Origin of the sequence: Mycobacterium bohemicum DSM 44277 (assembly GCF_001053185.1) — a bacterium.
GTDB classification, from domain to species: domain Bacteria; phylum Actinomycetota; class Actinomycetes; order Mycobacteriales; family Mycobacteriaceae; genus Mycobacterium; species Mycobacterium bohemicum.
The window spans coordinates 1-230686 of sequence record NZ_CSTD01000006.1 but is presented as its reverse complement, the minus strand read 5'-3'; the positions used below and the strand labels follow the sequence as shown (position 1 = coordinate 230686).

215 protein-coding genes, 1 tRNA gene, 1 other RNA gene and 15 pseudogenes (1 of these 232 cut by a window edge) are annotated in these 230686 nt (G+C 67.3%); 118 read left to right on the top strand and 114 right to left on the bottom strand.

What is annotated here, in order from left to right; all coding sequences use genetic code 11:
• Positions 1-176, bottom strand: the start of a protein-coding gene (locus BN971_RS22925; RefSeq protein WP_245836918.1) for a phosphotransferase family protein. It extends 988 nt beyond the left edge of the window; 176 of the gene's 1164 nt are visible here — the first part of the coding sequence; it begins with the start codon at positions 174-176; its stop codon lies beyond the left edge, outside the window.
• A gap of 55 nt (positions 177-231) precedes the next feature.
• Between BN971_RS22925 and BN971_RS22920 the strand changes: the two genes are divergently transcribed.
• A complete protein-coding gene (locus BN971_RS22920) occupies positions 232-834 on the top strand; it encodes a TetR/AcrR family transcriptional regulator (RefSeq protein WP_085181963.1) in 603 nt (200 codons plus the stop codon).
• Between the two features lie 44 nt (positions 835-878).
• A pseudogene (locus tag BN971_RS22915) lies at positions 879-1391 on the top strand (SDR family NAD(P)-dependent oxidoreductase); the annotation flags it as partial.
• Here the strand turns inward: BN971_RS22915 and BN971_RS22910 are convergent.
• On the bottom strand, positions 1388-1993 hold the full coding sequence (locus BN971_RS22910) for a class I SAM-dependent methyltransferase (RefSeq protein WP_211279825.1): 606 nt from the start codon (positions 1991-1993) through the stop codon (positions 1388-1390). The pseudogene BN971_RS22915 and the gene BN971_RS22910 sit on opposite strands and share 4 nt — an antisense overlap.
• Positions 1994-2074: 81 nt before the next feature.
• On the bottom strand, positions 2075-3454 hold the full coding sequence (locus BN971_RS22905) for a 13E12 repeat family protein (RefSeq protein ID WP_085181991.1): 1380 nt from the start codon (positions 3452-3454) through the stop codon (positions 2075-2077).
• An 82-nt stretch (positions 3455-3536) separates the two neighbouring features.
• Between BN971_RS22905 and BN971_RS22900 the strand changes: the two genes are divergently transcribed.
• From BN971_RS22900 to BN971_RS22880, 5 genes are read left to right on the top strand one after another with little or no spacing between them, the layout of a single operon-like run.
• Entirely contained in the window at positions 3537-4331 is a 795-nt protein-coding gene (locus BN971_RS22900; RefSeq protein WP_249262765.1) for a DUF4129 domain-containing protein, read from the top strand.
• Positions 4328-4810 carry a hypothetical protein gene (locus BN971_RS22895; protein WP_085181959.1) on the top strand — a complete coding sequence of 161 codons (483 nt, stop codon included), beginning with the start codon at positions 4328-4330 and terminating at the stop codon, positions 4808-4810. The genes BN971_RS22900 and BN971_RS22895 overlap by 4 nt, the downstream gene beginning before the upstream one ends.
• Entirely contained in the window at positions 4807-5766 is a 960-nt protein-coding gene (locus BN971_RS22890; protein ID WP_085181958.1) for an AAA family ATPase, read from the top strand. The genes BN971_RS22895 and BN971_RS22890 overlap by 4 nt, the downstream gene beginning before the upstream one ends.
• 1 nt (position 5767) lies before the next feature.
• Complete coding sequence (locus BN971_RS22885) at positions 5768-7030, top strand: DUF58 domain-containing protein (protein WP_085181957.1); 1263 nt, start codon at positions 5768-5770, stop codon at positions 7028-7030.
• A complete protein-coding gene (locus BN971_RS22880; protein ID WP_085181956.1) occupies positions 7027-7455 on the top strand; it encodes a hypothetical protein in 429 nt (142 codons plus the stop codon). The genes BN971_RS22885 and BN971_RS22880 overlap by 4 nt, the downstream gene beginning before the upstream one ends.
• Before the next feature lie 4 nt (positions 7456-7459).
• Here the strand turns inward: BN971_RS22880 and nuoN are convergent, their stop codons facing one another.
• The 30 genes and pseudogenes from nuoN to hisN all read right to left on the bottom strand — a co-directional run bounded on the left by nuoN (position 7460) and on the right by hisN (position 36310).
• A complete protein-coding gene (nuoN, locus tag BN971_RS22875; RefSeq protein WP_085181955.1) occupies positions 7460-9061 on the bottom strand; it encodes an NADH-quinone oxidoreductase subunit NuoN in 1602 nt (533 codons plus the stop codon).
• Positions 9061-10617 carry an NADH-quinone oxidoreductase subunit M gene (locus BN971_RS22870; protein ID WP_169718627.1) on the bottom strand — a complete coding sequence of 519 codons (1557 nt, stop codon included), beginning with the start codon at positions 10615-10617 and terminating at the stop codon, positions 9061-9063. Before BN971_RS22870 ends, nuoN begins: the two co-directional genes overlap by 1 nt.
• The gene (gene nuoL, locus BN971_RS22865) at positions 10614-12500 is read right to left on the bottom strand and encodes an NADH-quinone oxidoreductase subunit L (RefSeq protein WP_085181954.1); all 1887 of its coding nucleotides are present in this window, start codon (positions 12498-12500) and stop codon (positions 10614-10616) included. Before nuoL ends, BN971_RS22870 begins: the two co-directional genes overlap by 4 nt.
• Before the next feature lie 10 nt (positions 12501-12510).
• Positions 12511-12810 carry an NADH-quinone oxidoreductase subunit NuoK gene (nuoK, locus tag BN971_RS22860; protein ID WP_085181953.1) on the bottom strand — a complete coding sequence of 100 codons (300 nt, stop codon included), beginning with the start codon at positions 12808-12810 and terminating at the stop codon, positions 12511-12513.
• Positions 12807-13583 (bottom strand): NADH-quinone oxidoreductase subunit J, encoded by a 777-nt coding sequence (locus BN971_RS22855; RefSeq protein ID WP_090350631.1) that lies wholly within the window; start codon positions 13581-13583, stop codon positions 12807-12809. Before BN971_RS22855 ends, nuoK begins: the two co-directional genes overlap by 4 nt.
• Before the next feature lie 32 nt (positions 13584-13615).
• A complete protein-coding gene (gene nuoI, locus BN971_RS22850) occupies positions 13616-14161 on the bottom strand; it encodes an NADH-quinone oxidoreductase subunit NuoI (protein ID WP_085181952.1) in 546 nt (181 codons plus the stop codon).
• Positions 14154-15398: an NADH-quinone oxidoreductase subunit NuoH gene (nuoH, locus tag BN971_RS22845; RefSeq protein WP_090350629.1), complete on the bottom strand. Its 1245-nt coding sequence runs from the start codon at positions 15396-15398 to the stop codon at positions 14154-14156. Before nuoH ends, nuoI begins: the two co-directional genes overlap by 8 nt.
• Positions 15399-15479: 81 nt before the next feature.
• Complete coding sequence (locus BN971_RS26795) at positions 15480-15692, bottom strand: molybdopterin dinucleotide binding domain-containing protein (protein ID WP_428978074.1); 213 nt, start codon at positions 15690-15692, stop codon at positions 15480-15482.
• A 40-nt stretch (positions 15693-15732) separates the two neighbouring features.
• Positions 15733-17172, bottom strand: a pseudogene (locus BN971_RS22840) (NADH-quinone oxidoreductase subunit G); the annotation flags it as partial.
• Positions 17169-18500, bottom strand: a complete 1332-nt coding sequence (gene nuoF, locus BN971_RS22835) for an NADH-quinone oxidoreductase subunit NuoF (RefSeq protein ID WP_085181949.1) — start codon at positions 18498-18500, stop codon at positions 17169-17171. The gene nuoF and the pseudogene BN971_RS22840, both read right to left, overlap by 4 nt.
• A complete protein-coding gene (gene nuoE / locus BN971_RS22830; protein WP_085181948.1) occupies positions 18497-19321 on the bottom strand; it encodes an NADH-quinone oxidoreductase subunit NuoE in 825 nt (274 codons plus the stop codon). Before nuoE ends, nuoF begins: the two co-directional genes overlap by 4 nt.
• Positions 19318-20646 carry an NADH dehydrogenase (quinone) subunit D gene (gene nuoD, locus BN971_RS22825; RefSeq protein WP_085181947.1) on the bottom strand — a complete coding sequence of 443 codons (1329 nt, stop codon included), beginning with the start codon at positions 20644-20646 and terminating at the stop codon, positions 19318-19320. The genes nuoE and nuoD overlap by 4 nt, the downstream gene beginning before the upstream one ends.
• Positions 20646-21374: an NADH-quinone oxidoreductase subunit C gene (locus BN971_RS22820; protein ID WP_085181946.1), complete on the bottom strand. Its 729-nt coding sequence runs from the start codon at positions 21372-21374 to the stop codon at positions 20646-20648. The genes nuoD and BN971_RS22820 overlap by 1 nt, the downstream gene beginning before the upstream one ends.
• Positions 21371-21925: a NuoB/complex I 20 kDa subunit family protein gene (locus tag BN971_RS22815; protein WP_085181945.1), complete on the bottom strand. Its 555-nt coding sequence runs from the start codon at positions 21923-21925 to the stop codon at positions 21371-21373. The genes BN971_RS22820 and BN971_RS22815 overlap by 4 nt, the downstream gene beginning before the upstream one ends.
• Before the next feature lie 26 nt (positions 21926-21951).
• A complete protein-coding gene (locus tag BN971_RS22810) occupies positions 21952-22329 on the bottom strand; it encodes an NADH-quinone oxidoreductase subunit A (RefSeq protein ID WP_085181988.1) in 378 nt (125 codons plus the stop codon).
• Positions 22330-22632: 303 nt separating this feature from the next.
• Entirely contained in the window at positions 22633-23043 is a 411-nt protein-coding gene (locus BN971_RS22805) for an Rv3143 family two-component system response regulator (protein ID WP_085181944.1), read from the bottom strand.
• 30 nt (positions 23044-23073) lie between these two features.
• On the bottom strand, positions 23074-23610 hold the full coding sequence (locus BN971_RS22800; protein WP_085181943.1) for a YceI family protein: 537 nt from the start codon (positions 23608-23610) through the stop codon (positions 23074-23076).
• Between the two features lie 21 nt (positions 23611-23631).
• Positions 23632-24027, bottom strand: coding sequence for a nuclear transport factor 2 family protein (locus BN971_RS22795; RefSeq protein WP_085181987.1), 396 nt, complete (start codon positions 24025-24027; stop codon positions 23632-23634).
• 5 nt (positions 24028-24032) lie between these two features.
• Entirely contained in the window at positions 24033-24398 is a 366-nt protein-coding gene (locus BN971_RS22790; protein ID WP_085181942.1) for a DUF6285 domain-containing protein, read from the bottom strand.
• Positions 24395-25275, bottom strand: a pseudogene (locus BN971_RS22785) (phosphotransferase family protein). The gene BN971_RS22790 and the pseudogene BN971_RS22785 overlap by 4 nt, the downstream one beginning before the upstream one ends.
• Positions 25272-26510: an acyl-CoA dehydrogenase family protein gene (locus tag BN971_RS22780; protein WP_085181940.1), complete on the bottom strand. Its 1239-nt coding sequence runs from the start codon at positions 26508-26510 to the stop codon at positions 25272-25274. The pseudogene BN971_RS22785 and the gene BN971_RS22780 overlap by 4 nt, the downstream one beginning before the upstream one ends.
• A 10-nt stretch (positions 26511-26520) precedes the next feature.
• Positions 26521-27138 (bottom strand): TetR/AcrR family transcriptional regulator, encoded by a 618-nt coding sequence (locus BN971_RS22775; protein WP_085181986.1) that lies wholly within the window; start codon positions 27136-27138, stop codon positions 26521-26523.
• Positions 27139-27141: 3 nt separating this feature from the next.
• Complete coding sequence (locus BN971_RS22770; protein ID WP_090350599.1) at positions 27142-28035, bottom strand: hydroxymethylglutaryl-CoA lyase; 894 nt, start codon at positions 28033-28035, stop codon at positions 27142-27144.
• The gene (locus BN971_RS22765) at positions 28032-29231 is read right to left on the bottom strand and encodes a CaiB/BaiF CoA transferase family protein (RefSeq protein ID WP_085181985.1); all 1200 of its coding nucleotides are present in this window, start codon (positions 29229-29231) and stop codon (positions 28032-28034) included. Before BN971_RS22765 ends, BN971_RS22770 begins: the two co-directional genes overlap by 4 nt.
• A 50-nt stretch (positions 29232-29281) precedes the next feature.
• Positions 29282-30454, bottom strand: coding sequence for an alpha/beta hydrolase (locus tag BN971_RS22760; RefSeq protein WP_085181938.1), 1173 nt, complete (start codon positions 30452-30454; stop codon positions 29282-29284).
• Positions 30451-31557, bottom strand: coding sequence for a homogentisate 1,2-dioxygenase (locus tag BN971_RS22755; RefSeq protein ID WP_085181937.1), 1107 nt, complete (start codon positions 31555-31557; stop codon positions 30451-30453). Before BN971_RS22755 ends, BN971_RS22760 begins: the two co-directional genes overlap by 4 nt.
• Before the next feature lie 244 nt (positions 31558-31801).
• Positions 31802-32773: an NADPH:quinone oxidoreductase family protein gene (locus BN971_RS22750; RefSeq protein ID WP_085181936.1), complete on the bottom strand. Its 972-nt coding sequence runs from the start codon at positions 32771-32773 to the stop codon at positions 31802-31804.
• A gap of 42 nt (positions 32774-32815) precedes the next feature.
• Positions 32816-34021: an acyl-CoA dehydrogenase family protein gene (locus tag BN971_RS22745; RefSeq protein WP_085181935.1), complete on the bottom strand. Its 1206-nt coding sequence runs from the start codon at positions 34019-34021 to the stop codon at positions 32816-32818.
• 19 nt (positions 34022-34040) lie between these two features.
• Positions 34041-35450: an acyl-CoA dehydrogenase family protein gene (locus BN971_RS22740; protein ID WP_085181934.1), complete on the bottom strand. Its 1410-nt coding sequence runs from the start codon at positions 35448-35450 to the stop codon at positions 34041-34043.
• A gap of 74 nt (positions 35451-35524) precedes the next feature.
• On the bottom strand, positions 35525-36310 hold the full coding sequence (gene hisN / locus BN971_RS22735; RefSeq protein WP_085181933.1) for a histidinol-phosphatase: 786 nt from the start codon (positions 36308-36310) through the stop codon (positions 35525-35527).
• Between the two features lie 23 nt (positions 36311-36333).
• On the opposite strand from hisN, the gene BN971_RS22730 reads away from it, so the two are divergent.
• Positions 36334-36651 carry a hypothetical protein gene (locus tag BN971_RS22730; protein WP_085181932.1) on the top strand — a complete coding sequence of 106 codons (318 nt, stop codon included), beginning with the start codon at positions 36334-36336 and terminating at the stop codon, positions 36649-36651.
• 27 nt (positions 36652-36678) lie between these two features.
• Here BN971_RS22730 and BN971_RS22725 read toward each other — a convergent pair whose 3' ends face one another.
• On the bottom strand, positions 36679-37818 hold the full coding sequence (locus BN971_RS22725; RefSeq protein ID WP_090350597.1) for a PPE family protein: 1140 nt from the start codon (positions 37816-37818) through the stop codon (positions 36679-36681).
• Positions 37819-38248: 430 nt separating this feature from the next.
• Between BN971_RS22725 and BN971_RS22720 the strand changes: the two genes are divergently transcribed.
• Entirely contained in the window at positions 38249-39952 is a 1704-nt protein-coding gene (locus tag BN971_RS22720) for a GAF domain-containing sensor histidine kinase (protein ID WP_085181930.1), read from the top strand.
• A gap of 12 nt (positions 39953-39964) precedes the next feature.
• Here the strand turns inward: BN971_RS22720 and BN971_RS22715 are convergent, their stop codons facing one another.
• Entirely contained in the window at positions 39965-41326 is a 1362-nt protein-coding gene (locus BN971_RS22715) for an FAD-dependent oxidoreductase (protein ID WP_085181929.1), read from the bottom strand.
• Positions 41327-41488: 162 nt separating this feature from the next.
• Between BN971_RS22715 and prfB the strand changes: the two genes are divergently transcribed.
• The 9 genes and pseudogenes from prfB (at position 41489) to ssrA (ending at position 48593) form a co-directional block, all read left to right on the top strand.
• Positions 41489-42595, top strand: a complete 1107-nt coding sequence (gene prfB, locus BN971_RS22710; protein WP_085181928.1) for a peptide chain release factor 2 — start codon at positions 41489-41491, stop codon at positions 42593-42595.
• Positions 42585-43571, top strand: coding sequence for a mechanosensitive ion channel family protein (locus BN971_RS22705; protein WP_085181927.1), 987 nt, complete (start codon positions 42585-42587; stop codon positions 43569-43571). Before prfB ends, BN971_RS22705 begins: the two co-directional genes overlap by 11 nt.
• Positions 43568-43982 (top strand): annotated as a pseudogene (locus tag BN971_RS22700) (Rv3103c family proline-rich protein). The gene BN971_RS22705 and the pseudogene BN971_RS22700 overlap by 4 nt, the downstream one beginning before the upstream one ends.
• A 43-nt stretch (positions 43983-44025) precedes the next feature.
• The gene (gene ftsE, locus BN971_RS22695; RefSeq protein ID WP_085181984.1) at positions 44026-44715 is read left to right on the top strand and encodes a cell division ATP-binding protein FtsE; all 690 of its coding nucleotides are present in this window, start codon (positions 44026-44028) and stop codon (positions 44713-44715) included.
• Positions 44716-45609, top strand: a complete 894-nt coding sequence (gene ftsX, locus BN971_RS22690; protein WP_085181925.1) for a permease-like cell division protein FtsX — start codon at positions 44716-44718, stop codon at positions 45607-45609.
• Between the two features lie 2 nt (positions 45610-45611).
• The gene (gene smpB / locus BN971_RS22685; RefSeq protein ID WP_085181924.1) at positions 45612-46121 is read left to right on the top strand and encodes an SsrA-binding protein SmpB; all 510 of its coding nucleotides are present in this window, start codon (positions 45612-45614) and stop codon (positions 46119-46121) included.
• On the top strand, positions 46118-46963 hold the full coding sequence (locus BN971_RS22680; protein ID WP_139027163.1) for an EamA family transporter: 846 nt from the start codon (positions 46118-46120) through the stop codon (positions 46961-46963). The genes smpB and BN971_RS22680 overlap by 4 nt, the downstream gene beginning before the upstream one ends.
• 143 nt (positions 46964-47106) lie before the next feature.
• On the top strand, positions 47107-48069 hold the full coding sequence (locus BN971_RS22675; RefSeq protein WP_085181922.1) for a coiled-coil domain-containing protein: 963 nt from the start codon (positions 47107-47109) through the stop codon (positions 48067-48069).
• A 156-nt stretch (positions 48070-48225) separates the two neighbouring features.
• Positions 48226-48593, top strand: a transfer-messenger RNA (tmRNA) gene (gene ssrA, locus BN971_RS22670).
• A gap of 17 nt (positions 48594-48610) precedes the next feature.
• Here ssrA and BN971_RS22665 read toward each other — a convergent pair.
• Positions 48611-49402, bottom strand: coding sequence for a phosphatidylethanolamine N-methyltransferase family domain-containing protein (locus BN971_RS22665; RefSeq protein WP_085181921.1), 792 nt, complete (start codon positions 49400-49402; stop codon positions 48611-48613).
• A 204-nt stretch (positions 49403-49606) separates the two neighbouring features.
• Between BN971_RS22665 and BN971_RS22660 the strand changes: the two genes are divergently transcribed.
• The 9 genes from BN971_RS22660 to lipY all read left to right on the top strand — a co-directional run bounded on the left by BN971_RS22660 (position 49607) and on the right by lipY (position 59239).
• Positions 49607-50410, top strand: a complete 804-nt coding sequence (locus tag BN971_RS22660) for a crotonase/enoyl-CoA hydratase family protein (protein ID WP_085181920.1) — start codon at positions 49607-49609, stop codon at positions 50408-50410.
• Between the two features lie 51 nt (positions 50411-50461).
• Positions 50462-51712 carry an HNH endonuclease signature motif containing protein gene (locus BN971_RS22655; RefSeq protein ID WP_085181919.1) on the top strand — a complete coding sequence of 417 codons (1251 nt, stop codon included), beginning with the start codon at positions 50462-50464 and terminating at the stop codon, positions 51710-51712.
• 188 nt (positions 51713-51900) lie between these two features.
• Complete coding sequence (locus BN971_RS22650) at positions 51901-52296, top strand: asparagine synthase-related protein (RefSeq protein ID WP_169718626.1); 396 nt, start codon at positions 51901-51903, stop codon at positions 52294-52296.
• Entirely contained in the window at positions 52293-53567 is a 1275-nt protein-coding gene (locus tag BN971_RS22645; RefSeq protein WP_085181917.1) for an amidohydrolase family protein, read from the top strand. Before BN971_RS22650 ends, BN971_RS22645 begins: the two co-directional genes overlap by 4 nt.
• A gap of 69 nt (positions 53568-53636) precedes the next feature.
• The gene (locus BN971_RS22640; protein ID WP_085181916.1) at positions 53637-54575 is read left to right on the top strand and encodes an SDR family NAD(P)-dependent oxidoreductase; all 939 of its coding nucleotides are present in this window, start codon (positions 53637-53639) and stop codon (positions 54573-54575) included.
• Entirely contained in the window at positions 54572-55387 is an 816-nt protein-coding gene (locus BN971_RS22635) for an acetoacetate decarboxylase family protein (RefSeq protein WP_085181915.1), read from the top strand. Before BN971_RS22640 ends, BN971_RS22635 begins: the two co-directional genes overlap by 4 nt.
• 4 nt (positions 55388-55391) lie before the next feature.
• On the top strand, positions 55392-56606 hold the full coding sequence (locus BN971_RS22630; RefSeq protein ID WP_085181914.1) for an amidohydrolase family protein: 1215 nt from the start codon (positions 55392-55394) through the stop codon (positions 56604-56606).
• A 15-nt stretch (positions 56607-56621) separates the two neighbouring features.
• A complete protein-coding gene (locus BN971_RS22625; protein ID WP_085181913.1) occupies positions 56622-57899 on the top strand; it encodes an amidohydrolase family protein in 1278 nt (425 codons plus the stop codon).
• A gap of 149 nt (positions 57900-58048) precedes the next feature.
• Entirely contained in the window at positions 58049-59239 is a 1191-nt protein-coding gene (lipY, locus tag BN971_RS22620) for a triacylglycerol lipase LipY (RefSeq protein ID WP_085181912.1), read from the top strand.
• Between the two features lie 83 nt (positions 59240-59322).
• Here lipY and BN971_RS22615 read toward each other — a convergent pair whose 3' ends face one another.
• Positions 59323-60216: a universal stress protein gene (locus tag BN971_RS22615; RefSeq protein WP_085181911.1), complete on the bottom strand. Its 894-nt coding sequence runs from the start codon at positions 60214-60216 to the stop codon at positions 59323-59325.
• 316 nt (positions 60217-60532) lie between these two features.
• Here BN971_RS22615 and BN971_RS22610 point away from each other — a divergent pair, with 316 nt between their 5' ends.
• On the top strand, positions 60533-62008 hold the full coding sequence (locus BN971_RS22610; protein ID WP_085181982.1) for a serine hydrolase domain-containing protein: 1476 nt from the start codon (positions 60533-60535) through the stop codon (positions 62006-62008).
• 9 nt (positions 62009-62017) lie between these two features.
• Here the strand turns inward: BN971_RS22610 and BN971_RS22605 are convergent, their stop codons facing one another.
• Complete coding sequence (locus tag BN971_RS22605; RefSeq protein WP_425436623.1) at positions 62018-62758, bottom strand: M15 family metallopeptidase; 741 nt, start codon at positions 62756-62758, stop codon at positions 62018-62020.
• Between the two features lie 165 nt (positions 62759-62923).
• Between BN971_RS22605 and BN971_RS22600 the strand changes: the two genes are divergently transcribed.
• The 10 genes from BN971_RS22600 to BN971_RS22555 are packed head-to-tail and all read left to right on the top strand — an operon-like array spanning position 62924 to position 72697.
• Positions 62924-63931: an MlaE family ABC transporter permease gene (locus BN971_RS22600; RefSeq protein ID WP_372511878.1), complete on the top strand. Its 1008-nt coding sequence runs from the start codon at positions 62924-62926 to the stop codon at positions 63929-63931.
• The gene (locus BN971_RS22595) at positions 63931-64803 is read left to right on the top strand and encodes an MlaE family ABC transporter permease (protein WP_085181910.1); all 873 of its coding nucleotides are present in this window, start codon (positions 63931-63933) and stop codon (positions 64801-64803) included. Before BN971_RS22600 ends, BN971_RS22595 begins: the two co-directional genes overlap by 1 nt.
• 3 nt (positions 64804-64806) lie before the next feature.
• Positions 64807-65874 (top strand): MlaD family protein, encoded by a 1068-nt coding sequence (locus BN971_RS22590; protein ID WP_085181909.1) that lies wholly within the window; start codon positions 64807-64809, stop codon positions 65872-65874.
• Positions 65871-66881, top strand: a complete 1011-nt coding sequence (locus tag BN971_RS22585) for an MlaD family protein (RefSeq protein WP_085181908.1) — start codon at positions 65871-65873, stop codon at positions 66879-66881. The genes BN971_RS22590 and BN971_RS22585 overlap by 4 nt, the downstream gene beginning before the upstream one ends.
• Positions 66881-67936: an MlaD family protein gene (locus BN971_RS22580; protein WP_085181907.1), complete on the top strand. Its 1056-nt coding sequence runs from the start codon at positions 66881-66883 to the stop codon at positions 67934-67936. The genes BN971_RS22585 and BN971_RS22580 overlap by 1 nt, the downstream gene beginning before the upstream one ends.
• 1 nt (position 67937) lies before the next feature.
• The gene (locus BN971_RS22575; RefSeq protein ID WP_085181906.1) at positions 67938-69104 is read left to right on the top strand and encodes an MlaD family protein; all 1167 of its coding nucleotides are present in this window, start codon (positions 67938-67940) and stop codon (positions 69102-69104) included.
• Positions 69101-70147: an MlaD family protein gene (locus BN971_RS22570; protein WP_085181905.1), complete on the top strand. Its 1047-nt coding sequence runs from the start codon at positions 69101-69103 to the stop codon at positions 70145-70147. Before BN971_RS22575 ends, BN971_RS22570 begins: the two co-directional genes overlap by 4 nt.
• Positions 70144-71109, top strand: a complete 966-nt coding sequence (locus BN971_RS22565) for an MlaD family protein (RefSeq protein ID WP_085181904.1) — start codon at positions 70144-70146, stop codon at positions 71107-71109. Before BN971_RS22570 ends, BN971_RS22565 begins: the two co-directional genes overlap by 4 nt.
• A gap of 29 nt (positions 71110-71138) precedes the next feature.
• Positions 71139-71921, top strand: a complete 783-nt coding sequence (locus BN971_RS22560) for a hypothetical protein (RefSeq protein ID WP_245836913.1) — start codon at positions 71139-71141, stop codon at positions 71919-71921.
• An 8-nt stretch (positions 71922-71929) separates the two neighbouring features.
• Entirely contained in the window at positions 71930-72697 is a 768-nt protein-coding gene (locus BN971_RS22555; protein WP_085181902.1) for a hypothetical protein, read from the top strand.
• Between the two features lie 4 nt (positions 72698-72701).
• Here BN971_RS22555 and BN971_RS22550 read toward each other — a convergent pair whose 3' ends face one another.
• Both BN971_RS22550 and BN971_RS22545 read right to left on the bottom strand, forming a co-directional pair.
• Positions 72702-73076 (bottom strand): hypothetical protein, encoded by a 375-nt coding sequence (locus BN971_RS22550; protein WP_085181901.1) that lies wholly within the window; start codon positions 73074-73076, stop codon positions 72702-72704.
• A 56-nt stretch (positions 73077-73132) separates the two neighbouring features.
• Positions 73133-73870 (bottom strand): N-acetylmuramoyl-L-alanine amidase, encoded by a 738-nt coding sequence (locus BN971_RS22545; protein ID WP_249262764.1) that lies wholly within the window; start codon positions 73868-73870, stop codon positions 73133-73135.
• Positions 73871-73944: 74 nt separating this feature from the next.
• Here BN971_RS22545 and BN971_RS22540 point away from each other — a divergent pair, with 74 nt between their 5' ends.
• From BN971_RS22540 to BN971_RS22530, 3 genes are all read left to right on the top strand, one after another.
• Entirely contained in the window at positions 73945-74337 is a 393-nt protein-coding gene (locus tag BN971_RS22540; protein WP_085181980.1) for a DUF732 domain-containing protein, read from the top strand.
• A gap of 68 nt (positions 74338-74405) precedes the next feature.
• A complete protein-coding gene (locus tag BN971_RS22535) occupies positions 74406-75266 on the top strand; it encodes a maleylpyruvate isomerase family mycothiol-dependent enzyme (protein WP_245836911.1) in 861 nt (286 codons plus the stop codon).
• Complete coding sequence (locus BN971_RS22530; protein ID WP_085181898.1) at positions 75263-75970, top strand: mycothiol-dependent nitroreductase Rv2466c family protein; 708 nt, start codon at positions 75263-75265, stop codon at positions 75968-75970. Before BN971_RS22535 ends, BN971_RS22530 begins: the two co-directional genes overlap by 4 nt.
• 42 nt (positions 75971-76012) lie before the next feature.
• Here BN971_RS22530 and BN971_RS22525 read toward each other — a convergent pair whose 3' ends face one another.
• The 4 genes from BN971_RS22525 to BN971_RS22510 all read right to left on the bottom strand — a co-directional run bounded on the left by BN971_RS22525 (position 76013) and on the right by BN971_RS22510 (position 79135).
• Complete coding sequence (locus BN971_RS22525; RefSeq protein ID WP_085181897.1) at positions 76013-76522, bottom strand: DUF732 domain-containing protein; 510 nt, start codon at positions 76520-76522, stop codon at positions 76013-76015.
• Between the two features lie 160 nt (positions 76523-76682).
• The gene (locus tag BN971_RS22520; protein WP_245836907.1) at positions 76683-77282 is read right to left on the bottom strand and encodes a DUF732 domain-containing protein; all 600 of its coding nucleotides are present in this window, start codon (positions 77280-77282) and stop codon (positions 76683-76685) included.
• 341 nt (positions 77283-77623) lie between these two features.
• Positions 77624-78235 carry a TetR/AcrR family transcriptional regulator gene (locus BN971_RS22515; RefSeq protein ID WP_308203741.1) on the bottom strand — a complete coding sequence of 204 codons (612 nt, stop codon included), beginning with the start codon at positions 78233-78235 and terminating at the stop codon, positions 77624-77626.
• A gap of 180 nt (positions 78236-78415) precedes the next feature.
• Positions 78416-79135: a TetR/AcrR family transcriptional regulator gene (locus tag BN971_RS22510; RefSeq protein ID WP_085181895.1), complete on the bottom strand. Its 720-nt coding sequence runs from the start codon at positions 79133-79135 to the stop codon at positions 78416-78418.
• A 291-nt stretch (positions 79136-79426) separates the two neighbouring features.
• Between BN971_RS22510 and BN971_RS22505 the strand changes: the two genes are divergently transcribed.
• On the top strand, positions 79427-79816 hold the full coding sequence (locus BN971_RS22505) for a DUF4267 domain-containing protein (RefSeq protein WP_085181894.1): 390 nt from the start codon (positions 79427-79429) through the stop codon (positions 79814-79816).
• Between the two features lie 78 nt (positions 79817-79894).
• Here BN971_RS22505 and BN971_RS22500 read toward each other — a convergent pair whose 3' ends face one another.
• Together BN971_RS22500 and BN971_RS22495 are read right to left on the bottom strand one after the other, a co-directional pair.
• The gene (locus BN971_RS22500; protein WP_085181893.1) at positions 79895-81346 is read right to left on the bottom strand and encodes a protein adenylyltransferase SelO; all 1452 of its coding nucleotides are present in this window, start codon (positions 81344-81346) and stop codon (positions 79895-79897) included.
• Between the two features lie 51 nt (positions 81347-81397).
• Entirely contained in the window at positions 81398-81964 is a 567-nt protein-coding gene (locus tag BN971_RS22495) for a hemerythrin domain-containing protein (protein ID WP_085181892.1), read from the bottom strand.
• Between the two features lie 319 nt (positions 81965-82283).
• On the opposite strand from BN971_RS22495, the gene BN971_RS22490 reads away from it, so the two are divergent.
• The 3 genes from BN971_RS22490 to BN971_RS22485 all read left to right on the top strand — a co-directional run bounded on the left by BN971_RS22490 (position 82284) and on the right by BN971_RS22485 (position 84064).
• On the top strand, positions 82284-83201 hold the full coding sequence (locus tag BN971_RS22490) for an HpcH/HpaI aldolase/citrate lyase family protein (protein WP_085181891.1): 918 nt from the start codon (positions 82284-82286) through the stop codon (positions 83199-83201).
• 2 nt (positions 83202-83203) lie between these two features.
• A complete protein-coding gene (locus BN971_RS25225; RefSeq protein ID WP_169718625.1) occupies positions 83204-83344 on the top strand; it encodes a hypothetical protein in 141 nt (46 codons plus the stop codon).
• Between the two features lie 81 nt (positions 83345-83425).
• Positions 83426-84064: a GNAT family N-acetyltransferase gene (locus BN971_RS22485; protein WP_085181890.1), complete on the top strand. Its 639-nt coding sequence runs from the start codon at positions 83426-83428 to the stop codon at positions 84062-84064.
• Here BN971_RS22485 and crcB (BN971_RS22480) read toward each other — a convergent pair.
• Together crcB (BN971_RS22480) and crcB (BN971_RS22475) are read right to left on the bottom strand one after the other, a co-directional pair.
• Positions 84055-84447 (bottom strand): fluoride efflux transporter CrcB, encoded by a 393-nt coding sequence (crcB, locus tag BN971_RS22480; protein WP_085181889.1) that lies wholly within the window; start codon positions 84445-84447, stop codon positions 84055-84057. The genes BN971_RS22485 and crcB (BN971_RS22480) overlap by 10 nt on opposite strands.
• On the bottom strand, positions 84444-84842 hold the full coding sequence (gene crcB, locus BN971_RS22475) for a fluoride efflux transporter CrcB (protein WP_085181888.1): 399 nt from the start codon (positions 84840-84842) through the stop codon (positions 84444-84446). Before crcB (BN971_RS22475) ends, crcB (BN971_RS22480) begins: the two co-directional genes overlap by 4 nt.
• A gap of 134 nt (positions 84843-84976) precedes the next feature.
• On the opposite strand from crcB (BN971_RS22475), the gene pgm reads away from it, so the two are divergent.
• The 4 genes from pgm to BN971_RS22455 all read left to right on the top strand — a co-directional run bounded on the left by pgm (position 84977) and on the right by BN971_RS22455 (position 90815).
• Positions 84977-86605 (top strand): phosphoglucomutase (alpha-D-glucose-1,6-bisphosphate-dependent), encoded by a 1629-nt coding sequence (pgm, locus tag BN971_RS22470; protein ID WP_085181887.1) that lies wholly within the window; start codon positions 84977-84979, stop codon positions 86603-86605.
• Positions 86606-86697: 92 nt separating this feature from the next.
• On the top strand, positions 86698-87867 hold the full coding sequence (locus BN971_RS22465) for an MFS transporter (protein WP_085181886.1): 1170 nt from the start codon (positions 86698-86700) through the stop codon (positions 87865-87867).
• Positions 87868-87920: 53 nt separating this feature from the next.
• A tRNA-Ala gene (locus tag BN971_RS22460) sits at positions 87921-87996 on the top strand.
• A 332-nt stretch (positions 87997-88328) separates the two neighbouring features.
• Positions 88329-90815, top strand: a complete 2487-nt coding sequence (locus BN971_RS22455; RefSeq protein WP_085181885.1) for a DUF4118 domain-containing protein — start codon at positions 88329-88331, stop codon at positions 90813-90815.
• Here the strand turns inward: BN971_RS22455 and kdpC are convergent.
• From kdpC to BN971_RS22410, 11 genes are all read right to left on the bottom strand, one after another.
• A complete protein-coding gene (gene kdpC / locus BN971_RS22450) occupies positions 90778-91377 on the bottom strand; it encodes a K(+)-transporting ATPase subunit C (RefSeq protein ID WP_308203743.1) in 600 nt (199 codons plus the stop codon). The two genes, BN971_RS22455 and kdpC, sit on opposite strands and share 38 nt — an antisense overlap.
• 2 nt (positions 91378-91379) lie before the next feature.
• Positions 91380-93467 carry a potassium-transporting ATPase subunit KdpB gene (gene kdpB, locus BN971_RS22445; RefSeq protein WP_085181883.1) on the bottom strand — a complete coding sequence of 696 codons (2088 nt, stop codon included), beginning with the start codon at positions 93465-93467 and terminating at the stop codon, positions 91380-91382.
• A 3-nt stretch (positions 93468-93470) separates the two neighbouring features.
• Complete coding sequence (kdpA, locus tag BN971_RS22440; protein ID WP_085181882.1) at positions 93471-95219, bottom strand: potassium-transporting ATPase subunit KdpA; 1749 nt, start codon at positions 95217-95219, stop codon at positions 93471-93473.
• Between the two features lie 86 nt (positions 95220-95305).
• Positions 95306-95461, bottom strand: coding sequence for a hypothetical protein (locus BN971_RS25220; RefSeq protein WP_169718624.1), 156 nt, complete (start codon positions 95459-95461; stop codon positions 95306-95308).
• 548 nt (positions 95462-96009) lie between these two features.
• Positions 96010-97224, bottom strand: a complete 1215-nt coding sequence (locus BN971_RS22435; RefSeq protein ID WP_085181881.1) for a cytochrome P450 — start codon at positions 97222-97224, stop codon at positions 96010-96012.
• Positions 97225-97368 carry a hypothetical protein gene (locus tag BN971_RS25215; protein ID WP_169718623.1) on the bottom strand — a complete coding sequence of 48 codons (144 nt, stop codon included), beginning with the start codon at positions 97366-97368 and terminating at the stop codon, positions 97225-97227. It lies immediately after the preceding gene.
• A complete protein-coding gene (locus tag BN971_RS22430) occupies positions 97365-98396 on the bottom strand; it encodes an LLM class flavin-dependent oxidoreductase (RefSeq protein ID WP_085181880.1) in 1032 nt (343 codons plus the stop codon). Before BN971_RS22430 ends, BN971_RS25215 begins: the two co-directional genes overlap by 4 nt.
• Before the next feature lie 21 nt (positions 98397-98417).
• On the bottom strand, positions 98418-98708 hold the full coding sequence (locus tag BN971_RS22425; protein WP_085181879.1) for a WXG100 family type VII secretion target: 291 nt from the start codon (positions 98706-98708) through the stop codon (positions 98418-98420).
• A gap of 16 nt (positions 98709-98724) precedes the next feature.
• Complete coding sequence (locus BN971_RS22420; RefSeq protein WP_085181878.1) at positions 98725-99018, bottom strand: WXG100 family type VII secretion target; 294 nt, start codon at positions 99016-99018, stop codon at positions 98725-98727.
• A 48-nt stretch (positions 99019-99066) separates the two neighbouring features.
• Positions 99067-100767, bottom strand: a complete 1701-nt coding sequence (locus BN971_RS22415; RefSeq protein WP_090350594.1) for a PPE family protein — start codon at positions 100765-100767, stop codon at positions 99067-99069.
• A gap of 11 nt (positions 100768-100778) precedes the next feature.
• On the bottom strand, positions 100779-101033 hold the full coding sequence (locus BN971_RS22410; protein WP_085180844.1) for a PE domain-containing protein: 255 nt from the start codon (positions 101031-101033) through the stop codon (positions 100779-100781).
• Between the two features lie 260 nt (positions 101034-101293).
• Between BN971_RS22410 and BN971_RS22405 the strand changes: the two genes are divergently transcribed.
• The 3 genes from BN971_RS22405 to BN971_RS22395 all read left to right on the top strand — a co-directional run bounded on the left by BN971_RS22405 (position 101294) and on the right by BN971_RS22395 (position 102408).
• Positions 101294-101701: a TOBE domain-containing protein gene (locus tag BN971_RS22405; RefSeq protein ID WP_085180572.1), complete on the top strand. Its 408-nt coding sequence runs from the start codon at positions 101294-101296 to the stop codon at positions 101699-101701.
• 126 nt (positions 101702-101827) lie between these two features.
• Positions 101828-102034: a CopG family transcriptional regulator gene (locus tag BN971_RS22400; protein WP_085180573.1), complete on the top strand. Its 207-nt coding sequence runs from the start codon at positions 101828-101830 to the stop codon at positions 102032-102034.
• A complete protein-coding gene (locus BN971_RS22395; protein ID WP_085180574.1) occupies positions 102031-102408 on the top strand; it encodes a type II toxin-antitoxin system death-on-curing family toxin in 378 nt (125 codons plus the stop codon). The genes BN971_RS22400 and BN971_RS22395 overlap by 4 nt, the downstream gene beginning before the upstream one ends.
• Before the next feature lie 80 nt (positions 102409-102488).
• On the opposite strand, the gene BN971_RS22390 is transcribed toward BN971_RS22395, so the two are convergent.
• The gene (locus BN971_RS22390) at positions 102489-102980 is read right to left on the bottom strand and encodes a hypothetical protein (protein ID WP_139027161.1); all 492 of its coding nucleotides are present in this window, start codon (positions 102978-102980) and stop codon (positions 102489-102491) included.
• Positions 102981-103281: 301 nt separating this feature from the next.
• Here BN971_RS22390 and BN971_RS22385 point away from each other — a divergent pair, with 301 nt between their 5' ends.
• The 4 genes from BN971_RS22385 to BN971_RS22370 all read left to right on the top strand — a co-directional run bounded on the left by BN971_RS22385 (position 103282) and on the right by BN971_RS22370 (position 107788).
• On the top strand, positions 103282-103731 hold the full coding sequence (locus tag BN971_RS22385; protein ID WP_085180576.1) for a ferredoxin reductase domain-containing protein: 450 nt from the start codon (positions 103282-103284) through the stop codon (positions 103729-103731).
• 305 nt (positions 103732-104036) lie between these two features.
• The gene (locus tag BN971_RS22380; protein WP_085180577.1) at positions 104037-106364 is read left to right on the top strand and encodes a nitric-oxide reductase large subunit; all 2328 of its coding nucleotides are present in this window, start codon (positions 104037-104039) and stop codon (positions 106362-106364) included.
• 3 nt (positions 106365-106367) lie between these two features.
• The gene (locus tag BN971_RS22375; RefSeq protein WP_085180578.1) at positions 106368-106994 is read left to right on the top strand and encodes a hypothetical protein; all 627 of its coding nucleotides are present in this window, start codon (positions 106368-106370) and stop codon (positions 106992-106994) included.
• On the top strand, positions 106991-107788 hold the full coding sequence (locus BN971_RS22370) for a slipin family protein (RefSeq protein WP_085180579.1): 798 nt from the start codon (positions 106991-106993) through the stop codon (positions 107786-107788). The genes BN971_RS22375 and BN971_RS22370 overlap by 4 nt, the downstream gene beginning before the upstream one ends.
• A gap of 19 nt (positions 107789-107807) precedes the next feature.
• Here the strand turns inward: BN971_RS22370 and BN971_RS22365 are convergent, their stop codons facing one another.
• From BN971_RS22365 to BN971_RS22355, 3 genes are all read right to left on the bottom strand, one after another.
• Positions 107808-108719 (bottom strand): alpha/beta fold hydrolase, encoded by a 912-nt coding sequence (locus tag BN971_RS22365; RefSeq protein WP_085180580.1) that lies wholly within the window; start codon positions 108717-108719, stop codon positions 107808-107810.
• Positions 108720-108744: 25 nt separating this feature from the next.
• The gene (locus BN971_RS22360) at positions 108745-110007 is read right to left on the bottom strand and encodes a cytochrome P450 (RefSeq protein WP_085180581.1); all 1263 of its coding nucleotides are present in this window, start codon (positions 110005-110007) and stop codon (positions 108745-108747) included.
• 453 nt (positions 110008-110460) lie between these two features.
• Entirely contained in the window at positions 110461-111468 is a 1008-nt protein-coding gene (locus tag BN971_RS22355) for an Acg family FMN-binding oxidoreductase (RefSeq protein WP_085180582.1), read from the bottom strand.
• A gap of 529 nt (positions 111469-111997) precedes the next feature.
• Between BN971_RS22355 and BN971_RS22350 the strand changes: the two genes are divergently transcribed.
• From BN971_RS22350 to BN971_RS22340, 3 genes are all read left to right on the top strand, one after another.
• Positions 111998-113407: a WS/DGAT/MGAT family O-acyltransferase gene (locus tag BN971_RS22350; protein ID WP_085180845.1), complete on the top strand. Its 1410-nt coding sequence runs from the start codon at positions 111998-112000 to the stop codon at positions 113405-113407.
• Positions 113408-113527: 120 nt separating this feature from the next.
• On the top strand, positions 113528-113860 hold the full coding sequence (locus tag BN971_RS22345; protein ID WP_085180583.1) for a cupin domain-containing protein: 333 nt from the start codon (positions 113528-113530) through the stop codon (positions 113858-113860).
• 128 nt (positions 113861-113988) lie between these two features.
• The gene (locus BN971_RS22340) at positions 113989-114363 is read left to right on the top strand and encodes a DUF488 domain-containing protein (RefSeq protein ID WP_085180584.1); all 375 of its coding nucleotides are present in this window, start codon (positions 113989-113991) and stop codon (positions 114361-114363) included.
• Between the two features lie 17 nt (positions 114364-114380).
• Here BN971_RS22340 and BN971_RS26790 read toward each other — a convergent pair.
• The 3 genes and pseudogenes from BN971_RS26790 to BN971_RS22325 all read right to left on the bottom strand — a co-directional run bounded on the left by BN971_RS26790 (position 114381) and on the right by BN971_RS22325 (position 118699).
• Positions 114381-116914 (bottom strand): annotated as a pseudogene (locus BN971_RS26790) (multicopper oxidase domain-containing protein).
• Positions 116911-118002 (bottom strand): hypothetical protein, encoded by a 1092-nt coding sequence (locus BN971_RS22330; protein WP_085180586.1) that lies wholly within the window; start codon positions 118000-118002, stop codon positions 116911-116913. The pseudogene BN971_RS26790 and the gene BN971_RS22330 overlap by 4 nt, the downstream one beginning before the upstream one ends.
• Entirely contained in the window at positions 117992-118699 is a 708-nt protein-coding gene (locus BN971_RS22325) for a helix-turn-helix transcriptional regulator (RefSeq protein ID WP_085180587.1), read from the bottom strand. The genes BN971_RS22330 and BN971_RS22325 overlap by 11 nt, the downstream gene beginning before the upstream one ends.
• 95 nt (positions 118700-118794) lie before the next feature.
• Between BN971_RS22325 and BN971_RS22320 the strand changes: the two genes are divergently transcribed.
• Positions 118795-119562, top strand: coding sequence for a DUF2249 domain-containing protein (locus BN971_RS22320; RefSeq protein ID WP_085180588.1), 768 nt, complete (start codon positions 118795-118797; stop codon positions 119560-119562).
• A 261-nt stretch (positions 119563-119823) separates the two neighbouring features.
• Here BN971_RS22320 and BN971_RS22315 read toward each other — a convergent pair whose 3' ends face one another.
• From BN971_RS22315 to BN971_RS22305, 3 genes are all read right to left on the bottom strand, one after another.
• Positions 119824-120015, bottom strand: a complete 192-nt coding sequence (locus BN971_RS22315) for a ferredoxin (RefSeq protein WP_085180589.1) — start codon at positions 120013-120015, stop codon at positions 119824-119826.
• Positions 120016-120092: 77 nt separating this feature from the next.
• Positions 120093-120566 carry a hemerythrin domain-containing protein gene (locus tag BN971_RS22310; RefSeq protein WP_085180590.1) on the bottom strand — a complete coding sequence of 158 codons (474 nt, stop codon included), beginning with the start codon at positions 120564-120566 and terminating at the stop codon, positions 120093-120095.
• 16 nt (positions 120567-120582) lie between these two features.
• Positions 120583-121050, bottom strand: coding sequence for an OsmC family peroxiredoxin (locus BN971_RS22305; protein ID WP_085180591.1), 468 nt, complete (start codon positions 121048-121050; stop codon positions 120583-120585).
• Positions 121051-121354: 304 nt separating this feature from the next.
• Between BN971_RS22305 and BN971_RS22300 the strand changes: the two genes are divergently transcribed.
• From BN971_RS22300 to BN971_RS22285, 4 genes are read left to right on the top strand one after another with little or no spacing between them, the layout of a single operon-like run.
• A complete protein-coding gene (locus BN971_RS22300; protein WP_211279797.1) occupies positions 121355-121861 on the top strand; it encodes a CBS domain-containing protein in 507 nt (168 codons plus the stop codon).
• A 55-nt stretch (positions 121862-121916) separates the two neighbouring features.
• The gene (gene pdhA, locus BN971_RS22295; protein ID WP_085180592.1) at positions 121917-123017 is read left to right on the top strand and encodes a pyruvate dehydrogenase (acetyl-transferring) E1 component subunit alpha; all 1101 of its coding nucleotides are present in this window, start codon (positions 121917-121919) and stop codon (positions 123015-123017) included.
• Between the two features lie 5 nt (positions 123018-123022).
• Positions 123023-124006 carry an alpha-ketoacid dehydrogenase subunit beta gene (locus tag BN971_RS22290; RefSeq protein ID WP_211279803.1) on the top strand — a complete coding sequence of 328 codons (984 nt, stop codon included), beginning with the start codon at positions 123023-123025 and terminating at the stop codon, positions 124004-124006.
• A gap of 11 nt (positions 124007-124017) precedes the next feature.
• The gene (locus tag BN971_RS22285; RefSeq protein WP_170322218.1) at positions 124018-125280 is read left to right on the top strand and encodes a dihydrolipoamide acetyltransferase family protein; all 1263 of its coding nucleotides are present in this window, start codon (positions 124018-124020) and stop codon (positions 125278-125280) included.
• 41 nt (positions 125281-125321) lie between these two features.
• On the opposite strand, the gene BN971_RS22280 is transcribed toward BN971_RS22285, so the two are convergent.
• The 6 genes and pseudogenes from BN971_RS22280 to BN971_RS22245 form a co-directional block, all read right to left on the bottom strand.
• Positions 125322-125762 carry a VOC family protein gene (locus BN971_RS22280; protein WP_085180594.1) on the bottom strand — a complete coding sequence of 147 codons (441 nt, stop codon included), beginning with the start codon at positions 125760-125762 and terminating at the stop codon, positions 125322-125324.
• 516 nt (positions 125763-126278) lie between these two features.
• Complete coding sequence (locus BN971_RS22270) at positions 126279-126593, bottom strand: carboxymuconolactone decarboxylase family protein (protein WP_085180595.1); 315 nt, start codon at positions 126591-126593, stop codon at positions 126279-126281.
• A gap of 238 nt (positions 126594-126831) precedes the next feature.
• Positions 126832-127951: pseudogene (tal, locus tag BN971_RS22265) on the bottom strand (transaldolase).
• Between the two features lie 137 nt (positions 127952-128088).
• On the bottom strand, positions 128089-129585 hold the full coding sequence (locus BN971_RS22260) for an NAD(P)/FAD-dependent oxidoreductase (protein ID WP_211704236.1): 1497 nt from the start codon (positions 129583-129585) through the stop codon (positions 128089-128091).
• A gap of 206 nt (positions 129586-129791) precedes the next feature.
• Positions 129792-132599, bottom strand: a complete 2808-nt coding sequence (acnA, locus tag BN971_RS22250; protein ID WP_085180598.1) for an aconitate hydratase AcnA — start codon at positions 132597-132599, stop codon at positions 129792-129794.
• A 216-nt stretch (positions 132600-132815) separates the two neighbouring features.
• Positions 132816-133835 carry an Acg family FMN-binding oxidoreductase gene (locus tag BN971_RS22245; RefSeq protein WP_085180599.1) on the bottom strand — a complete coding sequence of 340 codons (1020 nt, stop codon included), beginning with the start codon at positions 133833-133835 and terminating at the stop codon, positions 132816-132818.
• 173 nt (positions 133836-134008) lie between these two features.
• On the opposite strand from BN971_RS22245, the gene BN971_RS22240 reads away from it, so the two are divergent.
• Complete coding sequence (locus tag BN971_RS22240) at positions 134009-134761, top strand: helix-turn-helix transcriptional regulator (RefSeq protein WP_085180600.1); 753 nt, start codon at positions 134009-134011, stop codon at positions 134759-134761.
• Complete coding sequence (locus BN971_RS22235) at positions 134754-135197, top strand: group III truncated hemoglobin (RefSeq protein WP_085180601.1); 444 nt, start codon at positions 134754-134756, stop codon at positions 135195-135197. Before BN971_RS22240 ends, BN971_RS22235 begins: the two co-directional genes overlap by 8 nt.
• 83 nt (positions 135198-135280) lie before the next feature.
• On the opposite strand, the gene BN971_RS22230 is transcribed toward BN971_RS22235, so the two are convergent.
• The 7 genes and pseudogenes from BN971_RS22230 to BN971_RS22205 form a co-directional block, all read right to left on the bottom strand.
• Complete coding sequence (locus tag BN971_RS22230) at positions 135281-136027, bottom strand: succinate dehydrogenase/fumarate reductase iron-sulfur subunit (RefSeq protein WP_085180602.1); 747 nt, start codon at positions 136025-136027, stop codon at positions 135281-135283.
• Between the two features lie 59 nt (positions 136028-136086).
• Positions 136087-136903 (bottom strand): annotated as a pseudogene (locus BN971_RS22225) (hypothetical protein).
• Between the two features lie 3 nt (positions 136904-136906).
• Positions 136907-137119 (bottom strand): hypothetical protein, encoded by a 213-nt coding sequence (locus BN971_RS24820; RefSeq protein WP_211279799.1) that lies wholly within the window; start codon positions 137117-137119, stop codon positions 136907-136909.
• 81 nt (positions 137120-137200) lie between these two features.
• Positions 137201-138934, bottom strand: a complete 1734-nt coding sequence (gene ctaD / locus BN971_RS22220) for an aa3-type cytochrome oxidase subunit I (protein ID WP_085180848.1) — start codon at positions 138932-138934, stop codon at positions 137201-137203.
• A 74-nt stretch (positions 138935-139008) separates the two neighbouring features.
• Positions 139009-139833 (bottom strand): methyltransferase domain-containing protein, encoded by an 825-nt coding sequence (locus tag BN971_RS22215; RefSeq protein WP_085180603.1) that lies wholly within the window; start codon positions 139831-139833, stop codon positions 139009-139011.
• Positions 139833-140438, bottom strand: a complete 606-nt coding sequence (locus BN971_RS22210; protein ID WP_085180604.1) for a DUF2249 domain-containing protein — start codon at positions 140436-140438, stop codon at positions 139833-139835. Before BN971_RS22210 ends, BN971_RS22215 begins: the two co-directional genes overlap by 1 nt.
• A gap of 115 nt (positions 140439-140553) precedes the next feature.
• Positions 140554-142425 (bottom strand): molybdopterin-dependent oxidoreductase, encoded by a 1872-nt coding sequence (locus BN971_RS22205; protein ID WP_085180605.1) that lies wholly within the window; start codon positions 142423-142425, stop codon positions 140554-140556.
• 53 nt (positions 142426-142478) lie between these two features.
• Here BN971_RS22205 and fdxA point away from each other — a divergent pair, with 53 nt between their 5' ends.
• The 3 genes from fdxA to BN971_RS22190 are packed head-to-tail and all read left to right on the top strand — an operon-like array spanning position 142479 to position 143937.
• Positions 142479-142832 (top strand): ferredoxin, encoded by a 354-nt coding sequence (gene fdxA / locus BN971_RS22200; protein ID WP_085180606.1) that lies wholly within the window; start codon positions 142479-142481, stop codon positions 142830-142832.
• Positions 142829-143503, top strand: a complete 675-nt coding sequence (locus BN971_RS22195) for a helix-turn-helix transcriptional regulator (protein WP_085180607.1) — start codon at positions 142829-142831, stop codon at positions 143501-143503. Before fdxA ends, BN971_RS22195 begins: the two co-directional genes overlap by 4 nt.
• Positions 143500-143937, top strand: a complete 438-nt coding sequence (locus BN971_RS22190; RefSeq protein WP_085180608.1) for a hypothetical protein — start codon at positions 143500-143502, stop codon at positions 143935-143937. The genes BN971_RS22195 and BN971_RS22190 overlap by 4 nt, the downstream gene beginning before the upstream one ends.
• Positions 143938-144144: 207 nt before the next feature.
• Here the strand turns inward: BN971_RS22190 and BN971_RS22185 are convergent, their stop codons facing one another.
• Entirely contained in the window at positions 144145-144546 is a 402-nt protein-coding gene (locus tag BN971_RS22185; protein ID WP_245836665.1) for a hypothetical protein, read from the bottom strand.
• Positions 144547-144810: 264 nt separating this feature from the next.
• Here BN971_RS22185 and BN971_RS22180 point away from each other — a divergent pair, with 264 nt between their 5' ends.
• The 3 genes and pseudogenes from BN971_RS22180 (at position 144811) to BN971_RS22165 (ending at position 147362) form a co-directional block, all read left to right on the top strand.
• Positions 144811-145299, top strand: coding sequence for a DUF6933 domain-containing protein (locus BN971_RS22180; protein ID WP_085180610.1), 489 nt, complete (start codon positions 144811-144813; stop codon positions 145297-145299).
• A 1157-nt stretch (positions 145300-146456) separates the two neighbouring features.
• Positions 146457-146878, top strand: a pseudogene (locus BN971_RS22170) (HhH-GPD-type base excision DNA repair protein); the annotation flags it as partial.
• A gap of 106 nt (positions 146879-146984) precedes the next feature.
• Positions 146985-147362 (top strand): globin, encoded by a 378-nt coding sequence (locus BN971_RS22165; RefSeq protein WP_139027159.1) that lies wholly within the window; start codon positions 146985-146987, stop codon positions 147360-147362.
• 141 nt (positions 147363-147503) lie between these two features.
• On the opposite strand, the pseudogene BN971_RS26785 reads toward BN971_RS22165, so the two are convergent.
• Positions 147504-147593, bottom strand: a pseudogene (locus BN971_RS26785) (phosphate transport system regulatory protein PhoU); the annotation flags it as partial.
• Positions 147594-147760: 167 nt separating this feature from the next.
• On the opposite strand from BN971_RS26785, the gene BN971_RS22160 reads away from it, so the two are divergent.
• The 3 genes and pseudogenes from BN971_RS22160 to BN971_RS22150 all read left to right on the top strand — a co-directional run.
• Complete coding sequence (locus BN971_RS22160; RefSeq protein ID WP_245836672.1) at positions 147761-148057, top strand: DUF3349 domain-containing protein; 297 nt, start codon at positions 147761-147763, stop codon at positions 148055-148057.
• A 640-nt stretch (positions 148058-148697) separates the two neighbouring features.
• Positions 148698-149750: a tyrosine-type recombinase/integrase gene (locus BN971_RS22155; RefSeq protein WP_085180613.1), complete on the top strand. Its 1053-nt coding sequence runs from the start codon at positions 148698-148700 to the stop codon at positions 149748-149750.
• Between the two features lie 285 nt (positions 149751-150035).
• Positions 150036-150305 (top strand): annotated as a pseudogene (locus tag BN971_RS22150) (transposase); the annotation flags it as partial.
• A 16-nt stretch (positions 150306-150321) separates the two neighbouring features.
• On the opposite strand, the gene BN971_RS22145 reads toward BN971_RS22150, so the two are convergent.
• Positions 150322-151377, bottom strand: a complete 1056-nt coding sequence (locus tag BN971_RS22145; protein ID WP_090350590.1) for an IS110 family RNA-guided transposase — start codon at positions 151375-151377, stop codon at positions 150322-150324.
• 234 nt (positions 151378-151611) lie between these two features.
• Between BN971_RS22145 and BN971_RS22140 the strand changes: the two are divergent.
• Positions 151612-152454: pseudogene (locus BN971_RS22140) on the top strand (IS3 family transposase); the annotation flags it as partial.
• Between the two features lie 146 nt (positions 152455-152600).
• Here BN971_RS22140 and BN971_RS22135 read toward each other — a convergent pair.
• A pseudogene (locus BN971_RS22135) lies at positions 152601-155877 on the bottom strand (helix-turn-helix transcriptional regulator).
• A 261-nt stretch (positions 155878-156138) separates the two neighbouring features.
• Between BN971_RS22135 and BN971_RS22130 the strand changes: the two are divergent.
• From BN971_RS22130 to BN971_RS22115, 4 genes are all read left to right on the top strand, one after another.
• A complete protein-coding gene (locus BN971_RS22130; RefSeq protein ID WP_085180616.1) occupies positions 156139-157377 on the top strand; it encodes a cytochrome P450 in 1239 nt (412 codons plus the stop codon).
• Between the two features lie 169 nt (positions 157378-157546).
• The gene (locus BN971_RS22125; RefSeq protein ID WP_085180850.1) at positions 157547-157780 is read left to right on the top strand and encodes a hypothetical protein; all 234 of its coding nucleotides are present in this window, start codon (positions 157547-157549) and stop codon (positions 157778-157780) included.
• Entirely contained in the window at positions 157777-158040 is a 264-nt protein-coding gene (locus BN971_RS22120) for a hypothetical protein (protein ID WP_085180617.1), read from the top strand. The genes BN971_RS22125 and BN971_RS22120 overlap by 4 nt, the downstream gene beginning before the upstream one ends.
• A 148-nt stretch (positions 158041-158188) precedes the next feature.
• Entirely contained in the window at positions 158189-158542 is a 354-nt protein-coding gene (locus tag BN971_RS22115; protein ID WP_085180618.1) for a hypothetical protein, read from the top strand.
• A gap of 115 nt (positions 158543-158657) precedes the next feature.
• On the opposite strand, the gene BN971_RS22110 is transcribed toward BN971_RS22115, so the two are convergent.
• The 3 genes from BN971_RS22110 to BN971_RS22100 all read right to left on the bottom strand — a co-directional run bounded on the left by BN971_RS22110 (position 158658) and on the right by BN971_RS22100 (position 162078).
• Complete coding sequence (locus BN971_RS22110) at positions 158658-159533, bottom strand: DUF4238 domain-containing protein (RefSeq protein ID WP_085180851.1); 876 nt, start codon at positions 159531-159533, stop codon at positions 158658-158660.
• A 289-nt stretch (positions 159534-159822) separates the two neighbouring features.
• Entirely contained in the window at positions 159823-160146 is a 324-nt protein-coding gene (locus tag BN971_RS22105) for a hypothetical protein (protein WP_085180619.1), read from the bottom strand.
• Between the two features lie 72 nt (positions 160147-160218).
• Complete coding sequence (locus tag BN971_RS22100; RefSeq protein WP_139027158.1) at positions 160219-162078, bottom strand: SIR2 family protein; 1860 nt, start codon at positions 162076-162078, stop codon at positions 160219-160221.
• A gap of 134 nt (positions 162079-162212) precedes the next feature.
• On the opposite strand from BN971_RS22100, the gene BN971_RS24815 reads away from it, so the two are divergent.
• Both BN971_RS24815 and BN971_RS22090 read left to right on the top strand, forming a co-directional pair.
• On the top strand, positions 162213-163574 hold the full coding sequence (locus tag BN971_RS24815; protein ID WP_139823401.1) for an alpha/beta hydrolase: 1362 nt from the start codon (positions 162213-162215) through the stop codon (positions 163572-163574).
• Positions 163575-164342: 768 nt separating this feature from the next.
• Positions 164343-165407: a ParB/RepB/Spo0J family partition protein gene (locus BN971_RS22090; protein WP_245836674.1), complete on the top strand. Its 1065-nt coding sequence runs from the start codon at positions 164343-164345 to the stop codon at positions 165405-165407.
• Here BN971_RS22090 and BN971_RS22085 read toward each other — a convergent pair.
• Positions 165335-166120, bottom strand: a pseudogene (locus BN971_RS22085) (DUF1906 domain-containing protein); the annotation flags it as partial. The gene BN971_RS22090 and the pseudogene BN971_RS22085 overlap by 73 nt on opposite strands.
• A 385-nt stretch (positions 166121-166505) precedes the next feature.
• Here BN971_RS22085 and BN971_RS22080 point away from each other — a divergent pair.
• The 9 genes and pseudogenes from BN971_RS22080 (at position 166506) to BN971_RS22040 (ending at position 173615) form a co-directional block, all read left to right on the top strand.
• Complete coding sequence (locus tag BN971_RS22080) at positions 166506-167117, top strand: TetR/AcrR family transcriptional regulator (protein ID WP_245836699.1); 612 nt, start codon at positions 166506-166508, stop codon at positions 167115-167117.
• Between the two features lie 164 nt (positions 167118-167281).
• Positions 167282-167725: an MmpS family transport accessory protein gene (locus tag BN971_RS22075; protein WP_211279800.1), complete on the top strand. Its 444-nt coding sequence runs from the start codon at positions 167282-167284 to the stop codon at positions 167723-167725.
• Positions 167722-170628, top strand: coding sequence for an MMPL/RND family transporter (locus tag BN971_RS22070; protein WP_085180622.1), 2907 nt, complete (start codon positions 167722-167724; stop codon positions 170626-170628). The genes BN971_RS22075 and BN971_RS22070 overlap by 4 nt, the downstream gene beginning before the upstream one ends.
• Positions 170629-170662: 34 nt before the next feature.
• Complete coding sequence (locus BN971_RS22065) at positions 170663-171076, top strand: hypothetical protein (RefSeq protein WP_085180853.1); 414 nt, start codon at positions 170663-170665, stop codon at positions 171074-171076.
• Between the two features lie 73 nt (positions 171077-171149).
• Positions 171150-171284, top strand: a pseudogene (locus tag BN971_RS26500) (type II toxin-antitoxin system death-on-curing family toxin); the annotation flags it as partial.
• Positions 171285-171525: 241 nt separating this feature from the next.
• The gene (locus BN971_RS26495; RefSeq protein ID WP_085180854.1) at positions 171526-171669 is read left to right on the top strand and encodes a long chain fatty acid-CoA synthetase Faa4p; all 144 of its coding nucleotides are present in this window, start codon (positions 171526-171528) and stop codon (positions 171667-171669) included.
• 32 nt (positions 171670-171701) lie between these two features.
• On the top strand, positions 171702-172502 hold the full coding sequence (locus tag BN971_RS22050; protein WP_211279801.1) for an SDR family oxidoreductase: 801 nt from the start codon (positions 171702-171704) through the stop codon (positions 172500-172502).
• A gap of 80 nt (positions 172503-172582) precedes the next feature.
• Entirely contained in the window at positions 172583-172867 is a 285-nt protein-coding gene (locus BN971_RS22045; protein WP_085180624.1) for a hypothetical protein, read from the top strand.
• A 7-nt stretch (positions 172868-172874) separates the two neighbouring features.
• Positions 172875-173615, top strand: coding sequence for an SDR family NAD(P)-dependent oxidoreductase (locus BN971_RS22040; RefSeq protein WP_085180625.1), 741 nt, complete (start codon positions 172875-172877; stop codon positions 173613-173615).
• A gap of 7 nt (positions 173616-173622) precedes the next feature.
• On the opposite strand, the gene BN971_RS22035 is transcribed toward BN971_RS22040, so the two are convergent.
• The 9 genes from BN971_RS22035 to BN971_RS21995 all read right to left on the bottom strand — a co-directional run bounded on the left by BN971_RS22035 (position 173623) and on the right by BN971_RS21995 (position 185024).
• Positions 173623-174450: a mycofactocin-coupled SDR family oxidoreductase gene (locus BN971_RS22035; protein WP_085180626.1), complete on the bottom strand. Its 828-nt coding sequence runs from the start codon at positions 174448-174450 to the stop codon at positions 173623-173625.
• Between the two features lie 205 nt (positions 174451-174655).
• Entirely contained in the window at positions 174656-177481 is a 2826-nt protein-coding gene (locus BN971_RS22030) for an MMPL/RND family transporter (protein WP_085180627.1), read from the bottom strand.
• A complete protein-coding gene (locus tag BN971_RS22025) occupies positions 177478-177876 on the bottom strand; it encodes an MmpS family transport accessory protein (protein WP_085180628.1) in 399 nt (132 codons plus the stop codon). Before BN971_RS22025 ends, BN971_RS22030 begins: the two co-directional genes overlap by 4 nt.
• A gap of 223 nt (positions 177877-178099) precedes the next feature.
• Entirely contained in the window at positions 178100-178528 is a 429-nt protein-coding gene (locus BN971_RS22020; RefSeq protein WP_090350584.1) for a hypothetical protein, read from the bottom strand.
• A gap of 96 nt (positions 178529-178624) precedes the next feature.
• Complete coding sequence (locus BN971_RS22015) at positions 178625-180016, bottom strand: PE family protein (RefSeq protein WP_085180629.1); 1392 nt, start codon at positions 180014-180016, stop codon at positions 178625-178627.
• 380 nt (positions 180017-180396) lie between these two features.
• Positions 180397-180870 carry a GtrA family protein gene (locus BN971_RS22010; protein WP_085180630.1) on the bottom strand — a complete coding sequence of 158 codons (474 nt, stop codon included), beginning with the start codon at positions 180868-180870 and terminating at the stop codon, positions 180397-180399.
• Positions 180871-181152: 282 nt separating this feature from the next.
• Positions 181153-183588 (bottom strand): glycogen/starch/alpha-glucan phosphorylase, encoded by a 2436-nt coding sequence (locus BN971_RS22005; RefSeq protein ID WP_245836702.1) that lies wholly within the window; start codon positions 183586-183588, stop codon positions 181153-181155.
• Between the two features lie 338 nt (positions 183589-183926).
• Positions 183927-184622: a C39 family peptidase gene (locus BN971_RS22000; protein ID WP_085180632.1), complete on the bottom strand. Its 696-nt coding sequence runs from the start codon at positions 184620-184622 to the stop codon at positions 183927-183929.
• A 78-nt stretch (positions 184623-184700) separates the two neighbouring features.
• Positions 184701-185024 carry a DMT family transporter gene (locus BN971_RS21995; protein WP_085180856.1) on the bottom strand — a complete coding sequence of 108 codons (324 nt, stop codon included), beginning with the start codon at positions 185022-185024 and terminating at the stop codon, positions 184701-184703.
• 313 nt (positions 185025-185337) lie between these two features.
• Between BN971_RS21995 and BN971_RS21990 the strand changes: the two genes are divergently transcribed.
• Positions 185338-186291, top strand: coding sequence for an LLM class F420-dependent oxidoreductase (locus BN971_RS21990; RefSeq protein WP_085180633.1), 954 nt, complete (start codon positions 185338-185340; stop codon positions 186289-186291).
• Here BN971_RS21990 and BN971_RS21985 read toward each other — a convergent pair whose 3' ends face one another.
• Positions 186292-187119: an oxidoreductase gene (locus BN971_RS21985; RefSeq protein ID WP_085180634.1), complete on the bottom strand. Its 828-nt coding sequence runs from the start codon at positions 187117-187119 to the stop codon at positions 186292-186294.
• A 102-nt stretch (positions 187120-187221) separates the two neighbouring features.
• On the opposite strand from BN971_RS21985, the gene BN971_RS21980 reads away from it, so the two are divergent.
• On the top strand, positions 187222-187686 hold the full coding sequence (locus tag BN971_RS21980; protein ID WP_085180635.1) for a cyclic nucleotide-binding domain-containing protein: 465 nt from the start codon (positions 187222-187224) through the stop codon (positions 187684-187686).
• A gap of 33 nt (positions 187687-187719) precedes the next feature.
• Here BN971_RS21980 and BN971_RS21975 read toward each other — a convergent pair whose 3' ends face one another.
• The 4 genes and pseudogenes from BN971_RS21975 to BN971_RS21960 form a co-directional block, all read right to left on the bottom strand.
• On the bottom strand, positions 187720-188385 hold the full coding sequence (locus tag BN971_RS21975) for a nitroreductase family protein (protein ID WP_085180636.1): 666 nt from the start codon (positions 188383-188385) through the stop codon (positions 187720-187722).
• Positions 188386-188392: 7 nt separating this feature from the next.
• Positions 188393-189928 carry an Hsp70 family protein gene (locus BN971_RS21970; RefSeq protein WP_085180637.1) on the bottom strand — a complete coding sequence of 512 codons (1536 nt, stop codon included), beginning with the start codon at positions 189926-189928 and terminating at the stop codon, positions 188393-188395.
• A gap of 9 nt (positions 189929-189937) precedes the next feature.
• A complete protein-coding gene (locus BN971_RS21965) occupies positions 189938-192196 on the bottom strand; it encodes a carbon starvation CstA family protein (RefSeq protein WP_090350583.1) in 2259 nt (752 codons plus the stop codon).
• A gap of 88 nt (positions 192197-192284) precedes the next feature.
• Positions 192285-193721, bottom strand: a pseudogene (locus BN971_RS21960) (ATP-dependent DNA ligase).
• Positions 193722-193831: 110 nt separating this feature from the next.
• On the opposite strand from BN971_RS21960, the gene BN971_RS21955 reads away from it, so the two are divergent.
• On the top strand, positions 193832-194590 hold the full coding sequence (locus BN971_RS21955) for an SDR family NAD(P)-dependent oxidoreductase (protein ID WP_085180640.1): 759 nt from the start codon (positions 193832-193834) through the stop codon (positions 194588-194590).
• Positions 194591-194699: 109 nt separating this feature from the next.
• Positions 194700-196877 carry an acyl-CoA dehydrogenase family protein gene (locus BN971_RS21950; protein ID WP_085180641.1) on the top strand — a complete coding sequence of 726 codons (2178 nt, stop codon included), beginning with the start codon at positions 194700-194702 and terminating at the stop codon, positions 196875-196877.
• An 89-nt stretch (positions 196878-196966) separates the two neighbouring features.
• On the opposite strand, the gene BN971_RS21945 is transcribed toward BN971_RS21950, so the two are convergent.
• A complete protein-coding gene (locus BN971_RS21945) occupies positions 196967-197311 on the bottom strand; it encodes a Zn-ribbon domain-containing OB-fold protein (protein WP_085180642.1) in 345 nt (114 codons plus the stop codon).
• Positions 197312-197376: 65 nt separating this feature from the next.
• Here BN971_RS21945 and BN971_RS21940 point away from each other — a divergent pair, with 65 nt between their 5' ends.
• From BN971_RS21940 to BN971_RS21925, 4 genes are all read left to right on the top strand, one after another.
• Entirely contained in the window at positions 197377-198570 is a 1194-nt protein-coding gene (locus BN971_RS21940; protein ID WP_085180643.1) for a thiolase family protein, read from the top strand.
• 63 nt (positions 198571-198633) lie between these two features.
• A complete protein-coding gene (locus tag BN971_RS21935; RefSeq protein ID WP_085180644.1) occupies positions 198634-200028 on the top strand; it encodes a FadR/GntR family transcriptional regulator in 1395 nt (464 codons plus the stop codon).
• 100 nt (positions 200029-200128) lie between these two features.
• Positions 200129-201103: a sensor histidine kinase gene (locus BN971_RS21930; RefSeq protein ID WP_085180645.1), complete on the top strand. Its 975-nt coding sequence runs from the start codon at positions 200129-200131 to the stop codon at positions 201101-201103.
• Positions 201104-201353: 250 nt separating this feature from the next.
• A complete protein-coding gene (locus BN971_RS21925; protein ID WP_090350580.1) occupies positions 201354-201887 on the top strand; it encodes a 2-isopropylmalate synthase in 534 nt (177 codons plus the stop codon).
• A 19-nt stretch (positions 201888-201906) separates the two neighbouring features.
• On the opposite strand, the gene BN971_RS21920 is transcribed toward BN971_RS21925, so the two are convergent.
• Positions 201907-203388, bottom strand: coding sequence for a cytochrome P450 (locus tag BN971_RS21920; RefSeq protein ID WP_085180647.1), 1482 nt, complete (start codon positions 203386-203388; stop codon positions 201907-201909).
• Between the two features lie 125 nt (positions 203389-203513).
• Between BN971_RS21920 and BN971_RS21915 the strand changes: the two genes are divergently transcribed.
• Positions 203514-204152 (top strand): TetR/AcrR family transcriptional regulator, encoded by a 639-nt coding sequence (locus BN971_RS21915; protein WP_085180648.1) that lies wholly within the window; start codon positions 203514-203516, stop codon positions 204150-204152.
• A 27-nt stretch (positions 204153-204179) separates the two neighbouring features.
• Positions 204180-205115: an SDR family oxidoreductase gene (locus BN971_RS21910; protein ID WP_085180649.1), complete on the top strand. Its 936-nt coding sequence runs from the start codon at positions 204180-204182 to the stop codon at positions 205113-205115.
• On the opposite strand, the gene BN971_RS21905 is transcribed toward BN971_RS21910, so the two are convergent.
• On the bottom strand, positions 205050-206084 hold the full coding sequence (locus tag BN971_RS21905; protein WP_085180857.1) for a DNA polymerase IV: 1035 nt from the start codon (positions 206082-206084) through the stop codon (positions 205050-205052). The genes BN971_RS21910 and BN971_RS21905 overlap by 66 nt on opposite strands.
• Positions 206084-206695 (bottom strand): TetR/AcrR family transcriptional regulator, encoded by a 612-nt coding sequence (locus BN971_RS21900; protein WP_085180650.1) that lies wholly within the window; start codon positions 206693-206695, stop codon positions 206084-206086. The genes BN971_RS21905 and BN971_RS21900 overlap by 1 nt, the downstream gene beginning before the upstream one ends.
• An 88-nt stretch (positions 206696-206783) precedes the next feature.
• Here BN971_RS21900 and BN971_RS21895 point away from each other — a divergent pair, with 88 nt between their 5' ends.
• The 5 genes from BN971_RS21895 to BN971_RS21870 all read left to right on the top strand — a co-directional run bounded on the left by BN971_RS21895 (position 206784) and on the right by BN971_RS21870 (position 211748).
• Entirely contained in the window at positions 206784-207353 is a 570-nt protein-coding gene (locus BN971_RS21895) for an NAD(P)H-dependent oxidoreductase (RefSeq protein ID WP_085180651.1), read from the top strand.
• A 433-nt stretch (positions 207354-207786) separates the two neighbouring features.
• On the top strand, positions 207787-208026 hold the full coding sequence (locus BN971_RS21885; RefSeq protein ID WP_085180652.1) for a redoxin NrdH: 240 nt from the start codon (positions 207787-207789) through the stop codon (positions 208024-208026).
• Positions 208027-208294: 268 nt separating this feature from the next.
• Positions 208295-208738 (top strand): class Ib ribonucleoside-diphosphate reductase assembly flavoprotein NrdI, encoded by a 444-nt coding sequence (gene nrdI / locus BN971_RS21880; protein WP_169718584.1) that lies wholly within the window; start codon positions 208295-208297, stop codon positions 208736-208738.
• Positions 208708-210873, top strand: a complete 2166-nt coding sequence (nrdE, locus tag BN971_RS21875) for a class 1b ribonucleoside-diphosphate reductase subunit alpha (RefSeq protein ID WP_085180654.1) — start codon at positions 208708-208710, stop codon at positions 210871-210873. Before nrdI ends, nrdE begins: the two co-directional genes overlap by 31 nt.
• Before the next feature lie 125 nt (positions 210874-210998).
• Positions 210999-211748 (top strand): TetR/AcrR family transcriptional regulator, encoded by a 750-nt coding sequence (locus BN971_RS21870; RefSeq protein WP_090350616.1) that lies wholly within the window; start codon positions 210999-211001, stop codon positions 211746-211748.
• 5 nt (positions 211749-211753) lie between these two features.
• Here BN971_RS21870 and BN971_RS21865 read toward each other — a convergent pair whose 3' ends face one another.
• Positions 211754-213337, bottom strand: a complete 1584-nt coding sequence (locus BN971_RS21865) for an MFS transporter (protein ID WP_085180655.1) — start codon at positions 213335-213337, stop codon at positions 211754-211756.
• A gap of 98 nt (positions 213338-213435) precedes the next feature.
• Here BN971_RS21865 and BN971_RS21860 point away from each other — a divergent pair, with 98 nt between their 5' ends.
• Positions 213436-214101 carry a TetR/AcrR family transcriptional regulator gene (locus BN971_RS21860; protein WP_245836678.1) on the top strand — a complete coding sequence of 222 codons (666 nt, stop codon included), beginning with the start codon at positions 213436-213438 and terminating at the stop codon, positions 214099-214101.
• 88 nt (positions 214102-214189) lie between these two features.
• Complete coding sequence (locus BN971_RS21855) at positions 214190-215743, top strand: flavin-containing monooxygenase (protein ID WP_085180656.1); 1554 nt, start codon at positions 214190-214192, stop codon at positions 215741-215743.
• Here the strand turns inward: BN971_RS21855 and BN971_RS21850 are convergent.
• The 3 genes from BN971_RS21850 to BN971_RS21840 are packed head-to-tail and all read right to left on the bottom strand — an operon-like array spanning position 215711 to position 218309.
• Positions 215711-216268 (bottom strand): TetR/AcrR family transcriptional regulator, encoded by a 558-nt coding sequence (locus BN971_RS21850; RefSeq protein ID WP_085180657.1) that lies wholly within the window; start codon positions 216266-216268, stop codon positions 215711-215713. The two genes, BN971_RS21855 and BN971_RS21850, sit on opposite strands and share 33 nt — an antisense overlap.
• Positions 216252-216698 (bottom strand): SRPBCC family protein, encoded by a 447-nt coding sequence (locus BN971_RS21845; protein WP_085180658.1) that lies wholly within the window; start codon positions 216696-216698, stop codon positions 216252-216254. The genes BN971_RS21850 and BN971_RS21845 overlap by 17 nt, the downstream gene beginning before the upstream one ends.
• 33 nt (positions 216699-216731) lie before the next feature.
• Positions 216732-218309, bottom strand: coding sequence for a phytoene desaturase family protein (locus BN971_RS21840; protein ID WP_085180659.1), 1578 nt, complete (start codon positions 218307-218309; stop codon positions 216732-216734).
• Between the two features lie 136 nt (positions 218310-218445).
• Here BN971_RS21840 and BN971_RS21835 point away from each other — a divergent pair, with 136 nt between their 5' ends.
• The 3 genes from BN971_RS21835 (at position 218446) to BN971_RS21825 (ending at position 220602) form a co-directional block, all read left to right on the top strand.
• Positions 218446-219000, top strand: a complete 555-nt coding sequence (locus BN971_RS21835) for a TetR/AcrR family transcriptional regulator (protein WP_085180660.1) — start codon at positions 218446-218448, stop codon at positions 218998-219000.
• A 111-nt stretch (positions 219001-219111) separates the two neighbouring features.
• Positions 219112-220086, top strand: a complete 975-nt coding sequence (gene nrdF, locus BN971_RS21830; RefSeq protein WP_170322216.1) for a class 1b ribonucleoside-diphosphate reductase subunit beta — start codon at positions 219112-219114, stop codon at positions 220084-220086.
• An 84-nt stretch (positions 220087-220170) separates the two neighbouring features.
• Complete coding sequence (locus tag BN971_RS21825) at positions 220171-220602, top strand: DUF3349 domain-containing protein (RefSeq protein WP_245836680.1); 432 nt, start codon at positions 220171-220173, stop codon at positions 220600-220602.
• Here BN971_RS21825 and BN971_RS21820 read toward each other — a convergent pair.
• Positions 220597-221637, bottom strand: coding sequence for an NAD(P)-dependent alcohol dehydrogenase (locus BN971_RS21820; protein ID WP_085180662.1), 1041 nt, complete (start codon positions 221635-221637; stop codon positions 220597-220599). The genes BN971_RS21825 and BN971_RS21820 overlap by 6 nt on opposite strands.
• A gap of 130 nt (positions 221638-221767) precedes the next feature.
• Entirely contained in the window at positions 221768-222877 is a 1110-nt protein-coding gene (locus BN971_RS21815; RefSeq protein WP_085180663.1) for an iron-siderophore ABC transporter substrate-binding protein, read from the bottom strand.
• Between the two features lie 166 nt (positions 222878-223043).
• On the opposite strand from BN971_RS21815, the gene ctaD (BN971_RS21810) reads away from it, so the two are divergent.
• The 7 genes from ctaD (BN971_RS21810) to BN971_RS21780 all read left to right on the top strand — a co-directional run.
• Positions 223044-224804 (top strand): aa3-type cytochrome oxidase subunit I, encoded by a 1761-nt coding sequence (gene ctaD / locus BN971_RS21810; protein WP_085180861.1) that lies wholly within the window; start codon positions 223044-223046, stop codon positions 224802-224804.
• 15 nt (positions 224805-224819) lie between these two features.
• Positions 224820-226055 (top strand): phosphoserine phosphatase SerB, encoded by a 1236-nt coding sequence (serB, locus tag BN971_RS21805; RefSeq protein WP_085180664.1) that lies wholly within the window; start codon positions 224820-224822, stop codon positions 226053-226055.
• A gap of 144 nt (positions 226056-226199) precedes the next feature.
• Positions 226200-227051 (top strand): ABC transporter ATP-binding protein, encoded by an 852-nt coding sequence (locus tag BN971_RS21800; RefSeq protein WP_085180665.1) that lies wholly within the window; start codon positions 226200-226202, stop codon positions 227049-227051.
• The gene (locus tag BN971_RS21795; protein ID WP_085180666.1) at positions 227038-227856 is read left to right on the top strand and encodes an NUDIX hydrolase; all 819 of its coding nucleotides are present in this window, start codon (positions 227038-227040) and stop codon (positions 227854-227856) included. Before BN971_RS21800 ends, BN971_RS21795 begins: the two co-directional genes overlap by 14 nt.
• Complete coding sequence (locus tag BN971_RS21790; RefSeq protein WP_090350615.1) at positions 227853-228608, top strand: enoyl-CoA hydratase; 756 nt, start codon at positions 227853-227855, stop codon at positions 228606-228608. The genes BN971_RS21795 and BN971_RS21790 overlap by 4 nt, the downstream gene beginning before the upstream one ends.
• 9 nt (positions 228609-228617) lie before the next feature.
• Positions 228618-229592 carry a class I SAM-dependent methyltransferase gene (locus BN971_RS21785; protein WP_085180668.1) on the top strand — a complete coding sequence of 325 codons (975 nt, stop codon included), beginning with the start codon at positions 228618-228620 and terminating at the stop codon, positions 229590-229592.
• The coding region (locus BN971_RS21780; protein WP_428978075.1) for a class I SAM-dependent methyltransferase at positions 229550-230686 on the top strand (1137 nt) is incomplete at its 3' end. The genes BN971_RS21785 and BN971_RS21780, both read left to right, overlap by 43 nt.

The window sequence follows — 230686 nt, the reverse complement described above, 5'->3', positions numbered from 1 at the left end:
GACATGCCGGTCGAGTCCACGCCGCTTTCCACGGTCACCTCGGGCCGCGCCCCGCCGGGCAGCACGGTGGACAGCCATCGCGACATCACCCCGGGCAGGGTGCTGACGTCGCGGCTGGAGCGCTGGAGATGGTCGACCTCTGCGATTGCCGGATCTGCTGCCGGTTTGTTGGGCACAGGTGCCTCCATTCTTTGAGACCTGTGAGGCAATTACGATACGGTAGGTAGCGTTATGAAAGCAGACCCGCCCACCCTTGACAAGGCCCCGGGCGCGGGGCGGCCCCGCGATCCGCGCATCGACTCGGCGATTCTGTCGGCGACCGCGGAACTGCTTGTGCAAATCGGCTATTCGAATCTCAGCCTGGCCGCGGTCGCGGAGCGGGCCGGCACCACCAAGTCGGCGCTGTACCGGCGCTGGTCGAGCAAGGCCGAGCTGGTGCACGAGGCGGCGTTCCCGACGACGCCCACCGCGCTGGAATCGCCGGCGGGCGACATCGCCGCCGATCTGCGGATGATGATCGCGGCCACCCGCGACGTGTTCACCACCCCCGTGGTGCGCGCCGCGCTGCCCGGCCTGGTGGCCGACATGACGGCCGATCCGGCGCTCAACGCCCGGGTGATGTCGAGGTTCACCGACCTGTTCACCGCGGTGCGGTTGCGGCTGGCCGAGGCCGTCGAGCGCGGCGAGGCGCATCCCGACGTGAACCCGGACCGGTTGATCGAGCTGATCGGAGGAGCGACGATGCTGCGCATGCTGCTGCGCCCGGAGGAACCGCTGGACGACGCGTGGGTGGAGCAGACCACCGCGATCGTCGTGCACGGGGTGACGCGGTGACTCCGCGATTGGCGGGCCGGACGGCGATCGTCACCGGCGCCAGCCCGTCCGGCGCGGCCGGCGGCAAGCCCGGTTGGCCCGGCTTCGTCAGCATCCCGCTGGCCGCCTATCGCCGGCATTTCGACATCGCGGTGTTCGCCGCCTACGAGCTGATGCAGCTGGTGTGCCCGGACATGATCGAGGCCGGCGGCGGCTCGATCATCAACGTCACGTCGGTCGCGTCCCGGCTGCCCGGCAACGGGCCCTACCCCGACCGCAGCGGCGGTGTCCTGCCCGGCTACGGCGGATCCAAGGCGGCGCTCGAGCACCTCACCCAGTGCGCGGCCTACGACCTGGCTGCGCACCGCGTCGCCGTGAACGCGCTGTCGCCGTCCAGGCCGATCCTCACGCCCGGGTTGGCCTACTACGCCCGGGAATTCGACGAGACCGCCCCGGCGGACGAATTCGCCCGAGCGGCAGTGCAATTGGCGATGGTCGATCCGGCCGAGGTGACCGGGCGCACCATCGGTCACCTGCAGGTGCTCGACGGCAGCTTCCGGCCGTTCGAGATCGACTAAACCGGCTTGGTCGCGGTCACGCCGTTGATGATGACCGCGTGCACCTTGTGCCAGCGCGGGGAGCGAAATCCCGTTTGCAGCAAGAGGCGTTCGGCGCGACCTTTCGTGCGCGCCTTGCCCCGCCGGCTGCCGATGACGGTCGGCAACAGCAACCGCGAGAATTGGTCGACGAGCAGCAGTTGACCGCCGGGACGCAAGACCCGGGCGCATTCGATGAGCCCCGCTCGCTGGTCGGACCAGTGATCGAACGACGTCGTGCTCACGATGAGATCGAAGGTGTCGCCGGGATGCGGGAGTTCTTCGACCACCCCGGAGGAAAAGTCCAGTCGCCCATCGTGAGCGAATTCGCGTGCCCTCGTGACCATGTGCGGCGCGGGGTCAACGCCGGCGAGGTGCTCGGCGTCCGGGTACCGGTGCGCCAGGACCCGCAGGAGATAACCGGTCCCGCATCCCACGTCGAGCACCCGCTTCGGGGCGGCCACGGCGGCCACGGCCAGGTCGGCGGTGCGATCCGAGATCTGGTGGTGGACCCGGCCCCGCCAGCCGTCGTCGTACCCCAAGGCACGCTCATTGAACGCGTCGACGTCGCGATATGGCGGCACAGGTCGTAGTGTCCCACGGTCTGCGTTGGTCGACGAGAGGCGTCGGGGGCGAGATGAGCATCGCAGGCCGTGACCGGGGCGTCAGTGCCCGTTCGTGTCGGGCGGGTCGGGGTCGCCGCGCAGGAGCTCGTCCGGGTGGTGCGCACGGTTGATCTCCGGCGGGTCACCGCGTTTCGCCCAGCCGAGTCGCCCGTTCTCGGTGACCTGCGTGCGCCAGTCGCCGCGACTCGCGGCGGCGTGGTCAGGCCCGCAGGCGAAGAACAGCTTGTCGGCATCGGTGGCGCCGCCGCGCGCCCAGTCCGGCGAATGGTGGACCTCGCAGTGATAGCCCGGCTCCAGGCAGTTGGGCCGGGTGCAGCCGCGGTCGCGCGCGTAGCAGATGAGCCGCTGATCGGCGGTCGCCACGCGCTTCTGGCGCCCCAGGTACAGCGGCCGGCTCGTGTGGTCGTCGAACACCGCAAGGTAGTGAATTGCCTTGGCGGCCATGCGGATCAGATCCGGCATCGGCAGCCTGGAGCCGCCGCCGGTGATCGCCGGCGCCGGCATCGGGACCGACGGGTCGACGGCGGCGTGCGCGGCCCGGTCGAGTTCGGCCAGCGTGGTGGTGACCACCACCGTGACCGGATGCCCCCGGTGCTTTCCCAGCTTGCCGGAGGCGACGGCGGTTTCCAGGCCCAGCTTGAGGGCGTCGTGGCAGCGCTGCGGCGGTGTCCGCTCGTCGCGCGCCCCGGGATCATCCGGCTGGTGCCGGCCGGGCCGCACGGCGGCCTCGACGGCTTCGAAGTAGGCCCGCGCCTCGGGGTCGAGGTATCCCGACAGCCGGGACATGCCGTCGGGCCCCGCGGGCCCGAGGCGCACACCGCGGCGGCGGGCGCGGTCCTCGTCGGTGAACAGGCCGTCGGGGTTGAGGTAGTCGGCGATCCGGTGGCCCAGCTTCGCCACGACGCCGGCATCGAGCTTGGTCGCATGCCGCACCAGGTTGCGCTCGGCGTCTTCCTTGTCGGTGGGCGACACACAGGCGGGCAGCACGTCGACCGCGTGGCAGACCGCGCGGATGTGGTCCTCGCCGACGGCACCGGCTTCCACCGCGGCCGCCAACTCCGGCAGCTCGGGCTGCAGCGGAGGACCGGTCAGCGAGCGCCGCGGCCGGATCCGCGCCGCGAGCCGGAAGCGGCGGACGATCTCGCGCGGGGGGACACGCAGCCGCGCCCAGAGCATCTCGCGCTCGGCGGCGACGGAATCGCTGCCATCGGGCGGCTCGGCGATCTCGGCGAAGAACCGATACATCAGCCCGCGGTTGGTGCGCTCCTGCGTTTCCAGCCGCTCGGCGACCTCGACCCGAAACCTGTTGCCGACCACGTCGGAGCTGGTCTCGCGCAGCACGGCGTGCGCGTTGTCGATGGCGTCGAGAGCGGCGCCGATCCGCTCCCGCGCCTGCTCCGCGCCCACCAACTGACCCATGTCGCCCAAGCTAGGAACCGGGTCCGTCAGGTCGCCCACTCCAGCCCGTCGGCATCGCAGCCCTGTGGACGAAACCGCGACTGTGGATAACTGGTCATGGCGGGTGCGCCGTCTGACGTGCCAGTATGAGACGAAGGACCCGCGGGCGGCGGCGCCGAAGGCGGGCGATCTGTCGGGCATGCTCGGCACCGGCGGCGGCCGGCCGAGTTGGCGGGTGCTCCTGATCGGGCTGGGGGTGATCGTGGCGTGGCTGCTGATCGCGATGCTGCTCGTCCGGGCCTGCGCCCCGCACGACGTCACGTCGTCGGTGCCCAGCCGGAGCCCGGGCGCGCCTCCGCCGGGGCAGGCCACCGGCCCGCCACCCCGGCAAGCCCCCCGGAACGACGGACAGACGACGTTCGAGATCCTGCTGGCCGCCACGGTGTTCATGCTGGCGCTGCTGATCACCGCGTCGGTGATCCTCTCGCGGCGGCGCGGGCGGGCGGGCGCCCCGGCCCCCGTCCTCGACGACCACCCCGAATCGCCGGCGCCCGTGGCCCCGGCCGAATCGCTGGCGCGGGCCGCCGAAGTCGGGCTGGCCGCGATGGCCGACCTCAGCCGCGACCCCCGGGAGGCCATCATCGCGTGCTACGCCGCGATGGAACGCGAGCTGGCGACCGTTCCCGGGGCCGTGCCCCAGGAGTTCGACACCCCGACCGAGGTGTTGGCCCGCGCCGTCCGCCTGCATGCCCTCAGGGCCGACAACGCCATCCGGCTGGTCGACCTGTTCGCCGAGGCCCGCTTCAGTCCCCACGTGATGAACGAAGGCCACCGCGACGTCGCGGTCGGCGTGCTCCGACTCGTCCTCGACGAGATGAGATCGCGGAGCGCGGCGTGAAAAGGCTTGTCGTGCTGGGTGTTGTCCTCATCGTCGGGGTGGAGGCGTTGGCGCTGGTGGTGCGCGCCCGCGGGTCCGTGCTGGCGGCGTCGGGCGTGGCCGTGGCCCTGGTCCTGCTCAGCGTCCGTCGTGCGCTCGGGCGCGGTGCCGAATCCCCGGCCGAACTCGAAGCCGATGATCTCGGGGATTCGTTGCGCCGCTGGCTTTCCGGCACGGAGTCGACGATCCGGTGGTCGGAGTCCAGCCGCACCGATTGGGACCGGCACCTGCGCCCGATGCTCGCCCGGCGGTATGAAATCGCCACGGGCCAAAAGCAATCAAAGGACCCCACCGCGTACCACTCGGTCGGTCGCATGCTCTTCGGCGCCGAACTGTGGGAATGGGTCAATCCGAACAACGTCACCGGCACCGGTGACCGCTCACCCGGTCCCGGCCGCGCGGCGCTGGGAGAGATTCTGCGAAAGTTGGAGCAGGCATGACACTCCCGGCAGCGACCACCACCGCGCACTGCGAGGCCGTGCTCGACGAGATAGAACGTGTGGTGGTGGGCAAGCGCCCCGCGCTCACGCTCATCCTGACCGCGGTGCTGGCGGGGGGCCACGTGCTGATCGAGGATCTGCCCGGTCTCGGCAAGACCCTCATCGCCAGATCGTTCGCCGCCGCGTTGGGTCTGCAGTTCACCAGGGTGCAGTTCACCCCGGACCTGCTGCCCGCCGACCTGCTGGGCTCCACGATCTATGACATGCAGTCGGGCCGCTTCGCCTTCCGCGCCGGGCCCATCTTCACCAACCTGTTGCTCGCCGACGAGATCAACCGCACTCCGCCCAAGACCCAGGCGGCGCTGCTGGAGGCGATGGCCGAGGGCCAGGTCAGCATCGACGGCGAAACTCACCAACTCCCAGAACCTTTCATCGTTCTGGCCACCGACAACCCCATCGAGTACGAGGGCACCTATCCGCTGCCGGAGGCCCAGCTCGACCGGTTCGCCATCCGCCTCGAACTGCGCTACCTCTCCGAACGGGACGAGGCCTCCATGCTGCGCCGGCGGTTGGACCGCGGCTCGGCCCAGCCGACCGTGCACCAGGTGGTGGACGCCCACGACCTGCTGGCGATGCGCGAATCGGTCGAGCAGGTGACCGTGCACGAGGACGTGCTGCGCTACGTGGTGTCGCTGGCCACCGCCACCCGCCACCATCCCCAGGTCGCGGTGGGGGCCAGCCCGCGCGCGGAGCTCGATCTGGTCCAGCTCGCCCGCGCCCGCGCATTGTTGCTCGGCCGCGACTACGTCATCCCCGAAGACGTCAAGGCGCTCGCCACCGCGGCGGTCGCGCACCGGATCACCCTGCGCCCGGAGATGTGGGTGCGAAAGATCCAGGGCGCCGACGTGGTCGAGGAGCTGCTGCGGCGGCTGCCGGTGCCCAGAACGAACGGATGACATGAGCGCCGCCGCGAGCGGGAACGTCGACTTCCGTTGGCGAGCATCGCATCTCACCCGGGCCGTCGCGACGTGCGCCGCCGTGGTGCTGGCCGTCGCCGTCATCGGCGCACAGTGGCGCCTGATCGCATTCGCGGCGCCCCTGCTCGGGGTGCTCTGCTCGATCAGCTGGCAACGCCCGGTGCCCAAGGTCACCATCCACGGCGAGCCGGATGCCCAGCGGTGCTTCGAGGGCGAGCAGGTGAAGATGAGGATCTGGGCGACGGTGCAGGGGGCGGGCGCCGTGGAGCTGGCCGTGCCGGACGTCGAGGGCCTGCAGCTCGACGTCGGCGATGCGGACTCGCCCGGGGTGAAAACCGTTGCGGCGACGGCGCAACGGTGGGGCCGGTACCGCATCCGGGTTCGGGTGGACGCGGTCGCGCGCGGCGGCCTGCTGACGGGGACGGCGACCGTCGACGCCGCCGAAGTGATCGTGTTCCCACTGGCGCCGCCGCAGGTGACGCCGATCCCACCGACCGAGTTGCTCGACCGGTTGGGCGCCCACCTGACCCGTCACATCGGCCCGGGCGTCGAGTACGCCGACATCCGCACCTACGTGCCCGGCGACCAGCTGCGCGCGGTGAACTGGCCGGTGAGCGCCCGCCGCGGCCAACTGCATGTCACACAGCGATTGACCGACCGCGCCGCCGACGTCGTGGTGCTGATCGACGGTTACCGGCAGCCGGCCGGGGCGGCGACCGAAGCCACCGAACGGGTGGTGCGCGGGGCGGCGCAGGTGGTGCAGACCGCATTGCGCCACGGCGACCGGGCGGGAATCGTTGCCCTGGGCGGAAACCGGCCGCGGTGGCTGGGCGCCGACATCGGGCAACGCCAGTTCTATCGCGTGTTGGACACGGTGCTCGGCGCCGGCGACCGATTCGAAAGCACCACCGGCACGCTGGCGCCCCGTGCGGCCGTCCCGGTGGGAGCGATCGTCATCGCGTTCTCCACCCTGCTCGACACCGAATTCGCCTTGGCGCTGATCGATCTCCGCAAGCGCGGCCACGTCGTCATCGCGGTCGACGTTCTCGACAGCTCCCCGTTCAAGGGGGAGCAGGACCCCCTGGTGGACCGGCTGTGGACCCTGCAACGGTCGGCCATGTACCGCGACATGGCTACCATCGGCGTGGACATCGTTTCGTGGCAAGGGGATCGGGGTCTGGAGCAGTCGATGGGCGTGCTGCCGGATCGGCGCCGCCGGGTGCGGGGGCGGTTGCGAGCATGACGACGGCCACGGCACGATTGGCCGCGCCCGCCCTGGCGACCGGGTTCGGCGTACTGATGGTGGGCGCCGCCGCCGTCGGTTCCCACGGGGCCGCCATCGGGGTGGCCGCCGCGGGGCTGCTCGCGGTCGCCGTGGGGATTGTTTTCCGCCCCGCCGCGACGCTCGCCGTTCTGCTCGCGGCGGCGGTGGTCGTGTTGTGGGCCCCCGCTGCGGCTTTCGTTGCACTGTCGGGGTTGTGCGCCGCGGCCTACCTGGTGTGCCGCTCGGGGATCGGCGGCTTGCCGACGGCCGTTGGCGCCGGGGGCCTCGCGTTCGCGGGGTTGGTTGCCACGTCGTTCCCGCTGCAGCTGCCGTGGTTGCCGCTCATTGCCCCGCTGGGCGTGCTGGCGATCTACGTGCTGGCCGCGATTCCGTTCCTGGGCTGACGGCTCAGTGCAGGAGCTGCGCGGTCTGGTCGGCGAGGTTGAGCAGGGGCTGCGGGAAGATCCCCAAACCCAGTGTGGCGAGGGCGCATACGGCGATGGCCGCCTTGCTCAGGATCCCGGGCTCGACGACGTGCGGGGTCTCGTCGGTGGCCTCGGTGAAGAACATCGACACGATCACCCGCACGTAGAAGTAGGCGGCGACCCCGCTGGCGACCACACCGACGACCACCAGCGGCACGGCGCCGCCCCGGGCGGCGGCCTGGAAGACGGCGAGCTTGCTGACGAACCCGCTGGTGAGCGGGATCCCGGCGAAGGCCAGCAGGAACATCGAGAACATCACGCCCACAATGGGATTGCGCTGCCCCAGCCCGGCCCAGCGTGACATGGTGGCGTCCTCGACGCCGTCGGCGTTGCGGATCAGGCCCACGATCGCGAACGCGCCGACCGTGCTGAAGCTGTAGGCCAGCAGGTAGAACAGGGTGGCGGACAGGCCCGCGGGGTTGTCGGCGATGACGCCGGTGAGGATGAAGCCGACGTGCGCTACCGACGAATAGGCCAACAGGCGCTTGACGTCGGTCTGGTTCACCGCGGTGATGGTGCCCACCGCCATCGTCAGGATGGCGATCGCCCACAGCACGGGACGCCATTGCTCGTGCAGGGGCGGCAGCGCGACGTAGACCACCCGGATGAGCGCCCCGAACGCGGCCACCTTGGTGGCCGCCGCCATGAAGCCGGTGATCGGTGTGGGGGCCCCCTGGTAGACGTCGGGGATCCACGAATGGAACGGGACCGCGCCGACTTTGAAGAGCAGGCCGACGGAGAGCAAGGCGACGCCGACCAGCGCCAGCGAGCTGTCGCCGTTGGCGGCCAGCGCGTCCCGGATGCCGGGCAGCAGCAGGGTGCCGGTCGCGCCGTAGAGCAACGCCACGCCGTAGAGGAAGAACGCCGAGGAAAACGCGCCCAGCAGGAAGTACTTCATGGCCGCCTCCTGCGAGAGCAGCCGGCGGTGCCGCGCGAGCCCGCACATCAGGTACAGCGGCAGGGAAAGCACCTCGAGCGCCACGAACATCGTCAGCAGGTCGTTGGACGACGGGAAGACCATCATGCCGCCGACCGACAGCATCGCGAGCGGGAAGAGCTCGGTCTGGCCGGCCCCGGCCCGTTGGGCCTCGGCCTCGGCCTCGCTGCCGGGGACCGCGGAGGCCTGCGGTGTAAAGGAATCCAGGCCGCCGCGCCCCGCGCCCGCCGCCACGGCCACCTTGGCCTCGCCGGCCCGCGTGGCCGCCTTGCTCTGGGTGCGTTCGGCCATGAAGATCACCGCCAGCACCGCGACCAGGAGCACCGTGCCCTGCAGGTACAGCGCCGGCCGGTCGATGGCTATCGCGCCCAGGACGGCCGTGCGCCCGGAGGACGGAATCGACTGGGCCACTTTGATGGTCGCGACGAACGCCGCGATCAGCCCGGCGAGGGCGAGCGTCACCTGGGCGACGTAGCGAGTTCGCCGGGGCAGGAAGGCCTCGACGAGCACGCCGGCCACGGCCACGCCGAACACGATGAGCATCGGGGACAGCAGGAAGTACTCGACGCTGGGCGTGGGAATGGGCATCAGTGCGCTCCTTCGGCGGTCCGGGGCGGCACAGTCGGCGCGGGATCATGCTGGCCGATGGTGGTCATGGTGTTCTCGACGGCGGGGTTGATCAGGTCCAGCACCGGCTTGGGATAGACGCCGAGGCCGAGCATCAGCGCGATCAACGGTGCGACGACCAGCAATTCGCGGGCGCGCAGGTCGCCGATGCGTTCGTTGCCACTGGCCACCGGGCCCGTCATCAGCCGCTGGTAGAGCCACAGCATGTAGACCGCGGAGAGCACCAGCGCGGTGACGCCGAACGCGGCCGCCAGCCAATACCGGTTGAAAGTGCCCAGCAGGACCAGGAACTCGCTGACGAACGGCGCCAGGCCGGGCAGCGACAGGGTCGCCATCGCCGAGACCAGGAAGGTGCCCGCCAGGACGGGCGCGACCTTCTGCACGCCGCCGTAGTCGGCGATCGCGCGGCTGCCGTGGCGGGAGATCAGGAAGCCCGCGATCAGGAACACCGCCGCGGTGGACAGGCCGTGGTTGAGCATGTACAGCGTCGACCCGCTCTGGCCCTGGCTGGTCATCACGAAGATGCCCAGGATGATGAAGCCGAAGTGCGAGATCGAGGTATAGGCGATCAGCCGCATGATGTCCTTTTGCCCGATCGCCACGATCGCGCCGTAGATCACCCCGATGACGGCCAGCACCACGATCAGCGGACGGAAATACGTTGAGGCGCCGGGGAACAGCTGCAGGCAGTAGCGCAGCATGCCGAAGGTGCCGACCTTGTCCATCACCGCCATCATCAGCACCGCGGTCGCCGGCGTGGCCTCCACCGCGGCGTCGGGCAGCCAGCGGTGGAACGGCCACAGCGGGGCCTTGATCGCGAAGGCGAACATGAAGCCCAGGAAGAGCGCCTTGAACACCGCCGGGTCCGCGCCGTACCGGCCCGACGCGACGCCGGCGACGATGTCGCGGAAGTCGAAGGTGCCCGAGCCGTGCTGCGCGGTCACCACGTACAGCCCGATGACCGCGGCAAGCATGATCAGCCCGCCGAACAGGTTGTACAGCAAGAACTTCACCGCCGCGCGGGACCTATTGCGGCCGCCGCCGAAACCGCCGATCAGGAAGTACATCGGGACGAGCATCGCCTCGAAGAACACGTAGAACAGCAGCACGTCCAGCGCGGTCACCGAGATCAGCACCATCGACTCGATGGCCAGGGTCAGGGCGACGTAGGCGTGGACCCCCCGCTTGCGTTCCCCGGCGTCGTTCCAGCCGGCCACCTGCAGCAGCGGGATCAGGACGGCCGTCAGCAGCACCAGCACCACCGCGATGCCGTCCACGCCGAGGGAGTAGCCGGCGCCGAACGCCGGGATCCACGGGTGGTTTTCCACGAATTGGTAGGTGGGGCCGCCGGTTTTGAAGCCGACGGTGATCACGAGCGCGACCGCCAGCGTCAGCACGCCGAAGAGCAGGCCGGCCCACTTGGCCAGCTGTCGCGCGCCCGGGGGCAGCACGATGATCAGCAGGGAACCCGCCAGCGGCAGCAGCCACAGGACGCTGAGCCAGGGAACGTTGCTCACCAGACCTTCACCGCCAGGATCAGGGCGACCACCAGGACGGCGCCGGCGAGCATCGACAGCGCGTAGTTGCGGGCGAAGCCGGTCTGGAAGCCGCGCAGGAAGTTCGAGGTCCGGCCGACCAGCGCCGCAAGCGCATTGACCGAGCCGTCCACTCCGGCGTCGTCGACCTCGACCAGCGCCGCGGTCAGTTGCGCGCCAGGGCGCATGAACACCTCCTCGTTGAAGGCATCGCCGTAGAGGTCCCGGCGCGCGGCCGTCGTCAGCGGGTTGACCGCGAGCGGGGCCACCCGCGGGATGGCCGCGGTGGCGTACATCCGGTAGGCCACCGCGATGCCGATCGCGACGACGCCCAGCGCCAGCGCGGTGCTGACCCAGGCGGGCAGGGCGTGCGTGGTTTCCTCGTGGGCGCCGACGACGGGCTCGAGCCAGCGCCGCAGGGTGCCGCCGACCGCCAGCAGGCCACCGGCGAACACCGAGCCGAACGCGAGCAGGATCATCGGGAACGTCATCAGGGCGGGCGCCTCGTGCGGGTGTGTGCCCGGCGCCCAACGCTTTTGGCCGAAGAAGGTCATCAGCATCACCCGTGTCATGTAGAACGCGGTGACGCCCGCGCCCAGTAGCGCGGCCCCGCCCAGCACGTAGCCCCGCACCCCGCCCGAGGCGAGCGCCGCCTCGATGATGGCGTCCTTGGAGAAGTAGCCCGCGAACGGCGGCACGCCGATGATCGCCAGGTAGCCGAGCCCGAAGGTGGCGAAGGTGATCGGCAGCGCGGTGCGCAGGCCGCCGTAGCGGCGCATGTCCTGCTCCTCGTGCATCGCGTGGATGACCGCGCCGGAGCCGAGGAACAGGCCGGCCTTGAAGAAGCCGTGGGTGAGCAGGTGCATGATCGCGAACGCGTAGCCGGCCGGGCCCAGCCCGGCGGCCAGCACCATGTAGCCGATCTGGCTCATGGTCGACGCCGCCAGCGCGCGCTTGATGTCGTCCTTGGCGCAGCCGATGAACGCGCCGAGCAGCAACGTGACCGCGCCGACGATGACGACGGCCAGCTGCGCGCCGGGCGCCAGGTTGTACAGGGGGTTGGACCGCACGATCAGGTACACGCCGGCGGTCACCATGGTGGCGGCGTGGATCAGCGCGGACACCGGGGTGGGGCCCTCCATCGCGTCACCCAGCCAGGCCTGCAGCGGAACCTGGGCGGACTTGGCGCAGGCGCCGAGCAGCAGCAGCAGGCCCATGGCGGTCAGCGCGCCCCGGCCGGCGGCGGGCGCGCCGGCGAACACCCCGGCGTAGGACAGGGTGCCGAACGTGCTGAACATCAGGAACATTCCGACCGCCAGGCCGGCGTCCCCGACCCGGTTCATCACGAACGCCTTCTTGGCGGCGGTGGCCGCGGACGGCTTGTGGTACCAGAAGCCGATCAGCAGGTAGGACGCCAGGCCGACGCCCTCCCAGCCGACGTAGAGCACCAGGTAGTTGTCGGCGACGACCAGCAGCAGCATGGAGGCCAGGAACAGGTTGAGGTAGCCGAAGAACCGGCGCCGGTCCGGGTCGTCGGCCATGTAGGCGACCGAGTAGATGTGGATCAGCGACCCGACCCCGGTGATGAGCAGGACGAAACACATGGACAGCTGGTCGATCTGCATGCCGACGTCGACGTGCAGCTGCCCCACGGGAATCCAGGTGAACAACTTCTGGTGGATGGCGCGGTCGTCCCCGGCGCGGCCGAGCATGTCGGCCAGCAGCGTCGCCCCCACACCGAACGACGCGACGGCGGCCAGGCAGCCGAGCCAGTGGCCCCAGGCGTCGGTGCGCCTGCCGCCGAACAGCAGGATCACGGCCCCCGCCAGTGGCAGTGCCACGAGCAGCCAGGTGAGTTGTGTCATCTTGGCGTTCTCAGCCTTTGAGTAGGTTCGCGTCGTCGACCGACGCCGATTTACGGGCACGGAAGATGCTCATGATGATGGCCAGGCCGATCACGACCTCGCAGGCGGCCACCACCATGGTGAAGAACGCGATCATCTGTCCATCGAGGTGGCCGTGCATGCGCGCGAACGTGACGAACGCCAGGTTGACGGCGTTGAGCATCAGCTCGACGCACATGAACATGACGATGGCGTTGCGGCGCAACAGCACCCCGGCGGCGCCGATGGTGAACAACAGCGCCGAAAGGTACAGGTAATTGGCCGGGTTCACGACGCGCCGCCCTTCACCTTCTCCGGGACGGGGGTCGGCTTGCCGTCCCCGCCGCGGCTGTGCAGGATCGACGACACCGACAGCTCCGAGTACGAGCCGTCGGGCAGCAGCGCGGCCACGTCGACCGCGTTGTGCCGGGCGTAGACACCCGGGCTCGGCATGGGGGTGGCGTGGCCGCCGGCCCGGAAGCGTTCCTCCGACAGCTCCCGCTGCGTCTTGCGGCGCTCGAAACGCTCGCGGTGCGCCAGCACCATCGCCCCGATCGCCGCGGTGATCAGCAGGGCGCTGGTGAGCTCGAACGCCCACAGGTAGCGCGAGAAGATCAGCGCGGCAAGGCCTTCGACGTTGCCGCCTGAGTTGGCGGCGGTCAGCCCGGCGAACCCGCCGGTCGCCACGTTGCCGATGGCGGCCAGCAGCAGGATGCCGAACCCGAGACCGACCACCACCGCCGCGACGCGCTGCCCGTGCAGCGTCTCCTTCAGCGATTCCGCGGAATCCACGCCGATCAGCATCAGCACGAACAGGAACAGCATCATCACCGCGCCGGTGTAGACCACGACCTGCACGACACCGAGGAACAGCGCGTCCTGGACCATGTAGAAGACCGCGAGGATGATCATCGTCATCGCCAGGAACATCGCCGAGTACACGGCGTTGACCGCCAGCACGACCCCGAGGGCGCCGGCGACCGCGAGCACGCCCAGGATCCAGAACGTCACCGCCTCGCCCGTCGAGGTGCGAACGAGCGTGTCGGCGGCCAGGTTTGAGGCCAGATTCGAGGCCAGGTTCGAGGCCAGCACCGCGGTCACCGGGATTCCCCGACGTCCTGGGGCTCGCGCAGGCCCTCCGCGGTCACGTTGCCCAGGTAGTAGTCCTTGTCGGTCGCGCCCGGGGCCCGGGGGTGCGGGGGAGCGGTCATCTCGGGCAGCAGCGGCGCCAGCAGCCGGTCCTTCTCGTAGATCAGGTCGGCGCGGTTGTCGTCGGCCAGCTCGTAGTCGTTGGTCATCGTCAGCGCGCGGGTGGGGCACGCCTCGATGCACAGCCCGCAGCCGATGCAGCGCAGGTAATTGATCTGGTACACCCGGCCGTAACGCTCGCCCGGGGAGAACCGCTGCTCTTCGGTGTTGTCGGCGCCCTCGACGTAGATGGCGTCGGCCGGGCAGGCCCAGGCGCACAACTCGCAGCCGATGCACTTCTCCAGGCCGTCGGGGTACCGATTGAGTTGGTGGCGGCCGTGATAGCGGGGCGCGACCGGTCCCGGCTTCTCCGGATATTCCTCGGTGACGTTCCTCTTGAAGATCGACCCGAACGTCACGCCGAATCCGGCGACGGCGTCAAGAAACTTAGGCACGTGCTTTCTCCTTGCTCGCCCGCGTGGGCAGCGGCGGTGTCGGGAAGGCGGTCTCGGCGCCGACGGGACCCGACCCTTGCTGACGGCGGAGCTGGCGTTCCATCGCGCGAATGCTGGGCGCGGTGAACGGCTTTCGCAACAGCAGCACCAGCACGACGGCGAAGACGAGGCTGCACACCACCAGCAACGGGGTCCAGTGCGCGTAGCCCTGGTTGCGCATCGTGCGGATGACCGCCGCGATCAGCACCCACACCAGCGAGGCCGGGATCAGCAGTTTCCAGCCCAGCGCCATGAACTGGTCGTAGCGCAGCCGGGGCAGGCTGGCGCGCAGCCAGAAGTAGATGAACAGGAAGGTCCACATCTTCGCGGTGAACCAGAGCACCGGCCACCAGCCGGTGTTGGCGCCCGCCCACATGTTCAGCGGCCACGGCGCATGCCAGCCGCCGAAGAACAGGGCCGTCGCCAGGGACGACACCGTCATCATGTTGACGTACTCGGCGAGCATGAACATCGCGAACTTCAGCGACGAGTACTCGGTGTGGAAACCGGCGACCAGCTCGCCCTCGGCCTCGGGCAGATCGAAAGGCGCGCGGTTGGTTTCGCCGACCATCGAGATCAGGTAGATGATGAACGACGGCAGCAACAGGAACCCGTACCAGACCCGGTTCTGGGAGTTGACGATCACCGACGTCGACATGGAGCCGGCGTAGAGGAACACCGCCGCGAACGACAGCCCCATCGCGACCTCATAGGAGATCACCTGCGCGGTGGAGCGCACCCCGCCCAGCAGCGGGTAGGTGGACCCGGACGCCCAGCCGCCCAGCACGATCCCGTACACCCCGATCGCGGAGAGCCCCAAGATGAACAGCACGGCCACCGGCAGGTCGGTCAGCTGCAACGGGGTCCGGTGGCCGAACACCGAGACCACCGGGCCGAACGGGATGAACGCGAAGGCCGTGAACGCCGGGATCACCGAAATGCACGGCGCCGCAAAGTAAACGAACCAGTCGACGCCCTTGGGGGTGATGCTCTCCTTGAGCGCCAGCTTGATCCCGTCGGCCAGGCTCTGCAGGGTGCCCCACGGGCCCGTCCGGTTAGGGCCGGGCCGCAGCTGCATCCAGCCCAGGATCTTGCGCTCGAGCAGGATCGCCACCAGCACGTTCAGCATGAGGAACACGAACACGGCCAGCGCCTTGCCCAGCACCAGCCACCAGGGGTCGTGTCCGAAGGCGGTCAACATTTTCGCCGCTCCTCCTCATCGCTCCATCCCCCGCAAGCGGGTGGTGCCCCCACTGCATCGTCGACGGCGGTCAACATCTCAGTTCACTCCGATCCGCACGACGCTGCCGACGGTGACCCCGAGCTGCCGGTGCACCGCCGAGCCGGGCGAGTTCAGCGGCAGCCACGCGACCCGGTCGGGCATGTCGGTGACGCACAACGGCAGGGTGATCGACCCGCGATCCGTGCTGACGGTGACCGCGTCGCCGTCGCCGGCGCCGATCTCGGCCGCGGTGTCGGCCGACAGCCGCACCACCGGCTTGTGCGCGGTGCCCGCCAGGTGCGGCTCACCGTCGTTCCCCGACCATGATCACGGCGCCGGGCTGGCCCAGCAGGTCCTTGAGGGGACCCGGGCCCGCGCCGTCGGCCAGCCCGTCGAGGGCCGCGGCTTCGGCGCCGGGCTCCGTCTTGATCAGGTGGCCGGACATCTTCGTCAGGGCGCGGGTCGCGAACGGGGCGACCGCGTACACCCGGAGCCCGCGTTTGCGCGCGGCCTTGCGCAACCGCAGGAACACGATGGGCGACTCGTCCTCGGGCTCGAAGCCGGCGAGCACCACGACGGGGGCGGATTCCAGGTCGGCGTAGCTGGCGGTGCGCCGGCCGGCGACCCGGGCGGCCAGGAAGTCGGCCTCCTCGGCGGAGTGCGGGCGCGCGCGGAAGTCAATGTCGTTGGTTTCCAAGACGATTCGCGCGAACTTGCTATAGGCGTAGGCGTCCTCCCAGGTGACCCGCCCGCCGGTCAGCACGCCGGTGCGCCCGCGGGCCTGCGCGAGGCCGCGGGCCGCCGTCGCCATCGCGTGCGACCACGACGCCGGCTGCAGCGCGCCGTCGGCGTCGCGGATCAGCGGGGTGGTGATCACGTCCGGCTGGGTGGTGTAGGTGAACGCCCACCGGCCCTTGTCGCAGTTCCACTCCTCGTTGACCTCGGGGTCGTCCCCGGCCAGCCGGCGCAACACCTTGCCGCGACGGTGATCGGTGCGCTGGGCGCATCCCGACGCGCAGTGCTCGCACACGCTGGGGCTGGACACCAGGTCGAACGGGCGGGCCCGGAATCGGTAGGCCGTCCCGGTCAGCGCGCCCACCGGGCAGATCTGCACCGTGTTGCCCGAAAAGTAGGACTCGAACGGCTCGTTGGCGTAGATGCCGACCTGCTGCAGCGCGCCGCGCTCCTGCATGTCGATGAACGGGTCCCCGGCGATCTGCTCGGAGAACCGGGTGCACCGCGCGCACAGGATGCAGCGCTCGCGGTCGAGCAGGACCTGCGAGGAGATGTTGATCGGCTTGGCGAACGTGCGCTTGACGTCGGTGAAACGGGAATCGGCGCGGCCGTTGGACATTGCCTGGTTCTGCAGCGGGCACTCGCCGCCCTTGTCGCACATCGGGCAGTCCAGCGGATGGTTGATCAGCAGCAGTTCCATCACACCGTGCTGGGCCTTGTCCGCGGCCTCGCTGGTCACCTGCGTGCGCACCACCATGTCGTCGGTGCACGCGATGGTGCACGACGCCATCGGCTTGCGCTGGCCCTCGACCTCGACCAGGCACTGCCGGCACGCGCCCACCGGCTCCAGCAGGGGGTGGTCGCAGAACCGCGGGATCTGAATGCCCATCAATTCGGCGGCGCGAATCACCAATGTGCCCTTGGGCACGCTGATTTCGTTGCCGTCGATGGTCAGGGTCACCATCTCCGGTGGACGTACCTCGTCGCCGGTGTCGGTCTTGGCGGCCTGAGTCATGAGCCCTTTCCGTTCGGCGTCAGCATGGAGTCCCGGGGGTCGAACGGGCATCCACCGCCCTCGACGTGCGCGACGTATTCGTCGCGGAAGTACTGGATCGACGACATCACGGGGCTGGCGGCGCCATCGCCCAACGCGCAGAAGGACTTTCCGAGGATGGTGTCGGAGATGTCCAGCAGCTTGTCGATGTCCTCGCCGGTGCCCCTGCCGGTCTCCAGCCGTTCGTAGATCTGGTCGAGCCAGAACGTGCCCTCCCGGCAGGGGGTGCACTTGCCGCACGACTCGTGCTTGTAGAAGTACGTCCATCGCCGCACCGCCCGCACCACGCAGGTGGTCTCGTCGAAGATCTCCAGCGCCTTGGTGCCGAGCATCGAGCCGGCGGCGCCCACGCCCTCGTAGTCGAGCGGAACGTCGAGGTGCTCGTCGGTCAGCAGCGGGGTGGACGACCCGCCGGGTGTCCAGAACTTGAGCCGGTGACCGGCCCGCACCCCGCCGGCGTAGGCGAGCAACTCCCGCAACGTGATTCCGAGCGGGGCCTCGTACTGGCCGGGGCGTTCGACGTGACCCGACAGCGAGTACAGCGTGAAGCCGGGCGATTTCTCGGTGCCCATGGACCGGAACCAGTCGACGCCGTTGAGCACGATCGAGGGCACGCTGGCGATGGTTTCGACGTTGTTGATCACCGTGGGGCAGCCGTAGAGGCCGGCCACCGCGGGGAAGGGCGGCCGCAGCCGCGGCTGGCCGCGGCGGCCTTCGAGCGAATCCAGCAGCGCCGTCTCCTCGCCGCAGATGTAGGCGCCGGCGCCGGCGTGCACCACCAGTTCCAGGTCGAAGCCGGAACCGTTGATGTCGCGGCCGAGGTAGCCCGCGGCGTAGGCCTCGGCCACCGCGTTCTGCAGGCGGCGCAACACCGGGACCACCTCACCGCGCACGTAGATGAACGCGTGGCTGGCCCGGATCGCGTAGGCGGCGATGATGACGCCCTCGACGAGCACGTGCGGCGTCGCCAGCATCAGCGGAATGTCCTTGCAGGTGCCGGGTTCCGACTCGTCGGCGTTGACCACCAGGTAGTGCGGCTTGGCCGCCGGGCCGGTGTCGCCCTGCGGGATGAACGACCACTTGGTCCCGGTCGAGAAGCCGGCGCCACCGCGTCCGCGCAGCCCGGAGTCCTTGACCATGCCGATGACCGCGTCGGGGTCCATGGCCAGGGCCTTGGTCATCGCCTGGTAGCCGTCGTGCCGTCGATAGGTGTCCAGGGTCCACGACTCGGGGTCGTCCCAGTACCGGCTGATCACCGGGGTCAGCGGCGTTGCCTCCGACGTGGTCATGACGAGGCCTCCGGCGACGCGGGCGCTTGCGGCGCCTCCATGCCGTGCTCCCTGGCCACCTTCAGCCCGGCCAGGGTGGCCTCGCCGGCGCCGCCCTGCCCCTGGTCGGCGCGCTCGTCGGGCAGCCCGGCCAGGATCCGCGACGTCTCCCGGAAGGCGCACAGCGGGGCACCGCGGGTGGGCGGCTTGGGCTTTCCGGCCCGCAGGGAGTCGACGAGCTCGCGCGCGGACTCGCACGTCTGGTTGTCGTAGAACTCCCAGTTGACCATCACCACGGGCGCGAAGTCGCAGGCGGCGTTGCATTCGATGTGCTGCAACGTGACCGAGCCGTCCTCGGTCGTCTCGTCGTTGCCGATCCCGAGGTGTTCCTTGAGGTCCTCGAAGATCGCGTCGCCGCCCATGATGGCGCACAGCGTGTTCGTGCACACCCCGACCAGGTAGTCGCCGGTCGGGCCGCGGCGGTACATGGTGTAGAAACTGGCCACCGCCGACACCTCGGCACCGGTCAAACCGACCTGCTCGCTGCAGAATTCGAGCCCCGCCGGTGTCAGGTAGGAGTCCTCGGCCTGCACCAGGTGCAGCAACGGCAACAGCGCCGAACGCTTGCTGGGGTAGCGGCCCATGATCTCCTTGGCGTCCACCTCCAGGCGCGCCCGCACCTCCGGTGGGTACGTCTTCGGCGCGCCCTCGACGACGAACGCGTTGGGCTCCTCGGGCGGCGGCCCCAGCCGGAGGAACACCGGCTGGCCCTGCGGTCCCGTCTCCGCCTGACGACGATCCGGCCGCGTAGCGGGCGGGGAGGAGTCGGGCAATTCGGTCATCGGTCCACCCCGCCCATGACCGGGTCGATGCTGGCGACCGCGGTGATCAGGTCGGCGACCATCCCGCCCTCGCACATCGCGGCGACCGACTGCAGGTTGGTGAAGGAGGGGTCCCGGTAGTGCACCCGGTAGGGGCGGGTGCCGCCGTCGCTGACCATGTGCACGCCCAGTTCCCCGCGCGGCGATTCCACCGCGGTGTACACCTGTCCCGCCGGAACCCGGATGCCCTCGGTGACGAGCTTGAAGTGGTGGATCAGCGCCTCCATCGAGCTGCCCATGATCTTGGCGATGTGCTCTTCCGAGTTGCCCATGCCGTCGGGGCCCACCTTCAGGTCGGCCGGCCAGGCGATCTTGCGGTCCTCGACCATGATCGGGCCCGGCTTCAACTTGTCCAGACACTGTTCGACGATCTTGACCGACTCCCACATCTCGTTGACGCGAATCATGTAGCGCCCGTAAGCATCACACGTGTCGGCGGTGATCACGTCGAATTCGTAGTTCTCGTATCCGCAGTAGGGTTCGCTCTTGCGCAGGTCGTGGGGCAGGCCGGTGGCGCGCAGGATCGGCCCGGTGATGCCCAGCGCCATGCAGCCGGTCAGGTCGAGGTAGCCCACGTCGCAGGTGCGGGCCTTCCAGATGGCGTTCTCGTTGAGCAGCTCGCCCATTTCGCGCAGCACCTGGCGCAGCGGCTTGAGGGCTTCGGCGATGTCGGACTCCGCACCCGGCGGCAGGTCCTGGGCCACGCCCCCCGGCCGGATGTAGGCGCTGTTCATCCTCAACCCGGAGATCTTCTCGAACAGCGTCAGGACGATCTCGCGGCCGCGGAACCCGACGAACATCGGGGTCATGGCGCCCAGTTCCATGCCGCCGGTGGCCAGCGCGACCAGGTGCGAGGAGATCCGGTTGAGCTCCATCATCATCACCCGGATGACGTTGACCCGGTCCGGGATCTGCTCGGTGATGCCGAGCAGTTTCTCCACGCCCAGGCAGTACGCGGTCTCGTTGAAAAACGGTGACAGGTAATCCATTCGGGTCACGAAGGTGACGCCCTGGGTCCAGTAGCGGTATTCGAGGTTCTTCTCGATCCCGGTGTGCAGGTAGCCGATTCCGCAGCGGACCTCGGTGACGGTCTCGCCCTCGATCTCGAGGATCAGCCGCAACACGCCGTGCGTCGACGGGTGCTGGGGGCCCATGTTGACGACGATCCGTTCGCCGGGGTCGACCTTGCGGGCCGCGTCGACGATCTGGTCCCAGTCCTGGCCTCCGGCGACCAGGACCGTCTGGCCGGCGTCTCCGTCGTGTTTGGAGTCAGCGATCGTGCTCATCAGTTGTAGGCTCTCCGCTCGTCGGGCGGGGGTATTTGCGCCCCTTTGTATTCGACGGGAATGCCGCCGAGGGGGTAGTCCTTGCGCTGCGGATGTCCGTGCCAGTCGTCGGGCATCTCGATGCGCGTCAGCGACGGGTGCCCGTCGAAGATGATCCCGAAGAAGTCGTAGGTCTCGCGCTCGTGCCAGTCGTTGGTCGGGTAGACCGAGAACAGCGACGGGATGTGTGGATCGCTGTCGGGCGCAGCAACTTCCAACCGCACCCGGCGGTTGTGGGTGATCGACTGCAGCGGGTAGACGGCGTGCAGTTCGCGGCCGGTCTCGTGCGGGTAGTGGACACCGCTGACCCCCAGGCACATCTCGAAGCGCAGGCCCGGTTCGTCCCGAAGGCGCTGGGCGACCTGCGGCAGCTTGTCGCGGTGCACGTGCAGGGTGAGTTCGTCGCGGAACACCACGACTTTCTCGATGGCGTCGGTGAATTCGACGCCCTCGCCCCGCAGGGCCTCGGTGAGGGTGTCGACCACCTCGTCGAAGTAGCCGCCGTAGGGGCGCGGCGTGCTGCCGGGAAGGGTGATCTCCCGCACCAGCCGGCCGTATCCGGTGGTGTCGCCGGTGCCGGTGATCCCGAACATGCCGCGGCGGACGTTGATCACCTCTTCGTCCGCTCCCGGTGGCGTCCCTCCCACCTCGCCGGCCGCGCGCTTGGGGTCGTGATCCGGTGAGCTCATCGCAACTGCCCGAGCATCTCGATCGTGGGCCGGGCCCCCATGGCGGCCTGCTCCGCCTCGGCGATGGCCTGCTCGCGGTTGACGCCGAGCGGCATCTGCTGAATCTTCTCGTGCAGCTTGAGGATTGCGTGCAGCAGCATCTCGGGGCGGGGCGGGCAGCCGGGCAGGTAGATGTCCACCGGTACCACGTGATCCACGCCCTGCACGATCGCGTAGTTGTTGAACATCCCGCCCGAGGACGCGCAGACGCCCATGGCCAGCACCCATTTCGGCTCGGCCATCTGGTCGTAGATCTGCCGCAGGACGGGCGCCATCTTCTGGCTGACCCGCCCGGCCACGATCATCAGGTCGGCCTGCCGCGGCGTCGCCGAGAACCGCTCCATGCCGAAGCGCGCGATGTCGAATCTCGGCCCGGCGGTTGCCATCATCTCGATGGCGCAGCACGCCAGGCCGAACGTGGCCGGCCACAACGAGTTCTTGCGGACGTATCCGGCCACCTTCTCGACCGTAGACAGCAGGATCCCACCGGGAAGCTGTTCCTCCAGGCCCACGCCTTACCTCAATCCCATCTCAGCGCTTAGTCCCACGTCAGGCCGCCGCGCCGCCACACGTAGGCGTAGGCCACGAAGACCGTGAGCATGAACACCACCATCTCGACCAACGCGAACGTTCCGAGGGCGTCGTAGCTGACGGCCCAGGGATACAGGAACACGATTTCGATGTCGAAGACGATGAACAACATTGCGGTCAGGTAGTACTTCACCGGGAACCGTTGGCCGGGAGTGGCCTGCGGTCCGCTGACCGGCGTCTCGGTGGGCTCGATGCCGCACTCGTAGGCCGCCAGCTTGGACTTGTTGTACCGCGACGGGCCGACCAGGCTCGCCAGCACAACGGAGCCCACCGCGAAGGCCGCGGCTATCGCTCCCAGCACCAGGATGGGTATGTAGGCGTTCAACTCGCTCCATGATCCGTCGTACGGGCCGCCTTCCGACACCGCTGAGCGGCGGGAGGGCGGTGGTCGGGCTGCTGTGACGAACCGGGTCTGTGGTCCGCCGCAGTGACCTTCAACATAGCGTCGCGAGGTCAGGCGTGTCGTGTCGGGGTGGGGGTATTCGACTGGGATTTATGTCTCGTTTTGGCCCGCGGCGGCCCCCCGCCCGCCGCTGCCGTCGGCGGCATCTCCCGCGCCCGGTGACGCGGGCAGTCGGTTATGGGGTGTTATCGCAGGTGAGCCGCGATCGCAGCGCGGCTTCTCGGCCTACCGGGTCGGCGTCCGCAGCAGCCCCAGCACGGTGCGGCCCAGCACGATCGGGTCGAGGGGATGCGGCACCGCGGCCTCGGCGCGTGACCAGCTGGCCAGCCAGGCGTCGTCGGGGCGGCCGGTGAGCACCACAATCGGTGGGCAGGTGGCGAGTTCGTCCTTGAGCTGTTTGGCGATTCCCATGCCGCCGGTCGGCGTCGCCTCCCCGTCGAGGATCGCCAGGTCGATGCCGCCCTCGTCCATCGTGCGGATCACCATCGGGCCGGTGGCCACCTCGACGTAGGTCAGCTCCGGCAGGTCGGGGTGCAGCCGGGTGCCCAGCGCCCGCATCACCTGCTCGCGGGTTCGGGCGTTGTCGCTGTAGACAAGGATCCGCAGGGCGCTGGAGTCGGGGCTCGAGTCGGGCACGGTGCAGATGGTACTGGTGCCGGGCCCGTCTTACCGGGGCGACCGCGCGAAGACGAGCTCGGCGGCGGCGGTCGCCGACGCGCCGATCATGCCGAGTGGGTTCCCGCCCAGGTTGAACCGGGCGCGATCCACCTCGGCGCGGCCGGAAACGCGGACCGAGCCGTCGTCGAGTTCGGTGATCGTGGCGGGTACCGGCAGCGGGGCGCTGACGCCCTTGACGGTGAAGGTGGCCCGGAGATCGGCGGACCTCCCGCCGGTGGGCTGCAGGCCGGTGACGACGACGCTGATCTGGCCGAAGCGCTCGACGTCGAAGAAGTCCTCCGACCGCAGATGCTTGTCGCGGCGTGCGATCCCGGTGTTCAGCGAGGCCGCGCGGATGTCGACGCGGCCGGAAACATCGCCCCCGCCCGCCAGGTGCCCTTCACCGCTGAACTCGGTGAAGCGCCCCCTGACCCGCAGCAGGCCCCACGCGTTGGCGATCTTGAACGTGATGGCCGAGCGGTCCGGGAGCAGGCTCCACGCGCCCGCAGCGTCGGGATCGTTCAGCAGGGTTTCCAGAGTGGTCATCTTTCCCAATTCCTGGTCGTGTCAGCCGGTGCCGAGCAGCGGTGCGATCTCGGCGGGGTCGAAGTACTCGTCGATCCGGGTGATCAGGCCGTCGGCGGCCACCCGGATCACGATGCAGACCCGCATCGAGATCGATTGTCCGGCATGGCCGGTGGCGTGCAAGACGTGCTGCTGGACGAAGCCGGACTCGAAGAGCTGACGGTCGAGGATCTCGTAGCGGCGGGCGGTGGTCGCGGTGATGAACCAGTCGATGACGCGCAGCGCGCGCGCCTTGTCGTTATCGCGGCGGGCACCCACCCGCCAGACCGCGATGTCGTCGCTCCACATCCGGTCGACCGCGCCGAAATCGCCGTTCTCGATCGCGGCGAACAGGCGGTCGGCCGTGCCGAGAATGGTTTGCGTGCCTGCGGCGGGCATGGCGTTCACTCCTCTTCGAGGGGGTCTTCGAGCGGGTCCAGGTCGTATCCGGGATGGGCGACGGCCAACCGGCGCCGCACCAGGGTGCGCAGGCAGGCGGTGACCTCGCGGTCGCGCCCGTCGAGTTCGCCGGCCCGGATCGCGGTGGCCAGCTCCTCCTCGTCCGCGAAACCCAGGTCGGCCAGCGCGGCCCCGGCCTCCGTCTCGCCCTCGTCGAGCAGTTCCCGCTCGACGATGCGCAGCGCGTTGGCGGCCACCCTGGCGTGGAAGTTGACCTGCCCGCTGGTCGCCCGCCGCACGTCGGTTTCCAGGAACTCGGCCACCGCGGCCACCAGCTCGGCGGCCAGGGGGCGGCCGTAGGCACCGATCACGGGGACAGCTCCAGCAGGTCGAGGAGGTCCCATTCGGTCTCGCAGACGCGCCGGCCGATCGCGGCCAGCTCCACCGAGCGGGACTGACCGCTCAGGTGCCGCTCGGCCTGGTACCGGCAGATGACGCCCCAGCGCAGGGTGGCCAGCACGAGCCACCAGTGAAAGGCCACGCGGTCGACGGTAGTCGCGCCGGCCTCCTCGTAGGCGCGCAGGAACGTCTCGATGCTGCCCAGCCCGCCGGCGCCCCGGCTCGCCGGGGCGCCGAACCGCCAGGCCCGGATGCAGAACCAGGCCAGGTCGTCGCAGGGGTCGCCGAGGTGCACGAGCTCCCAGTCCAGGACGGCGGCCAGGTCCGAGCCGTCGACGATGAGGTTTCCCATCCGGAAGTCGCCGTGCACCAGGACGTTCGCCGGCCGGGAGCCCCGCGGCCGGTGGGCCTCGAGCCAGCGGAACGCCCACTCGAACGTCGCGGTGGTGTCGCCCATGTCATCGAGGCGCGCGCGCCACTGCGCGACCGGGTCCTCGTTCGTCAGGGCGGGGTCGCGCGCGTCGGCTCGGTGGATGGCCGCCAGCGCCCGCGCGCACTGCGCCAGCAGGCTCGCCCTGGCCCGTTGTCCGCCGGCGGCGTCGAGCTGACGCTGGATGCGCCGGACGATCGTCTCGCCCTTGATCTCCTCGCAGATGAGGAACGGATTGCCCAGCGCGGCAGGCGAGTCCGTGGCGATCAGGACGCGGGGGACCCGCCGGTCACGGCGTCGAACGCCCACGTGGTCCGGCTGGCGCCGCCGGTCAGCGCGCGCAGGTTCTCGATGGCCACACCGCCGGGGCCGAGGACCGGCTCCAGCACCCGGGCCAGATGCGGCGCCAGCTCCGTCACTGCTTGCCGAACCTGAACAGCCGCTGCGCGACCCGGCGGATCTGAATCTCCTCGGCGCCCTCGGTGATCCGGTAGCGGCGGTGATGGCGGTAGATGTGCTCGAACGGTTCGTGCCGGCTGTAACCGAGGCCCCCGAAGACCTGCATCGCGCGGTCGGCGGCGTCGCAGACCAGCCGGTTGGCCCGGTAGTTGGCCATCGACACCTTGTCGGAGACCTCCATGTGGTGGTTGCGGTCCAGGTGCCACGACGCGTAGTGCACCAGCAGCCTGACCATCTGCGCCTCGGTCTGCAACTCGGCCAGCGGCCACTGGACGGCCTGGTTCACCGACAGCGGCTTGCCGAACACCACCCGGTCGCCGGCGTACTCGGCGGCCCGGTCGATGCAGTATTGCGCGGCGCCCAGGCTGCTGGCGGCCTGCCGAATCCGGTTCTCGTGCAGAAAGGTTTGCGCGACCTCCAGGCCGCGGTCCACCTCGCCGAGGACCGCGTCGGCCGGCACCCGCACGTCGGTCAGCTGCACTTCGGCGTGATCGGTGGGCATGTTGAACGTCCACCAGTAGTACGGGATGGTGAAGCCCGGGGCGTCGGTCGGCACCAGCAACGCGGTGATGCCTCGGGCCTGCCCGGGCTCGCCGGAGGTGCGGGCGAAGATCAGGTCGTGCGTCGCGCGGTGCACGCCGGTGTTGAACCGCTTGGAGCCGTTGATCACCCAGCCGTCACCGTCGGGCTGGGCGCGGGTCTCCAGCCAGGTCGCGTCCGACCCGTGCAGCGGCTCGGTCAGGCCGAACGCCATGGACCGCTCCCCGGTGATGAGCGCCTCCGACCAGTCGCGCCGCTGCTCGTCGGTGCCGAACCGCTCCATCATGATCACCTGCGGAAAGTTCCCGACGATCGAGGACTCGTTCTGCAGGTCGTTGTGCAGCCCAAGTCCCTTGTGCGCCAAATGTTCCCGGATGATGGCCATGTCGACGTTGCTGCCGTCGCGGCCGCCCAGCGACGCCGGTAACCCGTAGCGCAACCAGCCCGCCTTGTCGGCCCGCCTGCGCATCTCGGTGAGCAGGTCCTCCCAGGCCCGGCTCGGGATGCCGTCGTTGTCCCAGTCCGTGCGGGCATGCTCGCGGCGCTTGTCGAAATACTGGGCGTGCTCGCGTTCCAGCGGCTTGATCTCGGCCTCGATGAACGCGTCCATCTCGGCGAGCAGACCCGGAATGTGCTCCGGCACTGTGAAATCCACGTTGACCTCCCTAAGATCGCCCGCCGTACAAGGTCTTCTTCCACACGGTCGACAGCGTCGCGATGGCGTCGTCGTCACCGATGTCCAGGCCCAGGCCGGAGGGTCCGACGAAGACGGTGGTGAAGTTCTCGAAGAGCAGCGCGATGGCCGCCGCGACGTGCTGGGCGTTCAGCTCGGCGCCGTACCCCTGCTCCTGGGCGCGCTGCACCGACGCCGCCACGATGTCCATGCCGAACCGACGAAACTCGTTCTGCACGGCCGCGAAGCGCTGCTGGGTGGCCGCCAGCTGCGCGACCGCGATCATGATCCCGATGTTCTGCTTGAACATGTTCCAGTACCCGGTGACCACCGACGTGAAGAACGCGTCGTCGTCGGCGGACTCGGGCAGCCGCAGGCTCAGCCCGGACGGCTCCACCACGTCGTGCAGGAACGACTCGGCCAGCGCGGCCAGCAGGTCCTCCTTGTCGGCGAAATACCGGTAGAACACCGCCGGCGACTTTCCCGCCGCCGACGTGATGTCGGCAAGGGTGGTGCCGTGAAACCCGCGCTCCGCGAACAGCTTGCGGGCCGACTGCTCGATCGCCTCCCGGGTCTGGCGGCCCTTGGGCGTCAGCGTCTCTGCCGGCATCATTCACCGGATCCGGTCACCGGCGCGCAGTAGCGCGCCCGGCAGTTCGTGTCCGACAACGGATTTCGCGATCCGGGCCGCGTCGATGGCGGCGTCGAGGTCGATGTCGACCTCGACGCCACTGTCGCGCAGCAGGTACACCAGGTCCTCGGTGGCGATGTTGCCGGTCGCCCCGGGGGCGAACGGGCAGCCCCCCAGCCCGCCGGCCGACGCGTCCAGCCGGGTGACCCCGCAGGTGACCGCGGCGTACGCGCTGGCCAGGCCCGCGCCCCGGGTGTTGTGGAAGTGTCCTCCCAGCGGCAGGTCGCCGATCACCGGGCGCAGCTGCCCGATCAGCGACGTCACCCGGCCCGGGGTGGCGGTGCCGATGGTGTCGGCGATCGAGAACCGGTCGACGCCGAAGCCTGTGGCGGCGGCGGCGATGTCGAGCACCTGCTGTGGCGGGGGCGGGCCCTCGAACGGGCAGTCCCACGCCGTGGCCACGACCACCTCCACCGTGAGCCCGCCGTCGTGCGCGATGGCCACGATGTCCTCGATCTGGCGCGTGGCCTCCGCGCTGGGGCGCCCGACGTTGGCCTCGCTGAAGGCGTTGCTGGCCGCCACGACGTACTCGATTGAGCGCAGCCCGGCGGCCACCGCGCGCCTGGCGCCGTTCGGGCTGGCGACCAGGGCGGAGAACTCGATGTCGGGGTAGTCGTGCAGCCGGGCGGCGAGCTCGGCGGCGTCGGCCATCGAGGGCACCTTGGTGGGGGAGACGAACGCGGTGGCCTCCACCTCCCGCACGCCGGTGGCGGCGATCGCTGCCAGCAGGTCGAGCTTGGCGGACAACGGGACCGGGGCCTCGATCTGCAGGCCGTCGCGCAGCGCCACCTCCCGGATGTCGACGTGTGTCTTCACAGCACCTCCTCGGCCCGCAATGCCTCGAGTTCCCCGGCGCTCTTGCCGAGCAGACCGATGTAGACGTCGTCGTTGTGCTGCCCCGGACGCGCCGGCCCGGCGGTGCGGACCCCGCCCGGAGACTCCGACAGCACCGGGACGATGCCCGGGCCGAGCACGGTGCGCCCCAGCCTCTCGTCGTGGTGCTCGACCAGCATGCCGCGCGCCCGCAGCTGCGGATCCTTGACCACCTCGGCCACCGTGTTGATCGGCCCGGCGATCACCCCTGCGGCGCTGAGGGTTTCGATGATCTCGCCGGGCGGGCGCTGCTCGGCCCACGCGCCGATGATGGCGTCGAGCTCGTCCTGGTTGCGGCCCCGGGCGCCGTGCGTGGCGAACCGGTCGTCGGTCGCCAGCTCGGGCCGCCCCATGGCCTTGCACAGCCGGGCGAACACGGTGTCCTGGTTCGCGGCGATCACCACCCAAGAGCCGTCGGCGCTGCGGTAGATGTTCGACGGCGCGATGCCCTCCAGCCGGGTGCCCGACGGGCCGCGCACCACGCCGCCGGCGTCGTAGTCGGGGATGGTGGATTCCTGGATGGCCAAACAGGATTCGGTGAGCGCGACGTCGACCACCTGCCCGCGCCCCGTGATCCCGCGCCGGTAGAGCGCGGCCAGCGCGCCCTGGGCGCCGAACATGCCGGCGAGGCTGTCGCCCAGGGACAGCGCGAGCCGGGGCGGCGGGCCGCCGGGGAAGCCATTGAGGTGCCGCAACCCGCTGGCGGCCTCGGCCACCGACGCGTACCCCGCCTTGTGCGCCTCGGGCCCGGTCTGGCCGTAGCCGGAGACCCGCACCAGGATGACGCCCGGGTTGCGTTCGCACAGCACGTCGTAACCCAGGTCCCACTTCTCCAGCGTGCCGGGCCGGAAGTTCTCCACCACGATGTCGGACTTTTCGACCAGGTCGAGGAACAGCTCGCGCCCGCGCGGCTTGCGCAGGTCGAGGGTGACGGCCCGCTTGTTGCGCGCGTGCACCGTCCAGAAGACGTGGTGCCCGTCGACCTCGGCCTGGCCCCACGTCCGCAGCGGGTCCGGCGCGCCAGGGGGCTCCACCTTGATGACGTCGGCGCCCATGTCGGCCAGCAGCCGGCCGGCGAACGGCCCGGCGATCAGGGTGCCGAGCTCGAGCACCCGGATGCCGTCCAGCGCCCCAACCATGCGCCGCTCCTCCTCATCGCTTCGCTCTGCATCGTCGCCGGCGCCAGCCATCAGCGCCCCGCGAAGTCGTGACGGACCAGCCAGTCGGTCACGACGTCGACCGCGGCGCGCAGCTTGTCGCGCTGCTCGGGTCCCGCGTAATAGTGTGTGGCGCCGGGGATTTCGTGGATCTCCTTGTCATGGTGCCCGATCGCCTCGAAGAGGCGCCGGGTGTGGCTGGGCGTGCAGGCGTCATCGGCCAGATTACCGATCACCAGCGCGGGCACCGCGATGTCCCGCCCGCAGGCCACGCCGTCGCCGTGGGCGTCGTCGTAACTCCACTGCGACAGCCAGCTGCGCAGGGTGCAGTACCGCGCCAGCCCGACCGGGCTCATGTTCACGATTCGAGGATCGCCCAGGTAGCAGGTTCCGGGGGTGCGTTCGTTGGGATCGACGGTCGGGTCGAGCCAGCGGGGATCGGCCATGGTGCCGTGCACGACGAAGCAGAACTCCTCGTCCGGGCGGCCGTGGGCCCGCAGGTCGGAGAGCTTGTCCTTGACCCACGCGGTGATGCGGCGGTTGCGGTCGATCTGCGCCTGCCGGTAGGTGGCCAGGAACTCCTGGCTGTAGGGAGGCTGATTGGGGTTGTCCGGGTCGTACAGGTCGAGCCCCGGGTCGCGTTTGGTCGGGTCGGATTCGTCGAGGATCGACGCGTCCAGCCATTCGGTCAGCGTGCCGTGCCGGCTGACGTGCGCGGCCAGCAGCATGATGCCGTCGGCGGCGGGCAGATCGAGCTTGGTCAGGTCCGGGCCGTCGCCGGACGGGCTACAGGTGACGGTCGCATGCTGCGCCTGCTGCTGGTAGAACACCGACAGCGAGCCGCCGCCGCTCCATCCGGCCAGCACCACGCGGGTGTAGCCGAGCCGCTTCTTGGCGTCCTTGATGCACTCGCCGAGATCCTCGACCACCTTCTCCATCAGCAGCGCCGAATCGGTCCCGCGAAACCTGCTGTTGCAGTAGATGACGTGGTGCCCGGCGCGGGCGAGCGCGTTGATCATCGGAAGGTACGCGCCGCCGCCGATCGGGTGCATGAACACCAGCACGGTGTCCGAGGGCCTGTCCCTGGGCTTGAGCAGGTAGCTCTCCAGCACGGTGATCTCGGCAAGGCCGCCGTATACGTCCCGTACGCCCGAATCGTTCTGGAAGGCAACCAGATAGGGGATGCGGTCGTATTCGTGCTTCACGAGTGCTGCCCGAGGTCGTGGGCGAGCACCTCGGCCGACGGGGTCAGCCGGCGGCGGGTGTCGATGGCGATCACCTGCCAGTCGACGCGGGAGTAGTCGTCGAACTTGCGGCGGGTCCGTTCGCGCGCCTTCTCCGGCGCGCCGTGGTGAACCCCTTGTGGCGCATGCGAGATCAGGCCGGGCGGCATCGGGATCCCGTACAGCGAGCCGCCGTGGAAGAAGGCGATCTCGTCCAGGTCGACGTTGCGGTGATACCACGGCGTGCGCTCGGTGCCCGACACCGTCTCGGCGGGCCGGGGCAGGAAGTTCATCACGTAGACGCCGGTGGCCTGCATGAACAGGTGCACCGTGGGCGGCAGGTGGACGCTGTCGGAGGTGATCACGTTGTAGTCGGCGATGTTGTAGGTGAACGGGAAGTTGTCGCCGCGCCAGCCCTCGACGTCGAGCGGATGGTGTTGGTAGTACAGCGTTGTCGGCCCACCCTCGTGGATGAGCCGGACCTCGTACTCGGCGCGGTCATCGTCGTCGTGGGCGGCCGGTTCCGGGATGGTGGCCTGCGACGGGTCGAAGGGGAAGTGGCGGCCCAACGCGCCGGGCGGCGGGACCCGCAACTCGTCGGTGGTCTCCACCATCAACAGGGTCGTCGCCCCTTCGCCCGAGGGGTCGGGCACCTGCCGCCAGGTGCAGGCCTTCGGCACGTAGAGCCAGTCGCCCTCGGAGTAGCGCAGCGGGCCGAACTCGGTTTCGACCAGTCCCGCCCCGCGGTGCACGAAGCACAGCAGGTCGCCGTCGACGTGGCGGGCGAAGAACGGCATCGGCTCGCTCCGGCGGCTCAGCGAAATGCGGCAGTCGTCGTTGCTGAACAACAGCAGCGGCCCGCCGTCGGCGTCGGTGGCGTCGCTGGGCTTGAGCTCGCTCGACAGCACGTCGATCGGCCGCAGCGGGCCGACCGCGCGGTAGGCGGTGGGGTCGTGGCGGCGGTACATGTTGGCGGTGCGGCCGGTGAACCCGCCCCGCCCCAGTTCGTCGTCCTTGAGGCCCTCGAGGTCGGCGTGCAGGCGGCGCGGCGTCCTGCCCTTTCGCAGGTGGACGAAGGATTCCATGGGCGACTCCCGGCTCCGGTGGACGAAAACTGAAAGTGACATTACTTTTTGTTTCGGGCCGGCACAAGGGGTTTCGTCGGCACGGCAACCAGAGCCGCCTCTGCCGGCGGCGGCACCTGCTGTGCCCGCCTGGCAGCGACAAACGTCCGCGGAGGCGACCCCGAACCCGTCGTTGTCGCTCGAAGGCGGGCACAACGACAAGTCCTCCCGACTTGGTGCTCATGTGACGGGAGATAACGAGCGGTCAGTCGCGGACGCGCAACACGACTTTCCCCCGGGCGGTGCGGTTTTCGAGGGAAGCGACGGCGGCCGCGGCCTCCTCCAGCGGGAAGACCATCGGCTCCGGCGGAGGAAGCCGCCCCGAGCTGAGCAACCGTTCCAGCCCGGCCCACTGCTCGGTCAGCGCGCCCGGGTGCGTCGCGGTCCAGGCGCCCCAGCCGACGCCGACCACGTCAATGTTGTTGAGCAGCAACCTGTTCACCTTGACCGTCGGGATGTCTCCGCCGGTGAAGCCGATGACCAGCAACCGCCCGCCCGGGGCCAGGGAGCGCAGCGAATCGGTGAACCGGTCGCCGCCGACCGGGTCGACGACGATGTCGACGCCGCGGCCGTCGGTCAATTCCTTCACCGCGTCCTTGAATCCGTCGGCCAGCACCACGTCGGTGGCGCCGGCGGCCGTGGCGATGTCCGCCTTCTCCTGCGTGCTGACGACCGCGATGACGCGAGAGGCGCCGAGCACCGACGCCAGCCGCAGCGTCGACGTGCCGATTCCGCCGGCCGCGCCGTGCACCAGCACCGACTCTCCTTCGCCCAACCGGCCGCGCACGGTCAGCGCGAAGTACACGGTCAGGTCGTTGAACAGCAGCCCGGCGCCGGCCTCGAAGCTCACGTTGTCGGGCAGCTTGAATAACCGGTCGGGGGAGACCACGGCGACCTCGGCCATGCCGCCGGTGAGCATGGTTAGGCCGACGACCCGGTCGCCGGGACGCACGTGTGCTCCGTCGGGCGCAGACCGGACAACCCCGGCGATCTCCGCGCCGAGCACGAACGGGGGCTCCGGGCGGTATTGATACAGGCCTCGGGTGAGCAACGCGTCGGGAAACGCGACTCCCGCCGCGTGCACGTCGACCACCACGCCGTCGCCCGCCGGCTCCTCGACGTCGGCCAACTCGACCGCGTCCGGACCCTCGAGCCGTGTCACCCGTGCTGCGCGCATGCCACCTCCGTCGTCAGTGCCGCCCGCACAGCGTACTGCCGGCTACTTGAGCTCGGCCGACGACAGCCCCAGCAGGCGGCGGGCCACCACCAGCTGCTGGATCTGCTGGGTGCCCTCGAAGATGTCGAGGATCTTGGAGTCGCGCGCCCACTTCTCCAGCAGGGACTGCTCGGAATAGCCTGAGGTCCCGGCCAATTCGACGGTCTTGAGGGTGACGTCGCTGGCCATCCGGCCGGCCTTGGCCTTGCTCATCGACGCCTCTTTGGAGTTGGGGATCTTGTTGTCCGCCTGCCACGCCGCGCGCAGCGACAGCAGGTAGGCGGCCTCCCAGTCGGCCTCCATCCGCAGGAACTCGGCCGCCGCCGCGCTCTGCACGTGCGCGGGCCTGTCGTAGGAAATCTCCACGCCGGCTTCGGTGAGGATCCTGCGGATCTCCTCCAGCGCGGCGCGGCCCACCCCGACGGCCATGGCCGCGACGATCGGCCGGGTGTTGTCGAAGGTTTCCATCACCCCGGAAAAACCTTTGCCCACTTCGATTTCCGGGTTGCCCAGCAGGTTTTCCTTCGGGATGCGCACGTTGTCGAACCGGATGGCCGCGGTGTCGGAACCCTTGATGCCGAGCTTGCGTTCCAGCCGCTCGACCGTGACGCCGGGATGCTCGCGCGGGACGATGAACGACTTGATGGCCGCGCGGCCCTTCGACTTGTCCAGGGTGGCCCACACCACGATGTGGGTGGCGCGCGAACCCGCGGTGACGTAGATCTTCTCGCCGTTGATGACGTACTCGTCGCCGTCCAGCTTGGCCGTGGTGGACACCGCCGCCGAGTCGGATCCGAAGCCCGGCTCGGTGATGGCCATCGCCGCCCACACCTTGCCCAGGCGCTCGAGCTGCTCGTCGGTGGCGACCGCGGAGATCGCGGCGTTGCCCAGCCCCTGATACGGAACCGAGAGCATCATCGCGACGTCGCCCCAGCTGGCCTCCAGGGTCTGCAGCAGCGCGGCCATGTTGGCGCCGTTGCGGTTGGTGCCCTTCTCGGCGTCCTCGCTGCGCAGCGCGTCGGCCCCGGCGAACTCGACGGATTCCGAGGCCCCCTCGAACAGGCTGAACAGGGTGTCCAGCTCGACGGGATAGGCGTGCTCGCGCTCGTCGTACTTGCGCGCGATGGGCCGCATCAGCTCCGCGGCGCCCTGATGGGTCTTGACCATCACCGCCTGCAGCTTGCGTGGTAGCTCCAAATTTATTGCCATGATTGAACTTTCGCTCGTGTTAGATGACGACTACACCCTCGGCGACGCCGATGGCCCGCAGGTCGCGGTACCAGCGCTCGACCGGGTGTTCCTTGGTGAAGCCGTGGCCGCCGAGCAGCTGCACGCCGTCGAGCCCGATCTGCATGCCCTTGTCGGCGCCCAGCCGCTTGGCCAGCGCCGCCTCCCGGACGAACGGGAGGCCCTGCTCGGCGCGCGACGCGCCGCGCCAGGTGATCAGCCGCAGGCCGTCCAGCTCGATGGCGATGTTGGCGCACATGAACGCGACGGCCTGCCGCCGGGCGATCGGCTCGCCGAACGCCTCGCGCTCCTTCACGTACGGCACGACGTAGTCGAGCACGGCGTGCGAGGTGCCGACCGCCAGCGCCGCCCAGCCCAGCCGGGACAGCGCGATCGCTTCGGAGTAATCGTCGTCGGTGGCGCCGTCCTCGCCCAGCCGGGCGCTCAGCGGCACCGTGACCCCCGACAGCTCGACCTGGCCCAGCGCCGACGCGCGCAGGCCCATGCTCGGATCCGGGGTTACCGCAAGGCCTTTGGTGGACGACTCGACGATGAACAGTGCCGGCTTGCCGTCCAGCTGCGCGCCGACGATGAACAGCTCGGCGTCGGCGGCCGCCGGCACCAGCGACTTGACGCCGTCGAGCCGGTAGCCGCCCGGGGTCCGCACGGCGGTGGTGCTCAGCCGGGTCGGGTCGAACAGCGGCCGCGGTTCGGCGATCGCGACGCAGGCCTGCGGCACGTTCTCCCCGGCGAACTCCGGAAGGTAGGTGGCCTGCTGGTCCGCGCTGCCCCAGTGGGTCAGCGCGGACGCGACCCCCCCGGGCGCCAGGATGGGCAGCGCCAGTCCCATGTCGCCGTAGGCGAGCGCCTCGGCGACCAGCACGTTGGTCACACTCGAGCGGTGCTCGGCGATCCCGTCGAAGTCCTCGGGGATGTTGACCGCGGTGATGCCCAGTTCGGCGGCCTTCGCGATCAGGTCGCGGGGATAGCCCGCCGCCTCGTCGGCCTCGGCAGCCGCCGGGCGCAGGATCTCGGCGGCGAATTCGTCGACGGTCTCGACGATCATCTTCTGGTCGTCGTCCGGCGTCAGGTCGAAGTAGTCCTTGCCGCTCGACTTGAGCCGGGTGGGCCCACCCCGCAGACTCTGCACCCGCTTGAACTGGCGGGACGTCGTTGCCGCGGTGGAGAAGACGGTCTTGGTGCCGTAGCGCAGGCCGCGGTTGAGCGGGTCGCGCAGGTGGTACTTGTCCCAGAACTCCTGCCCGACCAGCGGGGTCAGCAGCGCGATGGCGATGTCGACGCCCGTGCGTTTGTGGCGTTGCAGGCCGACGGCGCTCTCGTTGCCGCGCCGCTTGGCTTGGGGGCGGGAAGATTTCGACGTTTTCTTGGAACCGGAAAGAATTTCGGTCATTTTTCGCAGCCTCGGTCGTTGGGGCGATGCAGCCGAGTCTATCTTACTCTGGAGTAAGAAAGCGGTAATCTGCGTCACACATCGGCGCCGAGGGCGTCGAGGACCAACCGGTGCAGCAAGCCGTTGGTCGCGACGGCGCTGCCCCCGTGCGGCCCGGCCGTGCCGTCGAGGCCGGTCAGCGTTCCGCCGGCCTCGCGCACCAGCACGTCGAGCGCCGCGAGGTCCCACACCGACACCTCCGGCTCGGCGGCGATGTCGACCGCCCCCTCGGCGAGGAGGCAGTAGGACAAAAAGTCCCCGAAGGCGCGCACCCGCCACACGGCGTCGGTCAAGGCGATGAAGCGTTCCCGCAATCCGCGCTGCGCCCACCCGGAGAGGCTGGAGAACGACAGGCTGGCCGAGCCGAGCTCGGCGACCGAGGAAACCGACAACCCGCGCGGCGGTGCGCCGTTGACCGCGACGAAGGCGCCCCGCCCGCGCGCCGCCCACCAGCGGCGCTGCAACGCCGGGGCGCTCACCACGCCGACCGACGGCACGCCGTCTTCGAGCAGGGCGATCAAGCTGGCCCACACCGGTACCCCGCGCACGAAGTTCTTGGTGCCGTCGATCGGGTCGATCACCCACTGCCGGCCGGCGAAGGTGGCGGTGCCGCCGAATTCCTCGCCGACGACGCCGTCGTCGGGCCGTTCCCGGGCGAGCGCCTCGCGCAGGGCGGTTTCCACGTCGCGATCGGCGTCGGTCACCGGGGTCAGGTCGGGCTTGGTCTCGACGCGCAGGTCCAGCGCCCCGAACCGGGCCGAGGTCAGGGCGTCGGCGCGGTCGGCCAGCGCCAGCGCCAGCGCCAGATCGTCCCGACTCATGTGAGCAGTCCTACCATGGCCGGATGTGGGAATACGGCGTGCTGATCCTTCTGTTGGCGGTCCTGGGCGTGGCGCTCGCTCAGCGGTTCGTTCCCCGCGGCCCGCGCGGTGAGTCGGTGAGCGGCACCCTGCTGGTGACGGGAGTCAGCCCGCGACCGGACGCCACCGGCGAGCAGTACGTCACCATCGCCGGTGTCATCAACGGCCCGACGGTCAACGAGCACGAGGTGTACGCCCGCCTGGCCGTCAACGTCGACCAATGGCCGGCCGTGGGGCAGCTGCTGCAGGTCGTGTACTCGGCGAAAAACCCCGACAACTGGAAGTTGGCCCCGGCCGCCTAGGGCCGACTAGGGCCCGACTAGGGTCGGTCACCCGCCCGCGGGCGGCCGCGTCATCACGTTGAGTCGGGTCCCGTACCGCGGGAGCACGCCCGACGCCCGTGTCATCGTGCCCGCCGGCATCCCGGGTACGCCGGGGTAGCCGGAACCGGCCGGCTCCTCGGTACCCGGGATCGTGGTCAGCCCGGCGGGTTCCAGAGCCGCGACGCGGCCGGTCGACGGTGCGGACCAGCTCGCCGGGACCGACATCGGACCGATAACATTCGCCCGGCCCGTGCTCACGGTGATCGCGCGGGGCAACCCGCCGGCCCCGGATTCGGCCGCGGCGCCGGTCAGCCGGGGGCCGAGGCCGATCGGTCCCAGCGCGGGGCTGGGCCCGGCGGCGCCCGCCAAATAGGTCAAATTTCTCTGGGCGGCGATGAGCGACGTCGGGATTCCCTCGAGGGTCCCGGTTCCGCTGACCACCGTGTTGATGCCCTGAATGGCGTCGAGCAGGCCGAAGTCGCCGCCCGTGATGGGAATCGGGCTGAGCGCCAGCAAGCCGTCGATCCGATTCCAGATCTGGTCGCTGAACTCCTTCAACGCGTCATACAAATTGGAGAGCGGGTCGCTGGCCGCGGCGCTCTGTTCGGCCTGGCCGTTCGGGTTCGCCGTCTGCTGTGGGGACGCGAACGGCGTCAACCGGCTGGTCGTCGCCGAACTGGCGGCGTAGCCGTTCATGGCGGCCGCGTCCTGAGCCCACATCTCGGCGTACTGCGCCTCGGTGGCGGCGATCGCGGCGGTGTTCTGGCCCAGCAGGTTCGTCGCGATCAGCGCCTGCAACTGGGCGCGGTTGGCCGCGATCACCGGCGGCGGCACCGTCATGGCGTACGCCTGATCGAAAGCCCCCGCGGCCGCCCTCGCCTGCATGGCGGTCTGGCTGGTCTGTTGCGCGGTGCCGGTCAGCCATTCCACGTGGGCGGAGGCGGCCGCGGTCATCGACTGGGATGAGGGGCCGCGCCAGTGCAAGGCGGTCAGTGTCGACACCACCGATTCGTAGGTCTGCGCGGCCGTGCCCAATTCGGCGGACAGCGAATCCCAGCTTCCCGCGGCGGCCAATAACGGCCCAGACCCCGGGCCACTGTACATTCTCGCGGAATTGATCTCGGGTGGAAGAAACGCGTAATCCATTGTCAGATACCCCTATTGGTGCGACGTGGTGAACCGTGCCGCGCCCGATCCGGCACTCGTCTGCTGCCGCCGCATTAGCGGCGGTAAAAGAAATGTAGGCGCAGAATTCCGCTTTTCCCGGCACATTCGGTCAACGGCGCGGCGATTCGATGACGACATCCGCCGGCGGTCGAACTTCGCACCCGGCATCAGTAGCGTTTGCGAATAACGCAATTGCGGCGGCGCCCGGCCCGTCGAGCTGACGGTGCTCCGGCGCGCCGGATAGGGACCAATGGCACCCATGTGTAGACCAATGCCCCTGGGTCGCCTGGGATTTCAGCCCTACGGTACGTAAAGCCCAGCCCTACCATCCCGCGCGGGAGGCTGTCATGACCGAGTGCGCCCGGCGGCGGGAGTCGGTGTCATCACACGGGCCGCGGATCGACCGATCGTGACCGAGCCGGCCGCGGGCGAGACCGACAGGGCCGTGGGCCCGTTGCGGCACACCCTGTCTGGGTTGCGGCTGCGGGAGTTGCTGGCCGAAGTGCAGGACCGTCTCGAGCTGATCGTCGAGGGCCGCGACCGGCTCGACGGGCTCGTGGAGGCGATGCTGGTCGTCACCTCCGGGCTGGAACTCGACGCCACCCTGCGCTCGATCGTGCACTCGGCGATCAACCTCGTCGACGCCCGCTACGGCGCGCTGGAAGTCCACGGCCGGGACGGCCGGGTGCTCCAATTCGTCCACGAGGGGATCGACGACGAAACGGTCCGGCGCATCGGGGAGCTGCCCCGGGGCCTCGGGATCATCGGCCTGTTGATTCACGACCCGACGCCGCTGCGCCTGGACGACATCTCCTCGCACCCCGCGTCGATCGGCTTTCCCGCCCACCACCCCCCGATGCGGACCTTCCTGGGCGTGCCGGTCCGGGTCGGCGACGAATCGTTGGGCACCCTTTATCTCGCCGACAAGACGAACGGGAAGCCGTTCAGCGCCGACGACGAGGTGCTGGTGCAGGCGCTGGCGGCCGCCGCCGGAATCGCCATCACCAATGCCCGGCTCTACGAGCAGTCCCAGGCCCGCCAGTCCTGGATAGAGGCCACCCGCGACATCGCCACCGAACTGCTGTCCGGCATCGAGCCGGCGAAGGTCTTCCGGCTCGTGGCCCAGGAGGTGATGAACCTGACCGGGGCCGACGGCGCCCTGGTCGCCGTCCCGCCGGATCAGGACACACCGCACGCCGAGCTCGTCGAGCTGCTGGTGATCGAGACCGTCGGCAGCGTGACGGACTCGGCCGTCAAGGGAACCATCCCCGTCGCGGGCACCTCGCTGGCCGAGGTCTTCGCCAAGAGCGCCCCGCAACGGGTGGACGCGATCGACCTGGAAGGCGTCGAGGTGGGGTCCGCCCTCGCGCTGCCGCTACGGGCGGGCGGGACGGTCGCCGGGGTCGTCGTGGTCGTGCACCGCGCGGGCGCCTTCACCGAGGAACACCTGGAAACCATGGCCGCATTCGCCGACCAGGCGGCGCTGGCCTGGCAGCTGGCGACGTCCCAGCGCCAGAGCCGCGAGCTGGACGTCGTCAGCGAGCGCGACCGCATCGCCCGGGAACTCCACGACCACGTCATCCAGCGGCTCTTCGCGATCGGCCTGGGGCTGCAGGGCACCGTCGCCCGGGTGCGCGATCCGGAAGCGCAGCGGAGACTGTCCGGCGCGGTCGACGACCTGCAGGCCGTCATCCGGGACATCCAGACCACCATCTTCGACCTGAACGCCGCGCCCCCCGGGACCTCGCGGCTGCGGCAGCGCATCGACGAGGCCATCGCCGAACTCGCCGGCACCCGGCTGCGCACCGCGGTGCAGTTCGTCGGTCCGCTGTCGGTGGTCGACGGCCCGCTGGCCGATCACGCCGAGGCGGTGGTCCGGGAGGCGCTGAGCAACGCCGTCCGGCACGCGGGGGCCAGCACCGTCACCGTCCGGATCGCGGTCGACGACGACCTGCGGATCGAGGTCAGCGACGACGGTCGCGGCCTGCGCGACGGGGCCGCCCGCGGGGGCCTGGCGGAGCTGGAACAGCGCGCCGCCGCCGCCGGCGGTGAATTCACCATCGAACCCGCGCCCGACGGAACGGTGCTGCGCTGGTCGGCGCCGCTGGTGTGATGACCCGGCCGCTCAGCCGTGGCTGATGCGCAGCAGCTCGGCCAGGTTCGGCAGCTTGACGCGCGGACGCCCGTGCGGCTCGCCGGCCGTGCGCTCGTGGCGGTCGATGATCTCCCAATGCGCGGACGTGACCAGCTTCGGCTGGCGCGAGGCCAGCCAGTCGGCCAGTTTGTCGGCGTGGTCGTCGGCGAAGTCCGCGGGCTCGGCCGCGGCGGCCAGATCCTTCAACAGGGTGTCGACGGTGTCCTGGGAGTCCTTCTTGTTCGTGCCGATCACCCCGGTCGGTCCCCGCTTGATCCACCCGACGACATATTCGTTGCGGCTGCCCTCCACGCGCCCGGCCGCGTTGGGGATCGTCGCCGTCTTCTGGTCGAACGGCAGCCCGGCGGTGGGCACCCCGCGGTACCCGACCGAGCGCACCACCAGCCGGACCGGCAGCTCCTCGCGGTCCCCGGTGTCGTTGGCCGCCACCCGGCCGCTCTCGTCGGTGACCAGCTCGTTGCGGCCGAGCACGATGCGCTCCACCTTGCCGTCGCCGCCGATCTCGATGGGAGACGTCAAGAACCGGAACACGATTCGTCGATGACCCGGCCGCGGCGGACGCTCGGCGTAGTCGCGCAACACCTTGAGGTTCTGCTTGGTGGTCTTGCCCACCGCCGCCGCGTCCTCGTCGGTGATGCCCTGAAGCTGCACGGGGTCGACGATGACGTCGACGTTCTCCAGCTCCCCGAGCTCGCGCAGTTCGAGCGTGGTGAAAGCCGTCTGCAGCGGTCCGCGCCGCCCGATGATCACCACTTCGTCGACGCCGCAAGGGCGTAGCGACTGCAGGGCGTGGTCGGCGATGTCGGTGCGCGCCAGCGCGTCGGGATCGGTGACCAGAATGCGCGCCACGTCCAGCGCCACGTTGCCGTTGCCCACCACGACGGCGCGGCCCCCGGACAGGTCCGGCGTGGCGCTCTCGAAGCTGGGGTGCGCGTTGTACCAGCCCACGAAGTCGACGGCGGAGATGCTGCCCGGCAGGTCCTCGCCGGGAATGTTCAGGGCGCGGTCCGACTGGGCGCCGATGGCGTAGATGACGGCGTCGTAGCGCTGGGCGAGCTCGTCGGCCTGGACGTGCAGGCCGACCTCCACGTTGCCGAAGAAGCGGAAGCGTGGGTCCTCGGCGGTCTTCTCGAACTGCTTGCTGATCGATTTGATCTTCGGGTGGTCGGGCGCCACGCCCGAGCGCACCAGCCCCCACGGCGTCGGCAGCATCTCCAGCATGTCGACGGCCACGTCGAGGTCGTCGGACGCCTCGGCCGCCTTGAGCAGGGAGGCCGCGGCGAAGAATCCCGACGGTCCTGAGCCGACGATCGCGACGTGGTACGGGCGCATACTCGAGCCTTTTGTTCGTGCCGGGCCGCGGCGGGACGGTGGCAGTGGCCGCGCAATGCCGCAGTCCGGACTGCACGTGGTGGTCACTTGATGCTAAACGGTGCGGCCCGACGTTGACCTGAGCATTCGGCGCGGGCCGGGCCGCCGGTAACGTGGTCGGCTGTGGAACCCGACCGTCAAGCCGACATCGCCGCCCTCGACTCCACCCTGACCACGGTGGAGCGGGTGCTCGATGTGGACGGTCTGGCCAGCCGCATCGAGAAGCTCGAGCACGAGGCGTCCGACCCCAACCTCTGGGACGACCAGGCCCGCGCGCAGCGGGTCACCAGCGAACTCTCCCACACGCAGGGCGAGCTGCGCCGGGTGCAGGAGCTGCGCCAGCGCCTCGACGACCTGCCGGTGCTCTACGAATTGGCGGCCGAGGAGGGCGGCCCGGACTCGCTCGCCGAGGCCGACGCCGAACTCAAGGCGCTGCGCGCCGACATCGAGGCCACCGAGGTGCGCACGCTGCTCTCCGGGGAGTACGACGAACGCGAGGCGCTGGTCACGATTCGCTCCGGCGCCGGCGGGGTGGACGCCGCCGACTGGGCCGAGATGCTGATGCGGATGTACATCCGCTGGGCCGAGCAGCACAAGTATCCCGTCGAGGTGTTCGACATCTCCTACGCCGAAGAGGCCGGCATCAAGAGCGCGACGTTCGCCGTGCACGCGCCGTTCGCCTACGGCACGTTGTCGGTCGAGCAGGGCACCCATCGGCTGGTGCGGATCAGCCCGTTCGACAACCAAAGCCGCCGCCAGACGTCGTTCGCCGAAGTCGAGGTGCTGCCGGTGGTGGAAACCACCGATCACATCGAGATTCCGGAAGGCGATGTGCGCGTTGACGTTTACCGCTCCAGCGGTCCCGGTGGCCAGTCGGTGAACACCACCGACTCCGCGGTTCGCTTAACTCACATCCCAACGGGTATCGTCGTAACTTGCCAGAACGAGAAGTCGCAGCTGCAGAACAAGGTCTCGGCCATGCGGGTTCTTCAGGCAAAGTTATTGGAGCGCAAGCGCTTAGAGGAACGCGCTGAGCTGGACGCCCTTAAGGGTGAGGGCGGCAGCTCCTGGGGAAACCAGATGCGCTCGTACGTACTGCACCCGTACCAGATGGTCAAGGACCTGCGCACCGAGTACGAGGTGGGCAATCCGGCGGCCGTGCTGGACGGGGACATCGACGGGTTCCTGGAAGCGGGAATTCGGTGGCGCAACCGAAAAGATGACGACTAAAACTCTTCTCGCCTCAACGAACCCGCTGGGCTGGCACGACTTTTGGCGCGGCGAATTCGGGCAGTGGATCATCACCCGGGGCCTGCGGCTCGTGATGGTGCTGATCGCTGCCGTGCTGGCGGCCCGCTTCGTCACCTGGGTGGCGCAGCAGGTCACTCGGCAGCTCGACCTCGGCTTCGCCGAGAGCGACGCCCTGGTGCGCTCGGAGGCCACCAAGCACCGCCAGGCCGTGGCGTCGGTGATCCAGTGGGTGTCGGTGGTCATCATCGGCATCTGGGTGATCCTGCAGATCGCCGAAATCCTGCAATTCTCGGTGAGCGGGCTGGTGGCGCCGGCGACCGTGGTCGGCGCGGCGCTCGGTTTCGGTGCCCAGCAGCTGGTGCGAGATCTGCTCGCCGGGTTCTTCATCCTCGTCGAAAAGCAATATGGGTTCGGCGATCTGGTGCGGCTGACCATCTCGGGGTCGGCGACCGACGCCTCCGGCACCGTGGAGAACGTCACCCTGCGGGTGACCAAGCTGCGTTCGCCGGACGGCGAGGTTTTCACCGTCCCCAACGGCCAGATCGTGAAATCGATCAACCTGTCCAAGGACTGGGCGCGCGCGGTGGTCGACATCCCGGTGTCGACCAGCGTCGACCTCAACCGGGTCAACGAGGTCCTGCACGAGCAGTGCGAGCACGCCCGCGACGACCCGGCACTCGGCGAGTTGCTGCTGGACGCGCCCACGGTGATGGGGGTGGAGAGTATCGAGGTCGACACCGTGACCCTGCGGCTGGTCGCCCGCACCCTGCCCGGCAAGCAGTTCGAGGCCGGGCGGCAATTGCGGGTCCTGGTCATCCGGGCGCTCGCGCTGGCCGGCATCGTGACCGCGGCGGACGCCACCGTCGGCCTCGTCGAGGATCCCGCCGTTCCCGCCGCGCAGGCCGCCGAAAAGGAATCGCGCGGTGAAGTCCAGGACGCGGTGCAGCCGCAGTGAAGTTCACCGTGAGCGTTCTCGAGAAGCGCAGCCAGAGCAGGCAACGGCCCTGGAGCCACCTGTTCGGCGGGCGGGTGCGCACGTCGACGGTCGTGCTGATCATCGCGTTCTGCGCGGTCTGGTGGCTCTACGACACCTACCGCCCCGAGCCTGCCCCGAAACCGCCGGCAAACCAGGTGGTGCCGCCCGGCTTCGTGCCCGACCCGAACTACACCTGGGTGCCGCGCAGCCGGGTGCAGCAGCCCCCGCCCACGGTCACGGTCACGCCGATCCCCACGACCACCACGCCGACGCCGACGCCGACCAGCACGGTGCCCCCGCCGACCACGACAACGCCGCCGCCGTTCGCTCCCGTCGTCGCCGCAGCCGGGCGCGCTCCCGACGCCGGCTTCGGCGCCGCCGGCCAGTTGACTTCGCTCGCCAGCGAAGGTCGCGGCTACACTGGCGTGCCGTGATGATCACCCTGGACCACGTCAGCAAGAAGTACAAGGCGTCGGCGCGCCCGGCGCTGGACGACGTCAACGTCAAGATCGACAAGGGTGAGTTCGTCTTCCTGATCGGCCCGTCCGGCTCGGGCAAGTCGACGTTCATGCGGCTGCTGCTCGGCGAGGAGACGCCCAACGGCGGGGATGTCCGCGTCTCGAAGTTCCACGTCAACAAGCTCCCCGGCCGGCACATCCCCAAGCTGCGTCAGGTGATTGGGTGCGTGTTCCAGGACTTTCGGCTGCTCCAGCAGAAGACGGTGTACGAAAACGTCGCGTTCGCGCTGGAAGTCATCGGCAAACGCTCCGAGGCGATCAACCGGGTGGTGCCCGAGGTGCTCGAGACCGTCGGCTTGTCCGGGAAGGCCAACCGGCTGCCCAGCGAGCTGTCCGGCGGCGAGCAGCAGCGCGTGGCGATCGCCCGGGCGTTCGTGAACCGGCCCCTGGTGTTGCTGGCCGACGAGCCCACCGGCAACCTCGACCCGGACACCAGTAAGGACATCATGGATTTGTTGGAACGCATCAACCGCACGGGCACGACGGTGGTGATGGCCACGCACGACCACCACATCGTCGACTCGATGCGGCAACGCGTCCTCGAATTGTCGCTGGGCAGGCTGGTTCGCGACGAACAGCGCGGCGTCTACGGGATGGACCGCTAAGTGCGCTTCGGCTTCCTGGTCAACGAGGTCCTGACGGGGCTTCGCCGCAACGTCACCATGACCGCGGCGATGATCCTGACGACCGCCATCTCCATCGGCCTCTTCGGTGGCGGCCTGCTGGTGGTGCGGCTGGCCGAACATTCGCGCGCCATCTATCTCGACCGCGTGGAGACCCAGGTCTTCCTGACCGAGGACGTCTCAGCCAACGACCCGACCTGCAGCGCCAACCCGTGCAAGGCGTTACGGGAGAAGATCGAGGCGCGCCAGGACGTCAAATCCGTGCGGTTTCTCAACCGCCAGGCCGCCTATGACGACGCCATCCGCAAGTTCCCGCAGTACAAGGATGTCGCCGGAAAAGATTCATTCCCTGCATCTTTCATCGTCAAGCTGGATAATCCCGAGCAGCACAAGGAATTTGACTCCGCGATGCAGGGCCAGCCCGGGGTGCTGTCGGTGCTCAACCAGAAGGACCTGATCGACCGGCTGTTCGCGATCCTGGACGGCCTGAGCAACGCGGCCTTCGCCGTCGCCCTGGTACAGGCCGTCGGCGCGGTCCTGCTGATCGCGAACATGGTTCAGGTCGCGGCATACACGCGGCGCACGGAGATCGGGATCATGCGCCTGGTGGGGGCGAGCCGCTGGTACACCCAGCTGCCGTTCCTGGTGGAGGCCATGGTCGCGGCCGCCCTGGGGGTGGCGATCGCGATCGTGGGCCTCATCCTGGTGCGGGCGCTGTTCCTAGAGAACGCGTTGAACCAGTTCTACCAAGCCAATTTGATCGCGCGTGTCGACTACGCCGACATCCTCTACATCTCGCCCGTCCTCTTCCTGCTCGGCGTGTCGATGGCCGGATTGACCGCGTACGCGACGTTGCGCCTCTACATCCGGCGGTAGCTGTGGCCGATAACTCCGGCCGGGCCAAGGCGGCGGGCGGCAAGCGTGGCAGCAAACAGGTTGTCGCCACCAATCGCAAAGCGCGGCACGATTATTCGATTCTCGAAGTATTCGAGGCCGGCGTGGCCTTACAGGGCACCGAGGTGAAGAGCCTGCGGTTGGGTCAGGCGTCGTTGGCCGACGCTTTCGCAACCGTCGACGACGGCGAAGTGTGGCTGCACAACATGCACGTGCCCGAGTACGTGCAGGGTAGCTGGACCAATCATGACCCGCGGCGCAAGCGAAAGTTGTTGTTACACAGGCAGCAAATCGACAGGCTGGTCGGCAAGATCCGCGATGGTAACCTCGCCCTGGTGCCCATGTCTGTGTATTTTTCCGACGGCAGAGTAAAGGTCGAGCTCGCTTTGGCGCGCGGCAAGCGAGCCTATGACAAGCGGCAGGATTTGGCCCGCCGTGATGCCCAGCGCGAAGTGGTCCGCGCGCTGGGCCGCCACGCCAAGGGCATGAGCTGATCGGCGCGGCGTACGCCGAGCTCTCGGCCGTCACGTATGGCGTCAGCGATTTCGTGGGCGGTGTGGCGGCCCGGCGGGTATCCGCGCTGCGCGTGATGCTGGTGGCCTATCCGCTGGAGACGGTCCTGCTCGGTGCCCTGGCCCTGGCCGTGGGCGGCCCCATTCAGTCCGGAGCGATCGTGTGGGGTGCGCTGTACGGCGTCGGCATGGCTTTCGGGATGTGGTCGTTCTTCGCGGCGCTCGGTGCCGGGCCGATCTCGGTGGTCTCGCCGCTGGCCGCGGTCCTCAACGCGGCGGTGCCGGTGGCGGTCGGGGTGGCGATGGGGGAGCGGCCCGGCCCGGCGGCCGCCGTCGGCGTCGTCCTGGCGCTGGTGTCGGTGATGCTGGTCAGCCGTGAGGCCTCCGCCGGGGGTGAGACGCCGTACCGGTTCACCCCCAGGGTGGCCTGGCTGACGGTGGTGGCCGGCTCGGCGATGGGGCTGAACCTGGTGTTTCTCCATCAGGCGCCGCACGAATGCAAGCTGTGGCCGCTGGTGTTCGCCCGGTTGTCGGCCACGCTGGTGGTGCTGCTGATGTCCGGTGCCAGCGGGAACCTGCGACCGCCGCGCGGGAAGCCCCTGAAGCTGGCGCTGGGGGTCGCGCTGCTCGACATCTGCGCCAACGTGACCATGCTGGTGGCGCTGCACACCTGGCTGCTGTCGCTGGCCAGCATCCTGATCTCCCTCTATCCGGCGGCGACGGTCGTGCTGGCGATGCTGGTTCTGCGCGAGCGGGTCAGCCGGTGGCAGGGCGTCGGCATGGTGATGGCGATGGGCTCCGTCGCGATGATCGCCGCCGGCTGACCCGGCAAGCGCCCGCCCTCTTCCATTAGCGACATATGTCACAAACCGCGGGGTGTGATTGAGGCGACGGTCGGTGTGGGTAGCCGAAAGCTACGGGCGCACATCGCGCCGACGCAAGCCGAAAACCTCAGGAGGGTCTATAGATGACTGCACCAGACACCGGCAGACTGCTCGCGCAGCTGCGCACACTGCTCGACCTGACCAACACCGAGATCCAGGTCGCCGAGACCCGCATCGTTCAGGCGCGCACCGAGGCCGTGCGCCGCGAGCTCACCCAGAACGCCGCCAACGGCCGCCAGCGCGCCCAGGCCATCCAGGGTGCCATCCGGGACCTGGGCGGTTACCCCGACGTGATCGGCCCCTTCCTGGGCCGTGCCGCCGCTGTGGTCAAGGCGCTGACCGAGCAGGCCGAACCGTTCGACGAGGCGCTGCTGGGTGACCTGGCGCTCGAGGACCAGCTCCTGGACCGGGCCCGCTACACCAAGGCGCTGGCGGTGGCAGCAAAGCGGTCCGACATCGAGGCGCTGGCCGAGCGTCTGATCACCGCCCACTCCGCGACCGTGGACTGGCTGACCACCGTGCTGGCCGAGGACGCGCTCGGCGGCCCGGCCGCGCTGCGCCGCACCCCGCTGCAGATGGCCGCGGGCACCGCGGTGAAGCTGGTCAACCTGCCGGCCGCCTGGTCGGCCCGGGGCGTCGACCGGACCGTGGACGCGCTGCGATCGGCGGGCCCGGCGTTCAACGACCTGGTCAAGCGTGGCGGCAACGCCAGCGAGATCGCCGCCAAGGCGCTCTCGGCCTCCCAGAACGCGGCACTGCGGGCCGCCGAGCGGGTCACCCGCTCCGAAGGCGCGGACCGTGCCGCCGACGCGCTGCACTCCGGGCGCGCCTCGGTCGGTGTGCTCGACGCCAAGGAGCTGCCCATCCGCAATTACGACGACCTCAACGTCAACGACGCGGTTTCCGCGATCAAGGACCTGACGTCGCCCAACGACGTCCGCGTGATTATCGCCTACGAGGAAGCGCACAAGAACCGGCAACGGATCGTCTCCGCCGCTCAGACGCGGGTCGCCGCGATCGCCCAAGAGGTGGTCGGCATCAACTAGCAGTTCGCCGCACCGAGTGCCCCCGGCCCCGACCAGGTCCGGGGGCACTCGGCCGCGATGGAACGCTAAGTGCCTGTCGGGAACAAATATGCGTTGCCGCGAGTTGGTAGCGGCGTACCATTGATTGGCCTGCCGAAAATCGGCGGGGATGGGCGAGGGGCTGAACGGTTTCGACTTCGCGCATCGAATCAAGGGAAGCGTGCCGGTGCAGGCAAGAGACCACCGTAAGCGTCGTTGCAACCATATAAGCGCCGATTCACATCAGCGCGACTACGCTCTCGCTGCCTAAGCGACAGCTAGTCCGTCAGACCGGGAAAGCCCTCGACCCGGAGCCTGGCGTCAGCTAGAGGGATCCACCGGTGAGTCCGGTCGCGGGACTCATCGGGACACCCACAGCGACTGGGATCGTCATCCTGGCTAGTCCGCGTGACCAGGAGATCCGAGCAGAGACCTAGCGGACTGCGCACGGAGAAGCCTTGAGGGAATGCCGTAGGACCCGGGTTCGATTCCCGGCAGCTCCACCAGAGAAGCTCTGGCCTGATCAGATCAGTCCGGGTATCAACGCTTTTCGTTCGGGCGGGTAATCAGGAAACTTTTCCTGGTACCACTTGTGAGTCGCGAACGCTCGCGGCACCAAGTTTCCTGCCGTGATCAGAAAAATGATCACCCCGCCGAGCGACCAGGTCAGTAGGGCGAACCCGGCCCATGCGATCAGCTCGCCCAGATATGCCGGGCTGGTGACGTACCGGAACCCCCCGCCGTAGGGGATCTGGTATTCGGTTGCTCCCGGGTTCGCCCTATCGCGCAGGTTGCGCACGATCGACTCCGACCGGACCAGCAGGATGAATCCGCCGAGGTACACCACCAACCCGACAAGAAACCGTGGATCGGTCAACCAATTGGGGTCGTACTGACGCTTGTAGTCGTGGCTGAAGAACGAGCCATTCAGGTAGCCGTGCATCGTGGTGATCACCATTCCAAAGGCGAGCACCACGATGTTGAAGCTGCCGCGTTTGCCCGGCACCTGCCTGATCGACAGCGGAAAGAACCAACCCCGGTTGCCGTAATGCATCAGCCAGATGGCGGCGAGTACGACCGGCGTAGCGTCGAATCGGCGCGGCCCGGCGAGGTAGAAAATTGCGAACACCACGGTTGCGGGTATCTCCATCAACCACCAGCCGAGCTTGGGATTGAGATTCACCCCGCGCGCGGTAGCGCCGAATCGGCCGTAAGGGCTCTGCCGGAACAAGCCGCCGACGATCACCAATGCCGCGATGACGAGACCAATCGTCACAACGGTGTCATATGCGGTGTTGCCGGTGTACCAGTTCATCGAGCTTCCTTCGAGAGCTGACATCATCAAGCATGTTTCATGCGACAACGCTTGACGCAGGAGAACAACTTCCACTAGTACGCGATCAGCAGGACGTGTGGAAAGGCGGATTGTCTCCGTCCCACACGTCGCTCGGTGCCTGGCCTCTGGAGGGCACCTGCCTGCCACGCCTGACGAAGGTCACGGCGCGATAGATTGCTACTCGTGAGCGAAGACAGAGTCCGTGTGCGGATCGCCGACGACGGCGTGGCAACGGTGACGATGGTGCGCGCCGACAAGCACAATGCGCTGGACCTGGCGATGTTCGAGGGCCTGGCGGATGCCGCGGTGCGGCTGGCACGCGACGCATCGGTTCGCGCGGTCGTTCTGCACGGTGAAGGCAAGAGCTTCTGCTCCGGTTTGGACGTGGCAAGTTTCATGGGCGGCGAACGCGGCACGGGTGTCCTGCTGGACCGGGACGAGGACCGGCCGGCGAACCTCGCCCAGCGCGTGAGCTACGACTGGTCGTCGGTGCCGGCGCCCGTCATCGCGTCGATCCACGGCAACTGCTTCGGCGGCGGTCTGCAGATCGCGCTCGGCGCAGACATCCGGATCGCCGCGCCGGACGCGAAGCTGAGCATCATGGAGATCAAGTGGGGGCTCGTTCCCGACATGGGCATCACGCAGACACTGCCGAGACTCCTACCGATCGACGTCGCGAAAGAGCTGACGTTCACCGGCCGCATCGTTTCCGGCAGCGAGGGTGCCGAGCTCGGCTTGATCACCCGGACGGCGGCCGACCCGCTGTCAGCGGCGCTGGAACTCGCGGGCGAGATCGCGCAGAAGTCACCGGACGCCGTCCGTGCCGCGAAGCGCCTGTACAACGAAACCTGGGTCAGCAATGACCCCGCGGCCGCCCTTGCGCTTGAGTCGGAGCTGCAAACCGGGCTGATCGGCACGCCCAACCAGATCGCCGCCGTGGTCGCCGGAATGTCCGGGGAGCGGCCGGTTTTCACCGACCCTGCTTAGCGCGAGGATTTTCGGCCGAAACTTGTCGGACCCCGCTGCCAGGATGGGGTCATGTCCTCGATCGCCTCGTCCACCGCCGTTGCGGCACCCCCTGGTGAGCGCCTCGAGGTGCTGTTCGAGGAGCTGGCGGAGCTGGCCGGTCAGCGCAACGCGATCGATGCGCGCATCGTGGAGATCGCCGCCGAAATAGATCGCGACGAGCTGTGCGGCGTCACGGGCGCGCGGTCGGTGGCGGCGTTGATGGCGTGGAAAACGGGCGCTTCGTCGGCGAACGGCAAAACGATCGCCGCGATTGCGCGCCGGCTGACCGAGTTCCCCCGCTGCGTCCAAGCCATGCGGGAGGGCCGCCTGTCACTGGATCAGGTCGGTGTGATCGCGGAGCGGGCGGGCGAGGGATCCGACGAGCACTATGCCGAGCTGGCCGCCTCCGCCTCGGTCGGTCAGCTGCGCACCGCCGTCAAGCTGGAACCGCGACCCGAACCGGGTCCCCGGCCGGCGTCACAGCCTTCGATCACCAAGAGCACCGATGACGAGTTCACCTGCTGGCGAATCAAACTCCCGCATTTCGACGCGGCGAAGGTCGACGCGGCTCTGCGGTCCCATCACGATGCGCTGATCGCGCAGTGGAGGCGCGATCACGACGCCGGCGAGCGCCCCGGTCCCGAGAGACCCCCGCTGCCGAGCGCTGTCGATGCGTTCATGCGGATGGTCGAGGCGGGCTGGGACGCCGAGGCGGCCCGCCGACCGCACGGACACCACACCACCGTGGTGATGCACCTGGACGTCAGGGAGCGGGTCGCGGCACTGCATCTCGGCCCGCTGCTGCCGACCGGCGAACGCCGTTACCTGACCTGTGATGCCACCTGCGAAGTGTGGTTCGAACGCGACGGCGAGGTCATCGGGGCCGGGCGCGCGACCCGCATCATCAACCGGCGGCTTCGTCGCGCGCTTGAACACCGCCACCCGACGTGCGCGGTTCCCGGTTGCGGCGCGACCCGCGGTCTGCACGCGCATCACATCCGGCATTGGGAAGATGGTGGGCCCACCGAACTGGACAACCTCGTGCTGCTGTGCCCGTACCACCACCGGCTGCACCACCGGGGCGTCATCACGGTCACCGGGCCGGCGCACCACCTCACCGTCACCGACAGCGACGGGCGGGTATTGAGAACCGGATCGCTCGCCCGCCCACCCGACCAACCTCCGCCGGCGGTGGCGCCCTACCCCGGACCGACCGGGGAACGCGCCGACTGGTGGTGGTACCAACCGTTCCAGCCGCAAGCACCCCCGACCAACAACTAGCCCGGTTCGCCGGACCGTCGGCGCGCGCTCACACCCACCTCCCGCGACGGGGCAGGATGGTCCGGAACCGAGGCGGGGCCGGACCCTCGCCCCGACGGGAGGCGACCGGAGATGGCCCACTCGGTCGAGGGCGGCGTCCCGTTCCTCGACCACCTGGTCGGCGAGTACGCGGCCGGGATCCGATCCGCATGAAGATCAACGGCATGCGCGAGAAGCACGTGCTGCGGGAAGCGACGCGTGACGTGCGGATCAAGCCCGTCTACAACCGCGAGAAGCACCCGTTCGTGACGCCGCCCGCCAAGGTCGGCGAAGCGGACGCGATGCTCGAGCTGATGGGTGACGTGTTCGCCTCGCGGCTACTCGACGAGCAGCCGATCTTCGATGCGGCCGCGGTGCGCAAGCTGTTCGACTCGCTACCCGAGTGCACTCCCGACGAGCGCACGGCCCTCGACGGCTTGTGGAACCGCGTGCTGAGCTTCACGCTGATGCACCAGCGTTTCGGAATGACGGTTAGCCGGCGTTTGGCCCTTCGCCGGCCGATCCATTTCTCCTACACTCGACCTACCGGCCGGAGGGTGCTATGACCACAACCTGGGACACGTTGGATCGCTACGTCGTCATCTCGACGGACACCCATGCCGGCGCGGATCTCTACGGCTACAAGCCGTATCTGCCGGCACGCCTGCACGAGGAGTTCGACGCGTGGGCCACGGCCTACGCCAGCCCGTTCGACGATCTGATCATCGCCACCGCCAACCGGAACTGGGACCACGAGCTTCGGATCGCGGAGATGGACGCCGACGGGGTGGCCGCCGAGGTGCTGCTGCCCAACACCGTTCCGCCGTTCTTCCCGACCAGTCCGAACATCACCATCAGCTTGCCCCGCACCCGCGCGGACTTCGAGAAGCGATGGGCCGGCGTGCAGGCCCACAACCGGTGGCAGATCGACTTCTGTTCGCTGGCTCCGGCGCGACGGCGCGGGCTGATTCAGATCTTTCCCAACGACGTCGAGCTGGCGCTGGACGAAATCCGTTGGGGCGCCGAGCAAGACTGCTTTGGCGGCGTGCTCATTCCGGCGGTCTCGCCCGGTGACCCGCACGTGGCCCCGCTCTTTCACACCCGATACGAACCGATCTGGGCGCTCTGCGCGGAACTCGACCTCACCGTGGTGCAGCACGCGGGGGCCGGCAGCCCGGAGATGCCGATGGACCAGCCGGCATCCAATGCGGTGTTGATCACCGAGATGGCGATCTGGGCCCAGCGCACATTGGGCCACCTGATCCTGGCCGGCGTGTTCGAGCGGCATCCGACGCTGCGGTTCGTGCCGACCGAGCAGGGCACGCTTTGGGTGCCCGGGCAGCTCGGCATCCTCGATGCCATGGTGCCCACCATGAAGTCCGACGCTGGCAACCGCACCTACGGGATGTTCGGCGGATCGTCGGTCGACGAGCTGACCCTGACGCCGAGCGAATACGTCAAGCGGAACTGCTATTTGGCCAGTGAGCTGATGCCGTTCGACGGCGCGATGATCGACTTCATGGGGCCCGACCACATCATGTGGGGCAGTGACTATCCCCACGAGGAAGGCTTCGCGCCCCACTCCAAGCTGGCCATTCGTTGGGCCCTGCACGACCGGTCGGAGGACGCCTGCCGAAAGATCCTGGGCGGCAACGCCGGTCGCCTCTACCGGTTTGATCTCGAGGCATTGGTGCCGGTGGCCGCCAAGATCGGTCCGACCGTCGCCGAGGTGCACACTCCGCTCGAGGACACGGGCTACCGCGCCCCCGCCGCCTTCGGCTACCGGCCGTTCGAAGGGGGCCTGGCCCTCAAGCGGCTGGCGCCGGAACGGCGCTAACCCGTTAGAGCGTCCCCACGGCGGGTGACTTATTGCGTTGACGCGCGCGACCATGTGACCATTGCCACAATGACAGACCTTCAGGGCAAGGTGGCGGTCGTCACCGGAGGTGCCGGAGGCATCGGCCAAGCCATGGGCCGGCGTTTCGGCCGGGAAGGCATGAGGGTGGTGCTGGCCGACGTCCTGGCCGAACCGCTGGACCGGGCAACCCGGGCACTCTCGGACGAGGGCATCGAGGCGGTCGGCGTGATCACCGACGTCACCGACTACGCCTCGGTCGAGTCGCTGGCCAAGGAGGCGCTCACTCGCTTCGGCGCGGTAGACGTGTTGTGCAACAACGCCGGCACGGGCGGGGTGTCCGAGGGCTACATGTGGGAGCATGATCTGGCCGACTGGCGCTGGGGGATCGACGTCAACGTGATGGGCGTCATCCACGGCATCAAGGCCTTCGTCCCGATCCTGCTCGAGCAGGGCGAGGGAAACGTGATCAATACCTGCTCGGGCAACGGCGGCTTCGCGCCGATCGCCCGGGGGGCCATGGGCGGACCCGCCACCGCGGTCTACCCGATGACCAAGGCCGCGGTGCTCTGCCTGACCGAAAGCCTCTACACCCACCTGGAGATGACGGGAACGCGGGTGCGGGCGCACGTCCTTTTCCCCGGCGGCTTTTTGAACACCGGCATCTGGGAGTCGTGGCGGCACCGGCCGGAGCGCTACGCCGCGAGCCAGGAGCGCCGCACCCCGGCGCACACCCTGGCGGACGTGGTGGCCCGCTTCGAGGCCGCCGGCGCACGTGTCGAGTTCACACCGCTCGAGAGCGTTGCCGAACAGGTGGTGGACGGGATCCGGGCGGACCGCTTCTGGATGATGGGTCCTCCGACACCGGCCGATGGGGTCGTGAGCCGCAAGGCGGCATCGATCCTCGCGCGCGGCGCCCCGGACTACCTGGTGGACGTCCTCGGTCGGAGCGCGGAGAGGGAGCCGGAAAGCGAAGGAGAAAGCCGTTGAGCACCAATGTGATTCGCTATGGTCCTCGTCCACCGGAGGCGCAAGTCGACCACGAGATCGATGCCACCAAGGCACCCATCGCCACGGAGGCGGTGACAATCACCTACCTCACCGATCCGGAGATCGTCGCGGCCGTGCTGCCCAAGCCGCTGGAGCCGGCGGCCGAACCGCTGGTGCGTGTCCAGCTCCAGCGGGTCCGGATAGCGGGCAGGCCCCCGTTCGGGTCGGCGGTGTTCTCGGTGACGGCCCGCCACGACGGACTCCGGGGCGACTATCCCCTCTTCATGCCGCAGTCCACCGAACAGTCGGTCACGGGCGGGCGCGAAACCTTCGGGGAGCCAAAGAAACTGGGCCGCATCGAGGTGGAGCGCGACGGCGAGCGCGTCACCGCCGCCGTCGAGCGGCTCGGCTATCAGCTCATCAGAATGGACGGTCGGGTCACCGGCCCGGCGGAGTTACCGCCCGACCAGGTGAACACCGAGTTCTACTTCAAGTTCCTGCGCGCCCCCGATGGCAGCGGCATCACCGACCCCCACCTGGTCTACGGCGAGTACCACCGGCACTACGAGCTGCTCGAGAACATCGACGGCACCGTCGAGTTGGGGGAGTCGCCCCTTGACCCGGTGGCCGACATCGTGATTCGCCGGATCACGTCGATCACCTGGTGCCGCCGGCGCACCGTCCAAGTTGGGCGGATCGCGGCACGGGTGCCGCAGGAGTGGCTGCTGCCGTACGTCCACCAGCGCTACGACGACCCCCCTCAAGACGCAGCCCTATCGGCCGCCCCCGGCCCCGAACCGGCTCGGGTATAGCGGCATGGACCGTTACACGGTCATCTCGGCTGACTGTCACGCCGGTGCTGACCTGCTCGACTACCGCGGCTACCTCGACTCGCAGTACCGGGACGAATTCGACGGCTGGGCAACGACGTTCGTGAACCCCTTCGGGGACCTCACCGAGCCCGACGCGCAGCGCAACTGGAACAGCGATCTGCGCAACGCGGAGCTGGACGCCGAGGGCATCGCGGGGGAAGTGCTCTTCCCCAACACCGTGCCGCCGTTCTTTCCGCAGGCCAGCCTGGCCGCCCCCGCGCCGCAATCCGCCCGGGAACTCGAGCTGCGCTGGGCCGGCCTGCGTGCGCACAACCGCTGGCTGGCCGACTTCTGCTCCTTGTCGCCCGAGCGCCGCGCCGGGGTGGGCCAAATCCTGCTCGGCGACCTCGAGGAGGCCGTCGCCGAGGTGGCACAGATCGCCAAGCTCGGGTTGCGCGGCGGCGTGCTGCTGCCCGGCGTCGTCCCCGGTACCGACATCCCTCCGCTCTACGCGGAGCACTGGGAGCCGCTGTGGGCGGCGTGCGCGGAGAACGGTCTGGTGGTCAACCACCACGGCGGCAACGCCGGACCCAGCCCGACCGACGGCTGGGGCAGCTCGTTCGCCGTATGGGTATACGAGACACACTGGTTCGCGCACCGGGCGCTGTGGCACCTGATCTTCAGCGGCGCGCTGGATCGCCACCCGGATCTCACGGTGGTGTTCACCGAGCAGGGCGCCGGATGGATACCGGCGACGCTGGACTCGCTCGACGTGGCGGCGGCCCGGTACGGCCGGGCGAAATCGGCGATCGCCCGGTTCGCCGGGCCCACCGCCGGCTCGCTGACCCTCACGCCCCACGAGTACTGGGCCCGCCAGTGTTACGTCGGTGCCAGCTTCATGCGGCCCGTGGAGTGTGCCGAGCGCCACCGGATCGGCGTCGAGAAGATCATGTGGGGGAGCGACTACCCGCACCTTGAGGGCACGGCGCCCTACACGCGGGAGGCGTTGCGCCACACATTCTCCCGCGTTCCGGCCGACGAGGTGGCGGCCATGGTGGGCGGGAATGCGGCGACCGTCTACGGTTTCGACCTCGACGCCCTCGCGCCGCTGACCGCCCGAATCGGCCCGTCCGTCGCCGAGGTCGCCGAGCCGCTGGCGGCCGTGCCCGCAGACGCGAGCAGCACGGTCTTCGAGCCCGACCCCATCCGTGCCTGGTAGGCGAAAGGAAGCACCATGAACAGCGCGGCCCCCTACCTCATCATCTCCGCCGACTGCCACGCCGAGCTGCCGACCGAGCGGTATCGCGAATACGTCGACCCCGAATACCGGGAGGATTTCGAGGCCTTCCTCACCGAGAAGGCCGCCGCGGCGCGGGCGGGCGGATTCATCGACGAGGAGTTCGCCCAAGCGTGGTTCGCCGAGCATGGAGACGGCATCGCCGGCGGGTGGGATGTCGGCCTGCGCGACAAGGAGCTCGACGGCGACGGGGTCGTCGGCGAGGTCATCTTCCCCGACGCCGACGCCGTGACCGGAGTCGCCGGGGCTCCCTTCGGCGCCGGCCTGGGCCAGTCGGGCGACCTCGACCCGGGGCGCGCGATGGCCGGGGCACGGGCCCACAACCGCTGGTTGGCCGAGCTGTGCAGCCACAGCCCCGAGCGGCGGGCCGGGGTCGCGGTGGTGCCGATCCTCGCGGACGTCGACGCGGCGGTGGCCGAGATCACCCGGGCGGCGGAGTCCGGACTGCGGGGCGGGATCCTGATCCCGGCCCGTTGGGTCGGCTACCCGCCCTACCACGACCGCCGCTACGACAGGGTCTGGGCCGCCTGCCAGGACCTGCAGATGCCGGTACACACCCACTCCGGCCCCGCCCCGCAGGAGGAGTACGGCGGGCACCTGGGCATCTACGTGACCGAGGTGCGCTGGTGGGGTGCCCGGCCCCTGTGGTTCGCGTTGTGGTCGGGCGTGTTCGAGCGCTTCCCGCGGCTACGCTGGGGGGTCACCGAGTGCGGTGCGTTCTGGGCCAACGACCTGCTCTGGCTGATGGACACGCGGTACCTGCGCGAGCACTCGGCCAAGAAGATGAGCCGTGCGATGGAGGGCGACCTCACCATGGCGCCGTCGGCCTACTTCGACCGGAACTGCTTCATCGGGGCCACCACCACCGAGCGCAGGGAACTGGCGCGGCGCTACGAGATCGGCGTGTCGAACGTGCTGTGGGGGAACGACTTTCCCCATCCGGAGGGAACCTGGCCACACACCCGCGAATGGCTGCGGCGCTCGTTCTGGGACATTCCGGTCGACGAGACCCGGCAGATGCTGGGCCTGGCGGCGGCCGAGCTGTACAACTTCGATGTCGGCGCCCTGGACGGGCTGGCCGCGCGCATCGGCCCGACGCCGGAGGACCTGGGTCAGGACGATGCGGTGAGCGTTCCCAAGTGGGAGGCCGCCCGGCGGACCGGACGCCACTGGCTGACGGCCGAGGAGCCCCTGCCCGACCTGGTGGAGAACTGAGGAATGCAGTCGCCCGGCGTCGTTTGCGCGATGGACGGCGGCCACGATGGCGGGCGGCCCTAGTTCCGGCAAACCGCCCCATGACTGCGCGGCGTCGACATAGGCTCCGGCTGTTCGCCGGTCGGCCCTGAAGCGATGGGAGCGGTGCGATGTCCTACGTTCTTGCGTTGCCGGACATGATGTCCGCAGCGGCCACAGACGTGGCGTCGATCGGTTCGGAAGTCGCGGCGGCAACCCACGGGGCGGCGGGCGCGACCACCGGCGTTCTGGTCGCTGCCGAAGACGAGGTGTCGGTGGCGATCGCCGCGGTGTTTTCCGCCCACGGCCAGGCCTATCAGGCGCTGATCTCGGAGGCGGCGGCCTTCCATGAGCGGTTCGCGCAGGCGTTGACCGGCGCGGCCGGTGCCTACGCCGGCGCAGAGGCGGGCAACGTTTCGCCTCTGGCGGCCTTCGAGCAGGCGGCGTTGGGCGCCGAGCGAGAAATCGAGCAGATCCCCACGGCGCTGGGAGCGGGATTCGACCAGGAGGCGAACTTCCTGCTCGCCGACCCGCGCTCCCCGCTCTTGGCGCTGTTCACCGGTGACAATCCGCTTCTGCGTGCCGGCATCAGCAACACCCCGCCGCGGCTGCTGACGCTGCTGCTGGGAGAAACGGTCCAGCAAACCACCTACAACGGCATGAACGTCGTGCAGATCACGCCGGCCCATCCGTCCGGCGACTACGTGGTCGCCATCCACGGGGGCGCCTTCATCTTCCCGCCCTCGATCTTCCACTGGCTCGATTACACGGTGACGGCCTATCAGACGGGCGCGACCTTCGAAGTTCCGATCTACCCGCTGCTGCAGCAGGGGGGCACCGCCGGAACGGTTGTGCCCCAGATCGCCGGCCTCATCTCCTCGCAAATCGCCCTGCACGGGGCCCCCCACGTGAGCGTCATGGGTGACTCCGCGGGCGGCAACCTCGCACTGGCGGCCGTCGAACTGATGGTGGCCAACGGCCAGACCGTGCCCAATTCGATGGTTTTGCTGTCCCCGTGGCTGGACCTGGTGTCGACCGGGGGGCCGATCGGCCCGGTGTGGGCCGGCAACCTCCCTCTCAACGACTACCGGGTGAGCCCGCTGTACGGGTCACTCAACGGAATTCCGCCGACGTATGTCTACTCGGGCTCGGCCGATCCCCTGCAGGCCTCGGCGATCGCCCTCCAGCACGCCGCCATCGCAGACGGGGCCCCGATCAGCTTCGTGCTGCCCGACTACCAAATTCACGACTGGGTTCTGCTCACGCCGTGGGGCACGCAGTACTGGGGACAGATCGACCAGGAACTGGGCATCGCGGCCTGACCGCCCGGCCCGTCGGGAAGCGCCGCGCAGGCGCGTCCGCACACCCGTGATGCCGCGGCGCAGGCGCGCCGCCACCGCAGCGGTCAGGACGCGCGCGCCACGATGACGGGGATTCTGGCCCTGTTGACCACCGCCGCCCCGACCGAGCCCAGAAACATGCCGGCGAAGCCGCCGCGGCCGTGGCTGCCGACCACGACCAGTTGCGCGAGCTTGGACGCCTCGATCAAGGGTGTCGCCGGATCACCGATTTCGACCCGGCGACTGATCGCCACCTCGGGATAGCGTTCCTGCCACCCCGCCAGCCGTTCGGCGAGCGTCCTTTCCTCGGTGGACAGCTGCGCGTCCCAGTTGAAGCCGGGAAACAACTCGTGGAACTCGGAAACCCGCAGGTCGGTCCAGGCGTGCACGGCGATCAGGCCGACGCCCCGCCGGGACGCCTCCTCGAACGCGACGGCCGTCGCCGCTTCCGAGGCCCGCGACCCGTCGATGCCCACCAGCACCGGCGCCCGATCGACGTTGGCGACCAGCGACTCGTCGCCGTGGATCACGGCGACCGGGCAGTGCGCGTGGTAGACCAGCGCCGCCGACACCGACCCCAGGAAGTTGCGGGCCAACGCGCCGCCGTGCCCGCGATAGCCCACCACGACCATGTCCACCTCTTTGGAGAGATCCAACAGCGCCGGGACGGTGGCCGAATGAATCACCTTGGTGTCGATCCGGATCGGGCCGCGCTCACCGGCGCCCTCTTCGGCGATCCGGACGCCGGAATCGATGCATTCGCGCGCCCGCTTCTCCTGCCGTCGCCGCACGGCGGCCGGCTCAGGGATCGGGGCCCAGCCCGTCACCGCAGAATTGACGACATGGACGAGGGTCAGCGGCACGTTCCGCAGCGCGGCGTCGCGGGCCGCCCACCGGACGGCGCCCTGTGCCTGCGGTGAGCCGTCTGAGCCGACCAAGACCCCGCGGCGTTGCAACATCTCAGGTGATTCCTGTCCGGCTGTGGAGTTTCCCGGCGGTGTGTGCCAAGGGCAGGATTGCCGACGGTGACCGCCGTCGTCAGGGCCGAAGATATTCAGGCCGAGGGACCAAAGGCACCAGTGAGTCCGGCCGACCCGTCTTCACGCCGCCAACACCCCGTGGTTGCTTGACAAGCCCGTCCCCCGGACCCAGCATCGGGACCAATGACCACCTGTGGATGCCGCGGTCGCGGCGGCGGGGGACCACGTGAACGACGACAGCTGCCACCGCTTCGCTTTCGGTAGCCGGGGGCGAAAGGCCGCCGTCGCCGGCACCGTGTGCCTGGCGCTGATCGCGGGCTGCTCGCGTGGCGGCGCGGGAGGCCCGGCGTTGGCCGCAACCCCGAACCCTCCCGCACCCGGCTTCGCGACCGCGGTCAAACCGCCCGACGCGGCTCCCGCGATCGATTTCACGCCGGTCTCCCGGCTGATCGACAACGCGATCGCGGCCGGCAGGCTGCCCGGTGCGGTGGTGGTGATCGGCAACGCCGGCAAGGTCGTCTTCCACCACGCCTACGGCTCGCGCAAGCTGGCGGGCGAACCCGGACTGGATGGGCTGCCCGCGCCCGCCGAGCCGATGACCGAGGACACCATCTTCGACCTGGCCTCGCTGACCAAGAGCATCGCGACGTCGACGGCCGTCATGCAGCTCTACGAACAGGGCCGGGTGCAGGTCGACGATCCCGCGCAGCAGTATCTGCCCGAGTTCAACCCGGCCGACGATCCGCGGCGCGCGCAGGTGACCGTTCGCACGCTGCTGACGCACACGTCCGGCGAAACGGGGGACGTCAATCTCGGGGATCCGTGGGGGCTGAACGGCGCCGATAAGGCCGAAGGCATTCACCGTGCGCTCACCACACCGCTGGAGTCGGCCCCCGGTCAGGGTTTTCGCTACTCCGACATCAACTTCATCGTGCTCGGCGCGCTGGTCGAGAAGGTCACCGGCGAGGACCTGGACGTCTACGTTCAGCGGCACGTCTTCGACCCGCTCGGCCTGCGGGACACCCGCTACCTCCCCGTCGCGAAGGCGTGCGGTCCGCACACGGTGCTCGGAGCGGCGATCGTGTGGGCTCCGGGGCCGGACGGCCGGGAACGCGGCGCCTGTCCGGCGGGGATGTGGAGCACGGACCTGCTGTCACGCGTCGCGCCGACGGCCCGCGACGAGGAGGGCCGCGCGGATCCGAGTAGGAACCCCGATCTCGATCGCCTGCTCCGGGGGACCGTGCAGGACACGACGGCGCGGCGCATGGGCGGGGTCGCCGGGCACGCCGGCGTCTTCTCGACCGCCAACGATGTCGGGATCTTTGCGCAGGCCCTGCTCGACCGCCTCGCCGGACGTCCGAGCCAATTCCCTTTGCAGCAGGCAACTTTGGCGTTGATGACGGCTCCACAGCAGCCGGGACACACGCCCCGGCAGGTCGAAGCGGCGAACGCCGCGGACCGGGCGGCCGTCGCGAAGAGGCCCAAGAGCGGCGATCGGCTGCTCGCCCCGCGCTATCCGGCGATAGCGGGCCAGAATCTGCGGGGCTTCGGCTGGGACATCGATACGGCCCAGTCGATGGCCCGGGGCATGCTCTTCCCGATCGGAAGCTTCGGCCACACCGGCTTCACCGGCACCTCGCTCTGGATCGATCCCCGCTCGGACACCTACGTCGTCCTGCTCACGAACTCGATTCACACGCGCGGCAGTGCACCCATCTCGGACCTGCGCGGTGAGGTTGCCACCGAAGCGGCTCGGATGCTGCATCTTTGAGCCCCGGGCTCAGGGCCGTTCGAAGTGCTGGTAGTCGATGGGGGAGGTCCAACTCCCACCCCACCGCCAACCCGCGTCGGTGAAGACCCGTACGGCGGGGTCACCGGCGTGGAGGAGCCCGGGGTCGCTACGCCCGCGGTCCAGGTAGGTCGCCGCGTTCCGCGGTTCGAAATACCCGCCGGCGTAGATGCACGGGTTGAGCAGCGGATTGAGATCGACGGCGCGACCGTAGGCGTGCGGCGACCATTCGTCGGTTCCGGGGATCCTGCGGCAGTTGAACGCCGAGGTGTTGTCGTCCTCCATGGACAACTCGTCGTCGGCGTCCCGGTAGTGGTCGACCGTGCGGATCCTCTCGATGGGGTAGCGCAGTCGGTAAAGCCGGTCGAAGATCGCGACGACGTCGGCCACCAGTTCTTCGTGCACGATCAACTCGCCGCGGTGGGTCAGGCCGTCGAAACCGACGTGGTCGACGCTGACCCGTCGCAGTCGCGTCGGCTCGACGGGGCAGCCCGGTCGCCAGCTCGCGCCGAGGTCGGCGGCGGTGACCGCTTCCACCGTCGCGGCCGCTCGCGCCGGCGGCGCGCTGGGCGGCGGCGCGACGGCCGACGACGACGGTGATGGTGGCGCCGGAGGAGGCGGCGGCGCGGCGGCGCAGTGCACGAGCACGACGCTCGCGGCGACGAATTCCGCCAGCATGACGGCCCGCCGCCGCAAGGGCGTCACCCGGGACGCGTCCGCCGCCAACGCCATGGCAGGCATGGCTGGAAGCTACCACCGCACCCACGTAATGTGACGTACATCACACTGACGACTTTCCGCCAACAGACACTTGCTACCGCTGATAAACACACGACAAACAAGCCCGTCACCCTCGTGGGGGACGGGCGATGGCAGCGATCAGGGAGGAAGCCGCCGTTGACCGCAGGTGTCCATGACGCGACAGCGGCCGAACCGGCGAACGAGACAGAAGGCAAACCGCTCCCTTTTGTCGATGTCGACGGTGTCGACATCGACTCCAGCACGACCGTCGACGGGGACCTCGAACCCCGGCCCGTGAGCGTCGGCGAGCCGGAAGAGCGCGCGGCGGCGTCGATCGGACGCCAGGTCGCCGGGGCCCTGGGCGGGCCGGTGCGGTACGTCCTCAACCAGACGGATTCCTCGCTGAAGACCCTGGGCCGCTTCTTCGACCTGAGCGCCCAGTCCTTCTCCTATCTGGTCACCGACGTGGTCCGGTTACGCCACCCCTGGCGGGACACCATCAACCAGGCCTGGTTCATCATCAGCGTCACCGCGATTCCAGCGCTCCTGGTGTCCATCCCGTTCGGCGTCATCGTGGCCGTGCAGGTCGGCAACTTCATCCAGCAGGTCGGCGCGTCGTCGGTCTCGGGCGCCGCCGGCGGCCTCGGGGTGATCCGGCAGGGCGCACCGATCGTGGCCGCGCTGCTGCTGGGCGGCGCGGCCGGTTCGGCGGTGGCCACCGACCTCGGCGCCCGCACCATTCGCGAGGAGGTCGACGCGCTGCGGGTGATGGGCGTCGACCCGGTCCAGCGGCTGGTCACCCCCCGGCTGGCGGCGATCGTGTTCGTGGCGCCGGTGCTGTGCTCCTTCATCATCTTCATGGGCCTGGCGGCCGGCTATGCGATAAACGTCGGCTTCCAGTCCGGCACGCCGGGCAGCTACATCGCCTCGTTCGCCTCCTTCGCCAGCGTCAGCGATGTCGGGGTGGCCATCCTCAAGACCTGGCTCTTCGGCGTGGTCGTGATCCTGGTGGCCTGCCAGCGCGGCCTGGAGGCCAAGGGGGGTGCCCGCGGCGTGGCGGACGCCGTCAACGCCTCCGTGGTCATCGGCGTGGTCGCGGTGTTCGTCCTCAACCTGGTGATCACGCAGGGACTCTCGATGTCGATGCCGCTGAGACTGGGCTGATGGCCACGCCGTCCCGGTACCTGCCGCGCGGCCTCTCCCTGGCCCTGCGGCCCGCGTGGTGGATTGCCGACCGGGGGGACTCGCTGGTGCAGCGACTCGGTCACCAGGTCACCTTCCTGTACCGGGTGCTCGGCGCGATCCCCCACACGCTCAAGCGGTACCGGCACCAGACCGGCGTGCTGCTGGTCGACATGATCTGGGGCAACGGGTCGCTCATCGTCGGCGGCGGCACCATCGGCGTGCTGGTGTTCATGGGCGCCGCGGTCGGCGGATCGGTGGGCATCGAAGGCTACGGCGCCCTGGACATGGTCGGCATGGGCCCGCTGACCGGGTTCGTCTCCGCGTACGCGAACACGCGCGAGATGGCACCGATGATCGCGGGGATCGGCTTCGCGGCCCAGGCCGGGTGCCGCATGACCGCCGAGATCGGCGCCATGCGGATCTCCGAGGAAATCGACGCGCTGGAAGCCCTTGGCATTCAGTCGATCCCGTTCGTCGTCACCACCCGTGTGATCGCCGGGATGATCACCATCGTCCCGCTGTACGTGGTGACGCTGGCGTTGAGCTATGTCTCGTGCGTGCTGGTGGTCAACGTGCTGCACGGGCAGTCGTCGGGCACGTACTACCACTACTTCGATTCGTTCATCCAGCCGTCGGACGTCGTGTTCTCGGTGCTCAAGGCGGCCACCTTCGTGACGCTGGTGATCGCGATCCACGGCTATCAGGGCTACTACGCCGGCGGTGGCCCCGAGGGCGTCGGGCGCGCGTCGGGCAGGGCCATCCGCGCCAGCATCGTCACCGTGGTCGCGGCCGACATGGTGCTGACGCTGTTGTTCTGGGGCAACAGTCCCGGCGTTCGGATCTCGGGGTAGGCCATGCCGATCTTTTCCGACCAAGGAGTGCGGGCGCCCAGTTCACGGTCCCTGAGGATCCGCGGGCTGATCGCCGCGGTGGTGCTGGCCGTCGCCGTCGGCGCGCTCTACCAGCTCGGCACCGGCGGCTACGCCGACACCTACAAGCTGACCGTGGTCGCCGATGCGGTCGGTGAGGGCCTGTCGCCGGGGGCGGAGGTGAAGTTCCGCGGCCTGACGATCGGAACGGTCAAGACGCTGGAATCGTTCGGCTACAACAAGCAGAAGATGACGGTGGAACTCGAGCCGGCCCAGGCCAAGGCCCTGGCCGCCGACACCACGGCCAGGTTCATGTCGTCGAACACCTTCGGCCTCGCGGCGGTCGAACTCATCAGCAGCGGCGTCGGCCCCCGGTTGCGGCCGAACCAGACGCTGTTGATCGGCGCCGACGTGCAGTCGAGCTCGATCACCGGGCTGCTGCGGGCGGGCGAGAAACTCGGAAAGATCGTGGACTCGCCCGACGTCAGCCACATCATCGAGGTGCTGCGCCGGCACGCCGATCTGACCGAGCCGGTCACCCGGTCATACTTCGATCTGGCCAAGATGCTCGTCGACTCCCAGCGGACGCCGTTCTCGCAGTCGCTGTCGGTGTTCGCCTCGGTGGTCAACGGCGCCAGCGACACCATTCCGCTGATCAAGCTCGCCTACGACCTGCTCAACGGAATGGCGTTCCTCGCGCAGCGCGACGGGGTCGAGCGCACCAACCTGATCCTGGACCAGACCGCGAAGCTGCTCTTCAAGAGCGACGACCTCTTCGCCAGGAACGTCTCGTGGCTGGTCCCCATCACGTCCTCGCTGACCGACGTGATGCTGCCGCAGATGTACACGCTGGGCAGCCTGGCGCCGGCCTATGACCGGCTCTCGGGTCTGCTGGACCGCACGAGTGCCGCGTTTCCGGTGATCGACGGCAAGGTGCGGATGCGGGTCGAGGTCGCGCTGGAGGCGATGCCCGGGCTGCCGGCGGCCCTGGCGCCCCAGCCGCCCGGTCCGCCCGGTCCGCCCGCCCCGGCGCCGCGGGGCGGTGGCCGATGAGAAGCGTCACGAGATCCGTTGTGTGGCTTACCATCTTCACCTCGATCGCGGTGGTGTGCGCGCTGATCGTGCTGACCGCCCTGCGCAGCCCGGTCACCGGGGCGGTGTCCCGCTACACCGCCGCGTTTTCCGATGTGTCGGGGCTCTACGCCGGCGACGACGTCCGCATCTCCGGGGTCCAGGTCGGCAAGGTGGAGACCATCAGGCTCGACGGGCGCATCGCCAAGGTGGATTTCACCGCGCAAAACGATCACCCGGTGTATGCCAACACCGTCGCCGCGGTGCGCTACCAGACCCTGCTCGGTCAGCGCTATGTGGAACTCGTCCAGCCGGCCAAGCCGGATCGGCGGCTGCCCGCCGGCGGGAACATCCCGCTGGGGCAGACGATTCCGTCGTTCGATGTCGCGAAGCTGTTCAACGGGTTTCGGCCGATCTTCCAAACCCTCGACCCCGCCCAGTTCAACCTGCTGGGCGAGAACCTGCTGCGGCTGATCCAGGGTGACGAGTCCGGCATCGGCCCGTTCCTGCACGACCTCGACGTCATCTCCAAGTTGGCGGTGGACCGCCAGGCGGTCATCACGGCCGTGATCCGCAATCTCAGCGCGATCTCCCAGGATCTGGGCGGCAGGTCCCAGCAGCTGTTTCATCTCATCGCCACGCTCAACGACGTGCTGACCGAATTCAATTCCAGCGCACAGGAATTCCGCAACTCGCTGGACAAAGGCCTGCCCATACTCAGGACCACCACCCACATCCTGCAATACATCGAGCGCATCTTCGACGGCAGCACCGTTCCGCTCTACGACCTGAGCAGCCGGATGTGGCCGCAAACGTCGACGATCATCGCCGGCCTGTCACTCGTTCCGTCGTTGATCGAGGGGATCCGGGACTCGCTGGTCGACGACAAGCCCGCCACCCCGACGTTTACCTGCTCGCACGGCGAGGTCACCCTGCCCGGGATCGGCGAGGTGTCCTTCGCACAACAGAACCTGGTGGTGTGCCGGTAATGGTGCTCGACAGCCGACTCGTCACCTTGGGTAGCAGGCTGGGGTGGGGCGCCCGGCTGCCGCGGCGCGCCGCGCTCGATGAGCACGCCGCCGCCGTGCGCAGTCGCCGCCACGGCATAATCGGTGTCCTCGTCATCTTCGTGGCCGTGGCGGCGACCGGGCTGGCCTACCTGAATCCGACCGGCCAGAGCGGCTATACCGCGCAGCTGCCCAACGCCGGCGGTGTGCGCGTCGGCGACCAGGTTCGAATCGCCGGCATCCCGGTCGGCAAGGTCACCGGCGTCCGGCTCGCCGGCGCCGTCGTCGAGATGAAGTTCGACGTCGAGCAGTCGGTGGTGGTCGGTTCGGAGTCCACGCTGGACGTCAAGCTGCTCACCCCGCTCGGCGGGCACTATGTGGCGCTTGACCCCAAGGGCGCCCTGCCCTTGGGCCACAACGTGATTCCGCCGCAGCGCGTCACGTTGCCGTTCGAGGTCAACGACATCATCCAGGCCGCCACCCCGGTGATCAAGGAAGTCGACGGCCAGGTCATCCACGACACCTTCACCGAGGTGGCCAACGCGGCCGACAAGTATCCCAACGCGGTGCGCGACCTGCTGCGGTCGGCCAACGCGCTGACGACGTCACTGGGCAAGACGACCGCCGACTTCCATCGCGGCCTGGAGTTCGTCGACAACGGGCTGCGCGCGATGGTCGCCGGGCGCAGGCAACTCGTCACCCTGGTCGAGCAGGTGGACGTCCTGGGCAAGGTGTACACGTCCAAGACGGTCGACATCATCGAATACTTCGCGCTGCTCAAGGAATTGGCGCGCATCATGGACCGCGTCGTGACGTTCTACGGCCGGGAGGTCGAACCGATCGTCAACGGGCTCGACGACATCATCGACACGCTGGTCGCCCACCCCGAGCGCATCGGCAAGGCGGCCGAGGGCCTGGGGCAGACCCTCAACATCGTCGGCCCGATGCTCAGCGGAAACGGGGTCGTCTTCGACGAACACAACCGGCTCGTTCCCGGACAGGATCTCTGCCTGCCGAACATCATGAGGAACTGCTGACATGACCGGCATGTCGGCTCTCGGCTCGCGGCTGCGCTCCCCGCTCGGCATCGCGGTGGCGGTGGGCGTCGTCGCCGCGGTCACGGCGGCGGCCGTCTTCGGCGTGCGGACCGTGCTGCCCAAGTTCGGCAACACCCGCGCCATGTGCGCCGAATTGACCGACGCGGTGGGGCTGTATCCGGGGAACAAGGTCGCGCTGCTGGGCGTCGAGGTCGGCTCGACGACGGCGATCGTCAACAAGCCCGACCACGTCGAGGTCGACTTCACCGTGCCCAAAGACCTTGACCTGCCCGCCGATGTCGGTGCCATCACCTATTCCCAGTCGATCGTCACCGACCGCCATCTCGAGCTGACCAAGCCCTACACCGGAGGCCCGAAATTCACCGGGCCCGGCTGCATCGGGCTGGCGTCCACCAAGACCCCGATCAGCGTCAGCGAAACCTTCTCGGCCATCGGCAGGCTCGCCGACGCCATCCTGGGCCCGCAGCCCCACGGGGACCCGTCCCGTGCGCCGGGCGTGCAAGCCATCAACGACAGCCTGCGCGCGGCCAGCCGCTCCCTGGACGGCACCGGTTCCGGCCTCAACCAGACGCTGCGCAACCTGGTCACCATGCTCGCCGACCCCTACCAGGCCGACGCCGATTACCGGCAACTGTTCGAAAACAGCGAGATGTTCACCTCGGGCTTCCTCAAGCACTGGGACAGCTTCGCCTCGGTGGTCGCGACGCTTCCGGAGACCACCCAGGTGATCCAGGGCCTGTCGGACAACTTCTCCGAGGCGCTGAGCCGGTTGTCGCACCTGCTGCCGATCCTGGTCGCGGCGGTGGACCGGTTCGGGCCGCGGATCTACCACAACATCGGCGACAAGCTGATCCCCTGGATACGCGACGTGCTGAACCGCCACACCCCTGCCATCATCGCGATGATCAATTCGTGGCCGCAGTTCAGCCACTGGTTGTCCGACATCTACGAGCCGGCGTGGGGTACCCACAACGTCACCTATATCCCGCCGCAGGTGGCGATCTCGCCAACGCAGGCCGGCGCCATCTGCCAGGTGCTGCGCGAGCGTCATACCCCGGGCGCCGCGGCGGCGTGCGCGGCGGACACCGCGTCGGATCCGGTGACCCTCGGCCTGACCGACCTGATCCTGGGGGCGGCGCTGGGATGACTCGACGATCAATGCGCGGTCTGCGAATTGTGCTGGTGGCGTTGGCAATCGGCCTCACCGCCGCGTGCTCGCTGGATCCGACCCGGCTGCCGGTGCCGGGCGCCTACAGTCCGCACCACCCCTACCGCATCAAGATTCAGTTCTCCAGCGTGCTCAACCTGCCGGCCCGGGCCAAGGTGGACTCCGGGGGCATCCAAATCGGCGTGCTCGACCACGTCCAACTGGACGGCGCGACGGCGGTCGCCTACGTGGACATGTCCGGCGACACCACGCTGCCCGACAACACTCGCGCCGAACTGCGCCAGGCCACGCCGCTGGGCGACATCTACATCGCCCTGCTGCCGCCGGACACGTCGTCGGCCGCGGTGCTGCACGACGGCGACACCATCCCGCTGCGCAACACCGTTCCGGCCGCCAACGTCGAAGACGTCTTGCGCTCGGTGTCCAACCTGGTGGCCGGCGGAGCGATCGGCACGCTGCGAGACACCGTGGTCAATCTCAACAAGGCGTTCCCCAAAGACCCCGCCGAACTGGCCCGGACCCAGCAGACCATCGCCGGGGTGCTCAATGACCTTGCGGCCAACCAGGACACGATCAACGGCATCCTGGCCAGCATGGAGAACATCAGCACCAACCTGTCGGGCAACACCGAGGTGTTCAACCGGCTGGTCACCGAGGGCCCGCCGAAGCTTCAGGGCCTCTCCGTGGTCACGTTGTCCATCCTCAACGTCGTCGCGGACTCCAAGGAACTGAGCGACCTCGGCGGACAACTCGTGAACCCGGTCGCCGGGGACTGGATGCAGATGATCTCCTACATGACGCCCTGGGTGGGGGCCATCGCGACCGCCGACACCACCGTCCCGGTGATCGCCGACAAATTCAACGCGCTGGTGCGCACCAAGCTCATCCCGTTCTTCCGCAAGGGCGGACCGAGATACAGCGTCTCCGAACTCCATCTGCCGAACGACCACGAAGGCGTTGACCCCGCGGACAAGGCGGACCAGGCGGTCTCGGCCATGCGGACGATGGGACTGCTGCCATGAAGTTCAACGCCCGCATCACCCTGGTCATCCTGACGGCGCTGACGCTGCTCGGCGCGGCCTACATGGCGGTCGGCGTGCTCGACATGAGCCCGACCAGGCAGGCCACCCGACTGACCCTGTTGCTCAACACCTCCGGTGGCCTGCTGCCCACCTCGGAAGTGACGATGCGCGGCATCAAGATCGGCAGGGTGACCGGGATCCGCACCACCACGACCGGGCTGGCGGTGTCGATCGACGTCGACCGTTCGCACCCGATTCCCGCCAACAGCGCGATCAGCGTGGAGAATCTGTCCGCGGCCGGCGAGCAATACGTGGACTTCAAGCCGAAACTGATTGCGCCGCCGTACTTTTCCGACGGCGCGGTGATCCCCGCGGACCGGGTCGCGCCGATGGTGACCGGTAGCGACCTGTTCACCAAGGCCAATGCCCTGATCTCGGCGCTCAACCCCGACTACGCCCACACCGTGGTCACCAACATCTCCGGGGCGCTGGCCGGCAACGACGACACCCTGGACTCCCTGGCCACCACCGCCGCGTTGACCGCCAAGGTGATTCGCGACGACAAGCAGTTGATGGCCACCCTGTTCAGCAACATCTCCACGCTGACCACCAACCTCGGCGACCTCGGGGCCGCTGAAATCATCAGCCACACCGGCCAGGAGCTGCCGCGCACGGTGCCGGCGTTCCTCAAGCTGATCCACGAAATCGAGGTCCTGTCCCACAGCGGCGTGGGCGTCATCGGTCCCGGAGACCCGGTGGGCGTCCTCATCGACAAGCTGAGCGAATACGTCGACGAGTTGGCGGGTCCGCTGAGCACCTTCGCCACCGTCCTGGAACCGGCCGTCGCGCCGCTGCGCCCCATCAAGGTGGACGCGGGGCACTGGCTCGACTTCTGGGAATCGACCTTCAACGACACCGGCGGTCTGCGGGTCCAGCTCAACGTGCCCGAGTGGCACCAATGACTTCACGCAGGGGAAAAGAGGGAACCGACATGACTGACGCAGCGATCAGCGACGAAAAAGTGAGCGACACAGAGCCCGAGGACGCGCAGGCCGAACCCGCCGCGGACGGGGATGGGAACGGCGCCGCCGCGGCCACCGACGACAGTGCCGGCGACACAGCCGGCGACGCTGCCGACGACGCAGCTGAGGACGCGCGGCCGAAGGGGCCACTCGGGCGAGTCTGGTCGAGAAGGCCCCGGCGGCTGACGCGATGGGCCACGGCCGTTCTGGTGGTGGCGGCGCTGGCCGGCGCCGTGGTCGGGTACACCAAGTACCAGCAGGTGAGCGGCCAGCTTGCCGCGCTGCGTCGGGACAACGCCGACCGCGATGCGGCGGCGCGGCTGGCCCGGGATTACGCGCTGAAGTCGCTGACCTACAGCTTCGAGGACCCCGACGCCTTCTTCCGATCCGTGGAAGACGGTGTGTCGCAACAGCTCAAAGACAAGTACGTCAACGCCACCGACGTGCTCAAGAGCATCATGCTGCAGGCGCAGGTGACCTCCAGCGGCGAGGTGCTGGCCACCGACGCGGTCGCCCAACCCGGCGGGGGGAGCTATCAGGTCGTGGTGTCGGCCCACCAGACCACCCGCAACCTGCAGAACCCGACGCCGAAGGTGTCGATCATCCTGTTGCAGGTCACCGTCAACCGGGCGGGCAGCGGTTGGCAGGTCGGCGACATCGGCCCCAAGACCGGCTCGCACCCGCCCGTCGAGCAGCAGCTGCCGCCGCCCGAGCCGCTGCCCGCGCCCGGCAAGCCGGCACCGACGCGGTAGGCGCGTCCGTGAAGCGGCTGGCGCTGCTGATCGTCGCGGCGACGGTCTCCGCGGGAGTCGGGTGCCCCACCGCGGCCGCCGACACCGCGCTGCCGCCGTGCCCGCAGACCGGAGCGGTGATCAGCCCGAAAGCGACGTCCCCGCATACGGATTGCCGACTGCACTCCGGCGCCCTCGATTTCGCCGTCAACTACTGGACCGTGCCGGAGCTGCCGCGACCCAGGGCGGTGAAGGTCACCGTGACCGACGCGTCGGGCGCGGTGGTGCAGACCATCGATGAACTGCTGGAGCCGTCGAGCCCGGGTGGTGTCGGGCTGCAGGATGTCGACGGCGACGGCCGCGACGAGCTGATCATCCCGATCGCCCAGAACCTGTTCAACGGCAGCCCCAACACCCGCTTCGCGGTGTGGCGGGCGCCGGGCGACCGGCTGCACTACGAACGCACCCAGATGGTCGGGCAGGCCGTGTATCCCAGCGGCGACGGCTATCTGGTGACCAACGGCGGCGCGCTGGACAGCCGGGACCTCACGTTCTACCTGCCGACGGGAGCCGGCTACACGCTGGTCGTCGTGCTGACCATCGAGGCCGAGCAGGTCGATCCCGACACCCACCAGGTGCTGACGGTCATCTGCCGCGCCCACCAGGAGGACGGCCTGCACGCCGTCGACATGGACGTCTACCAGGCCGAGGACACCTTCTGCGCCTCACCGGCCGCCGCGGCGATCTGGCCCGACGCCCAGCGCCTGTCGGTCCGCAACCGGCCCTGGGGACGATAGCGACTCAGGGAGCGCAGTAGTCGCGGGCCGCGGCCAGCTGCTGTCTCGCCGCCGCGAGATCGCCGGCGGTCTGCGCGGGGCTGGCCGGCCGGTAGGGGTCGCTGGCGTCGATCGACGACGCGAGCATGTCCGACCGGATCCGCAGATCGATGGCGGCCGGGCTCGTCAAGCCGTACAGCGGGGAAAGCGCGTTGCGCACCTGGCCCGCCACGTAAGGCGGTGTCCCGGAGGCGGATACCAGCTCGAACGCCTTCTCCAGCCGATCCGCCGCCGGCAGGATGATCGGGCACTCCCCGTCACCGGCGCCCGCCGGCGCGGCCGTCGACAACGCCGCGACCACGGCCACGCACAGCGGCACGCCCGCACTACGTCGACGCATCGACCTACCTTCGCACCGCGCCGGCCCTTACGGGTCGCTTTGCCCCCATTCGGCGGTTACTCGCCGGCCTCGATGGCCGCGACCTTCGCGGCGGCCTCCGATCCGCAGAAGGGCTGCAGGTCCACTCCGCCGGCCGCCAGCAGCTCGTCGATGCGCCGCTTGAGGTCGCCGGAGGCGAGGTGGGCGTAGAGGTTGGCACCCGGACACGACGTCTGGGCCAGGTCCCGGTGGCCCGCCAACGTGCCGCTCGCGACGTGAAACGTCGCCGCGGCCCAGGCGAAAGCGACGGCGGCCGCATGGAGCTGGGCCTCCGGCACGGCCTCTTGATCGAAGTCGCCCTCGCAGAGGACCAGGAAATGGCCCGTCGTGTCGTAGTCCGTCGCGGTGTCGCCGGCGATCTCGGTGGTCCGCAGCTGGTAGATGTTGCCGTCGCGGTCGATGCCCACGTGATAGGCGATGTCGACCCAGCCATGCTGGTCTTGGTGGTATCGCTGGTCACTTCGCAAGTGGCCCGGGGCATTTCGGTTGTCGCCGAGCACGACGGCCTCGTGGTGCAGCGTCATGCGCGTGATGGTGTGGGCCTTCCCACCGGCTCGGGCCGGCCGGGCGCCCCAGGCGTCCCGGCAGAGCATGAGTGCCGCTGTGGCACCGGCCGTTACGGGCCGCGGTGGGGGAGTGGTCGGCAGGTCGGCCGCGGTGGCCGGCGCCGCGGCGGGGCCGGCCAGCCGGAGCAGCCGCCGGCGGTCCAGGTGATCGGCGGGTTGGCCGGGCGGGTCCGGCACGGGGGCGTTCATGGCCTCACGATAGGCCGTGTCCGGCCGGGCCGGGGGACCCGTGGGTGGCCGCCGGCGTATACGAGGATGAAGCGATGCGCATTCTTCTGACGCTCGCCGGTGTACTCGCCGCGGCCGCGGCGGTGGCCCCGGCACACGCCGATCCGGGCAACGTCGTTTCGGGCCCCGACGCGGCCTTTCTGGCTGAGCTGGACAAGGCCGGGGTTGCCTATCGCAACGGGCCCGATGCGGTCGCCGTCGCCAAACGGGCCTGCCAGATGATGGACCAGGGCAGCTCCGAAGTGGACGTCATCAACGACGTCTCGGCCAGCAATCCGGGGTTCAGCACCTCCGACGCCCGCAAGTTCGTCGGCGTCGCGGTCGGCGATTACTGCCCGCAGCACGCGGGCGAACCGAACACCCCACCGCCTCCGGCGCCCCCGGCGATCTGGCCGGAATTCCCGTGGCCGGCGCCGCCGGCCGCCTAGGCGCGGCGACCGCCCGATGATCGCATCAACCGCGGCGCCGAGGCGAACCGTCTACCCTGACGGCTAGTTTGCGTACCGATCAAAACGACGCCCGCCGGCGCACCGGCGGACCGGACAAGGAGCGGACGTTGCAAGGTCCGAAGGCCTGGAGCCTGGAAGAGATTCGTGCGGCTCTCCAACGGTGCTATGACTCGATGCTGGCCCTGTGCGGCGACCTCGGCGACGCCGACTGGAAGGTTCAGTCGCTTTGCCCGGCCTGGACGGTCCGCGACGTCGTCAACCACGTCACCAGCATCGAGGCGGTCATGGCCGGCTGGCTGCCCGAGGACGATCGCACGCCGCCACCCTTCGATCGGGCGGCCGAGTTCATGCGAGGGACCGACGTCGACCCCCGCTCCTACGTCGACCTGGTTCGCGCCGTCTACGACGGGCGGCGTCGCGACCTGGCCGCTCTCTCGGATGCCGATCTACAGCGCCCGTCCTGGACCCCGGTCGGCCCGGGCACCTTCGGCCGCTTCCTGGCGATCCGGGTGTTCGACTTCTGGGTGCACGAGCGCGACATCACCACCCCGCTCGGCAGGGCGACCGATGACACCGGGATCGGCGCCGAGATCGCGCTGGCCGAGGTGGAGAATTCCATCGGGTACATCGTCGGCAAGAAAGTCGGCGTGCCCGACGGCAAGGCCATCACCTTTGACCTCACCGGCCCGATCGTCCGAGAGCTGCACGTGGCCGTCGACGGCCGGGCCAGGCAAGTCGAGGAGCTGGCCGACCCCGACGTGACGTTGACGACGGACTCGACCACCTTCATCCAGCTCGCATGCGGGCGCATCGATCCGCAGGTGCCCATCAGTTCCGGAGCGGTCACGTGGACCGGCGATGACGAACTCGGCGACCGCGCCGCCCGCAGCCTGAGGTTCACGATGTGAGTGACGGACCCGCAGTCGTCGACTTCCACTTCGACGTGATGTGTCCCTACGCCTACCAGACGTCGCGGTGGATCCGCGACGTGCGCGAGCAGACCGGCCTTTCGGTCAACTGGCGCTTCTTCAGCCTCGAGGAGATCAACCGCCAGGAGGGCAAGAAGCACCCCTGGGAACGCGAATGGTCCTACGGCTGGTCGATGATGCGCATCGGGGCGCTGCTGCGCCGCCGGTCGATGGCAGACCTGGACGCCTGGTACGAACGGGCCGGCCGCGCATTGCATGTCGAGGGCAACAAGCCGCACGAGAAGGCCGTCGCCCGATACCTGCTGGAGGAACTGGGTTTCGACCCCGGCCTCGTCGACCGGGCGATCGACGACCCGACCACCAATGACGAGGTGATGGCCGACCATCGGCGGGTGGTCGACGCCGACGGCTACGGAGTGCCGACGCTCTTTTTCCCGGATGGGCAATGCCTTTTCGGGCCGGTCCTCATCGACCCGCCCACCGGCGAGGCGGCCGTGCGGCTGTGGCGTGCGGTAACCGCCTGGACGGAATTTCCGCACCTCTACGAATTGCAGCGGCCCAAGACCGCGGCCGATCAGCGGCTGATCGCCGAGACCTTCCGCCCGTACCTGGAGGCGCGGGACTGGGTGTCGATCAACCGGGGCAAGGTCGTCTCCTTCGATGACCGCGGCGCGAAATCGTAAGAACCACAATGCAAATCGGAGCTTAGGCGAGGCCGGGGTGTGCTACTTCGGCACGTCGGGGCAGTAGGCGCCGATGGCGGCCTGCGCCAAATGCTCGGCGTCGTCGTGGGTGAACTGCGGCGACCACGGACTGCCCGCCGCGACGTCCTGATTTTCGGCGGCCATTATGCCGCTGACCGTCGCGTCGAGCGTCTGCGGGCGCGGCGGCAGCAGCGAAAAACACGTGTGGTGGCCGAATTCCATGAAACGTTGCCGGACCGCCTCGTTGCCGTTGTCCGAGATCCCGTAAATGGCCAACGAGCTGAAGAACCGGCCGTCCGCCGGACCCGCCGAGGCTTTCGGGGTGACCGTCACCGTCTGCGGCCCGGGGGACGTCGCCGTCCTGTCCCTCAGGAAGTAGGTCGCCACCACGCCCAGCGCGAACAGCACGGACAACGCCAGGAACGCCGCCGCCACCACGTTGCCGAGAAGCTTCGACCGGGCCGCGGTCCTGGTTCGCGGTCGCGGACGGGGCACCGATTCGGTCGGGGCGCTGTTGTCTTCGACAGTCATGGGGCTGTCTCCTTTGACTACGGTGCGGTCGCGTGGGGTTACGTTGTGTCAACGCTGTCGAACTTGGGCGACTTCCTCAGGCCGCGTCGCATTCCATCATGGCCGACCAGGGCCGATTTCCCCAGTTCAAAACGCGTACGGCGGCGGGCGTCGGGGCGGGTCAAGAAATTCCGCTGACCAGGTTGGCGTTCTGCGGGCAGTACGTGCGAATCGAAATGGCCACGTAGCCCTGCGCATCCGCGCCCAGGCCGGGATTGCTGGCACGGAAGGCGTCGACGATCTGGGGCACCGCCATGCCCTGGCGGACGTCCTCGCACACCAGCTTCCCGTTGTAGATGGCCGCCTCGGGATTGGCGAACGAGATGCCGCGGTCGTTCAGGTCCTGCACGTACTTGTTGTCCTGCTCGGGAGTCGACGCGATCGACGGCGGGGCAGCGTTCGTCGACGCCGACGCACTGGTCGCCGTATGCGAAGCCTGAGGCGGCGGCTGCGGACCGTTGGTCTTCGGCTCCAGCAGCCAAAAGCCCAGCACGATCGCCGCGCCGAGCGCCAAGCCGCCCAACAGCAATGCCCCGGCCTTGCGCCACGTCGCCACCCAGGATTGGCGCTCCGGAGCCGGCTCAGCCCTGTCGTCATCGCCACCCGACCACGCGAGATCGGCCGCGGCGGTCCCCTCAGTGGGCGCGGCGGCCGTCTCCGGAGGGGTCTGGGCGGCGTTGGCTGCGACGGTTTCGTCCGCAGCCGGGACCGGCTCGGGCATGACGCTCATGCTAGCCCGGCCGGTCAAAAGCGGTCAGGTCATACATACATTCGAGAACGGCAGGACGGGCCAGGACACTATCGAACCCAGGAACGACACGACCAAGTCTGCGCCCTGCATCTGCCGCAGGTGCTGCGTGTGAGTTCCCGACCACACGAGCCCGACGATCAGGCACCCCGACGAGACGCTCCGGATCCAGGCGCGGCTTCAACCAGTGCTGCCGGTCGGGGCCGCCGTCGTGGGTTGCGGGTTGACCGTTGTGCTCTGGCCTGCCTCGATCGAGATCGCCGACACCTGCCCGGCGCGGTGAGGGCCGCCGGTGACGGCCGGCCGCTCCGCGGTCAGCCCGCGGTCGCCCAGGGTTCGGTGAGGGTTTCGATCGTTTCGGGCGAGACGCCCAACCCGCGCAGGCAGAACCGCAGCGCGCGCCGGCGGGTCTCCTCCCGTTCCGCATGGCTTATCCCGCGCTGCCGCTGGCAGGCCGCCCACACGACGCCGTACAGCGACTTCGCCGCGGTGGCCGGCACGATGTCGTGGAACACGCCTTCCCGCAGCCCGTGCTCCAGTTGCTCGACGAGCGGTTCGACGATGACGGGATAGGGCGGCGACACCGGCTCGTTGGGGGCGCTGACCTTCGACTGGGCCTCCATCAACAGTCGCCGGAGGTCGGATTCGGTGTTGTCGTCGAACGCGAGGTCGAAGCGCCCCTCGATCCACGCCGCCACAGCTTCCACCGGAGTGGACGCCGCGGCCATGTTTCTCTTCAGCCGGGACACCTCGTTGCGCGTCATTTCGCTGAAGACCGCCGCCACAAGTTGGTCCTTGGATTCGAAATGCCGGTAGAAGGCCCGAGTGCTCAACTGAGCCTGCTCCAGCACGACGGCGACGCTGAGTCCCCGTACACCCCGCTCCCGAACCGACTTCGACGCGGCCGCGACAATCGCGCATCGCACGTCCGGGTCGGGCGGCAGCTTGGCGCGTCGACGGGGCCCCCGGGGCCCCCGGGGCCCGATGTATGCCTGCCGAGCTCCCTGTGAGTCATGCGAGTGCATCATGTCTTGCCTAGTACCCCCCAAAAGGTCAGAACCAACCCTGCTTCACAATTTTTAAACATCTGAAATCGGCCGTTTTCACTAAAGGTCAGCGCTTCCGGCATAGGCACGGGGCGCGGCGACGATGTCTTCGATGGTGTCCGGCGGCACCCCGAGGCCGCGCAGACAGAACCGGAGCGCCCGCTCCCGGACGTCGCCACGGTCCCACAGCCCCATCGCCCACTGGCGCTGGGTGGCTGCCCACACCACGCCGTTGATCGACCTCGCGGCGGTCGCCGGCACGATGTCCTGGAACACGCCCAGATGCAGGCCGCGCTCCAGGTGTTCGATGAGGGGCTCGAGGATGGCGTTGTAAAACGGCGCGACGGCTTCGGGGGAGGCCGTGTTCCTCGACTGTGCCTCCAAAGACGCCTGGCGCAATTCCGCTTTGATGCTCTCGTCGAACGCGAGGTCCAATCGTGCGTCGATCCAGGCCGCCACCCCCTCGATCGGACAGGACGCCGGCGCCATCTTTTCCTTGAGTCGCATCACCTCCAGGCGCGTCAACTCCATGAAGACGGCGGCCACCAGCTCGTCCTTGGATTCGAAGTGTCGGTAGAAGGCGCGGGTGCTCAACTGCGCCTCGTCCAGCACCGCGGCGAGGTTCAGTCCCCGAACACCATGCTGGCGAACGGATTTCGCCGCCGCGTCGATGATGGCCTTACGCACCTCCGGGTCGGGAGGGAGCTTGGTTCTGCGGCGCCTTTCCGGATTGCTGCCGTGCGCGTGCCGATGTCCGAGCGGATCCCCCTTTTCCGTCATAGGGATCAAGGTAGACGCCGAACCGTATTGTCATAGCCACATTCGCGATACTCCAGAAGTGTTTTGCCGGCGCGGGTTTCGGTCCTGCGATGGGGCCGGGCACCCTATAACCACCGGCGTCGCACCTGCGAGTTTGCGCGTTTCGACGAACCGGGAGGTCACTGCATCGGGCGGGGCAGGCGTGGGTTTGCCGGCGTATAACTTTTGTGTACCGCGGTCCGAAATGAAGAGCGCCAACGTTTCACTGTTAAACCCGTGCGTAATAGTGGATTACGGCTTAGGCTTTCGGCCATGTCCATCGACCGATCGGCGTTATTGGCGGGGAGCATCCGGCTCGCATCCGGGATCTCGTTCCTCGTCGACCCGTCGGGGGCCAACCGCCTCTGGGGTGACCCCGAAGAGCCCACGCCGACGGCGCGCCTGCTGTTGCGCTCGATGGGTTACCGCGACGCGTTGATCGGCGCGCTGCTCGCAACGGCCGCGCTTCGCGGCAAGGACACCCGCGGCTGGTTCCTCGCCTCGGGCGGCGCGGACGCGGCCGACCTGCTCGGCGGGCTCAGCGTGCACGACCAGTTGAAGCCCTCGCAACGGGTTATTGGCTTGGGCGGCGCGGTAATTGGGATCGGCGTCGGCCTGTGGGGGGCTACCCGCAGGCCGACCGGTCGGCCCCGAGGCGATTGACCGGTTCCCGCGCATGCGTCGCCCGCGGTCGCTTGAAATCCAAAAGTCTTGGCGCCCGGTAGAATTCGGTCCGTGCCGTCAGGTGCCGCAAAACGTTCGGTAGGCGCCGAAATCGTCGGGCGCCGGGCTGGCGTAACGCTGGAGCCCGGGCCGTTCGTCATAGGGGGCCGTCACGGCGTCGAGCAGCCGGCCGAGGGGGGCGAGGTCGCCGCTCGTCGCCGCGGCCAGCGCCTCCTCGACCAGATGGTTGCGGGGGATGTAGACGGGGTTGGCGCGGTCCATGACGCCGGCGTCGGGGCCCAGGGCCCGCCAGCGCGACATCCATTCGTCGAACCCCGCGAGGTCGATGAACAGGCCGCGGGCCGGCTCGGCGTCACCGCGGGCGGCGCGGCCGAGGTGGCGGAAGAACGAGCTGTAGTCGACGCGGCTCTCCTTGAGCAGGCGAAGCAGGTCGTCGATCAACGGCGTGACGGCCCCCTCCCCGGCGTCGGCCGGCAAACCTAGCTTCGCGCGCATGCCGGACGACCACACCTCGTCGTAGCGCGACTGGAAGACGCCGAACGCCGCCTCGGCCAGTGCCACCGCCCGGCCGGCATCGTCGGAAAGCAGCGGGAGCAGCGCCTCGGCGAACCGCGCGAGGTTCCACCCGGCGATCAGGGGCTGATTGCCATACGCGTAGCGCCCCCAGAAATCGATCGAGCTGAAGACCGTGTCGGGGTCGTATGACTCCATGAAGGCGCACGGTCCGTAGTCGATCGTCTCGCCCGAGATCGTCATGTTGTCGGTGTTCATCACCCCGTGGACGAACCCGATCAGCATCCATTGGGCCATCAGCGACGCTTGCGCGGCGACCACCGCCTCGTAGAACGCGAGGTACGGGTTGTCGGCCTCCGCCGCTGCGGGGTAGTGGCGGGCTATCGCGTGGTCCGCCAGCCGCCGCAGCAGGCCGCTGTCACCGGCGACGGCGGCGTATTGAAAGCTGCCGACCCGCAGGTGACTGGTGGCGACCCGGACCAGGACCGCCCCGGGAAGCGGCGTCTCGCGCTGGACCTCGCGCCCGGTACCGACGACGGCCAGCGAACGCGTCGTGGCGACACCCAGAGCGTGCATCGCCTCGCTGACGATGTATTCGCGCAGCATTGGGCCGACCGCCGCCAGGCCGTCCCCGCCGCGCGCGAACGGCGTCGGACCCGAACCCTTGAGGTGGATGTCGCGGGTGCGGCCCTGGGAGTCGACGACCTCACCCAGCAGCAGCGCGCGCCCGTCGCCCAGCTGCGGGACGAAGCCGCCGAACTGGTGGCCGGCGTAGGCCTGCGCCACCGGGCTGGCGCCGCGGGGCAGCGCGTTGCCGGCCAGGAACCTCAGCCCGTCGGGACCCTGGAGCCACGCCGCGTCGAGACCCAGGTCGCCAGCCAGCCGCTCGTTGAGGACGAGCAACCGCGGCTCGGGAAGCGGCTCGGCTTGCCATCGGACGGCCATTTCCGGCAACTCGCGAAAGAACCGGTCCTGCAGGGTCGGCGCAGCGCTCACTTCTCCCAGACTACGGACGTCGTCGGCCAAGACCGGGGAGAGTGTGCGCCGTCAGCCCAGGGCGTGTCCGATCAGGTCGCGGGCGCGATCGAGCATCGAGGCGAACGGGCCGAGGGCGAAGTTGAGCTTGGCCGATTCCACGCCGGGATGCGGTCGCGTCGGCGCGATCGCCTCGGCGGCCCGCACCGCGGACCCCATCCGTTCCAAGTCATCGGTGTCGAGGTTGCGCTGCAGGACGGGGAACTCCTCGCTCTCCTCGTGCGCGGCGTGGTCGAGCACCGCCTCACGCAGCTTGGTCAGCTCGCCGACGAACTCCTGCGAGGTGATGTCGAGCTTTTCGATCTGCGCCAACAACTCCTTGGCTTCGTGTTCCTCTTTCAGCCGGGCGTCGACGATGTCGTCCCCGGAGTCCGTCTCGCGGCGCACCCGGGGATGCACGATCATCTCCTCGGCCGTTTCGTGGACCGCCAGCAATTGGCGCAACTTGACGAACGGCTCTTCGCGCGCTTCGGGATTCGATGCGTGCAGCACCTCGTCGAACATGTCCTCGATCAGGTTGTGCTGCGCTTTGAGGAACGCGACGACTTCGTCGGGCGATTCGATAATCATCTCGGCCATCGCCGATACCTCCGATGAGTGTGGAGTTGAGCAACGCGGGCAGGGCGGTGCACCGTATTACCGAGAGATACCCGACCCGGGCGCGCCTGAAACGTCGCAGCTTACCCGGGCCGCGGGAGGGCCGAAAAGCGTTGGGGTGCAAGACGAATCGGCTGCACGGCTGCCCCGCGGTGGGCGCGGGCGTCCGCCGGACCCGCACGCGCCGTTCGCGCAGGTCGCGCCGGTGTGCGGGGCATGGTGACCACCCCGATACCGTGCCGCTACGGTTAGGGAACTCGAATCGGCACGTTCGGAAATGATGATGGCCACTGAACACGCAATGTATGAACACGTCGACAGCCACGCGGTCGACCCCGATGACATCGGCTCGCGGCTCGACCCGGTCCTGGCGCGCAGCTGGCTGCTGGTCAACGGCGCGCACGCCGACCGATTCCAGTCCGCGGCGCACTCACGCGCCGACATCGTGGTCCTCGACATCGAGGACGCGGTAGCGCCCAAGGACAAGCAGGCCGCCCGCGAGAACGTCGTGCGTTGGCTCGGCGCCGGTAACACCGATTGGGTGCGGATCAACGGTTTCGGCACACCGTGGTGGGCCGACGATCTGAGCGCCCTGGAGGGCACTTGCGTGGGCGGGGTGATGCTGGCGATGGTCGAATCGGTGGACCACATCACCGAGACGGCGAAAAGGCTGCCCGGCGTTCCGATCGTGGCGCTCGTCGAAACGGCGCGGGGCCTCGAGCGGATCACCGAGATCGCCGCCGCGAAGGGCACCTTCCGACTGGCCTTCGGCATCGGGGATTTCCGCCGCGACACCGGTTTCGGCGACGACCCGAGCACCCTGGCGTACACGCGGTCCCGCTTCACCATCGCCGCCAAGGCGGCCAACCTGCCGAGCGCGATCGACGGACCGACCATCGGATCGAACGCCTTGAAGCTCATCGAGGCGACAGCGGTTTCGGTCGAATTCGGGATGACCGGCAAGATCTGCCTGTCGCCCGACCAGTGTGCCGTGGTCAACGAGGGACTTTCGCCGTCGCAGGACGAGATCGCCTGGGCCAAGGAGTTTTTCGCCGAGTTCGAGCGCGACGGGGGAGAGATCCGCAACGGGTCGGACCTCCCGCGCATCGCCCGCGCCACCAAGATCCTCGAGCTGGCCCGTGCGTACGGCATCGAGGTGTCGCAATTCGAGGACGAGAGGGTCCACTCGCCGGCACCGTCGGACACCTACCACTACTGACGGTGGCGCGGGTCTACGACGACGTGGAGTCCTGGTCGACCGGATCGGGACGCGCGGCCTGCGCAAGGGCGACCCGCGGGCGGGAGCTCGATGACAACCCGGCAGTGGCGGACCTGGGCGAGCTGGTCGAGCGGGGTTCGTGACCCTGGTTACCGCCACCCACGACGCCGACGCCAGCCAGTCGGCGGCCCTGGCGCGGCTGCTTCGGTAGGCTCCCCGTTGACATGAGCGAGCCCATCAGCCGGCCGGCCGTGCTGCCGCGCGAACTGACCGATATCAGCGACGAGGTCCGCAACGTGCCGCCGCCGCCGGGCGCCGCGGACGTTCCCGCGCCCTACGCCTTCCGCCTCGCCGACCCGGACGCCGACGCGGACATGATCGCCGAATGGATGAATCGGCCCGGGCTCGCCGAAGCCTGGGAGTACGCCTGGCCGGCCGAGCGCTGGCGGCGCTATCTGCGCGCCCAGCTCGACGGCAGCTATTCGCGGCCATTCCTGGCCAGCCAGGATGGGCAAGACCACGCGTACATCGAATTGTACCGGGCGGCAAAGGATTCCATCGCGACCCGATATGAAGCCGACCCGTACGACCTGGGCATCCACGCCGCCATCGCCGACGAGGAATTCGTCAACCGTGGGATCGCCGGCTTCGTGCTGCCACACTTCGTGGCCAGCGTTCTGGGGCGGGACCCGTTGTGCCGCAGGATCATGTTCGATCCCGACCATCGCAACAAGGCCGCGCGGCGATTCTGCGAGCGCGCCGGTTGCGCGTTTCTCGGGGAGCACGACATGTCGAATCGCCGGATGGCGCTCTACGCGCTGGCCCGCACGCCGCAGGACGTGCCCCGCGTTCGTCAGGCCTGACCGATCCGCTGGGCGGCCCACTGACCGAGCGCCGCGGCCGCCATTCCGAGGGTGACGCTGACGACGATGTTGCCCACCGCCGCCCAGTTCTGGCGCTCTTCGCCGAGTCGTTGGGTTTCTAGCATCCAGGTGGAGAAGGTGGTGTAGGCGCCGACGAACGCGGTGCCGGCGAGCAGGGCGGCCTCCTTGCCCAGCGCCAGGCCGCCGAGGAAAGCCAGCAGAGCCGCGCCGCTGACGTTGACGGCCAGCGTGCCGAACGGAAACCAGCGCGCCATTCGGCGGGCCACCGCGCGATCCACCGCGAACCGCAGCACCGACCCGACGCCGCCCAGCAGCGCGACGCCGGCCCAGACCCCGACCGTCGTGGCCCCGGTGCCGGTCATGAGCGCACCCGCGCCCGGCGGACCCAGCCGCTGGCCAGATGCACGGCCAACAGCCCGAGCGCGATGCTGGCGACGGTGTAGCCGGCGGCCAGGGCCCAGTGACCGTGTTCGATCATCCCCAGCGTTTCCACCTGCACCGTCGAGAAGGTCGTCAGGCCACCGCAGAACCCGGTGCCCAGCAGCGGGCGCCGGTAACTCGACACCGGCAACCGCTCCAGCAGGCGAGTCGTGAAGTAGCCCACCAGAAACGCGCCCGCGATGTTCACGGCGAAGGTCGACCACGGCCAGTGCTCCGAGTCGCGGACGGTGACGGCTTGCACCACCACGCGGGCCAGCGTGCCGAGCGCTCCGCCGACGAAAACCGCAGCCAGGTCGCGATAGTCGCGGTGTGCCATGGTTGGCTTCCCTTCCGATCGGCGAGTGCTGCGGTTAGCAGCGTAGGGGTTCGACTTACCAGGGGATGAACCCGGGAAGTACCTGAGAAGTCCGGGGCAGCGGGGAGCGTCGGGCACGGGCAGAATTGACAACCATGGCCCACCCGCGCGCCGGTCAGCCGGCCCAGCCCGAAGACCTAGTCAATCTGCCTCACCTGGTGACGGCCTACTATTCGGTTCAGCCTGATCCGAACGACGTTGCCCAGCAGGTGGTGTTCGGCACGTCCGGCCACCGGGGGTCCGCGCTGAACGGGGCCTTCAACGAGGCCCACATCGTGGCGATCACCCAGGCCATCGTCGAATACCGCGCCGCGCAGGGCACCACCGGGCCGCTTTTCATCGGCCGCGACACGCACGGCTTGTCCGAGCCGGCGTGGGTATCGGCGCTGGAGGTGCTCGCCGCCAACGATGTGGTGGCGGTGGTGGACAGCCGCGACCGCTACACGCCGACCCCGGCGGTCAGCCACGCCATCTTGACCTACAACCGCGGCCGCACCGACGCGCTGGCCGACGGCATCGTCGTCACACCGTCGCACAACCCGCCGCCCGATGGGGGTTTCAAGTACAACCCGCCCAACGGCGGCCCCGCGGACACCGATGCGACCAACGCAATTGCCAAGCGCGCCAACGAGATCCTGCGCGACGGCGCGGGTGTCAAGCGGGTTCCGCTGGCGCGTGCGTTGGGCGCCGTCCAGCGCCACGACTACCTGGCCCACTACGTCGACGACCTGCCCAACGTGATCGACATCGAAGCGATCCGCGCGGCCGGGGTCAGGATCGGCGCCGACCCGCTCGGCGGGGCCAGCGTGGATTACTGGGGCGAGATCGCCGACCGCCACCGCCTCGACCTGACCGTGGTCAACCCGCTGGTCGACGCGACGTGGCGGTTCATGACGCTGGACCACGACGGCAAGATCCGGATGGACTGCAGCTCGCCGGACGCGATGGCCTCGCTGATCGCCAACCGGGACCGCTACCAGATCGCCACCGGTAACGACGCCGACGCCGACCGGCACGGCATCGTCACGCCCGACGCGGGGCTGCTGAACCCTAACCACTACCTGGCGGTGGCCATCGACTACCTCTACGCCCACCGGCCGTCGTGGCCGGACGGCATCGCCGTCGGCAAGACCGCGGTCAGCTCGTCGATCATCGACCGGGTGGTGGCCGGCCTCGGCCGCAAGCTCGTCGAGGTGCCGGTCGGGTTCAAGTGGTTCGTCGACGGCCTGATCGGCGGGACCATCGGCTTCGGCGGCGAGGAGTCGGCGGGGGCGTCGTTCCTGCGGCGCGACGGCTCGGTGTGGACCACCGATAAGGACGGCATCATCCTGGCCCTGCTGGCCTCGGAGATCCTGGCGGTCACCGGCCTCAGCCCGTCGCAGCGCTATGAGGAGCTGACCGCCGAATACGGCACGCCGTGCTACGCCCGGGTGGACGCGCCCGCCGACCGGGACCAGAAGGCGCGGCTGTCCGGGCTGTCGCCCGATCAGGTGACCGCGACGGAGCTGGCGGGCGAGCCGATCACCGCCAAGCTCACCGCGGCGCCCGGCAACGGCGCGGCCCTGGGCGGGCTCAAGGTGACCACCGCCAACGCCTGGTTTGCCGCGCGCCCTTCGGGCACCGAAGACGTCTACAAGATCTACGCGGAGTCCTTCAAGGGGCCCGAGCATTTGGCCGAGGTGCAGGAAACCGCCCGCGAGGTGGTGAATAAAGTCATCGGGTGACGTTTTCCCTCCGACTCGCCCGTCCGGGGGGACGTAATTCGGATTCTGCACGGCTGCCGCGCGAAGTTTGGATCCTCAGCTGGGCAAATGTGATGGTCGCGCTGGGCTACGGCGTCATTTCGCCGGCAATGCCCGCCTTTGCCCACACCTTCGGGGTCAGCATCAAGGCGGTGACTTTCTTGGTCACCGTCTTTTCGTTGAGCCGGTTGTGTTTTGCACCGGTCAGCGGAGTGCTGGTGCAGCGGCTCGGCGAGCGGCGCATTTACATCGGTGGTTTGCTGATCGTGGCGTTGGCCACGATCGCGTGTGCGTATTCGCAGGCCTACTGGCAACTGTTGGTGTTCCGCGCCGTCAGCGGCGTCGGCTCGACGATGTTTTATGTCTCGGCGTTGGGGCTGATGATCCACATCAGCCCGCCGGACGCGCGCGGGCGGATCGCGGGGTTGTTCACGACGTCGTTCATGGTGGGCGCGGTCGGCGGGCCGGCGATCGGCGGCCTGACGGCGGGGTGGGGGTTGACCGCGCCGTTCATCGTGTACGGCGTCGCAATGCTGGGCGTGGCGGTGGTGTTGTTCTACGGCCTGCGGCATTCGGAGCTGGCGGCGCCCCCGCCGCCGACACGGTCAACGGTGACGATGCGCCAGGCGCTGCGCTTCCGCGCTTACTGGGCGGCGCTGCTGGCCAATTTTGCGACCGGCTGGGCGGCGTTCGGTCTGCGCGTCGCTCTGGTGCCGTTGTTTCTCTCCGACGTCATGCGCGAAAGCGTCGGCGTGATCGGAGTGGCGCTTGCGGCGTTCGCGGCCGGCAACGCCCTGGCCGTCGTCCCCAGCGGCTATCTGTCTGACCGGATGGGACGGCGCACGTTGATGATCGTCGGCCTGGCGACATCCGGTGTGGCGACCGCCGCGCTGGGAGTCGTCTCCTCGTTGCCGGCGTTCATGGTCGCCGCGGCGGTATCGGGTGCGACGACGGGAATCTTCATGTCGCCGATGCAGGCTTCGGTGGCGGACATCCTCGGCAGCGAGGCGCGCGCCGGCATGCCGGTGGCGGCGGTGCAGATGCTGTCCGACCTGGGTGCCATCGTCGGCTCGATCACGGTCGGTTGGGTCGCCGAGGAGCTGAGCTTCGGCTGGGGTTTCGGCATCAGCGGAATCGTTCTGTTGATCGCCGCCGCCGGCTGGGTGCTGGCCCCGGAGACGCGGACGCTGATCCATCCAGAGTCCGGACTGGTGTCGTCCCAGGCGGACGTGGAGCTGGCCTGAGCAGCAACTTTGAAGGAGGGTTGCCGGTGGTGTAGCTTCGATTGGCACGACTTGGGGCTATGGCGCAGCTGGTAGCGCACCACACTGGCAGTGTGGGGGTCAGGGGTTCGAGTCCCCTTAGCTCCACCAGTCAAGATGCGATTTCAGGGGCCTGATTTTTGAGCGTCTGACGACAACCGTGACGACAACCGTGACTTCTTTGACGACAACCGGCCCGACGATTCGTCGTCAACGTGTTCGAACAGGGCACCCGTCGAGTTCAAGCGTCACGCTGCACCGCGGCGTGCACACAACCGAAATAGCGTCACGGCCGGCGGGACTGCAAGTGCGCATCGGCCTCAAGATCAACGCCGCGGGCCTAAGAACCGCGCATCCCCGGAGCTCTCCGCCGCAGTGGCGAATCGGTTTACGCTGATGCGCGTGGACGGCCACGCCAGCACGGTCGCAGAAATCGGCTGCTGATGCCGCGGGGAAGGCTCCGTGTCTATCTAGGTGCTGCTCCGGGGGTTGGCAAAACCTACGAGATGCTGCTCGAAGGTCACCGCCAGTGCAGGCAGGGTGTCGACTGCGTGATCGGCTTCATCGAGCCGCACGGCCGCCGGGCGACGCAGGAGCTGGTTGACGGGCTGGAGGTAGTGCCCCGACGATATGTCCGGCATCGGGGCGGGATGCTGCCGGAGATGGATGTTGATGCGGTGCTTGCTCGCTGTCCGCAACTGGCGTTGGTCGACGAACTGGCGCACACCAACGCTCCCGGTTCCCGCAATCCGAAACGCTGGCAGGACGTTCAGGAATTACTCGACGCCGGTATCGATGTGCTCACCACGCTCAACATTCAGCATCTGGAGTCATTGGGCGACGTGCTGACCGAGATGACCGGAGTCGAGCAGCGCGAAACACTGCCCGACGCGATGGTGCGCCAGGCCGACGAACTGGAACTCGTGGACTTGTCGCCAGAAGCGTTGCGCCGGCGCATGGTTGCGGGTGACATCTACCCACCCGATCGCATCGACGCGGCGCTGTCGCACTATTTTCGGCCGGGCAATCTCGCCGGGCTGCGGGAACTGGCACTGCTGTGGGTAGCCGGTCGGGTTGATGAGGGCTTGCGCCGTTACCGCAGCGAGCACGGAATCAGCGCCGGCTGGGAGGCCCGGGAACGCATCGTGGTGGGCGTATCCGGTGGCCCGGAAAGCGAGGGGCTGATTCGGCGGGCCGCGCGGCTGGCCGCCCGCACACGCGGAAGCGATCTAATGGCCGTTTACGTGGCGCGCAGCGACGGACGTTTGGGGGCCGACCCGGCCAGATTGGCCAACCTGCGCTCTTCGGTCGAGGGCTTGGGCGGTAGTTGGCATCAGGTAGTCGGCGCCGACGTCAGTAGTGCGCTGGCTCAATTTGCGCGCCACGAAAACGCCACTCAACTGGTGATCGGCGTCAGCCGTCCCAGCGCCGGGTGGAGAATTCTGACCGGCCGGGAAGTGGTGTCCCGCAAGCTGTCTCGGCTGGATGCCACCTTGGATGTGCATTTGGTGACCGACAAGACGCCGGCAAGGTTTGCGACGCGGCTTCCGCAGCTAGGCGGTGTCGATCCGCGCCAGCGGCTGCGGGCGCTGGCGCTGATGGCGGTGTTATTGCCGGCAGTGACAATCTTGTTGGGACTTGTCCGGACGCGGCTGAGCCTGCCGGGTGACTTGTTGGTGTATCTGCTCGTGATCGTTCTGATCGCCGTGGTGGGGGGCTGGTATCCGGCGCTGGTCGCCGCCGTGGTCTCCGTGGTGGCCGCGGATTTCTATTTGACCCGGCCGCTGTATTCGCTCCGGGTTGCGCTGTTCAACGATGCTCTGGCACTGGTCGTGTATGTGGCTGTGGCGGTGCTGGTGAGTTGGACCGTGGAAGTCAGTGCCCGGCGGCGGCGGCTGGCTGCCCGATCGAGCGCCGAGGCCGCGGTGCTGACGTCGATGGCCGAGGCACTGCTGCGTGGGGAGGGCGATCTTCCCCAGCTTTTGGAGTTGGTGCGTGAGACGTTCGGGTTGGACGGGTTGAGTGTGGTGGAACGCCGCACGACCGCGCCGCATGGCCAACCCGATGACAAAGGCGGCTGGATTGTTAGCGCCAGCTGCGGGAATCGCCCCCCGGAGTTGCCCGAGCAGGCCACGGTGCAGGCCGAGCTGGATCCTTCGTCGATGCTTGTCGGGTGCGGCCCGGCATTATCGGCAGCTGATCTGGAGATTTTCACCGCGTGCGCGGCGCAGATCGCTGAGTATCTGGGTCAGCGCAGGCTCAGCCAGCGCGCCGTTGGCGCCGAACAGCAGGCCGAGAGCGAACGTATGCGAACCGCGCTGGCCGCCGCCGCCGGTCGCGCCCTCGCCGAGGGCGTCGACTCCGCCAAGCGGGCCGTCGGGGCGCTACGCGCGATACCAGCTGTGGCGCGGGTTGGTGAGCCGATCGACACGCTGGAGCGTGCGGTGGACCGCATCGGCGTGCTGGCGAACCAACTAGACGATGTGGCCAGGGCCCGGGCCGGTGCGCTGGATGTGCGCATACGTCAGGTGGATGTCGCCGAGGTGGTGGCCGCTGCGCTTGACGAACTCGGCCCCGGTCACCACGCGGTGAATGTCACGTTGCCAGCAGACATGCCCAACGTGATTTCCGATGCTGCGGTGCTCACGCGGGTGGTAACGGCCCTGGCTGCCAACGTGATCCGGCTCAGTTCTCCGGGTGACACGCCAAAGATCGCCGCGACGCTTTGCGGCGACCGGGTCGAAATCCGTTTCCAGACAGGCTATCTTGAGCAAGGGGTTGCCAACGGTCGCGGCGAGTACTTCACCGTTGAGGCGGCGCGCGATCTGCTCGAGGCAATCGACGCGTCGCTACGCATAGAAACCGGTCCGGACAGCGCCCCAGCGGTGATCGTCAGTGTGGCCGCGGCTGGGAATCGAGCGCAAGGTTGAGTTCGACGACGTTGACCACGGTCTCCCCGAGGAAGCCGAGCGCGCGTCCGGTGGTGTGGTCGCGCACCAGCGCCGTCACGGTTTCGGGCGGCAGGTGCCGGGCGGCGGCGACCCGCGGCGTCTGCAGGCCGGCGTTGGCCACCGAGATGTCTGGATCGAGACCTGATCCGGAGCCGGTCACCGCGTCGACGGGCACCGCCGCATCGCCGGGTAGCTGGTTGAAGGCGCGGTAAGCGGCGGCTCGTTCACTGATGGCGGCGAGCAGCTTCGGATCGCCGGGGCCGAGGTTGCTGGCTCCGCTGGCTGTGCCGTCGTAGCCGTTTCCCGCCGCGGAGGGTCGGGGCTGAAAGTACTGGGGCAACGGGTTACCGGCGGGATCTGTAAACGATTGACCGAGCAGGCTTGAGCCGACGACCTGGTTGTCGCGGCTGATTAGCGAGCCGTCGGCCTGGTGCCGGAACGCGAGTTGTCCGATGCCGTAGGTGACGAGCGGGTAGGCGACGCCCAGCAGCACGCTGGCCAGCACAGTGAGCAGGATCGCGGGGACCAGTTGAGCGCGCAGCATCAGTGGATGCCTATCGGCGCGACGATGGCGATGTCGATCAGCTTGATGAGCACGAACGGGGTTATCAGGCCGCCGACACCGTAGATCAGTACATTTCGGCGCAGCATCGCGGTGGCGCCCATCGCCTTGACGCGAACACCGCGCAGTGCCAGCGGGATCATCAGCACGATGATGATCGCGTTGAAGATCACCGCGGAGAGGATCGCGGTGTGCGGGTTGTGCAGGTTGAGGATGTCGATCGCGCCCAGCTCCGGAAAGACGGCATGCACCATCGCCGGGATCGCGACAAAGTATTTGGCGACGTCGTTGCACACCGAGAACGTTGTCAGTGAACCGCGGGTGATCAGCAGTTGCTTTCCGACCTGGACGATCTCCATGAGCTTGGTCGGGTCGCTGTCCAGATCAACCAGATTGCCGGCCTCCTTGGCAGCTTGCGTGCCGCTGTTCATGGCCACCCCGACGTCGGCCAGGGCCAGGGCTGGCGCATCGTTGGTGCCGTCACCGGTCATCGCGACGAGGTCGCCGCCGGCCTGTTCGGCGCGAATCCGGTCCATTTTGTCTTCCGGGGTTGCCTCGGCGATGAATTCGTCGACACCGGCTTCGGCGGCGATGGCCGCGGCAGTGGCCGGATTGTCGCCGGTAACCATCACGGTGCGGATCCCAAACGGCCGCATGGCGCCGAGGCGCTGCGAAATGCCTGGCTTGACAGTGTCTTTGAGGTGGATGATCCCGAGCAAGGTGTTCTCGTCGGCAACAGCCAGCGGGGTGCCGCCGCTGGTGGCGATGCGCGCCACGATCCCATCCGTATCTGGTGGCACGGTGCCGCCGTTGGCCTGTACCCAGTCGCTGACCGCTGCCACGGCGCCTTTGCGGATTTTGCGGTTCGGCAAGTCGATGCCGGACATCTTCGTCTTGGCGCTGAAGTTGACCAGCTTCGCACCGGCGATGTCGCGCGGTTGGCAGCCATCGTGGTGCTGGGCGAACTCCACGATCGAGCGACCCTCGGGGGTTTCGTCGGCCAGCGACGACAGGTGCGCCGCGTCGGCCAAGGCGTGTTCATCGGTGGCGCCGACGGGGACGAACTCGGTGGCCATGCGGTTGCCGAAGGTGATGGTGCCGGTTTTGTCCAGCAACAGCGTGGTCACATCGCCGGCGGCTTCCACTGCCCGCCCCGACATGGCCAGCACGTTGTGGCGGATCATGCGATCCATGCCGGCGATGCCGATCGCTGAAATCAATGCTCCGATGGTGGTCGGTGACAGCAGCACCAGTAGGGCGACCAGCAACACGATCGGCTGCTTGACCCCTGAGAAGATCGCGACCAACTGGAATGTGCTGACAGCGACCAGAAAGATGAACGTCAGGCTGATCAGCACCACGGTCAGGGCGAGCTCGTTTTGCGTTCGTTGCCGGTTGGCGCCCTCCACCAGTCCGATCATGCGATCCAGAAAGGTTTGCCCGGGCGGGGAGGTGATGGATACGACGATGCGGTCGGAGAGCACCACGGTGCCGCCGGTGACCGCTGAGAGATCACCCCCCGATTCCCGCACCACGGGGGCCGACTCACCGGTGATGGCCGATTCGTCGACCATCGCCATCCCCTCGACTACCTCACCGTCGCCGGGGATCGCCTGTCCAGCCTCGACGACACAGCGGTCGCCGACTTTCAGCTCCGTGGAGGGCGTGTCCTTTGTGGTGCCGTCGGGCTGCAGAACGTAGGCGACGGTGTCCTGCCGGGCGCGGCGCAACGCGTCGGCGTGGGCCTTGCCGCGGCCCTCGGCCATCGCGTCGGCAAAGTTGCCGAACAGCACCGTAAACCACAAGAACAGCACCACCAGACCGGTGAATAGGTTGTCTGCCGCACTGGATCTGGGTGCGTCGCGCACAAACAGCACCGTGGTCCAGATGCTGCCGACATAGACCACGAACATCACCGGCTTGTGCACCATCAAGCGTGGATCGAGTTTGAGCAGCGCATCGACGACGGCCCTGCGCACGATCCGGGGATCGAGGATCGACAACTCGCGCAGCTGGCGCGTTTCGCGGCCCAGGTGCCGACCGGGTGGGACAGTCGTCTGCGTCGTCATCGCTCAGACTCCGAAGTGCCCAGAGAAGTGTTCGGCCAGCGGTCCGAGGGCCAGCACCGGGAAATAGGTGAGACCCACCAAAATCACGACGATCGCGGCGAGCAGCGCGGTGAACAGCGGTGTGTCGGTACGCAACGTTCCGGCGGTCACCGTGTACGTGCGTTTGCGTGCCAGTGAGCCCGCCAGTGCCAGCGCAGGGATGATCTCGAAAAACCGCCCGACCCACATGGCCAGTCCCAGCGTCGAGTTGTACCACAGGGTGTTGCCGGCCAGCCCGGCAAATGCCGACCCGTTGTTGTGCGCGGCAGAGGTGAACGCATAAACGGCCTCGGTCACCGCGTGCGGCCCGGTCGTCGAGATCTGGTGGGCGGCGGACGGCAGCAGCAGCGAGATCCCGGCGAAGCTCAACACGGTGACCGGTAGCACCAGGATGTAGATCGCCGCCAGGGTCATATCTCCGGCCAGCAAGCGTTTACCCAGGTACATCGGCGTTCGTCCAACCATCAGCCCGGCGATGAACGCGGTGATCAGCACAAAGATCAACATCCCGTACAGACCGGTGCCAGTGCCGCCGGGAATGACCTCCCCGAGCATCATGTCCGACAGCGGGATGCCGCCGCCCAACGGCGTGTAACTCTCCACAGCGGAGTTCACCCCGCCGGTAGAGGTGCCGGTCATGGTGACGGCGCTCAGCGCCGAGCCGGTCGCCCCGAGCCGCAGATCCTTGCCCTCCAGGTTCCCGCCGGGATTGGCAGCCGTGGCGGCCTGGGCGACGCCGAACTGCGCGAGATGGGAGTTGCCGTGAGCCTCCAAAGCGGACACCGCCACCACCGACAGCGCATAAAGGGTGACCATGGCCACGATCACCACCGTCGCTTGCCGCATGGATCCAACGAGCCGACCGTAAGCCCAAGGAAAGGCGAACGGAATTGCCGCGGCCAGCCAGATGGTGAGCACGTTGACGATCGGGTTCGGGTTCTCGAACGGGTGTGCCATATTGGCGCCGAAATAGCCTCCGCCGTTGTCGCCGATCATTTCGATCGACACCATGCTCGCCACCGGACCACCAGGGATGCTTTGCTGGACCGGTGCACCGGTGGCGGGTGTCCCCATCGATGAGATAGTCGGCACAACCTGCGTCGAGTGGAAATTGTCGATCACGCCGCCGGCGAGCAGCACGATGGCGAACACGAAACTCAACGGCACCAAGACCCGCACCAAAGACCGCACCATGTCGACCCAGAAGTTTCCCAATGTCGTTGTCCGGGTGCGGATCACGCCGCGGATGAACGCTGCTGCGAGCGCCATCCCGGTGGCTGCGGACAAGAATTGGTGCACCACCAGTGCGAACATTTGACTGAACTGGCTCAGCGTGGACTCACCGGTGTAGTTCTGCCAGTCAGTGTTGGTCACGAAGCTGACCGCAGTGTTGAACGCGAGTGGCGGACTCACTCCGCGGAGGTGATCGGGGTTGCCCGGCAGCAGGTGTTGTACGCGAAAGACAAGGTAATTCAGCAGCACGCCGACGAGGGTCAGCGCCACCACCGAGCCAACGTAAGCGATCCAGCGTTGCTCACCATCTGGGTCGATCCGCAGCAGCCGGTAGACCAGTCGCTCCACCGGAAGAAACACCCGATCGCCAGGCGCCTTCTCATTGCGGTACACCTTGGCGAGGTAACCGCCCAAAATCGGGGTGCTGATGACCAGCAGCGCGAACACCGCCGCGATCTGTGCCCAACTCGCCGCAGCCATCTACACGTTCCCCCGCCGGACCAGCCCGTAGATCAGGTAAGCACCCAGCAAGACCGCGACGACGATTCCCATCACATCGTCAAACGTCATGCCGACTCGAGCTCGGTCCGCGGTGCGCCGTCACGGCCCGCCTCAGCCAGCACCGGCTCGTCAGGCCCCAACAACCGATCACATGCGGCGGCGAATCCGACGGCAAGCGCGGCCAGCCCGACCAGCACCGCAACGAATGACAGGTCCAGCATGGCCGACCTCCGACAACTGCGAACAAGTGGTTGGGATGACGGTACGACGACTCCGCCCGATGCAACTGCCGGATATACGGTATCCATACGGCCCGCACTGCGCAGCCCCTCACGCAAAGGCGACTTTTGCGCGATGGGCGGATATGGCCCAGAGTCGTTGTCGCCGCGACCAGTCTCGGAATGACCGCTTCCCGAGTTGATTTGTGCCCACTCTGCGACATGTGACGACACGCAGAGACGCCTTTGTGTGGGTTCGGCCGATCGTTGGCTGAGATTCGGACTCTTTCAACGGTAATTGCTTCAGCGGCCGCTAAACATAGCCGGCGGTGCGACGCAGCTCGCCTTTTATTCGTCGTTTGTGGTCGAGAATCAGCAATTACTGCGTCTGCCCGTTCCTGGCAGTGTGGGGGTCAGGGGTTCGAGTCCCCTTAGCTCCACCAGGTGGGATCTTGATGTTCTGCAGGGGAGGCTGAGCCGCTTGACGACAGGTCGCTGCGCCAACTCCTGCCCGCCGCGATGCATCCTCGGGCGTGCTCGAGGCGAACGGCTCAACTCACTCGGAACGGGACCGACAGTGGCCTACGCACATGACTACTGTTGGCCCAGACGATGCCGGACTCGTCGACCGCGAAATCCGGGCAGCGCGCCAGTATTTCGGTCAGCGTAACCCGCGACTGCATCCGGGCCACGGCGGCACCCAGGCAACGGTTGGCGCCGTGGCTGAAGGTCAGGATGTTGCGGGGCTGCCGATGCACGTTCAACTCGCCGGCATCTGGTCCGTACTGGCGCTCGTCGCGGTTGGCCGAGCCGTAGAGCAACAGGACTTGGCTACCTTCCGGCACCGTGGTCCCACCGATGGTGACACCGCGGGTGACGATGCGGCCCTTGAGCTGCACCGGGGAGGTGAGCCGCAGCAGCTCGTCGATGGAATTCGGTATCAGCCCGGGGTTTTCGACCAACAGTTTGCGCTGGTCGGGTCGCTGGTGCAGCAGCTGGGTCGATCCTGCGAGCATGCCGACGGTGGTGTCGATGCCGCTGGCCACCAAGGCGAACACAAACGCGAGCAGCGACAGCATGCCGGCGATATCGGCGTCGCTGCCCATTCCCTCCGCGATCAGCTTTGAGATCACGTCGTCCCCGGGTACGAGGCGGCGCAGCTTGATCAGCTCGGTGGAGTAGCCCATCATCGCCGTAAACGCCCCGGCGGCGGTGTTCAAGCCTTCGGAACTTTCGGCCAGGTTGGCGGCGATGATGGGTTCGGTCCAGTCGTAGAAGTAGGACCGGTCCTCCTCCGGGACGCCCAGGAAATCTGCGACGACCATCGAAGGCAGCGGCTTGAACAGCTCCGCGACGATATCGCCGCCGCCGTTGGCGCGCAGCCTCTCTATGCGCTCCACGACAAACTCGCGCACCTTGGGCTCCGACGTCTCCACTTGCCCGGGGGTAAAGCCGCGTGAAACCAGCTTGCGGAACTCGCGGTACGCCTGCGGTTCCTGCCCGGCCGTCGGTGGATTATCCTGGAATCCAGGAAGTTTCAGCTCACCGTAGTTAACGGCTGGCGCCAGACCCGAGGAGAAGGTCTCAGGGTCGCACGCGGCCGACCAGATATCGGCATGTCGGGACAGCACGTAGCAGGCAGAGTCCTCGCCGGGTCTGTCCGGGTGCACGACATGGTGCACCGGGTCATGGTCGCGCAGCGCGCGATACATCGGCCACGGGTTGGACCAGCTTTGCGCAGTGGGCATTTGGAAGGTTGCGGGCATTCAGCTGTCCCGGCCCTGACTGCGAGGGGCGCGCACGCGGTCAAACCGGACGCGGTCGTTGCGGATGACGATCCGTCTGGGCGCCAGCAACTCCAGCCGAGTCGCCGAGATCGGATGCGGCAGAGGGTTTTCGACGTATCTCATGATGTCACATGCTTGTCAGTGTTTGGCGCGGCGACGAAGTCGGGGTTGAGGCGGGGCATCACTTCGGTCGCGAACAGGTCAAGCGATCCGTCCAGCAGTTCGGCGGGCAGGATGCCGAAGAACGATGTCAGGAGGTTGATGCTTCGCACCCCGTAGCGCTCGCGAAGCTCGTCGATGCGGGCGGCGACCGTTTCGGGTCCGCCGATGATGGCGGTCTGGTGATAGAAGCGCTCGGGCTCGAGGTCGTCCTCGGTGGTGATGAGGTCGTCTCTGCGCGCTAGACCGATGTCTTTCAGCCGCTGGGCCTGCTGGACCGCGACGGACCAGACCTCCTTGCGGGCCTGGCGATCGGATTCACCCACGTAGCAGAACCGTCCGACCGGCACCGCGGTGACGTCACCGCCGTGGTCGGCGTAGCTGGTCAGGCAGCGGTGTAACGAGGTGGGTGACTGGATGCCGTGCGCGATGATCGGGTAGCCGCATCCGGCGGCCCAGATCAGCGTCTGCTCACGATAAGCGCCGACATAGATTGGCGGATGTGGCTGTTGCCACGGTGTCGGCGACACCGCGTAGGAGGTGCCGTCGACGAAGATCGGCTTCCCCGACCAGTACCCGAGGATCTGCTCCAGGCACTGCTGGAGTCCCGGGTCGCGGCTTTCGTCGTGGCCGAATGCAATGCGGTAGCGCTGGTTATTCGCCCGCGACACACCGAAATTCACCCGCCCCTCGGACAGCACATCGAGCGTGGCGATCTCCTCGGCCAGCCGCAGCGGGTGATGCAGCGGTAGCAGTAGCACCGAAAATCCAACCCGCAGGGTGGTTGTCGCGGCGGCCACGGCGGTGGCCAGCACGATCGGCGATAGCACCCGCCGATCCCGTTGGCGATCCGGTTGGGCGAAGTGCTCCTCGTTGAACCACAGGCACTCGAACCCGAGCCGCTCGGCGCGACGCGCCCGTGCGAGAACCGCGTCGGCACCGTGCGCCTCCAACCCGCCCAGGGTCCCCGACAGCCCGAACCGCATCTGCATCAGACCGCGGCCGCTAGGGGGTCAGGCGCCCCATTTGGCGCCTTCGGCTTGGTCGCGGGCCAGCATCGAGGTGGTGTTGTTTTCATGGGTGCCGGCCATCGCCCGGTAGGCCAGCACCAGCTGCTCCATGGCCTGATTCCACTGGGCCTGCCAGGCTTGGTAGCTCATCCCGGTGTCACCCTGCCAACCCGCCTGAAGTGCGGCCTGCTCGGTGGCGATATCGGCGCCCAAACTCTGCAGCGTGCCCGCATAGCTGGCCATGTCGGCGGCGTGGGCCAGCATCGCCGGGTAGTTGTACATGATCTGTGACATCGTGAAGCCTTTCCTTTCAGAAGCCGGGGTAGCTGCTGGCCGCGGCCGCGTCGGCGGCCACATACGTCCCCGCGCCATCACCTAAGTTCGCCTGAGCCATATCCAGCAAGGCGTTGATTTTCGCTGCGGCCGCTACGAACCGCGCGTGAGCGGCCTGAAACGCCGCCGCGGATTCCCCTGCATGGAACGCTTGCGCCGAGAGCGCTTCCTGCTCGGCTTGACTAATCGTCGAGCGCATCAACCCGGCCTGGGCGGCAAACGCCGACTGTGAGGCCACCAACTGCGGAAGATGGGCATCCAACAAACTCATCGCTGTAATCCTTTCTGAGCCGATCGATTTCGGTTCCACCAAGCACACTCAGCTGGGTCCCCCCTCCCACTCCGGTGTGTCGGGACGCCAACAGCCCGGCATCATCGGCATCCTCGGGCCGCCGCCGAAGGTGTCGTCGGCCAGCGTGGACAACCCCGCCGGCTGGTCGGCGCCGGCCTTGGTTGCGGTGCCGGCAAAACCCAGCGGTCCCGAGCCCTGATCGGAGGCCGCCGTCGCTGCGGGTTGCCGGTGGGCGCTCGGCGCAGTCTCGGGAGCTGAGTCCAGCTGCTGATCGAGGTCCATGTATTCATAACGGCGGCCAAGCTGTGTGACCTTGGTTCGGCGGCGTCGACGCATCGGTGCGGGTTGCGGTGCGACCGCACCCGCAGCGATTGCCGGGGCTTTCGTGCCGCCACGGTGTAGCGGCTCATCCGTTTTGGCTCGAGCGCCGGCCGGGGCACTCATCCAAATGTCACCTACCAAGTAGGGAAACCCGCCCGGGCCCGCGGGGGCCGGTGGCGGGGCGCCGGGCGCCGGGGGTGCGGGCGCCGCGGGGGCTGCGACGGGCGTCGGAGCGGTCGCTGGAGCCGAGGGCGGAACGGTGGCCGGTGTCGGGGCCGGAGTGATTGCGATGCCGGGCGGGGGTGCGGGTGCGAGCGGGGCCGGGGCCGGGGCCGCTACAGCCACCGCCTGCTGAGCCAGGTTGGCCAGCCCCGCAAAGCTCCCAAATGCGCCCGCCGCCGGCAGTGGCGCGGCGGCCAAGGGGATTACGGGCGTCAGATACACGGGATTGAGAGCCAGGTAGTTGATAACGGCGCCGATATTATCGATTCGCATAATGACGTATGAAAATAGAGCCGCTACCGTGTTGAGGGAGAATATCTGAGAGAGATTCCCATGACCGATGGCAGACAATTCGTTCGGCAGAAGCGTGGTGGTTGTGTAGTAGAAGTAGAAGAGTTGTTGGCCTACTTCCTGGCCCAGCGTCTCGCCCGGGTAGATGGTGTATTCACCGTTGCCAATCGTGATGCTGTTCTGGATACTCGTCCAAAAGTCGCCGTACGACGGTAGGTACTGGTTTGGGTTTACCGGTAGCGGGACCTTTGTCGGTGGCGTATATCCCAGGTAGTTCAGGAGTTGGCTCAACCACTGTGGTAAGGGCGGCGGGGGGCCGGTGGCCGCGCCTTTTGCCGCCGCGGCGTTCGCCTCGGCTTTGACTATTTGCGGCGCCGGCGTGGTCTGCGGAGCCCCGGCCACGGCAGCCGTCGACATCGCCTGATATGCAGTCATCGTGGTGGCGGCCTGAACCCACATCCGCGCATAGTCCGCTTCGTTCAGCGCGATGGGAATGGTGTTGATGCCGAAGAAATTCGTCGCCGCCAGGATCGCGTGAATAGCATGATTGAGGGCCAATTCGTGCAATGTCGGCATCGCGGCCAGTGCTGTTGTGTAAGCAGTCGCCGCGGCCTCGTGTTGGGCGGCCATCGCCGTGCTATCGGCGGTGGCCTGTAGCAACCAGGCCACGTACGGCATGTTGGCGGCAATGTACGACTCCGCGCTGGGTCCCTGCCACGCCCCAGCCCCCACGCCCGCCACCAATGCACTGAGCTCTTCAGCCACCTCCGCGTACTCGGTGCTCAGCGCGCCCCACGCCTTCGCCGACGCCAGTAACGGGCCGGGCCCCGGGCCGCTGCTCAACAGTGCCGAATGCACCTCTGGGGGAAACGCCATCCAGACCGGCGCCGTCATCGTCAGGCGCCTCAGCTCAGGTATGACGAGGCTGCCCCGGCATCGCCGGTGGCATAGCTCATGCCGGACTGACTGACTCCGATCCCGGACCGGCCCAACTCGTGCACACCTTGGGCGGCGACCGTGGCGTGCTCGTCACCGGCGGGCGCCACCACCACCGTGATCAACGGGGCGGCCGCGGCCTGAGCAGCCGCCAGCCGGGCGGTCAACGCTTCGACCGCCGCACCGGCGGCGGCCAAACCTTCGGGAATCACTCGCAGGACCATGACCATCCCCCTTGTGCTGAATGCCCTCGCGCCGGCCCAATCCATGCTGGGCTGGTTGCGTGTGCACCCTCGCGCCGACTGAGTCGGCAGGACCTGGCCGAGCTGGTTGGTTCAACGCGGGCAGCGGCGGCCGCGAAGACCGCCTGGCGGTAGTGTATGTCACCGCGTCAACCGCAGATGCGACATTGCTGCAGCGATAGCCCCGTATTTGCGGTCCCGTTCGCCTGTTAGTGCCACTTCTGCGCTGTTACGATTCGGGCGTGCCGACGATCCGGATCAGTGAGGCGGCCCAATTGCTGGGTGTCAGCGATGACACCGTCCGGCGATGGATCGACCGCGGCAGTTTGTCCGTCAGTCTCGACCAATCGGGCCGTAAAGTGGTTGCCGGTGATGAGCTGGCCGAGTTCTGGCGCACCAACGCGCGCCCGCTGCCGCCAAATCCCCTGGGTGTCGCCAGCTCCGCGCGCAACCGCTTCGTCGGCTTGGTCACCAAAGTCACCAGCGACAAAGTGATGACCCAGGTTGATATGCAGTGTGGGCCAATGACTGTGGTGTCATTGATGAGCACCGAAGCTGCACGCGAGTTGAAGCTGGAGCCTGGCACTATTGCTGTGGCCGTCATCAAGGCGACGACCGTGGTGGTCGAAACACGCGGCGCAAGTACCTGACACGGGCAATCAGGAGCAGACTGCCGACCCGTTATTGTTGCTGTCCAACAACGTATTTCATGTCCCGGGACCCGTATGGTCTGGCGGTTGACGGGCGCAGTGGTATCAATCAGGTATCATTCGGTCATGGGAATGACTCTGCGCCCCAGTAAGGAGCAGGCGGAAGCGCTGCGCCGGCAGGCCGCCGCCGAAGGCCGATCGATGCAAGCTGTTGCGCTATCGGCCATCGACGAGTACATAGCCCGGCGGGCGCACAAGGCCAAAGTCGCCGTGGCGCTGCAGCGGGTGGTGCGCGAGGAGGCCGGGGTTTTGGAGCGCCTTAAGGACGCGTGACCGACTACCTGGATCTTGAAGATCTGCTGGAAATTGCCCGAAAGGCCGTTGGAAGGCATGTCGGGGTCGGGGATTACGGCTTGCTTGAATCGGCTCTGGCGCGGCCTCGCGCCTCGGTGTTCGGCCAGGATGCCTACCCAGATCTCCACCTGAAAGCCGCCGCGCTGCTGCATTCGCTCGCACGGAATCACGCGCTGGTGGACGGCAACAAGCGACTTGCGTGGACAGCCTGCCTGACTTTCCTGGCCATCAACGCTCAGTGGATTCGTGCGCCGGAGGACGAGCGCTTCGACTTTGTGATCGGCGTAGCAACCGGTGCAATGTCCGATCTCGACGAGATTGCGGGACAACTGCGCGGGTGGAGCTACCAGTAAGGCTGAGCTGCCGGACGGAAGGCCACGGGCCGTCCGTTCCATTTTCGTCTCGCCTGGATGGGCGGAGGGGACCTGCAGGCCTAAGCGCCGTTTTCCTCGTGCAGGGCTTGCATCGCCAAGTTTTGAATCAACTGCCGGCCCTCGGCGGTGCGTAACACTGGCAGCATTGCGGAGACGACACCGGCGGCGGTGAGCGCAAGGCGCACCAGACCGTCGGGCGCCGTGGCTGCTTCGCTCAGCACCTCATGCTCCGCGCCGGGATCTCCCGAATGTTGTGCCATGGCCATCCGCGCCACGAGCCGGTTGTCGCGGTCGAGGCCGATCTCCTCGTCGGTAGACGCCAAGGTGAACGTTTCGCCGATCTCCGCGAGTTCATCCGGTTCGCAGAGCTGAGCTACCAGTTGCCACAGGATCGAGATGGTGGCGCGGATCAGCTGTGGCAGCCGGTCGGCCGGGATGACTTCGTCGTCGACGATGACGCGCATGCCCGCTTCGTCGCCGCGCTCACCGTGCTGGATGAGTGCCAGCGCGCGACGGAAGTCCGCCGCGCCGACACTGTCGTCACCGCTCATCTTGTTCATCCTGCCGAAAGCATGCGACAGCACCGAAAGTGGCTAGGGCAGCCCCGTGATTCCGCTCGAGCCCATGAGCGCCGGCAACTCCTCCCGCGTGGGCCATCCCCGGCGGCGTGCTAGCCGCTCTGCGCTGTCCGGTTCGTCCCGAAGGCCATTTCCGCGCTCACGCGGCCCACGGCACCAGGCTCATGGATGCAAGTTCCACTGACCGCAGTCCCCCGCGAGGGAGTTCTACATCCGGCTGCTGCCTGGCGGCCTGATATCGGAGTACCTCACGGAGAAAGCAGGCATTGGCGACGTGCTGACAGTCTCTGGCCCGCAGGGATCCTTCACGCTGGCCGAGAATGGCCTTCGGCCCCGCTGGTTTCTCGCCGGCGGCACCGGATTGTCGCCGTTGCTGTCGATGTTGCGCCGGATGGCTGAGTGGGGCGATCCCCAGCCGACACGTCTGTTCTTCGGTCTCACCTACGACACCGAAGTTTTCGCCCAAGATGAACTACGGGAACTCGCCGACACGATGCCGGGCTTTCGGGCCGACACCGTGGTCTGGCGCCCAGATCCCCGGTGGCCAGGCGCCACCGGCAATCCCGTCGATCTCGCCGCGGCCGAAGTGCAAATGCTCGACGAGAGCCCGGATGTCTATGTGTGCGGACCCCCGCCCATGATCGAGGCAGCCTACGCGGCGCTGACCGCCGCCGGTGTGCCCCGCGAACAGATTTATGCCGAACGCTTTTTCACCACGGCCTAAAGACCACGATGAACGTCGCGTGGCACTCGGAAAATACCTGAATTGAAAGCGATTTTAGCCAGTTGGATGGCATCGCTGTTTCCACTCACAGTCCGGTTGAACAGTGTAGCTGCGCCCAAAGCGGTCGCATCGAAAGGTATCACTTGGCGGAGCTTTGCGTTTGTGGCGGAAGTTGATGGTGCGCAGCGATATTGGCTTCCGAAGAGCCGCCGGTGGTTCTCATTAGATGCGAGGCCGAGTACTGTGGCTTCGTCGCATTCCGCATACCTGCCGATACATCACCCCTCGCGAAAGAGGTCGTCGCCATGGCAGCACAGCCGGCACAGTCATTACGTACCGATCAGTCATCGTCGCAGCCGTTAGTTGGGAGAGGCTGGATTCAGGGTGTCGCCTTGGTGATGATCTTCGGCTTTTTGGTGATGGGCATCTTGGCCTACCGCACCTACTCGGCGTCGATGCCGATGCCGGAGAAGGTCGTCAGCGAATCGGGGCAGCTCCTGTTCACCGGCGATGACATCACCCGGGGCCAGGAGCTCTACCAGGCCCGCGGGCTGATGGAGTATGGGTCGGTGCTGGGCCACGGCGCATATCTGGGACCTGACTACACCGCCGAATACCTGCGGATGGCGACCGACGACGTCGCCAATCAATTGCGGACCCAGGGTTTGACCGATCCGCGCGAGCGGGTGGTCGCCGAGTTCCGGGCCAACCGGTACAACGCCGCCACCAAGACGCTGGTGTTCACTGACCGGCAGGCGCAGGCGTTCGACCAGATCCAAGGCCATTATGCGGCCTACTTCGGTGAGAACTCGACCAAGTATGGGCTGCTGCCGAAGATGATCACCGACAAGGCGCAGGTCCACGACCTGACGGCGTTTTTTGCGTGGACGGCCTGGGCTGCGGCGGCCGAGCGCCCGGGCCACAAGTACAGCTATACCAATAACTGGCCGGCCGAGCCGCGGGTCGACAACGGTCCGACCGCGCCGGTGATCGTGTGGTCGGCGCTCTCGCTCATCGCGTTGCTGGGCGGTATCGGAGTCATGTTTGCGGTCTATGGGCGGTGGAGCCAGAAGGTGGGCTGGCACGGCGCCGAGGGCTCCACGCTGTCGTTCCGTCAACCCGGCGAGGTGAGCCTGACGCCGGCCCAGCGGGCCACCATCTGGTTCTTCGCGGTCGTGTCGGTGCTGTTTTTGGCGCAGACGCTGCTGGGCGCAGCCGCCGAGCACTACCGGGCTGACTTGTCGACGTTCTTCGGCCTGGATCTGGCCCGGGTGCTGCCGTACAACCTGGCCCGCACCTGGCATGTGCAGCTGTCGCTGTTTTGGACCGCGGCGGCATTTCTGGCGGGCGGTATTTTCCTGGTGCCGTTCATCGCCCGCCGCGAGCCGCGCCGTCAGGGCTTGCTGGCGTACGTGTTGCTGGGCGCGGTCGCGGTGGTGGTGTTCGGCTCGCTGCTTTGCGAGGCGCTGTCCATTTACGGGGTGATCCCCCCGGGTGGGCTGTTCTCCCAGCAGTGGGAGTATCTGGACCTGCCGCGGTTGTTTCAGATCCTGCTGATTGTCGGCTTGTTCGTATGGATTGCGATCATCTACCGGGGCATGCGTGCCCGGCTGAAAGTTGAGTCGAAGATGAACATGCCGTGGTTGTTCTTCTTTTCCGGGCTGGCGATCCCGGCGTTCTACACCGTCGGGCTGTTGGCCAGCAGCGGCACCCATTACACCGTCGCCGAATTCTGGCGGTTCTGGGTGGTGCACCTGTGGGTGGAGGACTTCCTCGAACTGTTCACCACGGTGATGGTGGCCTACATGTTTGTGCTGTTGGGTGTGGTGCGCGAACGGATCGCGCTGGGCGTGATCTTCCTTGATGTGATCTTGTATTCCGCGGGGGGCGTCATCGGCACCATGCACCACCTGTACTTCTCGGGCACTCCGGTCGAGCACATGGCGCTGGGCGCGTTCTTCTCGGCGGCCGAGGTCATTCCGTTGACTTTCCTCACGGTTGAGGCGTGGGCGTTCCTGCAGCTGGGTTCGCGCCAGCAGTCGGGCGACGCCAAACCATTCCCGCATCGCTGGGCGGTGATGTTCCTCGTTGCGGTGGGATTCTGGAACTTCCTGGGCGCAGGCATCTTTGGATTCCTGATCAACCTGCCGGTGGTGTCCTACTACCAGATCGGCACCGCGCTGACGGCCAACCACGCGCACGGGGCGATGATGGGCGTCTACGGTATGCTGGCCGTCGGCCTGGCCATGTTCGCGTTCCGCTACGTGATCCCGGCCGACAAATGGCCGGAGAAATGGGCCCGACTCTCGTTCTGGTGCATGAACATTGGGCTGGCCTGGATGGTATTCGTCACCTTGTTGCCGCTGGGCGTGCTACAGCTTTACCACTCGGTCAACGACGGCTACTTCGAGGCTCGGTCGCTGGGCTATATCACCAAGCCGGGCAACGCGGTGATCGAATGGCTGCGGATGCCCGGTGACATCATCCTGATTGTCGGTGGCGTCCTGCCATTCGTCTGGATAGCCTGGACCGCGTTGCGCAACTTCCGCTCCGGTTCGACGGTTCAGGAAATGCCCGATCACCCGCTCTACACCGAGTCGGAGACCAGTGCCAACGTGCCCGTGAAGGATTGATCAGTGGCTCAGCCGGCTACCTCGGTGTGGCTGATTGCCGGGTATTCACTGGCTCTGGTGGCTATCGGGTGGAGTTTTGACGCGATGGCGCGGCGGGCGTCAGTGCGCGCGGCCCGATGGCGCACGGGTCAATTCGCCTATCGGCCTGACCACGACGCCTGGGTATGCCCCCAAGACCAGTGGCTGTGGCCGAGCTCGTTCGATCCGCGCCACCGGGTCATGCGGTACCGGGCGCAGCCGATAGTATGCAACAGCTGCCCCGTCAAATCCCGGTGCACAACATCGGATCACGGCCGCGAGATCAGCCGCGAGATCGACCCGTGGCCGCATTCGGACGCTGGGCGATTCCACCGCGGGATCGCTTGCTGCGTGGCCATATTCGGAGTGGTGCTACCGCTGGCGACATTGATCGCCAGCCATTCGGTCAGTGAGGTGTTGGTCTTGGTGGGCACCGTGCTGGTCGTCGTGCTGCTGGGACTGCCGCTGGCCCGTCACCTGTGGAACACCCCTTCTAACGCGCCCGAACACCTGCCGCACCGCACGGCAATGGAGGATCAGGTGGCCGCTGCCATCGACCGATATTCCACCCGCTGGGGCGGTTGGGAAGACAGGGAGGACAAAACATCGTGACCGGACTAGTGATCGGCCTGCTCGCCGCCGGGATCGTGATACTGGCTGGGCTTGCGCTGCTATCGCTGGCCGTGCTGCGCGAATACGAACGCGGAGTGGTGTTCCGGATGGGCCACGTGCGCCCGCTCTACCATCCCGGACTGCAGTTTCTGATTCCGCTGGTGGACAAGATGATTCGGGTGGACCAGCGGCTGGTGACGCTGACCATTCCACCGCAGGAGGTGATCACCCGCGACAACGTGCCGGCCCGGGTCAACGCGGTCGTCATGTTCCAGGTGATGGATCCGCTTAAAGCGATTCTGGCGGTGGAGAACTATGCGATCGCGACCTCCCAGATCGCTCAGACGACACTGCGTTCGCTGCTCGGGCGGGCTGACCTGGACACCTTGCTGGCACACCGCGAAGACCTCAACAGCGACCTGCGCACGATCATCGAGAAGCAAACCGAGCCATGGGGCATCCAGGTGCGCGTGGTCGAGATCAAAGACGTCGAGATTCCCGAGTCGATGCAGCGCGCGATGGCCCGCGAAGCCGAAGCCGAACGGGAACGCCGCGCCAAAGTCATCAACGCCCGCGGGGAACTACAAGCGTCCGAGGAACTGCGGGCAGCCGCCGAGACCCTGTCGAAAAACCCGGCGTCACTTCAATTGCGCTATCTGCAAACACTTCTAGAGCTGGGCGCAGACCAGAACTCGACAGTGGTCTTCCCGCTGCCGGTCGACATCATCACCCCGTTTCTGAGACACCCAGAAGTGTTGCGAGACATCGCCAGTGCGATGAACGACGGCCGCTAAGCGCACTCAGATCGGTCCGTCAGGATGGGCTGACCGCTCGAGCGCGATCGGCGACATTCTTAATCTGTTCGATGATAGGGGGCCACAGTGGTTTTGGTAGGTCATGGCCCATTCTTGGCAGGAGGACCAGTTCCGCGCCAGGAATGGCGTCGGCTGTTGCGCGTCCGCCGTTAGGGCGGATCAGCCGATCTTGCTGACCGTGCAAAATGACCGAGGGGATGCGCAGGTGTGCAAGGTCGGGTCGGCGGTCGGTGCCGGCCATCATGGCCGCAGTTTGGCGGGCCCGCGCCGCTGGATCGAATCCGCCTCGGGCATACATCAGTTCGCCGAGGTGACGTAGCCAGCCTTCATCAAGACGATAGCCGGGCGAGCCGATGACACGGTGCTGGCGCACCAGCAGTTCACCCGCCTCGGCAGGTCCGCGCGGTGGTTTGCCGGTGAGCACGCCGGGAGCGGCCCACGACAGGCGCAACATGGTCATCACGCTCAGGCGGCCAATGTCGGGAAACGGTGTCGTGCTGATACAGGTCAGCGACCGCACCCGAGTGGAGTAGCCGATGGCCAGCCTTTGGGCGATCATCGCGCCCATCGAGTGCCCCACAATGTGCGCCGAAGCCCAGCCCAGCGCGTCGAGAACCGCGACCACGTCCTCGGCCATGTCTTCAAGGCTGTAGGGGGCAGCCGCTGGATCGCGTCGCGCCGCCCGTCGGGACGGAGCGCTGACCGCGTCCAGATGGGTGGATCGACCCGAATCCCGGTTGTCAAACCGTGCGACCTGAAATCCCTTCTGCACGAGGGCGGCGCAGAAATCGTCGTGCCAGTAGTGCATATCGGCCGCAAGACCGGCAATCAGCAGCAGCGGATCTCCGACGCGGCCGGTGTGCTCGAAGCAAAGACGAATGCCGTTGTGGTAGGCGGTCAGCTCTGGCATCGTGGGCGAGAACGTGGTTGGCTGTTCAGCGCGTTGCCCTGGATCGTGGGCCGGTGCCATGGTAGTCGACCTGCCAGTGCTTGATGCCGTTGAGCCACCCCGATCGCAGCCGCTGCGGCGCTGAGATTGGTGTGAGATCGGGCATGTGGTCAGCGATGGCGTTGAACATGAGGTCGATCGTCAGCCTGGCCAGGTTAGCGCCGATGCAGTAATGCTCGCCGCCGCCACCAAATGCGACGTGCGGGTTGGGGTTGCGCAGGATGTTGAACGTGTACGGGTCGGTGAACACGTCCTCGTCGAAGTTGGCCGAGCGGTAGAACATCAGCACGCGTTGGCCCTTTTTGATCGTTACCCCGGACAGCTCGTAGTCGGCAAGCGCGGTGCGCTGAAAGCACGTCACCGGGCTGGCCCAGCGCACAATCTCGTCGACCGCGGTCTCCGGGCGCTCCCTTTTGAACAGCTCCCACTGGTCGCGGTAATCGCAGAACGCCATCATGCCTTGGGTGATCGTGTTGCGGGTGGTCTCGTTGCCAGCCACCGCGAGCATCACCACGAAAAAACCGAATTCATCGTCGGACAGCTTTTCGCCGTCGATGTCGGCCTCGATCAACGACGTGACAATGTCATCACCCGGGTTCTTGGCCTTGATCGCGGCCATCTGCATGGCATAGGCGATCAACTCCGCCGAAGTGGCCTTCGGGTCAATGTGGGCGTACTCGGGGTCGGCGTTGCCGGTCATCTCGTTGGACCACTCGAACAGCCTGCCACGGTCCTCCTGCGGCACGCCGAGCAATCCGGCGATCGCCTGCAGCGGCAACTCACACGACACCTGTTCGACGAAGTCGCCGGAGCCCTCCGCGGCGGCGGCCTTCGCGATGTTCTGCGCGCGTTCGTTGAGGTCATCACGCAGCCGGCCAATGGCCCGCGGCGTGAACCCCCGCGAGATGATTTTGCGCAGCCGCGTATGGTGCGGTGCATCCATGTTGAGCATCACGAACCGCTGGACCTCAATGTCGTCGCGAGCGATGTCGTCGTTGAATCGCGGGATCACACCGTTTTGCCAGCTGGAGAACACATCACTGCGCAGCGACACCTCCTTGACATCCTTGTGCTTGGTCACCACCCAATAGCCACCATCGTTGAACCCTCCGGCCTTGCCTGGAGGCTGCTCACACCACCACACGGGCGCCGTCCGGCGCAGCTCAGCCAGCTCTTCGACCGGCAGGCGGTGGGCGTAGATGTCAGGATCAGTGAAATCGAAGCCAGACACCAGGTTCGGCCGAGCCATCACGACCTCCTACGAATGAGAGCATCTAGTCCGATTTAACTCGCAGAATACTGCAGGCAGTAGATACTTTTGTCACTTCCGCTCATCAGTGAATAGAACGTGTTCCAGAGTGGTCCCCTGTAGCGGTAGGTGCCCGTCGGTTCGTGTATGTCGTCCCGCTTCAAGGCCGCGGGGGGAGAGTGCTTCGCCGACATTAGGATCGTCATCTGCTTGATGGGATGCGGCTGGCCATCAGATTTCGGGCGATCGGCGAGGATGCCGTCAGCGATGCGGACGGCGGTCGCGGGGTGAGATTGTTCGACGCCGGTGTCTGCCGGGCGACCAGCCTTTGACGGTGGCAACCGGTGCCCGGCGTCGCTGATCGTCGGTTAACAGGGGGCGCCGAAGCGGCGGGTGTGGTATCGGCTGCCGCGCGGCACTGTTCCATGAGCCGCCACGATCTGGACCGGATGTTCAGCTGATGCACCCTAGTTGCTCGGTTTCGTGCGACCACTCCACGACACTGGCGAGCTCACGCCGCGGCGTTGGCGGCAAGGGGTCCGCGTTGTCTGGTGCCCAGCCCAGCCGCAGCAGCATCTGGGGATGTCCTTCGGCGGCCAACACGTCGAAGCGGATAGCGTCGCGGGTTATCGGGATTTCCAGAGGTTCGGTGATCGGGCAGGTGGCCAGTCCCATCGCCGTTGCGGTCAGCAGTAGTGCGCTGGCCGCCTCGCCGGCGCGAAGTTGAGCCAGACGGTCGTCAGTCTCGGTGCCCAGCACCAAGATGACAGCTTTGTCATCGGCGGGCGAGGCGCCCGGCGGCTGCGGCAGGCCCGCCCCCGCAAAGATGCGTCCAGGCACTGGTGCGCTGCAGTCATGCTGCGGGACGTTGCGGGCTGGCACACCGGCCCGTGATCCGTATCGCCCACTCCACCTGGTGAGCTCGACGAGGTAATCGCGGTTGGTCGCGTGAGCACGCGCAGCTTGCCTGACGATCTCGCGCAGTTGTTCCATGGCGTCGACCTGGCGCAGCATGACCTCCATCCGAGCGGCTTGGGCAGCCATCGAGGCGATATCACCGGCCGCAACCGGGCGAGCACTGTAAATTCGCCGATCGGTTCGGCGTTGCGTGATTGCCGCCGCCAGGGTGAGGTCGACGCGATCAGGGGCGTGTGGGTACGCCTCGATAGTCGCGAGGTGGCTAGGGTCGGCCGGATCAGGTAAGCGATGCACGCCGGCATGCCAACCCATGGCCGCCAAAGCAATGACGCAATGGTTAAGCGCTGCACCGCAACTCAAAATCAAATCCCGGCCATCGGGGTCGGTCTTGGGTAGCTGCATGCCCAAATCGGAGTACAAATGCAGACTCGTGCGATCCACTCGCCACCGCCACGGCTGCGTGTTATCGATGGAAGGTGCCCGGGTAGCCAGCGCCAGTACCGTACGGATCACCTGCGTATCCGGGAAAACCTGGGTGTTCATGGCGACGGGGTCTTTGGCTGCGTTCGTATCAGCACGTCGCGCGACCACATCGCCGATACCAGACCACGAAGGCGCGCCATCTTTACTGCATTCTCGATGGTCCTTGGCTGTCCCTATGGTGTCCAACACGACCACCTCCGGTTTTCTCTTGTGCCCCATGCCTTCAGCCATTACCCGCGCACTCGCTGCGTGAAGCTCGGCCTCTTGCGCTATGCACTATTATTAATGAATAATATCCTTTAAATAGCCGATAGGCAACTGGCGAGAGGGAGCTTGGGGCGATGACGACAACGTTCACGAGATCATGTGAACGCAGACCACCGGGCGCCAGACGGCGGCGCCGGCAAGGTGCCCCTAAGTTGGTGCAACAGCATGCCGGGGCGCGATCCTGCCGGCGGTTGTGCTGGCGCTACGCATGTGACTGCATGACCGGCCCAGGCTCGGGGACTTTTGGCCCTGCTATCGAAACCGGTGCCCCACGGAGAATGGTGTTACCCCAAGTTGCATATAACGGCGGGAGGTGGTGGTCGTGGACCAATTGACAACCCTTGACGCGGGTTTTCTCAAGGCAGAAGACGCCGACCGGCATGTCAGTTTGGCAATCGGTGGCTTGGCGGTCATCGAGGGGCCGATCCCGGACCGTGATGCGCTGATGGCGACGCTTGCACAGAGGATCCGTGCATGCCCCCGGTTCGGACAGCGCCTGCGAACGCGCCCGTTCGACTTCGGTGCACCCGAATGGGTGGACGATCCGGACGTTGATCTCACCCGTCATGTACGGCACATCGCATTGCCGCACCCCGGTGACGACCGAGAGTTGTTCCACCTGGCTGCCGACGTGATTTCCCGGCGCCTCGACCGGGATCGACCGCTGTGGGAAATCTGGATCATCGAAGGCCTCAGCGACAACCGGTGGGCAATGCTCACCAAGATCCACCACTGCATGGCCGATGGAATCGCCGCCACCCACATGCTCGCCGGGCTGTGCGACGACGGCATCGGCGAAAGCTTCGCAAGCCACATCCGCGGCGCCAAAGAACCCAAGGTACAAGGACTCCTGCAGGCCATACCGGGCGTGAATCCCTTTAGCGTGCTGGGTGGCCTGTGGAATGCATCGGCTGCCATCACGGCCACCGCTGCCCGCACAGCGTTGGGTGCTGCCGAAATTGCCACCGGTCTGCTCCGCCCCACCACGACGTCGCTGAACGGGCCGATCACCAATTTGCGCCGCTACAGCGTTGCGCGCGTTCCACTAGCCGACATCGCGCACGTGTGCCAGACCTTCGATGTCACCATCAATGATGTCGCACTGGCCGCGATCACGGAAAGCTATCGCAACATCCTCGTCCAGCGGGGCGAAGCACCCTTGCCCGATGCGCTTCGCACCTTGGTGCCGGTATCGATGCGCTCTGCCGACGCGATCGATAAAACTGACAACCGCGTCTCGGTGATGCTGCCGTACCTGCCGGTCGACGAGCAGAACCCGGTGCAACGGCTACGGATCGTCCATTCGCGATTGGATCGCACGAAGTCGCACGGGCAACGCCAGGCGGGTCACGCATTCGTGTCAATCGCCAATCGCATTCCGTTCCCCCTAACCGCATGGGCGGTCGCCTTGTTGACGCGGCTGCCGCAGCGCGGCGTCACGACGTTGGCAACCAATGTCCCCGGTCCTCGTCAACCGCTGCAACTCATGGGTCAACGGGTGCTCAGCGTCTTCCCGGTCCCGCCGATCGCGATGCAACTACGAACCGGCGTGGCAATGCTCAGCTACGCCGAGGACCTGTTCTTCGGCATCCTCGCCGACTACGATACCGTGGCCGATATCGACGCATTGACCCGCGGAATCGAAGTCGCGGTGGCACGCCTGGTGGCGATCAGCAAGCAACGCAAGACCTTACGTGGCCGCCGAGGACTGTCACTCGTCGTCAACGTCTAGGGCCACGACCGTAGTAATGAAGCTAAGACCGCGTCAGGCAGTCGATTTGGTTTCCCGTGCCGCCACCACTGAGTTGCCACACTGCGGCATATGCTTTGTGACCAGGAAGGAGCCAACCCGATGGACAAGATCTCGCTCACCGCGCTGGCACGCGAACAGTTGGCGGCCGCGCACCGGGCCGCCAGCGGCCGCAGCGCACACACGGTATACGGCGGCCACCAACACACCCTGCGGCAAACCCTGGTTGCCTTGACCGCGGGAACAGCGCTTTCCGACCACGACAGCCCCGGCGAGGCCACCTTGCAGGTATTGCGAGGGCGCATCCGGCTGACGGTTCCCGATACGAGCTGGGACGGAGCCCCGGGCGATCACTTGGTGATCCCGCCGAGCCGGCACGGTCTCGAGGCCGTCGAAGACTCAGTCGTCTTGTTGACCGTCGCCAAAAACGTTTAGCTGAGACTAACCACGCCGATGTGGTGGCCGCGGTTTTTGCCAGGGTTTCCCGCCTACTCCAGTCGATGTCGTCCGGTCGCGACATGCGACCGGAGTAAACTCTCCGATGAGATCCAGTGGGGTGAGCCATGAGTGGTCATATCTCTTACCGCAGGGTTTACGACGAGGTTTCGCCGTCTGATGGCGCACGCGTGCTGGTCGACCGGGTGTGGCCACGCGGCATGAGGAAAGAAGCGCTCGACCTCACCGAGTGGTTGCGCGATGTCGCGCCTTCGACTGAGCTGCGCCAATGGTATTCCCATGAACCCGAGAAGTTCGCCGAGTTCCGGCGCCGCTATCTGGCGGAGTTGAAGTCACCGCAACGTCGTACCGCTGTCGAACATCTCAAAGAAATCGCCCATAACGGCGACGTCGTATTGCTGACGGCTACCCGCGACGTTGATCACAGTCAGGCCGCTGTTCTGGCGCGATGGCTCGGCGAAACATCCGGCCGCAATCGCTGAACGGCCCGGCCCGCAGGTTATCGCGATGCCACCTCGATGATGCCGTGGGCGCCGCGCTCGGCATCGACCATCGCGTGTGACACGAATGGGTATCGGCCGGGCTGGCCGAAGGTCAGTTCGACGAATCCGCCCTGGGCCGGGAACAGGCCGAGCGTTTGGGCGCCGCCTGCGCCCGGGCGGAGGCGGTAGTCGCCCTCGGACCACACGGTGTCGAACTGTCCCCCGACGACGTGGAAGGAGGTGCCGCGGTTCGGTCCGGCAACGAGCACCCAGATGCGGACCCGCTCGCCCACCCGAGCGGTCAGCGGCGCATAGTCGTACTGCCGGGCGTAGCCGTTGAACACCACCAGGTCGGGCTTGTCCGCGGCGACCTTATCCATGTCGGCAGAGCCGCCGGGCGCCCCGAGGTACATCTCCGATTGCACGATCACATACTCGCGGTCGACGCGCGGCAGGTCCGGCGGGTCGATGATCACCGCCCCGAACATGCCGTTGGCGATGTGCAGCGACATCGGCATCGTCGAGCAGTGATACAGCCAGATACCTGCCCGCGTCGCGGTGAACCGGTACACCAGACGCTGGCCGGGTTGGATGGTCCGCATCGGTGTGTCGGGGGCCAGTGCCCCGGCGTGGAAGTCGATTGAATGCCCGGTGCTGCCGTTGTTGATGAGGGTGATCTCGAAGACGTCGCCGACCTTGCCGCGCAACGTGGGGCCGGGTGCGGTGCCGCCGAAAGTCCACAGCCGCTGAGTGATCCCGGGGGAGACTTCCCGTTCGATCTCGCTCACCGGCAGAGTCATGCGGTGATCGGCCGTTGCCGGGGGCAGTGTGGCGTCACGCGGGGTGAAGCCCGGACCCGGGTCGGCGCCGAGGCTGCGGGCGATGTCGCTGGCGGAGATCGGCGCGTCGGCCGCCGGGTTGTTGTGGCCCGGGTGCATGGTGGGCGTGGGCGTGCCGGTCACCCGGACCGAAAATGTCATGCCCATCTGCCGGTGTCCGGCCACCGCGCACCAGCCGTCGAGGCTGGAGCCGATCACTCCGGCGTCGAGGACCGCCGACTCGCCGGGCGCGATCCGGCCGGTGCGGGTGCCGTTGGACAGCACCAGGTCGTGGTGGTCGGTGCCGCCGTTGACTAGGGTGATCCGCAGCCGGTCTCCGGCCGGGACCTCGACCGTGTCGGGCACGAAGTGCATGCCCTCGATTCGGACCGACGCGGTGGTGGTGTGTCCGGTGGCGGCCACGGCGACGCGGGCCATCGCCGGCTCCCTGGGCGCCGGTGCCGCCCGAGTCCGGCGGCAGCGGCGCCGAGCCGTCGCCGCGGCGGTGCCACGTGTGGTTGGCCCGGAGTCGATGGTGTGTCCCGATTCCGGTGTGCCCGCCACACCGCCCGAACCAGTAGCGGAAGGAAGGCCGCGTAGGACACCAGCACCAGCATCGACGCGGCGACCCGCACCAGACTTGGGGTCGGAAGGACGCAGAGCAGCAGTCCGGCGTTGGCGACGGTGAGCCGCCAGGGGGCGCCCCGCTCGAGTTCGGCGCCGGCCGCCAGCGTGGCGGCGCGCCCGCCCATCACGACGGGGGTCAGGTAGGTCAGTGACCCGAGCAGCACCTGCACCAGGAAGCCGGCTAGCACCGCCGCGGTGAGGTCGCCTGCCGCCACCACCGCCGCCGGCCAGGTCGGTGAGGTCGCCAGTGCGACGGCGGCGAAGGCCAGCGATCCGGTCAGCCAGGCCACGCCTGCCAGCACCGACAGGGTCGCGAAGTCGCCGGGCCGTTTGCGGCGGATCTCGTCGAGGTGCGGCCGCAGGACGAACCCGACGGCGCCGAGGTAGCCGACGGCGCCCGCGCCGGTGATCAGCGGTGAGCCCGCCGCCGCACCGGCGGCGGCTACGGCTAGGGCGGTCAGCAGCGCCGGTAGGCCGCGGCGAGCGGCCACCTCGACTCCGGCGGCCATCCGGGTGCGCAGCATCGTTGGCCACAGGGTGACCAGGGTGCCCAGCACGGTGAGCCCTACCCAGCCGAACAGGTTTACCGCCGCATGTGCGATAACGAACCGCTCGTGGATGTCGCCCGGCAGCGCCGAATTCGCCATCGCCACCCCGAGCCCCGCGCCGATCGCCAGGCACGCCGTCGCGGCGACGTAGTAGCGCACGGTGACGCCGAAGCGGGCCGGCAACGCGGTGCGCAGCTGCCGTAGGAGTGTCGCCCCGTGTGCCAGGGCGACGACGCCGACCACGACCCCGCCTACCAGCACGACCGGCCACCACCGGCCGAGCATGCCAACGACCACCGTGACGGCACCGGCGTTGAAGGCCGCGATGCGCAACACTTCCGCGGTCCGTGCCGGGTCCGGCGGCCGGCGCAGCAGCGCATCGGCGAAATGCCGACTCCAGATCAGGATCGCGTTGCTGGCCGCGCCCAGCCCCAGCAGATGGATCAGCAGCCAGCCGGATAGCGGAACGAACCGGTGGGCGACCGCCACGACGAGGAGTGCGGCGAGCCAGGCGAACACGACCGCCCCGGCGCGCAGGTGCCATCCCGAGCGGTTCATGCCGGCACCCGATTGGCTGCGCGCGTCGCCGAATAGCCGGCGACGGCGATGAATCCGAGCACGGCCACGATGTTCAGCACGCCGCCCGCCTGCACGGCCCACTGGACGCCGCGTGCGTCACCAACGGCCAGGCGCAGCAGCAGCGACAGGTGCAACAGCGCCACCGGGCCATACATCAAACAGGTGTAGGGCAGCGGGCGACGCAGCACGGCCGGCAGGATCACGGGTGCGTGCGCCATGATTATCGACAGTACGAATCCCAGCATCACCGCGTGCACTACCGCGTCGTAGCCAGTGCCGAAGCGGACTTGGCCGACCAGCAACCAGGTCAACGCCGGTACCAGTAGCCATCCGTAACCGGCGATCAGGCACACCGCCATGTAGCGGGTCAGGCCCGTTGCCCGCACGGTGTGGCGGGCGACGTCGAACCGGCCCAGCCACACCACCGCCGCCAACAGTGCCCCGCCGAGCAACGGATAGCCGGCCACCGGCCACAGCAACGCGGCGACGGTGCCCGCGACCATCGCCACTGCGACGACTGTGAGCAGCGCCTCGGCCCGGGTGCCGAGCATCGCCACGCGGGCGAGCTCGAGGCGCTCCCCGACGATCGTGAGGATCAGGAATCCCGACAGCCAGGGCAGCAGGTCGGGGATCGGCACACGGCCCAGCCACAACAGCACCGCGCCGGTCGCCAGCACCGCGCCGGCGACCTGGACCAGCACCGCCACGTCGGCGGACCGCCGCCATAGCGACACGTACACCGCAACTAGCATCGCGGATCCGGCGAGCAGCAGCACGCCGCCAAGATTGCGGGGTGCCGGGATAGCCAGCAGCACCGCGCCGGCGCCGAGAAACATCGGGCTTAGGTAGGCCCACCCCCGATGCGCGGCCACGGCTCGTTCCAGCGCAACCACCGTGCCGACGAACCCGAGCACCAGCAGGATGCCGTGCACCTCGGCCAGCCGGGTCGTGATGGTCGGTGCGGGCAGGCCGAGCAGCACCAGTGCCGCGTCGAGTCCGGCCAACAGCGCGAACCCGCCAGGCGCCAACAGCAGTGCCCGGGGCGGGATTCGGCGGTCAGTCGTCATGTCGCACAACGGGATCGGGCAGGAACAGCCGGCAGGCGCCGGGTTCGGCGAACGCAATGAGATCGAGTCCCCGTCGCCTGCGGGCGCCGAGTCGCTCCAGCATTCCCTCGACGATGCCGAGGTGGACCTGGCAGATGACGGTGGGGTAGCGGCGGGCCGCGTCGAGCAACGGGCAACGGCGCAGCGCGATGCCTCGGCGTGCGTCCGGCGTGTCTTCGTCGTCCGGTGCGAAGCCGAGGCGAGTTAGTAGCTCGAGCACGGACTGCCGCGGATCACCGCCAGCTTGGCTGTGCTCGTCGACGAGTTCGCGTCCCCACTCGATGCCGGCGGCGCGCGCGTCGCGCTCCGGGTGGGCGCTGGTGCGCGCCAAATGACCGGCCAGTGCGGTCGCCAGACCCGCGTAATCGCGGACCGCGACGGCGGGGTCGGCGGCCGACGCCCGGTACAAGCTGGCGGGACGTCCCCGTCCGGGTGCGGTCGCGGTGGTGCGCTCGACGAGCCCGAGTCCGGTGACCGCGTCGAGGTGTTCGCGGACGGTGTTGGGGTGCAGATCGAGACCGGCGGCCGCGTCGGCGACCCGGACGGGGGAGTGCGCACGCACGTACTCGAGCACTCGGAGCCGCTGCCCGGACAGCGCCACCGGAACCCCGCGAACCGGCGTCGGTTCGGGGCCCAGGACCGCTGACCCTTTTTTCACGGAAATAACTGTAGTAAATTATGGGTTGATGCACATAGGGCAATGAGTCACATCCGCTCAGCGGAGTTATCGGACTCAACGGAAAGGAACCGAACATGCCGGCCAACGATGTGATCGTCGCGTCCACAGCTGCCGATGCCGAGGCGGTCGAAGCCATCAAGAGTCATCACGCGCAGCTCGCCGGGCAGCTTGCGGTGCTCACCGATGCGATGTTGTGGGCGGTCGAGCGCGGTGCGGACTTCGAGCCGGCGCGAGCCGCCGCCCTGGTCTTCCTGACCGGTGAGCTGCTGCCGCACGCCGCCGCCGAAGAGGAGCGCCTCTACCCGGCCGCCACCCGCACCGAGCGCGCCCGGCCCCTGGTCGAATCGATGATCGCGGTGCACCGCATCATCGGCGCACTCGTCGAGCGCATCCGCATCGAGCCACCGGTGCGCGCGGCCGCGTGCGGCCACGCCCTGCGGGTGTTGTTCGACGCACACCTGACCGACGAGAACGAGCGGATCCTGCCGATCGTGGCCGCCGATCCGGAGGTCTCCCTCGTTGAGGTGACCCACGGCATGCACGAACTCCTCGGTCATCACCACCCCAGCACCGGTGCTGAGCCATCACACACCTGCGGCTGCGGCGAATCCGACACCGACGATCCCGTGCTCGACGTCCGCGAGGTGCCGCACTCGATCCGGCACGCCACCGTGTTCGGCGCGTTCGACGCCGTTCCGGTCGGCGGCGCACTGGTGCTGGTGGCTCACCATGACCCGATTCCCCTGCTGCACCAACTCGACCAACGCGCCTCGGGCCGGCTCGACGTCGACTACGAGCAGCGCGGGCCGGAGGCGTGGCGGCTGCGGCTGACCAAGCGGTAGCCGACTGCAGGCGGCATCGCCGCGGCCACCGGGCTGGCTTCAACCAGCCAGCCGCACCGAAGCGCATTGCCACCGGTGCACAGTGGTGACCATAGCTTTAACTAAACCGGCTCTGTGACAGATGATTTTGACAATTCGGTGTGTCGTGGTCGGTGATGGCACTAGCGTGGGAGCATGCCAGTGCAACCAAAGACCAGCTCGACATCTCGTTGATACCAACGTAATTCGCCGGGACTACGACGAGCTCGCCGCTGAACTCCTCTAGTCTTCGCGGGACAAGGCCGCGCGAGGGCACGCGGTGATGGCCTGCTCGACGAGCGTCTCCTGCTCGACGGGGACGGGCTCGGCGATGACCACGGCGTACTCGTCATCGTCGAGTATGAACACCTCCGGCGCGATATTCACGCAGAAGGCATTGCCCTCACAGCGATCACGGTCTACCACGACGCGCATGAGATCCTCCTTGGGTCCGACTTCACCAGGCCGTTGTACCGACCAAGAGACTGGAACAGTCAACTGGTGTGAAAGTGTCACACAGCTGCGTGCTGGCACACCCATCCATCGGGAGTGCGGCCGGTCTGGATGAACCGGGTCAATTCCGCACTGGTTTGCAGTGGCAGGTCGGTGTCGGCATGCGGATAGATGATCGGCTCCTCTTTGGAATTGTGCTGGTGAAGTTGTTCCATCAGCTGATCACAGGTATCCGCCAGGCGCTGGCGGTCTTTTCCCTCAGCAAGCAGATCGACCAGGGTGTCCATGGTGCGCCACAGCTCGCCATGCTCGCGCAGCATCACGAAGAGCGGCATGACCATCCCGGCCTCCCGGATCGGCGGGAACAGAAACACCTCCTCCAGGTAGATGTGCCGGTGCAGCGCTTCCAACGCCGGGGTCAGAAGCTCGGACTGCACGCTGCCGCAGTCGAGCTTCTCGAGGAAAGCCTCTATCCCACTGTCGATTTCGCGGTGTTCCCGCTTCAGGGCGGCAGACAGCGCCAACCTGGGCATGATGTGCTCCTCTGCGTCAGTCTGTGGGGCGGGGAGATTCGGTCTTGTCGAGCTCGGCATCGACACTGATCTTGGCGCCGGCGAACAATCGCGACACCGGACACAGGGCAGCAGCCTGGTCCACCACGGCCGCGAAGGCCTCGGCGTCCAGCCCGGCCACCTGCGCGCTGACCTTCAGCCGCGACATTGTGATCGTCGGGATTCCGTCGACGGCCTCCAGTATCACGGTGGCTGTGACATCCAGTCGCTGTGGCGGCGTGTGGTTCTCGCCCAACTTCAACGCCAACGCCATCGCGAAACACGACGAATGCGCTGCTGCCGCCAGCTCTTCCGGACTGGTCTTGCCGCCAGGCTGCTCAGTCCGGGAAGCCCAGGTCAACGGCAGGCCATCCAGCGCTCCGCTGCTGCCCTCCGACAGCTTGCCTTCGCCAGACGCCAGCGGGCCTTCCCACGTGATCTGCGTGGCCCGTTCCGCAATGCTCATACTCCTCGACCCCTTATCTGGAACCCGCAATGTTTTTACAGGTACGACTTGTGTAAACTCTAGAACGTCGCCACGCGTGTTGGCTAGAGCGGCTGTCAGGAGTGAGTCATGCGGTCGAAGCGAGCGGTCGATTGCTTACCGGCCCCTTCGGGACTTTCTTTACGGAACGCCGTAAAGACAGGCACTTGTCGACTGACGAACTATCGCAGTGCGATTGCGTAGGTGAGCGGTAGCGATGGCCCGGATCGGTCACGGTTGGCGCAGATGCCTGATATCTGAAACCCCACAGGCGTACCCTGCGAAGGTGTATCCGCCGGACAGCACCGCGGTGTCGCTAGGACATCTGACAGCCGGCGACATCATGACCTCGCCGGTGATCACCGTCACGGTTGACGCATCAACGCAACAGGTAGCTGACACCCTGACGCGGCACCGGGTCAGCGGGGTGCCTGTCGTTGATAGAACTGGCACGTTGTTGGGGCTTGTCAGCGAGCATGACCTGCTCTCCAAAACCGGCGCAGCAGCGGCGGATCTCATGACGACAGCGGTGATCAGTGTGAGCGCGCAGTGTGCCGCAGACGATATCCGCCACCTGCTGGTCGACCGGCGTATCCGCCGGGTTCCGGTGGTGCAGGAGGGTCGCGTGGTCGGGATCGTGAGCCGCCATGACCTGGTGGCCGTGATGGCCACCGAATGGGTCTGCCAGGTATGCGGTGAGCCAGTGCGCGGTGAGCATCCCCCCGGCATGTGTCCGAAGTGTCAGGCAACGAGCGAGCAGTTCGTGCTGCAGGAGCAACCCCCCGGTGCCTAAGCGGGTGTCTGGCCGGACAACCCCGTTTGCGTGATATCACCGAAGCAGGAGGGCAATGACAATCCCGCCCACGCCAAGCCCCAGACCCGAATCCGCTGCACTCGGCGGATTGCTGGCCGAGGAACCCGCGGAGACACTGCGCGGCTACTACCGGCAGATGGCGCTGATCCGGGCATTCGAGTCGCGGGCAGCGGAGATGTATCAGCGGGCGAAAGTCGGTGGGTACTGCCACCTCAATGTGGGCGAGGAAGCCACCGTGGTCGGCCTGATGGCGGCGCTCGAGTCCCGCGACTACCTGTTTGCGACCTATCGCGATCACGGCTATGCCCTTGCCCGCGGGCTCGAGCCTGGCCGTGTCATGGCGGAGCTTTTCGGCAAGGCCACTGGTGTGTCCGGGGGCCGTGGCGGCTCGATGCATCTGTTCGACCGCAAGCTGCACCTGCTTGGGGGATACGGCATCGTCGGCGGTCAGATCCCGCCGGCCACCGGTGCGGCACTGGCGCTCACCTATCGCGGAAGCCCCGGTCCCGGCGCGCAGGCGGTGATGTGTGTGCTTGGCGATGGGAGCACCAACATCGGCGCGTTTCACGAGTCCCTCAACCTGGCCGGGCTGTGGCATTTGCCGATCGTGTACGTGATCGTCAACAACGGCTTGGGTATGGGGACCCCGGTGGAAAAAGCGGCGGCAGAACCCGACCTGTACAAGCGGGGCTGTTCCTACCGGATCCCCGGGGAACGGGTTGACGGTGACGACGTACTCGCGGTGCGTGATGCGGCCAGGGCTGCGTTATCGCGCGCCCGGACCGAGCGTCAGCCCGGCCTAATCGAGGCAGTGTGCCAGCGGCTGCGCGGCCACTCGGTGGTGGATCCAGACAAGTACCGCTCCCGCGACGAGGTTGCGCGACTGCGCGCGCTCGATCCCGTTCCAGCGTTTCGTCGGCGCTTGGTCGATGCCGGCATCCTCGACGACAAGGCGGCTCAGCACATCGACGAACAGGCCGAGGCGCAGATCGACGCCGCCGTGGATTTCGCCGATGCCAGCCCCGACCCCAGTGCCGATCAGCTCTTCGACTACGTCTATGCCACGGCGGTTGCCAATGCGCCACACCAACTGCCCGGCGATCCGGTGATCGCGCTCTCGCTGGGGCAGCCATGACCGTGATGACCTATCGGCAAGCCCTGCACGACACGCTGCGCGCTGAACTGCTGCGCGACGAGTCGGTATTTCTCATCGGCGAGGAGATCGGTGTCTTCGAAGGCTCCTACAAGATCACCGCCGGGCTCTTAACCGAATTCGGGCCCACCCGGGTGGTTGACACACCGATCTGCGAGGGAGGATTCGTCGGTGCTGCGATCGGCGCAGCGATGCTGGGCATGCGACCGATCGTGGAGATCATGACGATCAACTTCAGCCTTTTGGCTATCGACCAGATCGTCAATCACGCCGCCAAGATGCACGCGATGTTCGCGGGCCAGGTGTCGGTGCCACTGGTGATCCGCACCCCGGGGGGTGGCGGACAGCAGCTGGCGGCGACACACTCGCAGAACCTGGAGGTGTGGTATGCGCACGTGCCCGGGATGAAAGTCGTCACCCCCGCCACCCCGGCAGATGCCAAGGCGCTGCTTACCGCCGCCGTCCGCGACGACGACCCGGTGCTGTTTTTAGAGAATCTGGCGCTGTACAACACCAGGGGCGAGGTTCCCGACGGCGAGCAGATCGGTCGGATCGGGGTGGCTTCGATTGCCAAGCCGGGAACCGACCTGACGGTCGTCGCCTACTCGCGCTCGACGGTGATCGCTTTGGACGTCGCCCGCCAGTTCGAGGCCGACGGCGTGTCGATCGAGGTGGTCGATCTGCGGAGTTTGCGGCCGCTGGACCGCGAGACGATCTGCGCGTCGGTGCGCAAGACCAGCAGGGCCGTCATCCTCGAAGACGACTGGCTTAGCTACGGGGTCGGCGCTGAGATCGCGGCAACAATCGCCGAGGGCGCATTTGACTATCTCGATGCCCCGATCCGCCGGGTCGCTGCCGCCGAAGTCCCACTGCCCTATGCCAAGCCGCTCGAGCTGGCGGCCCTTCCCGACGCCGCCGACCTGACCAAGGTCATCGGTGAGGTTCTCGACGCCAGCCGGTTCGCCTACTGAGAGGACCGTTGATGCCAGATGTGCTGATGCCGCGGTTGTCGGACACCATGACCGAAGGTGTTGTCGGGCAATGGCTCAAGCACGAAGGCGACATCGTCCGGCGTGGCGACACACTCGCCGAAATCGAGACCGACAAGGCCACCATGGAGCTCGAAGCCTACGACAGCGGGGTGCTGACCCGAATAATCGCTCCCGAAGGCAGTACGGTGCCCATCGGCCAGCCCATCGCCGTCATCGATGATCAGACCGGCGGCGCCGAACCTGGTGGCGGCCAAGTGGTCTCCACCGCTCCAACCGATGGCGCCGCAGCTGCCGTTGCACCTACACCCGCATCCCCTGCGGCACCCCCCGAAGCCGGCCCCACCCAAACACCCATGGCCGCCGCGGCGGTGCGTGCCACTCCACTAGTGCGCAAGCTGGCACACGAACACGGAATCGATCTGGCCAGCGTCAAAGGTACCGGCCCCAGCGGACGTATCGTGCGCGCCGACATCGAAGGCGCCGTAAGCCAGACCACTACCTCAACGCCGGCTTCATCGGCTACGGTCCCGGCGACTCCCAAAGCCAGACCGGCACCGGCTACCGCCGAAGGCGACGAACAAGTACCGCTCTCGTCGATACGCCGAATCACGGCACAGCGGCTCACCGAAAGCGCTGCGGCACCGCACTTTTACCTCACCACGGTCGCCGACGTCGACGCGCTGCAGAAGCTGCGCGCCGAGCTCAACGCGGAGTTGTTCGACGGCGGACCGAAAATCAGCATCACCGATCTGCTGATTCGGGCCTGTGCCGTAGCCCTACGTAGCCACATCCACGTCAATTCGTCGTGGGGCGGTGACCACCTCATCCAGCACCGCCAAGTGAACATCGGCTGCGCCGTCGCTACCGACAACGGGCTGCTGGTACCCGTTGTCCGCGACGCGGACCGTAAAAGCCTCACCGAGATTGCCGGCGAGGCCCATACCCTCATCGAACGGGCACGAGCTGGCAGGCTCACACCCGACGAATTGACCGGCAGCACATTCACGATCAGCAACCTCGGGATGTACGGCATCGACCACTTCACCGCCGTCATCAACCCACCCGAGGCCGCAGTCCTCGCCGTCGGCGCAGTGCAGCAAGAGGCCGTCGTCCGCGACGGTCAACTCAGCGCGGCCACCACATTGAAGCTCACCCTGTCCATCGACCACCGCGTGCTCGACGGTGCGACGGCCGCGGAATTCCTACAGGCCCTGGTGCACATCCTCGAACACCCGCTGCGCATCATGGCGTGAGGGGCTGTCAGGGGCGGTAGGTGTGCGCCGGGTGCCTCCGGTTAACCGTGAAGCCGGTTGGCGATCACCTCGCGTGGCAGCTGCCGGGGGCTCGGATAGGCCACGATTACGCGTCCACCATCGGGATCACAACCCTCGACAAAAGTCACCCCGCCTTCTACGTAGGAAAACGCGGCGACATCGTAGGCCCGCAGACGCTGCATGATCCGATCCAGATCGGCCTGGCTGTCGGTGGCCCACATCAGGTATTGAACACCGATCGTGGCAGCACCACGACGCCGTACGCGGTTATCGCCGCGCAGATAGAGTTGAAAACCGTTGGGCGTCAACAGCAGTGCCATATCGGGCTCATGGATGAGCACGCGGCACGAGAACACATCACAGTAAAACTTCAGCGATTGGTCCAAGTTCGACACCCGGATAACACACGATGCGACATCCACGGCGGGGCCGGCCTGCGGGCCGGTGCTTTCGCTGACCATAGCGTGATTTAGCCTCCTAATCTCGAGGACGTTCAGGTAGCCACAGACACGTCGGCCAGCCGCCGGCGGATCGTGATTGCCAGCCGATTCCACACGCTGATCGTCGCTGGGGACTGGAACGGGTCGACGATTCCAGGCTCGTCAAAGTACCTGGTCACATCGTTCCAGACTTGCACGGGGGACGCCGGCGTCGCCGATGCGGGTGACCGCCGCGGACAAGGCGAGCGCGGCCCGCTCGACATCAGTGAACAGCTCGGGAGCTTCCCGCCACGCGCACCAGCCATTGAGACGTCGCTGGTCCTTACCGGCTTAGCGGGCGTCGCGGTCGTGCATGCCTGGACAGAAGGCACCCCGCTGAGCTGCGAGGCGCGGACGTTGACCGATTCGTACGGTCGTGGATCCAGCCCGCCAGCGCAGACATAGGCCTGCGTCGCCAAGACAGCCTGGCGTGTTTTCGGGTCGACCCGGTCGACGTCGAGACGCTGATGCCCGGTCGCCATGTTCTTGTCTCCCTGGTTATTTAGCGAGCTCCTCGAGGGCCAGCGTGGCATGGGCGTAGGCGGCGCCGGCGCGCATCTCGGTGGCGACCCAGATGGCCTCCATGATCTCTTGGTCGCTGTTACCTTTCCGGCGAGCGAGCCGGGTGTGGCCGCGAATGCAGTAAGGGCATTGGGTGCTGTGCGCGACCGCGACCGCGATGAGCTGTTTGGTCTTCTCCGGTAAGGCCCCCTCGGCGAACACCGCCTGGCTGAATGCCTCAAACGCGTCGTGGGTGTGCGGGACGAGTTCCTTGCGGAGTTTGTGGATCTCCGGGGTGGTGGGGTGGTACATGGTCTCGGTCGTGGCGTCCTTACCTTTCTGTCTGGGACTGCGTCGTCAGGATGCGTTGAGCACTCGCTTCGCGGCGACGACGATGTGGGGTGCGCCGATGCCAGCAACACCGCCATCAGGTCCGCAACCGACATCGGCGAACTTGCGTGGCCCGACCCGGCGGCGGTACTACTCGAAATGGAGTCGACCCGAAGCTGGGCGATCATCACCTGAAGCGCGGCGGTGTCGCTGGCCGTCGTCATGTCATGCGCTCGCGGTCATTGCTCAGGGCGTCCGCGAGTTGGTTGGCGAGGTGATCCCAAGCGGCGTCGAACTTTTCAATCCCGTCGTCCTCGAGGTGGGTGACCACGTCGTCGTAGTCGATTCCGATCGCCGCCAATCGGTCGAGCACATCCTATGCGCCCGCGTAGTGGTCCCGGACTGAAGCGGCAGGAATCACTGCGTGGTCGGCGACCGCGCGCAGCGTTGCCTGCGGCATGGTGATGACCACCCCCGGGGCGACGAGCTCGACGACGTAACCGGTATCGGAGTAGGCCGGGTCCTTTGTCGAGGTCGACGCCCAGAACGGGCGTTGCGGTCGCGCGCCGGTCGCCTGCAGCGCCTGCCACCGGCCTGTCGCGATCACCTGCTCGTAGCGCTGGTAGGCCAGCTGTGCATTGGCGATAGCGGCCTTGCCGTGCAGCGCCGCGGCTTCGTCGGTGCCTATTTTGTCCAGCCGGGTGTCGACTTCGGTGTCCACCCGTGAGACGAAAAACGAAGCAACCGAGACGATGTCGTGCAAGTTCCGACCAGCTCGCCGGGCTTGCTCCATGCCGTCCAGAAATGCCGTCATCACCTGCTGGTAGCGATCGAGGGAAAAGATTGAGCGTGACGTTGATGCTGATTCCCTCCACCAGGCATGCGGTGATCGCCGGCAGGCCCTGGCGGGCGGAAGGGATCTTGATGAACAGGTTGGGCCGATCGACCGACCACCACAGCGCACGGGCCTCGGCGATCGTTGCTGCGGTGTCATGGGCCAGACGGGAATCCACTTCGATCGACACCCGGCCGTCGACGCCGTCGGTCGCGTCGTACACCGGCCGCAGCACGTCGCAGGCCCAGCGGACGTCGAATGTGGTCAGCGCGCGCAGTGCCTCACCCGCGTGGACGCCGCATGCGGTCAGGTCCTGTATCTGCGGGTGGTAGGCGGTGGTCTGTCCGATCGCTTTGGCGAAGATGGACGGGTTGGTCGTCACTCCGCTGACGTGCTGCTGGTCGATCATGGCGGCGAGGCTGCCGGAGGTCAGCCGCTCCCGGCTTAGATCATCTAGCCAGATGGACACCCCGGCGTCGCTTAGTGCTGTCAATGCATTAGCCATGAGATACCCCGCGCCTGGTCATGGTGTACCGCCAGTGTGAACCCGATCCTGGGCGGGTGACCAGCGAATCATGGCCGATCGAGTCGGGTAGCTTCGACACGGGGCCGGTATGCGCGCGGCGACTGGTGCGGCCAGGTTCATCGGAGAACCTGCGGTGCCGAGCTGGGTGGCAGGCTCGCCGCGAGCGTGCTGGCCTGGTCTGCGGACAGGTAGCCAACCTGCTCACAGGGGCCGGTAGGCGCAGTGTCGAGCAGGCCGACCCGCACGAAGTCCTCGCCGAGGCCGGCATGGATTAGCCAGTCGGCGCCGGCTTTGGCGCGGCTGCGCAGGGAGGGCAGGGCCGCAAGGTGGTAGCCGCGGGTGACCAGTTGCGCGGGCAACCCGGTGAGGTTGCGGCCCAGGGGGCGGGCCACCGAGCGCATGCCGCCGAGGTCGACGACTAGTCCGAGGTCGCGGTGCCGGTAGGCGCGCAAAGGCTCACCGCGCAGCGACGCAAGGATATTGCGGGCCAGTGTAATTCCTTGCCGTTGGGCGTGCTGCGCGGTCGGGGGTGTGACTGCGCCTTCTGGTTTGGTCAGGTCTGGAACGGCCGCGGCATCGCCGGCGGCGAACACGTCTGGTCGCTGCGCGGTGTGCAGCTCGGGCGTCACAATCAGCCGGCCGGCGCGGCCGGTGTCGAGCCCGAGTGTGCCGAGCAGTGGGTTCGCGGTGATGCCCGCGGTCCAGATCAGCGTTCGGCATGCGATTACCTGCCCGTCGGACAGCTGCACACACTCGTTGTCGACCCGGGTAATGCTGGTCTTAAGCCGGACGTCGATGCCTTGCTGGCGTAACACACGCAGCGCATGTTCGCCGAGCTGCTCCCCGAGCTCGGGCAGCACGCGCGGAGCGACGTCGGCGAGGATCCAGCGCACGTCGCCAGGCCGCAGGTTGATGAACCGGCGCACCGCATGGCGAGTGAATGCGCGCAGGGTGGCCGCCGTCTCAGCGCCGGCGTAACCGGCCCCGACGACCACGAAGGTGCAGTGGGCGGCGCGGCGGTGTTCGTCATCGACGATGTTGGCCAGTTCCAGTTCGGCGAGCACGTGATCGTGCAGATAGCTCGCCTCCGCCAGGCTCTTCATACCGCGCCCGTACCGGTCGAGGCCGGGTATGGCGAAGGTGCGGGTTATCGCGCCGGGGCAGAGCACCAGCCGATCCCAGTGCACGGCGTGTTCGCAGCCGTCGATGCTGTGGGCGATACAGACCCGATCAGCCAGGTCCACGCCCACGATCCGACAGGGAGCCCGCAAGGTGTGGCGCAGGGTGCGGCGCAGCGAGACGGCGATGTCGGCGGGTTGGAGAATGCCGGCCGCGACGTGCGGTAGCAGCGGGCTGTACAGCATGTAGTCCGTGGGGCTGGCCATCGTTACCCTGGCCTCGCCGGGCCGCATGCGGCGTTCGAGTTCGCGGGCACAATGAAAGCCGGCGAATCCGGCACCGACGATCAGGACGTGGGGCACGGCGGTGCCTGCCGAGGAAAGGTTTCGGTGGCCGGGCAACAGACGCATCATCGCCTCCCGGACGGCTGGGCCGGCACCGTCACCTGGCCGATGCGGGCGGGTTGCATCGTCGAGGCGATCGCGCCGGGGCACGCGTGATCATCCGAAGCCCTGTCCGGCATGTCTTTGGCTCCTTGCCCGCGACGATGCGCAAACTGCCTGCCGTGGTACGGCAGAGTGGGCATCGTTGGTGCCAGCCACAGCTCCGCAATGGCGGGAATGACCTCCCGGTTGCTCACCACTCGGTGCTGGCACTCCCCCCAGGACGTCTCCGCTGGCATATCGTCGCCTCGACGCTGTCAAGACGGCTCGATGGAGCGTCTGGTGCCGAGCAGTTGGCGCAGGACGTAGGGCAGGATGCCGCCGTGTCGGTAGTAGTCGGCCTCGCCGGGGGTGTCGATGCGTACCACGGCGTCGAACTCGACCTCACCTGCTTTGACGTGGACGGTGTCGGGGATTTTGTCGTTGAGCGCGTCGACACCGGTGATGTCGACGGTCTCTTCACCGGTGAGGCCCAGCAAGTCCGCGCTCTGCCCGTCCGGAAATTGCAGGGGCAGGACGCCCATGCCGATCAGGTTGGAGCGGTGGATCCGTTCGTAGGACTCGGCGATCACGGCACGCACACCGAGCAGGGCGGTGCCCTTGGCGGCCCAGTCGCGCGATGAGCCGGAGCCGTACTCCTTGCCAGCGAGCATCACCAGTGGTGTATCGGCGTCAAGGTAATTCACTGCCGCGTCGTAGATCGTTTCCATCGGACCGCCGGGTTGGGTGAAGTCGCGTGTCCACCCGCCTTCGGTACCCGGGGCGAGTTGGTTGCGCAGCCGGATGTTGGCGAATGTGCCGCGGATCATCACCTCGTGGTTGCCGCGCCGCGAGCCGTAGGAGTTGAAGTCCTTGCGTTGGATTCCGTGCTCGGTGAGGTAGTTGCCAGCGGGCGAGTCGGCCTTGATCGACCCGGCCGGGCTGATGTGATCAGTGGTGACCGAGTCACCCAGCTTGGCGAGTACGCGCGCACCGGTGATGTCGGTGACCGGCTCGGGTTCGCGGCCCATCCCGTCGAAGTACGGCGGCTTGCGCACATAGGTCGACCCGAGATCCCACTGGAACGTGTTGGTGTCGGGGACCGGTAGCGAGCACCAGCGGTCGTCGCCCGTATAGACGTCGGCGTAGTCCTTGCTGAACATCCCGGCCTCAATACAGTTGTCGATCACCTGCGTGATCTCGGCGGTCGATGGCCAGAGGTCGCGCAGGTGGACCGGTTGTCCGTCGCTGCCGGTGCCCAGCGGGTCGCGAAGCAGGTCCACATGCAGAGTGCCGGCCAATGCGTACGCGACTACCAGGGGTGGCGAGGCAAGGAAGTTCATCTTGCACTCCGGATGGATGCGCCCCTCGAAGTTGCGGTTTCCCGACAACACCGAGCAGACGATCAGGTCGTTGTCGGTCACCGCCTGGCTCACCTCGGGAATCAGTGGTCCGGAGTTGCCGATGCAGGTGGTGCAGCCATAGCCCACCAGGTTGAAGCCGAGCTTGTCCAAATACGGTGTCAGCCCGGCTCGCTCGTAGTAGTCGGTGACCACGCGGGACCCAGGGGCCAGCGAGGTCTTGACCCACGGTTTGCGGGTCAGCCCTTTTTCCACCGCCTTTTTCGCTAGCAGCGCTGCGCCTACCATCACCGACGGGTTGGAAGTGTTGGTGCAGGAGGTGATCGCGGCGATCACCACATGCCCGTTGTCGACGCTGACCGGATCTCCATCCAAGCTGATCTCGACCGGATTCCGTGGCCAGTTGGACCCGTCACCGTTGGTTTGCGGCGCGTGCGGGAGGTCGCCGGGGCGGTCGCGGCTCACCGCGATCGGATCGCTCGCGGGAAACGACTCCGCGGATGCCTCGTCCAGGCCGATTTCCACCGCTTCGGCGTAGGTCTGACCGGACAGCAGCGCGGCGATGGCTTGGGGAGCGACACGTAGGGGGATGCGGTCTTGCGGCCGCTTGGGCCCGGCGACCGACGGCTCCACCGTGCTCAGGTCTAGTTCGATCGTCTGCGAGAACGTCGGCTCGTGGCCGGTCTCATGCCACAGGCCCTGCTCCTTGGCGTAGGCCTCCACCAACCGGATCCGGGGTTCGGGGCGCCCGGTCAACCGCAGGTAGTCCAGCGTGACGTCATCGATCGGGAAAATCGCGCAGGTGGCCCCGTACTCAGGGCTCATGTTGCCGATGGTGGCCCGGTTGGCCAGCGGTACGTTGGCCACCCCGGGGCCGTAGAACTCGACGAACTTGCCGACCACACCCGTACGACGCAACAGCTCGGCCACGGTCAGCACCAAGTCGGTCGCGGTGGTACCGGGCGGCAGCTCGCCGGTCAGCTTCAGACCCAACACCTGCGGAATCAGCATGCTCATCGGCTGGCCGAGCATGGCCGCCTCGGCTTCGATACCACCCACACCCCAGCCCAGCACGCCCAACCCGTTGACCATCGGGGTATGCGAGTCGGTACCGACCAGCGTGTCCGGGTATGCCAGCGTTCCTTCTGCGCTGTCGCGGGCGAACACCACCCGAGACAGGTATTCGAGATTTACCTGGTGGCAGATCCCGGTGTCCGGGGGAACCACACTGAAGTCCGCAAATGCCTGCTGGGCCCAACGCAGCAATTGGTAGCGCTCGGCGTTGCGCTCGAACTCCAGCTCGGCATTGACACGGAACGCATCTGAGCGCCCGAAGACGTCGGCGATCACCGAGTGGTCGATCACCAACTCGGTCGGGCACAGCGGGTTGATGCGCTTGGTGTCCCCGCCGAGTTCGGCGATGGCATCGCGCATCGCGACCAGATCCACCACACATGGCACCCCGGTGAAGTCCTGCATCAGCACCCGCGCGGGGGTAAACGCCACCTCCCGGCCATGGTCGGCGGTTGGATCCCAGGCGGCCAGTGCACTGACCTGCTCGGCGGTGACCAGTCGCCCATCCTCATTGCGGAGCAGGTTCTCCAGCAAGACCTTCAGGCTGTACGGCAACCGGGCTGCGCCGTCGATCCGTGCCAGGCGGTGGATGATGTACGTCTCGTCGTCGACCGTGAGCTGATCCTGGGTTCCAAAGCTGTTCGATGCCATCGCATTCACCTCACCGGTTGTAAGCGAGTCCTTCACCAACGTAGTCAGACAAGCGGATTGGCGACAGGGGTTTCAATAAGCGACACGACACCCCGCGCTCCGATTAAGCCTGTGCGGCATTCCGACACCGGCGGCGCTGACCGCGAACCGTCGACGCCGTCGATGCCGGCGACGAATGAGGTTGGTGGGTGCCAGCTCCGCATTACGCATTCCGGGTTAATTCTTCAGCCGCAGCACGTCCGCGAGCGGACGCCGCGGCGTGGCCGGAGGTGTCTCGCCCAGCGTGGGAGCGACGCCGACCCGGATCAAGACTTGGGGCAGGTCAGTGTGACCCGTTACCGCCGCAAGGAGCTCGCGGCTGACCGACAACTCCGTCAAATGCGTCACCGGGCAGGTGGCAAAGCCAGCCATCGTGCATTCGAGCAGGACGGCCGAGAGCGCTTCTCCGCATGCCAACGCATCGGAGAGACTGTCATCGTCGGTGGACAGCATCAGGATCTTCGAGTAATCCTGTCCGATGTTGGTGCGTCTTTCCCTGTTGTGGGTGAGTGGGAAGACTCGATTGACACCTACCCGGTCACTCTCGGCGGCCGAAACCAGAGCAGTATGCGGAATTCCCTCTGCCACTTCGAACGGTGCTGTCCACCAATCGAGTTCGGAATGATACGCGGAGTCATATAGGCGCAGCGATTCGGTGAGCTGGGCCGCCTCGGCAAGGCGTGGACGCATCTCGTCGGGCAATACGTCCAGACGCACCGCATCGGCGCCCACTTGGCTGCGCAGCACGCCCTCAATCGAGTCCCACGTTATCGGCGCGGTGAACGGCGCCAGGAAAGCAAGCCGGTCGGTTCGGCGCTTGAGGATCGCGTCGACGCGGCGGCGCTGGTCATCAGTGACGCAGTCCAGGCGGGTGAACTCCACCGTGGCCAGGTGGCGGGGATTGTTCGGTGTGGGAAATCGGTCGACATTGGCCATCCATCCCGCGGCGGTCATCGCCACCCGAAGGTGATCGAGCACCGCGCCACAGCTGATATGGGCCTGCCGCGTCGATCGATCCGTGTGCAGGACACGGCTGGGATCCAGGAACAGGTGCAGGCGGCCGCCATCGGTCACCCACAGCCACGGTTGGCTGTTGTACAACGACGGGGCCCGGCACGCCAACTGCACCGCATCCTCGATGACCTGGGTTTCAACCGCATCCTCGATGATGTTGGTTGCCGCCATGGTGTCCAACATGACCCACCTCCAATTTCCTGTTTTCCCAGGCCTTTTGCGAACTGCGTCCTGCCCATGTCGTCACAGGTTCATTCGTGCGGTGGGTGACGACTAGATCTCTTGCAGGGATGCTATTATTAATGAATAATATCCTTTAAATAGCCGGAGGGCAAGGGGACGAGAGGACACCTCGGGTGGCTGACCACAACGACCGCAGGGCCCGACGAGTGCACCGCGGGCCAGGAAACCGGCAACGCCAACGGATCCTGGAGTTGGTGCGTGAGCACGACGGAGCCGTCGACGCGACCGAGCTTGCCGAACAGTTGCGACTGCACGTGACCACGGTGCGATTTCACCTCGACGCGCTGTGTAACCAAGGAGCCATCGAGCGCACCCGCATGACACGCGCCGGCGTGGGCCGTCCCCGCACCGGCTACATGGCCGTACGCGACCGGCTGGACTATCGAAACCTTGCCGAAATATTGGCCTTGGAACTGGGCGACACCGCCGATCAGCGGCGTCGACGCGCCGAGGCTGCCGGGCGGCGTTGGGCTGAGCGCATCCAGGTCGGGTCAGCGAGCGACGTTGATGCGGGACTGGATGTTTCGGACAGAACTACGCCCAGTGAGACCCTCGAGGATCGAGCGGCGATGGTCGCGTCGGTTTTCGCACGGATGGGGTTCGGTCCTGAGCTGACACCGGCCGCGACGTCGATCGCCGGCACCCAGCAGACCATTCGTCTGCACGCCTGCCCGGTCCGGGATCTGGCCCGTGCCCACCCGGAGGTGGGGTGCGCCTTGCACCGGGGACTACTGCAGGGCCTACTCACCAACGCGACAGCGACCGAAGGCCGGGCGAAAAAGTCGCCACGTTCAGCGCTGCAGGCCGAGCTGGAGCCGTTTGTCGAACCCGACCTGTGTCTTGCCAGGGTGATCGCGAATGACTGAGCTGCAGGCGCCACCTGACCATGCGAGCACGGACCTGACCACCCGCGCCGATGTGGAAAAACTGCTGCGCCGTTTTTACCGCCGGGTGTTTGTCGACGATGTGCTCGCCGAGCCCTTCACCGAGTTGCGGATCAGGGGTCTAGATGCGCACATTCCGGTGATGTGCGACTCCTGGGAAACCGTGCTGTTTCGCGCCGGACGCTACCGGGGCAGCGCACTGCACGCCCACCGACACGTTCATCACCAGACTCCGCTGAGCGGTCGTCACTTCGTCCGCTGGCTGACCACGTGGAACAACACCGTCGACGAGATGCACCGCGGACCGGTCGCCGAACACGCGAAGATCCAAGCCGCCCGGATCGCCTGGGCCATGCACCGCCGGCTCTCCGGCACCGACACGCCGCGAATCATGCCCCGGGGCGTCGAGCGCTGCTAGCACTAGTGCCGCCCGTGAGTCATCGCCGCCCCATGTGAATTTCACCACCGATAGTGCAACCTGAACTACCCGGAACCGAGCAGCTATCGGCGGAACAGCTTGTTGCCCAGCCAGACCGCGGGGTCGTACCTGCGGCCGGCAACGCGTTCCTTCATCGGGATGATCGCGTTGTCGGTGATCTTGATGTTTTCCGGGCAGACCTCGGTGCAGCATTTGGTGATGTTGCACAACCCCAGGCCCTCATGGTCCTGGGCGAGGTCTCGACGGTCGGCGGTATCGAGTGGATGCATCTCGAGTTCGGCGATGCGGATGAAGAACCGCGGGCCGGCATAGACCTTCTTGTTGTCCTCGTGGTCGCGGATCACGTGGCAGACGTTTTGGCATAGGAAGCATTCGATACATTTGCGGAACTCCTGCGAGCGCTGGACGTCGACCTGCGCCATCCGGTACTCACCGGGCTGCAATCCCTTGGGCGGGGTGAACGACGGGATCTCCCGGGCCTTCTCGTAGTTGAACGAGAGGTCGGTGACCAGATCGCGAATCACCGGGTATGTCCGCATCGGGGTGACGGTGATGACCTCGTCCTGGGCGAATGTCGACAGCCGGGTCATGCACATCAGCTTCGGGTGGCCGTTGATTTCTGCCGAGCACGATCCGCACTTGCCCGCTTTACAATTCCAGCGCACCGCGAGGTCGGGCGTTTGGGTCTGTTGCAGACGGTGGATGACGTCGAGCACCACCTCGCCCTGGTTGACTTCGACGGTGAAGTCCTGCAAGGCGCCGCCGTCCTGGTCGCCACGCCATACCCGCATGCTCGCGTTGTAGCTCATCTAACTTCTCCGTCCTGGGTGCTTGGCCAGTTCGTCGCCGGTTGTTCGTGGATTAGCTGTCAGCCAATGAATCTCAGATCGCTGATGGTGCCGCTGGCCACCAGCATGATGTAGAAGTCGGTGAGTGCCAGCGTGCCCAGGGTGATCCACGCGAACTGCATGTGCCGTTCGTTGAACCAGGTGACTTTCGTCCAAAGCCAGTACCGGACCGGGTGTTTGGAGAAGTGCTTGAGTCGGCCTCCAATGAGGTGTCGGCATGAATGGCATCCGCCTGTGTAGGACCACAGCAGGAGCACGTTGACCACGAGAATGATGTTGCCCAAACCGGACCCGAAGCCGGACGGGCAGTGAAATGCGATGATCGCGTCGTAGGTGTTGATGGACGCGATGAGGAAGGCGATGTAGAAGAAGTACCGGTTGCTGTTCTGGATGATCAGCGGAAGCCGGGTTTCTCCGGTGTAGCGGGGCGCGCGGCTCGGGGATTGCGCAGCTGGTGGGGGACTGCCACACCGACCGGTAGTAGGCCTTGCGGTAGTAGTAGCAGGTGATCCGGAAGGCCAGCAGGAACGGCAACACCAGCATTCCCAATGGGATCCACGCCGGGAACTGTCCCAGCCAGACACCGAGGTGGCTGGCGCCGGGTGCGCAGGATGCGCTGATGCACGGTGAGTAGAACGGGGTCAGGTAGTGGTAATCCTTGACCCAATAGGAGCTGCCCCAGAACGCACGGACGGTTGCGTAGATAATGAACGCGGCCAGGCCGATGTTGACTATCAGCGGTGGGAACCACCACGCGTCGGTGCGCAGTGTGCGTTGCGGTATCTCGGCGCGGGTTGGCGAAAAGACGCCTGTGCGTTGCGTTGTCGGCGTGCTCATCGATCACTCCGTATCAATCTGTCTTCTTTTTATTGTCGACCGGATTGTTTTCGGGGTTGCTTCGTCGTCGACTTCACGCCAGAATGCCGCATCGGTATCCAGATCAACGAGCTCCTCACCGGCGGGCCGGCCCAGTGGCTTGTCGGATACCTCGAGTTCGCGGGTGTCGGTGTTGAGCCGGTCGAGGTCATTTTGGCTCCGCTCGGCGTTGTTCACAATCCTTGGATCGTTAGCCATAAGACGCCGTGCCTGATCTGTCGCGGATGCTGCGCTAGATAGAGCTTCGCTGTCCAGCTGCTAAGCGGTCGGGGTCTTTTCGCGTTTCTCGCCGGCGCCGACGACGGCTTCGCGCCCGATGTATAGCTCGTTGCGCATCCGTTCGACCATGTGCGGGTAGTGCATCTCGAAGGCGGGCCGCTCGGAGCGGATGCGGGGCAACTCGGTGAAGTTGTGCCGCGGCGGCGGGCAACTGGTGGCCCACTCCAGCGAGTTGCCGTGTCCCCAGGGGTCATCGACGGTGACCGGTTCGCCGTAGCGCCAACTCTTGAACACGTTCCACACGAACGGAAACATCGACGCACCCAGGATGAACGCCCCGATCGTGGAGACGACGTTCAAGCCCTGGAAGCCGTCGGTGGGCAGGTAGTCGGCATAGCGGCGCGGCATGCCCATATTGCCCAGCCAATGCTGCACCAAAAAAGTGGTGTGGAAGCCGATGAAGGTGAGCCAGAAGTGCAGCTTGCCCAGCCGCTCGTCGAGCAGCCGGCCGGTCATCTTCGGGAACCAGAAGTAGACACCGGCGAAGGTGGCGAACACGATCGTGCCGAACAGCACGTAATGGAAATGCGCAACCAGGAAGTAGGTGTCGGTGACGTGGAAGTCGATCGGCGGGCTGGCCAGCAGCACCCCAGACAGCCCACCCAACAGGAACGTCACCATAAAGCCCACCGAGAACAGCATCGGTGTCTCGAACGTCAGCTGGCCGTGCCACATGGTGCCGATCCAGTTGAAGAACTTGATCCCGGTCGGGATGGCGATCAGATACGACATGAGGCTGAAGAACGGCAGCAGAACGGCTCCGGTGGCGAACATGTGGTGCGCCCACACCGCGGTCGACAATGCGGCGATCGACAGCGTTGCATAGACCATTGTGGTGTAGCCGAAGATCGGTTTGCGGGCGAACACGGGGATGACTTCGGTGATGATGCCGAAGAACGGCAGCGCCACGATGTAGACCTCGGGGTGGCCGAAAAACCAGAACAGGTGCTGCCACAGGATCACCCCTCCATTGGCCGGGTCGTAGACGTGGGCGCCCAGGTGCCGGTCGGCGGCCAGCCCGAACAACGCGGCGGTGAGCAGCGGGAACGCGATCAGCACCATGATGCTGGTAATCAAGATGTTCCAGGTGAAAATCGGCATCCGGAACATCGTCATCCCCGGTGCGCGCAGGCACACCACCGTGGTGATCATGTTGACCCCGCCCAGGATGGTGCCCAGACCGCCGACCGCCAAACCCAGGATCCACAGGTCGCCGCCCGCGCCGGGACTGTGGACAGCATTGGACAGCGGCGTGTAGGCGGTCCAACCGAAGTCCGCGGCCCCACCCGGGGTGATGAACCCCGAGATCGCGATCAGCGCGCCGAATACGAAAAGCCAAAATGACAGGGCGTTGAGCCGGGGGAACGCCACGTCGGGTGCGCCGATCTGCAACGGCAGCACCAGGTTCGCGAACCCAAACACGATCGGGGTGGCATAAAACAGCAGCATGATCGTGCCGTGCATGGTGAACAGCTGGTTGTACTGCTCGTTCGAGAAGAACTGCAACCCGGGCGCGGCGAGTTCGGCGCGCATCAGCAACGCCAGCAGGCCGCCAATGAAAAAGAATGTGAAGCAGGCGACCATGTACATGATGCCGATCAGCTTGTGATCGGTCGTTGTGATCAACTTGTAGAGCAGGCTGCCCTGCAGCCCCAGCCGCGCAGGAAACGCGCGACGCGCCACCAATTCTCGCGGGGCCACTTCGATGGCCATCAAGTCCTCCAATACTCGGTGCCGTTGCTAAGGCTCCCGCTCGATCCGCACGTCAGCTTCGACGTTGCTAGCCGTCAGCCGGCGTCGCCGGTGGCTTTGTGAGCGACGATCGCAACGGCGATCAACCGCTCGCGGTGCTTGCGGAAGGTGCCACGCATCAGAGCCACTCGGCGGCGGGCGTCATGGTGGATCAACAGGTTTTTGGCGAACCGCAACACCCCCAGGAGGCCTTCGTCGGAGATCAGGCGTCGCGGTTGTAACAGCGCCATCGGCGCGGTCGCGACATGGTCGACGACCAGACCATGGTCCGCCAGCAGTCGTGTCCACTCGGCAACCGTCAGGGGACGGGCATTGACCTTGATCGCTCGGGCAAGCGACTGCCGGACGTCGGTCTTGAGCTCATCGGAGATGGTGTCGGGCGTCAACGCGAGTTCGTGGATGGCGTAGCGTCCGCCCGGCCGCAGCACCCGCGACGCCTCTGCCACGATGGCGTGCTTGGCCGGATCGCCTTGCATTGTCAGCATCGCCTCACCGATGACAACGTCTCTGCTGGCATCAGGCAGGCCAGTCTTAGCCGCGTCGGCGACCCGGACCTCCCCATGGCCGGTAATGACGTTGCGGACTGACCGAGCGGCGTCGGGGTCTTGCTCGACACCAACGTATGACCGGGGACGCCGAGCGAGGATCTCGGTCGCCGTGCGGCCCAGACCTGGGGCAAGCTCGAGCACGTCAGTGTCGGTCACACCGGCGTCGGACAGCAGCGCGCGAGTCAGCCCAATACCGCCAGGGCGCAACACCCGCTTGCCCAGCCGCGCCAGCAGCCAATGCCCTTGCACGGTGTCATCGCCGCGGCCCGACGACGGCAGCTTGGATTGATTGTTTGGGAGGACGTTGCTCATCAGTCAACTTGCCGCACGGTGGGGGTCAGGGGCAGGATTTCCCGCTTTTGGTGCACCGTCAGGTAGCGCAGTCCGTTCGGACCGGCGGTGAACTGTCGCCGCGACCGACGCGGTAGCCACACGAAGGCGCCGGGGGCCAGGTCAATGGTGTCCTGCTCGGTGGTCAGCTGGCCGCTGCCGGACAGCACGTGGATCAACACGTCGACGTCGGCCCCGGTGTGCGTGTCGATTCCGCCGTTGGGTGCCAGCGCGATGACATTCGAGTCCAGGTCGCGTTCGCGGACCTCCAGCTTCCACTCCACCCCGGGTACACCTGGCTCTACGTCGGCAGCCACGATATCGGCGGTGTTCGTCACAATCCGCGGCAGCGGGGTGGTGGTGAGTTTGCTGATCCGGATCCGCCAGACCGTCGGGCCCTTCTCGACGTACTCCCAGCCGTAGCTGCCAGCGTGATCGGCCTCGAATTCCTCATGGAGGTGCTTGGGATCATGGTTGTTGACCAGCACGAACGATCCCCCGACCGGCAGGTCGGCATAGGTGGCGAAGATCGCCGGATGCTTGTCCGGTTTGCGCAGCTGTCGCACGTCGAGTTCGTTGTCTGCCATAGGGTTTCGCGCCTCCCGAGGGTTTTTACAAACGTACTTGTGTAAACACTATCGCATGAGTGCGCGATAGGGAAGCCTTCGCTAGGTCCCAATGGCACCTGTTGTTCGACACGCATTAGATGGTTTGGTGACGCCCGAAGAATTCGTGGTCTTCGTTGTAACCGCCATAACCGCTGCCGAGCTCGGAGTAGTGCGCGACGAACTCAATACCCTTGAGCCACTTCACATGCCGGAAGCCGTGCTGCAATTCATTGCGCAGCCGCAGCGGCGCCCCGTGACCGTAGCTCACCGGTTCACCGTTCATGTCGTAGGCCAGCATGGTCAGATGGTTGCTCATCTGCTCGATCGGGTGCGCGACGTAGTAGATCCCGCCGTCGGCGCCGGGACCTAGCGAGTAGAACACCACCCATTTGGCCCCGGGCAGCGGTTTGACGATGTCCATGATCGTCTGCATCGACACACCACCCCATTTGGCGACACCCGACCAGCCCTGGATGCAGAAATGTTGGGTGATCTGTTCGTGGTAGGGGAGGTCATGCAAGTCGGCCAGCGAGAACTCGGTCGGGTGCTCGACGAGGCCGTAGACCCGTAGCCGCCAATCCACAAAGTTGTTCTTCTCCAACTCCTTGTACTCAACGGTTTCCGGGTAGGTGCCGTTGTGCCAGAAATAGGGCGAGATGTCCTTTTCGGTGAACGCGCCCGGCTTCGGGTTGGTGTACTCGAACAGCCGCTGCAGCGGCCCGATGAGCGCGTAGCCGACGCGTTGGACCACCCGCGGGTGGCGATAGGTGAGCGGGGTGGCGGCTACCCAGCCGACGGCCACCACCACCATGGCCGCGGTGAAGATCGCAAACCCAACCCAGCTGTTGTCGTCGCGGGCGGCGAACATGTGGTTGAGGTTGCGCAGAGCCTCGGTAGCGAAGACCAGCGTGACGTGGACAACGATGAAGAACAGGAAATACACCAGCACCAGGAAATGTAGCGAGCGTGCGGCCTGGATACTCAACCGTTTACTGATCACGGTGAGACGCATCGACAGCGCCGGCGACATCCCCAGCCCAGTGATGACCGCGAGCGGTGCGGCGATAAAGACGGTGGTGAAGTACGCCAGCAACTGCATGCCGTTGTAGGCCACCCACGTGCTGTCGGTCGGCCAGTTCAGCGACAGGTACTGGATCCCCACCGATACCGCGTTGGGAAAGACGTCCCAGCTGGTCGGCACGATGTGACGCCATTGCCCGGTAGCGAACAAAAGCACGTAGAAGACCGCGCCGTTGAGCAGCCACACGACGTCAACCCCGAGGTGCCACCACCGCGCCAGCCCAATGGAATGGCGAATCCCGGGCAACCCCAACTGACCGGGCAGTCCAACCGAATCGTCCTTGGCCGTCCACAGCGGGTCATCCGGCACCGCCTTTGCCACCCGAAGCCACTCGTCCTTGCCCGGCGTGGCGTTGCGACTGAAGTACAGCCGCGGATGATCACACAGGATCTGAACCCCGGAGCGGATGATGAACATCATCAAGAAAAGGTTGAAAAAATGCGTCCAGCCCACCCAGGCGGGGATGCCCGCGCTGACCCCCGAAGGCACATGGGTACCGGGATAACGCTGGATGAACGCCTGCACCGCCGGCATGTTGTGCAGGCCTTTGCCCACCGCCACAGCCCCGACCAACAGGGCGAACCCAACGGGAATCAGCCACAGCAGGTTGAACCACTTGTCACGTCCGACCCGCAGTCGCGGCGCAATCGCACGCTTGTCTTCCAGCCCGCCGGCCCAGGCCTCCGGGTTAACGACGTTCTCAGCAATTTGCAGCTCTGCGCGATAGTCCGCGGCCTGATGCCCGTTGCGAGCGTCGTTGCTGGGCTGGAGCTTTCCGCCGTCGTGCGCGGCGGTAGTCAAGGCAGTTCCCGGCGAATCGACGTGCCCGTCAGCGCCACTACTTTCACCCTGGGACTTTGGGGAGTCGAGTTCATTGTCGGGCATCGGATCCCACACCTCCCTAGTTTTCACAAGCTGATTTGTGTAAACTCTACGCCATGACGTACGTGATCGGGAAGCCATGCGTTGACGTGATGGACCGGGCCTGCGTGGAGGAGTGCCCGGTGGACTGCATCTACGAGGGCGGCCGCGCACTCTACATCCATCCCGACGAATGCGTGGACTGCGGAGCGTGCGAGCCGGTCTGCCCCGTCGAGGCCATCTACTACGAAGACGACCTTCCCGAAGACCTGCAGCCCTATCAAACGGACAATGCAGCATTCTTTTTCGAAACCCTCCCAGGCCGTGACGAGCCGCTCGGGTCACCGGGCGGGGCCGCCAAGATGGGCCCGCTCGGCGTCGACACGCCGCTGGTGGCCAGCCTGCCCAAGCAGGATTCTCAGCGAGCGTGAGCACTATCGTCAGGCCATCCGAGGAACCCTCCGGTCGCCGTCGTGACGTGCTGCGGGTATTGAAGGCGGCGCCCGGCCCGGTGAGCATCATCGCCATCGCCGACGAGCTGGGTGTGCATCCCAACACCGTCCGCTTCCATCTGGACACATTGGTCAGCGACGGCCGGGTGGAGCGTGTCGAGCCGGACCACAAACGGCCGGGGCGCCCGCCGCTGATGTTTCGTGCGACCCGGCAGATGGATCCCGGCGGACCGCGCCATTACCGCCTGCTCGCCGAGATTCTCACGATGAGCCTTGCCGCCGGCCGCGATCCACGTGCCAAGGCACAAGCCGCGGGCCGCGCGTGGGGGCGGCGGTTGGAATCGCGGGCGACACACGGCAAGGAGATGGGCGCAAAGGAATCGATCGACCACCTCGTCGGCGTGCTCGATGAGCTCGGGTTCGCACCCGAACGTCGCGAATCCGGCGAGGAGCAGCAGATCGGCTTGCGGCACTGCCCATTTCTCGAACTCGCCGAGACCCGGGCCAGTGTCGTCTGCCCGATCCACCTGGGGCTCATGCAAGGGGCCCTGGAAAGCTGGGAGTCGCCGGTCGCCGTCGACCGACTGGACGCGTTCGTCGAACCGGATCTGTGTCTGGTCCACCTCACGCTAGAAGGAGCTACCCGGTGAGCGGCGGATCAGCGGTAGCCGTCGCCGTCACCTTCGTGTGGCTGGGGATGGTGCTCGCGATCTCGTTTTTGGAAGCCCCGTTGAAGTTCCGCGCACCCAACGTGACGAGGCAGATCGGTCTGGGGATCGGGCGCCTCGTCTTCCGCGCACTTAACAGCATCGAGGTCATGTTCGCCGTCGTAGTCGCGGCGGTCATTATGGTCAGCCCACCGCCGGTAGGCGTCATCGTGGCATTCCTGACAGCCTTCGCGATGCTCGCAGCGCAGTTAATCGCCGTGCGACCGTTCTTGAACCGACGCTCCGACAAGGTCCTTGCCGGCCTGAATGCGCCCCGCTCTCGCGGCCACTACGCGTACGTCGGCCTGGAGGCAATCAAGGTCATCGCATTGGTGGTTGCGGGGGTTCTTCTGCTGTCCGGTCACCCTCTGACGTGACTGCGACGATGGGGGAGGGTCGCGTCCGAAAGTTGGTGTAAAAGCACGGGCCGGTTCGTGGCTTCGCGGTCAGCATACGGGCTGAGGAACTCAGGCGACAGGCCCGCCCGCAGCTTGCTTTTGATGGTGTCGGGGATAACGGTTCCGTTCACCGCTCTGGATGGCTTTGGCAGCCCCAGGGGCGGACACCGCAGGGCCGAGAGATGTTCAGCTGTTGAGGGTTTGGGCGGCTTCGGTCAGGGCATTAAACGCGGCGTCGAGGCGGTGCTGGCGGCGCCGGTTGGGTTCGTGGTTGGCTTCGGCGGCCACGAATCCGATCAGCTCCTCGAGGTCGTCTGCACTGGCCAGCAAGACAGCGCCGTCGGGGTGGGCGCGCATGCCAAACACCAGCCGCTCACAGTCGGGGTCGAGCAACACCAGCTCGCGTAACGCGGCGGCGGTCTCGTCGCTGACGATGACCTCGTCGACGTTGCCGGCAACGCTGAGCCGGCGGCGGCGCAGGTCGTATGGGGTGTCTGCCCAGTTGCTGATCACCCCCTCGTCGTCACAGGCGGTGCACCACCATCGGATCGGCGCCGCCGCCTCGGCCCACACAATGGCGATGGTCATCCGCCCGGGGCAGCGCCTGTGGGCCGGTCGGCGTCGACACGGCAACGCAGACACCCACGGATCACCAACGTCGCCGGCGGTGCCCGCCCGGACAATATCGCCCAAATGCTGCGCAAGGCGCCGCGCGGAACCCGAAGCGTCCTCCGGCAAGCCCAGAAAGTGACCCAGATCAGCGACCAACACGCCGCCACACTGTACCGGCGCACCGCCACGGCGTTCTTGCGTACCGATCGTCGGTGGCTTTGCCTATGATCATGACCCGTGATGCTGCGATGCACCGCCAAGGTATTGGCGCTGCTGGGGGTGTCTGAGCCGGCCATCGGCCAAGCCAGGCAGCAGGACTGGTATGCCCACCTGATCAGGATCGACCGGCGCAAATGCCTGCTGGTGACCCACGCCGGCACCTTGTTCTCGGTGTTCATGCCGAACGTCACCGCCGCTGGCCTGCGCCCGATCGGCCCGCCCGTCGTCTCGGCGATCCAGGCCGCGCTGCAAGCCGAACACCTGCCCATCGATACACTCGGCGAACTCGACCCCTGGCAGGTGGTCGTGGCCAAGACCGCCGACCGGCGCATCCTGGGCACCATCAACGATCTAGCGTTGACCACCGAACACGTCATCGCCACCACTGGCGGTCTGGCCCGCTGCGACATCAACGCGCTCCACCACGGCCTGCATCGCACCATCAACAGCATCACCGGCTACATCCCACCGATAGACTTGGTCATGGCCAGCCATCAAGGCCAGCGGTAAGAGCTCTCCGATGCGGGCAGGTATACCCAGACACGTGCACGGGGGCCGATCCCTTACTTGAGACGTACCGGCGTGGCGACCCGAAGTGCTACGCGATGGGTGTGGACGTCGCCCGCCTTGCGGTTTGTGATGCGGCTGATCGAATTGCCATGTGCCGGTGTGCTCCTCGGGCTGGGTGAGAGCGAGATGTGTGTCTGGGTAATTACACAATGCCGATTGGAGAAATTCACTATGAGCCACATCACGCATGCACTTCGCCCAGAACAACGCTGTCTCGCGTTCCATGGGAGCCCATGACTCCTCCGGCGCCTAGTGCGATCGGCTTCGTTCGCGCGGCTCGCGCATGGCGACACCCAGCGCAGCGCACCTCAAAGCGACCGGCACGCAGCCTCGTCGTACGCAAGTTCTCGGGCTTTGTGGTCAACCAGCGGGGGTCAAATCAGCACATCTTGGTAGGTATCACTTCTGCCTGTCGCCTCCGGTCAACGCGCGCTCGACAGTATTGACTTGTTACAAGTGGACTTGTAACAATGTTTCTACAAGTGAACGTGTAACAATAGTTGGTCGCGTTCCAGCGATCGGATCGATAGGTGTGAACACGATGGAGCGGACGGCGCAGACCACATGCCAAACCTGTTGACCGGTGCGTCGATACCGCCAAGGTGCAAACCTTTAGCCTGGGAAATCCTTCGATGACGCAGGACCTGAGATCAACCAGTTCGGCGGAGCCGCTCAGCAATTCGTCGACGACCCGCGCGGCCAGCCCCGGAGAATCACGGTACCGCCGCCCGGACATGGGCGCGTTGTTGCTGAGAGATAAGGGCTAGGGAGCTGAACATGGGCTACTCGATTCCGGAAACGGTGGCCACCAAGGGGCCGTTCCAACCGATGCGTTTTGAGGCCACCGTCTTGGCGGCAAGGGGTCCGCGTTGTCTGGTGCCCAGCCCAGCCGCAGCAGCATTTGCGGATGCCCTTCGGCGCCCAACACTTCGTAGCGACAGACCAGCGGGGCCAGACTTCCCAATCGCGCACTCGACCGGTAGAGGTTACACAACATCGGTCGTATAAACTTGCGGAGGTACGAAATCCTATGGCCGACAAGCCGGTAGCTACGGGTGGGAGTACGTCGAGAAGGGCCCGACGGCCTGGCGGATCCGGATCAGCAGAATCCACTCGAGGTAGCTTTCCGTGGGCCGGAGAAGATTGCCGACCGGATGGGCGGCCTCGACGCAACCGAGATCGCCGGCTACGCCCCGGACAAGTTCGCCGCTTTGCACTCAAAAAGGCCTGCGATACATCATTTTTCAGGTTCGATGGCCAAGCGGAACCAAGCGCTGGCGCAGATCATCGGGGGATCGCTACAACGGGGACGCCGCTGGTGTTGTGGCCCACCGGCGACCCCGAAGGACCCGAGTTGCTGCGACGTCTCGAGCAGCTGCCGGGTTCGGCGAGTAGAAGGCGGGCCACCCACCTGTCGGTCGCCGACATCGCCGACGCTCGTTCACTCGAGCACGTGCCGGTCCTACAAGCTACTGACGGAGAAGAACCGGGGTTCTGGCACCATCGTTCGAGCCGATAGTGGGCAGGAATCGGCACTGCTTGTCTTTGATCCAGCCCTGCCAACCGGCAGCGGCGTGACAGAGGAGAAACACATGGCCCCCAGGGAGACAACCAGTCCGGTCGTAGTGTCGCTCGAACTGTACGCCGAGCATGTGGGCGACCCCATTCCAATTATCTATCAGCGCTTCTACACAGCACATCCGGACGCTGAGGCCGAATTTGCCGGCGATCACCACCTTGAGCAGCGAATGATGGGCGGCGTCTTGCAGATGCTGATCGATCTCACCGAAGGGAGCTTTGCGCCGTCCGGCTGCACCTACTGGCTGTGGGACCACATCGGCTGGGGCGTCACCGAGCAGATGGTATGTGACATGTTCGAAGCTGTTGTTGCAACCATCCGCGAGGGCCTCGGTGAACGTTGGACCCCCGACATGACGTCCTCGTGGCGAGATCTGATCAGCCGACTGCAGCCGGTCCTCCACGCTGGTTTCGCTAACGCCTAGCTTTGGGTTTAGCCGGATGGATAAGATCTCCCTGGCCGCCCTCACAGCATGCGCCGGGGTGATAGGGGGAACCAGTCGCGCGTGCCATTGGCCTCGCTTGCACTGATCGGCGTTGGGTCAGCTGGCCCGCCTGACTCACTCGTCGCTGATCACGGTTTCGGCCAAGACGATGTCGGCCTCAAGCAAGGCTTGAGTGGCCTGTTGGCTCGCGGTGCCGGCAAGGTCGCACATATCGCCGATGCTGCGCGTCAACGCAGTAGAATGTGAGCGGCTGGGCTGGTGGATTATTCGACGTCGGCGAGTGACCCGCACCGATAACGGCGTGCGGGCGGCGTTGTTGTCAAGTTGGGTTTTGGTTTGCGTCGATAGGCGGCATCAGCGAGATTGTGGGGTGTCAGGTGAGTTTGGGCGATTTAGTGGCCAAGATGGTTGCCTTCGTTCGGGCTGACTACCCGCAGGGAGTTCCCGAGCACGATTACATCCCGCTGCTAGCCCTGCTGCGGCGTCGGTTGTCCGACGACGAGGTAGCGGCGGTAGCCGCTCAGTTAGCGGATCGGGGCGAGTTGAACATTGATACCGCCGATATCGGCGTTGCTATCACCCGGATAACTGACGAGCTGCCGTCTGCGGCTGATCTTGACCGCGTGCAGCGTCGATTGGAGGTGATCGGCTGGCCTGTTGACCCCGATCATTAGGCGGCGGTTAGGGTCGGGTCAGCTCGCTCATTTGCGTCGGCTCTGGTGTCGGAGGTGCGCAGTTGATCAGTCAGTGGTGCGGTCTTTGGCGAGCAGTTCGCGGCGGGCTCGAGTGCGGTAGGAGTCACCGGTGAGGGTCACTAATGGAACGCAAACCGTCTTGGGTTGACACTGGGCGCGGGCGTGGCGCTGGTTTGCCTGTTGGGCCCGTCGGGCTTGGTGGGCCGGTTGGGTGAGGTGATTTACATGCCGCTCTCAGCGCCCAGGAACACCACGGAAGTTGCAGGCGGACAGCATGATTGGATCTGACGCCATGCGTAAGAAACGTCACGGTGACGTAATGACTTAGGGCCGGTCCACGCGGCGGAGGTGTGAGGGTCGCGCCGGCGGCCGCCGTTTCTTAGTCGGGTATGGCGGATGTGCTGGCCGAGAACCAGCGGATCTCTGTTGGCCGTTGCAGTGCGTGATTCGTGGGGTTGCGACTCTCATGGTTTCCCGGATTGTGGCCCGAATCGGACTACTCTCATGGTTTCCCGGATTACTCTCGACTTCCTGGATCGGACACTGGCCGTGCAGCAACAAGCGTGTCGTGCAACGCTTTACGCGCTGATTCATGCATAACTGATATTATGCATGAATTATGACCGCGACCAGCAGTCCCCGACGGGCGCGCACCGATGGCGAACGCCCCGCGTGGTTTCGCGGGTTCCTCGCCGACCGCGCCACCAGAAAACCCTCCCCACACACCCTGCAGGCTTACCGGCACGACTTCGACGCGATCGCCGGCCACCTCGCCGCCGGCGACGACCTGACCGCCCTCAATCCGGCCGGCATCACCAAAGACACGATGCGCCAAGCGTTTGCGGCCTACGCGCAGACCCATGAAGCGGCGTCCATCCGCCGCTGTTGGTCGACCTGGAACACCGTGTGCAGCTACCTGTATACGTCGGACTTACTGCTGGCCAACCCCATGGAGCTCGTCGGACAACCTAAACCCGCCAAGACCCTGCCCAGATCACTTCCCCCCACCGCCGCCCAAGCACTCCTCAATGCCATCGACGCACCCGCGGCGAACAAGAGAGTCACCGACTGGCCCGAGCGCGACCGCGCCATCGTCTTCACCGCCCTGCTGGCCGGCCTGCGCGCCGCCGAGCTGCGCGGCGCGAACATCGGCGACCTGCGCCTCACCGAGACCGGCGCTGTGCTTCACGTGCGCGGCAAGGGCAACAAAGACCGCTCCGTTCCGATCGAGCAAGCCCTTGTTGATGTCCTGCACAGCTACCTCACCAGCCGCGCGACGCGTTTCCCCCATACAGCCCGCGCTCGCCTCACCACCACCGACCGCCCACAATGGCCCGCCAACGCACCGCTGTTCGTAGGCCGCGACGGCAACCGCATCACCCGCGGCGCCCTGCACTACCGCGTCCAGCGGGCGTTCACCCTCGCCGGCCCCGACGCCCAACGAACCCCCGGGGCCCTCGTGCACGCACTGCGGCACACCTACGCCACCGAACTCGCCAACGCCAACGTCAGCGTCTACACGCTGATGAAACTCCTTGGACACCAATCCATGTCCACCTCGCAGCGCTACGTCACCAGCGCCGGCTCAGAGACCCGGGCCGCCGCGGCACGGAACCCCCTCTACGACCTGGCCCGCCAGCACGATTTGCAGCCTGGGCAACACCAACGTTGACCGCCAGGGATGTCACCTGGGTGAGATCGATCGCAAAGCCAATTCCTGCCCCCTACCGGCAGATCACCGATGTACTGTGCGCAGCAAATCAGTGCGGCTACTGCCGACCCGGCAATCGGCCTCCCTCTCAAACCAGCCTGATCAAGCATTTCAGCGTGGCCCGCATGATGGTCCACTTGGGTCACGTGCGCCCAGTTGAAAGCGTCCTGCCCTGACCCCGGTTGGTTGGTCCACGTTGAGTGAGAGTCTTGCCGCCCATGTTTGTGGGCAGGAAGGACGATCCCGATGGCAACGAGGAAACGACACACGCCCGAGCAGGTGGTGCGCAAGCTAACCCAGGCGGATCGTATGCTGGCCGAGGGTAAGGAGATTGCCGACATGTGCCGCGAGCTGCAGGTCTCCGAGCAGACCTACTATCGCTGGCGCAATCAATTCGGCGGGCTCAAGGCCGACGACGTCAAGCGGCTCAAGGATCTGGAGCGGGAGAACGCCACGCTCAAGCGGCTGTTGGCCGAGGCGGAGCTAGAGAAGGCCGCGCTCAAGGAGATCGCCCAGGACGCTCCTATAGATGTCAAGTGCTGAGTTTGGCGTAGTCGGCGCGTAGTGCATGAAAGATTTCGCGGGCCAGGTAGCGCTTCTGGCAGCGGATGATTTCGGGCATCGACAGGCCCTCTGTGGTTCGGCGGTTGGCGTAGGCCCGGCTGCGGGGGTCGTAGCGAAGGCGCACGACTGCGGCGATGTGCAGCGCACTGTTGCCGGCCCGGTCACCGCCGCGGTGTAGGCGGTGTCGGTTGGTTTTGCCCGATGACGCTGGGATCGGGGCGACGCCACAGAGGTGGGCGAAGGCGGCTTCGCTGCGTAGCCGGTCGGGGTTGTCACCGATGGTGATCAGCAACGCGGAGACGGTGTCTGGGCCGAGCCCGAACACGGCACTGGTGGTAGGTGCAGCGGCTTGGGTGAGTTCATCGAGTTGCTTTCGCAGAGAGCGAGTTTCAATGTCAAAATGTTGAACCCGCAGTGCTATCGAGCGCAAGGCGAGTTTGGCCGCGTGGACGGGCTCGGCGAGGTTGGCCAGGTCGGGTCGCAGCCGTGCGCAGGCAGCGACCAGCTGCGCTGATGACAGGGGCCGCAGCTGGGTGCGCAACGGCTCGGGGGCGGTGATGACCATCGAGCGCAGGGTGTTGAGTGCGGCCGTGCGGGCCTTGACTGCTCCGTTGCGGGCAACGCGCAGCATCCGGATGGCTTCGATCGGGCCGTCAGCCAGCTTCGGCGCGCTGCTTGCCGTGCCTGCCAACACGGTTCGTGCGGCTGCTTCGGCGTCGATCGGGTCGCTCTTGCCGCGTTGGCGCCGGATGCGACGGTCCGGGCGCGGCACTTCGAGCACCTCGACCCCCTGCTCGTGCATATGACGAGCCACCCCGGCCCCGTAGGCGCCGGTTCCTTCCACCCCGACTCGGCTGAGCTTGCCTTGGTTGCGCATCCAGGTCAGCATTGCTGCGTAACCGGCGGGTGTGGCGGGGGAATTGGCGTCGGCGATCAGTCGGCCGTTGAGGTCGATGACCGCGGCGTGATGCGTTGCCGTGTGGGTGTCGACTCCGCCGATGATGGATCGTTTGCTGGGTGTCATGGCAGGACTGGTTCCTCTCGTTGGCCGGACGCCGTTCGGAGAGGGTGGACAGGCCAGTGATGGGCCGCGGGCGAGCACGCTCCTATCAGGTCACACCCTTCGTGCGGACGCCCGAGTTCTTATGTGTGGTGGGCGCCGGACCGAGGCTCGACAGGTCCTATGAAAGGCAGACGATCGGCCAGGAAATTTCGGGGTCACAACCTCGGGACGGCGTCCAGAAACCATCATCACTGGAAACTTCTAAGCCCGGAGCGCCGGCGAGCCGCCGTGCACCACCTGATGCGGGTGATGCAGGTCAGTGAGCGGTTCGCCTGCCGGGTCACCGGGCAACACCGCACCACCCAGCGTCACCGCCCAGCCAGTCAGACGCCGGGAGACCCGGATGCCGCTTTGAGGGCGTGGCTGCGCTTGTGGGCCAAAGAGCATCCCCGGTGGGGGTTTCGCCGCGCCTACCATTGCGCCCGCGCCAACGGCTGGTATGTCAACCACAAACGCCTGCAACGCTTATGGCGCGAAGAGGGCCTGCGGGTGCCGCAGCGCCGCCGCCGCAAACGCCTCGGCGCCAGCACCACGGCAGGGATCGTGGTTGCCGATGCGCCGAATCGGGTGTGGGCAGTGGACTTTCAATTCGACGCCACCACCGACGGGCGCCCGGTCAAGATCGTGTCGATCGTTGATGAGCACACCCGCGAATGCTTGGGCGGGCTGGTTGAACGCTCCGTCACCGCCGATGTCCTGATCGATGAGCTGGACCGGCTGGCCACCCAACGCGGTTACCCCGCTGTCCTGCGTTGTGACAACGGGCCCGAGCTGGCCTGCGCGGCGATGGCCGACTGGGCCGGTGATCGCCTATTACTGGCGTTCATCCCGCCAGGCCAGCCGTGGCGCAATGGCTATATCGAATCTTTCAACAGCAGGGTCCGCGACGAATGCCTCAACATCAACATCTTCTGGTCACTGGCGCACGCCCGCGTCGTCATCGGCGATTGGAAGTATCAATACAACCACCACCGCCGCCACTCCGCCCTGGGCTACCAGCCGCCAGCCCGCTACGCCGCCAACTGTACCCACCAATAAACCCCCAAAGCAGCGAGAACAGTGACGCACCTTGCGATCCGGTAACACCGTCGGCTGCGACGCGGGTACGCGAAGTCGATGCAACACCGGTAGTTGTCAGTGGCCCGATAATCCGACCCCGTCGAACGGCTTGGCCGCCCCATCGGTCAGGCGTGACGTGCTGCCTCTTGGGCAAGTTGGACGCGCGAAGCCAGGCCCAGCTTGGTGTAGACGTGAGTGAGGTGGGTTTCGACGGTGCGTGGTGAGACGAAAAGCCTTGTCGCGATGTCCTTGTTGCCCAAGCCCGCACTGACGAGCCGGACGACGTCCAGTTCGGTTGGCGTCAGCGATGCCCAGCCGCTGGCCGGGCGTTTGCGCTCGCCGCGGCCGCGTTGGGCGTAGGCGATCGCTTCGCCGGTGGACAGCGCGGCGCCCTCGGCCCACGCAGACTCGAAGTCGGCTGCGCCCAATGCATTACGAAGCGTCGCGACCGCGGCATCGTGCCCGGCGTCATAGATCTTGAACCGGACCGCACCCATGCGTTCCCGCAGGGCCTGCGCCGCGCCGAATAGTCGCGCGGCTTCTCGGTGACTGTCGGCGGCGCCGGCCAGCGTTGCCAGGCACTCGACAGTATCGGGGAGAGCCAGATGCGCCTCGACGTCGGCGGCGCACGCGAGCGCCCGGTAGGCGTCACGATCGGCCTGCTCCGGCTCGCCTTGTGCGATCGCAACCCGCGCACGCGTCGTCAGCGCCACCGCTAGGTGCCAGCCCCTCATCACCGAGACGGCATCGTCCGCCCAGCGGCGGGCCGCGACCAGATCACCACGCGCAAGGGCAACCTGCGCTACTGGGTTGATATTCACCACCCCCAGCTGGGCACTCAACCGCTGCGAGGCCGCCTCGCTGGCATCGGCCGCGGCCGCTACATCACCTGCGGCCAGGCTCGCCGTAGCCAACGCCGCGTAGCTAAAGCCCTCAATGAACCCACCGATCTCCGCTGCGGCCTCGATCGCCGCGTCGGCCGCGGCTCGCGCCGCACTGGTGTCACCGTGGTACGCCAACACCATGCCCTGGCAGAACAGCATTGCCGCCGTCCCGACCACGTCGTGATTGGTCTCGGCGTCGGCAGCCGCGCCGCGAAACTGTGCGAGGGCCCCGGCCAACTCGCCCTGCATCCACTGTGCCAAACCGAGGCTCCAGCGACAGCGAAACGCGGCCGGCCGGTCACCGATCGACTCGGCGAGGTCGCGTCCTTCTTCACCGGCCGCACGCGCGGCGATCGGGTCACCCGCGATGAATGTGGCGTACGCCTGAAAGCCGAGGATCTCGCTCAACATCCCTTGGTCGCCGAGGCCCCGGGCCAGTTCGTTCGCCTCGGCGAGGTAGCGCGAAGCCACCTCGGTGTTGTAGGCGGCGATACCTCCGCAGGCGGTGAGCGCCCGGGCCACCAGGGCCGGGTCGCCAATTTCACGCGCGATCGCCAGGGCTTCTTCGGCCTGATCGAGGCTGTCGACGGCGACGACCTGGGTGGCGAGCGCGGCCTTGTCGGCGAGCGCCCGCGCCCGTACCCCGGCCGCCACCTCGATGCCGTGCGCGGTGTCGTCGCTGAGGATGGCGTCGTACCAGGCCAGTCCTTCCTGGATACGGCCCCGCCCTAGCCAGAGCGGCTGCAGTGACGACACGAGCTGCAGCGCACGCTCGACGTCTGAGTTCTCCTGGCTCCAGGCGAAGGCCGAGCGCAGGTTGTCGATCTCGCTCTCAGCTTGCTCGACACGCTGCTGGTGGCCGCTGGCCGCCGGGGCATCGAGCTGGCTAGCCATCAAGGTGTAGTAATCGCTGTGACGCGCCCGCACGGTATCGGCTTCACCGGACTCGCCGAGCTTTTCCAGGGCGTACTGGCGCACGGTTTCAAGTAGCCGGTACCGCATTTCGGCCGCCCGTGTCGTCGGCCACCACCAGCGACTTGTCCACGAGCAGAGTGAGTTGGTCGAGGACCTGGTAGCGCTCGACCTCGGTGCCGCCGGCGACGGCACGGGCGGCGGCGAGGTCGAATCCACCCATGAACGGCGCAAGCCGGCGAAACAAGACTCGCTCGGGCTCGGTCAGCAGCGCATGCGACCAATCCACCGACGCATGCAGTGTCTGTTGGCGACGCACCGAAGTGCGGGAACCACCGGTCAACAAGCGGAAGCGGTCGTGCAAACTGTCGATGATCTCGTGGAGCGTCAACGCACGCACCCGGGCCGCGGCGAGTTCGATGGCCAGCGGCATGCCGTCGAGGCGACGGCAGATCTCCTTCACAGCGTCGTTGTCGTCGTCGGTGACTGTGAATCCGGATCGCACCCGGCGCGCTCGGTCGACGAACAGCTCGATGGCCTCGTCGTCCAACGAGAGCGACGGCACTTGCCAAGTCACCTCGCCGGCGACCCCGATCGGCTCACGACTCGTTGCCAGCAGCGTCAGCCGCGGACAGGCGCTCAGCAGCGCGGTGATCAGCGCAGCACTCGCATGCAGAAGGTGTTCACAGTTGTCCAGCAGCACCAATATCCGACGATCTCTTACGAACCCGATGAGCGTCTCTGTTGTGGAGCGGCTCGGCTGATCCGCCAGGCCGAGGGCACCTACCATCGCGACTGGCACCAGGTCGGGGTCGGTGATCGGCGCCAGGTCGACATACCACACTCCGTCACCGAAATCGGTAGCCATCTGACCCGCGACCTGTATGGCCAGACGGGTCTTACCGGCACCGCCGGCGCCGGTCAAGGTGACCAGCCGGTTGGCAACGAGGATCTGCCGCACATCGTGAATCTCCGCGCCGCGGCCGACAAAACTGGTGAGCTGCACCGGTAAATGCTCCGCGGCAACGGGTTTCGACGTCCGAAGCGGCGGGAAGTCGTTGCGGATATCAGGGTGGCACAGCTGCACCACCCGTTCGGGACGGGCGACACCGCGCAGTTCGTGACTGCCGAGATCGGTCAGCCACGCGTCAGCCGGAAGCGTATCGACAACCAAATCCTCGGCGGTGCCCGAGAGCACCGTCTGGCCGCCGTGCGCGAGATCGCGCAGCCGCGCCGTCCGGTTGATCGTCGGGCCAACGTAATTACCCTCATCGCGCAGCTGCACCTCGCCGGTATGCACACCGATGCGCAACCGGATCGGGGCCAGCGGCGCCCGCTGCAACTCCAATGCGCACGCAGCCGCCTCGCTCGCGCGGGCGAACGCGACCACAAAGCTGTCGCCCTCACCCTGCTCGACCGGCCGCACCCCGCCGTGGGCGGCGAGCAGGTCTCCTAGCGTGCGGTCCAAGCGTGCGACGGCGGCCGTCATCTCCTCCGGTTGGGTCTCCCACAACCGCGTCGAGCCCTCGACATCGGCGAGCAGCAGCGTCACCGTTCCGGTTGGCAGCTCGCCCACGCCCAACTCACTCCAGTTCACCGGCGGCATGTCCGCACGTGGATCAGTTTCGGTCATGCTAGCCAGCATCTCGGGGCCGGGAGCCGCAAACATCAGTGAAAACCCGTACCTCGACGTCGCTGAGCGATCGGTTCGGTGAAACATCGCGCCACCCGGGGGAACCACGTAGGGCAAAACACCATGCCGATGCGCGCCTATAGACCGGGCCCGTTCAGTTACGAGTTCTCCCCGATGATCTGGCGCTCCGGAAGCCCCACAGTCGAGTCGAGGACCCGACCGAGGAGGACCACCATGACCGTAACCGTTGACGGATCGAGCTGTCCGAGCGTCTTCGATGCCGGACTACCGACGATCAACTACGAACACGCTCAACACCCCGACGAAGCCCACGCAATCATCAGCCAGGCCCGCGAGAAGGCGCCGATCGCGATCGGGCCATACGGGCCCGAGCTACTGACCTACGATCTCGTGCGCACCGCGCTCCGCGACCCGCGATTCCGGGTGCCTCAAGGGATGTTCCTTGCCGCGCAAGGCATCACCTCTGGCCCGCTTTGGGACCGCGTCGCCGCCAACATTCTCAGCCTCAACGGGGACGAACACCACCGGCTACGCCGACTGGTGTGCAAAGCCTTCACACCCAAAGCGACGCCACGGCTGCGCACGACGATCGTCGACATCATCACGGGACTGGTTGACCGCCACAGCGCCCACGGGCGCTGCGACGTGGTCACCGACATTGCCCGCCAATACCCGATCCCGGTCATCTGCGCGCTACTGGGCGCACCGCCCGAAGACTGGGAACTGTTCTCCAGCTGGACAGATGACATCTTGAAGGCTTTCAGCTGGAATGCCGCCAACGAAACATCGGCGATCCTGACCGCCTGGGATGCTCTCGACACCTACATCGACGACATGCTCGCGCACCGGCGGCACGCATTGACCGACGACCTGATCTCCGAGCTGATCCGCGCCGAGGACGATGGCGATCGCCTCAGCGCCGACGAACTCCGCATGCTCGTTGCCGCGCTGTTGTTGGCAGGCACCGACACCACCCGCCTCCAGTTGGGTGCGGCGGTACACGTGCTGTGCGATCACCCCGACCAGTGGGATCTCCTGGGCCGGCATCCGGAGCTTGCGGTCAATGCCGTCGAGGAGCTCATCCGCCATTCGCCGATCACCTTCGTCACGTTGCGCGCCGCGATGGAGGATGTCGAAGTCGCCGGCGTCAAAATCGCGGCCGACACAATAGTCGTCGTCAACACTGGGGCGGCCAACCGGGATCCCGAGGTCTGCGACGACCCCGACCGTCTCGACATCAGCCGCGTGGGCGCCCCACCGATCCAGACGTTCGGCGCCGGCATGCACTACTGTCTCGGTGCCAGTCTCGCCCGCCTCGAGTTGGCCGAAGCCCTGGCGGTGATGACACGGCGCATGCCCAACGCCCGCCGCACCGGTCCGGCCCCATGGAAACCGCTGACCGCACTGAGCGGACCCACCACTCTGCCCATCGAATTCGACGCCGGACACTGAACCCGCCGACCAGCCACGAGCTGGGTAGGGTGCCATTGCACGCACAAATAAAATCGACTCTCGCAAAAAAGTGGACCAATTCTTGGGGTCCTGCCAGTCCAATGTGTCCCGCAGATACTGGGACGAGACGTCTCATGCCCATTATGGGAATATGGGCTATACTGGTGTGGTGACTGAGCCTGCCGTTATAGAAACCGATGACCGCAGCCGTGCAGTGCTGCCCGGCCGTCCCAATCAGCGCTTTGTGATGCGCGAAAACCCCGACGGCAGTTTGCTTCTGCAGCCAGCGCGGGTGGTGACTGACGCCCAGCACGAATTCGACTCCGATCCCGAGCTACGCGACCTGCTGGCGCGCGCCGCGGCATCTCCGACGGTGCGTCGTGCGCGGGCCCGCAGAACGTGAGCGTTGAAGGTGATTACTCCCAAGTCGCCGACGCCCAGCTCGACGCGCTGGAAAACGGTCCGGACGCCGACTTGTACAACAGCGTCTTGGACACCATCGAATTCATCTTCCGCCTCCCCGGCCAGGCTCAGTCGCTGTCCACCGCGATCACCACTCCCGGTGGGATCCGCATGCGCCTGCCAGTCATCGGCCATCCGCCGTACAAGGTCTTCTGGTCCACAGACGGCCCCCGAATCGAAGCGATATTCCCGCACCCCTAACGGGGGTGCCCCGATAGGCAGTGAAAGCCCTTGCGGCGTGACCTACTGAAGGTGGACGACTTGTCACACCTGTCAGGAAGAATCGCAGCATGAGCGGCGCCGGCTGGCCAACGAAGAGAATGACCCAGCAGACAGAGAAGATGACGAAATGACTGACTACACACGTGAGCAGCTCGCGAGCCACATCTTCTCGGGACTGCCAGAAGACCTCCTTCAGCATCGGCGGGACGACCTCGTTGCCCGATGCCGGGCCGTCCGTGCCCACGGCTGGGACAACTACCGCTACGTCTGGTCGACCGGTGAGGTCGTTGCAGTGGCATACCTGCTCGACTCTCGTGAGCTGCTCACGGAGATGAGCGAGGACGAGACCACCGTGCTCCGGCGTTGGGCGTACGACCTCTGGGGCATTCGTGGTGGTGAGGCCGATGATTCCGCCGGCCTCACCCGAACTCGCAAGTGGTTCATGCAGACTCGCTCAGCCGACTTGGCCGATGCTGAGTAGTCCGCTCAAGCTCACTTCAGCCCCAAGCGCTCCTGCGGATTTCACAGCCCTGACGCCCTGATAGCCATGGCCATCCTCACCCGAGGCGGCCTGTGCCCCCACGAAAACTGGCCTTTCATTCAGGCGGCCCGGGCGACGTTTCCAGTTGCCTTCCCCGAGGCGACGGAAGGTCAGCGGGCACGAGATTCCCGTCATCGGGATGATGAAAGATGGATTCACGCGCGTTGTCGATCGCCGTCTCATTGAACAACTTCGCAAGGTACGTCGAGCCATCGAGGATGCCGTCAGCACGCCCGCGGGCGATATCGATCGGTTCATCCTCGCGGTCCGGAGCGACCATCATGAGCCCCACGGTAGGCGACATCGGAAACAGAATTACCCACGCCGTGCCGACGCCCAAGGCGGCGTCGGCCGGCGCATCCGGATGGGGCAAAAGGCCAACCGGCGAGTCGGAAGTCAACAGCCGCTTCCTGCCGAACTGAACTAACCACCATCTCCGACCGAAATAACACGGCGCATGCTGCTCAATGTCCAGCATCGACTGTATGTGAACAGTTTTCGAGTCCACCTGGTCGAGACCGACAGGAATGACGGCGTCCCCACGGCCAGTGCTCTCGAGCACGTCGGCCATGATTTCCTTGATCTCGTCGACCATCTGGCGGTGGCTTGGTGTGCGGGTTCTCTGCAGCGCGAGGAAGGTCGCCAGCATCGCACGTTGTTCGATGCCAAGCGGCCAGCACCGATCAACTAACACGTTCCGGAACACCGCGGCGGCATCCCCTTCGATTTCTGAGAGGAGGTCTTCCACGGCATTTGGATCGGCACGCGAATCGATGTTGTAGAAGTCCCTAAACACCGTCGCATCCCCGGTTGACGACGGAAACCGTTTCTTGCTACTCAGCTGTGCGACTCCAAGCTGACGGTCGTCGTTGGCGAAGCCGTCCAAATAGAACCGCGGCACGGTGTGATGACCGCGCTTGATAGAGGCCATACAACATGGATATGCCGCGATTTCTCCCTTGTCCAGCGTTACGCCGTACAGGAGCATGGCGCCGCCATCAGCTCGTGGACAGCGGCGATTCGAGATCCTCACTGCCGCAGGGCCATCCAACACACTGCAGTGAGGGTTCAACGGACGCCCGAACACCGTCTGACCGTACGCGCGGCACGTCCAGGTGGTGTGGCCGAATCACCAAGGGGCGGAGTATAAATCGTGTATTGGCAGTGTACTGGCGGAGTGCACGTATTTCTAATGTGCGGTATCCCCCTGGTTCGGCCGCCTACGGGCGGATCGTGAGGTCGGTGGTTATCATCTCGGGCTCTAGCCACAGCTGCATCGTGACACGCGATTGGCCATTTGCACTGCCGGCCGGCATGAGCACCACGGCCAGCCATCCTCCGTCTGAGGCACGCCGGATCCAGGCGACCTGTCGTGCCCGCATCGAGGGTTCAAGGCGCAGTGCGGACGTCTTCACCCACAGCGGCAGCTCATCTTGTCTCCGGTAGCCGGTGCCCGGCAAGGCCCGTGATACGTCAACGACCACGTCACGCTCCAAGCGATAGAGCGTCGGATATTCCGGGCCTTGCTGCCATCCATCGAACACAGTTTCGATTATCTACCCTCGCAGCGCTGCGGGCCAGCCGCCGAGGAAGCTTCTACACCCGGGCACTGACGGTCATCGGTACCGGATATAAGTCTTGAGAATGTCACGGTAGCGTTCGAGCACGTCATCGAGCGAATCGCCGCTGAGCAGCGGAGTCCACGCGTCTTCACCGCCTCTGGTGAGGTGGTCGCGGAAGCAATTCTCCGCGACGGGCCGCTCTGTGGCGTCCCAGTTACGCTCGTTGGCAACTTCCCCCATGTTCGGTCGGGGCGTGCCCGTCGCGGTCAGGAGTTGGACAAGTCCGGTGCGATATTCGACGTCGTCGCATAACTGCTCGTACCGCGTTGACTCCACACCATTTTCAGTCACGACCTCTTGCAGGACTGCCTTAAGGAAGTGGCTCTGCGGGTACAACCAGCCCGTCCCTTCCCACCGCGGAAGTTTGTTGATCATGTCGCCGTCGAGCGCCCGGTTGATATGCAGCACTTCAGCAGCGTTCGCAGGCCCCCGCCGCCCGTAGGGATCTGTCCAGCGCGGGCGGGTGAGCACTTCGACGAGGAGGTCGTCGCGCCCTTCGTCGATCGCCACGATGCTCATGGTGCGCAGCGCAAGCAAGGCGGGGTAATGCAGCAGGGCGTCTAGTACGACCTGGCTCACGAATCCTCGCCCGTCCAGCAGCCGCTGGAGCACGTCCACCCAGAGTTTGGTGTGGTCTCGGTGAATGTCGTGTCGGACGCCGTGAATCAGCAGCGCCAGTAAGGGTTTGGTTGCCTCGAGGAGCTGGTCGAGTACGTTGTCGATGTCTTGGTAGGTCGGTGCGGAAGCCGGGACCGTTGATACTGCTGCGATTACGCCATCGGTTTTTGCGCGAATCAGGTCATGCAGTTCGATGCGTCGTATCGGATCGGGCAGCGTGCGCTTGAGGCGGGCAATTGCGACCGCGGTTGTCAAGGGTGGTTCTGCCAGACGCTGCAGCGCGTCGAGGCTGGCGGTCAGCGAGGTGAACAGCTCGTCGGCGGAGTCGGCATCGATTACGTGGCCGCCATGCCGAGCGAGCAGGTCGCGTGCCGCTGTTTTCTTCGACGACCGGCTGTCCCAATAGAGGGGGTATCTGCGGGTTGTTGATTCCAACACCCGGACCAGTGCCTTGTCCCACTCGGCCGACCATCCGCTGATGAGCAGGCCGTATTCGTTACATACCTGCGTCAATAGGTCGATCCAGGGCTGTGGATATTGATCGAGTTCGTCGATGGTGTTGCGGAACTCGAGGTCCGTCCAGTCGCCGTGGACTTTGATGACCGTCGCGTCGGCGTGTGCGAGGGGTGTTGTCGCAGATATTTGTTCGGATCGGGTGATTCGCTGATACGCGACGCCGGCGGCGTCAAGCGCTTGTTCAATGAGGGTGTCGAAGTTTGTGGTGACGACAACTTTGACAAAACCGCTCTTGACGAGCTCCGCGATAGCTCGGTGCGCCGCTGTCGGGAGCTTTTGTCCGGCCTCCCGATCGTCATCGGAGGCGACGAAGTAATCCTTCAACAACCCCTGACGCGCCGCAGACGACGGCGCGATCGCGGCGAGTAATGACGAATAACCAAGCGGGCCTTCGCCGTGAGCAGCCCACCAGGCTTCAGGATCGGCGGCCGCTTGCGCTTGGGAATCCGGATCGTCCGGGTGTTCTGCCGCCGCGGCCTTTTGAACGAGATGTTGGACTATCTCCCACCCGGTGGGAATGCCCGCCGCCCGTGACGCCCCGGATCCAAGTAGTACGGCATACACCCCCGGCTGAGCGTGAATGGCCGACGCCAGCATTACGCGTGCCGAGAGCGCGTTGGTCGGTGAAACTGCCACGTCAATCTCCTGGACCTGTCTTGCGCCAGCGGGCACGATGTTAGCCGCGGCAGGCGGGGCGATGTGCAGCTTGTGCGCGGGCACGCGATTCCTCTGTGTGCTGGTGCCCGAAATGTCAGGCGTGCTGCCACTGATCTGACAAGATCATAGTGCCTGATCCGTCGCGTTCGACGATGAAGGTCCGGGCCCGGTCATCCACGGCACGTGGGGAGGCGTGATTGACAGCTCCAGGCAACGCGGACGATGTGTTCGAGCCGTCCGCCGCGGTCGATAGCGTGCGGTCCTTAGAGGTGTCTGAAGGTACCAACGTGTGCCGTGCTGGGGCGCTGTCGAGTCTGCTGCAAGAGGCCACGGGAGCGATGAGCGAGTTGAGAGCCGAGCAGCGGTCGATGGGGTTTTCGGACTCGATCATCGAGCAAGGCGGCCGTATGTGGCGTGAAGTCGATCCATTTGATGGCCAAAGCGACTTCTCAATCTCGCCAGACGAAAATCTCGACGACACGCGAGTCCGCCGCTGGCTCGCACTCAATGAGACCGCGAACCCGCGGCTTGCGGTCGGTTTCCTGGTCGCGATGCTCGGAAGTTCGCTCGAACGTGAATCGACTGCCGCGGCCGGGGCGCTCTGGCGCGGGCTGGGTCTGCGGACCAGGCAATGGCCTCCAGCAGGGCCGCCACGATGGCGGATATTCGACCGGCTCGCATTCGATTTCGACGAGGTTCTGCCCGACACCCCGTGGGATCCATGGTTTTGGCGGCGAGAGCAGAGCCCATCGTTGATCGACGATGAATCACCTCCAGAGACAATTCCGTGGGACTCGAGCCGCTGGCGGGACATCTACCTGCGGTTGATGTTTCGGCTCCGTGGTGACAGGTATCTTGATTCCTTCGTCATCGGCGTTCTGGCCCGGAGTCGGCTGGATGCAGCGATTCAATCGCCCGACCCGATTACTCGGTCGCTGGCGTTCGCTGCTGTCGAGCCTTTCGAAGCCGGCGACGGAGCTCTTCCTGAGCCACCAAAGCCGCCCACGACGTCACCTGGCGCACCAGTTGTGTCCACCATGATCCATGGGACCTGGGGCTGGAAGGGCGACTGGTGGCGTCCAGGCGGTGACTTCCATCAGTTCATCCTCGGAAATCACCGCCCAAATCTTTATGCTAGGGGAGCGAAATTCAGTTGGAGTGGTGCGTACAGCGCTCAACAGAGATCCCTCGCCGCCCGTGATTTCAGAGACTGGGCGTATGACCTTGCGCCCCATGGCCTCCAGACAGTCTTTGGTCACAGTTATGGGGGTGAAGTAGCTGCCCGTGCAACGGCGACGGGGACTCCAGTCCACGAACTCGTCTTGCTAAGCACCCCTGTTACGGGCCTCGTGAAGGCAGCGCTCCAGACAACCGCCCGGATGGTCGATGTTCGGTTGCGGTTCGATCCTGTCCTGGCGATCGCTGGCACAGGTCAGCGTGTGCCCAGGCAGCCGAACGTCACGGAGGTCCTCCTCGACAGGTGGCGGCTCGACCACGGCGCAACGCATAGCGAAGGTGTCTGGCGGGCGGAGGACATAGCTCTGCGTGGTCGCATTTGAGCCGGCCTCAATGGCCAAGGGTGTTTTTTCGGAGCGTTGAGCTCCTCCATCCGGTTGCATCAGATGCAACATACGTGCGCTCGAAACGGCGTAACAAAAGGACTACCGTCGAAGATTGCGGCGCGACCGGTGCAACAAGGCCGGCCCCAAGCACAAGCGGTTCAGCGGTTCCATGCAAATCCCCTAATCATACTGCGGCAGAGGCAATTTCGGTCTCCTCCGTATCGTCGATCGAGCTGCGTCAGCCCGCAGTTGGGTTCCAGCGGTGGGGCGTATATCGCGTATGCACGTTTCCCGGCAACAGTGAGAACGGTGCATCCGTCCGCAACGGCAATGCGCTATTCCGACAAGCACCTGGTGCGCGCCGAGCTCCGCACCACATTCGGGGCAGTGCGACGGACGGGGTTCCTCCCACCCGCGCCGGGTCTGCCGAAGCCCCATCTCCGCGATCGTAGCGGGGAGTTGAAGTTGAAGCGCCTGCGGCGCTACTGAATAGCTTGGGCCTTGGGGCCCAAGCCCATGTTTGTTTGCCTTTCTGGCTTTCGATTATTGCCGGCGGTCCGCTTCGCGCTAAGGCCACGGCCTCCGCTTCGCTCCGGGCACAAGGCTCGCACAGTCCCCCGCCTACGCTCGCTTCGCTCGCGGCGGGCAACTGCGCGCCCGGACCTTGCACTCCGCGTCCCTATGCCGGCCCAAATCTCAATTGCCAGAAGGCAAAAGAACACAGGCGGCCACGCGGACGCCTGCCTCACACAGAAAGGTTCAACCATGACCGACACAACCACCACCGAAAGCACGGCCAGCAGCGCTGACCAACCGATCGGGACGCTGGAACACCTCGACCCGACGCTGCTCGACATCGGTGACAACGTCCGCGACGACGCAGCCCTGAGCAAGGCGTTCATCGCCAACATCGCCGAAAACGGAGTCCTGGTGCCGATCACGGGTGTCCGCGACCCCGAGCGGCCCGAGGTCATCCGCGTCCGCAATGGGCAGCGGCGCACCCTTGCCGCCCGCGAAGTCGGCCTGTCCAGCGTTCCGGTCTATGTGCTGCCGTCCACCGCTGCCGATGCCAGCCAGGAAACCATCGACCGCATCGTGCACCAGATCGTCACCAACGATCAAAAGCGGGACCTCACCGACGCCCAGCGGGCGCGCGGCATCCAGCAGATGATCGACGCAGGGATGTCGGTGACCAAGGTGGCCAAGCGGTTGTCCGTCGCCAAGGACGCCGTAAAGGCCGCGCACACCGCCGCGCAGTCAACGACCGCCATGGACGCCCTGGCCAGCGGCCAGCTCAGCCTGGTCGAAGCAGCCGCGATCACCGAGTTCGAGGACATGCCCGGCGCTCTTGAGCGGCTGATGAGCTCGGCTGGAAGGGGCTGGTTCGAGCACACGGTCGCCCAGCTCCGTCAAGAACGCGCCACCGCCCAGGCCCGAGCCCAGGCAGCCCAGGTCTACACCGACAAGGGGTTCACCGTCCTTGAGCACCGGCCCGAGTCGTGGGACGCGGCCTGCATACCGCTGCATCACCTGGTGACCGGCGAGGGGGACGAAGCCGACGACAACGCTGTCACCAACCCCGCCCACTGGGCTGTGTTGCTCTCTGAGGACACCGCACTGTGCGACGTGGAAACCGGCGACGTTGTTGATGAAGAGACCGTGGACTGGGAGACCGAAGACCAGCCAGACGCCGAACCTGCCGAGGGGTTGCGCCACGCCAACTCGGTCACCGAGGCACAGGTGTTCGTCCCCGATACGTCGTTGACGTCGACTTGGAGTCCCCCGACTACCGGGCCAGGATTCGATTCGGTACTTACCACCCGTTGGTAGAGCACCGCGGCTGGGTCGATCTGACCGTGGGACCAGGCCTTGGTTTGCCAGGCCCACCGGTGGCCGGGCGTGCGCGAATTCCCGATGACGCCGTCGGCGGCGGCCCATTGGCACACATCGAAACCGCCATAGACGCCGGTGCGCTGCACTCCCAGCACCGAATTGATTCCGCGAAACCACTTGAGTGCCAGGCTGTTCCAGGTGTCGCGGCTTATGTCCTCGTCGATGCTGAAGAAGATAGGGGCGCTTTGACCGCCACCCGCCGCGGTATGCAGCTTCCAGGCGGTGCGAGCATCGGCGACGCCGCCTTCGAACCCACGCCTGAAGTCCGATGGTGCAGACCCGCCCGGCTTGCCGTACTGGTAGTTGCTGACGATCATGAGCCCGGCAGCGGTCAGCTGCTCGGCGTAAGACCGGGTGATCGGCTTGGCGCCCATGGACGTGCCGGGCCGCGACAGCGACACGTAGTTGATGACCCCGGAGTAGCCGGCGGCTCGAATGTGCTCCGCCGGAATTTGGCGCATGGCAAAGTCGATTAGTTTTCCATTGGTGGCAGCCGTCGTAGGAACGGCGTCCGCGGTAGGCCCGGCAACAGTTGCCGATGCCGCAAACAACCCCGGCAGTGCTGAAATCGCGATGGCGTAGCGCAATACGTCGCGCCGGAGAATGGCGCGTGATTGCTGGTGGCACGCACCTACCGACAATTCCCGCATCGCGTGATGCTAGATATGTGACATTTGTGAACAGAAGTGGCGTGCAGTAGTCGATATCAAATCGGTCTCCGTAGTTCACCGTGTCGAGTCACAAGGCGCGGCGGCGGCGACGATATTTCGTGTCGAGCCAGGCGCTCGACGCGATCAAGACCCGAGGAGTAGACCTCGGGTAATGAACGAGACCGATACGGAGCGAAACCGCAGGTAAGCCAGTGTTTGCCTGATCAGCGCGAAGGTTCGACCCCCCCGTGGCCACACTGAGGAAAAGTCCAGCCCAGCCGGATCTTCGCGCGATCGGGCGCGAGGCGTCGCGCCGCGCGACCGCGATCCTTACTCGGCGCCTTAACCGCGGCGGTACGGTAATGGCCTGTACTCCTCCGCTCGGCTGACGGTAGGCAAGGTGACCCAGATTTCCGATCGAGCCGCAGGGGCGCCGCTGTGGTCGCCCCGCGAGACCGAGTTTCTCGCGGTGACGTTGCGGTTGTTGCAGGAACATGGGTATGAGGGGTTGACGGTTGACGCGGTGGCGGCCACCGCTCGCGCGAGCAAGGCCACGGTGTACCGGCGTTGGCCGTCCAAAGCCGAATTGGTGTTGGCCGCGTTCATCGAAGGTGTCCGTCAGGTCGCGGTTGCCCCGGACACCGGCACACTGCGGGGAGATCTGCTCCGGTTGGGGCAGGTGGTGCGTGAGCAATCCCGGTTTCACGCCAGCACCATTCGCGCGGTCCTTGTCGAGGTGTCTCGCAATCCCGCGCTCAACGACGCGATGCAGCACAAGTTCCTCGATCAACGCAAAGCCTTGATCCAGCACGTCCTGCGCCAGTCCGTCGAGCGGGGGGAGATCGACGAGTCCGTCGTCAGCGACGAACTCTGGGACGTGCTTCCCGGCTACCTCATCTTCAGGTCCATCATCGCCGGGCGCCCGCCGACGGAAACGACGGTGCAGGCCCTGGTCGACGACGTGCTCATCCCGTCCCTCACCCGACGGGCCCGGTAGAGGTTTTCGGCCATTCATGTGGCGTCCACCCGGTGGGCGACTCCCGTCCGATGTAGACGGTTTCGTCTCTTGTGCCTAGACGGTCCCGTACCGTACTGTCAGACTGTCGATCGAAGCGCCCAAGCCCCGGCAGCGATGGTGTCCCGGTTACCGAAAGGCCAGCGGTGAGGATCTCGTTCACCAGTGGGGTCAGACGGTGGTGGATCGTGCTGGTCGTCGCCGCGGTGGTGGCCGTCGCCGGGTTCTGCGTCTATCGACTCCACGGCATCTTCGGGTCGCACAACAACACGGCGGCCGGCGGCGGTCTGGCAGACCAGACGGAACCTTTCAATCCCAAGCACATCACCCTCGAGGTCTTCGGTGACCCGGGCGCGGTCGCGACCATCAACTACGTCGACATCAACGTGCAGCCACAGCAGGTCGTGAACGCGTCCCTGCCGTGGTCGTTGACGATGGTCACGACACAGCCCGGAGCCTTCAGCAACCTTGTGGCGCAAGGCAACAGCGATTCCCTGGGCTGTCGCATCCTGGTGGACGGTGAGGTCAAAGACGAAAGGATCGTCAACGAAGTGAACGCCTATACCTTCTGCCTGGTGAAGTCGGGATGAGTAACCACCAAGCCCAGCAGAACGCCGTGGCGCGCTTTATTCGCCGGTTCTCGGTGCCGATCCTGCTGCTGTGGGCCGGTCTGGCGGCGATATCGAACATCGCGGTACCGAACCTGGAGGATGTGGCCAAGGCGCACAACGTCTCGCTCAATACACCTGCCGCGCCGTCCTTCAAGGCGATGAAGCACATCGGCAAGGTGTTCCACGAGTTCGATTCCGACAGCTCGGCCATGGTCGTCATCGAAGGTGACAAGCCGCTGGGCGACGACGCCCACAAGTTCTACGACTCCCTGGTCCGCAAGCTCGAGCAAGACACGAAGCATGTGGAGCACGTCCAGGATTTCTGGGGTGATCCGCTGACCGCAGCGGGCTCGCAGAGCAAGGACGGCAAGGCCGCCTACGTCCAGCTGTACCTGGCCGGCAACCAGGGCGATGCGCTGGCGAACGAGTCGGTCGACACCATCCGCGAGACGGTGGCCCACACGCCGGCACCGCCCGGGGTCAAAGCCTACGTGACGGGCGCGGCGCCACTCGTCGCCGATCAGTTCGAGGTTGGCAGCAAAGGTGCCTTCAAGGTCACCGTGATCACGGTGTTGGTCATCCTGGTGATGTTGTTGTGGGTGTACCGCTCCGTCACGGCAATCGTCGTGCTGGTCACGGTCCTCATCGAAATGGCCGCGGCGAGGGGGATCGTCGCCTTCCTGGGAAACATTGGGCTGATCGGGTTGTCGACCTATGCGACAAATCTGCTCACCCTACTGGTGATCGCCGCCGGCACGGACTACGCGATCTTCTTTCTCGGCCGGTATCAAGAGGCGCGGCACGACGGGGAGGACCGGGAACGGGCCTTCCACACCATGTACAGCGGGACCGCCCATGTCGTCCTGGGGTCGGGCCTGACCATCGCCGGCGCGGTTTTCTGCCTGCGCTTCACCCGCCTCAACTATTTCCAAAGCCTCGGTATCCCGGCCGCGATAGGCATCGGGGTCGCACTGGCGGCCGCCCTGACATTGGCGCCGGCGGTCATCACCGTGGGCAGTCTTTTCGGGCTCTTCGATCCCAAGCGCAGAATGGCGACTCGAGGATGGCGGCGCATCGGCACCGCCATCGTCCGCTGGCCCGGCCCGATCCTGGTGGTGGCCACCGGGGTGGCGCTCATCGGCTTGCTGGCGCTGCCCGGATACAAGACGAGTTACGACGCCCGCCCGTACCTGCCGGCCAGCGCCCCTGCCAATATCGGCTACGCGGCGGCCGAGCGCCATTTCTCGCAAGCCCGCCTCAATCCCGAACTGCTGATGATCGAGACCGACCACGATATGCGCAATCCCGCGGACATGATCAATCTGGAGAGAGTGGCCAAAGCCATCGCGCATCTGCACGGAATCGCTCAGGTCCAGTCCATGACCAGGCCCTTGGGCACGCCGATCGAGCACACCTCGCTGGCTTTTCAGATCAGCGCGGGCAGCATCGGCAACATCGAGAATCTGCCGTATCAAAGGGATCGCGCGCAGGATTTGCTCAAGCAGGCCGACCAGCTGCGGGACACGATCAGCATTCTGAACAAGCAATATGGCCTGCAGCGGCAGCTGGCCGCCTCCACGCACGATGAGACCCAAAGCTTTCACGAAACGATCGCCATCATCAACGACCTGCGCGACAAGATTGCCAATTTCGACGACTTCTTCAGGCCGATTCGCAGTTATTTCTACTGGGAACGGCATTGCTACGACATTCCCGCCTGCTTTGCGTTCAGATCCGTCTTCGACGCGATCGACGGCATTGATCAGCTCAGCGCACAGTTCGAAAAGCTCACCGCCAGTCTGGACAAGCTCGACGCGGGCCAGCAGAAGCTGGTGACCTTGCTGCCGCCGCAGATCGCCGACCAGGAAAAAAATCTCGGACTGATCCTGTCCAACTACGCCACGAACTTCGGCATCAACGCCCAGGCGCGAGCGAGCACCGACAACGCGACCGCCCTGGGGCAGGCATACGACGCCGCCAAGAACGACGATTCGTTCTACCTACCGCCCGAGGCTTTCGACAATCCCGAGTTCAAGCGGGGCCTCAAGCAATTCCTCTCGCCCGACGGCAAAGCCGCGCGCATGATCATCACCCACGAAGGTGACCCCGCGACCCCGGAAGGCATCTCGCACATCGACCCCATCGAAGACGCGGCCAAACAGGCCGTGAAGAACACCCCGTTGGGCGACTCCAACATCTACCTTGCCGGCACCGCGGCGACCTACAAGGACATCGCCGACGGCGCGAAATATGACCTCCTGATCGCCGGAATAGCCGCCCTCAGCCTGATTTTGATCATCATGGTGGTCATCACCCGGAGCCTGGTTGCGGCGATCGTCATCGTCGGGACCGTCGCGCTGTCGCTGGGCGCCTCCTTCGGGCTTTCCGTGCTGGTCTGGCAGGACCTTTTCGGGATCAAGCTTTACTGGATCTGCCTGGCGCTGTCCGTCATCATCCTGTTGGCGGTCGGGTCCGACTACAACCTGTTGCTCATCTCCCGGTTCAAGGAGGAGATTCACGCCGGGTTGAAGACGGGAGTCATCCGGGCGATGGCCGGCACGGGGGCGGTGGTCACCGCTGCCGGGCTCGTGTTCGCCTTCACCATGTCCTCCTTCGTGTTCGCCACTTTGTTGGTGCTCGGTCAGATCGGCACGACCATCGGCCTGGGGTTGCTTTTCGACACGCTGATCGTGCGTTCCTTCATGACGCCCGCTGTCGCCACGCTTCTCGGGCGGTGGTTCTGGTGGCCGCAACGGGTGCGTCCTCGCCCGGCCAGCACGATGCTCCGGCCGTACGGGCCGCGCTCGGCGGTACGCCAACTGCTGTTGTGGGAGGACGGGGATCCCGTGGTCGCGTCCGGAACTCGATCGCGGCCGAGCTGACCTCGATCACGGATTGTCCCGGAGGTGAATGCAGTTGAGCCTTTTTGGTTACCTGGCGGTGCTCGCGGGGGCGGCTTTGGTGTTGTTCGCCGGCCTTGCCTTCGTCTTCGTCAACCGGGTCCTGGGACGCGCACCGACACCGACGAGTGAGGCCGTCGGAAGCTCCGCCACGGTCTTCAGGAAGCTGCGTAAAGGCGAACCGCTGTCGCAGGAGGAGTCGGATTTTGCGGCGCAGGCTGTCGCCGATCGCGGATCCTTGCTGGCTTTTTCCATCCCCGCCGCCATTTTCTCCCTCGGATGCGTCTTCCTGTTCGGCGGCCTGGAAGTGCATGGACCCCACTCCCTGCGCCCTTACATCGGAGTGGGCCCGATGTTCGGTGCCACAAACATGACCATCCGACTGCTGCGAATCGCGGCCTTGAAGAAGCGGCTGCGGGCAGTCGCGTGACGGACGATTCATCGGGATCAATGCCGCGGCGCCTCGGGCGCCCGAGCCCGGACGGGTATCTGCACCTCAATCCGCCATCGACGCTGGGCGGATCAAGGCGCCGGAACAGGAACGATTCGATTTCGTGATCGAAGTTGCCACCGGTGCGATGCCAGGCCTCGACGAGATTGCGGGACAATTGCGCGGTTGGAGCTATCGGGAAGGGTGAGTCGTGCGGCGAGCAGCCGACGCTGCACGGCACGTGCCGATTAGGTGTTTTGCCTTGCCTCGCATTACTCTAGCCCGCGGCTTGTCATCGACTCAGGAACAGACCCATGCCTCTTCAGCCCACTTTGCGGCGCCCGCGATCGTTGCACACCGGCCGCACCCACCGTTTCGCCAACCCCGTGAACTGTGTGACGGTCGGCCAGTGCTTTGACATCGAGATCAACCGCGACACCGACGGTTGGATGATCCGGATTCCCGAAATCGACGGCATCACCCGCGCGACCCGTCGCGCCGCGGTGGAGTTGGCGGCGCGCGAATGCATCGCGGCCCGCACCGGCATCCCGATCGGCTACGTCGCCGTGTACGTCGCACGCGAGACCGGCTAGCGTCCAACGGCTTTCGCCGCTCCGCGCCCACCGTGACGATCCGCCGCAGTCCGTTTCGACCCGACCTGCTGCAGGGCAAGGCGGCGCTGGTCACCGGCGGCGCCACCGGCCTCGGCCTGGAAATCGCCCGGGTGCTCGGCGGCCACGGGGCGCGCGTCGCCATCTGCAGCCGCAAGGAAGACAACCTGCGGGCGGCGGTCGACACCCTGCGGCAAGAGGGGATCGAAGCCATCTACGGCGTCTGCGACGTCCGTCGCCACGACGAGGTGACAACCGTCATCGACGACGTGCTGCGGGCGTTCGGGCGACTCGACATCGTCGTCAACAACGCCGCGGGCAACTTTCCCGCACCCATCAGCGAACTGAGCCCCAACGGCTTCAAGGCCGTGGTCGACATCGACCTGCTGGGCACCTTCAACGTTTCCAAGGCCGCCTATGACCTCTGGCTGCGCGAGCACGGCGGCGCCGTGGTCAATATCAGCGCCGCCATCCAGTACCGCGGCATGGCCTTGCAGGCCCACGTCGTCTCGGCCAAAGCCGGCGTCGACGCGCTCACCCGCGCCAGTGCGATCGAATGGGGGTCGGACGGGGTCCGGGTGAACGTCGTCGCGCCCGGTGCGATGTCGGGCACCGAGGGCGTCAAGAGAGTCGCCGGCGACAACCGGCAGCGCACCGCGCGGAATCCCCTGCAGCGTCCCGGTTCGACCACCGAGGTCGCCGACGCGGTGCTGTTCTTGGCCAGCGACGCCGCCTCATACATCACCGGGGCAGTCCTGGTGGTCGACGGCGGTGGCTGGTTGACGGCCCCGGGCGCACCCGATTCGCCGGGCTGACGCCGGAACCGGTTCACGTCTTGGCCAAGGTGTGTCTGCACCGTGACCCTGCCGCGACGCTGGCAAACAACGCTCAACTCATGATGATGCTTGCCGGGTTCGCCGCGCTGGCGATGGCGACGTGTGCGGGCTACTGCCTCGGTCGGCGGGCCGCCTCGACGGCGCCGCCGTGGAACAAGCGAACCAGCCGGATCGCGCTCGGCAGGCAGGCGACGAGCCTGCTCGCGATGCTGGCCGCCCGCGCAATCCGGCGCAAGCTGCGGCGGGAGCACATGCTTCCCGACGCCGCGCAATTGTTCGGACGCAATCTCGTTATGCCACTTGGGCTGCTGTGGGGCGGCGTGGCGCGGATGCGGTCCTGGTAGGCCCGACATGTCAACGCTGCAGGGCAAGGTCATGCTGGTGACCGGCGCGTCGTCGGGCCTCGGCGCGGAGACCGCCCGGTTGTTATCCCGACAGGGCGCAACAGTTTTCGGCATCGCCAGGGATGCCACGCGGCTGGCGGAGGTGTTCGCCGACGTGGAGCGCGGTTCCCACGCGCCGGTGGACGTCACCTCCGCGCAAGCCTGCGCGGACGCCGTCGAGCAGTGCGTCCGCGAGTTCGGCGGGCTGGACGCCCTCATCAACATCGCCGGGCGACACCAGATGCGCCGCACCGAGTCGATGACCGACGACGACTGGTCGGACGACCTCGCCGTCAATCTGAGCGGGCCGTTCTACCTGTGCCGGGCGGCGCTGCCCCACCTGCTGGTGCGTGGCGGCAACATCGTCAACGTCAGTTCCATCGCCGGCGTGGAAGGCCAGGCCTACTCGGCCGGCTACTGCGCGGCCAAGCACGGCTTGGTCGGCCTCACCCGCGCGCTGGCGGTGGAGTACACCGCGGATCGCCTGCGGGTCAACGCAATCTGCCCCGGCGGCATGCTGACGCCGCAAATCGAACACTTCAGCGCGCCGGACGACCCGAACTACGACCTGATCATGCGCACGGCCTCGCCGCGCGGCATGATGCAGCCCGCCGACGTCGCGAACGTGATCGCGTTCCTGGCCAGTGACGCCGCGGCCGCCGTCCACGGCGCCGTCTACCGGGTGGACAACGGCAAGGGCGCGGGCTGACAACGGCTCAGATCTTCAGGTAGCCCTTGTCCGCGGGTATCTGCGCGGCGGTCACCAACGAGGAGGCATCGCTGGCCAGCCACACGACGATGTCGGACACCAGTCCCGGGTCCGCGAGCGCGTCGGTGGGCAGCGCGCCGGGGGAGAAGCTGTGGACGTAGGTCTGATTGTCGGCGAACAGTTGCCACATCGAGGGGTCGTTGCCCATCGGGGTGTCGGTTCCGTAGGGGTGCACCGAGTTCACCCGAATCCCGTAGCCGCCGAGTTCCACCGCCAGCGAGTTCGTCAGCCCGACCACGCCGAACTTGCTGGCGCAGTAATGACCGCACCCCGGCACGGCTTTGACGCCGGCGGCCGAGCTGATCGTGATGATCGATCCGCCGTTGCCCGCCCGAATCATCGCGGGCACAGCGGCTTTGATGGTGTTCCACACCCCGGTGAGGTTGACGTCGAGGACGTCCTGCCATTGCTGCGCCGAGATCTCCCACAGGCGGCCCCAGTTGAGCACCCCGGCGTTGGCGACCACGACGTCGAGGCGGCCGAACTGGGTGATCGCCTCGTCGACGACGCGCTGTTGCCCCGCGGCGTCGCGGACGTCGACTTGATCGGCCAGCATCTTGCGGCCCTCGCTTTCGACCAGCGCGGTGGTTTCGGCAAGGTCCTCCGGAGTCGAGGCCGGGTACCCGTTGTGCGCCGCGACCGGGCCGCACGCGTCGATGGCCACGATGTCGGCCCCGGCCCGGGCCAGCCGGACGCAGTGCGAGCGGCCCTGTCCGCGTGCGGCGCCGGTGACGAAGGCGACGCGGCCGGCCAGCGGTGTGTCGTTGCTACTCATGCGATCTCGGCCTTTCTGTGGCGGGCCCGTTGTACAGCGCGGAGGACTTCGGGTTCTACCCGTGAACACACTAAAGAGATGCGCTCAACACGGTCAATGCTCCGTCGAGCGGGATCGGCCTGACACCGGGCGCCGCGACACATAAACCATGCACACGACACGCCGAAAAGGGTCGCAGCAGTTTATGTTTCGCGGGCGCCGGTCATCAACGCGCCGGCAGCGGACGGGCCCGTACCAGCGTCGGCCACCAGAACCATGGCCCCAGGATTCTCAGGATGCACGGCACCACGAACGAACGCACGATCAGCGTGTCGAGCAGCAGGCCGATGCACACCGTCGAACCCACCTGGCCGATCGTTCTCAGATCACTGGTGAGCATCGCCAGCATGGTGAAGGCGAACACCAGACCCGCGGACGTCACCACGCCACCGGTGCTGCCGAGCGCGCGGATCAGACCCGTGTGAATTCCGGCGTGCAACTCCTCTTTGACGCGCAGGATCAGCAGGAGGTTGTAGTCGGAACCCACCGCCACCAGGATGATGAACGTCAGCGGCAAGATCAGCCAGTACAGGGGCAGGCCGATGAGGTGCTGCCAGACCAGGATGGAGAGCCCGAACGCTCCGGCGTACGAGAAGGCCACGGTGCTGGGAATGACCAAGGCGGCCATCAGACTTCGGGTCAGGAACAACATGATCAAGAAGATCAGCACGAAGGCCGCGATCGCCACGATCAGCAGATCCGAGGCCGCGTATTCCTTGATGTCCTTGTTGGTCGACCCCGAGCCGCCGATATAGACTCTCGCGCCGGCCAGGGAGGTCTCTTTGAGCGCCGTGGTTATCGCTGTGGGGAACTGTTCGACGTGCTGCACGCCTTCCGGCCCATTGGCGTCGCCCTCGTGGGTGACGATCAACCGGGCAGCCTGGCCGTCCGGCGACATCAGGAGCTGCATACCGGTCTTCAGGTCCTCATTGTCGAAAGCCTCGTGCGGGATGTAAAAGTAGTCGTCGCTGCGGGACTGGTCGAAGTCGAGCCCCACATTGATCTGGTCGTCGAACGTCTGATTGGTCTGTGTGGTCTGCAAAGACGACTGGCCGTAGGTGCTGACGAGAAGATTGGCCAAAGCCTCCGAGTCGTCGGCCGTGAGCTGCAGTTGCGTGATGATTTGCGGCAAGGTCTTGTCGATGACCTCAAGGGACGTTACGGCGTCCTTGATATCGTCGGCCATCTTGTCGAGGCCGTCGATCGACTCGAACAGCGACCTGAATGCCCAGCACACCGGAATGTCGAAACAATGTCTCTCCCAATAGAAATAGCTGCGGATCGGCCGGAAGAAGTCTTCGAGGTTGGCCAGGTTGGACCGTAACTCGTCGGTGACCTGTTGCATGTCCTCCATCGTGAGGACCGTCTTGTGCATCTCGTCCGACATCGTCTGGAAGAAGCCAATCTCCTTGCGCAAGACCGCGACTGTGTGCTGCGTGATCTGAGCCTGCTGATCGGTATTGGCATTTTGCTGCTGGTTGAACGGGAGCTGTTGGCCGCTGCCGCTGCCTTGGGTGGTGAACAAGTAGGGAATCGTGGCATGTTCCAAAGCCCGGCCCATGGGTCTGGTGATGCTTTGCACCATCGCGACGCCGGGGAGACGCGTGAGGGCCTTGGCCGCCCGGTCCAATGAGATGAAGTCGGCCGAGTTACGCATGTCGTGATCCGTCTCGATCATGAGCATCTCGGAGAACAGTTTGCTCTTCGGGAAGTGCCGATCCGCCGCCGCGAAACCCAGATTGGCGGGCCCGGTGCGTGGCTGGTACTGCCGGTCATCGTAGTTCTGCCGGTAGGTCGGCACGAAGATTGCGCCGAACATGACGGCGGCGGCACTGGCCGCGAGGATGGGCACCGGCCACCGGACCACGCTCGTCCCGATGCGCCGATACAGATGCGCCTTGGCCTGGCTTTTCGGATCGAAAAGCCCGAAAAGGCTGCCCACTGTCAAGAAGGCCGGGCCGAGCGTCAGCGCCGCCGCGATGGTGAACAGCATGCTGATTGCCACAGCCGGCCCCATGGTGTGGAAGTAGTTGAGCCGCGCGAAAGTGAGGCAGTAACACGCCCCTGCGATGGTCAGCCCCGAGCCGAGGATGACCGGCGTGACGCTCTTGTATGCGGTGTAAAACGCCTCCTCCCTGCCTTCGCCGTCGTGTCGCGCCTCGTGATAGCGGCCCATCAGGAAGATGCCGTAATCGGTCCCCGCCCCCAGGGTCAGCGCGACCACGATGTTCACGGCGAACGACGACAGCTCGATGTACCCGAGATGCCCGAGGGTAGCGATGACCCCCTTCGCGACCAGCATCTCGAACAGCACTCCGGCCAAGGGCACAAACAGGGTGACGATGGAGCGGTACACCAGCAGCAACATCCCGATGATGAGGAAGATCGTCACGATCGTGATGTCATTCAAGCTTGAATTCGCAATGGCCACAGTGTCTTTGGCTAGCGGGGCCGCGCCGCTGACGTAGACCTTGAGCCCGGCCGGCGGCGTGTCCCGGGCGACGATGTCCCGGACGGCGGCAACGGACTCATTCGCCTGCATCTGGCCTATATCGCCCGCGAGACGCAACAGCACGTACGCGCACTTGCCGTCAAGGCTCTGCGCCCCCGCCGCGGTGATCGGCTTCCCCCACAGGTCCATGACGTACTGCACATGCTTGGGGTCCTGCTTGAACCGGCGCACCAAATCGTCGTAGTACTGATGGTCCACGTCGCCCAGCGGCCGGTTCGCTTCCAGCACGATCATGGCCAGGCTGGTCGAATTGGACTCGTGGAACTTCGCACCGATGGCCAGCAGCGACCGCTGCGACGGCGCGTAGTGCGGGACCACGGGACCCGCGAGTTCCTCTGCGACCCTCTCGACTTGGGGCATGAAGGTGTTCGTCGACACCGCGAGAAGGGCCCAGAAGACGATGATCGGTATCGCGAAGATGCGGACCATCCTGGGGACGAAGGGTCGTCTCGTCCGGTGCTCCGCGTGATGCTCGCTCATGCGGATTTCACCAGGCAGAAGACGTGCGCATCCTGGTGGGTATCCGACTGTTCGGCGCGGACAACGCCATCCACCAGCAATCGGCAGCCCACTTGACCGCCATGAACCTGCGCCGAGATGCTGCCGGACACCACGGTGAGCGTGGTCGTCTCCGTGTGCGACCACGGCAAGGTCGTCAGATTAACCTGGTGCGGATGCCCGTCGATGTCCACCCAGACGAGCAAGCCCCCCTGCCCGGCGGAGCCGAACAACTCGTACGTGAGCCGTTTGATGCTGAACTCCGGAGGTGCTGCCGGCTCATTGACGGTGACGACGGGCGGGGGGGCGGACAACTGGTGCACCTTCCACATGCCCACCGCCCCCACCCCGACCGCGACGACGGCGACCAACGGCATCCAGGCCCGCGCCAGGACGGTCCTGCCGACCGAACGAGGGCTCACTCGACCACCTCCCCGAAGCAGGTCCCAGACCTCGTGTTTTGCCTCATCGGCGTGCGGATAGTAGACGTTCCTGTACCCAATGGACATAGAGACTATCGGCAATGCGTCCAGAACGCGACCGCGACGCCCGGGGGGCGTGCCCAACTGCCGGCGATCGCACCAGGCGCCCCGGGCTCGTTCAGGACATCTTCCGCAGGCGCCGTTTCAACCTCGCGCTGCGCAGGATCTGAGTCGTCAAGTTCATGGAGGCGAGCATGGGAAAAACCCCGAGGAATGTCCGCTCGGAGGGTGTCGCACCATGCAAGTGGTAAAGGCTGCCGAAAATATAAAAGCAGCCCGCCATGAACAAAGTGCCGGGGATGCTGAACGTCATCAATGAGCTACGGTCTGCAAGGAGTTGCCTCGCATAATTCAGCTCCTCCTGCGACATTGGCTCGCGTTTGCGCACTTTGCGGGTGACCGCTTTCGCGCTGCCTATTTCGTCGCTGATGGGGGACGGCGTTCGGTCCCCGAGCCGCTTGACGTATACGGCGGCGAAGACGGCGAACACCAGCGCCAATGCCAGGGCCACGATGGTCAGCCAGCCGAACAGAATCGAATTGATCATCCCGGCCCTCGCTCCACAGTCGAACCAACCAAAGGCGTCGTGACGAACGCTACCCCAAACGGCCGACGGCTTCGCCCGACCGGCGATGCCACCGATCTACTGGGTGATGTGGAACGGGCCGACGCCGATCAGGTTGTCGCCGAACAGGCCGATGCCGAGGTCGTTGTTGCCGAAGTTGAGCAGGCCCTGGTCGTAGTTGCCGTGGTTGCCGATGCCCAGGAAGCCCAGGGGCCCGAGCGGGAAGCCGCTGTTGTGGGTGCCGACGTTGAAGGCGCCGACGTTGTCCATGCCGTTGTTGAAGAAGCCGAGATTGCCGAAATCGGTGAGGTTGTTGGGGTCGAACGTGAAGTTGGGGCTGACGTTGCCGATGCCGATGTTGATGTTGCCGGTGTTGAAGGCGCCGATGTTGTCCAGGCCGTTGTTGAAGAAGCCGAGGCCGCCGAAGGCGGAGATGTTGGTCGGGTCGAACGTGAAGTTGGGGCTGACATTCGCGATGCCGAAGTTCAGGGTGCCGGTGTTGCCGATGCCGAAGTTGGAGGTGCCGGTATTGAAGAAACCGACGTTGCCGCTGCCGACGTTGCCGTAGCCGTAGTTCTGCGCGGCCTGCGCGACCGCCGCGGTCGGGAGCGAATGCAGGGCCGACGTCAGCGCGCCGTCGCTGATGTGTAGTGGGCCGACGCCGATCAGGTTGTCGCCGAACAGGCCGATGCCGAGGTCGTTGTTGCCGAAGTTGAGCAGGCCCTGGTCGTAGTTGCCGTGGTTGCCGATGCCCAGGAAGCCCAGGGGTCCGAGCGGGAAGCCGCTGTTGTGGGTGCCGACGTTGAAGGCGCCGACGTTGTCCATGCCGTTGTTGAAGAAGCCGAGATTGCCGAAATCGGTGAGGTTGTTGGGGTCGAACTGGAAGTTCGGGCTGACGTTGCCGATGCCGATGTTGATGTTGCCGGTGTTGAAGGCGCCGATGTTGTCCAGGCCGCTGTTGAACAGGCCGAAGCCGCCGAACACGCTGATTTTGGTCGGATCGGGGACGGCGAAGTTGGGGCTGAGGTTGCCGAGTCCGAAGTTGAGGGTGCCGGTATTGAACGCGCCGAAGTTGTACTCGCCGGTATTGAAGAAACCGACGTTGCCGCTGCCGACGTTGCCGTACCCGTAGTTCGCCGAATTCTCCACCGCCGCTGCCGCTTGCGCGAGACTTTGTAACGGTGAGGCGTTGGCGGACTCGGCGGCCGCGTACGCTTCTGCGGCGCCACTCATGGCCTGCACGAACTGGGCGTGAAACGCGGCGGCCTGCGCGCTCAATTCCTGATAGGCCTCCGCGTGTTCGGAGAACAGTGTCTGCACGGCCGCCGAGACTTCGTCGGCCCCGGCCGCGACGATCGTGGTGGTCGGGGCCGCCGCGGCACTGGTGGCCGCACTGATCGCGGAGCCGATACCGGTTAATTGCGATGCCGCAGACTGCAGAAATGGCGGCAAGGTCACGAGTGTTGACATATTAAACCTCCGGTATTGACTATGCGATCCGGCGGCGGACCAAATCGGCGTTTAATCGCATAACGATAACGCCGCCGAACGTCCGTCGCGGCCCGTTTCGACTGGGTATTCGTTAGGCGTTCGCCATGCGGGAGCTGTGAACGAATCCTTCCCACCCCGCCATTACGCGTATTGGCGCGGATCGGGCTCAAGCCATCTTGCGAATGCGCCTCTTCAGCCTGGCGCTGTTGAGGAATCGAAGCGAGAAGTTGGTGGCTGCCTATCTCTTCGCTGATCGGAAGCGGCGTTCGGTCCCCGAGATTTTTCACATACACCGTAGCGACGGTGGCAAACACCCATCGCACGCTTCCCCGAAGGTATCGGCGCCGGGTGCCGGCCAGTCAACGGCGGAAGACGAGCCACCTCATCCCGCAGTACATGTAAACCGCTTCACTGCAGCCAGCCACCAGGCGCGCGAGCTGATACTGCACTCCACTGGCCGCCAACACACTGCACACACCGAGGACGAAAATCAGGTAGTTGACGACGACCACCACCACGTACACCGAGACCTGCGGCCCGACGGGGGCGTGGGATCGGAAGTTCAAGGTGCGGTTGAGCGCGTAGCTCAGGGCGAAGGCGGTGCCGTATGCGATCGTCACGGAGATCGGCACCGGAAGCCCCAGGCCGCTGTGCAGGCACGTGAGGATCGCCAGATCGAGCACAAAGGTGAATCCGTTGATCAGGCAGAAACCGAGAAACGTCGGCGCGACGATCGAGTAGAGCCCGAACGGAAGCCGGCCGACGCAGGCATTGCACAGATCGTGAAATCGGTCGACCGGCCGTGACCGCCCGACCCGGGACGGGCCTTGCACACCCGTACAGTCGCACGACCAGGTATCGACCGGGTGATCAACAGGCCAACTCCCCGCGCGAGAGACGTTGTCGCGTCTGAGCTTTGCGCCGCTGGGTAGCTTCGCAGCTACCTTCGGATGTCGGTGGCTGGAGAGAAAAGGACCAGGTCATGTCGCGTTCATTGCCCGGCGTTAACCGCACGGACGAGGTGCAGTCGAAGTGCGTTGTCCGAGGCGTCAACTCGAGGGAGACCGACTGGGCATCTGAGGCGCTGTGCCAGCCGGCTTTCGGCTTTGTGGAGTTCAGATCTTCACGGTCAGCGGCCAGACGTTCCAGATCTCGTCGCAGTACTCGGCGATGGCGCGATCCGACGAGAATTTGCCGCTGCGCGCGGCGTTCAGGATCGACATCTTGGTCCACAACTCGCTGTCCTGCCACGCCGCGCTGACCTGCTCCTGGCAGTTGATGTAGGACGCGTAGTCCGCGCACACCAGGAACGGGTCGTCGTAACGGAGGTTGTCGACCAGCGGCCGGAACACCTCGGTGTCGCCGCGCGAAAATGTCCCGCCCGCAATCGATTCCAGCGTTGTGCGCAGCTCTTCGTTTGCGTCGATCCAGTCGGCCGGGCAGTATCCGTGTGCCTTGACCGCCACGACCTCCTGCTCGGTGAGGCCGAACAGAAAGAAGTTCTGCGGTCCCACCTCTTCGCGGATCTCGACATTCGCACCGTCGAGCGTGCCGATGGTCAGGGCGCCGTTGATCATGAACTTCATGTTGCCGGTGCCCGACGCCTCCTTGCCGGCGGTGGAGATCTGTTCGGACAGGTCGGCCGCCGGGTACACCATCTGCCCGTTCTGCACGTTGAAGTTCGGCAGGAACACCACCTTGAGGAACCGGTTGACGTCCGGGTCGGCGTTCACGGTCTCCCCGACCGCGCAGATGAGCTTGATGATCCGCTTGGCCATGAAGTAGCCGGGGGCGGCCTTGCCGCCGAAGATGAACGCCCGCGGCGGAATCGACAGGCTGCGATCGCGCTTGAGCCGGTGGTAGAGCGCGACGATGTGCAGGACGTTGAGGTGCTGGCGTTTGTACTCGTGGATGCGCTTGACCTGGACGTCGAACATCCAGTCCGGGTCCAGGTCGACACCCGTCACCGAGCGGACGTATTCGGCGAGGCGCGCCTTGTTGCCGCGCTTCATGTCGCGCCACTGCTGGCGGAAGGACGCGTCGTCGGCGAACGGCTCCAGGCCGCGCAGGCGTCCGAGATCGGTCAGCCAGCCCTCCCCGACGGTGCGGTCCAGCAGATCGCGCAGGCCGGGATTGGCCAGCGCGAGGAAGCGGCGAGGCGTCACGCCGTTGGTCTTGTTGCTGAACCGCTCCGGCCACATCTCGTAAAAGTCCTTCAGCACACTGGTTTTCAGGAGCTCGGAGTGCAGCGCGGCGACGCCGTTGACGGCGTGGCTGCCGACGGTCGCAAGGTGCGCCATCCGGACGTTCTTGTTGCCGTCCTCGCCGATGATGGACATGCGCCGGAGCCGGTCGCCGTCGCCGGGGAAGCGGGCGTGCACCTCGTCGAGGAACCGGTGGTTGATCTCGTAGATGAGCTGAAGGTGGCGCGGCAGCGACTCGGCGAACATCTCCAGCGGCCACGTCTCCAGCGCCTCCGGCAGCAGAGTGTGGTTGGTGTAGGAGAACGTTTCGACGGTGATGTCCCACGCCTCGTCCCAGTCCAGGTGGCGCTCGTCGATCAGCAACCGCATGAGTTCGGCGACCGCGATTGATGGGTGGGTGTCGTTCAGCTGGACGGCGAAGCGTTGCGGGAGTTCGCGGACCGAGGCGTCGGCCAGGTCGTCGACGATGTGCAGCATGTGCTGCAGCGAGCAGGACACGAAGAAGTATTGCTGGAGCAGGCGCAGGCGCTTACCGGCCTCGGGCTCGTCGTTGGGGTAGAGCACCTTGGTGACGGTTTCGGACGTGACCTCGTCCTCGACCGCCTTGTAGTAATCGCCGATGTTGAAGGCCTCCACGGCGAAGGACTCGACGGCCCGTGCGCTCCACAGCGTCAGAACGTTGCACGTGTTGACCCCGTAGCCCTGGATGGGCGTGTCGTAGGCGACGCCTTTCAGCAACCGGCCCGGCACCCAGCGCACGCGGTCGTCGCCGCCGTCATCGGTGTAGTGCTCGGCGTAACCGCCCCACTTCACGAGGTAACTGACATCGGGTTTGGCTATCTCCCAGGGGTTTCCCTTACCGAGCCAGTTGTCGGTCTTCTCCACCTGCCAGCCGTCGCGGATCTCCTGGTTGAAGATGCCGAATTCGTAGCGGATGCCGTAACCGATCGCGGGGCGCTCCAGGGTGGCCAGCGAGTCCAGGTAACACGCGGCCAGCCTGCCGAGGCCGCCGTTGCCCAGCCCCGGTTCCTCCTCGCAAGCCAAGACCTCGTCGAAATCCTGGCCCATGGCCGCCAGCGCTTCCCGCGCCGCCCGCTCCATGCGCAGGTTCAGCAGATTGTTGCCCAGCTGCGGGCCCATCAGGAACTCGGCCGACAGGTAGCAGGTCACCTTGCGGCCGAGGTCGAGTGACGTCTGCGTCGATGCCACCCGGCGGTCCTGCATGCGATCGCGCACGGCCAGGGCGAGTGCCCGGTAGTAGTGCTCCGGCCGAAGCGCGGCGGCCGGACGGCCGACCGAGTAGCGCAGATGGTCGGTGATGGCCCGCTGCAGCGCGGCCGCGCCCATCCCGGTGCGTGAATGCTCGACCCCAGCGGCGGGCGCTGCGTTGCCGGAACTCGTTCCGTCGGAGGGTGTCAGGTCGACATCGGTCATCGCGAGTCCTACTTCCTCCGAAGCCACGCCGGCCGCGGCAGGCCGTCAGTTTTGCAGCGGAATTTGCACACCAGGCGCGGATTTGACGTCCACGACGTGAACGCCAGCCCACCTGCCGGCGACGAGGCGGCGTTGCAGTGTCCGCGACCACCGGTCTACGACAACAAGGCGCAGCGGATCGAACGGCTGGTGCAGCGGTTGGGATGGCAATGATTCAACCTGTGCGCCCTTGCGCGGGGAGGAAATGGCGGCTAGGCGGTCACCGTCATCTCGTCGTCCCCGGTGGCCCAGGAGCGCACGAAAACGTCCATCGGGACCTGTTCGTCCCGGCCGTCTTCGATACCGCTGTCATTGAGGTGCACCACGGCGGCCGCGGCGTCGACGCCCGTGACCACCACGGCGTGGTTGGACGCGGGCCGTCCGTCCGGGGTGGTGTCTTCGACGGGCTCGCGCCAGATGAGCTCGGCGTTGACCGCGACGATGACCTTGCGCCCGCGGGCCAGGTACCGTTCGAGCGCACTCACGCCCGTGGCGGCGCCGGTCTTCGAGGCTTTCTGGTCGTCGGTGTCCACCGCGTGGATGCCGTAGTGCGCGAGGAGCGCCGGTTCGTCCCCGAACGCGGTCCCGCTGCCCGGCTTGCGCTTCGTCGGCTTGGTGTAGATGGGCCCGGGGTGGACCGTGCTCGGGGTCGCCTGGGCCAGCTTGACGATGGACTGCTCGGACGGCCGCCGGCCGGTCAGTTCGCCGACCACATCGGCGACCGCCATTTCCACGCAGTCGTCGTCGTATTGCTGGTATCGCCAGAACGGGGCGGCCGCCGCGGGGTCGCCGTAGAGAATGCCCTCACCGGTCGGCCGGTCGGGGGACGCGTGCGCGGTGCCCGTCGTCAAGCCCGCCATCGACGCACAGGCCAGCGCGGCCGCACCGACGATGCGGGCGATGATCATGCGGTGTTCCCTCCGGGAGCCTTTCGGGGCCTTTAGGCCCTGTGAAATGGCTATCTCGGAATGGGGCGTCCGCGTTACCTAGTGGGCGCCGGAGAGATTCAGGGTGACGACCCCGGCGATGATGAGCACGATGCCGGCGACCTTGGTCACCGAGATCGGCGAGCCGAGGAAGAGCACGGCGATCGCCACGATCGCGGCCGTCCCGATGGCCGACCACAACGCGTAGGCGACGTCGGTCTGCATGCCCCGCGAGATCGACACCGCGAGAAGAGCGAACGAGACCGCGTAACCGATCAGGCAGATCACGGTCGGCCAGAGGCGGGTGAACCCCTCGGTGCTCTTGAGCAGGCTGGTCGCCGCGACCTCGGCGAAAATCGCGCACAACAGCAAGAGATAGGTCACGAGCGTCTCCTTCACCTGGCCGTCCATCCAGCGTGGCACCCATGTCCCCTCCGGTGCAGCCGCTGCGATTCGACGTGAGCGACGTGGTGGGGGAGGACGCCGCCCTGGCGGGAACGTACTACGCGCCCTGAAACGACATCGCCGCCGCGCCGATCGCCTGTTTGCCCGCCTCACAGCGACAGCGCGCGTGCGGCCGGTGGATAGTCGCTATGAGGTGGGCAAAAAGCCTTGTTCCCCCGGCCGCGTGACCGCTGAGTCGGGATGTGACTCGGCGGCCCGCATAACGCATCGCCCAGCGGGTAGCCCGCACCGCATGACCAAGATCGGATACTTCCTGTCCTGCGAGCAATACGACCCGAAAGAACTGATCGACCAGGCCAAGCGTGCGGAGGCGGCCGGGTTCGACGCGCTGTGGATCTCCGACCACTTTCATCCCTGGAACGACGAGCAGGGCCAGAGCCCGTTCGTATGGGGCGTCATCGGCGCGTTGTCGGAGGCGACGTCGCTCCCGGTCAGCACGGCCGTCACCTGCCCGACCATCCGGACCCACCCGGCGATCATCGCCCAGGCGTCGGCCACCGCCGCCGTGCAGCTCGACGGCCGGTTCGTGCTGGGCGTCGGCAGCGGCGAGGCACTCAACGAACACATTCTGGGCGACCGCTGGCCGTCGGTCGGCGTGCGCCAGGAGATGCTCGAGGAGGCGGTCGAGGTCATCCGGTTGCTGCACCGCGACCACGAGGTGAGCCACCACGGCAAGTACTACGAGGTGCAGGAGGCCCGGATCTACACGCGGCCCGAGCAGCCGGTGCCGATCTACGTCTCCGGGTTCGGACCGCAGGGCGCGGAGCTGGCCGGCCGCATCGGCGACGGCTACGTGCTGGTGATGCCCGAACCCGACCTGGTGAAGACGTTCCGGGAGTCCGGCGGCGGCGACAAGCCCGTCCAGGCCGGCGCCAAGGTCAGCTGGGACGAAGACGCCGACACGGCGCTCGAGATCGCGCACCGGTTGTGGGGTAACGACGCGCTGCCCGGGCAGTCCGCGCAGACCCTGCCGCGGCCGAAGGACTTCGCCGCGCTGATGTCACTCGTCACGCCGGACCAGGTCGCCGAGGCCGTCACCTGCGGCGCGGACCCGGACACGCACGTCGCGAGGGTGCGCGAATACCTCGACGCCGACATCGACGAGGTGTACGTGCAGCAGATCGGCCCGGACAAGGACGGCTTCTTCGCGGCCTACGAGCGCGACGTGCTGCCGCAGCTTCGCTGATCAGTCGAAATTGGTTGCGCCCGTAAGCTGTTCCCACCTCGCGATCTCCGCGGCGCGGGCTTCGGCGACGTACCGATAGATCGCCAGGGCGTCGGGTCCGAGCAGCAGGAAGCTGGGCGGCTCGGGTGCGTTCACGGCGGTGATGATCGCGGCGGCGGCCTTGGCGGGGTCGCCGGCCTGCGTTCCGTGCATCGTGTCGTTCTCCTTGCGGCGCCGCCCGGCGGTGTCCGCGTAGTCGTCGATGACGGTCGCCGACTGGATGAGGGAGCGTCCGGCGAAGTCGGTGCGGAAAGCGCCCGGCTCCACCACCGTCACCGAAATGCCCAGTGGCGCAAGCTCACCGCGTAAGGCGCCGCTCATTGCCTCCATGGCGGCCTTGGCCGCGGCGTAGTAGCCGGATCCCACCGGATTGATCTGCGCCCCGATCGAGGAGATGTTGACGATCGCGCCGCTGCGGCGCGCGCGCATGCCGGGCAGCACCGCCTTGATCATCGCGACGGCGCCGAAGAAGTGCGTGTCGAACAGGGCGCGGACCTCGGCGTCGTCGCCCTCTTCGACGGCCGCGCGATACCCGTAGCCGGCGTTGTTGACCAGCACGTCCACGCCGCCGAACCGCTCCTCGGCCCGTCGCACGACCGCGGCGACCTGTGCGGGATGGGTGACGTCCAGGCCGGCGGCCAGGGCCCGGTCCGGCGCGCGATCGGCCAGGTCGGCCACCTTGGCGACGTCGCGCGCGGTGACGACGGCGTTGTCGCCGGCGCCGAGGACGGCTTCGGCCAGGGCCCGCCCCAGCCCGGTGGAACATCCGGTGATCAGCCAGGTGGACATCGGGGTGTCTCCTTTTCCTTGGCGTCGATCGCAGACGCGGCGGGTCGTCGTCAACTATGGTCACACTCAGCATGCACAGCCACTGGTGAAGGGATCAGGCTATTGAGGACGCTCGAAGGCGTTCTGGTCCGGCACCCGTTTTTCGCCGGGATGGACCCGCGCTTTTTGCAGTCGGCGGTCGGGTGCGCGGCGAACGTGCGCTTCGCCGCGGGCGAGTTGATCGTCCGCGAGGGCCAGCCGGCCGATCACTTCTACCTCATCCGCGCGGGCAGGATCGCGCTGGAGACCCCGTTCCTGGGCCGCGGCGGACTGACGGTGCAGACGCTGGGCGACGGGGACATCCTCGGCTGGTCGTGGCTGGTGCCGCCGTACAACTGGCGGTTCGACGCCCGGGCCATCGAGACGACGCGCGCCATCGGCTTCGACGGCAAGTGCCTGCGGGGCAAGTGCGAACGCGACCACGAATTCGGCTACGAGATGCAGAAGCGGGTCATCGCGGTGCTGGGGGAGTACCTCGACGCGACCAGGTTCCGGCTGTTGGACGTCTACGCCGACGCGATCGATTAGGTCCGCGGCCGACACCGCTCCGCCAGAACGGGCTCAGGCCCCGAACGCCGGGCCGTCGAAGCGCTCGCGGGTGACGAACTCGGCGACCGGCCGGCGCCGGAGCTTTCTCAGCTGTCGCACCGGCTTGCCGAGGGGCACGACCGCCGCCACCGCGTGCCCGTCGGGAATCCCGACCAGCTCGCGGACCCGATCCTCCGCGGCGATGGCCATCGTGGTGATGGTGCCGCCGAAGCCCTCGTTGCGCGCTCCCAGCAGCACGTTCCACACCAGCGGATAGACCGAGGCGCCGCCCGCGATCCCGACGCGCCCCAGGTCCTGATCGAGGGCGGCGACCACGCCCAGGTCGACCGAAAAGACCAGCACCACTTGGGCGTTGGCGATCGGCGCGACGAACGTGTCGGGAATTTCGGTTTGGTCGATGACGTCGCGCGACACACCGCTGGGTTGCACTGAGTTCCACGGGTTTTCGCCCGCCTGCAGCTGGGCGAAGTAGCGCCGGGCGGCGGGCGCGCCGAGTTCGGCGAGCCCGCGGCGGACCCCGGGATCGCGGACCACCGTGACGTGGGCGCCCTGCCGGTTGCCGCCGCTGGGCGCGAACCGGGCGTTGTCCAGGATGCGCGCCAGCACGTCGTCGGGCAGCGGGTCGTCGGTGAACTCGCGCGCCGCGAAGGTGGTTCGCATCACCTCGTAGAGATCCATGGCCGTCTCACCCGTGCGCCGACGCGCACCGCTCCAGGCGGAAGGTGCGCCGGAAGCCGGCCGGCTGGGTGGTCAGGGTCACCTCGACCGCACCGCCGGGCGCGATGACGTAGCGCTCCTCCACGTCGGGTCCGTCCCCGCCCTTCCAACGGCCGACCGGCTGGCGCCCGAGGTCGTCGCGGTCGTGCAGGGCCGGGTCGAACGGGAAGAGCACCGGATCGTACGGCGTCACGTCCCCGTCGGGGCGGCCGTTGACCAGCCGGCTGCACTCCACGAACCGGAAGTGCCCGATGTTGTGCGCCGCCCGGTAGTTACGCTTGACCACCAGCGGCGTGCGTCCGTCGGCGGGCAGCGAAACGTCCTTGCACACGATCGGGTCGAAGACGACGTCCGCGCCGGCCTGCGCCTCGCGGAAAACCCCGAAATTGCGCGAAAAGCGTTCGGAGAGAGCGAAACCGGCCTCCCGGTCGAGGAAGACGGCCAGGCCGATCGCGGTGGCCGCGAACGGGTGCGGGGAGCGTTTGACCCGTTTGTCGCCGAAGGCGGCGCGCAGCATCCGGGACACCAGCGGGAAGCTGCCGGCCCCACCCACCACGTAGATGCCGGCGACCTCCGACCACGCCAGGTCCCTGCCGCCCGGGGCGGGGCTGTGCAGGACGCGCTCGAGCAACGCCATGGTCCGCTCGACCAGTGGCGCGCAGACCGCGTAGACGTCGTCGACGGGGCAGGAGAACGGCGGCCGGTCCACCCCGTCGACGCCGGTGAGATCGGCCAGGAAGCGGCGCGTCTGCGGCCCGATCGCCTCCTTGCGGGCGGCGCACTCCTCCCGCAGCGCCTCGCGCGCCGCGAGGTCCAGCCCGTCCAGCTTCGACCGCGTGACGACGAGGTTCAGGATCGCCTCGTCGAAGTCGTCGCCGCCGAGGCGCTGGATGCCCTCGCTGATCACCACCTCGTTCGCCTGCCCGGTCATCTTGAGCAGCGACGCGTCGAACGTGCCGCCGCCCAGGTCGTAGATGAGCACGTACTCGCGTTTGGCGGTGATGGTGGAGCGGTAGCGGTGCGCGTATTCCAGGCTGGCGGCCGACGGCTCGTTCAGCAGGGCGGCGACCTGAAAGCCCGCGCCGACGAAGGCGTCCAGCGTCAGCAGCCGCTGGGCGCTGGAGGCGTTGGCGGGCACGCTGATCGCCGCCTCGATGGGCTCGCCGGGCGCGATGCCGGCGTTGGAGCGACGCTCGAGGTCGATCCTCAGCTGGGCCAGAAACCCCGTCAGCAGGTCGGCCAGCCGATGGTCACGGCCGGCCAGGCGCACCGTCGACTGCGGCCCCGCCTCGTTGAGCAGGCGCTTGAACGACCGCAGCACCGACCACCCGGGCCGGTTGCGCACGGCGACCGCGTCGGGGCCGAAGCGCAGTTCCCCCTCGGCGCCGGCGGCGATGACCGACGGCCACGCGTCGAGGCCGTCGAACGACAGGACCGGGTAGTTGCCGCGATCGACGGCCGCTACGACGGTGTGGGTGGTGCCGAAGTCGATACCGACTCTCATCGCGCAATCTTAGGACCGCGTCCCGGAGTCGGTCACGACCTTTGTGCCCGGCGCGTCCCAGCGTCGTTGCACCTGCCGCTCGGCGGCGGTGGCGATCAGGCCCGACGGCGCGAACCGCTTCGAGGGCACCGGCTCCACCTCGGTCAACGGCCGCCCGGCCCCACCAATGGCCTTGAGCGCCACCACGACTCCCGCGGCCACCACGACGACGACCACCAGCGCGAACAGAATCGACAAGGTGCCCTGGATGAAGGTGTTGCGGATGACCTCGTCGATCTGGTGCGCGTTCTTCGCCGAGCCGAACGCCTGCCTGCCGGCATTGCGCGCCGCCACGTACAGCGAGTGCTGGGTCCAGTAGCCGACGGCCGGGTCCGAAGAGAAGATCTTCTGCCACGACGCGGTCAGCGTGACCGCCAGGTCCCACAGCAGGGGAAGGCCGGGAATCCAGGCCCACCGCAGCAGCCCCTTCTTGATGACCACCACGGTGACGACGGTCAGCGCGATGCCGGCAAGCAGCTGGTTGGCGATGCCGAACAGCGGAAACAGCGTGTTGATGCCGCCGAGCGGGTCGGTCACGCCCATCAGCAGGGTGCCGCCCCACGCGGTGACCACGGCCAGGCTGCACATCCACACGCCGGGCCGCCAGCTCGGGTTGCGCAGCCGCACCAGCGGGCCGCCGAGGTTACCCAGCGCGTCGGAGAGCATGAAGCGGTTGACCCGGGTCCCGGCGTCGACGGTGGTGAGGATGAACAGCGCCTCGAACATGATCGCGAAGTGATACCAGAACGCCTTGAACCCGGCGCCGCCGAACACCCGCAGCACCTCCGACATGCCGAACGCCAGGGTGGGCGCGCCGCCGGTGCGCGACACGATGGACTTCTCGCCGACGCTGCGGGCGGCCTGCCCGATCCGGTCGGCGGTCGTCGGCGCGCCGGACAGGCCGAGGGAGTTGACGTAGTGCGCGGCGCTCGCCGCCGTGCCGCCGGTCTGCGCGCTCGGGGCGTTGAGGGCGAAGTACAGGTGCTGGTTGATGATCGACGCGGTGATCAGCGCCATCACGGCCACGAACGACTCTGTGAGCATGCCGCCGTAGCCGATCAGCCGCATCTGGCCTTCCTTCTCCAGCAGCTTCGGCGTGGTCCCCGACGAGATCAGCGAGTGGAAGCCGGACAGCGCGCCGCAGGCGATCGTGATGAACAGGAACGGGAACAGCGAGCCGGCGAACACCGGGCCGTTGCCCCTGGTGGCGAACTGCGAGATCGCGGGGGCCTGCATCTCCGGGCGCGCGATGCAGATGCCGACCGCGATCAGCCCGACCGAGCCGACCTTCATGAACGTCGAGAGGTAGTCGCGCGGAGCGAGCAGCAACCACACCGGCAGCACCGACGCGGCGAAACCGTAGGCGATGAGGCACCAGCACAGCGTCACCGGCGACAGAGTGAACCACGCTGCACCCCAAGATGTTTGGGCGACCCAGTTGCCGGAGGCCACCGCTGCCAGCAGCAGCGCGACGCCGATCACCGACACCTCCGACACCCGCCCGGGCCGCAGGAACCGCAAGTAGCAGCCCATGAACAGGGCGATGGGGATGGTCATGGCGATGGAGAACACGCCCCACGGGCTCTCGGCCAGCGCCTTGACGACAATGAGCGCCAGCACCGCGATCAGGATCACCATGATGACCAGCGCCCCGATCAGGGCCGCGGCCCCTCCGGCGGCACCCAGCTCGTCGCGCGCCATCTGGCCCAGCGAACGGCCGCGGCGCCGGGTCGAGATCCACAACACCAGGTAGTCCTGCACGCACCCGCCGAACACCGCCCCGAGGACGATCCAGATGCTGCCCGGCAGGTAGCCCATCTGGGTGGCCAGGACCGGGCCGACGAGCGGACCCGCCCCGGCGATGGCGGCGAAATGATGGCCGAACAGCACGCGCCGGTCGGTCGGCACGTAGTCGGTGCCGTCGTCGAGAACCTCGGCCGGACAGGCGTGGTCGTCGCGCGGGCGGACGATGTTGTGCTCCACCAGGCGGGCGTAGAACCGGTAGCCGATGACGTAGGTGCAGATCGCCGCGACCACGAACCAGACGGCGTTCACCGTCTCGTGGCGGGCCGACGCGATGACGGCCCAGGCGAGCGCGCCGATCACGGCGATGACGGCGAACACGACCTTGTGCCGGGTGGTGATGGGGGAGCGGTCGATGATGGCGACGGGCGGCAGGTTGTCGTCGGTGTGGACGTAACTGACGTGACTGTCGTGGGTCGCGGTCACCGCATCTCCTCTTCGTCGAGCGCGAGTGTGAATCTACCGACGCCCGCCGGCGCGTCGCGCGGTGAGACGCACACTCGCGGGCCGCGAATCAGTACAGCGCCCGCACCGCGTCGATGGTGTCGGCCTCGGCCGGGCCCTTGTCGTCGCGGTAGCGCACCACGCGGGCGAATCGCAGCGCCAGGCCGCCGGGGTAGCGGGACGACTTCTGCACGCCGTCCAACGCCACCTCGACCACCTGCTCGGGCCGCACGCGGACCACGTAACCGTCCGTGGGGCCGACGGCCAGCTCGGTGAACCGGGCGGTCTGCCAGTCCAGCATGGCGTCGGTCATGCCCTTGAAAGTCTTTCCCACCATGACGAATTCGCCACCGGCCGGGTCGCGCGCGCCCAGGTGGATGTTGGAGAGTTTCCCGCGGCGCCGGCCCGAACCCCACTCCACGGCGAGCACGACCAGATCCAGCGTGTGCACGGGCTTGACCTTGAGCCAGCCCGCTCCGCGCCGGCCGGCCTGATACGGCGCGCCGGGCGCCTTGGCCATCACCCCCTCGTGGCCGGCGGCCAGCGTCGCGTCCAGGAAGGCCGCCGCCGCGCCGGGGTCGGCGGTCGCCAGCCGGTCCACCCGCTGGGGCCTCGGGCACCAGCGCGTCCAGCGCGGCGAGCCGCTCGGTGGTCGGCGCGTCGAGCAGGTCGACGCCGTCGCAATGCAGGATGTCGAAGAAGAACACCGAAAGTGGCTGGGTTGCAACGGCTGAGGCGACATCGACCGACCGGCCGAACCTCGACGCGGTCACCTGGAAGCGGTGCGGGCGGTGGTCCGGCCGCAGCGCGATCGCCTCCCCGTCGGCGATCAGCTCGTCGACGGGGAGCGCCCGCGTGGCCGTGACCACCTCGGGCAGCCGGGCGGTGACGTCGTCGAGGCTTCGGGTGTAGACGGTGACCTGGTCGCCGGCCCGATGGATCTGCACGCGGGCACCGTCCAGCTTGGCCTCGAAAATGGTTGCGCCATCGTGGCGTTCGAGCGCGTCGGAGACGCTGGCGGCGGTTTGGGCCAGCATCGGCCCGACGGGCCGGCCCACCCGCAGCGTGAACGCCTCGAGCGCCCCGGCCCCCTGGCGACCGCGTCGGCCATGACGCCCGCCAGCGCTCCCTGGCGCAGCTCGCCGCCCAGGAGCCGCAACAAGAAGGCCTGCTCGGTTTCGGTGGCGGCGGCGAACAGGCGGGCCAGGAGTTCGGCCCGCCGGCCCTGCGAGCCCTTGCCCGAGACCGCGCCGATCTCGGAGAAGGCGGCGTCGACGCCGCCGACCGTCAGGGTCGGCTGCGGCGCGGGCGGCGGGGGTGACTGCAGCGCCGCCCAGCCGACCCCGATCTGGCGCTGGCGCAGCTCACCGGAGAGCCACGACACGACGATCGCGACGTCGTCGGCTTCGGCGCGGCGGAGCAGGTCGGCGATGTGGGCGACCTTGGCCAGGCGCGACGAGGTGGCGCCCACGGCCTGCGACATGGTAGCCACGTCGACGAGGAGCACGAGACCAGCTTGGCATGGCTCGCCGACAACCGGCGCGACGGACACGCTAGCGTGCCTACGTAACGTTACAAATTCCACAGATTCTGGCAAGCCAAAAAGGAGAGGTCCGGATGGAGATCAACGGGAAAAAGGCCGTCGTCATCGGCGGCGCTTCGGGGATGGGTCGCGCCACGGCCGAATTGCTGGCCGAACGCGGTGCCGACGTCGCGGTGCTGGACCGCGAGAACTCCGATGGCAAGACCGTTGCCCAGGGGATCGGCGGCGACTTCTACCCCGTCGACGTCACCGACTTCACCGGGACCGAGGAGACCCTGCAGGCGGCGGTGGACAAGCTGGGTGGACTGCACGTCGTGGTGACCACCGCCGGCGGCGGCATCGCCAAGCGCACCCTGACCAAATCCGGCCCGCACGATCTCGAATCCTTCCGATCCGTCGTCGACCTCAACCTCATCGCCACCTTCAACATCAGCCGCCTGGCGGCCTCGCACATGGCCAAGAACGAGCCCGAAGACGAGGAGCGCGGCGTGATCATCAACACCGCGTCGATCGCCGCCTTCGAGGGCCAGATCGGCCAGATCGCCTACACCGCCGCCAAGGCCGGGATCGCGGGCATGTGCCTGACCATGGCCCGCGACCTCGGGTCGATGGGGATCCGGGTGCTGGCGATCGCGCCCAGCCTGTTCCTGACGGGCATCACCTCGATGGTCCCCGACGAGATGGCGGCCGCTCTGACCAAGGACGCGGCCTTCCCGAAGCGGATGGGACGGCCGATCGAGTACGCCAAGCTGGCGGCGGCAATCGTCGACAACCCGATGCTCAACGGGCAGTGCATCCGGCTGGACGCCGGTCAGCGGTTCGCCCCGAAGTAGGCACCCCGCCGCGGCCCCGGCGACATTAAGTACACTCTTTAGGCAGCCGCCCCGCTCCCCCTCGGAGCGGGGCTGGCCGTCAGCCGAGACCGGCGCGAGGAGGGTCCCCATGGGTATCGCACTGACCGACGACCATCGCGAACTCGCCGAGGTGGCCCGGTCGTTTCTGACCTCGCAGAAGGCGCGCTGGGCGGCGCGGTCGCTGCTCGACGCGCCCGAGGAGGCGCGGCCCGGTTTCTGGCAGCACCTGGTCGAGCTCGGCTGGCTGGGCCTGCACGTCGACGAGGAGCACGGCGGCTCTGGTTACGGCTTGCCCGAACTCGTGGTGGTGATCGAGGAGCTCGGCCGCGCGGTGGCGCCCGGGCCGTTCGTGCCGACCGTGATCGCGTCGGCGGCGATCGCCAAAAATGGCTCCGCCGAACAGAAGTCGCGGCTGTTGCCGGGGTTGACCGACGGAACCGTCGCGGCGGGCGTCGGGCTGGACGGCGACGTTCGGATCGCCGATGGTAAGGCCGATGGCGAGGCGGGGATCGTGCTGGGCGCCGGGCTGGCGGACCTGCTGGTGATCGCCGCCGGCGAGGACATCGTGCTGCTGGAGCGCGGCCGCGCGGGTGTCACGGTCGAGGTGCCGGAAAACTTCGACCCGACGCGGCGTTCCGGGCGGGTGCGCCTGCAGGGCGTGAGCGTCACCGCCGACGACATCATGGCGGGGGCGCGGCAATCGACCCTGGCGCGCGCGCGGACGCTGCTGGCCGCCGAGGCGGTGGGCGGGGCGTCGGACTGCGTGGAGGCCGCGGTCGAATACGCGAAGGTGCGCCAGCAATTCGGCCGGACCATCGCGACTTTCCAAGCGGTCAAACATCATTGCGCGAACATGCTGGTGGCGGTGGAGTCCGCGATCGCCGCGGTGTGGGACGCCTCGCGCGCGGCCGCCGAGGACTCATCGGAGGACGAAGAGCAGTTCCGGCTGGCCGCCGCGGTGGCCGCGGCGCTGGCGTTCCCCGCCTACGCGCGCAACTCCGAACTCAACATCCAGGTCCACGGCGGCATCGGCTTCACCTGGGAGCACGACGCGCATCTGCACCTGCGCCGGGCGCTGGTGCTCGGGGCGCTGTTCGGCGGTGACGCCCCCGCCCGCGACGTCTTCGACCGCACAGCGGCCGGTGCGACCCGGGAGAACAGCCTGGACCTCCCCCCGGAGGCCGAAGAACTGCGCACCCGGATCCGCGCCGACGCCGCCGAGATCGCCGCCCTGGACAAGGAAGCCCAGCGCGACAAGCTGATCGAGACCGGCTACGTGATGCCGCACTGGCCCAAGCCATGGGGCCGCGCGGCCGACGCCGTCGAGCAGCTGGTGATCGAGGAGGAGTTCCGCGCGACCGGCATCAAGCGCCCCGACTACGGCATCACCGGATGGGTCATCCTGACCCTGATCCAGCACGGAACCCCTTGGCAGATCGAACGATTCGTCGAGAAGGCGTTGCGCAAGGACGAGATCTGGTGCCAGCTGTTCTCCGAACCCGACGCCGGCTCGGACGCCGCCTCCATCAAGACCCGGGCCACCAGGGTCGACGGCGGCTGGAAGATCAACGGCCAGAAGGTGTGGACCAGCGGCGCGCATTACTGTGCGCGCGGCCTGGCCACCGTGCGCACCGACCCCGACGCTCCGAAGCACGCCGGCATCACCACGGTGATCGTCGACATGAAGGCGCCAGAGGTCGAGGTGCGGCCGCTGCGGCAGATCACCGGCGGGGCGGACTTCAACGAGGTGTTCTTCAACGATCTGTTCGTGCCCGACGAAGACGTGGTGGGGGCGCCGAACTCGGGCTGGACGGTCGCGCGCGCGACGCTGGGCAACGAGCGGGTCAGCATCGGCGGCAGCGGATCGTTCTACGAGGGGCTGGCGGCCGGGCTGGTGCAGCTGGCGCGGGAGCACGCGGATCGGTTGGCGGGAGCCGACGTTCGGGTCGGGACCTACCTCGCGAACGAGGCCGCGCTGCGGCTGCTCAACCTGCGCCGGGTGGCCCGCAGCTTGGAGGGCACGGGCCCCGGGCCCGAAGGCAACGTGACCAAGCTCAAACTGGCCGAGCACATGGTGGAGGGCGGCGCGATCACCGCGGCCCTGCTCGGGCCGGAGGTCGCGCTGCTCGACGGCCCCGGTGCGCTGGCCGGCCGGATGATGATGGGCGCCCGCGGCATGGCGATCGCCGGGGGCACCTCGGAGGTCACCCGCAACCAGATCGCCGAGCGGATTCTGGGCATGCCCCGCGACCCGCTGATCAACTAGCTTTCACTGCCGAGCAGACGCAGAATCGCACAAAACGCCGAGGCTAAAGGTGATTCTGCGTCTGCTCGCGCCGACGAGGAGGCCGCAAATCAGGCGGGGGCGAATTGCGGGGCGCCGCCGCCGCCCTTCTCGGGCCGCAGGCCGACGGGCATCCCGCAGGCCACCGAATCCGGTTCGCAGCCAACGATATTGGCGGCCACCCGCAGCCCGCTCTGCTCGGCGAGTTCGACGAGGGCGATGACGTACGGGACGGGGATCTCCGGGTTGTACGGGTGATGGTTGACCGTATAGGTGAACACCGTGCCGCGCCCGGACACCGGGCGCGCCACCAGCGGGCCACCGCAGTCGCGGCACTCACCGGCCGCCGGATGCACCCAGCGCGCGCACCTCTCGCAGTGTTCGATGAGCAGCTGGGGCGTCGACTCGGCTGACACGACCAATACAGTACACTCTATTGGTTCTCAGCCAGCGGCGGGTTTCGGCGGACGGGCAGGTGTCTATGGCGCTATTCGAAAAGGACGCGATCCTGTCCGGGGTCGGCATCTCGCGGATCGGCCGTCGCACCGGCATCCCGGGCCTGGAACTGACCATGGAGGCGGTCCGCTCCGCCATCGACGACGCGGGCCTGCGGGCCGCCGACATCGACGGCATTGCGACGCTGGGCGATACGCCGGCCCAGGACGTCACCGCCGAACTGCGGATCGAGGCCGCCGACTGCGGGTCCGGGTTCGGCACCGGCGGGCTGCTCAGCCCGGTCATGTCGGCCTGCCGCGCGGTCGCCGAGCGTCGCGCCCGCCACGTGGTGGTGTACCGGACGATCCAGATGCTGGGCGGCACGGTCCCGGTGAAGCAGGAAGAGAACGCGCCGGTCCCGCCGCTCGCGCGGATGTTCGACGCCCCCGAGGGCGCGCCCCGCCCGGCCGTCGGCGCGATGGACGACATCAACGATCTGATTGCGGCGCAGGCCTATTCGGCCGCGAACTGGCTGGCGCTGAACTGCCGCCGCCACATGGAGCTTTATGGCACCACCAAGGAACAACTGGGCTGGGTGGCGCTCAACGGCAGGCGCAACGCCGCGCTGAATCCCCTCGCCGTGTACCGCGATCCGATGACCATGGCCGACTACCTCGGCGCCCGGCCGGTGTCCACGCCGTTCGGGCTGCTGGACTGCGACGTCCCGATCGACGGCTCGATCGCCGTGGTGGTGTCGCACGCGGAGTACGCCGCTGACTGTCCGCACCGGGCCGTGGCCGTGGAGGCGATCGGCGGCGCCGACGGTGCCGGCGGCTGGTTTCACCGCGAGGACTATCCGAAGATGGCGATGTCGGATGCGGCCGCGCAGATGTGGTCACGGACCGACCTGCGGCCCGCCGACCTCGGGGTGGCCGAGCTGTACGACGGCTTCACGTTTCTCACCGTGGCGTGGCTGGAGGCCCTGGGCATCTGCGGTGACGGCGAGGGCGGCCCGTTCGTCGACGGCGGCGCGCGCATCGCCCGCGACGGCGACCTGCCGCTGAACACCTACGGGGGTCAACTGTCGGCCGGGCGCATGCACGGGTACTGGGCGCTGCACGAAGGGTGCCTGCAGCTGCGCGGCGACGCGGGAGAGCGCCAGGTCGCCGACCGCCCGCAGGTCGGCGTCGTCTCCGTGGGCGGTGGACCCGTCGCGGGGTGCATGCTCCTGACCTGCTGAGAATCCTTGCCGCACAAGTCAACCCCGACGCCCGCTCGGCCGCAGACCGGCCGGGCGCATACCATGGCGTCGGCGATCGCCCGCGAGATCGAGGCGGACATCGTGCGCCGCGGCTGGACGGTCGGGGAATACCTGGGCTCGGAAACCGCGCTGCGGCAACGCTATGGCGTGAGCCGGTCGGTGCTGCGGGAGGCCGTTCGGCTGGTGGAGCACCACCAGGTGGCCCGGATGCGCCGCGGACCGGGCGGCGGGCTGCTGATCTGCGAGCCGGACGCGGCGCCGGCCACCCGCGCCGTCGTCATCTACCTCGAATACCTGGGCACCACGCTGGCCGACCTGCTCAACGCCCGCCTGGTCCTCGAGCCCCTGGCGGCGTCGCTTGCCGCCGAGCGCATCGACGAAGACGGCATCGAGGGGCTGCGGGCGGTGCTGGACGCGGAGGCGAACTGGCGCCCGGGGCTGCCGGCGCCGCGCGAGGAATTCCACCTGGCGTTGGCGCAGCGGTCGAAAAACCCTGTGCTGCAATTGTTCATCGACATCCTGATGAGGCTCACCAAGCGATACGCGCTGCAGTCGCGGGCCGGCTCGGCGAGCGAGGCCCTCGAGGCGGTCGAGCACATGCACGGCGACCACACCGAGATCGTGGCCGCCGTGACCGCCGGGGACTCGGCCCGGGCCAGGACGCTCACCGAGCGGCACGTGAAGGGCGTCACCGCCTGGCTGCAGCAACATCAAGGGTCGGGCCGCCGGCGCCCGGCGCGGCGCCTCCCCGGCGATGCACCCAAAGGCAAACTCGCCGAGATGCTCGCGGTCACCATCGGCGACGAAATCGCCGCCGGCGGTTGGCGGGTCGGTTCGGTCTTCGGGACCGAGGCGGCGCTGTTGGAGCGATACCGCGTCAGCCGGGCCGTGTTCCGGGAGGCGGTGCGGCTGCTGGAGTATCACGCGATCGCCCAGATGCGCCGCGGGCCCGGCGGCGGGCTGGTCGTCAGCACCCCCCGGGCGCAGGCCAGCATCGACACCATCGCCCTGTACCTGCAGTACCGCGGGCCCACCCGGGAGGACCTGCGCTGCGTCCGCGACGCCATCGAGATCGACAACGTCGCCGCTGTGGTCAAGCGGCGCGACGATCCCGACGTCGCGGCCTTCCTCGCCGCCCGCCCGCCCCACGAACGGGTTGGCGACCTCGGTGCGGCCGGGGCCGACGAGTTCCGCTTTCACGTCGGCCTCGCGGAACTGGCCGGCAACGCGCTGTTGGACCTGTTCTTGCGGATCATCGTCGAGTTGTTCCGGCGGAACTGGTCCAGCACCGGGCAGGCGGCTCCCACCTGGGACGACGTGGCGGCCGTCGAGCACGCGCACGCGCGGATCCGGGAGGCGATCGAGGCCGGCGACGACAGCCTGGCCCGTCATCGCACCCGCCGTCATCTGGACGCCGCCGCCTCCTGGTGGCTGTAGCCGCTTCGGTGCTCGCAGTGAGCGCCGTCACGCGTATAGCCAAGGTGCCTTTCGGGTATGAGGAGGGGACAGACGCGGCCGGTCGGGCGGGGGGTTTGGCATGGCGACTGGGCGCGAGAGGGCCGTCACGGCCCCGGGCACCGAACCGGACGGGCAGCGCTTCGTCCATTCCGCCTTGTTCTATCGATCCCAGCGGGAGTACCTGGATTTCGTGGAACGGTTCGTCGCCCACGGCCTGGCGATGGACGAGGCGGTGCTGATCGCGGTCCCCGGCGACGAGCTGGCCTTGCTGCGCGACGCGCTGCACAGCGGCGGTAGGCCGCCGCCCCATTTGCGCCTGGCCGACATCACCGACGTCGCCCCCAATCCGGGCCGGTTCATGGCCGTCGAGGGATCCTTCGCCGCCGAACATGCCGATCGACGGGTGCGAATCGTCAGCCAGCTGGCCTGGCCGGGCCGCACCGACGGCGAATACCTCGCGTGCGCCGAGCACGAGGCGCTGGTCAACGAGGCATTCGAGGGCTACCGGGCGACCGGCGTCTGCCTCTATGACGCGAGCCGGCTGGACGACGACGTGCTCACCGAGGCTCGCGCGACCCACCCGCTGCTGTGGAGCGGAGGTGCGCTGCGGCGCAGCGCGGAGTACGCGCCCGACGACGCGCTGAGACGCTGCAACCGGCCGTTGCCCACGCATCCCGGGGCCGCCACCTACATGGTGCGCAAGTCCGCCGACCTGCGACCGGCCCGGTCGTTCGCCGTCCGCTACGCCGACGGCGCAGGCCTTTCCCGCGACGGCATCGAGGATCTGCAGCTGGTGGCCACCGAGCTGGCCACCAACAGCCTGATGTACACCGACGGCGCCTGCCGGCTGGCCTTCTGGCGCGACGATCACCACCTGGTGTGTGAGGCGCGCGACACCGGCCGCCTCGAGGATCCGCTGGCCGGCCGGCTGGACCCGGGGTCCGACGGCCCGGCGAGCCGCGGCCTGTTCCTGGTCAACGCCATCTCCGACCTGGTGCGCACCCACACCAGCGCCACCGGTACGACGATTCGGGCATACCTGCGGGTCGACTAGTCGCCGAGCCGGCGGATGACCGCGGGCAGAGTCGAATGAGCTTGCGCCGCAATACCAGACGCGCCGGCCGACAATGAACTTGCATCCCCGCCGCGCGGGGTCTACTGTCGCGCTCGTGCGTCTTCTCACGCGTGCCTTGAATCAGGCCGTAGCCAGCACCCGCAGCGGGGTCTGATCCAGACCGACCCCCCGCTGCGGGTCGGAAGCTATTGCCGTCGGTCGCTCCTGCTGATCAGAGAAGACCAACGCGATGCCCATTACCGAATCTCTTGCCCACGCCGGTGTGGACGGCTCCGGCGAGCCGGTGCGCCGGTGCCCCGCCGAGGCGGGGTTCGCCCACCACTTCGGCGCCGCCCTGCCGCGCGGTCTTCGGGAGGAGGCACACGGAATGTCGTGGGACAGCTTCACCGCCACCTATGGTCACTCCGGCGGCCCGCTGCGCCTGGGCGACTGGGCGTGCACCGACACCGACAGGCGCGCGGGCCGACTGGGCCCGCAGGCCCGCAACTTCCGGGCCGTGATCGCCGTCGGCGACCGGATCACCACCTCGAGCGCCGCAGCCGGCGGCCCCGTCGCAGCGCTCACCGCGATGCTGCACGAGCTCGGGTTCACGGTGGAAATCCTGGAGTTCCGCCAGATCCAATCATCCGGGCGGACAGCAACTTTCATCCGCGGCGGCAATGGGGCCCGCACCGAATGGGCGATGGGTGAGGCCTCCGACCCGATCCAGTCGTCGCTGCGCGCGGTGATCGCCTGCGCCAACCGGCTGGCCTCGGTCGCCTGACCGGGGCGCAGGGGACGCCTCAGATCGGGCGCAGCACGATCGGCATGCCGTCCTTGGGTACCGGCATGCCGCCGTAGTCCCACTCCGCCCGGTATCCGGGACGGGGCAGTTCGAGCCGGTAGCGGCGGAGCAGGCGGTGCAGGATCGTCTTGATCTCCAACGTGCCGAACACCGACCCGATGCACTTGTGCGCACCGCCGCCGAACGGCGAGAACGCGTAGCGGTGCCGCTTGTGCTCGTTGCGCGGCTCGGTGAACCGCGCGGGGTCGAACGTCATCGGGTCGGTCCACAGCTCGGGGAGCCGGTGGTTCAGGCCGGGATAGGCGATCACGTTGGTGCCCTTGGGAATGTAGTAGCCCAGCAGGTCGGTGTCGCGGACCGTCCGGCGCATCGCCCATTGCACCGGGGTGACCAACCGGATCGACTCGTTCATCACCAGGTCCAGCGACTCCAGCTTCTCCAGCGATTCGATGTCGAGCGGCCCGTCGCCCAGCCGGTTGGATTCGTCGCGGCAGCGTTCCTGCCATTCCGGGTGCCCGGCGAGGTGATAGATCATCGTCGTCGCCGTGGACGTCGACGTGTCGTGCGCGGCCATCATCAAAAAGATCATGTGGTTGACGATGTCCTCGTCGGTGAAGCGGTTACCGTCCTCGTCCTGGCTTTGGCACAACACCGACAGCAGGTCGTTGCCGTCCTTGCCGCGCTGCTCGTTGACGCGCTCGCGGAAGTAGTTCTCCAGCAGCTCACGCGCCTTGAGGCCGCGCCACCAGGTGAACGGCGGGATGGGCGTGCGGATGATCGCGTTGCCCGCGCGGGTGGTGACGGCGAACGCGCGGTTGACCTTGGTCACCAGCTCGTGGTCGGTGCCGGGCTCGTGGCCCATGAACACCATCGAGGCGATGTTGAGGGTCAGCTCCTTCATCGCCGGGTAAAGCAGGAAGCGGGCGTCGTTGACCACCCAGTCGTCGGCGACGACCTGGGAGACCACCTTGTCCATCTGCTCGACGTAGCTGACCAGCCGGGAACGGGTGAACGCCTCCTGCATGATCCGGCGGTGGTAGAGGTGCTCCTCGAAGTCGAGCAGCATCAGCCCGCGGTTGAAGAAGGGCCCGATCACCGGCACCCAGCCCTGCTGCGAGTAGTCCTTGTTGCGGTTGGAGTAGACGGTCTGGGCGGCGTCGGGGCCGAGCGCCGCGACGGACGGCATCACCGGCGAGTCCCCGAAGATCACCGGGCCTTTGGTCTGGTACATGAACATCAGGTAGTCCGGCCCGCCGCGCAACATCTCGATGATGTGGCCGATGACCGGCAGCCCGGCGTCGCCGACGACCGGCTTGAGCCCGCTGCCGGGCGGCGGGTCGGCGAGCTTGCGCTCCGGGAACTCGGTGTTGAGCAGCTTCCGTTCGACCAGGCCCATGCCGGGAAAGTTGTTGAACGACGGGGTGAACCGGCGCCGGGCCTGATCCAGCAGGTACTGCGGGGTGCTGATGGTGGCGGTCATTGACGCTCCTTCGCGCTCCGGTGTGAGCCCAGTCGGGTGACATCAGTCACTGATTCCGTATCCTTCGCGACAAAGTTGACGCCTGTCAAGTTTGCATTTGGGGCGGCGTGGTGCAAGGTCAGGGGATGAGCAGCCACGCCGGCCAGCCGGAGCCTGCCATGCAGCGCCGCGGCGACAAGCAGCGCCAGGCCATCCTGGCGGCCGTGCGTGAACTGCTGCAGGAGAAGCCGTTTGACGAGCTGTCGGTGAGTACCATCAGCCTGCGCGCCGGGGTGGCCCGCTCCGGGTTCTACTTCTACTTCGACTCCAAGTACGCGGTGCTCGCCCACCTGATGGCCGAGGCCGCCCAGGAACTCGAGGAACTCACTCGATATTTCGCCCCGCGCGAGCCGGGCGAGTCGCCCGAGCAGTTCGCCAAACGGATGGTCGGCAGCGCCGCGGCGGTCTACACGCACAACGATCCGGTGGTGACGGCGTGCAACGCCGCGCGCCACACCGACGACGAGATCCGCGACATCCTGCAGCGGCAATTCGAGGTGGTGTTGCGCCAGATCATCGCCATCGTCGAGGCCGAGATCAAGGCCGGAACCGCCCATCCGATCAGCGACGACATCCCGACGCTGGTGCGCACCCTGGCCGGCACCACGTCGCTGGTGCTGACCGGCGACCCGCTCCTCGTCGGCAAGGGCGGCGACATGGAGCGTCGGGTGAAAGTGCTCGAGCGGCTGTGGCTGCACGGCCTGTGGGGCGGCCGTCCCGGGTAGCGGCTGACCGCCGGTATCGTCGCGGCCATGGCGCGCAGGATTTCCGGAGGGCGGTACTTCGCGGGTAAGCGGTGCCTGGTGACCGGCGCGGCGAGCGGCATCGGCCGCGCCACGGCCCTGCGGCTGGCCGCCGAGGGGGCCGAGCTCTATCTGACCGACCGCAACGCCGACGGCCTGGAGCTCACCGTTGCCGACGCCCGCGCGCTGGGCGCCGCGGTGCCGGAGCACCGCGCCCTCGACATCGCCGACTACGGGCAGGTGGCGGCGTTCGCCGCCGATGTCCACGCCCGCCACCCGAGCATGGACGTGGTGCTCAACATCGCCGGCGTGTCGGCCTGGGGCACCGTCGACCGGCTGACCCACGAGCAGTGGAGCAAGATGGTCGCGATCAACCTGATGGGTCCGATCCACGTCATCGAGACGTTCGTGCCGCCGATGGTCGCGGCCCGCCGCGGCGGGCATCTGGTCAACGTGTCCTCGGCGGCCGGGCTGGTCGCGCTGCCCTGGCATGCCGCCTACAGCGCCAGCAAATTCGGGCTGCGCGGCGTGTCCGAGGTGCTGCGCTTCGACCTGGCCCGCCACCGCATCGGTGTCTCGCTGGTGGTGCCCGGCGCGGTCAACACCCCGCTGGTCAACACCGTCGAGATCGCGGGCGTCGACCGCGAAGACCCGCGGGTAGCCCGCTGGGTCAACCGCTTCACGGGCCACGCGGTGTCGCCGGAGAGGGCGGCCGAGAAGATCCTGGCCGGCGTCGCCAAGAACCGCTACCTCATCTACACCTCCGCGGACATCCGGGCGCTGTACGCCTTCAAGCGGCTGGCCTGGTGGCCCTACAGCGTGGCGATGCGCCAGGTGAACGTGATCTTCACGCGCGCGCTGCGGCCCGCCCCGGTGCCCTCAACCGGGCATGGACAGCTCGAGGCGCACCCCGAGCAGCCGGACCGGGCGGTCGAGGTCGAATAGGTCCAGCACCCGCAGGGCCGCGGCGGTGATGGTGTCGCGGTCGGTGGTGGGCGCATCCAGCTTCCGAATTTTCGTGCGCGTGTAGAACGTCGCGGTTCGCACGGTCACCGCCACCCGGGTGACGATGCGCCCGGCGGCCACCACCTCGTCCAGCGCCTGCTGCGCCAATCCCATTACCGCGGAATCCATTTCGGCCCGCTCGGTCAGGTCCCGGGGAAAGGTGACGACGTGGCTGCGCGAGCGCGGGACCCAGGGCTCGGCGCTGACGCCGGTGTCGCCGCCGCCCTTGGCGAGCAGCAGCAACCACAGGCCGGTGCGCGGGCCGAACGCCGACGTCAACAGCTCGGCATCGGCGGTGGCCAGCTCCCCTACGGTGGTGATGTCCAGCGCGGCAAGCTTTTTCGCCGTCTTCGGACCCACCCCCCACAGCGCGTCGACCGGACGGTCGGCCATCAGCGCCATCCAGTTGGCGTCGGTGAGCGCAAAGACGCCGGCCGGCTTGGCGAATCCGGTGGCCACCTTGGCGCGTTGCTTGTTGTCGCTAATGCCCACCGAGCAGGACAGCCCGGTCTGCGACTCGACGACCGCGCGGATTTGTTCCGCCGCCGCGACCGGGTTTTCGGATGTCACCGCGACATAGGCCTCGTCCCAGCCCCAGACTTCGACCGGATAGCCCAGGTCGCGCAGCAATCCCATCACCTGTGCCGACGCCTCGTCGTACGCCGCGGGATCCGACGGCAGGAACGTCGCGTCCGGGCAGCGGCGGGCCGCGGTCCGCAACGGCATGCCTGCGTGCACCCCGAATTCCCGTGCCTCATACGACGCGCAGGTGACGACCTTGCGCGGCTCGGCGGGATTGCCGCTGCCACCGACGATGACCGGCAGACCCGCCAGTTCGGGATGGCGGCGCAACTCCACCGAGGCGAGAAACTGGTCGAGGTCGACGTGCAGCACCCAGTCGGGGTCCATCAGCGACCGCACAATTTGCGCGCCACGCTTTCCCACGCGTCGCCCAGGGTGTGCAGGGTGTGACCGCCCTCGTTGAGCTGGTGCTCGACGTAATCCACGTCGAGCAGGGCCACCAGCGCCTGGGTCTGGGCCTCGAGGTCGCCGGTGCTGTGCGCCTCCCGCAGCAACACCCGCACGTGGGTGCGCTGCACCATGGCCGGGGCGTTGTAGCGGTTGTGCGGATCGCCGTTGGCCGCCGACAGCAGCGCGTGGTGGGCGTGGACGAAGCAGACCCGCTCCCGGCCGAACGCGATCAGCCGGTCCAGCGGCGGAGCCCCCGGGCCGAGCGGTGGGGGGCCGAACAGAAACGCCTGCTGGCTGACCCGCTCGTCCTCGTCGAGCAGCACCATCATCAGGCCGGCCCGGCTGCCGAACCGGCGGAACACCGTGCCCTTGCCGACCCCGGCGGCCGCCGCCACGTCGTCCATGGTCACCGCGTCGGCCCCGCGCTCGGCGACCAGCTTGCGCGCCGCCCGCAACAGGAGTGCGCGGTTGCGTGCCGCGTCGCCCCGCTCGGGCCGATCCGCTCGCGGGTACAGCGGCAGGTCGCCCGACCGCTCGGCTCCGCTCACAACCCGTACTCTAGCCGCGGCAGGAATAAAAACGGACCCTAGTCCAGTTCGTGCCAGGACAGGACCGACAACGAGAAGGGGATCGACCATGTCAGAGGACAAGGCCGCCGTCACGATCTTGGCGTTAGTAGGGAGCCTGCGGGCCGCGTCGATCAACCGGCAGATCGCCGAATTGGCCGCGGCGGTCGCCCCGGCCGGGGTCACGGTGGAGGTTTTCGAGGGGTTGGGCGAGGTGCCGTTCTACAACGAGGATCTCGACCCCGCCATGGGCGGCGACGTCCCGGAGCCTGCTCCGGTCACCGCCCTGCGGGCGGCGGCGGCCGCGGCAGACGCGGCTCTGGTTGTGACGCCCGAATACAACGGCAGCATCCCGGCGGTGATCAAGAACGCGATCGACTGGCTGTCCCGCCCGTTCGGTCATGGTGCGCTCAAGGGCAAGCCGCTGGCGGTCATCGGGGGAGGATTCGGCCGCTACGGCGGGGTCTGGGCGCACGACGAGACCCGCAAGTCGTTCGGCATCGCCGGCGCCCGGGTGGTCGAGGAGCTGAAGCTCTCGCTGCCCTTCGCCTCGCTGGAGGGCAAGGCGCCCGCCGAGCACGACGAGCTCGTGCAGAACGTTCGCGACGTGGTGGGCAAGCTGGCCGCCGAGGTGAGCTGACCCTGCGCCGGGGCCTTTGCTGGCGGCCGGCGTCGCGGCGTCCGCTTGCGGACTTGTCGGTGCCCGGTGCTATACCGATGGGCGTTGGCGCCCCTCCGGCTGGTTGTGACCTGCGACACGCCGGGGCGGGTGTCGGAAAGTCCTCGAGACACGGCGCGCGACCAGGGAGTTTCAAAATTGTTATTCCGAACATGTTGTATCTGCCGATCTTGTCAGCCACTAGGTGTAGTGTTTCGAGCACCGGCAGGCCCCCCCTTCGTCAAGCCACGACGGCCTGGTGAAATCTCCCCGAGTCGGTGTCGCCAGGTCCTTCGGGCCGGCAGCCGCACGACGGGAATCCGGGGGCTTACCGGACCGCTGAACATCGCGAAGACGCAGTATCCAGCTAGTTGCCAGTCCGTACGTCCCACTTTCCGCAAAGGAGCGGCATTCGATGAGCATCACCGTGTACACCAAGCCGGCCTGCGTCCAGTGCAACGCCACCTACAAGGCTCTGGACAAGCAGGGCATCCCCTACGCGACCGTGGACATCACGCTGGACTCCGAGGCGCGGGACTACGTGATGGCGCTCGGCTACCTGCAGGCGCCGGTCGTGGTGGCCGGCAATGACCACTGGTCGGGCTTCCGGCCGGACCGCATCAAGGCGCTCGCCGGGTCGGCGCTGAGCGCCTGAGGCGGACGACAGAGCGAGGAGTTGCGGTCCCATGAACATCGGTGGGCGCAACCTGACTGGGATGAGTGGCGACCCGCTTCGCCCGGCGGAGCCGCGCTTGCGATCGCCACTGATTGGGATGAGTGGCGACCCGCTTCGCCCGGCGGAGCCGCGCTTGCGATCGCCACTGATTGGGATGAGTGGCGACCCGCTTCGCCCGGCGGAGCCGCGCTTGCGATCGCCACTGATTGGGATGAGTGGCGACCCGCTTCGCCCGGCGGAGCCGCGCTTGCGATCGCCACTGGTCTACTTCTCCAGCGTGTCGGAGAACACCCACCGCTTCGTGCAGAAGCTGGGTCTTCCCGCCACGCGGATACCGCTGCACGGCCGCATCGAGGTTGACCAGCCGTACGTGCTGATCCTGCCCACCTATGGCGGTGGCCGGGCCACCCCGGACCTCAACGCCGGCGGCTACGTCCCCAAGCAGGTCGTCGCCTTCTTGAATGACGAAAACAACCGGTCGTTGATCCGTGGCGTCATCGCCGCCGGGAACAACAACTTCGGCCCCGAATTCGCCTACGCGGGCGACGTCATCTCCCGCAAATGCGGCGTTCCATACCTTTATCGCTTCGAACTGATGGGAACCCCGGACGACGTCGAAACCGTCCGCGCCGGGCTTGCTGACTTCTGGAAGGAACAGACGTGCCACCAACCGTCGCTGCAGAGCCTGTAACGTCCGGCGCTCACGCGCTGCCGGGGGAGACGGACTACCACGCTCTCAACGCCATGCTGAATCTGTATGACGCCGACGGCAAGATTCAGTTCGACAAGGACGTGCTCGCGGCGCGCGAGTACTTCTTGCAGCACGTCAATCAGAACACCGTCTTCTTCCACAACCAGGACGAGAAGCTCGACTACCTGATCCGCGAAAACTATTACGAGCGCGAGGTTTTGGACCAGTACTCGCGCAACTTCGTCAAGTCGCTGCTGGACCGCGCCTACGCCAAGAAGTTCCGGTTCCCGACGTTCCTCGGCGCGTTCAAGTACTACACCTCCTACACGCTGAAGACCTTCGACGGCAAGCGCTATCTGGAGCGGTTCGAGGACCGGGTGTGCATGGTCGCGCTGACGCTGGCGGCCGGTGACACCGGGCTCGCCGAGAAGCTGGTCGACGAGATCATCGACGGTCGCTTCCAGCCGGCCACTCCCACGTTCCTGAACTCGGGCAAGAAGCAGCGGGGCGAACCGGTGAGCTGCTTTTTGCTGCGCATCGAGGACAACATGGAGTCGATCGGGCGATCGATCAACTCCGCGCTGCAGCTGTCCAAACGCGGCGGCGGAGTCGCGTTGCTGCTGAGCAACATTCGCGAGCATGGCGCCCCGATCAAGAACATCGAGAACCAGTCCTCGGGCGTCATCCCGATCATGAAGCTGCTGGAGGACTCGTTCTCCTACGCCAACCAGCTGGGCGCGCGGCAGGGCGCCGGCGCGGTGTACCTGCACGCCCACCACCCCGACATCTACCGCTTCCTGGACACCAAGCGGGAGAACGCCGACGAGAAGATCCGCATCAAGACGCTGAGCCTCGGCGTCGTGATCCCCGACATCACCTTCGAGCTGGCCAAGAAGAACGAGGACATGTACCTGTTCTCGCCCTACGACGTGGAACGCGTCTACGGCCTGCCTTTCGCCGACATCTCGGTGACGGAGAAGTACTACGAGATGGTCGACGACGCGCGTATCCGCAAGACCAAGATCAAGGCGCGCGAGTTCTTCCAGACGCTGGCCGAGCTGCAGTTCGAGTCCGGATACCCGTACATCATGTACGAGGACACCGTGAACCGGGCCAACCCGATCGACGGCAAGATCACCCACTCGAACCTGTGCTCGGAGATCCTGCAGGTGTCCACGCCGTCGCTGTTCAACGAGGACCTGTCGTACGCCGAAGTGGGTAAGGACATTTCGTGCAACCTGGGGTCGCTGAACATCGCCAAGACGATGGACTCGCCGGACTTCGCCCAGACGATCGAGGTGGCCATCCGGGGTCTGACCGCCGTCAGCGACCAGACGCACATCACCTCGGTGCCCTCGATCGAGAAGGGCAACAACGAATCTCACGCGATCGGGCTCGGGCAGATGAACCTGCACGGGTACCTGGCCCGCGAGCACATCTTCTACGGCTCGGAAGAGGGCGTGGACTTCACCAACATCTACTTCTACACGGTGCTCTATCACGCCCTGCGGGCGTCGAACCGGATCGCCATCGAACGCGGTGCGCGCTTCAAGGGCTTCGAGAAGTCCAAGTACGCCTCGGGGGAGTTCTTCGACAAGTACACCGAGCAGGCGTGGGAGCCAACGACCGAGAAGGTGCGCCAGATCTTCGCCGACGCCGGGATCCGCATCCCCACCCAGGACGACTGGCAACGGCTCAAGGAGTCGGTGCAGACGCACGGCATCTACAACCAGAACCTGCAGGCGGTCCCGCCGACCGGGTCGATCTCCTACATCAACCACTCGACGTCGTCGATCCACCCGATCGTGTCCAAGGTCGAGATCCGCAAGGAGGGCAAGATCGGCCGGGTCTACTACCCGGCGCCCTACATGACCAACGAGAACCTGGAGTACTACCAGGACGCCTACGAGATCGGCTACGAGAAGATCATCGACACCTACGCCGCGGCCACCCAGCACGTGGACCAGGGGTTGAGCCTGACGCTGTTCTTCAAGGACACCGCCACCACCCGCGACGTGAACAAGGCGCAGATCTACGCCTGGCGCAAGGGAATCAAGACGCTGTACTACATCCGGCTGCGCCAGCTGGCACTCGAGGGCACCGAGGTCGAGGGCTGCGTCTCCTGCATGCTCTGACAGCCCCCGCGCGAGCGAATCTCGCGACGGCTTCGCGGCGTGTCGCGGCGTGAGAGGCACACTCGGCGGGTGCTCGGCCGGCCGGTCTGCCCAGGTCAGCGGCGCTACGCGGTATGGTGCTTGACGTGGTCAGAATGCCTCGACCTTCCTTGCCCCAGCCCGGCGTCAAGCCCGGGGTGAAGGTGGACGCGCGCAGCGAGCGCTGGCGCGAACACCGCAAGAAGGTCCGCGGCGACATCGTCGACGCGGCGTTCCGCGCCATCGACCGGCTCGGACCCGAGTTGAGCGTGCGCGAGATCGCCGAGGAGGCCGGCACCGCCAAGCCCAAGATCTACCGCCACTTCCAGGACAAGTCCGACCTGTTCCAGGCGATCGGCGAACGGTTGCGCGACATGTTCTGGGCGGCGATCTTCCAGTCGATCGACCTCAAGAACGACTCGGCCCGTGAGATCGTCCGGCGCAGCGTCGACGAGTACGTCACCCTGGTCGACCAGCACCCCAACGTGCTGCGGGTCTTCATCCAGAGCCGCTCGTCGGCCACCCCGCAGTCGACCGTTCAGATCCTCAACGAGGGCCGCGGCATCACGCTGGCGATGGCCGACATGTTCGACAACGAGCTGCGGGAGATGGAGCTCGACCACGCCGCCTTCGAACTCGCGGGGCATGCGGCGTTCGGGTCGGCGGCGTCGGCCACCGAGTGGTGGCTGGGCCCCGATCCCGACAGCCCGCGCCGCATGCCGCGCGAGCGGTTCGTCGCGCACCTGACCACGATCATGATGGGCGTCATCGTCGGCACCGCCGAGGCGCTCGGCATCGCGATGGATCCCGACCAGCCGATCCACAGCGCGGTTCCGCTCAACTCCGCGGCCGGCTGACGCCGCTAGGACGTGCCGGTGCCGTTGTCGCGTCCGGCGAACACCGCCAGCACCGCCCCGACGGCGGCTGCGGCGGCGGCGACGCCCATCGAGGCGTGCAGCCCGACCATGAACGCCTCGTGGCTGCCGTGCGCGACGGCGTGCGCGATCGGCGCCGGCGTCCCCGGGGGAGTGGGGCTGAAGCCCTGGGCCACAAGCTCTTTGGTGCCGCTGAGCTTCGCGGCCACCGGGCGCGGGATCCCCGCGCCGGTCAACTCATCGACCAGCACCGAACCGACACGGCTGGACAGCACCGACCCCAGGATGGTCGTGCCGAGCACGCCGCCCAGCTGGATGGCCGTGCTCTGCAACCCACCGGCCACCCCGGCGTCGTCGTCGCCGGCATTGCCCATGATGGCGTCCGAACTGGCGGTCAGGACCAGCCCGATGCCCGCGCCCAGCAACACGAATCCCGGCCAGAGCGCCCCGTAGCCCGAGTCGGTGCGCAGGAAGGCCAGCGAGAACAGCGCGAGCGCGACGGCGGCCAGGCCCAGGACCATCGACGGCCGCGGCCCGAACCTCTCGGTCAACAATCCGCTGAGCGGGGCGGTGACCATCAGCGTCAGGCTCAGCGGCAGCGTGCGCACACCGGTCTCGACCGGGCTGAAACCCAGGACGTTCTGCAGGTACAGCGACAGGAAGAACACCGCGCCGAACAGCGCGAAGAAGTCGATCACCACCACCGCGGTGCCGATCGACAGCGGCCGGTTGGCGAACAGTCGCATCGGCAGCAGCGGCTCGGCCGCGCGCAGCTCGATGAGCACGAACACCGCCACCGCCGCCAGGCCGGCCAGCAGCAGCCCGAGCGTGCGGCCCGCCAGCCAGCCCCAGGTCTGCGCCTTGATCAGGCCGAAGACGACCAGGAACAAGCCGCCGGACAGGGTCGCGGTTCCCGGGACGTCGAGGCTTCGGCCGCCCCCGCTGCGGCTCTCGGCGACGGCGAACCCGCCGACCAGCAGGGCCAGGGCCGCGATCGGGGCGTTGATGTAGAACACCGATTGCCAGTTGACGTGCTCGACGAGCAGCCCGCCGACGATCGGCCCCGCCGCGATCGACACGCCCGACGCGCCGCCCCAGATCCCGATGGCGGCGTTGAGCTTCTCGCGCGGAAAGGCGGCGCGGACCAGCGCCAGCGTGCTCGGCATCAGCAGCGCCCCGAACACGCCCTGCAACGCGCGCAGCCCGATGACGCCGCCCACGGTCCCGACCAGGCCGATGCCGACGGACGTGACCGCGAACCCGATGACGCCGACGAAGAACGCCAGGCGCCGACCGAACCGGTCGGCGAGCTTCCCGCCGAAGATGAGCAGCGACGCCAGCGCCAGCATGTACGCGTCGGTGATCCATTGCAGGTCCGACAGCGACGCGTGCAGGTCGACGGCGATCCGCGGATTGGCGATGGCCACGACCGACGCGTCCAGACCGACCATGATCACGCCGATGCAGGCGGCGGCCAGCGTCCACCAGGGGTTGCTCCGAAGCCCGCGGTGGGTGGGCGGGGGGTGCTGTCGCAAACCCGTCGATTGCGGGGCGGTCACGGCGACCGACATGTGTGCTCCGTTCCTATGTGGAGGGTGGTTACCACTTACCTCTTCGACGATAGGCACAAGTGGAGGTCAACCTCCAGTTGAACCGGTATGCTCGACCTGTGATTTCACGCGCAACGCCGCGCACAGAGGGATCCAGGCCACTTCGCGCCGACGCCCAACTCAACCGCGACCGGATCCTGTCCGCCGCCGCCGAGCTGTTCGCCGAGCGCGGGCTGTCGGTGCCGCTGGAGGAGATCGCCGGGCGCGCCGGGGTGGGCGTGGCCACGCTCTACCGGCGCTTCCCGACCCGCGCCGACCTGGCGGCGGCCGCGTTCGAGCGCAACATCTCCCGCTACACCCGGGCGGTGGATCGGGCGCTGGCCCATCCCGACGCCTGGGAGGGTTTCTGCGGCCTGGTGCTCGAACTCTGCGAGATGCAGGCGGCCGATGCCGGCCTGCGCGACCTGTTGACGACGGCGTTTCCCGCCAGCAGCGCCGTGGAGCAGCGCACGAACGAGGCGGTCGAGAAGGTGAGAACCCTGATCGCCCGGGCGCAGCGGGACGGCGCGCTGCGCAACGACGTGGTGGCCGGGGACATCGTCGTGATGCTGCTGGCCAACGCCGGCGTGCTGCGCGCCACCGGCGCCTCGGCCCCCGACGCGTGGCGCCGCTTCGCCGCGTTGATGATCGACGCGTTCCGCACCCATCCGGAGCGGCCGCTGCCGCCGGCGCCACCCGAGCAGCAGCTGCGCCGATCCATCGCCCTGCTCACCGAGGCGCGGTGACCAGTGCCGCGTTGACAGCCCCAACGGGGCCGGACAGACTGGGACCCACGAAGTATGCGGTACCGGCGTTCCCAGGAAGGATCGCAGAATGACCATTGCCGAAGCCTCCACCGAACCGGGGCCGGCGACTCAAGCCCACCGCCCCGTGCGCACCCGGGCCATCATCATCGGCACCGGCTTCTCCGGCCTCGGGATGGCCATCAGGCTGCAGCAGCAGGGCGTGGACTTCATCATCCTGGAGAAGGCCGACGACATCGGCGGCACCTGGCGCGACAACAGCTATCCCGGATGCGCCTGCGACATCCCCTCGCACCTGTACTCCTTCTCCTTCGAGCCCAAGCCGGACTGGAAGAACCCGTTTTCCTACCAACCCGAGATCTGGGACTACCTGCAGGGCGTCACCGAGAAATACGGGCTGCGCCGCTACATCGAGTTCGGCTCCCACGTGGATCGCGCGCACTGGGACGAGGACGAGTACCGCTGGCACGTCTTCACCAGTGACGGCCGCGAGTACGTCGGGCAATTCCTGATCTCCGGCGCCGGCGCGCTGCACATCCCGGCCCTGCCCGACATCGAGGGTCGCGACGAATTTCGCGGTCCCGCTTTCCATTCCGCGGAGTGGGACCACAGCGTCGACCTGACCGGCAAGCGGGTCGCCGTGATCGGCACCGGGGCCAGCGCGATCCAGATCGTGCCCGAGATCGTCGGGCGGGTCGCCGAACTCCAGCTCTACCAGCGCACCCCGGCGTGGGTCGTGCCGCGGTCCAACCCCGAAATCCCCGCACCGATCCGGCGCGCGATGGAGAATGTGCCCGGGCTGCGCGCGGCGGTGCGGCTGGGCATCTACTGGGCGCAGGAGGCCCTGGCCTTCGGGATGACCAAGCGCCCGGACATGCTGCGGTTCATCGAGGGCTACGCGAAGTACAACATCCGGCGCTCGATCAAGGACCGCGAGCTGCGCCGCAAGCTGACGCCGCATTATCGGTTGGGCTGCAAGCGAATCCTGAACTCCTCCACGTACTACCCGGCCGTCGCGAACCCCAAGACCAAGCTGATCACCGATCGCATCACCCGGATCACCCCCGACGGGATCGTCACCGCCGACGGCACCGAGCACAAGGTGGACGTGATCGTCTACGGCACCGGTTTTCACGTCACCGACTCCTACACCTACGTCCAGATCAAGGGGCTGCACGGTGAGGACCTGGTGGACCGATGGAACCGCGAGGGCATCGGCGCGCATCGCGGCATCACCGTCGCCGACGTGCCCAACCTGTTCTTCCTGCTGGGCCCCAACACCGGGCTGGGGCACAACTCCGTGGTGTTCATGATCGAGTCCCAGATCCACTACGTCGCCGACGCGATCGCCAAGTGCGACAAGATGGGCGCGCAGGCGCTGGCCCCCACCCGCGCCGCACAGGACCGGTTCAACGACGCGCTGCAGGAACAGCTTTCGCACTCGGTGTGGAACAGCGGCGGCTGCAGCAGCTGGTATCTGGACGAGCACGGCAAAAACACCGTGTTGTGGGGCGGCTACACCTGGCAGTACTGGCGGGCGACGCGCTCGGTCAAACCGGAGGAGTACCGGTTCTTTGGCGTGGGCGCGGGCTCACGCCTCAAGGCCCGGGCGGCGACCGCCTAACAGGTCGGCGAAAGCCCGGGCGGCGGCGTCCACGCCGGCGTCGTCGTCGGTGGCCACCAGATCCAGCAGCAGGCCCCGGGTGACGGCCAGCCCGAGCCGGGCCATCGCGGGGTCGGCGTGGCCGTCGGCGGCGGCCACGGCCTCGAGCCAGCCGTCGACCGCGCCGGGAACCATGCGGTCAAAAGGCTTCTCGCCCTGGGCCGCCCGGGCGTAGCACTCGAAAAACAGGCGTTCGACGTTGCGCAGCTCGCGCCGGCGGAGGTCGGCCCACATCGCGGCGAACGCGGCCGCCGGGTTCGTGGGCAGCTCGGTCAGGAGCCCCATCTGGCGGCGCTCGACCTCCTCGACGATCGCCACCAGCAGATCCTCTCGAGACCCGAAGTGGTGCAGCAACATTCGATGGCTGGTCCCGACGGCGGCCGCGACGTCGCGCAGCGAGCGGTCACCGATCCCGCCGGTGGCGAACTCCTCGATCAGCGCATCGAGCAGCTGCCTGCGCCGTTGCGAGTCAGGAGCGCGCGTCATCGGCGCGGCTGAGCTGCTCTGAGCGCGCCTTGAGTCCACGGGCCTCCATGTCGAGGAATCGCTTTGTCTTCTTGAGCATCAGGCGGGCGACCAGTGCGCCCAACGGGCCGCGTTGGTCGAGCCGCTGTTTGACCAACGTTCGGCCGTCCGATTGGGCGATCACGTCATGGCGAGCGGTGGTGGTCGCGCCGGGGGAGCGCTGCACCCAGGTCCAGGACGCGCCGGGGTCGATCTCGCAGACCGTCCAGGTCAGCTTCTGCATGCCCGGCTGCTTGATCGCGAACCGCTTACCGACGGCCAGCCCGGGACCGTCCAACCCGGTCAGCGACGTCACCGAGGCGGTCCACTCGCGCCAGCGCTCGACGTCGCTGAAGACCTCCCACACCAGCTGCGGCGGCGCGTCGATCACGACGCTGTCTTCGGTAATCATGTACCAAATGGTACATCGCGGCGCGTGCTCTGCCTAGCCCCGGACGCGCGCGTTCAGATGTTGCAGGGCCGCCTCGGCGCCGTTCCACCCGGGGATGCCGGTGACCCCGGGACCCGGATGGGTGCATTGGCCGCACAGGTAGAGCCCGTCGACCGGTGTGGCGAACTTGTCCTCGCCCTCGACCACGCGCCCCGTCCACAGCTGGTTGGGCTGCAGCAGGCCGTGCGAATAGTCACCGGCGTGCGCGCTGAACGTGCTGCCGAAGTAGCGGTTGGAGAACACCACGCGGTTGGTGATGGAGTCGGCGAAGCCGGGCGCGTGCGCGTCGAAGATCCGCACGCAGGTGTCGGCGTAGTGCTCCTTCCAGCTGCGGTTCTCGTCGGCGTCCAGCCCGGTGGGGAAGTAGGGCGTGAAAATCGTTGCGCTGTGCTTGCCCTCGGGCGCCAGCGACGAGTCGACCATGCTGGGGATGTACAGATAGGTGGGCGGGGCGTCGGGAAGCTGCCCCTTGCGGTACTGCTCCCAGGCGTCGCTGATGTATTCCGGCGACGGCGCATAGGCGACGGTGGGACACCACTGCCCGTTGTCGTGCATGTAGGGCTGCAGCCGCTCGATCCACTGGGGGGCCTGGTCAATGGTCAAGTGCGCCTGGATGTATCCGAGGTTGAAGTTGATCTCTTTGATCTTGCGGATGTAATCGGGCGCAAAGTGCTGCGCGCCGGCCAGATTCACGAAGGTGGTGTACGGATCCAGCGACGACAGCACGGCGTCGGCCGAAATCGTTGTGCCGTCGCGGAGTTGGACGCCGGTGGCGCGCCCGTCGGTCACCAGGATCTCCTTGACGTGGTGCTTCAGTTGCACCTCGGCCCCAAGCGCTTCGGCGCGGCGGCACAGCGCGGCGCTCAACGAGCCGATGCCGCCCCGCGGCATGATGTATTCGACGTTGCCACCGCCGATCAGATAGTGATACAGCGTCGAGGCGTGCGAGCCGGGCGTCCAGGGGCCGCCGTCGAACGCGTCGATCGACATCGCGGCCATCGAGCCCTGGATGCAGCGGGCCTGATCCGGCGCGAAGAAGCGGCGGACGGTGTCCATCGTGCTGCCGTACCACATCTGGGCGAAGTCGTGCCGGTCCTCGGGCGTGGGCTGCGCGGCGATCACCTCGATGATGTCCAGCGGGGGGCCGAACGCCGAGTCGACGAAATACGGTGCGAAGCGGCCGATGTGGGCGAACAGGCCACCGAGGGACGCCGCCGTGTCGGCCCCGTGGTCGTCGAGCAGGTGGCGCGCCATGCGTTCGAGGTCGTTGTACATCACGAACGGCGTGTCGGCCGGGTCGCCGAAGGTGCACGTCGACGTCCACTGGTTCATCAGCTCGAAGCCCCACTTGGCCAGCTCCAGGCGCTCGGTCATCTCCTGGCGCCAGATCAGCACGGCCCAGGCGCCGACGCTGTGCTTGTATCCGTCGAAGAGCTCGCGGGTGGCCGCCATGCCGCCGAGAAAGTTGGCCCGTTCCAGGACAAGCACTTTCGCGCCGTTCTTGGCCAACACGTTGGCGGCGACCAGGCCGTTGTGGCCCGCCCCGATGACGATCGCGTCGTAGTCCGCCATGCTGACTCCTTTGTTAGCCGGGACCCAACGCACAATGTCACATCTGACATATTTGCGTCAACGGTGACATTTGGTGTCTGCTGGGTGGGTGGAGTCCCGGAGCCGGCGCACGCGACAGGCGCTACAGCAGGCGGCCATGAAGCGGTTCGTGGCCGACGGCGTGCACCAGACCTCCGTCGCCGACATCGCCGCCGACGTCGGGGTCACCGAGCGGACCTTCTACCGGCATTTCCCGTCCAAGCACGCGGTGATCTTCGCCGACTACGACATCGGCTTCGAATGGTTCGCCCGCGCTTTGGCGATGCGCCCGCACGGCGAGCCCGTCGCCCAGTCGGTGCGCAAAGCGGTGGACGCGTTCCCGTTTGACTTCCGGATGGTGCAGGAGGCCGCGACGATCCGCTCGCGCGACCTCGACCAGGACATCATCACCAGCCACATCCGGCGGATGCGCGATCAGGTCGCCGACGAGATCCGGCGCTTCATCCACGAGCGGTCGGCGCCCACCGCCGACGGCGCGATGATCGCCGACGTCGCCGCGCAGAGCCTGGCGACCGCGGTGTTCGCGTCCCTGGAGGCGTGGATGGGCACGGGCGGCGAGGACGTCGACGAGCTGAGCCGGCTGACCGACATCGCGCTTCGGGCCCTGGAGGACGGGCTCACGCACGCCCTGCGCCAGGCCGGGCTGGACTGATCGCACGACACGCAGACACAACATCTTGTGTTGCACCGGCTTGTCGGACCCCAGGGGTACTGTTTGAGGCCTAAGTGCCGCAGGCAAACCGTCAGGTGAAGAGGGGTTCTGGTGAGCGAGAACATGAAGCTGATCGACCGCGTCTCGGCGATCAACTGGAACCGTTTGCAGGACGAGAAAGACGCCGAGGTGTGGGACCGGCTGACCGGCAATTTCTGGCTGCCCGAGAAGGTGCCGGTGTCCAACGACCTGCCGTCCTGGGGAACGCTGACCGCAGCCGAGAAGCAGCTGACCATGCGGGTGTTCACCGGGCTGACGCTGCTGGACACGATCCAGGGCACCGTCGGGGCGGTCAGCCTGATTCCCGACGCGCTGACCCCGCACGAGGAGGCCGTCTACACCAACATCGCGTTCATGGAGTCGGTGCACGCCAAGAGCTACAGCTCGATCTTCTCCACGCTGTGCTCGACGGCCGAGATCGACGACGCATTCCGCTGGTCGGAGGAGAACCCCAACCTGCAGCGCAAGGCCGAGATCGTCATGCAGTACTACAAGGGCGACGAGCCGCTCAAGCGCAAGGTGGCCTCCACGCTGCTGGAGAGCTTCCTGTTCTACTCCGGCTTCTACCTGCCGATGTACTGGTCGAGCCGGGCCAAGCTGACCAACACCGCCGACATGATCCGGCTGATCATCCGCGACGAGGCCGTGCACGGCTACTACATCGGCTACAAGTTCCAGCGCGGCCTGGCCCTGGTCGACGACGCCAAGCGCGCCGAGCTGAAGGACTACACCTACGAGCTGCTCTTCGAGCTCTATGACAACGAGGTGGAATACACCCAGGACTTGTACGACGAGGTCGGGCTGACCGAGGACGTCAAGAAGTTCCTACGCTACAACGCCAACAAGGCGCTGATGAACCTGGGCTACGAGGCGCTGTTCCCGCGCGACGAGACCGACGTGAATCCGGCCATCCTGTCCGCCCTGTCACCCAACGCCGACGAGAACCACGACTTTTTCTCCGGCTCGGGGTCGAGCTACGTGATCGGCAAGGCCGTCGTCACCGAGGACGAGGACTGGGACTTCTGATCGAAGCGTGAACGCAGCATGAATTGTCCGGATCGGGCGACGCCGCGGTAGCGCCGGTGACGGCGCTGACGTGACACTGATGGCGTGACAAATACCCCTCACGAGGATCACCGCCACCACTTCTGCCGCTCAGTGATCCGGTGGCTGCAGGTCGGCTACCCGAACGGCGTTCCCGGACCCGACCGCGTGCCGCTGATGGCCCTGCTGCGCAGCACACCGCTGACCGAAGACCAGATCCGCGAAGTGGTGCGCCACATCACCGCGGTCGAAGGGTCTCCGGAGACGGTCGACCACCCGATCGACCGCGACGAGATCGCCGAATTCATCTCGGACATGACCCAGTTCGACGCCGGCAAGGAAAACGTCATCCGGGTGGCAGCGACGCTGGCCGCCGCCGGGTGGCCGCTGGCCGGGATCGATGTCAGCGAGGTCGTGCCCGACGACGAGCAAGCGGAGTCGGCCGAGATGGTCGCCCGGCACTGTGGGCCCGAAGAGACCTCAGCGGTCGCCTCATAGCTTCGAGATGTCGATCACGAAGCGGTAGCGCACGTCGCTGGCCAGCACCCGCTCGTAGGCCTCGTTGATGTAGTCCGGCTCGATGAGCTCGATCTCGGGTGTCACGTCGCGCGCGGCGCAGAAGTCCAGCATCTCCTGGGTTTCGGCGATGCCGCCGATGTTGGACCCGGACAGGCTGCGCCGTGCCAGCGCCAGCGCGAAGGCGGGTACCGGCATGGGGTGTTCGGGGATGCCCAGTTCGACCATCGTGCCGTCGACGTCGAGCAGGTTCAGGTAGTCGCCGAGCTGCAGGTTGGCCGACACCGTGTTCAGGATGAGGTCGAAGCTGCCGCGCAGCTTCTTGAAGGTGGCGGGGTCGGACGTCGCGTAGTAGTTGCTCGCGCCCAGCCGAAGCCCGTCCTCCATCTTCTTCAGCGACTGGGACAGGACGCTCACCTCGGCGCCCATCGCCGCACCCAGCTTGACGCCCATGTGCCCCAGACCGCCCAGGCCGATGATCGCCAGCCGGGTCCCCTCGCCGGCCTTCCAGTGCCGCAGGGGCGAAAACAGGGTGATCCCAGCGCACAACAGGGGCGCCGCCTTGTCCAGCGGAAGTGAGTCCGGGATGCGGACCACGAAGTTCTCGTTCACGACGATGGCCTGGCTGTAGCCGCCCTGCGTCGGCGTGCCGTCCTTATCGGTGGAGTTGTAGGTGAAGGTCGCGCCCCGCTTGCAGTACTGCTCGAGCCCGGCGGTACAGCTGCTGCACTGGCCGCAGGAGTTGACCATGCAGCCCACGCCGACGTGGTCGCCGACGCTGTACTTGGTGACCTCGGAGCCGACGGCGCTGACCACGCCGGCGATCTCGTGGCCGGGGACAATGGGGTAATTCGGTTGTCCCCATTCGGCTTTCACGGTGTGGATGTCGGAGTGGCAGATCCCGGCGAACTTGATGTCGATCGCGACGTCGCGCCGGCCCGGCTCGCGCCGCTCGATGGTGGTCTTGGTCAGCGGCTCGGTGGCCGACGTGGCGGCATAGGCCGAAACAGTGCTCATGGTGAACAGTCCTCTTTGATGTCTGGTCGCGTCGCCAGAAAGTTTAGCTAAGGTAACGGTCTTGGGCCAATTGGGGCGGCTGGCCGACTGCCAGCCTATTGACTGGCGCTGCCGGCCCGTTGGGCGGCTGCTAGTTGATCGGGGCGTTGAGCAGGCGCAGGTCGTCGAGGATCCCGCGGGCCGCGACCGGGCCCTCGCCGGTTTGCCATATCTCGTCGTTGACGACGTAGACGCGGTTGTCGCGGTTCGCGGATAACCTGCGCCAGGCGTCGCTGTCCAGGATGGTGGCGGCTCGCTCGGCGGCGGCCGGTGAGGCGCACGACACGTAGACGACGTCGGCGTCGGCGGCCGACAAGTCCGTCCGGTCCGGGTTCCTGTCGAGGTCGGCGTCGGTGGCGGAAATCTCGATGTAGGGCTTGTCGGTGAAGCGCTGCGACGCCGGCCGGTCCACCCCGGCGGCGTGCAGCACGCTGGCGGGGAAGTTGTCGGCCCCATAGACCCGGACGCTGGTGGTGGTCAGCTGGACGATGGACGCCTGGAAGTGCGCCGCGTCGTGCGACGCACCGATCTGGCCGGCACGCTGCTCGAAGGCGGTGATGAGCGCCTCGACCGCGGCGCCGCGGGCGGTGGCGGCGCCGACGCCGCGCAGGTCGTCCTCCCACGCCGCGCCGGGCGCCGCCGTGAACACCGTGGGGGCGATCGCGGAAAGTTGCTGGTAGAGCGTGGGGGTCGACGCCTGGGAGCCCAGGATCAGGTCGGGGTGAGCCGCCGCGATGCGGTTGAGATCGGGTTTCGTCCAGCTGCCCGCGCCCGGCAGGCGGGACACCGCGCCACCCAGATACGACGGCTGGGCGGCGGAGCCGTCGGGCACGGCGGCGGCGACCACCCGCGACTGCAGGCCCAGCGCGCACAGCCCGTCGAGCTGGCCGGCCGCGAGCACAACGATGCGCTGCGGTTCCGCCGGCACCTGCACGACCTCGGGACTCACACCCGCCGCATTGTGGGCCTGGCGGGTCGGCGGCCCCGGGTCGGGCGCGGCGGCATCCCGGGCGCAGGAGTCGTCCGGGCGCCGATCGTTGCCCAGCACGCCGGCCCCGGCGATCTGGGTGGTGGGTGTCGCCAGCGATCGGCTCGACGCCTTGACGCCCTGCCCGGAGCCGCAGGCGCCGCTAAGCAGGACCACCGCGGCCAGCAGGGCGGCGGGGAACAGCCGCGCGGTTCGGATACGGCCGGAGAGCACGAGCCCGACGCTAACATCCGGGCGCCCGCAACGGCCCCGTGCGGGACGGCCCGTCGGGCCCGCGCGGCGCAATTACGACGGTTTGTAGGACCAGGCCTGCCCTGCGCGAGATCGGAGGTTAAGCTTGCTCAATGAGACTGTCCGGGACGGATATTTGGAGGAGCTGTTGACAGCCGAAGCGCCCCCGTCGCAAGTACTCGAGGCCACCCGTCCGTATCCGGCCCGCACGGGCCCCAAGGGCAACCTCGTCTACAAGCTCGTAACCACAACCGATCACAAGATGATCGGCATCATGTACACGGTCACGACCTTCGTGTTCTTCTTCGTCGGCGGCCTGCTGGCCCTGCTGATGCGCACGGAGCTGGCCGCGCCGGGCCTGCAGTTCCTGTCGAACGAGCAGTACAACCAGCTGTTCACCATGCACGGCACGATCATGCTGCTCTTCTATGCCACCCCGGTGGTGTTCGGGTTCGCCAACCTGGTGCTGCCGCTGCAGATCGGCGCGCCCGACGTGGCGTTCCCGCGGCTCAACGCCTTCTCCTACTGGCTGTTCCTGTTCGGGGCGACCATCGGCATGGCCGGTTTCATCACGCCCGGGGGCGCCGCGGAGTTCGGCTGGACCGCCTACACCCCGTTGAGCGACGCCATCCATTCGCCCGGCTCGGGCGGTGACCTGTGGATCATGGGCCTGGCCGTCGCCGGTCTGGGCACCATCCTGGGCGCGGTCAACATGATCACCACGGTGATCTGCATGCGCGCGCCCGGCATGACCATGTTCCGGATGCCGATCTTCACCTGGAACATCCTGGTGACGTCGATCCTGATCCTGATCGCCTTCCCGCTGCTGACCGCCGCGCTGTTCGGGCTGGCCGCCGACCGGCACCTGGGCGCCCACGTCTACGACGCCTCCAACGGCGGAGTTCTGTTGTGGCAGCACCTGTTCTGGTTCTTCGGCCATCCCGAGGTGTACATCATCGCGCTGCCGTTCTTCGGCATCGTCACCGAGATCTTCCCGGTGTTCGCCCGCAAGCCGATCTTCGGCTACACCACGCTGGTCTACGCGACGCTGTCGATCGCCGCGCTGTCGGTGGCGGTGTGGGCGCACCACATGTTCGCCACGGGAGCCGTTCTGCTGCCGTTCTTCTCGTTCATGACCTACTTGATCGCGGTGCCGACCGGGATCAAGTTCTTCAACTGGATCGGCACCATGTGGAAGGGGCAGTTGACCTTCGAGACCCCCATGTTGTTCTCGGTGGGCTTCCTGGTGACGTTCCTGCTGGGCGGCCTGACCGGTGTGCTGCTGGCCAGCCCGCCGTTGGACTTCCACGTGACCGACACCTACTTCGTCGTGGCGCACTTCCACTACGTCCTGTTCGGCACGATCGTCTTCGCCACCTTCGCCGGCGTGTACTTCTGGTTCCCGAAGATGACGGGACGCCTGCTCGACGAGCGGCTGGGCAAGCTGCACTTCTGGCTCACCTTCATCGGCTTCCACACCACGTTCCTGGTGCAGCACTGGTTGGGCGACATGGGCATGCCCCGCCGCTACGCGGACTACCTGCCCACCGACGGCTTCCAGCCCTACAACGTCGTCTCCACCATCGGCGCCTTCATCCTCGGCGCGTCGATGTTCCCGTTCGTGTGGAACGTGTTCAAGAGCTGGCGGTACGGCGAGGTCGTCACGGTCGACGACCCGTGGGGCTACGGCAACTCCCTGGAGTGGGCGACCAGCTGCCCGCCGCCGCGGCACAACTTCACCGAGCTGCCCCGGATCCGTTCGGAGCGGCCGGCTTTCGAGCTGCACTACCCGCACATGGTCGAACGGATGCGCGCCGAGGCCCATGTCGGCCGCCACGCCACCGCCCTGGAGTCGCCGAAGGGATTCGGCCCCAGGACCGAGGCCGACCGCGCGACCAGTGATCAGTAGCGGCGGCAGCTCCGGGTGAGCGCCCCGCCCAAGGTGTCGGTGTTGATCACCGTCACCGGCGTGGACCAGCCGGGCGTGACGTCGGCGCTGTTCGAGGTGCTTTCCCGGTACGGTGTCGACCTGCTCAACGTCGAGCAGGTGGTGATCCGTCGACGGCTGACGCTGGGCGTGCTGGTCTGCTGCCCGCCCGACGTCGCGGACAAGCCCGACCTGCGCGAGGACGTCGAATCCGCCATCCGCACCCTGGGTCTCGAGGTCAGCATCGAGCGCAGCGACGACGTGCCGATCATCCGCGATCCGTCGACGCACACCATCTTCGTGCTGGGCAGGCCGATCACCGCCGGGGCGTTCAGCGCGGTGGCCCGAGAGCTGGCGGCCCTGGGCGTCAACATCGACCTCATCCGCGGGGTCTCCGACTACCCCGTCACCGGCCTGGAACTGCGGGTGTCGGCGCCCGAGGGCGCCGAAGCCGCGCTGCGGACCGCCCTGAACCGCGTCTCGTCGCACGAACGCGTCGACGTGGCCGTCGAGGAGTACAGCCTGGAACGGCGGGCCAAGCGGCTGGTGGTGTTCGACGTCGACTCCACGCTGGTGCAGGGTGAGGTCATCGAGATGTTGGCGGCGCGCGCCGGCGCCGAGGGATCCGTCGCCGCGATCACCGAGGCCGCGATGCGCGGCGAACTGGATTTCGCGCAGTCGCTGCGGCAGCGGGTGGCCACCCTCGAGGGCCTGCCCGCCACGGTGATCGACGAGGTCGCCGCCCAGCTGGAGCTGATGCCCGGTGCCCGCACCACGCTGCGGACGTTGCGCCGGCTGGGGTATTACTGCGGCGTGGTGTCGGGCGGGTTCCGCCAGATCATCGAGCCGCTGGCCGAGGAGCTGATGCTGGACTTCGTCGCGGCCAACGAGCTGGAGATCGTCGACGGGACGCTCACCGGCCGGGTCGTCGGGCCCATCGTCGACCGGGCCGGCAAGGCCGAGGCCCTGCGCGGGTTCGCGCAGCAGGCCGGGGTGCCGATGGCGCAGACCGTCGCCGTCGGCGACGGCGCCAACGACATCGACATGCTGGCCGCCGCCGGGCTGGGTGTGGCGTTCAACGCCAAGCCGGCGTTGCGCGAGGTCGCCGACGCGTCGTTGAGCCACCCCTATCTGGACACGGTGCTGTTTCTGCTGGGGGTCACCCGCGGGGAGATCGAGGCCGCCGACGCGGTCGACGGCGAGGTCCGCCGGGTGGAGATCCCGCCCGACTAGGCCCGGCCGAGAAGACGCAGAATCGCACAAAATCTGCGATTTCGATGCGATTCTGCGTCTGCTCGCGGTGGGCCGGGTGACCGCCGCGCCGGGGTGGTTCGACCCGGCACGTCTTGGGGTGCCGCGGTACGGCACGATGGTCGGGTGCCCGAAAACGGAAGCGCGTCAGGCGACCCCGATCTGCTGATCGACATGCGCGACGTGACGCTGAGCCGCGGCGGGCGCGTTCTGGTGGGGCCGCTGGACTGGGCCGTCGAGCTCGACGAACGCTGGGTGATCGTGGGCCCCAACGGGGCCGGCAAGACGTCGCTGCTGCGGATCGCCGCGGCGGCCGAGCACCCCTCGTCGGGGGTGGCGTGGGTGCTGGGGGAGCGGCTGGGCCGGGTCGACGTGTCGGAGCTGCGGGCGCGGATCGGGCTGAGCTCGTCGGCGCTGGCGCAGCGGGTGCCCGACGACGAGCTGGTGCGCGACCTCGTCGTCTCGGCGGGCTACGCCGTGCTGGGCCGGTGGCGGGAACGCTACGAGGAGATCGACTACCGGCGGGCCGTGGACATGCTGGAGAGCCTGGGCGCCGAACACCTCGCGGACCGCACCTACGGCACCCTGTCCGAAGGGGAGCGCAAGCGGGTCCTGATCGCCCGCGCGCTGATGACCGACCCCGAGCTGCTGCTGCTCGACGAACCGGCCGCCGGCCTCGACCTCGGCGGCCGCGAGGAGCTGGTGGCCCGGCTGACCGACCTGGCCGCCGACCCCGACGCGCCCGCGCTGGTGCTGGTCACCCACCACGTCGAGGAGATACCGCCCGGCTTCAGCCACTGCATGCTGCTCTCGGAGGGCCAGGTGGTGGCGGCGGGTCTGCTGCCCGACGTGCTGACCGCCGAGAATCTGTCCGTCGCGTTCGGCCAGTCGATCGGCCTCGAAGTCGTCGACGGGCGCTATTTCGCCCGTCGTGTTCGCACCCGCGCCGCCCACCGGAGGGCCCATGACCGCATCTGACGACCAACCCCTCGTTCCCCGGCCCGCCGCCACGGTGATGCTTCTCCGCGACACCGCGGACGGTATCGCCGTGTTCCTGATGCGCCGGCACGCGAAGATGCACTTCGCCGCGGGAACCATGGTGTTCCCCGGCGGCGGCGTCGACGACCGCGACCGCAATGCGGATATCGCATGGGCGGGCCCGGCGCCGGACTGGTGGGCGCAGCGGTTCGGCATCGAGCCCGACCTCGCCGAGGCGCTGGTATGCGCCGCCGCCCGCGAGACCTTCGAGGAGTCCGGGGTGCTGTTCGCCGGGCCCGCCGATGATCCCGACGGCATCGTCGGCGACGCCTCGGTGTACCGGGAATCCCGGCACGCCCTGGCCCGCGGAGAGCTGTCGTTCGCCGACTTCCTGCGCCGCGAGAACCTGGTGCTGCGGTCCGATCTGCTGCGGCCCTGGGCCAACTGGGTCACCCCGGAGGCCGAGCGCACCCGCCGCTACGACACCTATTTCTTCGTCGCGGCGCTGCCGCAGGGCCAGCGCGCCGACGGGGAGAACACCGAATCCGACAGCGCCGGCTGGACCACACCGCAGGCGGCCATCGACGACTTCGCGGCCGGCCGCTGCTTCCTGCTGCCGCCCACCTGGACGCAGCTGGACTCGCTGGCGGGCCGCACCGTCGCCGACGTGCTGGCCGTCGAGCGGCAGATCGTCACGGTGCAGCCGAACCTCGAGATCCAGGGCGACAACTGGGTTTTCGAGTTCTTCGACTCCGACCGCTACCACCAGGCGCGCAAAGCGGGCGGGATGGGATGGCGCCATTGAGCGAGTTCGTCAGCGTCGTGGTCAGCGACGGCTCCCGGGACGCGGGCCTGGCCATGATGCTGCTCTCACGACCGCCGACCAACGCCATGACCCGCCAGGTCTACCGCGAGATCGTCGCCGCCGCAGACGAATTGGGCCGCCGCGACGACGTGTCGGCGGTGATCGTGTTCGGCGGGCAGGAAATCTTCTCCGCCGGTGACGACCTGCCCGAGCTGCGGACGCTGACGGCCGCGGAGGCCGGGGTGGCGGCGCGGGTGCGCCAGCAGGCCGTCGACGCCGTCGCCGCCATTCCCAAACCGACGGTCGCGGCGATCACCGGGTACGCGCTGGGCGCCGGCCTCACCCTCGCGCTGGCCGCCGACTGGCGGGTCAGCGGCGACAACGCCAAGTTCGGCGCCACCGAGATCCTGGCCGGGCTGATCCCCGGGGGCGGCGGGATGGCGCGCCTGACCCGCGCGGCCGGGGCGAGCAAGGCCAAGGAGCTGGTGTTCAGCGGGCGGTTCGTCGACGCCGAGGAGGCGCTGGCGCTGGGCCTCATCGACGAGATGGTCGCTCCCGACGACGTCTACGACGCCGCCGCGGCCTGGGCCCGCCGCTTCCTGGACGGCCCGGCGGCCGCGCTGGCCGCCGCCAAGGCCGGCATCAACGACGTGTTCGACCTGGGGCCCGCCGATCTGGCGGCGGCCGAACGGCGCCGCTACACCGAGGTGTTCGCCACGGGGCCGGGCGAGCCGGATCCCGCCGACGGTTAGGCTCGCCTCATGACGACGAGTTCGACGGACGCCGGTCCGGCGCCGCGTGTCACCGCGGAGCAGGTGGAGGCGGCCCGGCACGACAGCAAGCTGGCCCAGGTGCTTTACCACGACTGGGAGGCCGAGACCTACGACGAGAAGTGGTCGATCTCGTACGACCAGCGCTGCGTCGACTACGCGCGCGGCCGGTTCGACGCGATCGTGCCCGACGAGGTGCAACGCGAGCTGCCCTACGACCGGGCTCTTGAATTGGGTTGCGGCACCGGGTTTTTCCTGCTCAACCTGATCCAGTCGGGCGTGGCCAGGCGCGGGTCGGTGACCGACCTGTCGCCCGGCATGGTGAAGGTCGCCACCCGCAACGGCCAAGCGCTCGGCCTGGACGTCGACGGCCGCGTCGCCGACGCCGAGGGCATCCCGTACGACGACGACACCTTCGACCTGGTCGTCGGCCACGCGGTGCTGCACCACATTCCGGACGTCGAGCTGTCGCTGCGCGAGGTGATCCGGGTGCTGCGGCCCGGCGGCCGGTTCGTCTTCGCCGGTGAGCCGACGTCGGCCGGCGACGTCTACGCGCGCACGCTGTCCACGCTGACCTGGCGGGTGGCCACCAACGTCACCAGGCTGCCCGGCCTGAGCGGCTGGCGGCGGCCCCAGGCCGAACTGGACGAATCCTCGCGCGTGGCCGCGCTGGAGGCCATCGTCGACCTGCACACCTTCACCCCGGAAGACCTGGAGGGGATGGCCACCCGCGCGGGCGCCGTCGACGTGCGGACCGCGAGCGAGGAGCTGACCGCCGCGATGCTGGGCTGGCCGATCCGCACCTTCGAGGCGTCGGTGCCGCCCGGGCGGCTGGGCTGGGGCTGGGCGCGGTTCGCGTTCACCAGCTGGAAGGCCCTGAGCTGGGTCGATGCGAACATGTGGCGGCACGTGGTGCCGAAGGGCTGGTTCTACAACGTGATGGTCACCGGGGTCAAACCCTCCTGAGCTTCTCGGGGTTCGCCTTCGGCGCGGGCGACGTCGCCTACCTCAGATCGGCAGCGGGCGACGCGGCGCTGGCGGCGGTCGCCGAGCTCGAACTGAGCGACGCCACCCGGATCGCCGACGTCGCCGCCGCCCGATCCCGATTCGGTGAGCGGGCCGCGGCGCTGGTGGAGACGACGCTGCTGCGCCGGCGCGCCGCCGACAAGCTCGGCGGGCTGGGGAACGTGTCGAGCTGGCTGTTCACCGATGAGGCACTGCAACAGGCCACGGCCGCGCCGGTGGCGTTGCACCGGGCGAGACGCCTGGCCGCCGCCGGTCTGGTGGTGCACGACGCGACCTGCTCGATCGGCACCGAGCTGGCCGCGCTGGGCCGTGCGGGCGTGCGGGCGGTCGGCAGCGACATCGACCCGGTACGCCTGTCGATGGCGCGGCACAACCTCGGGACGGCCGCCCCCCTCTGCCGGGCCGACGCCCTGCATCCGGTGACGTGCGACGCCGCGGTGCTCGTCGACCCCGCGCGCCGCCAGGGCGGGCGGCGGCGCTTCGACATCGACGACTACCGGCCGGCCCTGGGCCACCTCGTCGACGTCTATCGCGGCCGGGACCTGATCGTAAAGTGCTCTCCCGGAATCGATTTCGCCCGGATACGCGAACTCGGCTTCGACGGCGAGATCGAAATCACGTCATACCGGGGATCGGTGCGGGAGGCGTGCCTGTGGCCCGCCGGCTGGGCGCCGGCCGGCGTCCGGCGCCGCGCCAGCGTCCTGGACCGCGCCGAGCAGATCACCGACGCCGAGCCCGACGACTGCCCCGTGCGGCCGGCGGGGCGGTGGATCGTCGACCCCGACGGCGCAGTCGTGCGCGCCGGCCTGGTGCGCCACTACGCGGCCCGGCACGGCCTGTGGCAGCTCGACCCCGACATCGCCTACCTCTCCGGCGATCGGTTGCCGCCCGGCGTCCGCGGCTTCGAGGTGCTCGAGCAGCTGGCGTTCGACGAGCGGAGGCTGCGGCAGGCGTTGTCGGCGCTGGACTGCGGGGCGCTGGAGATCCTGGTCCGCGGTGTGCGCGTCGACCCCGACGCCCTGCGCCGCCGGCTG

Excerpts from the sequence above, each read along its gene's own strand:
- BN971_RS22030 (WP_085180627.1), bottom strand. The coding sequence starts at position 177,481 with ATGAGCGAGCATCACGCGGAGCACCGGACGAGACGACCCTTCGTCCCC.
- pgm (WP_085181887.1), top strand. The coding sequence starts at position 84,977 with ATGGCCCACCCGCGCGCCGGTCAGCCGGCCCAGCCCGAAGACCTAGTC.
- BN971_RS22650 (WP_169718626.1), top strand. The coding sequence starts at position 51,901 with ATGAAGATCAACGGCATGCGCGAGAAGCACGTGCTGCGGGAAGCGACG.
- BN971_RS21845 (WP_085180658.1), bottom strand. The coding sequence starts at position 216,698 with ATGATTACCGAAGACAGCGTCGTGATCGACGCGCCGCCGCAGCTGGTG.
- BN971_RS22320 (WP_085180588.1), top strand. The coding sequence starts at position 118,795 with ATGCCGGCCAACGATGTGATCGTCGCGTCCACAGCTGCCGATGCCGAG.
- lipY (WP_085181912.1), top strand. The coding sequence starts at position 58,049 with ATGTCCTACGTTCTTGCGTTGCCGGACATGATGTCCGCAGCGGCCACA.
- BN971_RS22590 (WP_085181909.1), top strand. The coding sequence starts at position 64,807 with ATGCCGATCTTTTCCGACCAAGGAGTGCGGGCGCCCAGTTCACGGTCC.
- BN971_RS22000 (WP_085180632.1), bottom strand. The coding sequence starts at position 184,622 with ATGATCATCGCCCGCATCGTCGGTGCGGCCGCGCTGGCCTGTGCGTCG.
- BN971_RS22550 (WP_085181901.1), bottom strand. The coding sequence starts at position 73,076 with ATGCGTCGACGTAGTGCGGGCGTGCCGCTGTGCGTGGCCGTGGTCGCG.
- acnA (WP_085180598.1), bottom strand. The coding sequence starts at position 132,599 with ATGGCATCGAACAGCTTTGGAACCCAGGATCAGCTCACGGTCGACGAC.
- BN971_RS21895 (WP_085180651.1), top strand. The coding sequence starts at position 206,784 with ATGTCAGAGGACAAGGCCGCCGTCACGATCTTGGCGTTAGTAGGGAGC.
- BN971_RS22465 (WP_085181886.1), top strand. The coding sequence starts at position 86,698 with ATGGTCGCGCTGGGCTACGGCGTCATTTCGCCGGCAATGCCCGCCTTT.
- BN971_RS21855 (WP_085180656.1), top strand. The coding sequence starts at position 214,190 with ATGACCATTGCCGAAGCCTCCACCGAACCGGGGCCGGCGACTCAAGCC.
- BN971_RS21990 (WP_085180633.1), top strand. The coding sequence starts at position 185,338 with ATGACCAAGATCGGATACTTCCTGTCCTGCGAGCAATACGACCCGAAA.
- BN971_RS22750 (WP_085181936.1), bottom strand. The coding sequence starts at position 32,773 with ATGCGCGCAGCACGGGTGACACGGCTCGAGGGTCCGGACGCGGTCGAG.
- BN971_RS22560 (WP_245836913.1), top strand. The coding sequence starts at position 71,139 with ATGACTGACGCAGCGATCAGCGACGAAAAAGTGAGCGACACAGAGCCC.
- BN971_RS22205 (WP_085180605.1), bottom strand. The coding sequence starts at position 142,425 with ATGCCCGACAATGAACTCGACTCCCCAAAGTCCCAGGGTGAAAGTAGT.
- BN971_RS22420 (WP_085181878.1), bottom strand. The coding sequence starts at position 99,018 with ATGAGTTTGTTGGATGCCCATCTTCCGCAGTTGGTGGCCTCACAGTCG.
- BN971_RS21915 (WP_085180648.1), top strand. The coding sequence starts at position 203,514 with ATGAGCAGCCACGCCGGCCAGCCGGAGCCTGCCATGCAGCGCCGCGGC.
- kdpA (WP_085181882.1), bottom strand. The coding sequence starts at position 95,219 with ATGGCTGCGGCGAGTTGGGCACAGATCGCGGCGGTGTTCGCGCTGCTG.
- BN971_RS21970 (WP_085180637.1), bottom strand. The coding sequence starts at position 189,928 with ATGAGAGTCGGTATCGACTTCGGCACCACCCACACCGTCGTAGCGGCC.
- BN971_RS22630 (WP_085181914.1), top strand. The coding sequence starts at position 55,392 with ATGGACCGTTACACGGTCATCTCGGCTGACTGTCACGCCGGTGCTGAC.
- BN971_RS22130 (WP_085180616.1), top strand. The coding sequence starts at position 156,139 with ATGACCGTAACCGTTGACGGATCGAGCTGTCCGAGCGTCTTCGATGCC.
- BN971_RS21935 (WP_085180644.1), top strand. The coding sequence starts at position 198,634 with ATGGCGTCGGCGATCGCCCGCGAGATCGAGGCGGACATCGTGCGCCGC.
- BN971_RS22920 (WP_085181963.1), top strand. The coding sequence starts at position 232 with ATGAAAGCAGACCCGCCCACCCTTGACAAGGCCCCGGGCGCGGGGCGG.
- BN971_RS22070 (WP_085180622.1), top strand. The coding sequence starts at position 167,722 with ATGAGTAACCACCAAGCCCAGCAGAACGCCGTGGCGCGCTTTATTCGC.
- BN971_RS22425 (WP_085181879.1), bottom strand. The coding sequence starts at position 98,708 with ATGTCACAGATCATGTACAACTACCCGGCGATGCTGGCCCACGCCGCC.
- BN971_RS22585 (WP_085181908.1), top strand. The coding sequence starts at position 65,871 with ATGAGAAGCGTCACGAGATCCGTTGTGTGGCTTACCATCTTCACCTCG.
- BN971_RS21975 (WP_085180636.1), bottom strand. The coding sequence starts at position 188,385 with ATGGATCTCTACGAGGTGATGCGAACCACCTTCGCGGCGCGCGAGTTC.
- BN971_RS22490 (WP_085181891.1), top strand. The coding sequence starts at position 82,284 with ATGTATGAACACGTCGACAGCCACGCGGTCGACCCCGATGACATCGGC.
- BN971_RS22505 (WP_085181894.1), top strand. The coding sequence starts at position 79,427 with ATGTCCATCGACCGATCGGCGTTATTGGCGGGGAGCATCCGGCTCGCA.
- BN971_RS22025 (WP_085180628.1), bottom strand. The coding sequence starts at position 177,876 with ATGCCGTTGGTCGCCGTCGTCGCGGTCGGGGTGGGGGCGGTGGGCATG.
- nuoE (WP_085181948.1), bottom strand. The coding sequence starts at position 19,321 with ATGACCGAATTGCCCGACTCCTCCCCGCCCGCTACGCGGCCGGATCGT.
- BN971_RS22665 (WP_085181921.1), bottom strand. The coding sequence starts at position 49,402 with ATGAACTGGTACACCGGCAACACCGCATATGACACCGTTGTGACGATT.
- BN971_RS22540 (WP_085181980.1), top strand. The coding sequence starts at position 73,945 with ATGCGCATTCTTCTGACGCTCGCCGGTGTACTCGCCGCGGCCGCGGCG.
- BN971_RS22625 (WP_085181913.1), top strand. The coding sequence starts at position 56,622 with ATGAACAGCGCGGCCCCCTACCTCATCATCTCCGCCGACTGCCACGCC.
- BN971_RS22890 (WP_085181958.1), top strand. The coding sequence starts at position 4,807 with ATGACACTCCCGGCAGCGACCACCACCGCGCACTGCGAGGCCGTGCTC.
- BN971_RS22520 (WP_245836907.1), bottom strand. The coding sequence starts at position 77,282 with ATGCCCGAGCCGGTCCCGGCTGCGGACGAAACCGTCGCAGCCAACGCC.
- BN971_RS22575 (WP_085181906.1), top strand. The coding sequence starts at position 67,938 with ATGACCGGCATGTCGGCTCTCGGCTCGCGGCTGCGCTCCCCGCTCGGC.
- BN971_RS22430 (WP_085181880.1), bottom strand. The coding sequence starts at position 98,396 with ATGCAGATGCGGTTCGGGCTGTCGGGGACCCTGGGCGGGTTGGAGGCG.
- BN971_RS25220 (WP_169718624.1), bottom strand. The coding sequence starts at position 95,461 with ATGCTGGACCTGTCATTCGTTGCGGTGCTGGTCGGGCTGGCCGCGCTT.
- BN971_RS22705 (WP_085181927.1), top strand. The coding sequence starts at position 42,585 with ATGACGACTAAAACTCTTCTCGCCTCAACGAACCCGCTGGGCTGGCAC.
- BN971_RS22270 (WP_085180595.1), bottom strand. The coding sequence starts at position 126,593 with ATGTACCACCCCACCACCCCGGAGATCCACAAACTCCGCAAGGAACTC.
- BN971_RS21955 (WP_085180640.1), top strand. The coding sequence starts at position 193,832 with ATGGAGATCAACGGGAAAAAGGCCGTCGTCATCGGCGGCGCTTCGGGG.
- BN971_RS22755 (WP_085181937.1), bottom strand. The coding sequence starts at position 31,557 with ATGGAATCCTTCGTCCACCTGCGAAAGGGCAGGACGCCGCGCCGCCTG.
- BN971_RS22800 (WP_085181943.1), bottom strand. The coding sequence starts at position 23,610 with ATGACCACTCTGGAAACCCTGCTGAACGATCCCGACGCTGCGGGCGCG.
- BN971_RS22145 (WP_090350590.1), bottom strand. The coding sequence starts at position 151,377 with ATGACACCCAGCAAACGATCCATCATCGGCGGAGTCGACACCCACACG.
- BN971_RS21835 (WP_085180660.1), top strand. The coding sequence starts at position 218,446 with ATGAAGCGGTTCGTGGCCGACGGCGTGCACCAGACCTCCGTCGCCGAC.
- hisN (WP_085181933.1), bottom strand. The coding sequence starts at position 36,310 with ATGAGTCGGGACGATCTGGCGCTGGCGCTGGCGCTGGCCGACCGCGCC.
- BN971_RS22185 (WP_245836665.1), bottom strand. The coding sequence starts at position 144,546 with ATGACCATCGCCATTGTGTGGGCCGAGGCGGCGGCGCCGATCCGATGG.
- BN971_RS22290 (WP_211279803.1), top strand. The coding sequence starts at position 123,023 with ATGACCTATCGGCAAGCCCTGCACGACACGCTGCGCGCTGAACTGCTG.
- BN971_RS22765 (WP_085181985.1), bottom strand. The coding sequence starts at position 29,231 with ATGGTTGGGGCGCTGGACGGCATCCGGGTGCTCGAGCTCGGCACCCTG.
- BN971_RS22675 (WP_085181922.1), top strand. The coding sequence starts at position 47,107 with ATGACTGCACCAGACACCGGCAGACTGCTCGCGCAGCTGCGCACACTG.
- BN971_RS22365 (WP_085180580.1), bottom strand. The coding sequence starts at position 108,719 with ATGCCAGAGCTGACCGCCTACCACAACGGCATTCGTCTTTGCTTCGAG.
- BN971_RS22525 (WP_085181897.1), bottom strand. The coding sequence starts at position 76,522 with ATGACTGTCGAAGACAACAGCGCCCCGACCGAATCGGTGCCCCGTCCG.
- BN971_RS22045 (WP_085180624.1), top strand. The coding sequence starts at position 172,583 with ATGATGATGCTTGCCGGGTTCGCCGCGCTGGCGATGGCGACGTGTGCG.
- BN971_RS22090 (WP_245836674.1), top strand. The coding sequence starts at position 164,343 with ATGACCGACACAACCACCACCGAAAGCACGGCCAGCAGCGCTGACCAA.
- BN971_RS21940 (WP_085180643.1), top strand. The coding sequence starts at position 197,377 with ATGGCGCTATTCGAAAAGGACGCGATCCTGTCCGGGGTCGGCATCTCG.
- BN971_RS21920 (WP_085180647.1), bottom strand. The coding sequence starts at position 203,388 with ATGACCGCCACCATCAGCACCCCGCAGTACCTGCTGGATCAGGCCCGG.
- kdpB (WP_085181883.1), bottom strand. The coding sequence starts at position 93,467 with ATGACGACGCAGACGACTGTCCCACCCGGTCGGCACCTGGGCCGCGAA.
- fdxA (WP_085180606.1), top strand. The coding sequence starts at position 142,479 with ATGACGTACGTGATCGGGAAGCCATGCGTTGACGTGATGGACCGGGCC.
- BN971_RS22775 (WP_085181986.1), bottom strand. The coding sequence starts at position 27,138 with ATGCCGGCAGAGACGCTGACGCCCAAGGGCCGCCAGACCCGGGAGGCG.
- BN971_RS22235 (WP_085180601.1), top strand. The coding sequence starts at position 134,754 with ATGACTGAGCTGCAGGCGCCACCTGACCATGCGAGCACGGACCTGACC.
- BN971_RS21785 (WP_085180668.1), top strand. The coding sequence starts at position 228,618 with ATGACGACGAGTTCGACGGACGCCGGTCCGGCGCCGCGTGTCACCGCG.
- BN971_RS22340 (WP_085180584.1), top strand. The coding sequence starts at position 113,989 with ATGAGTGGTCATATCTCTTACCGCAGGGTTTACGACGAGGTTTCGCCG.
- BN971_RS21840 (WP_085180659.1), bottom strand. The coding sequence starts at position 218,309 with ATGGCGGACTACGACGCGATCGTCATCGGGGCGGGCCACAACGGCCTG.
- BN971_RS22415 (WP_090350594.1), bottom strand. The coding sequence starts at position 100,767 with ATGACGGCGCCGGTCTGGATGGCGTTTCCCCCAGAGGTGCATTCGGCA.
- BN971_RS22655 (WP_085181919.1), top strand. The coding sequence starts at position 50,462 with ATGTCCTCGATCGCCTCGTCCACCGCCGTTGCGGCACCCCCTGGTGAG.
- BN971_RS22310 (WP_085180590.1), bottom strand. The coding sequence starts at position 120,566 with ATGCCCAGGTTGGCGCTGTCTGCCGCCCTGAAGCGGGAACACCGCGAA.
- crcB (WP_085181888.1), bottom strand. The coding sequence starts at position 84,842 with ATGGCACACCGCGACTATCGCGACCTGGCTGCGGTTTTCGTCGGCGGA.
- crcB (WP_085181889.1), bottom strand. The coding sequence starts at position 84,447 with ATGACCGGCACCGGGGCCACGACGGTCGGGGTCTGGGCCGGCGTCGCG.
- BN971_RS22020 (WP_090350584.1), bottom strand. The coding sequence starts at position 178,528 with ATGATCAATTCGATTCTGTTCGGCTGGCTGACCATCGTGGCCCTGGCA.
- BN971_RS21925 (WP_090350580.1), top strand. The coding sequence starts at position 201,354 with ATGCCCATTACCGAATCTCTTGCCCACGCCGGTGTGGACGGCTCCGGC.
- BN971_RS22905 (WP_085181991.1), bottom strand. The coding sequence starts at position 3,454 with ATGGGTCAGTTGGTGGGCGCGGAGCAGGCGCGGGAGCGGATCGGCGCC.
- BN971_RS22645 (WP_085181917.1), top strand. The coding sequence starts at position 52,293 with ATGACCACAACCTGGGACACGTTGGATCGCTACGTCGTCATCTCGACG.
- BN971_RS22215 (WP_085180603.1), bottom strand. The coding sequence starts at position 139,833 with ATGAGCAACGTCCTCCCAAACAATCAATCCAAGCTGCCGTCGTCGGGC.
- BN971_RS21885 (WP_085180652.1), top strand. The coding sequence starts at position 207,787 with ATGAGCATCACCGTGTACACCAAGCCGGCCTGCGTCCAGTGCAACGCC.
- BN971_RS22360 (WP_085180581.1), bottom strand. The coding sequence starts at position 110,007 with ATGGCTCGGCCGAACCTGGTGTCTGGCTTCGATTTCACTGATCCTGAC.
- BN971_RS22285 (WP_170322218.1), top strand. The coding sequence starts at position 124,018 with ATGCCAGATGTGCTGATGCCGCGGTTGTCGGACACCATGACCGAAGGT.
- BN971_RS22715 (WP_085181929.1), bottom strand. The coding sequence starts at position 41,326 with ATGCGCCCGTACCACGTCGCGATCGTCGGCTCAGGACCGTCGGGATTC.
- BN971_RS22040 (WP_085180625.1), top strand. The coding sequence starts at position 172,875 with ATGTCAACGCTGCAGGGCAAGGTCATGCTGGTGACCGGCGCGTCGTCG.
- BN971_RS21795 (WP_085180666.1), top strand. The coding sequence starts at position 227,038 with ATGACCGCATCTGACGACCAACCCCTCGTTCCCCGGCCCGCCGCCACG.
- BN971_RS22230 (WP_085180602.1), bottom strand. The coding sequence starts at position 136,027 with ATGAGCTACAACGCGAGCATGCGGGTATGGCGTGGCGACCAGGACGGC.
- BN971_RS22400 (WP_085180573.1), top strand. The coding sequence starts at position 101,828 with ATGGGAATGACTCTGCGCCCCAGTAAGGAGCAGGCGGAAGCGCTGCGC.
- BN971_RS22495 (WP_085181892.1), bottom strand. The coding sequence starts at position 81,964 with ATGGCCGAGATGATTATCGAATCGCCCGACGAAGTCGTCGCGTTCCTC.
- BN971_RS21985 (WP_085180634.1), bottom strand. The coding sequence starts at position 187,119 with ATGTCCACCTGGCTGATCACCGGATGTTCCACCGGGCTGGGGCGGGCC.
- BN971_RS25215 (WP_169718623.1), bottom strand. The coding sequence starts at position 97,368 with ATGAGATACGTCGAAAACCCTCTGCCGCATCCGATCTCGGCGACTCGG.
- BN971_RS22455 (WP_085181885.1), top strand. The coding sequence starts at position 88,329 with ATGCCGCGGGGAAGGCTCCGTGTCTATCTAGGTGCTGCTCCGGGGGTT.
- BN971_RS21865 (WP_085180655.1), bottom strand. The coding sequence starts at position 213,337 with ATGTCGGTCGCCGTGACCGCCCCGCAATCGACGGGTTTGCGACAGCAC.
- ctaD (WP_085180848.1), bottom strand. The coding sequence starts at position 138,934 with ATGGCCATCGAAGTGGCCCCGCGAGAATTGGTGGCGCGTCGCGCGTTT.
- BN971_RS22740 (WP_085181934.1), bottom strand. The coding sequence starts at position 35,450 with ATGACCGAAATTCTTTCCGGTTCCAAGAAAACGTCGAAATCTTCCCGC.
- pdhA (WP_085180592.1), top strand. The coding sequence starts at position 121,917 with ATGACAATCCCGCCCACGCCAAGCCCCAGACCCGAATCCGCTGCACTC.
- BN971_RS22795 (WP_085181987.1), bottom strand. The coding sequence starts at position 24,027 with ATGCCCGCCGCAGGCACGCAAACCATTCTCGGCACGGCCGACCGCCTG.
- BN971_RS22305 (WP_085180591.1), bottom strand. The coding sequence starts at position 121,050 with ATGAGCATTGCGGAACGGGCCACGCAGATCACGTGGGAAGGCCCGCTG.
- BN971_RS22280 (WP_085180594.1), bottom strand. The coding sequence starts at position 125,762 with ATGGTCAGCGAAAGCACCGGCCCGCAGGCCGGCCCCGCCGTGGATGTC.
- BN971_RS22390 (WP_139027161.1), bottom strand. The coding sequence starts at position 102,980 with ATGAGCGGTGACGACAGTGTCGGCGCGGCGGACTTCCGTCGCGCGCTG.
- nuoL (WP_085181954.1), bottom strand. The coding sequence starts at position 12,500 with ATGACACAACTCACCTGGCTGCTCGTGGCACTGCCACTGGCGGGGGCC.
- nuoN (WP_085181955.1), bottom strand. The coding sequence starts at position 9,061 with ATGCCCATTCCCACGCCCAGCGTCGAGTACTTCCTGCTGTCCCCGATG.
- BN971_RS21850 (WP_085180657.1), bottom strand. The coding sequence starts at position 216,268 with ATGACGCGCGCTCCTGACTCGCAACGGCGCAGGCAGCTGCTCGATGCG.
- BN971_RS22725 (WP_090350597.1), bottom strand. The coding sequence starts at position 37,818 with ATGGATTACGCGTTTCTTCCACCCGAGATCAATTCCGCGAGAATGTAC.
- BN971_RS26495 (WP_085180854.1), top strand. The coding sequence starts at position 171,526 with ATGATCCGGATTCCCGAAATCGACGGCATCACCCGCGCGACCCGTCGC.
- BN971_RS22380 (WP_085180577.1), top strand. The coding sequence starts at position 104,037 with ATGGCAGCACAGCCGGCACAGTCATTACGTACCGATCAGTCATCGTCG.
- BN971_RS22510 (WP_085181895.1), bottom strand. The coding sequence starts at position 79,135 with ATGACGGAAAAGGGGGATCCGCTCGGACATCGGCACGCGCACGGCAGC.
- BN971_RS22110 (WP_085180851.1), bottom strand. The coding sequence starts at position 159,533 with ATGGCCTCTATCAAGCGCGGTCATCACACCGTGCCGCGGTTCTATTTG.
- BN971_RS22410 (WP_085180844.1), bottom strand. The coding sequence starts at position 101,033 with ATGGTCCTGCGAGTGATTCCCGAAGGTTTGGCCGCCGCCGGTGCGGCG.
- BN971_RS22565 (WP_085181904.1), top strand. The coding sequence starts at position 70,144 with ATGAAGTTCAACGCCCGCATCACCCTGGTCATCCTGACGGCGCTGACG.
- BN971_RS22155 (WP_085180613.1), top strand. The coding sequence starts at position 148,698 with ATGACCGCGACCAGCAGTCCCCGACGGGCGCGCACCGATGGCGAACGC.
- BN971_RS22595 (WP_085181910.1), top strand. The coding sequence starts at position 63,931 with ATGGCCACGCCGTCCCGGTACCTGCCGCGCGGCCTCTCCCTGGCCCTG.
- nuoD (WP_085181947.1), bottom strand. The coding sequence starts at position 20,646 with ATGAGCACGATCGCTGACTCCAAACACGACGGAGACGCCGGCCAGACG.
- BN971_RS22015 (WP_085180629.1), bottom strand. The coding sequence starts at position 180,016 with ATGTCAACACTCGTGACCTTGCCGCCATTTCTGCAGTCTGCGGCATCG.
- BN971_RS22605 (WP_425436623.1), bottom strand. The coding sequence starts at position 62,758 with ATGGCGTTGGCGGCGGACGCGTCCCGGGTGACGCCCTTGCGGCGGCGG.
- BN971_RS22745 (WP_085181935.1), bottom strand. The coding sequence starts at position 34,021 with ATGGCAATAAATTTGGAGCTACCACGCAAGCTGCAGGCGGTGATGGTC.
- BN971_RS22570 (WP_085181905.1), top strand. The coding sequence starts at position 69,101 with ATGACTCGACGATCAATGCGCGGTCTGCGAATTGTGCTGGTGGCGTTG.
- BN971_RS22210 (WP_085180604.1), bottom strand. The coding sequence starts at position 140,438 with ATGGCAGACAACGAACTCGACGTGCGACAGCTGCGCAAACCGGACAAG.
- BN971_RS22640 (WP_085181916.1), top strand. The coding sequence starts at position 53,637 with ATGACAGACCTTCAGGGCAAGGTGGCGGTCGTCACCGGAGGTGCCGGA.
- BN971_RS21820 (WP_085180662.1), bottom strand. The coding sequence starts at position 221,637 with ATGAGCACTGTTTCGGCCTATGCCGCCACGTCGGCCACCGAGCCGCTG.
- BN971_RS22880 (WP_085181956.1), top strand. The coding sequence starts at position 7,027 with ATGACGACGGCCACGGCACGATTGGCCGCGCCCGCCCTGGCGACCGGG.
- ftsE (WP_085181984.1), top strand. The coding sequence starts at position 44,026 with ATGATCACCCTGGACCACGTCAGCAAGAAGTACAAGGCGTCGGCGCGC.
- BN971_RS22435 (WP_085181881.1), bottom strand. The coding sequence starts at position 97,224 with ATGCCCGCAACCTTCCAAATGCCCACTGCGCAAAGCTGGTCCAACCCG.
- BN971_RS22485 (WP_085181890.1), top strand. The coding sequence starts at position 83,426 with ATGAGCGAGCCCATCAGCCGGCCGGCCGTGCTGCCGCGCGAACTGACC.
- BN971_RS21905 (WP_085180857.1), bottom strand. The coding sequence starts at position 206,084 with ATGGACCCCGACTGGGTGCTGCACGTCGACCTCGACCAGTTTCTCGCC.
- BN971_RS22730 (WP_085181932.1), top strand. The coding sequence starts at position 36,334 with ATGTGGGAATACGGCGTGCTGATCCTTCTGTTGGCGGTCCTGGGCGTG.
- BN971_RS22005 (WP_245836702.1), bottom strand. The coding sequence starts at position 183,588 with ATGGGCGCGGCCGCGCTGCAGCGGGCCATCACCGACCATCTGCGCTAC.
- BN971_RS22615 (WP_085181911.1), bottom strand. The coding sequence starts at position 60,216 with ATGTTGCAACGCCGCGGGGTCTTGGTCGGCTCAGACGGCTCACCGCAG.
- BN971_RS21930 (WP_085180645.1), top strand. The coding sequence starts at position 200,129 with ATGGCGACTGGGCGCGAGAGGGCCGTCACGGCCCCGGGCACCGAACCG.
- BN971_RS22330 (WP_085180586.1), bottom strand. The coding sequence starts at position 118,002 with ATGACGACTGACCGCCGAATCCCGCCCCGGGCACTGCTGTTGGCGCCT.
- BN971_RS22245 (WP_085180599.1), bottom strand. The coding sequence starts at position 133,835 with ATGTTGGACACCATGGCGGCAACCAACATCATCGAGGATGCGGTTGAA.
- BN971_RS21950 (WP_085180641.1), top strand. The coding sequence starts at position 194,700 with ATGGGTATCGCACTGACCGACGACCATCGCGAACTCGCCGAGGTGGCC.
- BN971_RS22820 (WP_085181946.1), bottom strand. The coding sequence starts at position 21,374 with ATGAGCTCACCGGATCACGACCCCAAGCGCGCGGCCGGCGAGGTGGGA.
- BN971_RS22885 (WP_085181957.1), top strand. The coding sequence starts at position 5,768 with ATGAGCGCCGCCGCGAGCGGGAACGTCGACTTCCGTTGGCGAGCATCG.
- BN971_RS22035 (WP_085180626.1), bottom strand. The coding sequence starts at position 174,450 with ATGAGTAGCAACGACACACCGCTGGCCGGCCGCGTCGCCTTCGTCACC.
- BN971_RS22355 (WP_085180582.1), bottom strand. The coding sequence starts at position 111,468 with ATGAACACCCAGGTTTTCCCGGATACGCAGGTGATCCGTACGGTACTG.
- BN971_RS22315 (WP_085180589.1), bottom strand. The coding sequence starts at position 120,015 with ATGCGCGTCGTGGTAGACCGTGATCGCTGTGAGGGCAATGCCTTCTGC.
- BN971_RS22580 (WP_085181907.1), top strand. The coding sequence starts at position 66,881 with ATGGTGCTCGACAGCCGACTCGTCACCTTGGGTAGCAGGCTGGGGTGG.
- BN971_RS22545 (WP_249262764.1), bottom strand. The coding sequence starts at position 73,870 with ATGAACGCCCCCGTGCCGGACCCGCCCGGCCAACCCGCCGATCACCTG.
- BN971_RS22180 (WP_085180610.1), top strand. The coding sequence starts at position 144,811 with ATGCTGCGATGCACCGCCAAGGTATTGGCGCTGCTGGGGGTGTCTGAG.
- BN971_RS22115 (WP_085180618.1), top strand. The coding sequence starts at position 158,189 with ATGACTGACTACACACGTGAGCAGCTCGCGAGCCACATCTTCTCGGGA.
- nuoF (WP_085181949.1), bottom strand. The coding sequence starts at position 18,500 with ATGACCACGTCGGAGGCAACGCCGCTGACCCCGGTGATCAGCCGGTAC.
- BN971_RS21910 (WP_085180649.1), top strand. The coding sequence starts at position 204,180 with ATGGCGCGCAGGATTTCCGGAGGGCGGTACTTCGCGGGTAAGCGGTGC.
- BN971_RS22345 (WP_085180583.1), top strand. The coding sequence starts at position 113,528 with ATGGACAAGATCTCGCTCACCGCGCTGGCACGCGAACAGTTGGCGGCC.